Consider the following 229166-nt stretch of genomic DNA (forward strand, 5'->3'; position numbering starts at 1 on the left):
CCGGGCTTTGGCTGCTGGTCAATCGCGGCTGGTTGCCTTGGCCGGAGCGTCGCACACCACCGCAATTCAAGACGCCTGCCGAAGCAGTCAGCCTCGACGCGTGGGTCTACGTCTCCTCCGGCGCGACGTTCCAATTGCACGCAGATCCCACAACATTGACATGGCCGAAGCTGATTACGGCCGTTGAGCCAGACAAACTCTGGACAGCACTGAATCGCGAAGGTTTTGCCTACGAACTGCGCGCCGAAACCGGCCTCGCCATCTATCAGGCCGACTGGCCAGTAGTCGCCATGGGCCCGGAAAAACACATCGCTTATGCCGTGCAGTGGTTCGCCATGGCGATCGCCCTGTTCGGTCTTTATCTCTATCTCGGCTGGCACAACGCAAAGGAGAAACACCATGGGAGCGGCCATGAATCCACCCAGCATGTCTGAGGCGAAACCTTCGGTGAACCGGCGCAAGGGTCGTATGCAATTGCTGCTGATCCTGCTCGGGGTGATCGGTCCGATGATCCTCGCCACCGGTATGTACAAGCTGAACTTCTGGGTGCCCGAGGGCCGCAGTTATCACGGCGAACTGATCGGCAACGGCCAGACCCGCGCGGACATCGGTGTGCAGGCCCAGGAAGCTCGCTGGCAGATACTGGTGACGGCGCCCAAGGAATGCGCGGTGGACTGCCAGCAACTGGTGTATCTGGCGCGGCAAGTCCAGATCGGCCTCGGCCGTGATGCGTCCCGCGCCAGCCATGCATTGGCCGCCGCGCAGACGCTGAACAGCGATTACGAGACTAAACTTCAACGCGAGTACCCGCAGTTGCAACGCTATTCACTGGATTTGCCTGCCTACACTAAAGGCGCTCAGAGCGATGACGCGCCGCACCTGTGGATCATCGACCCCCACGGCAATCTGGTGCTGCGCTACGACCCGTCGGTGAAGGGCAAGGACCTGCTCAACGATCTGCGCCACCTGCTGAAACTGTCGAACATCGGATAAGGGCATCGTCATGGCCAAGCCTGGATTTCGCCTCGCGCTGTTTGCCACCTTGCTGGCACTGATTGTGGTGTTGCTCGGCGCCTACACCCGCCTGACCCACGCCGGCCTCGGCTGCCCGGACTGGCCGGGCTGCTACGGCTTCATCAGCGTGCCGAAAAGCGAAGCCCAGCTGGCCCATGCCGAATTGCATTTCCCGGACGCTCCGGTCGAGGCCCACAAGGGCTGGAACGAGATGGTCCACCGCTACTTCGCGGGCACGCTGGGGCTGTTGATCGCGGTGTTGGCCGGTCGTTCGTGGGTGCATCGCCGCCATCCCGGGCAGCCGGTGAAGCTGCCGTTGTTTCTGTTGGCGGTGGTTGTTGGCCAGGCCGCGTTTGGCATGTGGACGGTAACGCTCAAGCTCTGGCCGCAAGTGGTCACCGGGCATTTGCTGGGCGGCTTCGCGACCTTGAGCCTGTTGTTTCTGCTGACCTTGCGCCTGTCCGGCGTACTGCCGGCGCTGACCGTGCCACGACGTTTGCAGCACTGGGCGACGGCGGGGCTGTTGCTGGTGATCGGGCAAATCGCCCTCGGTGGCTGGGTCAGTTCCAATTACGCCGCCGTGGCCTGCATCGACTTTCCGACCTGTCACGGCCAGTGGTTGCCACCGGCCGACTTCGCCAACGGCTTTCACCTGACCCAACACATCGGCCCGAACTATCTTGGCGGACAACTGGACAGCGACGCCCGTATGGCCATTCACCTGACCCATCGCATCGGTGCGTTGCTGGTCACCCTGGTATTGCTCGGTCTGGCCTGGCAACTGAAAGCGGTCGGCATGACGCGCCTGGCAGGCCTGGTGTTGATCGCCCTTGGCGCACAAATCGCCTTGGGCATCAGCAATGTGCTGTTCCATCTGCCGCTGCCGGTGGCCGTCGCACATAACGCGGGCGGCGCGGCGCTGTTGCTGACCATGGTGCTGGTCAATTATCACGCCCGAACCAGTCTGGTCCGGGTCAAGCAAGCGCGCTGGCACTTCAGCCCGCGTAAACACTCAGCCGGGCCCATAACAATAAAAGGAGAGATGCCATGGCGATTCTGATCGGCGAACGTCCCAGTCAGGCGATCTGGCGTGACTACCTGGAACTGACCAAACCCAAAGTCGTGGTGCTGATGCTCATCACTTCGCTGGTGGGGATGTTCCTTGCGACCCGTGCCGGAGTGCCGTGGACGGTGCTGATTTTCGGCAACCTGGGCATCGCCCTGTGTGCCGGTGGCGCGGCGGCGGTCAATCATGTGGTGGACCGGCGCATCGACGCGGTGATGGCGCGCACCCACAAACGGCCGCTCGCCGAAGGCCGGGTTTCGCCGACCGCCGCGCTGACGTTCGCGCTGGTATTGGCGGTCCTCGGACAAGCCATGCTGCTGGCGTTCACCAACCCGCTGACTGCATGGCTGACCCTCGCCTCGTTGCTCGGCTACGCGGTGGTCTACACCGGATTCCTCAAGCGCGCGACCCCACAGAACATCGTCATCGGTGGTCTGGCCGGTGCCGCGCCGCCATTGCTTGGCTGGACCGCCGCCACCGGTCACGTCAGCGCCGAACCGCTGCTGCTGGTGCTGATCATCTTCGCCTGGACCCCGCCGCACTTCTGGGCGCTGGCGATCCACCGCAAGGAGGAATACGCCAAGGCCGATATCCCGATGCTGCCGGTCACCCATGGCGAGCACTACACCAAGATTCACATCCTGCTTTATACCTTCGCATTGCTTGCCGTCAGCCTGATGCCTTATGTGATCCACATGAGCGGCACGCTCTACCTGGTCTGCGCGCTCGGGCTGGGCGCGCGGTTTCTGCAATGGGCCGTGGTGCTGTACCGTGGCACTCGGCCGCACGCGGCGATCAACACGTTCAAGTACTCTATTTACTACTTGTTCCTGCTGTTTATCGCCCTGCTCGTAGACCACTACTTACTGTTGAACCTATGACTCGAACCCAGAAAACCGTCTTCATACTCGTCGCCCTGGTCGCACTGATCCTGGGCCTGACCGTCAACAAGGTATTGTCCGGGAAAAACCAGGGCGATCCGACGGCGCTGATCGACGCCGGCATCATCTTGCTGCCGCAGAGCCGTAATCTGCCGGACGTGACGATGACCAATCAGGACGGCCAGCCGGTCGCGATCAATGAATTGAAAGGCAAGTGGAGCCTGCTGTTCTTCGGCTACACCTTCTGCCCGGACATCTGCCCGACCACCCTCGCCCAGTTGCGGCAGATCAAGAGCGAGTTGCCGCCCGAGGCTGTGGATAAATTGCAGATCGTGCTGGTCAGCGTCGATCCGAACCGCGATACACCCAAGCAACTGAAGCAGTACCTGGGCTACTTCGACTCGCAGTTCATTGGCCTGACCCCGGCGTCGACCGATGAGCTGCAAACGATCGCCAACGCGGTGAGCATTCCGTTCATTCCGGCGGACACCAGCAAGCCGAACTACACCGTTGACCACAGCGGCAACCTCGCTGTGATCGGGCCGGACGGTACCCAGCGCGGGTTTATTCGGGCGCCGTTGAATAATGCGAAACTGGTGGCGCAGTTGCCGGTGATGCTCAAGCGCAACTGAAAACACCACCAAACCCTGTGGGAGCGGGCTTGCTCGCGAAAGCGGTGGTTCAGCCGACATTGATAGTGGCTGACACACCGCCTTCGCGAGCAAGCCCGCTCCCACAGGGGTCTATGTTTCAAGGTACAAAAAAGGGGACGCACTTGGCGTCCCCTGTTTCGTTGCAGCAGTCGATCAGAACGCCGGCACCACCGCGCCTTTGTACTTCTCGAGAATGAAGGCCTTCACTTCCGGGCTGTGCAGGGCAGCCACCAGTTTCTTCATCGCTTCGCTGTCCTTGTCATCCGGACGAGCCACCAGAATGTTCACGTAAGGCGAGTCGCTGCCTTCGATGAACAGCGCGTCCTTGGCCGGATCGAGCTTGGCTTCCAGCGCGTAGTTGGTGTTGATCAGCGCCAGGTCGACCTGGGTCAGCACGCGCGGGATGGTCGCGGCTTCCAGTTCGCGGATTTTCAGGTCCTTGGTGTTCTCGGTGATGTCCTTCACGGTCGACAGGATGTTGTTCGAATCCTTCAACTTGATCAGGCCCGCCTTGGCCATCAGCAACAGTGCACGGCCGCCATTGGTGGCATCGTTCGGGATGACCACGGTGGCACCGCCAGGCAGTTCGGCAATGGTCTTGTACTTGCTGGAGTAAGCGCCCAGGGGCTCCAGGTGCACGCCGGCCACGGAAACCAGGTGGGTGCCCTTGGCCTTGTTGAACTCATCCAGGTACGGCTGGTGCTGGAAGAAGTTGGCGTTCAGGCGCTTTTCCGCGACCTGCACGTTCGGCTGGATGTAGTCGGTGAATACCTTGACCTTCAGGTCCACGCCTTCTTTGGCCAGGGCCGGCTTCACGAATTCGAGGATCTCGGCGTGTGGCACCGGAGTGGCCGCGACGGTCAGGGTCTCGGCCGCGTGGGCCGAGAATGCGGCAACAGCAGCGAAGGCGACGAGTAGTTTTTTCATTCAGCTAACTCCTTGTGCGGCACCGTTTCCGGCGCCTGCCAGCGTATGGCCGGCTCATGTCTTGTCTTATTTACGGGAGAAATGCACAACCAGTTTGTCGCCGACGGTTTGCAGCACCTGGACCAATACCAGCAGCAATACCACCGTCACGACCATCACATCGGTCTGGAAACGCTGGTAACCGAAACGGATCGCCAGGTCACCCAGACCACCGGCGCCCACGACACCGGCCATCGCCGTGTAGGAAACCAGTGTAATGGCTGTCACCGTAATCGCCGCGAAGATGCCCGGACGCGCCTCCGGCAGCAAGGCGTTGGTGATGATCTGTCGCGTGGTCGCCCCCATGGCCTGGGTCGCTTCGATAATGCCGCGATCCACTTCACGCAGGGCGGTTTCCACCAGGCGCGCGAAGAATGGCGTGGCACCCACCACCAGCGGCGGGATCGCACCGGCGACACCGAGAGACGTGCCGGTGATCAGCACGGTGAACGGAATCATCACGATCAACAGGATGATGAACGGCAGCGAACGCAGAATGTTCACCACCAGCGACAACATCGCGTAGACGCCTTTGGCTTCCAGCAACTGGCGCGGGCTGCACAGGAACAGCAGCACGCCCAGCGGCAAACCGAGCAGCACGGTGAACAACAGCGAACCGCCGAGCATCAGCAGGGTGTCGCCGGTGGCCAGCCAGATTTCGAACCAGTCGATATTGGCGAAGAAACTTGTCAGGGCTTCCATTAGCGCAGCACCTCCATGTGGACGTCGGCTGCGGTGAAGCGGGCAAAGGCCGCTTCCATGTCACCGCCGGTCACGGCCAGGGTCAGTTGCCCGTAAGGGATGTCTTTGATGCGGTCGATACGACCGGCCAGGATGCTGTAGTCCACACCGGTTTCCCGGGCGACAGTGCCCAGCAGCGGCGCGTAGGTCGCTTCGCCCTGGAAGGTCAGACGCAGGATGCGCCCCGGCACGTGAGCGAAGTCGTCACGCTGTTCGCTTTCGTCGATCTGCTCGTCTTCCTGCACGAAGCGCTTGGTGGTCGGGTGTTTCGGATGCAGGAACACCTCGGCCACCGAGCCTTGCTCGACGATCACGCCGGCGTCCATCACGGCTACCTGGTCGCAGACCCGGCGGATCACGTCCATCTCGTGGGTGATCAAGACGATGGTCAGTTTCAGCTCGCGATTGATCTCGGCCAGCAATTGCAAGACCGATGCAGTGGTTTGCGGGTCGAGAGCGCTGGTGGCTTCGTCGCACAGCAGGATTTTTGGCTTGGTCGCCAGGGCGCGGGCAATGCCGACACGCTGCTTTTGCCCACCGGACAATTGCGCTGGGTACTTTTTCGCATGGTCGGACAAACCGACCCGCGCCAGCAACTCGGCCACGCGCGCATCGATCTCGCTGCGCGACAGCTCGCCGGCCAGGGTCAGTGGCAGCGCGACGTTGTCAGCGACAGTCTTGGAGGCCAGCAGGTTGAAGTGCTGGAAAATCATCCCGACCTGTTGACGAAAGCGGCGCAGACCATTGGCGTCGAGAGCGGTGACTTCTTCACCGTCGACGATGATCTTGCCGCCACTGGCGTTTTCCAGGCGATTGATCAGACGCAGCAGGGTACTTTTTCCTGCGCCGGAATGACCGATCAAGCCGTAAACCTGCCCGTTCTCAATCGTTAGATTGGTCGGATGCAGGGCGGGGATTTCCTTACCGGCGACGCGGTAGGTTTTATGGACGTTTTGAAACTCGATCACGTAGCGAACCTTGTGGGGCGCGTTAGAAAAGGATCAGCGGTTAGCCGGGCGCGCATTTTAGCCTGTCCGTATAGAGGTTCTTAGCATTTATTTCGCATTTGTCCTGTCATTTGGCAATAACGCGATCAAAGGTCAGAAAAAAGGAACGGCTGAAGAAGCTCGCCCAAGGCCGAAGGCAATTTCGACCTGGTGGGCAGCGTCGGGTTTGGGGCAGGGAGGCGAAGGTCAAGCGATTCCGGCCTGAGAGTTTTACTGCCAGATAGGACGCCTTCGCGGGCAAGCCCGCTCCCACATGGGGCCTGCGGCGGTCACAGATCCAATGTGGGAGCGGGCTTGCTCGCGAAGCTTTTTAAGGTTTACGAGGCGTTAGAACCATCTGCGCCGGAACACTGCGCAAAATCTGCCGCTCCAGCTTCAGATCAAACTCAGGATCGAGTTTCTTCACCCGTTTGGTCAACAAGTTAGCCAGCCAAGGGTAATCGTTGGTGCGTGGAGCCTGAATGCTCACGTCGCACTGAAAATTCACCACATCGGCGGCGATGGCATCCAGTTGGCGACGCAGTTTGCCCATATCGTTGATATTCAGCACAACCGTGGTGCTTTCAGCCGTCAGGTCGACAACCTTGGCTTTTGGCTTGGCTTCGGCAGCCTTGAGGGCGGCTTCGGCTTTTTCCAGCTCAGCCTTGCGCGCCTGGGCAATCGAGCCGTTGACTCCGCCGGTCAGTGCCGGAGCCTTGGGCATCAACGCGCGGGCACGGCTCAGGGCGGTCGCGGCGGCATCCACATCACCCTTTTGCAGCACGCTCTGGCTGCGGCGCAGATAGGCTTCGGCCAGTTGCCGCTGGTATTGCTCAAGGGACGCATCGTTGGGCGATGCGGCCTGCAAGGCTGCCAATTGGTCTTCGGCGATGGCCAGTTCATCGCTGGCGATGTTTTGTTCCAGCTGTACGATGGCCGTGGCCCGCGCATCGGCGGCCTCGGTGGCCGCCGGTGGCGTGCTTTGGCAGGCGCCCAGCAGCAAAGAAAATGCGACAAGGAGCAGATAACGGGAGGCGAACGACTTCATTCCTGCGACTCTCTATTTGCGCAAAAAACGAGCAAGTCTACACCCCTCGACGGGGCAGAACAAAACTCAGCAGAAATAGCGCGGCGGCCGTCACCACAATCGACGGGCCGGCCGGGGTGTCCTTGAACCAGGACAGCGCCAGCCCGCCACACACGGCGAGTATGCCCAGCAGGCTCGCGCCCAGTGCCATCTGCTCCGGCGAGCGGGCGTGACGTTGTGCCGCAGCAGCCGGGATGATCAGCAACGAAGTGATCAGCAATACGCCAACGATTTTCATCGCCACGGCAATCACTACGGCGATCAACAGCATCAGGGCCAGGCGCAATCCCGCCACCGGCAGGCCTTCGACCCTGGCCAGTTCTTCGTGCACCGTGATTGCCAGCAATGGGCGCCACAACGCAACCAGCAAGAGCAGTACCGCAGCGCTACCGCCAAGGATCCAGGCCAGATCGGTCGGGCTGATCGCCAGCAGGTCGCCGAACAGATAAGCCATCAGGTCGATCCGCACTTCGTGCATGAAGCTTAGTACCACCAGGCCCAGAGAGAGCGTGCTGGGTGCGAGAATTCCCAAAAGTGTGTCGGATGCCAGCGGCTGGCGTTGTTGCAAGGTCACCAGCATCACCGCCAACAGCAAGCAGCCAACGGTCACGGCAACGGTCGGGCTGACATCCAGCAGGAAGCCCAAGGCCACCCCGAGCAATGCCGCGTGGGACAGGGTGTCGCCGAAATAGGCCATGCGCCGCCAGACCACGAAAGACCCCAGCGGGCCTGCGACGACGGCCAGGGCCAGGCCTGCAAGCAGGGCGTAGAGCAGAAAATCAGCCATGCTTGCAGCTATCTCCGTGAACATGGGGTTGGCCCGACGCGGGCGCCTTGACCACCGAGCCATGCAAGTCGTGGGCGTGGTCGTGATGGTGGTGATAAATCGCCAGGCTTTGTGCGTTCTTTCCGAACAGCTCGACGAAAGCCGGATCGCCGCTGACCTGCTCGGGATGACCGGAACAGCAGACGTGACGATTGAGGCAAACCACCTGGTCCGTGGTGCTCATCACCAGATGCAAATCGTGGGAGACCATCAGCACGCCGCAACCATGACGGTCACGCAGGCGGGTGATCAGGCTGTACAGCTCGGCCTGGCCGGCCACGTCGACACCCTGTACCGGTTCGTCGAGTACCAGCAGTTCCGGTTCGCGCAACAAGGCCCGGGCCAGCAACACGCGCTGCATTTCGCCACCGGAAACGCTTTGCACCGGGCTGTCGATCACCTGTTCGGCGCCGACTTCCTTGAGTGCCGCCAAGGCCATCGCACGGTCCACGCCCGGTACCAGGCGCAAGAAACGCAGGACTGACAGCGGGAGAGTCGGATCGACATGAAGCTTTTGCGGCATGTAACCGACCCGCAGTTTCGGCTTGCGCCAGACGCTGCCGCTGTCCGGTTTCAACAGGCCGAGCACGGCCCGCACCAGGGTGGTTTTGCCGGCGCCGTTGGGGCCGATCAGGGTAACGATTTGCCCCGGCTCGACGCTCAGCTCGATGTTGTCCAGCACCGGTTGCCCGGCGAACGTGACCGCAACCTGCTCAAGACGGATCAGTGCGTTGCTCATCAAGCCCCCTGGCAACCGGAGCAGAGACCGACCACTTCAACGGTCTGGCCTTCGACGACAAACCCGACATCCCTGGCGCTGGCGATGATCGCGTCGCTGATGGATTTTTGCTCAAGTTCGATCGCGGCGTGGCATACACGGCAGATCAGGAACTGACCCTGGTGAGCATGTTCCGGGTGATTGCAGCCGATGAAGGCGTTGAGCGAGGAAATTCGATGGACCAGGCTGTTTTCCAGCAGGAAATCCAGCGCACGGTACACCGTCGGCGGCGCGGCGCGGCGACCGTCCTGCTCGCTGAGGACCGCGAGAATGTCGTAGGCACCCAGCGGCTTGTGGCTTTGCCACACCAGTTCCAGCACTCGCCGGCGCAGCGCGGTCAGGCGCAGGCCTTGACGTGCGCACAGGGCATCGGCCTCGGACAAAGCGCTGTGAACGCAATGTGAGTGGTCGTGGGGACGGCTGGCGATCGGTGTTTTTAGCATGAGCGGCGACGAGTTTTGTGAGAGACGTTATTATGTTACCCGTTCTCGCCTCTTCGAGTGGTCATCGTGTCCCGACTTTTTTCTGTTTTTGTCGCATTTATCGCAAGTTTTCTGCTGATCGGTTCGGCGCAGGCCGAGGTCAAGGTCCTGACCAGTATCAAGCCTCTGCAATTGATCGCCGCGGCGGTGCAGGACGGGGTGGCGATTCCTGAGGTTTTGCTGCCACCGGGTGCTTCGCCGCATAACTATGCGTTGCGCCCTTCCGACGTGCGCAAGGTGCAATCGGTGGACCTGCTGTACTGGATCGGCCCGGACATGGAAGGCTTCCTGCCACGGGTGCTCAATGGTCGTACATTGCCCAACGTCGCCGTGCAGGATTTGCCAGGCATGAAACTGCGTCACTTTGCCGAAGATAACCACTCCCACGCCGAAGAAGCCGACGACCACGACCACGATCACCGTCCGGGTAGCCTGGATGCGCACCTGTGGCTGTCGCCGGTCAACGCCCGGGTCATCGCCACCAAAATGGCCGCTGACCTGAGTGCCGCCGATCCTGACAATGCCACGCGCTATCAGAGCAATCTGAAAGCCTTCGACGAGCGTCTCGATGCGTTGGATGCGCGCCTGAAGAAACGCCTGGCCGATGTTCAGGGCAAGCCCTACTTCGTGTTCCACGAAGCCTTCGACTACTTCGAAGACGCCTACGGCCTCAAGCACGTGGGTGTGTTCAGCGTCGCGGCCGAAGTGCAACCCGGTGCCCAGCATGTCGCGGCGATGCGCGCGCGTTTGCAGGAAGTCGGCAAGACCTGCGTGTTCAGCGAACCGCCGCTGCGGCCGCGCCTGGCGGAAACCCTGGTGGCGGGTTTGCCGGTGAAACTGGCTGAGCTGGATGCGCTGGGCGGGTACACGCCGGCGACTGCTCAGGGTTATGAGCAGGTGTTGGAGAAACTGGGGAATGATCTGGCGGGGTGTCTGGAGTCGTTGTAACCGACACCAGAACCTGTGGGCGCAAGCTCGCTTGTATGCTAGGACTTGAAGGGAGGAGGAGGGACAAGGCTCGATTCTGACTGTTAGCGCAGTACAGATCCGTGGGAGATTTCGCCCCTCCTCCTTTCACCCAAGCGCCGATAAAGAATGCATCTGGCTAGACCGACGATAGGAACAAGCCTGCGCCTCTGGGTGAGCCCTTCAAGTGCTCAAAACCATATCTCGGGGGATGTTCAATGGCAATGCCGGTTTCTGCTATCAAACCAATCGTGGGCGTGGATGTCGCCAAGAATGAATTGATGATCTATCAGGCCGAACTGGATCTGCTTGAGACGCTTCCCAATAACAAGCCAGCCATCAAGAAATGGCTGAAAGCCTTGCCGGCACCGGTCGATGTCGCGATTGAGTCGACCAATATCTATCACCTGGAGTTCGCCGACCTGGCCCATGAGGCCGGTTGCACCATTTACATGGTCGGCGGCTATGAACTGAGTCACTACCGCAAAGGTGTGAAGGTTCGCGCCAAAACGGACGCACTGGATGCAAAGTTGCTCGCTCGTTATCTGAAGAACGAGTATGAAGAGCTCCATCCATGGATTCCGCCATCGCCGCTGTACCGCTGCCTCTTGAGCCTTTTCCGCCGGCGCGCGGCGCTGGTTCAGGCGCGGGTTGGCCTGGTGCAGAGCTGGACAAATGAACCGCTGCTCAAAGCCGCTTTTGCCGAGCAAGTGGCCTCCATGCAGAGGCTTGAAGGGCTGGTCGAGAAAATGATCAACGACCGCCTGAAAGAGGCCGGCTTGCTTGCCCAGTTGAAGCGTTGCATGAAAGTTGAAGGTATTGGCTTTCTGACTGGCGCCCGCTTGATCGCGGCCTTTCAGCGAGGCGATTTCAGAAATGCAGATGCCTTCATCGCGTTTTTGGGGATGGATTTGCGGGTATCGCAGTCAGGACAAAAAGACGGTCGCCGCAGCCTGACAAAGCGAGGCGATCCGGAGGCGCGTCGGCTTTTGCACAACGCTGCCATGTCGGCCAGCCGCACAGCCGCCTGGAAAGGTTTTTACCAAGAACAAAGAGCTAAAGGGTTCAGTACTACGCAGGCACTGGTGATCTTGGCCCGTAAACTGGCCCGGATCGTATTTGCACTGCTGAAAGGGCAAGGTGAATACCAACCGAAAGCAGGTTGAGGGCTTCCCCTCAACCATAGAATCTCCCACAGGTCAAAGCCTTTAAAGCGCGAAAGGCAACGGCGTATTGACCGTCTGCCGCTGCGCCAGGCGCAACTGGAACTCCATCGGATCGTGAATCAACACATCCTGCCCGGCGAACGACTCCGCCGCGATCAAGCGTGACAACCAGAACCGTACGCAAGCCACCCGCAGCATGGTCGGCCACAACTCGGCTTCGGCCGCGGTGAACGGCCGCAAGGTCGCGTAAGCGCCCAGCAAGGCCCGCGCTCGCGGTCCATCGATCACGCCATCGTCGTCCGAGCACCAGTCGTTCAAGGCAATCGCCACGTCGTAGAGCATCGGCCCGGAGCAGGCGTTGTAGAAGTCGATCAGCCCGGTCAGGTGCGTGCCTTCGAACATCGCGTTGTCGCGGAACAGGTCGGCGTGAATGTTCGCCCGCGGCAGTGCCAGGATTTTTTCTTTCTGCCGGGTGATTTCTTCCAGCGCCCGTTGCAGCAAGTCTTTCTGTTCGGCACCGAGGTGCGACAAAAATTGCGTGCCCTCTTCCAGCATCCAGTCCAGGCCGCGATCGGTTTTGCGCTTGATCATATTGGCCTGGGTCGCCAGGTGCAGATGGCCGAGCAACTCACCCACCTGCGCGCAATGCTGCGCGTTGGCTTGCTTGATGTGCTTGCCGGCCAGGCGTGGTTGCAGCAGCGCAGGTTTGCCCGCCAGTTCGCGCAAGGCCACGCCGTCGGTGGTGCGCAAGGCGTAAGGCACCGGCAGGTTCGCGCCGTGCAGCACGTCGAGCAGTTCGATGAAGAACGGCATTTCCTGAACCGGACCGCGCTCGACCAGGGTCAGGACAAATTCGCCCTGCTCCAGGCTGATAAAGAAATTGGTGTTTTCGCTACCGGCGGCAATCCCCTGGAAATCAAGCAGGCGGCCGAGGCCATAAGGGGCGAGAAAAGCTTCCAGCTCGGGCCGAGCCAAGGGGGTGAACACAGACATGTTTAAACTGCCAGTACGGGCGCCGCTATTGAGCCAGCGCCGATTAAAGTTAAGGACGACTTACCACTTAAAAATTTCCCACGCCGGAATCAGCATATCCGGGTAATCCGAGCGAATGAAGTTACCGTCCGACCCGTCGGCGCGCACCAGAAAATACGGCTTGCCGCCTTTGGGCGTGACTTTGATCGCATACAGGAAGCCGTTTTGGCGGTATTCCTGAATGAGCTTGTCCCCTTCCGTGCGGATCGTGACATCCGGATCTGCCGATGGGGCGTCATCCGCCGCCATGACGGCCAAAGGTGTGATTGCAAACAAGCCAGCCAGCAACAGGCGATTTAGTGTGCGCATGATAACCTTGTCCCTTTGTCGTCAACGGTCCCGCTATTCTAGCGCCGGACCCGCCGAAAAGGTTGATCCTGCTCATGAGCCAAGCCCCCCTCGTCCTGGTGGACGGTTCTTCTTACCTGTACCGCGCCTTTCACGCGCTGCCACCGCTGACCACGTCCAAAGGCCTGCCGACCGGTGCGGTCAAGGGCGTGTTGAACATGCTCAAGAGCCTGCGCAAGCAATATCCGAACAGTCCGTTCGCCGTGGTGTTCGACGCCAAGGGTGGCACTTTTCGCGATGAGATGTTCGCCGAATACAAGGCCAACCGTCCGAGCATGCCCGACGACATGCGCGTGCAGATCGAGCCGCTGCACCAGAGCGTGATCGCCCTGGGCTTCCCGCTGCTGTGCGTCGAAGGCGTCGAGGCCGATGATGTGATCGGCACCCTGGCCCGCAGCAGCGCGGCGGCGGATCGTCCGGTGATCATTTCCACCGGTGACAAGGACATGGCGCAACTGGTCGACGGTCACATTACCTTGGTCAACACCATGACCGGTAGCAGCATGGACGTGGAGGGCGTGAAGGAGAAATTCGGCGTCGCTCCGGAGCAGATCATCGATTATCTGGCGCTCATGGGCGATTCTTCCGACAACATTCCGGGTGTCCCGGGCATCGGTCCGAAGACGGCTTCCGGCCTGCTGGTCGGTGTGAACGGCGGCCTGACCGAGCTCTATGCGCAGCTCGACATCGTGCCGACCCTGCCGATTCGCGGCGCCAAGACCCTGCCGGCCAAGCTCGAAGAGCACAAGGAAATGGCCTTCCTTTCCTATCAGTTGGCGACCATCAAGGTCGACGTGCCGCTGGACGTTGGGCTCGACGACTTGCAAATGGGTCCTGAAGATCCGGCCAAACTCTACGAGCTGTACACCCTGCTGGAGTTCAAGAGCTGGCTGAACGACCTTGATCGCGACGCCAAACGCCTGGAACTGAGCGCTGCCGCCGAGCCTGCACCGGCCGCCGATCTGTTCAGCGAACCAGAGGCCGAAGCACCGGCCGCTGCTGCTGAAGCCGCCTATGAAACCATCCTCGATCAAGCGCGTTTCGATGTATGGCTGGAAAAACTGAACAGCGCCAAGCTGTTTGCCTTCGACACCGAAACCACCGGCATCGATGCGCAGCAGGCGCAACTGGTGGGCCTGTCGTTCGCGGTTCAGGCTAACGAAGCGGCCTACATCCCGTTGACCCATTCCTACATCGGCGTGCCGCAGCAACTGGACCGCGATACGGTCCTGCGCGCGCTCAAGCCGATTCTGGAAGACCCGAACAAGCTCAAGGTCGGCCAGCACGCCAAGTTCGACATGAACATCCTGGCCAACTGCGCCATCGGTGGCGATCAGGACAACGGCATTACCGTGCGTGGCATCGCCTTCGACACCATGCTTGAGTCCTACGTGCTCAACTCCACGGCCACGCGCCATGACATGGACAGCCTGGCGCAGAAGTATCTGGACCACACCACGGTGAGTTTCCAGGACATCGCCGGCAAAGGCGTGAAGCAGCTGACATTCGATCAGATCGCCCTGGAGCAGGCCGGGCCTTACGCCGCCGAAGATGCGGATATCACCTTGCGTCTGCACCAGACCCTGTTCGAAAAGCTCTCGGCCATTCCAAGCCTGGCCAGCGTGCTGACCGACATCGAAATTCCGTTGGTGCCGGTATTGGCGCGTATCGAGCGCCAGGGCGCATTCGTCGACGCCGCCTTGCTGGGCGTGCAAAGCATCGAACTGGGCGACAAGATGGTGGCGCTGGAGCGTGAAGCCTTCGAGATTGCAGGGGAGGAGTTCAACCTCGGTTCGCCCAAGCAACTTGGCGTGATCCTTTACGAGAAGCTCGGCCTGCCGGTACTGAAGAAAACCGCCAAGGGCCAGCCCTCCACCGCCGAAGAAGTGCTGGCCAAACTGGCAGAAGACGACTATCGATTGCCCAAAGTGCTTATGGAATACCGCTCCATGAGCAAGCTGAAAAGCACCTACACCGACCGTCTGCCAGAGCAGATCAACCCGCGTACCGGGCGGATCCATACCTCGTATCACCAGGCGGTGGCGTCCACCGGGCGGCTGTCCTCCAGCGATCCGAACCTGCAGAACATCCCGGTGCGCACCGCCGAAGGGCGGCGCATCCGCCAGGCGTTCGTGGCCCCGACCGGTTACAAGCTGCTGGCGGCGGACTATTCGCAGATCGAACTGCGGATCATGGCGCACCTGTCCCGGGATGAAGGGCTGATGAACGCCTTCCGCCACAATCTGGACGTACACACCGCGACCGCCGCCGAAGTGTTCAAGGTCGAACTGGCCGACGTGACCTCCAACCAGCGCCGCAGCGCCAAGGCGATCAACTTCGGTCTGATCTATGGCATGGGTGCGCAGAAGCTCGGCAAGGACATCGGCGTCGACACCAAGACCGCCAAGGCCTACATCGATACCTACTTCGCCCGGTACCCCGGCGTTCGCCAGTACATGGACCGCACGCGTGCCCAGGCCGCCGAGCAAGGTTATGTCGAGACGTTCTTCGGCCGTCGCCTGTACCTGCCGGACATCAACTCCAACAAGCCGCAAGAGCGCGCCGCCGCCGAACGCACGGCGATCAACGCACCGATGCAAGGCACCGCAGCAGACATCATCAAGAAAGCCATGGTCGCAGTGGATAACTGGCTGACCGCGTCGGGCCTCGACGCCAAAGTCATCTTGCAGGTGCACGATGAACTGGTGCTCGAGGTGCGTGAAGACCTGATCGACCAGGTTCGCGATGAAATTCGCGTGCACATGAGCGAGGCGGCGAAACTGGACGTGCCGTTGCTGGTCGAAGTGGGTGTTGGAAACAACTGGGATGAGGCTCACTGAGCCTTCTTGTAGGAGCGAGCTTGCTCCTACAGAAAATTGTCGTGTTCTGCTGCGGCATAGTGCCGCGGCAGAAGGGCGCAAAAAACAGCCTGGTCCGGAGGGCTATCAGAGTTATTTCAAAGCTATCTGAAAAAAATCTGAACTAATCTTGCACGCCACCACTCAGAGTTACTGAATGGCTGGTGAAGCCCTTCGATGCTCCTATGTTGTGTTAAGTGTTGGCAGATATCTGGACCCCGCCCTAGCGGTCTAGAGCTTCAACCCCGGAACTTCTCCCTCCCCATATGAAGCCCGGGGTTTTTTTTGCCCCGAGAAAACTGCCTGCGTGCGCCGCAGGCAGTTTTCGGCACTTACTGAGCTTCTGCTTCGGCACCCTTGTCCGCCAACTCCATCCAGCCGGCCAGTACGGTGTAGGCATCTTCCAGGCCCATGCGTTTCGGGGCCGAAAACAGCTGGATTGTCACCAGATCGCCCCAGCCCTTGCGGATTTCCGCCTGAACCTTGAGCAGCGTGTTCTTGGCCGCGCCATAGGTCAGCTTGTCCGCTTTGGTCAGCAGAATGTGCATCGGCATGCCGGCAGCCACTGCCCAGTCGAGCATCAGCAGGTCGAAATCGGTCATCGGATGGCGGATGTCCATCATCAGGATCAGACCTTTCAAACTCTCGCGACCACCCAGATATGCCTCCAGGTGACGCTGCCAGTGTTGCTTGAGCGGGATCGGTACTTTTGCATAACCGTAGCCCGGCAGGTCGACCAGACGGCGTTCATCGTCTAGCTTGAAGAAGTTCAACAGCTGTGTGCGCCCCGGGGTTTTCGAGGTGCGCGCCAGGCTGGCGTGGGTCAGGGTGTTCAAGGCACTCGACTTGCCGGCGTTGGAACGCCCGGCGAAGGCGACTTCGAAGCCTTCGTCATCCGGACATTGGTCGACTTTGGCGGCGCTGAGCATGAAGGTGGACTGTTGGCACAGACCGAGGATGGGATTCTTGAGTTGCATGGGATTTCCGATGTGGGCGGCGCCAGGAATGGGTGCGGCAAGCAGTGTCGCTTCCGTTTCAGTGACGCCAGTATATAATGCCGCAGATTTTGTGTGCGCTTTGTCCCAGCGTAGGATGAAGTTCACGAGAGCGACAGACCTTGATTGCGCACTAGAACGCAGCTCGCTCTCAACCCTGAAAAGGTCGTTTTATGACGAAATGGCTGCTAGCTGCCGGTGTCTTGATGCCGCTTTACAGCGCTCAGGCTACACAGGATCCGGAAGCTGTGTACAACCGTGTTTGTGGTGCCTGTCATTCCGGCCAACTCCCCATGGCGCCGAAAAAAGGCGATCAGGAAGCTTGGACGCCGAGGTTGGCGAAAGGTATGGAGACGCTGGTGCAACACGTGACCCAGGGTTTCAAGGCGATGCCGCCGCGTGGTTTGTGCATGGACTGCAGTGCCGAGGATTACCAAGCCATCATCCTTTGGATGAGCGAGTAAGCCCGGTCCATAACTCTTAACCCTTAGCCGTAGTTGGATTAGCTGATGAAGAAATTGATCGTGAGTCTGCTGTTGACCGTGGGCATCTCCGGCATGGCCCATGCTGCAGGTGAGGCAGTACAACCGGGTGATGCAAAAGCCGGCCAGGCCAAAGCCGCCGTCTGTGGCGCCTGCCACGGCCCGGATGGCAACAGCATGGCGCCAAACTTTCCAAAACTGGCAGGTCAGGGTGAACGCTACCTGACCAAGCAATTGCACGACATCAAGTCGGGCAAGCGCACCGTTCTGGAAATGACCGGTCTGCTGACCAACCTGAGCGATCAGGATCTGGCGGACATCGCCGCCTACTTCGCCAGCCAGAAAGGCAGCGTCGGTGCCGCCGATCCGAAGGTCGTCGCTCGCGGTGAAGCCCTGTTCCGTGGTGGTGACCTGGCCAAGGGCCTGCCAGCCTGCACCGGTTGCCACTCGCCAAATGGCGCCGGTAACGCGGCTGCCGGTTTCCCGCACCTGGGTGGCCAGCACGCTCAATACGTCGGCAAGCAACTGGTCGATTTCCGCAAGGAAGAAGGCGGCCGCACCAACGACGGCGATACCAAGCCCATGCAGAGCATTGCCAAGAAGCTGAGCGACGAAGACATCGCCGCGGTGTCCAGCTACATTCAGGGCCTGCACTAAGGCCGGTGGATCGGGCGTTGAACGGGGTGCTTATCGCCTGCAACGTTAACGCTCGATTAATCCGTCCCGGCAAGTATAAAAAGGGTGGCCTTGGCCGCCCTTTTTTGTGGCCGCTGCCGCTACACTACAGAACTCAAGCCCGCCAGGATCTGTCTGATAACAAGTCGCGCGAGGCGATAAAATTTGTCCAGGAGTAAAGCATGCGTAATCTGATCATCAGCGCCGTTTTTGCCGCTGCCAGCCTGTTCGGCATGACTGCCCAGGCCGCTGACGCCCCCGCCGCACCTTATGTCGAACTGAGCAATCCGGTTCCGGTCGCCGTGCCTGGCAAGATTGAAGTGGTAGAGCTGTTCTGGTACGGCTGCCCGCATTGCTACGCCTTCGAGCCAGTGATCAATCCCTGGGCCGAGAAGCTGCCTTCGGACGTGAACTTCGTGCGCATTCCAGCCATGTTCGGTGGTGCGTGGGATGCTCACGGTCAGATGTTCCTGACCCTTGAAGCCATGGGTGTCGAGCACAGCGTTCACGCCGCGGTGTTCAACGCGATTCAGAAAGAACACAAGAAACTGACCGACAAGGATGACATGGCCGACTTCCTCGCTACCCAAGGCGTGGACAAGGACAAGTTCCTCGCGACTTTCGACTCTTTCGCTATCAAGGGTCAGATCGTCAAGGCTCGTGAGCTGGCCAAGAAGTATGAGATCTCCGGCGTTCCAACCATGATCGTCAACGGCAAGTACCGCTTTGACGTGGGTTCTGCCGGCGGTGCCGAACAGGCCCTGCAACTGGCCGACAAACTGATCGACAAAGAGCGAGCGGCTAACAAGGCTGCCGCCAACTAAGGGCAGTCACTGCCATGCGCCGATGGGGTACTGAACGCATCGTTGGCCTGCATGATCCGCGGGTCAACGAGCATCATCTGGAGTCCACGGGCCTGCCCGCAGACAGTCGTCTGCGCTTGCTCAGTTTCAATATCCAGGTCGGCATCAGTACCGAGCGCTATCGGCATTACCTGACCCGGGGCTGGCAGCATCTGCTGCCGCACACCGGGCGTGCCGACAATCTGCAGAAAATCGGCAATCTGCTGGGCGACTTCGATCTGGTCGCCTTGCAAGAGGCCGATGGCGGCAGCCTGCGATCAGGCTACGTCAATCAGGTCGAACACCTGGCCCAGCTCGGTGCCTTTCCCTACTGGTATCAACAACTCAATCGCAATCTCGGTCGCCTGGCCCAACACAGCAACGGCGTGCTCAGCCGATTGCGCCCGTGGGCAATCGAGGATCATCCGTTGCCGGGGCCAAAGGGTCGCGGAGCCATTCTGGTACGGTTCGGCGAAGGCCCGGAGGCGCTGGTGGTGGTCATGATGCACCTGGCGTTGGGCGCCCGGGCGCGCAGCCTGCAACTGGCCTACATTCGCGAGTTGATTGGCGACTACAAGCATCAGGTACTGATGGGCGACATGAACACCCATGCCAGTGACCTGCTGCAACATTCCCCGTTGCGCGATCTCGGTCTGCTCGCGCCGCAACTGGAAGCAACGTTTCCCAGCTGGCGCCCACAGCGCTGCCTGGACCATATCCTGCTGAGCCCGAGCCTGACCCTGGAAAAGGTCGAGGTGCTGGCACAGCCCATTTCCGATCACCTGCCGGTCGCGGTAGAGATTCGTTTGCCGGGTTCGCTCACGGCCGATGCATTGCCCGCGTTGAGTCCTGCCCCTCGCGGATCCCATGAATGAGCGACGAAGCACAGCGCTGGAAAGAGAAATACCTCAAAAGCATCGAACAACAGGAAAAACTCGAGCGTCGCTGGGACGCACGGCTCGACTTGCTGCGTCGTGGGCTGGTGCGCAGCACCCTGGCGGCGGAAGGTACTGACCGCGCCGTTGACCAATGCATGAAGGAAATGCGCGAGGTCGTGCGTACCGACGACATGGACGCCGGCCTGGCCGCGCTGATTCCGCGCCTGGAAAAAGCTGTACTCGACTCCGAACAGCGTCGGGAAACCCGGGTCAACCAGACCAGTGCCGCCCTGACTGCGCTGGTCACGCAACTGCAAACATTGCCGCTGCCACGGGATGTGAGTCGGCCACTCAAGAGTTTCGCCAAGCAGTTGGAGGCGCGGGTCAGTCAGGCGCGTGAGATACCCTTGCTGCTCGGCGAGCTGAGTGGCTTGCAGGGCAAGGCCCTGAGCCAGCTGGAGACCCCGACGGAGATCGACCGGCCGGGCTTGCTGCAGCGGTTGTTCGGCGGGCGTGAAGCGCAGGAGACGGCGGCATCAGCGGCTACTTCTCCTGCCCAGGCCTTTGCCTTGCAGCCGGTAACAGCGCTTGTCGCCCCTGTAGCCGAGAACCCTACGGCGATTATCGAGTCGGCCCCGGTCGTGAATGAGCCGGCAATCTCCAAGGTGCCCGCTACCGAGCCAGCGCTGGCTTTTGCCCCCCCGGCTGTGGAGCCTCAACCAGCCAGTGCAACCGCTGCAGAAATCGGATCGGCCGAGCAACCGACCCCGGAAACCATCGCGACGCGTCCTGAGTCGCAAACAAACCCCGACGAGCTGACCGCGCCAGCATCGCCCGATAGTTTGCCCTTACCTCCGATTCCGACGCAGGACGTGGCCGTCGTCGATCAGGCGCCATCCGAACACGACATTCTCTACGCACTCCCGGACTCCCCTGAGCCCTCCTACAGCTCGGTGGCCAGTCACATCGAAGATACGCTGCTGGGGCTGCTCGACGACCTGACATTGCCCGAGCGTCATCGCCCGCAAGCCGAATCCATGCGCGATCGTCTGAAAAACGGTCTGAACTGGTACGAATTGCTGCCGATCCTCGACGACTTCGCCACGTTGATGCTGGCCATTACCGACAGCGGCCAGCATGAGTTCGAAGCCTATCTGCAACGACTGAACGAGCGCCTCGAATCGTTCCAGAGCAACTTGCAGGCCGCCACCGCTGGACACGCCGACAACCGCTCGGCTGCGCGGCAGATGGACACGCAGATCCGCGAACAGGTCGATGGCCTGCAAAGCAGCATGCAGGAAGCCGCAGACCTGGAAGATCTCAAGCACGTTCTGGAAAACCATCTCGAAGGCTTGCTGGGCACCATGGACCAGCACCAGAAACAGCGCGATGAGCGCGAGCAAGAGGTCGCTGCGCGCCTGCACAGCCTGGCCGAACGGGTCGCCCATATGGAGCAGGAGGCCCAGGGTTACCGTGAGCACCTTGAAGAGCAACGGCAGAAGGCATTGGTCGACCCGTTGACCGGGCTGCCCAACCGCGCGGCCTGGAGCGAGCGCCTGGATCATGAAGTCACGCAATGGCAGCAACATGGCAACACGCTGCTGCTGGCCATGCTCGACCTCGATCATTTCAAGCGCATCAACGATAACTACGGGCACCTGGCCGGTGACAAAGTGCTGAAAATCATCGCCAACGTGTTGCGCAAGCGGCTGCGCGGGACGGATTTCATTGCCCGGTTTGGCGGCGAAGAGTTTGTGCTATTGATGCCAGCCACGGTGCCGGCGGCGGGGCTGAAGTTGCTGGAAGGCTTGCGTGCCTCCATTGAGGCCTGTCCGTTCCACTTCAAGGGAGAGCCGGTGACCATCACCGTGTCTATCGGGATGACGGCGTTCAGGCCGGGTGAGCACGGCGATCAAGTGCTTAAAAGAGCCGATCAGGCGCTGTATCGCGCAAAAAATGCCGGCCGCAACCGCGTGGAGCCGGGCTGATCGTCAATTGTTCCATTTTGTTTGATTGCCGTCAGCCCGCCAGGCACTACGTTACACTGTTGCATTATTGTCTTGTGTGTACCGTCTTCCCATGAAATATTTTGCTCTGATCGCGTCACTGATTCTGCTGGCCGGCTGCGCCAGCGGTCCCCGTTTCGACACCAGCCACCCTTCGGCCAATTACGACAGCCGCGTGCAATTTGTGGTGGTGCATTACACCAATGCCTCGCTGGAGCGTTCGTTGCAATTGCTGACCCACGGTGAAGTCAGCAGCCATTACCTGATCGGCGACGACAAGGGCGCCACCATCTACAAGCTGATGGATGAAAATGTGCGGGCCTGGCACGCCGGAGAGAGCGAGTGGGATGGCCGGACCTGGTTGAATTCCAGCTCCATCGGTATCGAAATCGTCAATCCGGGGTTCAAGGACACCCCGACCGGACGCGTGTGGTATCCCTACACCGAAGATCAGGTCCAGTCGTTGATCGTGTTGCTCAAGGACATCAGCAAACGTCACGGCATAAAGCCTCGCGACATCATTGGCCATAGCGATATTGCACCAATGCGCAAGCTGGACCCGGGACCGCTGTTCCCCTGGAAGCGTCTGGCCGCCGAAGGCTTGGGCCTCTGGCCAAATGAACAGTCGGTGGCGCGCCAGCAAATGCTGTTCGCCGAGCAGTTGCCGAGCATCAGTTGGTTTCAGGCGCAATTGGCTCGCCTGGGTTATGCCTCGCCACAAACCGGCGAGCTCGATGTCGCGACACGACATGTGATAGCGGCATTTCAGATGCGTTTCCGTCCGGCGCGCTTCGATGGCACTCCGGATGCGCAAACTGCCGCGCTGCTTTTGGTGTTGAATCAGACAAAATAATGACGCCCGCCCGACGGTCAGGGCTTTTTTCCAATCAGCAGCTATAACTCATTGGTAATCCTTCGGATATTACACAATGACCGCTGCTCGAGAGACCTTCCGTAGTTGGTTCCATCGCCCCTGGTTCCTGGGGCTGATGTCTACTGTCTTGAGCGCAACGTTATTGATGGCCGGCAGCCTGTTCGTCGCCATACACCAGGTCGAGCAAAACGAAAGCGAAGAAATGAATGCTCAGGGTGAACGCTTCCTCGCCCGCCTCGAACAGCTCTTCGGGCAACTGCGTGAAAGCCTTGACGACCTTGAAGCGCAACCGTTGCGCGGTTGCGATGCTGAAATGATCGCAACCTTGCAACAGGTTTCATTCAATTATCGCTTCGTCTACGAAGCCGCCTACATGGACTCCTCGCGAATCTGCTCCAATCGTCCTCGCCAGGAAGGGCTGTCGCTGAGTCGATCGCCAGACATCAAAGGCCCGACTTACAGCTATTGGCTCAACACCACCACCGAACCCGATGAAAACCGCGCCGCGCTGATGCTCGGGCGCGGGAATTTCCGGGTGGCGACCTCTCGCGGGCATTTGACCGATATGGTCGACCTGTCGCCGGGCAGCAGCCTGCTGGTGGTCCTGGACCATGGCGCGCGCGCGATTCCGGTGCTCGGTGCTTCTCAGGTCTGGCCGCCGGCCGAGGCCTGGCCACCGAAAAACCGTGATGCGCTGCAGATCACCCAGACACGCCTGATATACCGCATGCCCACCGACAACCCGGAATATCAATTGGTGTTGATCAGTCCACGCACCGGCATGCATATCCCGGCGGTCTGGTGGTGGTTGCTGCCGGCCAGCCTCGCGCTGGGCATATGCGTTGGGTTCCTGGTGTTTCTGCTGGTGCGCCAGCGGCAGTCGCTGGATGCCGAACTGACCGGCGCGATTCGCCGTGGCGAGTTGCAGGTGCTGTATCAACCGATCTTCGACCTCGATAGTCGCAACTGTGTCGGGGCTGAAGCACTGCTGCGCTGGCGCAGGCCGGACGGCACCCTGACCAGTCCCGACCTGTTCATTCCGATGGCGGAGAACACCGGGCAGATTCGCCAGATGACGGACTTCGTCCTGCAACGCCTGCTCGAGCAACTCGGCCAGTTGCTGCGTGCCAACCCGCAACTGTACATCTCGGTCAATCTCGCGGCGTGTGACGTGATGGTTCCGCGGATCGGCCAGGTGATGGCGCGGTTGCTGACCCTGCACCGTGTCGCTGCGCGGCAAATTGCCTTTGAGGTCACCGAGCGCGGGCTGGTCGATGTGGTGGTAGCTCGGGAAAACCTGCAAGCGCTGCGGGATGTCGGGCACCAGGTGTTGATCGATGACTTTGGCACCGGCTATTGCAGCCTCGCCTATTTGCAAACCTTGCCGGTGGATTGCCTGAAAATCGACAAGGCGTTCATTGATGCGCTGGGCCATGACGCCGCCAGCAGCGGTGTGGCTCCGCACATCATTCACATGGCCCAGTCGCTGCACCTGAAGGTGATTGCCGAAGGCATCGAGCATGAGGCCCAGGCCGCGTTCCTGTGCAGCGAAGGCGTGAAGTTCGGCCAGGGCTGGCTGTTTGCCCGCGCGCTGAGCGCAGTGCAGTTCACTGAATTGATTACCCGGGGGCGGCGTCGGGCAGGCCGGCGCCTGGATGACGAAGCGTGAGGGTGACCTAAACGGTCAGCGCCATGTAGAACTGAGTACCCTGCCCCGGCCGTGAATAAACGCCCATCCGCCCACCATGCAATTGCACGATTTCCTTGCACAGTGCCAGGCCGAGCCCGGCCCCGCCCTTCTTGCGTCCGACCTGCACAAAGGGCTCGAAGATCCGCCCCTGCTGACCGTAGGCAATGCCTTCGCCGTTGTCCTCGACGCTGATAATGACCCGGTCACCGTGGCGCCGGGCCTGCAGGCGTATCCGCCCGCCGGAGCCGGTGTGACGCAAGGCGTTGTCGAGCAGGTTGTCGAGTACCCGCTCCAGTTGTGGCTGGTCGGCCTGTAACCGCGGCAAAGGTCCCTGTACTTCTACCAGCAGATTGATTTCCTTCTCTTCGGCCGATGTGGCAAAGCGTGACTGAGCCTGTTCCAGCAATGCCTCGATGGAGCACGGCGCCAGGGTGAGTTTCTGCAAACCGTTCTGGTAACGGGAGAAGTTCAGCAGGTCATTGATCAACTGCATCAGCCGCTGCATCTCTTCATTCACGGTATCGAGCAGGTCGGCTTCCCGGGAATCCGGGGCAAAGTGCGCGCGCTCACGGAACAATCCGAAGGCCATGTGCATGCCGGTGACCGGTGTGCGCAATTCATGGGAGGCGCGCAATACGAACTCGCTGCGTACCCGTTCGAAGGCACGCTGTTCCGTGACGTCATGCAGCACCATCACGGCACCGAGAATATGGCCCTGGGTATGGCTGACCGGGGTCAGGCTATAGGTCAGCAGTCGCGACTCGCCATCGACTTCGACACTCAAGTCTTCCGGCGCCCGTTCCAGCGTGCCGCCGCGCAGCACCAGTTGCAGTTGCTCATCGAGTTCGGGGCGCTCCAGCGCCGCGCCCAATCCTTGACCCAGACGATCGGACTCCCAGCCCAACTGACGCTGGGCCACGGGATTAAGGTGTTCCAGATGACCCTGACAGTCGATCATCAGCAGTCCGTCGTCGATGCTGTCGAGCACGGCCTGCAAACGCTGCTGACCGGCCAGCAGCTCATCGACGTTGGTGGCCTGATGTTCACGCAGCGCTTGGGCCATGATCCCGAAACGCCGGGTCAGTTGGTTCAGTTCCATCGCCGAAGAAATCGGCAGGGTGACATCGAAATTGCCCTGGCCGATATTGTCCGCCGCCTTGGCCAGCGCCTCGATGGGCTCCCCGAAACGCCGGGCGATGGCCTGTGCGGTCACGAAGCCGATGATCAGCACCGCCAGCCCCACCAGGCCAAGCAGCCCGGCAATCAGCAGTGCCCGTTCCCGGGCCTGGCGCTCGGTATCGCTGATGTTATCCAGCGCGCGCTTGTGCTCGGCGATCAGGCCATTGCGTAGCGCGTTGAATTTTTCCGTCAGGTTGTCGTGGCTGCTAAGCACATTCGACGGGTCCGGGGACGTTTCATAAGCCTGGATAAAGCTCTCGTAGTCGGCCTTGGCTTTTCTGAAGCCGTAGTCGCTTCCGGTTTCTGCCGGCTCCTGTGCGATGCCTTGCTCCAGCAGTTCGAAGTAATGCTGCTTCGAGGCGGCGAAAGCGGCGGAGTCAGGCTTCTCGCTGAGCATGATGATCAGTTGATCACCCAGGGTCTGACGCAGCTTGAGCCCCAGGTCCAGGGTGATGAAGTTACTGCGGATCAGTGCTTCCTGGCTGCCGGCCATCTGCATCACGCTGACCAGCCCGAGCAAGAGCCCGAGCAACGCGACGGTGATCAGTGCGGAGATGCTCAGGAAAAGCCGGGTCCGCAATTTCAGCGCCAGTTTCATCGGCTATTGCTCACAAGTTGTACTGTTTGCGTTTGCGGTACAGCGTCGAGGCGTCGATGCCCAGGGTTTTCGCCGCTTGATCCAGCGTGTCGGCGGTGGCGAGGACCGCGCCGATGTGGGCCTTTTCCAGCTCCTCCAGGCTCAGTGCCGCGCCGATGTGCGGTGTATTGTTGACCGGGGTTTCGGCCATGCCCAGATGACTGATCTCGACCCGCTCCTGTGGACAGATGATGCTCGCCCGCTCGATCACGTTGCGCAGCTCACGGATGTTGCCCGGCCAGCGATAACCCAATAGTGCTTCCCGGGCCTCGTCGCTGAAGGCGCGCGCGGGACGGGCGTACTCCTTGACGAAGCGCGCCAGGAAACGATCGGCCAGGTTGAGAATATCTTCGCGGCGTTCGCGTAGCGGTGGCAGGTGCAAGGTGATGACATTCAGGCGATAGAGCAGGTCTTCACGGAAACGACCGTCGCGGACCATGTCCTCAAGGTTGAGGTTGGTGGCCGCAAGGATGCGCACATCGGCACGGCGGGTCACCGGATCACCGACGCGCTCATATTCCTTGTCCTGAATAAAACGCAGCAACTTCGGCTGCAACGTCAGGGGAAAATCGCCGATCTCGTCGAGAAACAGCGTTCCGCCGTCGGCCTGGTTGACTCGGCCCAAGGTGCTTTCGCTGGCACCGGTGAAGGCGCCGCGGCTGTGGCCGAAGAGTTCGCTTTCCATGAGCTCGGTGGACAGCGACGGGCAGTTGATCGTGACGCAGGATTTCTTCGCGCGTTTGCTCCAGCCGTGGATGGCTTGGGACAGTTCGCCCTTGCCGGTACCGGATTCACCCAGAATCAGGATATTGGCATCGGTTGTGGCAACCTGACGCGCGGTTTCGAGTACCACTTTCATGGCCGGGCTGTGGGAGTCCAGACCATCCTTGGGCTTGCGCACTTCACCTTCCAGGGCTTCCAGTCGCGCCGACAGTTGCCGCACTTCCAGTTGCTTGGCGGTTGCCAGCCGCAGTTGATCGGGGCTGCACGGTTTGACCAGATAGTCGGCGGCACCGGCCTGAATCGCATCCACTGCCGTGTCGACGGCTGAGTGCGCAGTGACGATCACCACCCGCATCCAGGGGGCCTGGATACGCATCTGGGCCAGCACATCGAGGCCGTTGTCTTCACCCAGACGCAAATCGAGGAAGCACAGGTCGAAGACCTGCCGCTGCAACAGGGCTTCTGCCTGCGCGGCGCTGGTGGCGGTGGCCACGCTGTAGCCTTCGTCTTCGAGGCAATAACGGAAAGTACGCAGGATGGCGGACTCATCATCCACCAGCAGAATACGGCCTTGATGCTCAGTGGCTGATTCCATTTTCCTACGCTCCTTAATGACTGATCTTTATTTAGTCCCGGAGAAATCGGGCAAGTTGCATGATTGATTCTGAGCCATTCCTGTCATGGCAGGGTAGCTCTCATCCGATGTATCGGTTAGTCACCTGATTTTGCGGGTCTTTTAATGGATGCCCGGTCTCTGCCAGCGGCCAGCGTGAATTTCTGACCTCCGCACCCTCCTCTCAATTCAAAAAATTTACGCCTTCCTTCAAACCAATCGTGCAATACGCACGACTGCACAAGTGTCATCGTGCAGGATGCGCGCGAAGTGATTTTTTTGATGCTCATAAGATATTGATATTAAAGGTAATTAATTCGATTCAAAGCTGGCATGCGCTCTGCAATTGTCTGGTTGAGCAGGGCATTCAAAAACAAACGCCTGCTATCGAATACCGACCCGAGTGGTAGGAGCTCCAGGATGAATCGTCAACGTGTCGCCCACCTGCATCTCTCGCCTGTGCATATCCAGCAAGGCCTGTTTGCTGTTCTGGCACTGTTGATCACCCTGATCGGCGGCCAGCAGTTTCTGCGCTGGGAGCAGAGCCTGCAGCCGGAAGCGCCATGCCTGTCGATTCCGCATTCGACCCAAACCCATTTCAGCGCTGTCAGCAGCGGTCAGGCCGATAGCTCCCCGATGCGCATGATGGATGTCGACCAGGCCGGGCCTGTGGGTGAAATACGTCATCAAGAGCGTTGGGTGTTCTAGGCAAAACTTCCGCCGCACCCCATGCGCCGGGAAACGCAGCACCTCTAAACACAAGCGTAAGGAGAATCACCATGTTGAGCTGGGCAATCACATTCCTGATCATCGCCATCATCGCCGCTGTATTGGGCTTCGGTGGTATCGCGGGCACCGCCACGGGTATCGCCAAGATTCTGTTTGTCGTGTTCCTGGTGATGTTCATTGCCTCCTTCTTCTTTGGCCGTCGCGGTCGAGGCTGACATGAGAGGGTTGTTCAGGACACAGGCAGCCGCCCTGTTGGGCGGTAGTGCCATGGCATGCGGGCTGGCGTTTCCCCGACATGCCTGACCTGCGCATGCAGGGCTTGTTGATAGAGCATTTGAATTTGTACACGAAGGAGGCCACAGCGCCTCTTTCCACCTGCGCCACCTGAGGAAGGCCGGCGCATGACCAAGGGGTCGGGACGTTATGCCTGTTTCAGGGGCGCAGTGACCTACGGGTACAGGGAGTACCTGCGCAAGGGCCGGGTCAGGAAAAGCTGCTGCGCAAGTTCGTCGGACCGCCAAGGCTCGACGGGCTTGCGAAGGGCTTGATCACGCAACACATTGAAATAGAGCGCTCGTCCCGATTTCATCACTGTTTTCTCGTTCTTGTCCTTGTTACGTCGGAAAATACTTTTCCCGGTGTTTCACCAGCGACCGTATATCGAGAAAAATCACCCTTCTTTGGCCGCGATTTTTCCCTTCGTTCGGCGGGATTTTGCTGAAAAATCAACGCTCGGCCACTGCTCAAAAAACATTCAATCTGCTCTGTGATGACCGGTTCACGGCACTTATGCCTGCCGAAATGTCGTATTCGAACCGGTTGGGACGCGCGTTTCGCTAAAAAAACCTCATGCCGATTCGGCATGGGGTAGGCGTTTACGGCATTAGACGGCGCTCCCTTGCATCGGAATAGTTGCGCCTTTTTTCGCCTGCCAGAGAGCCGTAAACACGCGCTCCGGGGCACCTTATACGGGGGGCAGATGCACTGGGCTTTTTCGCCACAAGCGTTCCAGTTCGCGCATCTCCCTGAGTCAAACAACAAGTAAGGGTAAAGATATGAAGAAGGCAAAGCTTAGCCTCGCCTGGCAGATCCTCATCGGTCTGGTATTGGGGATTGCAATCGGTGCGCTGCTCAACCATTTCAGTGCCGAAAAAGCCTGGTGGATCAGCAACGTCCTGCAACCGGCAGGCGATATCTTTATCCGTCTGATCAAGATGATCGTGATCCCGATCGTCATCTCCTCTTTGATCGTCGGCATTGCCGGCGTCGGTGACGCCAAGAAGCTGGGGCGCATCGGCTTCAAGACCATCATCTACTTCGAGATCGTCACCACCATCGCCATCGTGGTCGGTCTGCTGCTGGCCAACCTGTTCCATCCGGGTGCCGGCATCGACATGAGCACCCTGGGCACTGTGGACATTTCCAAGTACCAGGCCACGGCGGCCGAGGTTCAGCATGAACACGCGTTCATCGAAACCATCCTCAACCTGATCCCGTCGAACATCTTTGCGGCCATGGTTCGCGGCGAAATGCTGCCGATCATCTTCTTCTCTGTATTGTTCGGTCTCGGTTTGTCGAGCCTGCAGGCGGACCTGCGCGAGCCGCTGGTGAAGATGTTCCAGGGCGTATCGGAAAGCATGTTCAAGGTCACTCACATGATCATGAACTACGCCCCGATTGGCGTGTTCGCACTGATCGCGGTGACTGTGGCCAACTTCGGCTTCGCGTCGCTGATACCGCTGGCCAAACTGGTGATCCTGGTTTACGTCGCCATCGCCTTCTTCGCTTTCGTGATCCTGGGCCTGATCGCTCGCCTGTTCGGCTTCTCGGTGATCAAGCTGATGCGCATCTTCAAGGATGAGCTGGTACTGGCCTACTCCACCGCCAGCTCCGAAACCGTGCTGCCGCGTGTGATCGAGAAGATGGAAGCCTACGGCGCACCGAAAGCCATTTGCAGCTTCGTGGTGCCGACCGGTTACTCGTTCAACCTCGACGGTTCGACCCTGTACCAGAGCATCGCGGCGATCTTCATTGCCCAGCTGTATGGCATCGACCTGTCGATCAGCCAGCAACTGTTGCTGGTACTGACCTTGATGGTCACCTCCAAAGGCATCGCCGGCGTACCGGGCGTGTCCTTCGTGGTACTGCTGGCTACCCTGGGCAGCGTCGGTATTCCCCTGGAAGGCCTGGCGTTCATCGCCGGTGTCGACCGCGTCATGGACATGGCCCGTACCGCACTGAACGTGATCGGCAACGCACTGGCGGTTCTGGTTATCGCTCGTTGGGAAGGCATGTACGACGACGCCAAAGGCCAGCGTTACTGGAACTCCCTGCCGCACTGGCGCAGCAAGGAAAAACTGCCGGCGGGTGAAATTTCCAAGAGCTGATGCAATACACCTTGTGGGAGCGGGCTTGCTCGCGAAGGCGTCATGTCAGCCAATTCAATGCTGAATGACACACCGCTTTCGCGAGCAAGCCCGCTCCCACATTGGAGTTGTGCAGGTGGTAACAAACAAACCCCGGAGAAATCCGGGGTTTGTCGTTTCTGGCCACCCCGCTATCATTCGCGGATCTTTTGGGGGGATTTGACTGATGCTCAATGGCCTATGGCTTGGCTTCTTCATCGTGGCAGCCGTATCGGCGCTGGCGCAGTGGCTGATTGGTGGCAACGCCGGGATATTCGCGGCGATGGTGGAAAGCATTTTTGCCATGGCCAAGCTGTCGGTCGAAGTCATGGTGCTGCTGTTTGGCACTCTTACTCTCTGGCTGGGTTTTCTGCGCATTGCCGAGAAAGCCGGCATCGTCGAATGGCTGGCCAAGGCCCTGGGGCCACTGTTCTTGCGCCTGATGCCTGAAGTCCCGCCGGGTCATCCGGCCATCGGCCTGATCACCCTGAACTTCGCCGCCAATGGCCTGGGCCTGGACAACGCCGCCACACCGATCGGCCTCAAGGCAATGAAGGCGCTGCAAGAACTCAATCCCAGCGCGACCGTCGCCAGCAACGCACAGATCCTGTTCCTGGTGCTCAACGCCTCCTCGCTGACCCTGCTGCCGGTGACGATCTTCATGTATCGCGCCCAGCAAGGCGCGCCTGACCCGACGCTGGTGTTCCTGCCGATCCTGCTGGCGACCAGTTGCTCGACCATTGTCGGCTTCCTGTCGGTGGCATTCATGCAGCGTCTGCGCATCTGGGACCCGGTGGTGCTGGCCTACCTGATCCCCGGCGCCCTCGCCCTCGGTGGTTTCATGGCGTTGCTGGCGACCCTTTCGGCGACCGCGCTGGCCGGCCTGTCGTCGATCCTCGGCAACGTGACGCTGTTTGGCCTGATCATGCTGTTTTTACTGATCGGCGCGCTGCGCAAAGTGAAGGTCTACGAGGCCTTCGTTGAAGGAGCCAAAGAGGGTTTTGACGTCGCCAAGAACCTGCTGCCTTACCTGGTGGCGATGCTCTGCGCGGTGGGTGTTCTGCGCGCGTCCGGGGCGCTGGACTTCGGTCTGGACGGGATCCGTCATCTGGTGGAATGGGCCGGTTGGGACACGCGTTTCGTTGACGCCCTGCCGACGGCGATGGTCAAACCCTTCTCCGGTAGCGCCGCCCGGGCGATGCTGATCGAAACCATGAAGACCTCGGGCGTGGACAGCTTCCCGGCGTTGGTGGCGGCAACGGTCCAGGGCAGTACCGAAACGACGTTCTATGTCCTGGCGGTGTACTTCGGCGCCGTGGGCATCCAGCGCGCACGCCATGCTGTCGGTTGTGCATTGCTGGCCGAGCTTGCCGGGGTGCTGGGTGCGATCGGGGTTTGCTACTGGTTCTTTGGTTGATCGGCTCCGTCAGCCAAAGCCTTCAGCGCGGCCTTGCGCTCGTCCGTCGGCAAGGCGCCAAGCTTTTCCACGGCGGCGTAAAATTTAAGCCAGTCGCCATCCTCCTGATGGAACAGCGCGGCAAATGCTGGTACCCATTGGTCGTACAACCCAAACGGCAATAACCGGGCGTTGTTCATGGGAGCATAGATCCAGGCGTCGTAGCGTTTGTCGGCGGTCCACTGACTGTCGCGTAATTGCCGGTATTCGCTGCGCAAGCGCTCGAACTCGGTCGCCTTGCGCTGGCGCATTTGTTCGGTTGGCAACGGCAAGGTGTAGAGTTTTTCCAGGCGGGCGCGAGTCCTGAGCACCAACCCAGTGAACTGTTCGCGCTGACGTGCCTGCGCATTGTTATCCGGTGGCAGGTGGCGGTAGGCGCGCCATTGGCGAGTACCTTCCTGCTCGACGAAGGTGGCGAAGGATTCGTTGAACTCCGTGTCGTCCTTCACATAGAAGCGCTGATGGGCCAGCTCGTGAAAGATCAACGTGGCCAGTCGCTCATCCCCCCAGCCCATCATCGAACTGATGATCGGGTCGTTGAACCAGCCGAGTGTCGAATAGGCTTCGACACCACCAATCGACACGTCCATGCCCTGCAAGCGTTGCAAAGCCGCTGCGCCGCGGGCTGCGCTCTGGCTGTAGTAACCGCGATAGGCCACGCAACCGGCGATGGGGAAGCAGTGGTTTACGGGTTTTAGGGAAAATTCCGGCGTGGCGAAGACATTCCAGACGACGAAGGGGCGCCCAATGTCCGCGTACAAGCGGTAACTCTGGTTATCCGGCAGGTGCAATTGCTGGCTGGCGAACGTTCGGGCTTTTTGCGATTGCTCCAGGTGTGTACGCAGTTTTTGATCGCGCGCCGGGTCGGCAACCACGCTGGAAACAGGCTCCCTCGCCCGCAGCAACTGCAGTTGGCCGCTGGCCAATTGGTTGTAGTAGCTGAAGCTGGCGCAACCGTTGAGCAACAAAAACAACACACCCGGAAACAAAACGCGAAAAACGCGATCAAGTAACCCAAGGCTAGGAAGCGGCCTGATCACAATAATTCTTCCTTGGAGAGTCTTTCCGCAAGACTATCCCGCCTGACTGGAGCTCCGCTATGCGCATGTTGATACTGACAGGAGGCCTGCTGATGCTGGCCGGCTGTGCTTTTTTTGGACTACCCCGCCCTGATCCTGCGCAAGCCTGGATCGACCTGGACTCGAAGCAAGAAGATACGACGCTGCAAGCGCTGGAGGTCGATGACAAGGCCACCGACGATAAACGCTATTTCCAGGTTCATCCCGGTAGCCATGAGTTGACGGTCCGCTACCAATTCGCGGTCCAGCCCACCAATATCGGCCCAGACGCCGAGCCGTTGTGGCGCGATTGCCAGCTGAACGTGAAATTCAACGACTTCAACGCGGGCGAGCGTTATCAGCTACAGGCGGGGAACATCGGCTTTCGGCCTTGGGCGAAACTCTACGATCAACAGCGCAAAGTGATTGGCCAAGGCACGCCGGCAGGCTGTCAACACAGCTGATCGGCGTTATGCTGGATGTATATCCCTTGGGACATCCATCATGCGCAGGTTGATGCTGTTACTCGCCGCCAGTGTTGTCGTGGGTTGCCAAAGCCCGATGCCGACACCTAATCCACAAATGGCCTGGGTCGAATTCTCTACGCCCTTCCCCAACGATAAATTGCTGATGGCCGAACGACTGGATAAACAACGCCTGCGCGACGGGCGTTTTTTTGAGGTCACGCCGGGCAGCCATGAACTGATCGTGCGTTTCGACTTTGAAGTACCCGGTGGCGGGTTGGGCATGATGGGCGGCCCTTCTGAGCGGCTGTGCTACCTGACCATCAAATACGATCATTTCGAAGCCGGTCAGCGTTATGTGCTCGAAGGCCGTTCCATCGCCTTTACCCCCGGCGCCCGGCTGTACAACGCCAAGCGCGAAATCGTTGCAGAAGACCGGGAATCCTACTGCCTGATGTGAGCGGTCAGCGGTCGTTTTTCTGGTAGATGATTTTCTTGGTGCCGTTTTCGCACGAGCCAACGACCATGTTCTGGTCGTGTACCTCGTCGTTGGTGACGATTTCAAGCGTGTAGGAAGTGACACCACTGGCCTGGATCTTGGCTTCGATCTCGGCCTTGAGTTCTTCGCAGGGTTTCGGCGCCGCGAGGGCCGAGGTGGCCAGTGCGCAACAGATAACCGCGAGGGCAAAACGTTTCATGGTTGAAGCTCCTTTGAGGCAGCACGCACAGTCGTGAGTTTTCGCTGCTGTCGTTTATTCGACCACAGTTTTAGCGGGCAAATCTGTCGCGGCGCAAAAAAGATCGCAGACTTGAGCACCATCTACCGAATGATCCCGGTAGGTTGCGCAAGACTGCGATCTTTTGTTTTCAACGAAAATCTAGCCGACCAGTGTGGCCTTCAGTCTGATGTTCGCATTCAGCACTTTGGACACCGGGTGGTTCTGTCCGATCAATCCGCTTTTTTCGCGGGATTTTTTACCGGGCTATTGAAACTCGGGTATATGCCCTCATTGCATGAATCACGCTTTTGGATTCGGCAGGTTTGCGTTCGCAAAAACAAACCTGCGCCCTCAATTGGAGAAGCAGGTTTATGAAACGACTGTCCGATATCAAGTTCTCGACCCTCGATCTGGTGCCGGTACGCGAGAGCGACAGCGCGGCCCAGTCGCTGCGCAATTCGCTGGACCTGGCGCAGCACGTCGAGAAGTTCGGTTACAACCGCTTCTGGGTGGCTGAGCACCACAACATGGATGGCATCGCCAGTTCCGCGACCTCGGTGCTGCTCGGTTACCTGGCCGGTGGTACGTCGACCATTCGAGTCGGTTCGGGCGGGGTGATGTTGCCCAACCACGCACCATTGGTGATCGCCGAACAGTTCGGCACCCTGGAAAGCCTTTATCCGGGCCGGATCGACCTGGGCCTGGGTCGCGCCCCCGGCTCCGACCAGATGACCGCACGTGCGTTGCGCCGTGAGCGTTCCGGCAGCGCCGACGACTTCCCGGAAGATGTGGCGGAACTGGTACGCTACCTCGGGCCACGTACACCGGACCAACGCATCATCGCGATGCCGGGAACCGGGACCAATGTGCCGGTCTGGTTGTTGGGGTCGAGCCTGTTCAGTGCGCAACTGGCGGGTGAGCGCGGTTTGCCCTACGCCTTCGCATCGCATTTCGCACCGCGCTACATGCATGAAGCGATTCGGGTCTACCGCAATCACTTCAAACCGTCAGCCGTTTTGGACAAACCCTACGTGATGCTCGGTGTGCCTTTGGTGGCAGCTGATACCGACGAGCAGGCCGATTACCTGGCGACCTCGGTGTTCCAGCGAATTCTCGCCCTGATGCGTGGCCAAAGCCTGGTACAGCGTCCGCCGGTGAAGACCATGGACGGCCTGTGGCTGCCCCATGAGAAAGACGCCGTGCACGATTTCCTTGGCCTGGCCATGATCGGCAGCCCGCAGAAAATCCGCGCCAAACTCGAGGTCCTGATCGAACAGACCCAGGCCGACGAGCTGATTTTCACCTGTGACCTGTACGAACATTCCGATCGCGTGCATTCCTACGAGTTGCTGGCGCAGGTCATGCGAGGCTGATACTCAAAATGCAGGCATGAAAAAGCCGACGCCTTGACGTCGGCTTTTTCATTCAAGTGGGAATCGGCCTACTTTTTATAGACGATCACTTTGGCGCCCGCTTCGCATTTGCCAACAACTTTCCCGCCGGCAGCGGCACCTTTATCGACAATCTCCAGCGAATAACCGGAAACGCCCTTGGCATCAAGTTTCGCTGCGATTTCCGCTTTCAGCTCTTCGCATGGCTTGCCGCCCGCCAATGCGCTCCCCGCAAGGCTCAACAAACCTACTGCCAACATAAACTTCTTCATCGGTTGCATTCCCTGGTCGGATCATAGGGGTAACCAGCCGTCAGCCGGACGCACTCATGTAGTGCTTTGCCATTCCCTATGGCATTCGACCGGCGTGCAAGTTCAGAAGACTAGCCCAAAGTCAGCTGCTGGCAATCCGGAACCCGACTTTCAAGGTCACCTGAAAGTGTGCAGCCTTGCCGTCCCTGATATGCCCACGGGTCTCGGTTACCTCAAACCATTCCATGTACTTGATGCTTTTGCTGGCTTCGGTCAGCGCGTTGTTGATCGCATCTTCGATACTGCTGGTGGACGAGCCGATCAGCTCGACTTTCTTGTAGGTGTGATGGTCAGACATGGCGTTCTCCTCGGCGTGTGAATTACAGACTAGCAGTGATTTTTCCTATTTCTTCTGTTGGCCGTTCTGAGGGTGAAGTTCAGATTTTCTGCACTTTCTCGAACCCATGAAGTCCCAACCAACACACGCCACTCATCACCAATGCAGGAGAGCCACCATGGCCAATACCTCGTTACGCAAAGCCTCATTGCAAAGCATGGAAGCCGAGATCGAGAGTCTGCTCAAGTCTTTGGAAAGCCTGAAGGGCGACGCCTCGGACGAGTCGCGTAAAACCCTCAATACCCTGAAAAGCAACGCCGAGAATGCCTTGAAGCACTCGCGCCATCTGCTTGCCGATGCTTATGAGGAGGTCAAGGTCAAAACCCGCGAAACCGGGATTGCCACACGGGACTACGCCCAGGAGCACCCCTGGACAACAGCCGGTGTCGCCGTGGGCGCACTGGGCCTGCTGGCCGCTTATCTGTTGTGCAAACGTGATTAATCCGCTCGACGCAGTTCGTTCTTGAGCCACTGCGCCAGTTGTCGGGCGCGCCCGTCCGCGGCGCGCTTGGGTAGCCACAACGCCAGTTGCGCCGGGGTTTCACTGAAGCCCCAAGGCGCAACCAGGCGGCCGGCCTTCAAGTCCTCCGTCACCAAGGGTTCGGGGGCAATCGCCACGCCCAGACCTGCGACGGCGGCTTCCAGCAAGTAATACAAATGTTCAAATCCCTGACCGTACTTCAGCGCCCTGGCGTCGAGGCCGCGTGGTTGCGCCCAGTTCGGCCAGGCTTGCGGGCGAGAGGTGGTGTGCAGCAAGGGTTCGCTCAGTAGCGCGGTTTCCGGCGCTTGCTTGAGCCGTTCATAGCCGACGAACCGAGGGCTCATGACCGGGCCGATGCGTTCGCTGGCGAGCTCAAAGACCTGCATGTCCGCCGGCCAGGGTGGCTCGGCAAATACCAGCAAGGCATCCAGCCCCGGTCTTCTCGGATCCAGATCGCCTTCTCCGGCCGACAGGTGCAGGCGCAAGTCCGGCAGGTCGGCATTGAGCCGCCCCAGTCGCGGGATAAACCAGCGCGCAAGCAGGCTTCCCGAGCAACCGAGCACGAATGGTGCATCGGCTGTGCTTTGTGTGAGTTCGGCGCAAACGCTGCGCAGGCGCTCGAAGGCTTCGCTGCTGGCGTCACGCAGTCGCAACCCGGCATCTGTGAGTTTCAGGCCGCGACCGTCCTTGATGAACAGGCTTACGCCTAGGTGTTCTTCAAGCACCTTGAGTTGCCGGCTGACCGCGCCGTGGGTGACGTGCAGCTGCTCGGCCGCCTGACTGACGCTGTTCAAGCGGGCAGTGGCTTCGAAGGCGCGAAGTGCGTTCAGCGGAGGAAGGTCATGGCTCATTGTATCTGTGAGTTTTCCTGACAGGTTGTGGCGATCTTATCGGTTTTCAGGTCGGGGCGTCAGGGGTAGAGTGAAGCCCACTATCTCTTTGTGCATCACTTCACGCATTCAACTGGAGCGCCCCATGACCCAGACTAATCTGCGCAACGGCCCTGATGCCAACGGCCTGTTTGGCGCGTTCGGCGGCCGCTACGTTGCCGAAACCCTGATGCCGTTGATCCTCGACCTGGCCCGCGAGTATGAGTTGGCCAAGGAAGATCCTGCATTCAAGGAAGAACTGGCCTACTTCCAGCGCGACTACGTCGGACGTCCAAGCCCCCTGTACTTCGCCGAGCGTCTGACCGAGTTCTGCGGGGGCGCGAAGATCTACCTCAAGCGTGAAGAGCTGAACCACACCGGCGCGCACAAGATCAACAACTGCATCGGCCAGATCCTGCTGGCGCGGCGCATGGGCAAGAAGCGCATCATCGCCGAGACCGGCGCCGGCATGCACGGTGTGGCCACGGCCACCGTCGCTGCGCGTTTCGGTCTGGACTGTGTGATCTACATGGGCACGACTGACATCGAGCGTCAGCAGGCCAACGTGTTCCGCATGAAGCTGCTGGGTGCCGAAGTGATCCCGGTGGTAGCCGGTACCGGCACGCTGAAAGACGCGATGAACGAAGCCCTGCGTGACTGGGTGACCAACGTCGACAGCACCTTCTACCTGATCGGCACCGTGGCCGGTCCGCACCCTTACCCGGCAATGGTTCGCGACTTCCAGGCCGTGATCGGCAAGGAAACCCGCGAGCAGCTGCAAGCCCAGGAAGGTCGCCTGCCGGACAGCCTGGTGGCGTGCATCGGCGGTGGTTCCAACGCCATGGGCCTGTTCCACCCGTTCCTCGACGACAAAAGTGTCGAGATCATCGGCGTTGAAGCCGCCGGCTACGGCATCGAGACCGGCAAGCATGCAGCCAGCCTGAATGGCGGCGTTCCAGGCGTCCTGCACGGCAATCGTACTTTCCTGCTGCAGGACGACGATGGCCAGATCATCGACGCCCACTCGATCTCCGCTGGCCTGGACTACCCGGGCATCGGCCCGGAACACGCCTGGTTGCATGACATCGGCCGCGTTCAGTACACCTCGGTAACTGACGACGAAGCTTTGGCTGCGTTCCACCAGTGCTGCCGTCTGGAAGGGATCATCCCTGCCCTGGAAAGCGCCCATGCCCTGGCTGAAGTATTCAAGCGTGCACCGACTTTGCCAAAAGATCACCTGATGGTGGTCAACCTGTCCGGCCGTGGCGACAAAGACATGCAGACCGTGATGCACCACATGGAACAATCCAAGCAGGAGAAACACTGATGAGCCGCCTGCAAACGCGTTTTGCCGAACTCAAGGAACAGAACCGCGCCGCCCTGGTGACCTTCGTGACCGCCGGCGACCCGGGCTATGACACGTCCCTGGCAATCCTCAAGGGCTTGCCGGCGGCTGGTGCCGACGTGATCGAACTGGGCATGCCCTTCACCGACCCGATGGCTGATGGCCCGGCAATCCAGCTCGCCAACATCCGTGCGTTGGGTGCCAAGCAGAATCTGGCGAAAACCCTGCAAATGGTTCGCGAGTTCCGCCAGGGCAACAACGAAACGCCGTTGGTGCTGATGGGTTACTTCAACCCGATTCACATGTACGGCGTACCGCGCTTCATCGCCGAAGCCAAGGAGGCCGGGGTTGACGGCCTGATCGTGGTCGACCTGCCGCCAGAGCATAACGGCGAGCTGTGCGACCCGGCGCAGGCCGCGGGCCTGGACTTCATTCGCCTGACCACGCCAACCACCGACGATGTGCGCCTGCCGACCGTTCTCAACGGCAGCTCCGGCTTCGTCTACTACGTCTCGGTGGCCGGTGTGACCGGCGCCGGTGCCGCCACGTTGGAACACGTCGAGGAAGCGGTCGCCCGTCTGCGTCGCCATACCGACCTGCCGATCAGCATCGGTTTCGGTATCCGGACGCCGGAACAGGCGGCGTCCATCGCGCGTCTGGCCGACGGTGTTGTGGTGGGCTCGGCGTTGATCGATCACATCGCCAATGCCACCTCCCCGGAACAAGCCGTGGATGGCGTGCTAAGCCTGTGCTCGGCGTTGGCCGAAGGCGTGCGCAAGGCCCGCGTCAGCTGAAGGTAAAGCTCCTGAACGCTGTAAACCTTGTGGGAGCGAGCTCGCTCCCACAAGGTTGTGGTATCAAGGCAACTCTATCCCGCCTGATGCCTTGTGCAGTTTGCGCAGGTGCTCACCGATCTGCTTTACGTTGGCCTCGTTGGCGGCCATTTCGGCGGCACGGCCCGGTTCAAGCAACGCCCTCACTTCCTTGTCCAGATCCCCGGACAGCGCCAGGAGCTGCTTCTGGCGCTGGCTGCTTTCCGCTTCCAGATGCTTCCACTCGCTTGGTTGTGGCAACCCGTAACCCGCAGTCCCCAGCAGCTCTGCCGGGCGGCTGAGGAAGCCGCTGTTGGCAAGAATCTGCTTCAGCGTCTCGTTGGCCTTGTCCATGCCGCCGTTTTTCAGCTCCCGAGCGCCCAGATAGCGTTGCTTCACTTCGTCCTGGGCCAGCAACATCTGTCGACGGAAACTCGCCTGCTCCAGCAGCAGCAATGCTGCGCTAGTACGCAAATCAGCCTGCTCGAACCATTGCCGCCGCTCTGCGGCTTTCAAATCGAGCCACTCTTCGACGGTTTCCTGTTTGATCGGCATCTGCTTTTTCAACACTTCGAACATCGCTTGGTAGCGATCACGGAAGGAGTCGAAGCGATAACCCAGGCGCAGTGCTTCGCGAGGATCATCCAGCACGCTGGTATCGGCCAGGCCACGACCCTTGAGCACTTCGAGCATGCCGTTGGGCATGATGTTGTCCAGACCCACCAGTTGCGGGTTGTTAGTGCTGCTACGCAGCAGTTTCAGTCCCTCTACCGCACAGTTATTGGACAGGAAGAAATAATTGCCGTCGTAGCTCCAGTGCATTTCGGCGGCGTGCTCCACCACATCTTCGATCTCGCGGCGCGACAGGTTCAGTGGTACTGAGGCCAGGCTGCGCAACTCGGTCTTGGTGTATTCGTCGATTACCTGGGAAAGCGGCAGGACAAACAGGCGCGACGGGTACTTACCGACCAGCCCATTCCAGCTCGACATCTGCACATCACCGACAAATGCGCGGTACGACAGCACCAGATGCTGGTCCAGGTCCAGTCGGCAATCCGGCCCGCGAGGCCGGCCCGGTGCGCAAATGACCAGGCGCAACATGCTGTGACCCCAGTAGCTGAACAAGTTCTGGTTAGCCTCGGCCAGCAGGTAGTCGATGGCGTAAACCCGTTCAGGATCGACCTGTCCCAGTGGTGTTTTGGCGAAATCACTGCCGGCATTGAGGAAGGCGACGGTTTTGCCGCAAGCGTTTTTGGCAGCGGGCGCCCAGCCAAAGTGCTCTTTGTAGTAGCGGTACAGTGCGGGACGACGGCAGGCATAGCTCGGATCGAGCAGGAAGTACTCCATATTGACCGCGACGAACTCCTTGGGGCTGCTCGTCTCGTAGATGTCTGGGCTGCGCGCGATCTGCCGGTTGTACTGTTCGCGCTCGCCACGACGGCCGACGTATTGCGGCCAGCCGGCGAGGTCGAGCAGGCGTGGATCATCGCTGAGGGTAAAGCGGCGGCCGGTCTGGCCGCGGCATTGGTCGGGGATGCCGACCAGCCCTGAGCTGCTGTCTTGGCGGGTACAGCGTTGAATCAGTGTGCGCTCCGCCTTTGGCCACAGGCGTGAGCGATCGTAGATGTGAGTCAGCTCGTGCAACACCGTGGCCAGCATTTCCCGGCGCACGGTGCCATGGGGGCGCTGGGTTTTTTTGGTCGCGGCGCTGCCATCGGTGAGGCCGGCCAGCAGGTTGCGGTTCAGATCGAGTTCGGACACCAGTGTCGCCTGACCGTAGGCATTTCTCGGCATGTCATCGGTCCAGCCGACGTCGATACGTCGATCGAGTTGCTCGACAAAGCGTGGCGGCAGTGCCTGCATGGCTTCATCGAGCAACGCCTGGCTGGCTTGCTGTTGCGCGGGAGTCAGACCTTCGGTCTTGAGCTGTAATTGAAGGCCAGCGTGGGCCGTGTTGCCGAGCAGCAACAGGGCCCCGGCCAGCAGCCAGGCACCTGGACACTTCACAGTGCGAGGATGGCTTCGGCGAGATCCTGGTCACTGGCGTCACGAGCTTCCGGCACGCGGGTGCGCAGCAAATCGAAGGCGGATTCCAGGTGAGCGCCACGAATGTCGCCATTGCTGGCAACGAAACTGGCGGCGTCGTCCTGGGCTTCGCGCACGATTTTCGAATCGCGAATGGACGTGGTGGTGTCGGAGGTGAAATCGAGGGTGCGCTGGGTAGCACGGATCAGAATATTACTGGTGGCAACCAGAGTATGTGCCTGGGCCACATCGGCCAACAGCAGCAGGCCTAAGGTGGCAGCAATCAGCGGGTTACGCATGGAATGACTCCAGAAAAAACAGGGATAACTATTGGACGAGAATTGCCTGTGCCAGTTCAAGGTCGCTGGCATGAAGTTTTGCCTGGGTTCGGCGCAGATACCGCAGGGCCGACTCCAGTCGTGCACCTCTCAGTTGGCCGTCACTGGCAATGAATGCCGCGGCGTCATCTTGGGCCGCGAGCAGCAGTTTATGGTCGAAGGGGGCGGAGGTCACCATGCTTGTGGCATATCCACTGGCCACGATCCCTTGGGTTGACAGGTTAAAGGCGTCGTAAGCGTGGGCTGAGCCTGAACAGGCGGCAGTAATCATGACTGGAGTGATCAACAGATTTGCAAGAAAACGCATGAGACTCGACAGTTAAAAGTGAGTCCCAAGGCTAGCGCAAGGCCCATTCCAGAGCCAGCACGGAAATAATGGGACACGTCGAGCGTGTCCCCGGCCAGAAGTCGATCAGATCGTCAGGATCGCCTGCGCCAGTTGTGCATCGGTTGCGTTCAACTGGGGTGCCTGATGACGAATATGGTCGAGCGCGCTTTCCAGTTTCACCCCACGGATGGAGCCTTCGCTGGCAACGAAGCTGGCGGCGTCGTCACGTGCTGCGAGCACGATCTTGTCATCTTTGAACGAAGACGTGATGTCGGACGTCGCATCGGAACTGGATTTGAGTGCCCCAACGACTGCGTCGGTGGTCACGATAAAGCTGGTGGCGTGGGAATTGGCAGCCACGGCAAGCAGGGCTGCAGCGCTGAGCAGGCGAAGTCGGGACATGGTGTAACTCCTAGGGTAAGCCGATTGGAAGATGGCGCAGTGTCTGCAAATTCAGACGCCAGGCGCTTGGCGCTCGCCACGTTCTGACCTGATATTAGGCCTGAGTGTGTCAATTCGAACAGCCCGTCATGCAAACAGACAGTCAGCGCCAGAACGGTTTATCCAATTCATTGATGCGCTCAGCATGGCTGATGCAAAGATCCGACAGCTGACGATCATCGAGTTGAGCCAGTAAACGTCGTGTTCTCGCCCTTTCCAGACTAGCGAAGAGTCTTGTTAACAGGTATCTAGCCCAGCGCAAGCAAGGTCTCGATTGAACCTGTGGCGTGGAAACATCCTGTAAAGAACTCATGGCGCGGTCCCTGTCCTGATAAGTGGAGGGCTCCATGCTGACACCGGTCGAATATCCGCTACAGACACACCGCGACGATATTGTACTCATCCAGTTAGTTGTTTCTGCAAACTGTACTGGTATCCTGGTTTACTACTGTACGAGCGGATTTGACAGGCCAAAACGACAAGACCCGTCGTGGTTTCCCACGACGGGTCTTGTTTTTTCAATTCGGGTTGCTGGCGGTGGACCCTTCAGGTCAGAGCCAGCGACGCTAACTTAGCGCCAGAACGGCTTGCTCAGCTCTTCGTAGCGTTGTGCTTCGCTAATCCCGGCGTCAGCCAGCAGACGCGAATCCAGACGAGCCAGTTGATGGCGGCTGGTGATGCGGCGCTGCCACAGCATCAGGTTGGCGATAACGCGCAGAGGCAGGGAAGCCTGGGTTTTTGCAGCAGTGTCTTGAAAGAACAGATCGGAACTGAGTGTACGTTCCATGGTGGTCATCCTTCCGCTTATGGCGGGATTAGGTAGTGGTTTAACTGGTGCCCATGATCCTCTCGTTTGCCTAGTCTCTGTAGATACAGTTCATCTGTATTGTGAGAGCTCAGTTAACTGTTTATAGGGGGTGTACTGGTCTAAATTGAGGCAACTGTACCTGTCTGCACTGTCGTGGTGCAAAACTGCTGTTTTTGCCTGGCAAGGTAGGAGTTTTCCTAACGAAATGACCAGTACAGCAGTACAGTTTTTTTCATATTCCGAAGAAGCAGGAGCAAGCTGACGAAACTGTGTTTGCGCCAGCTGCTATCTGTATCAATTACTTCTTCAGCATTTGCCCGGTTTCTTCCAGGTTGATGTGCCAGCTCAGGGCATCACGCAGGATGTGTGGGGTGTGCCCGCCGATGGCGCACGCGGCGGTGAAGTAATCATTCAGCGCCTGGCGGTAATCCGGGTGCACGCACTTGTCGATGATGACCCGGGCACGCTCCCGAGGCGCCAGGCCGCGCAAGTCTGCCAGGCCCACTTCGGTCACGAGGATGTCGACGTCATGTTCGGTGTGGTCAACATGGCTGACCATCGGCACCACGCTGGAGATCGCACCGCCCTTGGCGATCGACTTGGTCACGAACACGGACAAGTGTGCGTTGCGCGCGAAGTCGCCCGAGCCACCGATGCCGTTCATCATCCGCGTGCCGCAGACGTGAGTGGAGTTGACGTTGCCATAGATGTCGAACTCCAGTGCCGTGTTGATGCCGATGATGCCGAGGCGGCGCACGACTTCAGGGTGGTTGGAAATCTCCTGCGGGCGCAGCACCAGTTTGTCCTTGTAGCGCTCCAGATTGCCGAACACGTCGGAATTGCGCCGGCTCGACAGGGTGATCGAACTGCCCGAGGCAAAACTCAGCTTGCCCGCATCGATCAGGTCGAAGGTCGAGTCCTGCAGCACCTCGGAATACATCGTCAGGTCTTCGAACGGCGAGTCGATCAGGCCGCACATCACCGAGTTGGCGATGGTGCCGATACCGGCTTGTAGCGGGCCGAGCTTGTTGGTCATGCGCCCGGCTGCCACTTCCTGTTTGAAGAAGTCGATCAGGTGGTCGGCAATGGCTTGGGTCTCGGCATCCGGTGCCAGCACCGTGGAGGGCGAGTCAGCCTGGTTGGTGATCACGATGGCGACGATTTTTTCCGCTGGAATCGGAATGGCGGTGCTGCCAATGCGATCGTCGACCTTGACCAGCGGGATCGGCGTGCGGGTTGGACGATAGGTCGGAATATAGATGTCGTGCAGGCCTTCGAGATTCGGGTTGTGCGCCATGTTGATCTCGACGATCACGTGCTTGGCGAAAATCGCGAAGCTGGCCGAGTTGCCGACCGAGGTGGTTGGCACGATATGCCCTTGCTCGGTGATCGCTACGGCTTCAATCACGGCGATGTCCGGCAGCTTCAATTGCTGGTTGCGCAATTGCTCCACGGTTTCCGACAAGTGCTGGTCGATGAACATGACCTCGCCGGCATTGATCGCCTTGCGCAGGGTGCTGTCGACCTGAAACGGCATGCGTCGCGACAACACACCGGCTTCGGTCAGCTGCTTGTCGAGGTCGTTGCCCAGGCTTGCGCCGGTCATCAGGCTGATCTTCAGCGGCGTGACCTTGGCACGCTCGGCCAGCGCCTGGGGGACGGCCTTGGCTTCGCCTGCGCGAGTAAAGCCACTCATGCCGACGGTCATGCCGTCCTCAATCAGAGCGGCAGCGTCGGCGGCGCTCATCACTTTGTCCAACAACGAAGGCAGGCGAATACGGTCACGGTACATGGATTGTTATCTCGGGCAACAGGTAGCAGGATGTGCAGTCTAGTGAATTGCGCCAGCTTCTGTCCCGCTACCAAGGTCGCAATCGAGGCGTCTATTCCGGGCCTTTCAAGCAAAACACCGTTACCGGATCGGTAACAAAAGGATAGTTTGTTCGACGATTTGCGCAAACAAAAACGCCCCGACGAGTCGGGGCGTTCCGTGTGCCGCAGAGGGTTAGTCGACGGCTTTGACCATGTCTTCGATGACCTTTTTAGCGTCGCCGAACACCATCATGGTCTTGTCCAGGTAGAACAGTTCGTTGTCCAGGCCGGCGTAGCCGCTGGCCATCGAGCGCTTGTTGACGATGATGGTCTTGGCCTTGAACGCCTCGAGGATCGGCATGCCGGCAATCGGCGATTTCGGATCGTTCTTCGCCGCCGGGTTGACCACGTCGTTGGCGCCCAGCACCAGCACCACGTCGGCCTGACCGAACTCGGAGTTGATGTCGTCCATCTCGAACACCTGGTCGTAAGGCACTTCGGCCTCGGCCAGCAACACGTTCATGTGGCCGGGCATACGACCGGCAACCGGGTGGATCGCATACTTCACGGTCACGCCGCGGTGGGTCAGCTTCTCGGTCAGCTCCTTCAGCGCATGCTGTGCCCGCGCGACCGCCAGGCCGTAGCCCGGCACGATGATCACGGTGTCGGCGTTGGTCAGCAGGAAGGTCGCGTCGTCAGCCGAACCGGATTTCACCGGACGGGCTTCTTTCGAACCCGCCGGGCCGGCCGCATCCGCCGTATTGCCGAAACCGCCGAGCAGTACGTTAAAGAAGGAGCGGTTCATCGCCTTGCACATGATGTACGAGAGGATCGCACCGCTTGAGCCCACCAGCGAACCGGCGATGATCAGCATCGAGTTGTTCAGCGAGAAGCCGATACCCGCCGCTGCCCAGCCGGAGTAGCTGTTGAGCATCGACACGACCACTGGCATGTCCGCGCCGCCGATCGGGATGATGATCAGCACGCCGAGCACGAAGGCCAGGGCCAGCATCACGGCGAAGGCGGTGTAGTCGCCGGTGAGCATGAAGGTCACGCCCAGGCCCAGTGTGGCCAGGCCCAGCAGCAGGTTCAGCTTGTGCTGGCCACTGAACTGTACCGGTGCACCCTGGAACAGACGGAACTTGTACTTGCCCGACAGCTTGCCGAACGCGATCACCGAACCGGAGAAGGTGATTGCACCGATGGCGGCACCGAGGAACAGTTCCAGGCGGTTACCGGCCGGGATGGCGTCACCGAGTTGCTTGACGATGCCCAGCGACTGCGGCTCGACCACGGCCGCCACGGCGATGAACACCGCCGCCAGGCCGATCATGCTGTGCATGAAGGCGACCAGTTCGGGCATCTTGGTCATTTCAACGCGTTTGGCCATGATCGAACCGGCAGTGCCGCCGATCAGCAGGCCGACGATCACGTAGACGATGCCGTCATGGGCCAACTCGGAACCCAACTTGTAGATCAGGCCCACCGTGGTGAGGATCGCCAGGCCCATGCCAAGCATGCCGAACAGGTTGCCACGACGCGACGTGGTGGGGTGTGAGAGGCCCTTGAGCGCCTGAATGAAGCAGACCGAGGCGATCAAATACAGGGAAGTAACCAGGTTCATGCTCATGCTTGCTGCACCTCAGCCTTGGCTGCTGCGGCTTTGGCTGCCGGAGCTTTTGCCGGAGCCGCTTTTTTCTTGAACATTTCCAGCATGCGCCGGGTGACCAGGAAGCCACCAAACACGTTGACCGCGGCCAGGGCCACGGCCAGGGTGCCCATGGTCTTGCCCAGCGGGGTCACGGTGAGGGCGGCGGCGAGCATGGCACCGACGATCACAATGGCCGAGATGGCGTTGGTGACGGCCATTAGTGGCGTGTGCAGAGCAGGTGTCACGTTCCAGACCACGTGGTACCCGACATAGATAGCCAGCACGAAGATGATCAGGTTGTAGATACCGTCAGAGATCAGCATGTCTTCCATTGTTTTTATCCTCAGCCGTTCTTGCGCACGATCTGGCCGTCGCGGCACATCAGGCACGCGGCGACGATATCGTCTTCAAGGTTGATCACCAGTTGTCCGTCTTTATCGAACAACAGTTTCATGAAGTCCAGCAGGTTGCGGGCGTACAGCGCCGAAGCGTCAGCCGCCACGGCGCTGGCCAGGTTGGTCGGGCCAACGATGGTCACGCCATTTTCGACGACCACCTGATCGGCCACGGTCAGCGGGCAATTGCCGCCCTGGGCGGCCGCGAGGTCGATGACCACCGAGCCCGGTTTCATCTGGGCCACGGTTTGCGCGCTGAGCAGGGTTGGTGCCTTGCGGCCGGGAATCAGCGCGGTGGTGATCACGATGTCAGCCTGCTTGGCGCGTTCGTGCACGGCGGCGGCCTGGCGCTGCATCCAGCTGGCCGGCATCGGGCGGGCGTAACCGCCGACACCGACGGCGCATTCACGCTCTTCGTCGGTCTCGTAAGGCACGTCGACGAACTTGGCGCCGAGGGATTCGATCTGCTCTTTTACCGCAGGACGCACGTCAGACGCTTCGATCACCGCCCCCAGGCGTTTCGCCGTAGCGATGGCCTGCAAACCGGCCACACCGGCACCGAGGATCAGCACGCGGGCCGCTTTCACGGTGCCTGCAGCGGTCATCAGCATCGGCATGAAGCGCGGATAGTAGTGCGCGGCCAGCAACACGGCCTTGTAACCGGCGATGTTGGCTTGCGACGACAATACGTCCAGGCTCTGAGCGCGGGAGGTACGAGGCGCGGCTTCCAGGGCAAAGGCGGTAATGCCGCACTCGGCCATTTTAGCGATGGTTTCATTGCTGAACGGATTGAGCATGCCCACCACTATGGTGCCGCTCTTGATCAGTGCGAGCTCACTGTCGCTGGGGGCGACGACTTTGAGAATCAGCTCTGCACCAAACGCATCGTTGGCGCTGCCAATGCTTGCGCCTGCCGCTTCATAGGCACTGTCGACAACGCTGGCATTAATGCCGGCGCCGCTTTGTACAGTGACCTTATGGCCCTGGCCGATCAGCTTCTTGATGGTTTCCGGGGTTGCAGCAACCCGTGTTTCACCGGTCTGGGTTTCGAGAGGAACACCAATGTGCACGTCAAATCTCCTGCGTGATCTTATTGAGTAAACCCATGCACTGCGGATGGTGCGGCTGGGGCGGCCGATCAGCACGATCCCGCCAAATCAGGGCGGGGCGCGGCATTTTGCAGGCGAACTTTGTGCCCTTCAAGGGATTATGACGGGTGACGGAAAATTAACTACAAGTCACCCCGTGACCGAATGTCGCAACCAACCGGCTCAACCCCTTGCAGACCGTGCTTTTCAAGGATTCTGGCCGAAATTGAAGAATTTACACATCGGCCGTATGAATGATGCGGCATCGCCTCGAAATAGTGGCGCAAAGCCGCGTTGTCAGGCGCTTGTGGGACGTTTGTACGACTTTTCGATACAGTTTGCTGGTATGCGACAAATACGTATATCTGTAGGGCTTTTATTTTACTGACTACGGGGTCAAGTAATCATGAAGAGCCTTTACCCTTCTAGGCTGTAGCTGTGCGCCTGATTTACCAGCCAGTCACGAAATGCCCTTAAAGACGCGGATTCGACCTTTCGCTCAGGAATCATCAGGTAGTAAGCCTTGATGCTGGACAGTGCTTGCGGGTTGGCGATCACCAGGCGTTTCTCTTTCAACTCCCTTTGAATCAGGAACGGTGGAATCAGGGCAATGCCCATGTCGTGCATGGCCGCTTGGGCGAGCATGGAGAATAGCTCGTAGCGGGGGCCTGTCATGTCTCGCGGGACATTCAGGTGTTGGGAGTCGAACCATTGGCGCCAGGCATAGGGGCGGGTGGTTTGTTGCAGAAGAGGTAAGTCGGCGATTTCGCCGGGCGTCAGACTGGTTTTGTTTCCGAGCAGGTTGGGGCTGCAAACGGGCATCGGATTTTCACCCATCAGCCTGTGGGATTCTGTACCCGACCAATCGGCGTCACCGAAGTAGATGGCGGCATCAAAATCAGTGTCGGCGAACAGGAACGGCCGCGTGCGGTTGGTCAGGTTGACCGTCACCTCCGGGTGTTTTTGCTGGAAGTCCTTGAGTCGCGGCAGCAGCCATTGGGTGCCGAAGGTCGGAACTACGGCCAACTCGATCACGTTGGTGCCCTGCTGGCCCATCACGGACAAGGTGTCGCGCTCAACCGCGTCGAGTTGAGTGGCCACTCGTCGGCTGTAGGAGAGTCCGGCTTCCGTCAGCTTGACCCCGCGCCGCGAGCGTCGGAACAGTTCCACGCTGAGGAACTCTTCAAGGCTGGCGATCTGTCGGCAAATCGCCCCTTGGGTCAGCGAAAGTTCCTGGGCTGCCTTGGTGAAGCTCTCGTGGCGCGCCGCGGCCTCGAAGCTGATCAGGGCGGTGGTGCTGGGTATTTTTCTGCGCATGTACGTCAACCTCACTAATACATCGCATAAATGCTCTTTTGCGACGTTTCGGAGTGAGAAATTAGCACAACAGTATGCAAAATCCTCGTTTGCCGTAGCGCCGATCCGGGCCTAGGATCAGTCCACGTTATTTGACCCGATTCGAGAGGACACACTCATGGGCGGTAAAGCTAGCTTCAACTGGATCGATCCCCTGCTGCTGGATCAACAGCTCACTGAAGAAGAACGCATGATTCGCGACACGGCTGCGCAGTTCGCTCAGCAGAGCCTTGCGCCGCGCATTCTTGAAGCTTTCCGCCATGAGAAGACCGATCCGGCGATCTTCCGCGAAATGGGCGAGATCGGCCTGTTGGGCGCAACCATCCCCGAGCAGTACGGTGGCAGCGGCCTGAACTATGTCAGCTACGGCCTGATCGCCCGTGAAGTCGAGCGTATCGACTCCGGCTATCGCTCGATGATGAGCGTGCAGTCCTCGCTGGTGATGGTGCCAATCAATGAATTCGGTACCGAAGCGCAGAAGCAGAAGTACCTGCCGAAACTGGCATCGGGCGAGTGGATCGGCTGCTTCGGCCTGACCGAGCCTAACCACGGCTCCGACCCGGGCGCGATGATCAGTCGTGCGCGCAAAGTCGAAGGCGGCTACAGCCTCACCGGCAGCAAGATGTGGATCACCAACAGCCCGATCGCCGATGTGTTCGTGGTCTGGGCCAAGGACGATGCCGGTGACATTCGCGGCTTCGTGCTGGAGAAAGGCTGGAAAGGCCTGAGCGCTCCGGCGATTCACGGCAAGGTGGGCCTGCGGGCATCGATCACCGGTGAAATCGTGATGGACAACGTGTTCGTGCCGGAAGAGAACATCTTCCCGGATGTCCGTGGCCTGAAAGGTCCTTTCACTTGCCTCAACTCGGCACGTTACGGCATCTCCTGGGGTGCGCTGGGTGCAGCCGAGTTCTGCTGGCACACCGCTCGCCAGTACACCCTGGATCGTCAACAGTTCGGGCGCCCGCTGGCCGCCACCCAGTTGATCCAGAAGAAGCTGGCCGACATGCAGACTGAAATCACCATGGCGCTGCAAGGCTGCCTGCGTCTGGGTCGTATGAAGGACGAAGGGACCGCTGCAGTCGAAATTACCTCGATGATGAAGCGCAACTCTTGCGGCAAGTCCCTGGACATCGCGCGCATGGCTCGCGATATGTTGGGCGGCAACGGCATCTCCGATGAATTCGGTGTCGCGCGTCACCTGGTCAACCTGGAAGTGGTGAACACCTATGAAGGTACTCATGACGTCCATGCGCTGATCCTCGGTCGTGCGCAAACCGGCCTCCAGGCGTTCTATTAAGGAGAACGTCCATGGGCGCGCTATCGCATCTACGGGTACTGGATTTATCGCGGGTGCTGGCCGGGCCTTGGGCCGGGCAGATCCTGGCCGACCTTGGCGCTGAAGTGATCAAGGTCGAGCGTCCGGGTAACGGCGATGACACGCGCGCCTGGGGGCCTCCGTTCCTTAAAGACGCTTATGGCGAGAACACGAGTGAGGCCGCCTATTACTTGTCGGCCAATCGCAACAAGCAGTCAGTCACCATCGACTTCACGCGCCCTGAAGGGCAGAAGCTGGTGCGTGAACTGGCGGCCAAGTCGGACATCCTGATCGAGAACTTCAAGGTCGGCGGTCTGGCGGCTTATGGCCTGGACTATGAATCGCTGAAGGCGATCAATCCGGATCTGATCTATTGCTCGATCACCGGGTTCGGCCAGACCGGTCCTTATGCCAAGCGTGCGGGTTATGACTTCATGATCCAGGGGCTGGGCGGCCTCATGAGCCTGACGGGGCGACCTGAAGGCGAAGAAGGCGCGGGGCCTGTGAAGGTGGGCGTGGCGCTGACGGACATCCTGACCGGGCTGTATTCGACTGTCGCGATCCTGGCTGCGCTTGCGCATCGGGATCACGATGGCGGTGGTCAGCATATCGATATGGCGCTGCTGGACGTGCAGGTGGCTTGTCTGGCCAACCAGGCTATGAACTACCTGACGACAGGCAATGCGCCTAAACGCTTGGGTAATGCTCATCCGAACATCGTGCCCTATCAGGATTTTCCTACGGCGGATGGCGATTTCATCCTTACCGTCGGCAACGATGGGCAGTTCCGCAAGTTCGCGGAAGTGGCCGGGCAGCCGCAGTGGGCGGACGATCCGCGTTTTGCGACCAACAAGCTGCGGGTGGCAAACAGGGCGGTACTGATTCCGCTGATCCGCCAGGCAACGGTGTTCAAGACGACCGCTGAATGGGTGGCGCAGCTGGAACGGGCTGGCGTTCCGTGCGGGCCTATCAATGACGTGGCGCAGATGTTTGCCGATCCTCAGGTGAAGGCGCGTGGGTTGGCTATCGAGCTGCCGCATGCGCTGGCCGGGATGGTGCCTCAGGTGGCGAGCCCGATTCGACTGTCGGAAACGCCGGTGGAGTACCGTTTTGCACCTCCTCTGCTAGGTGAGCACACGCTGGAAGTTTTGCAGCGGGTGTTGGGCCTGGATGCCGGGGCGGTGTCCGCATTCAAGGCTTCAGGCGTTCTCTGATAGGACTCTTCTATATAGAGGGGTGTTTCGGCTCCTCTATATAGGCTCCCTTTGGGGCGTTTTGCTGCTTTCTGCAGCTTATTGATAGAAAACCTAAATCAGTGCTTGACGGCAGATTCCAGGTGTCTATAATTCGCCCCACTTCCGGCGCAGTCGAAACGGAAAACTCCTTGGTAAACAAAGAGTTACGCAGTTTTCGGCAGCAGGTTGCTTCAGTTCATCGAAGCCGAAAGGGAGTTGAAAAAGAGGTGTTGACAGCAGCGTGTAACGCTGTAGAATTCGCCTCCCGCTGATGAGAGATCTGAAGCGCAAGTGGTTGAAGTTGTTAAAGATTTCCAAGCGAAACTTTGAAAGCTTCTGAAAATAATCACTTGACAGCAAATGAGGCTGCTGTAGAATGCGCGCCTCGGTTGAGACGAAAGATCTTAACCAACCGCTCTTTAACAACTGAATCAAGCAATTCGTGTGGGTGCTTGTGGAGTCAGACTGCTAGTCAACAGATTATCAGCATCACAAGTTACTCCGCGAGAAATCAAAGATGTAACCAACGATTGCTGAGCCAAGTTTAGGGTTTTCTCAAAACCCAAAGATGTTTGAACTGAAGAGTTTGATCATGGCTCAGATTGAACGCTGGCGGCAGGCCTAACACATGCAAGTCGAGCGGATGACAGGAGCTTGCTCCTGAATTCAGCGGCGGACGGGTGAGTAATGCCTAGGAATCTGCCTGGTAGTGGGGGACAACGTTTCGAAAGGAACGCTAATACCGCATACGTCCTACGGGAGAAAGCAGGGGACCTTCGGGCCTTGCGCTATCAGATGAGCCTAGGTCGGATTAGCTAGTTGGTGAGGTAATGGCTCACCAAGGCGACGATCCGTAACTGGTCTGAGAGGATGATCAGTCACACTGGAACTGAGACACGGTCCAGACTCCTACGGGAGGCAGCAGTGGGGAATATTGGACAATGGGCGAAAGCCTGATCCAGCCATGCCGCGTGTGTGAAGAAGGTCTTCGGATTGTAAAGCACTTTAAGTTGGGAGGAAGGGCATTAACCTAATACGTTAGTGTTTTGACGTTACCGACAGAATAAGCACCGGCTAACTCTGTGCCAGCAGCCGCGGTAATACAGAGGGTGCAAGCGTTAATCGGAATTACTGGGCGTAAAGCGCGCGTAGGTGGTTTGTTAAGTTGGATGTGAAAGCCCCGGGCTCAACCTGGGAACTGCATTCAAAACTGACAAGCTAGAGTATGGTAGAGGGTGGTGGAATTTCCTGTGTAGCGGTGAAATGCGTAGATATAGGAAGGAACACCAGTGGCGAAGGCGACCACCTGGACTGATACTGACACTGAGGTGCGAAAGCGTGGGGAGCAAACAGGATTAGATACCCTGGTAGTCCACGCCGTAAACGATGTCAACTAGCCGTTGGGAGCCTTGAGCTCTTAGTGGCGCAGCTAACGCATTAAGTTGACCGCCTGGGGAGTACGGCCGCAAGGTTAAAACTCAAATGAATTGACGGGGGCCCGCACAAGCGGTGGAGCATGTGGTTTAATTCGAAGCAACGCGAAGAACCTTACCAGGCCTTGACATCCAATGAACTTTCCAGAGATGGATTGGTGCCTTCGGGAACATTGAGACAGGTGCTGCATGGCTGTCGTCAGCTCGTGTCGTGAGATGTTGGGTTAAGTCCCGTAACGAGCGCAACCCTTGTCCTTAGTTACCAGCACGTAATGGTGGGCACTCTAAGGAGACTGCCGGTGACAAACCGGAGGAAGGTGGGGATGACGTCAAGTCATCATGGCCCTTACGGCCTGGGCTACACACGTGCTACAATGGTCGGTACAGAGGGTTGCCAAGCCGCGAGGTGGAGCTAATCCCACAAAACCGATCGTAGTCCGGATCGCAGTCTGCAACTCGACTGCGTGAAGTCGGAATCGCTAGTAATCGCGAATCAGAATGTCGCGGTGAATACGTTCCCGGGCCTTGTACACACCGCCCGTCACACCATGGGAGTGGGTTGCACCAGAAGTAGCTAGTCTAACCTTCGGGAGGACGGTTACCACGGTGTGATTCATGACTGGGGTGAAGTCGTAACAAGGTAGCCGTAGGGGAACCTGCGGCTGGATCACCTCCTTAATCGACGACTCAGCTGCTCCATAAGTTCCCACACGAATTGCTTGATTCATTGAAGAAGACGATATAGAAGCAGCCCGAAATTGGGTCTGTAGCTCAGTTGGTTAGAGCGCACCCCTGATAAGGGTGAGGTCGGCAGTTCGAATCTGCCCAGACCCACCAATTTTGTGTGGGAAACGCCTGTAGAAATACGGGGCCATAGCTCAGCTGGGAGAGCGCCTGCCTTGCACGCAGGAGGTCAACGGTTCGATCCCGTTTGGCTCCACCACTACTGCTTCTGATTGTATAAAGCTTAGAAATGAGCATTCCATCGGTGCGATGGTGAATGTTGATTTCTAGTCTTTGACTAGTTCGTTCTTTAAAAATTTGGGTATGTGATAGAAAGATAGACTGAACGTTACTTTCACTGGTAACGGATCAGGCTAAGGTAAAATTTGTGAGTTTAATCGCGAATTTTCGGCGAATGTCGTCTTCACAGTATAACCAGATTGCTTGGGGTTATATGGTCAAGTGAAGAAGCGCATACGGTGGATGCCTTGGCAGTCAGAGGCGATGAAAGACGTGGTAGCCTGCGAAAAGCTTCGGGGAGTCGGCAAACAGACTTTGATCCGGAGATGTCTGAATGGGGGAACCCAGCCATCATAAGATGGTTATCTTGTACTGAATACATAGGTGCAAGAGGCGAACCAGGGGAACTGAAACATCTAAGTACCCTGAGGAAAAGAAATCAACCGAGATTCCCTTAGTAGTGGCGAGCGAACGGGGACTAGCCCTTAAGTGGCTTTGAGATTAGCGGAACGCTCTGGAAAGTGCGGCCATAGTGGGTGATAGCCCTGTACGCGAAAATCTCTTGGTCATGAAATCGAGTAGGACGGAGCACGAGAAACTTTGTCTGAATATGGGGGGACCATCCTCCAAGGCTAAATACTACTGACTGACCGATAGTGAACTAGTACCGTGAGGGAAAGGCGAAAAGAACCCCGGAGAGGGGAGTGAAATAGATCCTGAAACCGTATGCGTACAAGCAGTGGGAGCCCACTTTGTTGGGTGACTGCGTACCTTTTGTATAATGGGTCAGCGACTTATTTTCAGTGGCGAGCTTAACCGAATAGGGGAGGCGTAGCGAAAGCGAGTCTTAATAGGGCGTCTAGTCGCTGGGAATAGACCCGAAACCGGGCGATCTATCCATGGGCAGGTTGAAGGTTGGGTAACACTAACTGGAGGACCGAACCGACTACCGTTGAAAAGTTAGCGGATGACCTGTGGATCGGAGTGAAAGGCTAATCAAGCTCGGAGATAGCTGGTTCTCCTCGAAAGCTATTTAGGTAGCGCCTCATGTATCACTGTAGGGGGTAGAGCACTGTTTCGGCTAGGGGGTCATCCCGACTTACCAAACCGATGCAAACTCCGAATACCTACAAGTGCCGAGCATGGGAGACACACGGCGGGTGCTAACGTCCGTCGTGAAAAGGGAAACAACCCAGACCGTCAGCTAAGGTCCCAAAGTTATGGTTAAGTGGGAAACGATGTGGGAAGGCTTAGACAGCTAGGAGGTTGGCTTAGAAGCAGCCACCCTTTAAAGAAAGCGTAATAGCTCACTAGTCGAGTCGGCCTGCGCGGAAGATGTAACGGGGCTCAAACCATACACCGAAGCTACGGGTATCACCTTCGGGTGATGCGGTAGAGGAGCGTTCTGTAAGCCTGTGAAGGTGAGTTGAGAAGCTTGCTGGAGGTATCAGAAGTGCGAATGCTGACATGAGTAACGACAATGGGTGTGAAAAACACCCACGCCGAAAGACCAAGGTTTCCTGCGCAACGTTAATCGACGCAGGGTTAGTCGGTCCCTAAGGCGAGGCTGAAAAGCGTAGTCGATGGAAAACAGGTTAATATTCCTGTACTTCTGGTTATTGCGATGGAGGGACGGAGAAGGCTAGGCCAGCTTGGCGTTGGTTGTCCAAGTTTAAGGTGGTAGGCTGGAATCTTAGGTAAATCCGGGATTCTAAGGCCGAGAGCTGATGACGAGTGTTCTTTTAGAACACGAAGTGGTTGATGCCATGCTTCCAAGAAAAGCTTCTAAGCTTCAGGTAACCAGGAACCGTACCCCAAACCGACACAGGTGGTTGGGTAGAGAATACCAAGGCGCTTGAGAGAACTCGGGTGAAGGAACTAGGCAAAATGGCACCGTAACTTCGGGAGAAGGTGCGCCGGTGAGGGTGAAGGACTTGCTCCGTAAGCCCACGCCGGTCGAAGATACCAGGCCGCTGCGACTGTTTATTAAAAACACAGCACTCTGCAAACACGAAAGTGGACGTATAGGGTGTGACGCCTGCCCGGTGCCGGAAGGTTAATTGATGGGGTTAGCTAACGCGAAGCTCTTGATCGAAGCCCCGGTAAACGGCGGCCGTAACTATAACGGTCCTAAGGTAGCGAAATTCCTTGTCGGGTAAGTTCCGACCTGCACGAATGGCGTAACGATGGCGGCGCTGTCTCCACCCGAGACTCAGTGAAATTGAAATCGCTGTGAAGATGCAGTGTATCCGCGGCTAGACGGAAAGACCCCGTGAACCTTTACTATAGCTTTGCACTGGACTTTGAATTTGCTTGTGTAGGATAGGTGGGAGGCTTTGAAGCGTGGACGCCAGTTCGCGTGGAGCCAACCTTGAAATACCACCCTGGCAACTTTGAGGTTCTAACTCAGGTCCGTTATCCGGATCGAGGACAGTGTATGGTGGGTAGTTTGACTGGGGCGGTCTCCTCCTAAAGAGTAACGGAGGAGTACGAAGGTGCGCTCAGACCGGTCGGAAATCGGTCGTAGAGTATAAAGGCAAAAGCGCGCTTGACTGCGAGACAGACACGTCGAGCAGGTACGAAAGTAGGTCTTAGTGATCCGGTGGTTCTGTATGGAAGGGCCATCGCTCAACGGATAAAAGGTACTCCGGGGATAACAGGCTGATACCGCCCAAGAGTTCATATCGACGGCGGTGTTTGGCACCTCGATGTCGGCTCATCACATCCTGGGGCTGAAGCCGGTCCCAAGGGTATGGCTGTTCGCCATTTAAAGTGGTACGCGAGCTGGGTTTAGAACGTCGTGAGACAGTTCGGTCCCTATCTGCCGTGGACGTTTGAGATTTGAGAGGGGCTGCTCCTAGTACGAGAGGACCGGAGTGGACGAACCTCTGGTGTTCCGGTTGTCACGCCAGTGGCATTGCCGGGTAGCTATGTTCGGAAAAGATAACCGCTGAAAGCATCTAAGCGGGAAACTTGCCTCAAGATGAGATCTCACTGGGACCTTGAGTCCCCTGAAGGGCCGTCGAAGACTACGACGTTGATAGGTTGGGTGTGTAAGCGCTGTGAGGCGTTGAGCTAACCAATACTAATTGCCCGTGAGGCTTGACCATATAACACCCAAGCAATTTGCTTACTTCGAAAGAAGCATCAGATTGCGGTGTGTGAAGACGAAAGAACCGAAAGTTCGAGATACTCACAAAACACCAAGCTATTACATACCCAATTTGCTGAAGCGCGGCCATCTGGTCACGACTCAGTACCCGAATTTCTTGACGACCATAGAGCGTTGGAACCACCTGATCCCATCCCGAACTCAGCAGTGAAACGATGCATCGCCGATGGTAGTGTGGGGTTTCCCCATGTGAGAGTAGGTCATCGTCAAGATTAAATTCCGAAACCCCTATCTGCGTATGCAGGTAGGGGTTTTGTTTTAGTAGAAGTCACCAGTTTTCACTGGCACGTTAAAGTTCTAACGGGCTAGTCACAGAATTTCTTGACGACCATAGAGCGTTGGAACCACCTGATCCCATCCCGAACTCAGCAGTGAAACGATGCATCGCCGATGGTAGTGTGGGGTTTCCCCATGTGAGAGTAGGTCATCGTCAAGATTGAATTCCGAAACCCCTGTCTGCTAACGCAGACAGGGGTTTTGTCGTTTCAGGGGTACTGAAAAGCCCGTTGTGGAACCTCTCCACAACGGGCTTTTTCACGTCTTATGCAAACAGCGTCAGCACATTGTTCATCGCATCATCGGCAAAACCCTGTACGAAAGCCTTGAAGCCCGGTAGCGCTTCGGCACCTCCCTGCGCCGGCTCGGCGATGATGGTCCAGGTGGCTCGGGACTTGCCCGCACCCAGTGGTTCAACGCGCATCGCTGCCCACAGATTGGCCACACCCAAGGTGTTGTAGATAGTGGTCCAGGTCATGTGCTGTGCCTGGTCGTCCCGGGAGTTGAGTTGTTCGACCACCAGGTTGCCGTCCTTGAAAAACTTTTTGCGCAGCGATGAAACGCCATCACCAGTCATTTCGATATGCGACAGCGCCGGGATGAAGCGATCGAAGCCGGCAAAGTTGCCGACTACAGCCCATACCTGCGCAGCATCGGCGGGCACGTCCACCGAGGACACCACGTGGCAGCCTTGAGGGTTTTTGACCAGGGTATCGGGTTGCAGAGTGCTCATGGTCTTGCTCCATTGGGTTGAGTCAGATGAAATTGATTTCTTTGAGGTAGTCGCAGCCGCGACGCAGCAGCGCCGGGGACTTTTGCGGGTAGTGCGCGCCCATTAGCCGAACACCGGCCTGGGCGTTGTCGTGACCGATCATCGAGATATCGCCGATGTCCTCCTCGAAGCCATTGAGGTAGAACCCCAGCACGCCGAACAACGCGTTGTTGTTGTCGACCCGACCCAGTTGCTGCTGCCAGTCGGCAACGCTGACCATCGCGAATTCGCGCCCTGCTTCGCGGAAAGACGCCACGTAGTTGTCCCAGCTCAGGGGTTCAGGGTTGTGCAGGTTGAATACGGATTGTTCCGGTTGATAACGACTGGCGTGGAAGGCGATGAATCGGGCGAGGAAGTCCACCGGCATCAAGTCGAAGTTCAAGGCGAACTCCGGCACCTGGCCAAGCTGGATCGAGCCCTTGAGCATGAGCATCAGGCGATTCTTGTGCGGCTGGCACACGCCCGTGAGGCTGTTGAAGCTGATGTTGCCGGGGCGGTAGAGATTGACCCGCACCCCAAGCTCCCGCGCCCGTTCGAGGATGCGCTCGCCGACCCATTTGGACAGGTTGTAGCCGTTCTTGATGTAGATTGGTGGCGTCGGTGCGGCCGGCAACTCAAGCACTCGGCCATCGGCGGATATCGTGCTGGAGGCCGAGAGTGTCGAGACGAAGTTGAAGATTTTTTTGCTGCGTCCTTCGCACAAGCGCAAGCACTCGAAAATCGGCTCGACGTTGTCCCGGGCGAGCGACTCGTAATCGAGGACGTGATTGACGTTGGCCGCGTTGTGCACCAGAGCGCCAAACTCCTGATCCAGTCGCTGGTAAACCTCCGCCGCCAAACCGAGTTCCGGCCGCGTGATGTCTGCTGCGTAAACCCGCACCCGGCTTATATCCAGATGCGCGAGACGGTTCTCCTGCAACGCCTGGGCAAAGCGCTCGTCCGCCGATTGCCCATTGCCGTCGCGGACCAGGCAGGCGACTTCGCTGGCACCCCAGGCCAGCAACGCCTCGACGATGTGTACACCGACAAAGCTGTTGGCACCGGTGACGATTACCTTGTGCACATCGCCCATGCGGCTGACGGGCAGCGGCTGAACATCCAGTTCGCGGAAGGCATCGCGCATGGCCTGTTCGCTCAGCACTTCTTCGCTGCCGGAGCCGCGTACCAGTGTCGCCAGTTTCTCTAGGGTGGGCAGCTCGATGAAACGGTTGATCGAAATGCTGCGCCCAAACTCCTCGCGCATTCGCAGGAGCATGCGCGACAGCAGGATCGAGTGCCCGCCCAGATTGAAGAAGCTTTCGTCGGTGGATATGTCGCTCGCCGGCAGCTCCAGCAACTCGGCCCAGATCTCCAGCAGCAGGGCCTCATCGGCGCTGGCGGGCAGGCGTCGTGGAGGGTGCTCGGTGACGTTGAGCGGCAGCTCCAGAAGCGCTTTGCGGTCGACCTTGCCATTACTGGCGTAGGGCATATCTGCCAGCTCGGTCCATGCAAGGGGGTGCATGTAGTCCGGCAGGTGCTGTGTCGCGTGAGCCTTCAACGCTTGGCGAGCGCTGCCGGGAAGGTCTTCCCGGGGTTGGGCAAGAAAAGCCAGAATCCGCCGCTGGCTATCGATGACCACGGCAACCTGGCGGTATAACTGACTGTCGCGCAGGCAGCGCTCAATCTCTTCAGGCTCGACCCGGAAGCCGCGAATCTTCACCTGATTATCACGCCGACCGCACAGCTCTATCCCTTCAGCCGTCCACTTCGCCATGTCCCCGGTGCGATAGACGCGCAGGGTCCAGCCATCGGGCAAGTTCAAGTGCAGATAGCGCTCAGCGGTTTGCTGCGGGTTGTTCAGGTAACCCAGGCACACACCGGGGCCGGCGATGTACAACTCGCCGACCGTCTGTTCGACCACCGGTTGAAAGTCGTCATCGAGAATCAACACCTGGCTGTTGGCGATTGGAGCGCCCAGCGAGCGGTTGTTGTCGCCTGCCTGGAGTTTGCGCGCGGTAATCAGCACCGTGGCTTCGGTGGGCCCGTAGAGGTTGTAGAGCTTGCCCTGACGGCTCAGTTGCTCGATGACCCACGGCTCGCAGACATCGCCGCCGGTCATTACATGATCCAGGCACTGCAATTGCTCCAGCGGCAGAATGCTCAACAAGGCCGGCGGCAAAAAGGCGTGGCTCAGTTGCCGATGACGAATCAGTTCCACCAGTTGCAGCGGATCGCGGCGTTGGTCATCGCCGGGCACGATCAGTTCCGCGCCCTGCAACAGGGTGGGGAAGATGTCGATCACCGACGAGTCGAAACCCAACGAAGAAAACTGCAACACCCGGCTCTGGCTGGTCAGCTGCACATAGTCGGCGTACCAGTGGGTGAAGTGCGCGAGGTTGGCCTGGCTGAGCAACACGCCCTTCGGATGGCCGGTGGTGCCCGAGGTGTAGAGGGCCATGCAGGGCGCATCGAGGTCGGGGCGTTGGCGCATCAAAGGTTGAGAGAGGTCTGCTTCATGGGCATCGATATTGCTGACGTCCAGCCCTGGCATCTCGTTCGCCAGGGGATGCTCGCCGTCATGCAGAAACAACACCGCGCCGGCATTCGACAGGATGTACTGCTGACGTTGCAACGGATGGCTCGGCTCCAGCGGCAAGCACACCGCGCCGCTGCCCAGGATCGCCAGGATTCCAGCATACAGCGCACTGCATTTGGGCAGGCAGATCCCGATGACGACCGGGCCTTGATGCTGATCCAGCAGCGGTCGCAGACGTTGCTCGATGGCGCGGCTGTGGGCGTGCAACTGGCGATAGTCGAGGGTGTTGCCAGCGATGCTCAAGGCCGGATGATCGGCGCTCTGGATGCATTGCTGTTCCAGCCTTTCGATCATCGGCGTTAGCGCGAGTTGTTGCAGTCGTGGGTCAGCGGTGGCATTGAGTCGATGCACGAACGCGAGGCTGTCCAGGAATCGCAGGCTCTCGATGCGCTCGAAGCGAACAGGTACGGCGGGTTCGGCGAGCCGCAAATAGTCGGCATCGCGCGAGTAGCGACTGACCAGCAGCGCCACGTGGTCAACCAGTGCCGTCATGGTCTGCATACGCAACGCCTGGCCGTTACCCGACGGTTCATCGGCAATGGGTACACGGCTCAGCAGCGTTGAACCATGGCAGCACAACACGTCCAGCGATGGCAGGCCGGACGCCTGCGGCAGGCCAAGGCCCAACTGCAATGTCAGTCGTGGCGCCTGACAGCTGAACTGAAGCGACGTGCCATCGTCGATCAGTAGATCCGCAGGCCCCGGCATTTCGTCGAGTGGGGATATCCGCGTCAATGAGTGACCGTGTTGTTCGAGTTCCAATGCCAGGTCGGTCAGGGCCTGGCTTTGTCCGCTGAGCAAGATGTCGAGACGTCTCATGATGGGCTCCTCGTCAAACCAGGTAGTCGCTGAGGGCGGTTTGTACGCACGGCGAATCGAGCAGCGAGCTGCTGTGGAAAAACCGCACAATGTTGGCCACCAGCGGGTGATGGCGATTGATCGGGAAGGCCAGTCCCGACATTTCGTTCTTGAGGGCGTGGCGCGCCGCGTCGTTGATCTGCAGTGCATCGATCAAGCGGAAGTCGAAGGATTTCTGGATGTCGTTGGTCAGGTAATGAGCAATGAACACCGGCAGGATCTGCGCGATGCACTGGCGATCTTCTGCACTTGCGGCATGCCAGTAGATGCGTACCAGCCGCGCCCAAAAACCGGAATGGCGCCCCTCGTCCAGCAAGTGATCGGCCATCAGGCCCTTGATCGATTGCTTGACCGTATCGTCCTTGGCGAACGCGGCGACATCACCGGTCACCGTGTTTTCGGCGATGGCCACGCAGATCAGTTCTACGGCGCTACGCAGGTGCTCCGGTGCGAGCGTCACGGCCGCCGGTATCGCCCGGCTCAGCTCGATCTCATCCGGCAACTCAATGGGGGTGATGCCGGTCATGGCGATGGTCTGTTGCATGAAATCCATCGCCACCAGCGCGTGGTAATCCTCGTCCACCACGACAGTCATGGCGTCGTAGCGGCAGGCGAACGGGAACTCGACCGCGAAGCGATTCTTGGCGATGCTGCGGGCGGTTTTGTCGACGATCTCGGTTTCGAAGATCACCACATCGTTGATGAACTTGTAGAGCGTCTGCACCAGGGCGAAGTCGCGCTGTTCCGGGCATGCGTGCAGAAAGGTTTCGCTCAGCACCAGCGGTTGGCGGCTCAAGGGGTAGATCAGCTTGCCGTCGTTCTCCAGCATGCGGCGCGGGCGGGTGCGGATGGTCGCGCGGCTCTCCCAGGCGTCGGCGAAGGATTGGTAGTCGGCGGCGTTCATGCGCTCACCTCCACGACGGATTCGTTCATGCTCAGGCGCAACCCGTCCCACAGGGCAATACGACTTTCCACGGCAGCGATAGCGCTGGCATACACATCTTCCTGCCGTTGCGGGTCGCTATCGACCAGTCGCGACAGGAGCCTTTGCGCTGCCGGGCCGTGGTCCTCGGAATCGACCTCAATGTGCCGTTCGAGGTAGTACCGGAAAGTCGGCGCCTGCTCGATGCCGATGCCCCAATCGTCGAGGATGCGCTGGAACATCTGCGGGATAACGCTCTCGCGACCGTGCAGAAACGCCGCCGCCACACTGTGCCCCGGCGCATGGAGTGCTGTGTGCAACGTATGGCGGACGAAATTGGCGGCCGCCGGATCGACCTTGACGCTCTGCAAGGCCACGTCGTAGCTCACGCCTTCTTGCTGCAGGGCCACGAAGTGTTCGATGGCAACGGTGCAGGCGCCGACCTCGCGCATTGCATCCAGGTACAACTCGAAGTGGCTGTAATGGCCCTGGACCGGGCGATCATCCGACTCCTCACCCAGTACGATCTCGTTGATCAACCGCGCGGCCTGGGGATCCTGCGGCGGCAGCCAGGGCAGTCGCACGCAGGTCAGTTCCTGTTGCAGGCGCTTGGTCAGCGACATGAAGTCCCATACGGCAAACACGTGGGTTTCCATGAAGCGTCGCAGGATCGGCAGCGAATGTATTTCAGAGAAGATCGGGTGTTCGCTAAGTTCGGATTTTTTTTGAATCAGACGTTCTTTAGTTGGTTTCATGGATGAGCCTGTAAATGATCTGAGGTGAGAACTGATCAAGCACTGAAGTTCGCTGAAAGTTTTCTCCTGGCGAACGGGTGCCTCAAACTAATTGATCTTTTTCAGTACCGTGGATGCCAGGTGGCTTAGGCGTTGTGGCCGTATGTGGCTGACGGCGAAGAAAAGCTAATACACATATAAAGTGTTGATCAAGTTGTTTCGGTATTATTTTAATATTCAACTTTTTTGAAGATGACAAGTTTCAATAAAACTTTTTATATTGGTTTTATTTTGGCGTAGTTACTCCTTCCGGCTTATATAAGTCAGAATTGAATAAAGAGTGAATGCCTCACTCGAAGTAACTTTTTACGGGCGTCGTTGAGGGTGTCTGAGGGGGTGGAAGCGGGTCGCGCGTAATGCCGATCCTTCCGTTCCCGTGATGAGGCTCCTTCCTTCGCTTCTGGGGGCAGGGACCGCTCCATTTGCACGGAGCGTCACCCGTTATTTGTCCTGGTTATCCAGAGTGGGCGTAAATCGAGGTGGCCGCCATTACTGAGGCATCACGCAAACGTTGCAATGGTCGGGTTTTAAGGCGGCGGGGCGTTGGGGCGCGGCATGGCGCCGCAAAGGTGGTGTGGCATGGGGCGGGGGGATTTGTAATCAAATTATTCGCGGAGCATTTTTTGGGGGGGGGGAAGCGCGGCAAGCGAGGTGAACCCTTCGATAGGTTCCCCGGGCTTGCCGCCGCGGGCTACTTCGACCTGTTCCTGGCCTGGACTTCAGGGCTGTTGAGGTAGCGCGTAATGACCTCGACCCCTCGGTTCAGGTGATGTTCAAGCAGCTTCACGGAGCGTTCGACGTCCCGCTCTTCGGCGGCCCGCAACAGTGCCCGGTGGTCGTCCTGGGACAGTTTGCCCAGGCCCATGGCTTCCAGGTTGAAACGCAGGAACCGCTCTTCTTCGATCAGACCGTCTTCGACCAGATCCAACAGCCGGCGATTGGGCGCCCGGCTGTAAAGCGCCATGTGGAACAGGCGATTGAGCCGGCCGATTTCGGTGTAGTCGCTTTGCGTTTCGAGTTCGTCGATGTAACGGGCAGCCTGTTCGAGATCTTCGTCCCGGAGCAGTGGCACCGAGAGACGCAGGGCTTCGGATTCCAGCAGGATGCGCAGCGCATAGGTTTCCACGGCGTCGCCCTGGACCAGCGGCGCGACCACGGCGCCCTTATGGGCAATCACGTTGAGTAACGATTGTGCTTCGAGCTGGCGCAAGGCCTCGCGTACGGGCATGCGGCTGACGCCGAACAGGTCGGCGAGGTCTTGCTGGCGCAGGGCCGCACCGCAAGGAATGCGCCCGTCGAGTATGGCCGCGCGCAGGGTTTCTTCGATCACCGAGCGTGCCATATGAGCGGGAATCGGCCCGTTGACCTTGATACTGCTGAGAGGGTTGGGCTTTTGTGTCACTAAACGCACCCTGATTGATGGAATTTTTTGGATCCAAGTGACCCTAGTGACTGACTGACGGCTTGTCAAACAGGCTCACGAGTGCCTTTCTTGCAGTTTAGCGCGCCGCCAGTGATCTCACTGTGCCATTGTCTTTTCCCGGTCTAACCTTCACCATTCAAACGACTCCCTCCTGCCTATCCAGGATGCCTCGCATTGGCGGCAAGTTTAACGATTCCCCGGATTTTACGCTGGCTGTGCAGCGCATTGCTGCTGGCTGGCGTGATGCTGGGCAGCTTGAGCGCCGATTGGGATTTTTCCCTGATCAGCCGACGGGCGCAGGCATTGTATGGACCTTTGGGAGAAGGTCAGCAGCGCATTAATGATTGGCAATACTTGCTGGCCAGTCAGAAGCAGCTCGGCGAATTGGAACAACTCAATGTGGTCAATCGCTTCTTCAACAAACAGCTGCGATACGTCGAAGACATCGACCTGTGGCATGAAGTCGACTACTGGGAAACCCCGATCGAAGCCCTCTGGAAAGGCGCTGGCGACTGTGAAGACTACGCTATTGCCAAGTACTTCAGCCTGCGTCACCTCGGTGTAGCCAGTGAAAAGCTGCGTATCACCTATGTCAAGGCACTGACCCAGAACCGCGCGCATATGGTGCTGACCTACTACTCGAGTCCGGAAGTCGAGCCCCTGGTGCTCGACAGCCTGATTGATGCAATCAAGCCGGCCAGCCAACGAACGGATTTGCTGCCGGTCTACTCTTTCAATGCAGAAGGGTTGTGGTTGCCGGGTGCCAAGGGCAACAAAAAGGTCGGTGATACCAAACGCCTTTCGCGTTGGCAGGATGTGTTGAAGAAAATGCAGGCCGAAGGATTCCCGGTCCAGACGAATAACTAGGAGCACACGCTCAGATGTCTTTGTTCAAACAGCTGTTGATTGCTATCTGTCTGTTCCTGGTGGTCGCCTTCACCGGTAGTTTCATGGTCAGTCTGGAGAGCTCGCGCACTCAGTACGTCAACCAGTTGCGCTCCCATGCCCAGGACGCCGCGACGGCGCTGGCGCTTTCCCTGACACCGAACATCGACGACCCGGCGATGGTCGAGTTGCTGGTCAGCTCGATTTTCGACAGCGGTTACTACGCGAGCATCCGCGTGGTCGATCTGAAGACCGACCAGACCCTGGTCGAGCGCACAGGCATTCCGGCGGTCAACAACGTTCCGGACTGGTTCGTCAAACTGATCGGCCTGGAACCCGCCGGTGGTGATGCGATCGTCAGCCGCGGCTGGGAGCAGGCAGCCCGGGTCGAGGTGGTCAGCCACCCGATGTTCGCGCTGGCCAAGTTGTGGCAAAGCGCTTTGGGCAGCCTGGGCTGGTTGCTGCTTTGTGGCGCGGTCAGTGCAGTACTCGGCGCACTGTTACTGCGTCAGCAATTGCGACCGCTGGATTACATGGTCAAGCAATCCCACGCCATCGCCCGCCGGGAATTTCTCAGCCTGCCGGAACTGCCGCGCACCCCCGAACTTCGTCGGGTAGTGCAGGCCATGAACCAGATGGTCGAGAAGCTCAAGGCGCTGTTCCAGGAGCAGGCCGAACGCAGTGAAAAACTACGAGTCGAGTCCTATCAGGACTCGTTGACCGGGTTGGCCAACCGGCGTTATTTCGAGATGCAACTGAATGCGCGGGTGAGCAACCCGGAGCAGGCCAGCTCCGGTTACCTGCTGCTGTTGCGGGTCAAGGATCTGGCCGGTCTCAATCAGCGTCTCGGCGGCCAGCGTACCGATGAAGTGCTCAAAGCCGTCGGTGAGCAACTGTCTCGTGAATGCGCCAAATACCCGGAAACCCAGAACCTGGTCACCCGTATCCGCGGTGGCGAATTTGCCGTACTGGCACCGGGGCTGGTGCGGGCAGAAGCACTGCAATTGGCGCAGAACCTCGACAGTGCCTTGGCCAGTCTTCACGCTACCGGCGCCACCGATGTGGCTGCCGTGGCATCTATCGGCCTGGCGCCTTTTGCTCACGGCGATTCACCGCAAACCGTGCTCAGCCTGGGCGATCAGGCGCTGGCTCAGGCCGAAGGCCAGGGCGAGCAGAACTGGGCCTGTATCGAACACAGCCTTGCGGCCAGTGTCGGTGACGATCACCACGCCTGGCATCGGATGCTCGACCAGGCGCTGACACAGCGGCGTTTCGAGCTGTATTTCCAACCGGTAGTCGCCGCCCAGGACACGCAACTGGTACTGCATTACAAAGTGCTGTCGCGACTGCTCGACGAGCACGGTCAGACCATCCCCGCCGGGCGTTTTCTGCCTTGGCTGGAGCGCTTCGACTGGACCGCGCGTCTGGATCGGCTGATGCTCGAACGGGTGTTGGAGCAAATGAGCGGGCATGAGGCGTCGCTGGCACTGAATCTGTCGTCGGCTACTCTGGCCGACCCGCAGGCGCAAAACAAAATCTTCGAGATACTGCGCGCGCATTCCAACCTCGGCCCGCGTCTGACCCTGGAGATTGGCGAAGAGCAACTGCCTGACCAGGCGGTGCTGGAGCAACTGACCCGGCGCCTGCGCGAGCTCGGGTTCTCCCTGAGCCTGCAACGTTTTGGTGGCCGCTTCAGCATGATCGGCAACCTGGCACGGCTGGGGCTGGCGTACCTGAAGATCGATGGCAGCTATATTCGGGCCATTGACCTGGAGAGTGATAAACGCCTGTTCATCGAGGCGATCCAGCGAGCGGCGCACAGCATCGATTTGCCGCTGATTGCCGAGCGGGTCGAGACGGAAGGCGAGTTGTCGGTGATTCGCGAGATGGGGCTATACGGTGTGCAAGGTCAGTTGTTCGGCGAGCCCAAGCCCTGGAAGTAACTCTTTAGAGCTGGGTTGTCAGTGATGCCGTCATCGCGGGGTTGTCCGCGATGAGGTTGAAACAGTCACTGAAGATCAAGGATCAGATCAACCCGCTTTCATCCTCATCGATCAACTGGCTCAACCCACCCAACGCCTCACGCGCCTGGGTCCGGTCCATCAGTTTGGCCTGGGCCGCCATCGGCAGGTCGGTGACGCGTATCACGCCTTTCTGAGTCAGCACCTGAATCAAGTCATCGAGTACCCGGATCATTTCCAGGTCACTTTGCTTGAGCTGTTTGAGGCTGTTCTCCACCGCCGCGTTGGCAAACCAGGCCTGGATTTCATGATTGTCGGCCGCCAGCGTTTCCGTGGCATCGGCGTAGGCGGCGGGTTCCACGCGTACCAACAGGCCCTGCGCATCGCGTTGCACGTAAAACATTGAGCACCCCTCGGATTTGAGCCAGCGTCGTGCTGTCAGCAGCATAGGTCAACTGCACGCCAGTATGTGGCGCGGTGACGAAATCGTCACCGGGCAGTGGACGCAAACGTGACGGCCGCCCCATAAGGAGCGGTCGTTTTCGTGCATCAGTTGTTGTTGTGATCGACTTTGATGGTCGGGTCGCTACCGGCAATCAGGTTGTGCAGGTTGGCGCTCGACCAGTTGTTGCCTTCCAGCTTGATCGTCACGTCCGGCGTGGCGGCTGCGGCGTTGCCCGAATTGAACTGACCGGCCGAGCTGACCTGCAGCGACGACACACCATCGACCGTGGTGATCTTCAGGAAGTTGTCGATGGTGCTGCCGGTTTCGCCCTGCAACAGATCACGCAGGTCGATCCGGTCGCCTTCGCTGGCCTTGAAGTCCTTGATCACGTCGTTGCCGGTGTCGCCCGATTTCCAGACGAAGGTATCACCACCGGAACCGCCGATCAGGGTGTCGGTGCCAGTACCGCCGAGCAGGATGTCATTGCCCTTGCCACCGTCGAGGGTGTCGTTACCGCCTGAGCCGAACAGGATGTCATTGCCTGCACCGCCCAGCAGGGTGTCGTTGCCGTCATGGGCACCGGACACATCGAACGCGGTGTAATGCTCGGTGATGTACTGGTGCACGTTGCTGGTGGTGACTTTGCTGACGTCCACGCCGGATTGCTGCGCCACGAAGGCTTGCATCGCCTGATAACCCTCGCCGGCAATGTCGTTGAAGCTCACCAGGTCGCCGAACAGGAGGTCGTTGCCGTCGCCACCGCTGACCGTGTCGTTGCCCGGCATCGTCGCCTCGGTGTGGCCAATGATCGAGTTGGCCAGATCCTTCGGGTCGATGTTGGTTTGTGGCGATTGATCCGAGTCGTACGGCTTCAGGTCGTTGAGGCTCACTCCGCTGTTGAGGCCAATGGCCTCGACATTCGACAGGTTGCTCAACAGTGTAAAGCTGCTGGTGGAGTTGCTGGTGGTGTCCCCGTCGGTGCTGTTGCCGTCGCCGTCACGACCCGAGAACTCGTAGGTGCCGTCACCCTGGGCATGCAGATAGCCGAAGTCCTTGGATGACCAGCTACTTCCATTTCCGTTTCCGTTGCCGTTGCCATTGCCGTTGTTGCCATTGCTGCTCTTGGTCCAGACCGTCACTTGGCCCGAGGCGGTAATGTCGATCTGGTGCGTGCTGTCGGGGAACAGGCTGATCGCGTTACCCAGCTGATAGTTGCTGGTGGTGATCAGGCTATCGAGTGTTGTGCTGCCATACAGGGTCGGGTTGGTCGACTCGCCGCTCTGGTAGTAAGTCGGCTTGCCGTCGGTAATGAAATACGTGAGGTTCTTCGCCCCGGTGTTGGCCACGGCGTCCGCACTCTGGAACCAGTTGGCCGTGGTTTTGAACACGTCCTCGTAGTTGGTGCCGCCGCCGGACGACATCGAGTCCAGAATCGCCTTCAACTGAGTCAGCGCATTCGGGTCATTGAGGTTCACCGACACCGACTTGTTGACCTGGGTGTCGAAGTCCACCAGGAAGATGTTCACCGTCCCCGAGTTGCTGCCCAGGCTTTGCTTGAGGGTGTTGAACACCGACGTCAGCGAGTCCTTGGCCGAGTTGATCGACGAGGAACTCATACTGCCGGAGCTGTCGACCATGAACGCGATGTTGTAGTTGGTGCCCGGTACCACGGTCAGGCCGCCGATGTCGGCGACGATGATGTCATTGCCATCGGTGCCGGTGACGGTGTCATTGGCTGCGGTGGCAGTGACGGCGTTGTAGACCGCCGGGTACACGGTCACGGGAATCTGCGAAGTGCTGCTGGCCGAACCGCCCAGGGCCTCGGTGGAGGTCGAGGTCACGGTCAGGTTGAACTGGCCGTTGTAGTACGGTGGTGGAGTGACGGTCAGAGAGCCGAGGCTCCAGCCCGTCACGTTGGCCTCGCCATTGGACGCGGTGACCGTGAAGGTATGTCCCGCGCCGTCGGTGAGCGCCGAGCCGACCGGCATGCCGCTGATCTTCAAGCTCAGGCTTTCCGAGCCGTCGGTGTCGGTCAGCGCGGTGGTGATGGCGGACAATTTCACACTGGTGCCTTCGGCACCGGTATTGAGTTTGTAACCGTCGTAGTAGCCTTCGCCATGGGTGCCGTGCAAGTCGGACAGGGTCACACCGGCATTCACCAGATCCGACACGCCGGTGTAAATCGGTACGCCGGCACTGCTCAGGTCGATCGGCGTGCTGCCGTTGACCGACAGGTTGACGTCATAGTTGCCCGGGCCGCTCTGGTTGTGGTGGTAGATGTCCAGGGTGTAGTAGCCGCTGGTGGTCGGGGTGAACGAACCATTGAGGTTGCCGCCCGCGCCCCATGTGGTCGAGGCCACATTCTTGCCACCAATGGTCACCAACAGGCTGTCATCGCCGGTACCGCTGAAGGTGTAGGTCTTGCCGGCTTCGAGGTAGATCAGGCCGGAGGTTTTCGATGCCGTACCGGCGGTCACGCCACCGTCGGACTGCACGTTGGTCACGGTGCTTTTGGAGTTCGCTGTGCCAGCGGCGTCGATCACGTTTTTCAGCGTGATCGAGTCCGCGCCGTTGCCGCTGGTGCCCAGACCCGAGAGACCGGTCCAGACTTCCTTGATCAACCCGGTGGACCTCACGCTGTTGTCGGCAACACTCAGGGTCGGCGCATCCGCCACTGGGGTGATGTCGATCTTGATCGTGCCGGTGTTGCCCAGCACCTGGCCGTCGGTTGGCTGGAACTGGAGTTGCGCGTAGTCAGCCATTTGGTCGCCAATGCCGGGGCCGTATCCGTCCACGCCCGATTCGTTGGCATCCGGCATGAAGCGCAGTTTGCCAGCGTCGATATCAGCCTTGCTGAAGGTCTGGTCGGTGGCGACATCTTTCCAGGTCGAACCGTCCAGGTACTGCAGTTTGCCCTCGCCCGGTAGCTGGGTGATTTTCACGCCTTGGCTGGTGGCCGGACTGTCGACGTCGCTGACGCCGAAGGTCGACCAACCGAGGATCAGCGGCGTGTCTTCGGTGCCGGTGACGTTGACCGGTGCTGCGACCGGCGCGTCATTGACCGCCACCACGTTGACCGTGGTGGTCGCAGTGTTGGAGTAGTTGCTGCCATCGGTCACCGTCACGGTGATGATCCGCGGCACGGTGCCCGGATCTTCACTGCTGTTGGTGAAGGTGATGTTCTTGATCTGCTGCATGTAGTCGGCCAGCGTCGCGTTGCCCGACAGTGTCAGCGTGATGGAACCGTCCTGGCTGTTGGCATTGATCGTGATGCCATTGACGCTATTGCCCAGGTTCAGCGCATCGCCCGGCTGACGGTTGGTCAGCACGATCGTTGCGCCGGTCAGCAGGGTGCTGTCCGGGTCGGTGATGCTCAGGTCGGTATCGCCGATCGACACGCCAGGACCGGCAGTGTTTTCGGTGAACGTCACCTGGTAATCGGCCCCGGACGCGCCGCTTGAGTTGTTGGCGTCGAGGTCCAGCACTGGCGGTGCATCGTTGTCGATGATCGACGTGCTGACGCTGCCGTTGGACGAGCTGATCGCCAGGTTCTCGAAGTTGCCGCCGATGGCCGAGTCGATCTTGACCACGAAGTTTTCGGTGCCTTCGGTGATCTTGTCATCGATGGTCGAAATGTCGAACGGCACGCTGCTGGCATTCGCCGGGATCTTGACCGTCGTCACACCGGTGAAGTCCACACCATTGGCTGCGGTGCCGGAGTACGTCAGGGTTACGGTCACTTCACCGTGAGCCGGGTTGGTCAGCGTGAGGGTGTAATGCGCTGGCTGCCCCTCGACGACAGATGTATCACCCGAGATGCTGATGGTGGTGACGTCACCGGTGTTGGCCGGCGTATTCGGCGTGCCCGAACCTGCTTCGTCGGTGACGGCGGTGGTGAACTGGTCCTTGCCCAGGGTCAGCTTCTCGAAATTGCCAGCGCCGCTGACCGATTCCAGTTTGTTGACGATGAACGGCTGGCCGCCGGTGTAGACGTCATCCTTGGCGATGATGGTGGCGGAACCGGTCGCGGTGTTGGCCGCGACGGTGATCTTGGTGCCGTCGGAGAGGGTGAACTCCAACGGGCCGTGGTTATTGATCGGCAGGCCGGCCGCGTTGGTCAGGGTCACGGTGTAGGTGACCTGGCCGCCTTCAGCCACGGTGGATTTGTCTGCGGTCAAAGTGGCAATGACTTCGCTGGCGGTGTCGGTGATGGCCACGTTGGCCGCGGTGCCGTCGATCACCAGGTTTTCGAAGGCCTTGCCGTCGACGCTGGCCGAATCGACGGTCAGGCTCAGGTTGCTTGGGTCTTTGTAGACGTCGTCGCCCTGCACCGGCGCGGTGTAGATGGCCGACAGCTTGCCGGCTTCGATGGTGACGGTGCCGCCATTGCTCAGGGTGACCTTGAGGTCGTGATCGAGCTTCTGGTCGACCTTGACGGTGAAGGTAGGGGCGAGATTTTCCTGCACGCCGCCATTGCCTTCGATGCTCACCGTGACCGTGTCGCCCTGGCCCGATGGCTCATCGGTGACAGTGGTGGTGAACTGGTCCTTGCTCAGGGTCAATTTCTCGAAATTGTCAGCGCCGCTGACCGATTCCAGTTTGTTGACGATCGGTGCCTGGCCACCGGTGAACACGTCGTCGGCAGCGGCGATGGTCGCCGTGCCGGTCGCGGTATTGGCCGCGACGGTGATCTTGGTGCCGTCGGAGAGGGTGAACTCCAACGGGCCGTGGTTATTGATCGGCAGGCCGGCCGCGTTGGTCAGGGTCACGGTGTAAGTCACCGAGCCGCCTTCGGCCACGGTGGATTTGTCCGCGGTCAGGGTCGCGATGACTTCGCTGACGGTGTCGGTGATGGCCACGTTGGCCGCGGTGCCGTCGATCACCAGGTTTTCGAAGGCCTTGCCGTCAACCGTCGCATCGCTGACACCCACCGTCAGGGTCTGGCCGTCCTTGTAGACGTCGTCACCTTGCACCGGTGCGGTGTAGATGGCCGACAGCTTGCCGGCTTCGATGGTGACGGTGCCGCCATTGCTCAGGGTGACCTTGAGGTCGTGATCGAGCTTCTGGTCGACCTTGACGGTGAAGGTCGGGGCGAGGTTTTCCTGCACGCCGCCATTGCCTTCGATGCTGACGGTGACCTTGTCGGCCTGACCTGATGGCTCATCGGTGACAGTGGTGGTGAGTTGGTCCTTGCCCAGGGTCAATTTCTCGAAATTGTCAGCGCCGCTGACCGATTCCAGCTTGTTGACGATGGACGGCTGGCCACCGGTGAACACGTCGTCGGCAGCGGCGATGGTCGCCGTGCCGGTCGCGGTATTGGCCGGGACGGTGATCTTGGTGCCATCGGAGAGGGTGAACTCCAACGGACCATGGTTATTGATCGGCAGACCGGCCGCGTTGGTCAGGGTCACGGTGTAAGTCACCGAACCGCCTTCGGCCACGGTGGACTTGTCCGCGGTCAGGGTCGCGATGACTTCGCTGACGGTGTCGGTGATGGCCACGTTGGCCGCGGTGCCGTCGATCACCAGGTTTTCGAAGGCCTTGCCGTCGACGCTGGCGTCGGTGACACCCACCGTCAGGGTCTGGCCGTCCTTGTAGACGTCGTCGCCCTGCACCGGCGCGGTGTAGATGGCCGACAATTTGCCGGCTTCGATGGTGACGGTGCCGCCATTGCTCAGGGTGACCTTGAGGTCGTGATCGAGCTTCTGGTCGACCTTGACGGTGAAGGTCGGCGCAAGGCTTTCCTGCACGCCGCCATTGCCTTCAATGCTGACGGTGACCTTGTCGCCCTGGTTGTCGGTTGGGGTGCCCGTACCCGGCTCGTCGGTGACGCTGGTTTCGACTGCGGTCTGGCTCAGGGATAGTTTTTCGAAGTTGTCCGCGCCGGTAACCGATTCCAGTTTATTGACGATCGGTGCCTGGCCGCCGGTGAACACGTCGTCGGCAGCGGCGATGGTCGCCGTGCCAGTCGCGGTGTTGGCCGCGACGGTGATCTTGGTGCCGTCGGAGAGGGTGAACTCCAACGGACCGTGGTTATTGATCGGCAGACCCGCCGCGTTGGTCAGGGTCACGGTGTAAGTCACCGAGCCGCCTTCGGCCACGGTGGATTTGTCCGCGGTCAGGGTCGCGATGACTTCGCTGACGGTGTCGGTGATGGCCACGTTGGCCGCGGTGCCGTCGATCACCAGGTTTTCGAAGGCCTTGCCGTCGACGCTGGCGTCGGTGACACCCACCGTCAGGGTCTGGCCGTCCTTGTAGACGTCGTCGCCCTGCACCGGCGCGGTGTAGATGGCCGACAATTTGCCGGCTTCAATGGTGACGGTGCCGCCGTTGCTCAGGGTGACCTTGAGGTCGTGGTCGAGTTTCTGGTCAACCTTGACGGTGAAGGTCGGCGCAAGGTTTTCCTGCACGCCGCCATTGCCTTCGATGCTGACGGTGACCTGGTCGCCCTGGTTGTCGCTCGGGGTGCCCGAACCGGGTTCGTCGGTGACGGTGGTTTCGACGTTGGTCTGACCCAGGGTCAGTTTTTCGAAGTTGTCCGCACCAGTAACCGATTCCAGCTTGTTGACGATGGACGGCTGGCCACCGGTGAACACGTCATCGGCAGCGGTGATGGTTGCCGTGCCGGTCGCGGTATTGGCCGGGACGGTGATCTTGGTGCCATCGGAGAGGGTGAACTCCAATGGACCGTGGTTATTGATCGGCAGACCGGCTGCGTTGCTCAGGGTCACGGTGTAAGTCAGCGAACCGCCTTCAGCCACGGTGGATTTGTCCACGGTCAGGGTCGCGATCACTTCGCTGACGGTGTCGTTGATAGCAACCGACGCAGGACCGCCAATGACCAGATTCTCAAACGTCTTACCGGCAACGCTGGCATCAGCGATACCCAGCGAGGCGCTACCGCCATCCTTGTAGACGTCATCACCTTGCGCCGGCAATGCATAGCCAACTTGAGTTGCGCCTGCCGCGATGACCACAGTTTGGCCGTTGCTGAGTGTCACCGTCAGGTCGTGATCCAGCTTCTGGTCGAGTTTGATGGTGAAAGTCGGTGCCTGGTCTTCCAGCACCGGACCAGCGCTTTCGATGGTAACGGTGACCTTGTCGATCACATCGGAAATCGTGGTGACTGCTGGAGCGTTGTTGAGCACCAGACTTTCGAAGTTGCCGCCGGTGGTACCGGTGATGGTGGTGCTGACGGTGCTGCCGTTGACATAAACGTCGTTGGCCGCAGTCGGCACGTTGACAGTGCCGCTGGTCTGACCCGCTTCGATGGTGATGACCGAGCCGTTGCTCAAGGTCACGGTCATCGGTGTGCCGGCCGGATTGCTCAGGGTGGCGGTGTAGGTGATCTGGCCGCCTTCGGTGATGTTGCCGGTGGCCGTCAGGGTCAGCCCGGTGGTGTCCACGGAATCGGTGATGGTGGTCACGGCCGGCGTGGTGTTCGGCACCAGGTTTTCGAAGTTGCCGCCGGTGGTGCCGGTGATGGTGGTGCTGATGGTGCTGCCGTTGACATAGACGTCATTGGCCGGAGTCTCGACCACGACGTTGCCGCTGGTCTGACCCGCTTCGATGGTGATGACCGAGCCGTTGCTCAAGGTCACGGTCATCGGTGTGCCGGCCGGATTGTTCAGGGTGGCGGTGTAGGTGATCTGGCCGCCTTCGGTGATGTTGCCGGTGGCCGTCAGGGTCAGCCCGGTGGTGTCTACGGAATCAGTGATGGTGGTCACGGCCGGCGTGGTGTTGGGCACCAGGTTTTCGAAGTTGCCGCCGGTGGTACCGGTGATGGTGGTGCTGACGGTGCTGCCGTTGTTGTAAACATCGTTGGCCGCAGTCGGCACGTTGACAGTGCCGCTGGTCTGACCCGCTTCGATGGTGATGACCGAGCCGTTGCTCAAGGTCACGGTCATCGGTGTGCCGGCCGGGTTGCTCAGGGTCGCGGTGTAGGTGATCTGGCCGCCTTCGGTGATGTTGCCGGTGGCCGTCAGGGTCAGCCCGGTGGTGTCCACGGAATCAGTGATGGTGGTCACGGCCGGCGTGGTGTTCGGCACCAGGTTTTCGAAGTTGCCGCCGGTGGTGCCGGTGATGGTGGTGCTGACGGTGCTGCCATTCACGTAAACGTCGTTGGCCGCAGTTGGCACATTCACGCTGCCGCTGGTCTGGCCCGCTTCAATGGTGATGACCGAGCCATTGCTCAAGGTCACGGTCATCGGCGTGCCGGCCGGGTTGCTCAGGGTCGCGGTGTAGGTGATCTGGCCGCCTTCGGTGATGTTGCCGGTGGCCGTCAGGGTCAGGCCGGTGTTGTCCACGGAGTCGGTGATGGTGGTCACGGCCGGGGTGGTGTTGGGCACCAGGTTTTCGAAGTTGCCGCCGGTGGTGCCGGTAATGGTGGTGCTGACGGTGCTGCCATTCACATAAACGTCGTTGGCCGCAGTTGGCACATTCACGCTGCCGCTGGTCTGACCCGCTTCGATGGTGATGACCGAGCCATTGCTCAAGGTCACGGTCATCGGTGTGCCGGCCGGGTTGGTCAGGGTCGCGGTGTAGGTGATCTGGCCGCCTTCGGTGATGTTGCCGGTGGCCGTCAGGGTCAGCCCGGTGGTGTCCACGGAGTCGGTGATGGTGGTCACGGCCGGGGTGGTGTTGGGCACCAGGTTTTCGAAGTTGCCGCCGGTGGTACCGGTGATGGTGGTGCTGACGGTGCTGCCGTTGTTGTAAACGTCGTTGGCCGCAGTCGGCACGTTAACGGTGCCGCTGGTCTGGCCGGCGGCAATGGTAATGGTCGAGCCGTTGGACAGAGTGACGGTTACTGGTGTCTGCGCCGGATTGGTCAGGGTCGCGGTGTAGGTGATCTGGCCGCCTTCGGTGATGTTGCCGGTGGCCGTCAGGGTCAGCCCGGTGGTGTCCACGGAGTCGGTGATGGTGGTCACGGCCGGGGTGGTGTTGGGCACCAGGTTTTCGAAGTTGCCGCCGGTGGTACCGGTGATGGTGGTGCTGACGGTGCTGCCGTTGTTGTAAACATCGTTGGCCGCAGTCGGCACGTTCACGCTGCCGCTGGTCTGGCCCGCGTCGATGGTAATGGTCGAACCGTTGGACAGAGTGACGGTTACTGGTGTCTGCGCCGGATTGGTCAGGGTCGCGGTGTAGGTGATCTGGCCGCCTTCGGTGATGGTGCCGGTGGCGGAGAGGGTCAGGCCGGTGTTGTCCACGGAGTCGGTGATGGTGGTCACGGCCGACGTGGTGTTGGGCACCAGGTTTTCGAAATTTCCGCCGGTGGTACCGGTGATGGTGGTGCTGACGGTGCTGCCGTTGTTGTAAACATCGTTGGCCGCAGTCGGCACGTTGACAGTGCCGCTGGTCTGACCCGCTTCGATGGTAATGACCGAGCCATTGCTCAAGGTCACGGTCATCGGTGTGCCGGCCGGATTGCTCAGGGTGGCGGTGTAGGTGATCTGGCCGCCTTCGGTGATGTTGCCGGTGGCCGTCAGGGTCAGCCCGGTGGTGTCCACGGAATCGGTGATGGTGGTCACGGCCGGCGTGGTGTTCGGCACCAGGTTTTCGAAGTTGCCGCCGGTGGTGCCGGTGATGGTGGTGCTGACGGTGCTGCCGTTGTTGTAAACATCGTTGGCCGCAGTCGGCACGTTGACAGTGCCGCTGGTCTGACCCGCTTCGATGGTAATGGCCGAGCCATTGCTCAAGGTCACGGTCATCGGTGTGCCGGCCGGATTGCTCAGGGTGGCGGTGTAGGTGATCTGGCCGCCTTCGGTGATGTTGCCGGTGGCCGTCAGGGTCAGCCCGGTGGTGTCCACGGAATCGGTGATGGTGGTCACGGCCGGGGTGGTGTTGGGCACCAGGTTTTCGAAGTTGCCGCCGGTGGTGCCGGTGATGGTGGTGCTGACGGTGCTGCCGTTGTTGTAAACGTCGTTGGCCGCAGTCGGCACGTTGACGGTGCCGCTGGTCTGGCCCGCGGCAATGGTAATGGTCGAACCGTTGGACAGAGTGACGGTTACTGGTGTCTGCGCCGGATTGGTCAGGGTCGCGGTGTAGGTGATCTGGCCGCCTTCGGTGACGGTATTGCCGGCCGTCAGGGTGACCGTGGTGGTGTCGACGGTATCGGTGACCTGGGTCACGGCCGGGGTAGTCGGCGGCGTCACAGTGATGCCGCTGCCGCCACTGGTGCCGGTGACAGTTACTTCGATCTGGGTCGCGTCGTTATAAACAGTGTCGTTCGCAGCCAGTGGCACGTTGACGGTGCCGGTGGTCGAGCCCGCGGGAATCACGATCACAGCGCCGTTGGACAACGTGACAGTCAGGTCGCTGAGCGGTGCCTGGGTCAGGGTCGCGGTGTACACCAGCACGCCACCGGCTTCGGTGATGATTGGCGTGGCGCTGAGGCTCAGGGTCGAGTCACGCAGGGCGGTGGTGTTGGTGGTCTGGCCGCCGGTGGTGTCCTGAGTGGTTTGCGCAGCAGAGTTGATGCCCGCAGTCGGGAAGCCAATTGTTGGATCGACGCGGCCAGCGGTGGCGTCGAGCACCACGAAGCTGTGACCGCCACCGACGGCACCAGCAGAACCTGCCGCCGTCGGCCCCGCAGCGGTGGCTTCAAGGTCTTTGGTCGGGTCGGCACCGGCGACAATGGCTTGTTGCAGCTCTTCTACCGACGGCGCGGCTTGCGCAGTAGCGGCTGCCAGATCAGTGCTGGAGTCCGGGGCGTCAGCGCTCCACTGGGTGTCACGGCCCAGATCGAGGGTGCGGCCATCGGCGAGTTCCAAGGACACGGCACCGGAAAGGCCAGTGTCGATTTGGTCGCCGGCAAACAGTTTGTCGCCTTCAACGAGAACACGGCGGACGCCCTCTGGGGACACCACGAAAACCTGACCGACAATGCTTTTGACGATGGCAACAACACTGCTCATTGAAGACTCTCCGGGGTGTCACGTTCAGTTGACTTCCATAGATCTGATGGCGCCTGCGCCGACCAGTCTGGACGTACATTGCAAAATAGGTGCACAAGTTTGACGCAAAAATCCGTCAATAATTTGGCTAGAGTTTTTCGCTATTAACTTTATGCCAAACTATTGACCTTCTGCAGATCATCCTAAACAATCGTCCCTGTAATGTCACATTGATATTTGAGCCGCGACCTGTCCTCGGTATGTGATCCAGTTCCGCTTCTGAACTTTCCGACATACGGTCATTTGGCCTGCCATCTTTCAACGCAGCACGCTCTTTTGCTGTGATTCAAGACAAGAAGTTCTGGGAAATTCCTACAATGCGTTCGCCTTTGTTCATGGCTATACCTTTCGTCCTCGCCGCGTCTTTCGTCCAGGCGCAGTCCTTGCCAGGCGCCATGCAACAAGCGCTGGATGTCCATCCGGAGGTCCAGGCAGGCGTCAACAGCCGATTGGCTGCGGACTACCAGTTGAAGGCTGCGAAAGGTGGATACCTGCCACGGGTCGACCTGCTGGGTGGCTACGGTCGTGAAGGCACCGATAGCGTGACGACGCGCACGGACAGCAGCAGCAACAAGCACTGGGAAACCCTGAATCGCAGTGAGTCCAGTTTGCGTCTGAGCCAAATGGTTTTTGACGGTTTTGCGACGTCCAGCGAAGTCGGGCGTCAACAAGCCGCCGTTAACTCTCGCGCCTACTCGCTGCTGAGTACTTCCGAGCGTACCGGGCTGACCGTGGCCCAGGTTTATCTCGACGTGCTGACCCGCCGCGAATTCGTGCGTCTGGCCGAGGACAACCTCAAGAGCCACCAACGCATTTACGACCAGATCCAGCTGCGTACCCAGCGTGGCGTTGGCAGTGGCGCCGACCTCGATCAGGCCGAGGCTCGGATGGCTCAGGCGCGCAACAACCTGATCACCGAGCAGACCAACCTGGCTGACGCCGAAACCAACTACCTCTCCGCTGTCGGCCAGATGCCCGATCAACTGGAGCGCCCGGCGAGTTTCATGGCGCTGATGCCGGCCAACCTGAATGAAGCCCGTGCGCAGATGCTGGAAAACAGCCCGATCCTGCGCTCGGCCGAATCCGATATCGCCGCTGCCGAGAAGCAATACGACACGGCCAAGTCGACGTTCTACCCACGCTTCGATGCTGAGCTGGGTCGCAGCGCGGACAACGACATTGATGGTCAGAACGGCCACAACAACGAATGGCAAGCCATGCTGCGCATGCGCTTCAACCTGTATGCCGGCGGCAGCAACAAGGCCGATCTGGAATCCAAGGCGTACCTGTCGAACCAGGCGCTGGACATCCGCAACAACGCCCTGCGCCAATTGAATGAAGAGCTGGGCCTGGCCTGGAACGCCCTGAACAATGCCAACGCGCAGGTGCCGATCGCTCAGCAATACGTCGATCACAGCACCGCCGTGCGGACCGCTTACCAGCGTCAGTTCAGCCTCGGTGAACGCACTCTGCTCGATTTGCTCGACAGTGAGAACGAACTGTTTACCTCCTCTCGTCGTCTGGCGGAGATCAGGAACACTCAGTTATTTACTCAGTACCGTATCAAGGCGACCATGGGCGAATTGCTCAAAAGCCAGGGAGTGGTCGCACCATTGGCATCCGTTGTGCAGAACGACGTGAAACCCAAGGTTCAATTGCCCGGTATGAATTGAGCCGGACCTTCGTTGTTCAATTGTTAGCCAAGAGTGCCGAGCGTGGAATCAGAAGTCAGTCGGGTTCAACTCATTCATGATCCGCGCGCGTTGCATGACGATCCGCTGCTGGATGGTCTGCTCGCTCTTTGCATGCTGCACCAGAAGCCTGCCAGCGCGGCAATGCTGACCACCGGCCTGCCGCTGCCCGAGCAACGCTTGAGTGTCGAGTTGCTGCCACGTGCGGCAGCTCGCGCGGGGCTGCAAGGTCGGGTGCTGCAACGCAAGCTGGAGGATATTCCGGCGATTGCCATGCCGGCAATGCTGCTGCTCAAGGACGGTCGCAGTGCCGTCCTGCTTGGCTGGCAAGGCCAAGATCAGGTACGGGTGCTGCTCAGCGAAAGCGATGGCGGCGAGTCCCTGGTCAGCCGTGAGCTGCTGGCCGACGACTACACCGGCAGGGTCTTTTTCGCCCAGCCGCAGCACAAATTCGACGTCAACCACGGCACGCTGATTCCGCGGGCGCGCTCGTGGTTCCGCGATACCCTCAAGCGTTCGCGCTGGTTGTATGTCGACGCCATCGCCGCCAGTTTTCTGATCAACATCATTGCCATGGCCGCGCCGTTGTTCGTGATGAACGTCTACGATCGCGTCGTGCCGAACCAGGCCGAAGCGACGCTCTGGGTGCTGGCACTCGGCATCACGGGCGCCTACCTCTTCGACCTGATCCTGAAAAGCCTGCGCAGCCTGTGCCTGGATCTGGCCGGCAAGAAAACCGACCTGATTATCTCGGCCACGCTGTTCGAGCGCATCGTCGGCATGGCCATGAAATACCGGCCGGCGCGGGTCGGCAGCTTTGCCCAGAACATCCATGAGTTCCAGAACCTGCGCGACTTCCTCGCCTCGCTGACCCTCACCAGCCTGATCGACCTGCCGTTCACCCTGCTGATTTTCATCGTCATCGCGATCCTCGGCGGGCATCTGGTGTGGATACCGGTACTGGCATTCCCGATTGCCCTGGCCATCGGTTATGCCTTGCAGAAGCCGCTGGTGGCGACCATGGAACGGACCATGGCGCTGGGGGCCGAGCGTCAGTCGAGCCTGATCGAAACCCTGGCCGGCCTGGATGCGGTGAAGGTCAACAACGCCGAAAGCGAACGCCAGTATCAGTGGGAGCAGACCATCGGCACCCTCAGTCGTCTTGAGTTGCGGGTGAAAATGCTCTCCGGCCTGGCGATGAACATCACCTTGCTGATCCAGCAACTGGCCGGGGTGATCATGATCGTCTTTGGCGTGTACCAGATCATCGACGGTCACCTGAGCATGGGCGGCCTGATTGCCTGCTATATGCTCAGTGGCCGTGCGCTCAGCCCGCTGGCGTCACTGTCCGGGCTACTGACTCGTTATCAGCAGGCACGGGTGACCATGACCTCGGTCGACCAGATGATGGAGTTGCCCCAAGAGCGCAATTTCGAAGAGCGTCCGCTTAGCCGCAAGGTGCTGCAGGGCGGCATTGAGTGCCGCCAGCTCAACTTCACCTACCCGCAACAGCAGAACCTGGCGCTGAAGAACATCAACCTGTCGATTCGTCCCGGCGAGAAGGTTGGCATCATTGGCCGAAGCGGTTCGGGCAAGAGCTCGCTGGCGAAATTGCTGGTGGGGCTGTATCAGCCGGATGACGGCGCGCTGTTGGTCGATGGTGTGGATATCCGCCAGATCGACGTCAGCGAACTGCGTTACAACATCGGCTACGTGCCCCAGGACATTCAGTTGCTCGCCGGCACCTTGCGCGACAACCTGGTTTCCGGCGCGCGGTATGTCGAGGACGAGCTGGTGCTGCAAGCCGCAGAACTGGCTGGCGTCCACGAGTATGCGCGCCTGCATCCGCAGGGTTATGAGCTGCAAGTCGGCGAGCGCGGGCAGAACCTCTCCGGCGGTCAACGACAAAACGTCGCCCTGGCCCGTGCATTGTTGCTCAACCCGCCGATCCTGCTGCTCGACGAGCCGACCAGCGCCATGGACAACACCGGCGAAGAGCGCCTCAAGCAGCGCCTGGCAGCGGTGATCGAAAACAAGACCATGGTGCTGGTGACGCACCGGGCATCGCTGTTGTCGCTGGTGGATCGGCTGATCGTGATCGATCGCGGGCAGATACTCGCCGACGGTCCGAAAGCTGCGGTGATGGAAGCGTTGAAGAAGGGGCAGATCAGTGTTGCTTAAGTCGGGTAAGGATTCGATCCGTCGCTACTTCAAAGGCTCTGCTTCACTTCAGGGCCAGCCGCTGCCTGAGGTCAACAAGGCGCTGATCGAGGATGCACCACGTGTGGTGCGGCTGACGATCTGGGCGATTATCGCTTTCTTTGTGTTCCTGATGCTCTGGGCCAATTTCGCGGTGATCGACGAAGTGACCAAGGGCGACGGCAAGGCGATTCCATCGTCGAAGATCCAGAAAATCCAGAACCTTGAAGGCGGTATCGTTGCCGAGCTGTTCGTCAAGGAAGGCCAGATCGTCGAGGCTGGCGCACCGCTTATTCGTCTGGACGACACGCGATTTGCTTCGAACGTTGGCGAAACCGAGGCCGATCGGCTGTCGATGCTGCTGCGGGTCGAACGCCTGAGCGCCGAGGTCGAAGATCGCCCGCTGAACTTCCCCGAGGATGTGCTCAAGGCCGTGCCGGGTCAGGCCAAGAGCGAAGAATCGCTCTATATCAGCCGCCGCCAACAGTTGCACGATGAGATTGGCGGCTTGCAGGAGCAGCTGATCCAGCGCCAGCAAGAGCTGCGCGAATTCACGTCCAAGCAGGCGCAGTATCGCCAGCAATTGGGCTTCCAGCGTCAGGAAATCAGCATGTCCGAGCCGTTGGTGGCCCAGGGCGCGGTATCGCCGGTGGAAGTCCTGCGCCTCAGGCGTGCCGAAGCGGAGACCCGTGGTCAGCTCGACGCCACCACCCTGGCCATTCCGCGTGCCGAATCGGCAATCAAGGAAGTGCAGCGCAAGGTCGATGAAACCCGCGGCAAGTTCCGTAGCGAAGCCCTGACCCAACTCAACGAAGCACGCACCGACCTGAACAAGGCTCAAGCCACCGGCAAGGCCCTGGAAGACCGGGTCAGCCGCACGCTGGTCACTTCGCCGGTGCGGGGTATCGTCAACAAGTTGCTGGTCAATACCATCGGCGGGGTTATCCAGCCAGGCAGCGACCTGGTGGAAATCGTGCCGCTGGACGACACCTTGCTGGTCGAGGCGAAGATCCGCCCGCAGGACATCGCGTTCCTGCATCCGGGGCAGGAAGCGACGGTGAAATTCACTGCCTATGACTACACCATCTACGGCGGGCTGAAGGCCAGGCTGGAGCAGATCGGCGCCGACACCATCACCGATGAAGACAAGAAAACCACCTACTACATCATCAAGCTGCGCACCGACCGCAGCCACTTGGGCACCGATGAAAAGCCGTTGCTGATCATTCCAGGGATGGTGGCTTCCGTGGACATCATCACTGGCAAGAAGACCGTCCTCAGCTACCTGCTCAAGCCGATCATCCGCGCGCGGGCCGAGGCGCTGCACGAGCGTTAGTCCTGCAGCGCGGTTGACGACCTCTTCGCGAGCAAGCCCGCTCCCACAGTGGATCTGTGTTGAAACGCAGTTTTTGTGTTTCCACTGACCCCTGTGGGAGCGAGCTTGCTCGCGATAGCGTCCGCCAAAACACCACAACCCTGTCAGAAAGTGACAAATAACATCACACCACGATTCCTCTATTCCCTTAGCAATCGCCATATCGTTATTCATTAACGGTATTTAAATTTCAATTCTTATATCTATAAAGTCAATCTCCTGCGTACCTGCCGACCAATCGGCGCGCCGCACGACACGAACCAACACGGGACCTCCGTGAGTTTCTGATCGACGCGCGCGCCTTTGGGCGTGCCGTGCGTGGGAGTGATTTATGTCTGCAGCTTCAGCTTCGCCAAGCATCGCGCCACAATTCTTTGAAGTCCGCCCGTTCAGCGGAGCGGTGGGCGCCGAGATCATCGGTCTCGACCTGTCCCTTCCGATCAATGATCAGGACTTCGCACACATTCGCCGCGCGCATCTGGACCATCATGTGGTGGTGTTCCGCGACCAGCGCATCACCCCCGAACAGCACATCGAATTCAGCCGTCGTTTTGGTGTGTTGCAGATCCACGTGCTCAAGCAGTTCCTGTTGGCAGGGCATCCGGAAATACTCATCGTTTCCAACATCGTCGAGAACGGCCAGAACATCGGCCTCGGTGACGCCGGCAAGTTCTGGCATTCCGATCTCTCCTATAAAGAACTGCCGAGCCTGGGCTCGATGCTGCATGCCCAGGAGCTGCCGTCAGTAGGCGGCGACACATTGTTCGCCGACATGCACAAAGCCTGGGACAGCCTGCCGCTCGCGTTGCGCAAAGCGGTGGAAGGTCGCTCGGCGGCGCACTCCTACACGGCGCGTTACAGCGAGACCAAATTCGAAGGCAACTGGCGCCCGACCCTGACCCCGGAGCAACTCGCCCAGGTCGCCGAAGTCGTCCACCCGGTCGTGCGTACCCACCCGGAAAACGGCCGCCAGGCGTTGTTCGTCAGCGAGGGGTTCACCACCCGCATCGTTGGCCTGCCGGAAGACGAGAGCCAGCAACTGCTGACCGAGCTCTACGCCCACAGCGTGTTGCCGCAAAACATCTATCGCCATCAATGGCAGCCCCACGACCTGGTGTTCTGGGACAACCGTTCGCTGATCCACCTCGCCGCCGGATGCCCCAGCCATCTGCGCCGCAAGCTGTATCGCACCACCATCCAGGGCGACGCGCCTTTCTGATTTGTCGGAGATCTGATCATGTCCAAACGTCTTCCATTCGCACCGCTGGCCGCGGCCATCGGCCTGGGTTTCAGCCTGATCGCCGGCAGCCTGGTGGCGCCGGCCGTGGCCCACGCCGAAGGTGAAATCCGCATCGCCGAACAGTTCGGCATCGTTTACTTGCTGCTCAATGTGGTGCGCGATCAGAACCTGATCGAGAAGTACGGCAAGCAGGAAGGCATCGACATCAAGGTCGACTGGACCCAGCTCTCCGGCGGTGCGGCGGTCAACGATGCGTTGCTGTCGGGCTCGATCGACATTGCCGGCGCCGGGGTCGGTCCGTTGCTGACCATCTGGGATCGCACCCACGGTAAGCAGAACGTAAAAGCCGTGGCTTCCCTGGGCAACTTCCCGTACTACCTGGTGAGCAATAACCCCAAGGTCAAAACCATCGCCGACTTCACCGAGAAGGACCGCATCGCAGTGCCAGCGGTGGGCGTGTCGGTGCAGTCGCGCTTCCTGCAATACGCAGCGGCCAAACAGTGGGGTGACAAGGACTTCAATCGCCTCGACAAATACACCATCGCTGTTCCGCACCCCGATGCGACAGCGGCGCTGGTGGCCGGCGGCACCGAGCTGAGCGGGCACTTTTCCAACCCGCCGTTCCAGGACCAGGAACTGGCCAATCCCAACGTGCATGTGGTGCTGAACACCTATGACCTGCTCGGTCCGAACTCGCCGACGGTGCTGTTCGCTACCGAGAAATTCCGCAATGAGAACCCGAAAACCTACAAGGCATTCATTGATGCACTGACCGAAGCGGCGCAATTCGCGCAGAACGATAAAGGCGCGGCAGCGGACACCTACATCCGCGTTACCAAGGCCAAAATCGACCGCGCCGCGTTGCTGAAAATCATCGACAACCCGCAGTTCGAATTCAGCGTCACGCCGAAAAACACTTACCCGCTGGCCGAGTTCCTCTACCGCGTCGGCGCGATCAAGAACAAGCCGGATTCATGGAAGGACTACTTCTTCCAGGACGCCAAGCCGCTGCAAGGGAGCTGACCGAAATGAACGCCCCATTGCAAGGCCACACGGTCAGCAAACCGATCGCGGCAGCCCAGGCGCTGCTGTCGGTCGATAACGTCAGCCTCGAATACCGCACGCCGCAACGGGTGGTGCGGGCGACCCATCAAGTCAGTTTCGAGATCGATCCGGCGGACCGCTTTGTCCTGCTCGGGCCGTCCGGTTGTGGCAAGTCGACGTTGCTCAAGGCCGCCGCCGGCTTCATCCAGCCAGTGGAAGGCGAGATCCGTCTGCAAGGCCAGCGCGTCGATGCGCCGGGTCCGGACCGGATCGTGGTGTTTCAGGAGTTCGATCAACTGCCGCCGTGGAAAACCGTCAAACAGAACGTGATGTTTCCGCTTCTGGCCTCGAAAACCCTCAAGCGCAGGGAGGCCGAAGAGCGGGCGCTGCACTATCTGGAAAAGGTCGGCCTGGCGGCGTTTGCCGAGGCTTATCCGCACACCTTGTCAGGCGGGATGAAGGCCCGGGTCGCCATCGCTCGGGCGCTGGCGATGCAGCCGAAAATCCTGTTGATGGACGAACCCTTTGCCGCGCTCGATGCCCTGACCCGGCGCAAGATGCAGGAAGAATTGCTGCTGCTCTGGGAAGAAGTGCGTTTCACGCTGCTGTTCGTCACGCACTCTATCGAAGAGGCGCTGGTGGTGGGCAATCGCATTCTGTTGCTGTCGCCGCATCCGGGCCGGGTGAGGGCGGAAGTCCACAGCCACCAATACGGTTTGCACAGCCTCGGCGGTGTGGCGTTTCAGGAATCTGCGCGACGTATTCACCGGCTGTTGTTCGACGAAGGTCAATCACCGCAAGCCGAGCATGAACTGGATTTCGCCGACATCCGCATCGCTTATTGAGCCAGTTGAGAGGAGGGCCCGATGAGCCATTTATCATCCCCGCGTGAAGAGTTCGAAACGGTTTTGCAGCCACTGACCAGTGTGCCGCTGGAGCGGGAATTGCCCCTCGGCCAACGTCTGTGGCAACAGGGCTGGTTGCGTAAAAGCCTGATCCTGATTTTGCTCTCAGTGCTGTGGGAAGCCGTTGCGCGCTATCAGAACAACGACCTGCTGCTGCCGAGCTTTTTGCAGACCGCTCACGCGTTGTACGACGGCCTGCTCAGCGGTGAATTGCTGGGCAAGGTGTGGATTTCCCTGGTGGTGTTGCTCAAGGGCTATCTGATCGGCATTGTCCTGGCTTTTGCCCTGACCACGCTGGCAGTGTCGACGCAATTCGGTCGCGATCTGCTCAGTACCCTGACCTCGATGTTCAACCCCTTGCCGGCCATCGCACTGCTACCGCTGGCGCTGCTGTGGTTTGGATTAGGCCAGAACAGCCTGATTTTCGTGCTGGTGCATTCGGTGCTCTGGGCGCTGGCATTGAACACCTATGCTGGCTTCCTCGGCGTCTCGGAAACCCTGCGCATGGCCGGGCGCAACTACGGCCTCAAGGGCATGCGTTTCGTGCTGTTCATCCTGATTCCGGCGGCACTGCCGTCAATCCTCGCCGGGCTGAAAATCGGCTGGGCGTTTGCCTGGCGGACGTTGATTGCTGCTGAGCTGGTGTTTGGTGCGACCAGTGGGAAGGGCGGGCTGGGGTGGTACATTTTTCAGAATCGCAATGAGCTGTACACGGACAAGGTGTTTGCCGGGTTGGCGGTGGTGATTCTCATTGGGTTGCTGGTGGAGAATCTGGTGTTTGATTCTTTGGAGCGGGTGACGGTGAAACGGTGGGGGATGGTGCGGTGATGTTTGCTAGCATTGCGTCTGAGTCAACCCTGATCAGACACGAGTGCTCGCAATGCAATTGCCAGACATGAACCTGTTGGTCGCCCTCGACGCCTTGCTCGACGAGGGCAGTGTGGTGGGCGCGGCGCGGCGGATGAACCTGAGCCCGGCGGCCATGAGCCGGACGTTGACGCGCATCCGCGAAGCCATTGGCGATCCGATCCTGGTGCGCGCCGGTCGTGGCCTGGTGCCGACCCCCAAGGCGCTAGCATTGCGCGAGCAGGTGCGCAGTGTGGTGGAGCAGGCCGGGTTGTTGTTTCGTTCGGCTGATGTGGTGGAGCTGAGTTCGCTGCGGCGGCGGTTCAGTATTCGGGCCAACGACTTCTTTGTCGGCGTCTACGGCGGCAAGCTGTTCGACACCCTTGACCGGCAGGCGCCGCACTGCGAATTGCGTTTCGTCCCGGAAGGCGATGGCGATGATGAGGCGTTGCGCGAAGGGCGGATCGATCTGAGCATCAGCAACACCCGGCCGTTGACCCCGGAAGTGAAGATTCAGAACCTGTTTTCCACCCACTTCGTTGGCCTGGTGCGCGAGGATCATCCGCTGTTGGACGATGAGATCACGGCAGAGCGCTATGCGGGATATTCCCATATCAGCATGTCCCGGCGTGGCATTGCCCGAGGTCCGATCGATACCGCGCTCAATGCCCTGGGACTGGAGCGACGGGTGGCGGTGATCGCGCCAAGCTTTCATGCGGCGATGTTTGCCTTGCCCGATTCCGACCTGATTCTGCCGGTGCCCAAGGAAGCCTTGCTGAGTGTGCGACGGCTCGGCCTGAAGCTGCGCTCGTTCGACCTGCCCATCCCGTTGCCAACCTTGATGTTGACCCAGGCCTGGCACCCACGCTTCGACAAGGATCCGGCCCACCGCTGGCTACGTGAAACGCTGAAAGCCTGCTGCGATGAGACATGGTTGGCTGCGCAACCGGACTGAGGTCGCTCCCACAGGGTTTTGTATTGTTGCGTCTAGCGCACTTATAACCTGTCGATAAGTTGATTTTCGTCAGGCATCACGCTTCCTAAAATGCTTCGGTATTTCCACTCCGGAGCGCGCTGTACATGACTTCCCTCACGGCCCCGGCACCTGTCGCCGCGACCGGCCCGACAGCTTCACCACAGGTTTTCGGCCCGCGGATCATCATCGGGCTGGTGGGCGTATTGCTGGCGGTGCTGGTGTCGGGCCTGAACGAGATGGTGACCAAAGTCGCCCTGGCCGACATCCGCGGTGCATTGGCCATCGGCTACGACGAGGGCACCTGGCTGGTCGCCTGTTACACCGCGACTTCCGTGGCGGCCATGGCGTTCGCGCCATGGTGTGCAGTGACGTTCTCGTTGCGGCGTTTCACCCTGTGGGCCATCAGCCTGTTCACCCTGCTGGGTGTGTTGTGTCCCTTCGCCCCGAATTACGAAAGCCTGTTGTTTTTGCGCACCTTACAAGGCCTGGCGGGCGGTGCATTGCCACCCATGCTGATGACCGTGGCCCTGCGGTTTTTGCCCGCCAATGTGAAGTTGTATGGCCTGGCCGGTTATGCCCTGACGGCGACGTTCGGCCCAGGCCTGGGCACTCCATTGGCCGGGTTGTGGACCGAGTATGTCGGCTGGCAATGGACCTTCTGGCAAATCATCGCGCCGTGCCTGATTGCCATGGTCGCGGTGGCGTATGGCTTACCCCGGGACCCCCTGCGTCTGGAGCGCTTCAAGTCCTTCAACTGGCGCGGTGTGCTGTTGGGCTTTCCCGCGATCTGCATGCTGGTGATCGGCATCCTGCAGGGCAATCGCCTGGACTGGTTCGAGTCGAACCTGATCTGCGGATTGCTCGGGGGCGGGTTGTTGTTGCTGGTGCTGTTTTTGAGCGGCGAGTGGTCGCAGCCGATGCCGTTTTTCAAGATGCAGATGCTCGGCATCCGCAATCTGTCTTTCGCCCTGCTGACCCTGGCGGGCGTGCTGGTGGTATTGCAGGCGGTGATCATTATTCCGTCCAGCTACCTGGCGCAGGTCCAGGGTTATCGCCCGGTGCAGACCGCGCCGATCATGCTGCTGGCGGCGCTGCCGCAATTGATTGCGCTGCCGTTGGTGGCGGCGCTGTGCAACTTTCGCTGGGTCGATTGCCGCTGGGTGTTGGGCATCGGCCTGAGCATGCTGGCGCTGTCGTGCGTCGGCGGCTCGCAGCTGACGTCCGCGTGGATTCGCGATGATTTCTATGTGCTGCAATGGCTGCAGATTTTCGGTCAGCCCATGGCGGTGTTGCCGCTGCTGATGCTGTCCACCGGCAGCATCAACCCGATGGATGGGCCGTTCGCATCGGCCTGGTTCAACACCGTCAAAGGCCTGTCGGCGGTCATCGCCACCGGGGTGATCGAGGCGCTGACCACGGCATGTCTGCATTTTCACTCGACCATGCTGGTCGATCGCCTCGGCAACTCGCCGCTGGCCGAGCGCGACAGCGCAAGCCTTGCTCATCGACTGCATGAGCAAGCGGTGGTGCTCACTTCCTCTGATCTTTACCTGTGCATGGCCGGTATCGCCGTGACCTTGATCCTGCTGATTTTCTGGCTGCCGACACGGATCTTTCCGCCGCGCGCACCGACCTGAATGCTCCACTGATACAGAAGGTTTTTATGAACACTCACGCAAAGCAGAAAGTCGCGGTTGCCGTGGCCACCGCATTGGCCGTCGGCGTGTTGCTGTACCTGGCGATGCCCGGCCTGTTCGGCAAGCGTACCCAGCAGAACACCAACGATGCTTATGTCTCGGCGGATTTCACCCTGGTCGTGCCGCGGGTTGCCGGGTTTATCAAGCAAGTGCTGGTCGAGGACAACCAGCAGGTCAAGGCCGGGCAGTTGCTGGCGCTGATCGATGACCGCGATCTACGCGCCGCCGCCGAGGCCGCCGATGCCGAAACGCTGGTCGCCAGGGCGCAACTGCAAAACGCCCGGGCGACCCTCGAGCGCCAGGCGTCGGTGATTGCCCAGGCGCAATCCTCGGTGGTTTCGGCCAAGGCGGAAATGGCCTTTGCCGAGCATGAATTGAACCGCTACAACCACCTCGCCGGGGTGGGCGCCGGCACGGTGCAAAATGCGCAACAGGCGCAAACGCGCATCGACCAGGCATCCGCACGGCTGGCCAATGCCACGGCGGTGCTGGCGGCGGAACGCAAGCAGGTGGAGATCCTCACGGCCCAGCGCGACGCAGCCGAAGGGGGGCTGAAACGGGCGCAAGCGCAGCTGGAAATGGCCAGCTACGAGTTGTCCTATACGCGGATCGTCGCGCCACAGGACGGCATGGTCGGCGAACGCGCGGTGCGGGTCGGCGCCTACGTCACCCCGGGCAGCAAAATCCTCGCCGTGGTGCCGCTGGCGCAGGCTTACGTGATGGCCAATTTCCAGGAGACCCAACTGACGGATGTACAGCCTGGGCAGGCTGTGCAAGTGCGCGTCGACAGCCTGGGTGGTGCGGCATTGAACGGTCGTGTCGAAAGCATTGCACCGGCCACCGGGGTGACGTTCGCCGCGGTCAAGCCGGACAACGCCACCGGCAACTTCACCAAAGTGGTGCAGCGGATACCGGTGAAGATCGTGCTGGAGCCGGGGCAGTCGCTGGCCGAGCGCTTGCGGGTGGGGATGTCGGTGGAGGCGAGTATTGATACGGCCACCGCCAAGGTGAAAGAGGTTGTTCAGCGATGAAGATTTTCGTTGGTCGCGCTGACGCCTTCGCGAGCAAGTCGGATCGCCGCACCGCCGCTCCCACAGGGGAATGCGTTTCAATGTGGGAGCGGGCTTGCTCGCGAAGAGGCCATCAGCCTCGCCTGACTTTTTCTGCCTTGCTTGTGCTGAGCCTGTCAGCCTGCACCGTCGGTCCGGACTTCCAGACACCCGAAGCCACCGAAATCACCGAATGGTCGAAACCATCAAGGGCCGCCGCCAGCCAGGCCGTCGCCGAAACGATGGCCGAGCGCTGGTGGGAGGTGTTCCACGACCCGAAGCTCTCGGCCCTGAGCCAACGCGCCCTGACCGACAACCTCGACCTGAAGCTGGCCAGCAGCCGCTTGCAGCAAAGTCGTGCAGTGCGTCTGGTCATCACCGCCGAGCGCTACCCCAACACGGCTGCCAGCGGCCGTTACGGACGCAACCGCAACAGTGGTGAAGGCCTGAACGACCCGTCAGGACACAACGGCCAATCTGCCTTCAACCTGTGGGATGCCGGCTTTTCCGCGTCCTGGGAGCTGGATTTCTGGGGGCGCGTGCGGCGGGAAACCGAAGCGGCCGACGCCAATCTGGAAGTCGCCGAGAACGACCGACGCGGTGTGCTGCTGTCGGTGTTGGCCGAAACCGCCCAGGACTACATTCAGCTGCGCGGTGTGCAGAACACCCGGCTCGTCACCGAGCAGAATCTCGAAGTCGCCCGCCATAGCCTGGAGCTCTCGCAGTTGCGCCTGGCCGACGGCGTCGCGACGGATCTGGATGTCGCCGAAGCCGCCGCACAAGTGGCGGCCATCGAATCACGCCTGCCCGCACTGGAGCAGCGCCAGTGGCAACTGATCAACGCCTTGAGCCTGTTGATGGGCGAACCGCCCCAGGCATTGGCGGCGGAGTTATCCACAGACGCACCGGTGCCACAAACGCCGCGTCAGGTCGCCATTGGCTTGCCCTCGCAACTGGCTGCACGTCGGCCGGACATTCGCCAGGCCGAAGCACGGCTGCATGCCGCCACTGCCAGCATCGGCGTGGCCAAGGGCGATTTCTATCCGCGAATCACCCTGTCGGGGAACATCGGCTCCCAGGCCATGCAACTGAGCGATTTCGGCTCCTGGGGTTCGCGTTCGTTCGGCATCGGCCCGCAATTCAGCTTGCCGCTGTTCGACGGAGGCCGCTTGCGTGGCGTGCTCGAGTTGCGTGAAGCGCAACAACAGGAAGCCGCTATCGCCTATCAGCAAACCGTGCTGCGCGCCTGGCATGAAATCGATGATCAACTGACCGCCTACAACGCCAGCCAGTTACGCCGCGACAGCCTGGCCGAAGCCGTGCGCCAGAACCGCATTGCGCTGGACACCGCGCAACAGCAGTACGTCGAGGGCGTGGTGGATTTCGTCACCGTACTCACCGTGCAAGGGGCGTTGCTGGCCACGCAGGAGCAGTGGGTCGAGAGCTCGACCGGCGTGTCGCTGGCGGCCGTCGGGTTGTACAAGGCGTTGGGTGGCGGATGGCAGTCGGTGTATCCCGTGGCAGAGACGGCGTACTTCGAGCCGGTCGGATGACTATGGGTTGTACCTGTCCGGCAATACCGGGCAATGAGTGGCGTCATCGCAACCTTCAGGATTTCGACGACAAGTCCGCCATGCCCTTGAGCAACTCGATCGGCAGCGGAAAGACGATGGTCGAGCTCTTGTCGCCGGCAATCGAACTCAGGGTCTGCATGTAGCGCAACTGCATGGCCCCCGGTTGGCGGCCAAGCATTTCGGCGGCCTGCATGAGTTTTTCCGAGGCCTGCAATTCGCCTTCGGCGTGGATCACCTTGGCTCGCCGTTCCCGTTCGGCTTCGGCCTGCTTGGCGATGGCGCGGATCATCGACTCGTTGAGGTCCACGTGTTTGATCTCGACGTTGGCAACCTTGATGCCCCAGGCGTCGGTCTGGGCGTCGAGTACTTGCTGGATGTCCAGGTTCAAGCGTTCGCGTTCGGCCAGCAGTTCGTCCAGTTCGTGTTTACCCAGCACCGCCCGTAGCGTGGTTTGCGCCAATTGGCTGGTGGCGGCCAGGAAATCCTCGACCTGGATGATTGCCTTCTGCGGATCGAGTACGCGGAAATACAGCACCGCGTTGACCTTGACCGACACGTTGTCGCGGGTGATCACGTCTTGCGGCGGCACGTCCAGCACCACGGTGCGCAAATCGACCCTGACCATTTGCTGGACCACCGGAATCAGCAGGATCAGGCCAGGGCCCTTGACCTGCCAGAAGCGCCCGAGCTGGAACACCACGCCGCGCTCGTATTCGCGCAGGATGCGGAACGTCGACCCCGCCAGTGCGATGATCAACAGTAGCAGCGCGACAAGACCCAATTGCAAACCCATGACTATTCTCCACCCGGCGCCGCGTCAGCCGCGGCCACTTGCAGCAGCAAGCCCTTGCGCCCCACCACCCGCACCTGTTGCCCGGGTTGCAGCGGCGTCGCGCTGAGCACTTGCCATCGTTCTCCTTGCAGATGAACCCAGCCGCCATAGGCGTTGCCGAGCTGTACTGAAGTGACCGGCGTTTCGCTGCCGACCAGCCCGGCATCACCGCTGACGGTGTGGCGTGGTCGGGTCTTCAGGGCGTGAAACACCAGGTAGGTCAGCAACAGCGCGCTGACCAATCCCAGGCCTATCATCAACGGCACGGGCACATCGGTATTGGTCAGGATCACCGCGCCGATCACGAACATCACGATGCCGCCCAGGCCGATCACGCCGTAATTGGGCAGGGCCGCCTCGGCGATCAGGAACGCGATGCCAAAGGTGATCAGCCAGATCCCGACGGGGTTGGGCAATAGCACCACAACCGTGTCGGCGGCGCCGGCCAATCCGCTCAACGCCAACAGCAACGCAACTGCACAACAACGCGTGTTCACTTGACCCTCCGGGAGAGTCATGGAGTGGCTCTGCATTCAGTTTAGTTGAGCCTTGGCCGGTATGAATTTTGCTCAACTACCATCGACATCCGATGGGCGGATTTCCCGCCGGATCGCGCTGACGGGCCTAGACTTTTACTACGCAAGCAAAACTTAACCATCGTCCGCCGGCGGTCATGGCGGACACCGAGGTGCATCATGCGTATGGCAAGAACCGTGCAGCGAAGCCTGGAAAAGGCTCAATGCGAATATGACATCGTCAGCCACCCACACTCGGCCAGCAGCCTCGAAACGGCACGGGTCGCAGGTATTCCTGCCGAACGGGTGGCCAAATCGGTGATCCTCGACGATCACCATGGGCATTACCTGATGGCCGTGCTGCCCGCCAGCCGTCACCTGGACCTGAGCAAAGTCCGCAGTAGCGGTGAGTGGCAGGTTTCCCGCGAAAGCAACCTGGCGCACCTGTTCGATGATTGCGAACGCGGTGCCGTACCGGCGCTGGGTGAGTCCTATGGGTTGGAGGTGGTGATCGATCCGCTGCTGACCCGGCAGAAAGACATCTATCTGGAGGCCGGCAACCACGTCAACCTGGTGCGTATGGACATGCCCGAGTTTCTGAAAATGGTGCCGCATGCCGAGGTGCGGGAGTTGAGTCATTGAGTTTTGTTTCGTCAATGCTGACGTCATCGCGGGCAGGCTCGCTCCCACAGGTTTTGTGATCGACACAGATCCTTGTGGGAGCGAGCTTGCTCCGGGCGGCGTTCCGAGGGTGACCGCGCAGCGGTCCCTAAATTGGTCATCAGGAGTTCGTCATGGAAAACCCGACCCACAGCCTTCCGTCCCTGTTCAAGCAACTTGGCTTGCCGGACGACGCCGAAAGCATCGATAAATTCATCGCCACCCATTCACCGCTCAAACCGGAGCTGCACCTTGCGGATGCATTTTTCTGGAACCCGAGTCAGGCGGAGCTTCTGCGTGAGGAGATACTCGATGACGCGGATTGGGCAGAGGTGGTGGATCAGCTGGATGTACTGTTGAGGAAGGGGCGGGGGGTTGTAGAAAACTGATAGGCGGTGGTCCACCGAGGTTGCTCTGATCACAATAACTGACCAGAATTAAGACCTTATTTGAGGTCTTAATTATGCAAAGTGTTTTGGCTGATATGGCTGTCAGCGTGTCTGAACTAAAGAAAAACCCCTCTGCCGTTTTGAATGGCGCCCATGGAGGGCCCGTCGCAGTGCTCAATCACAATCGCGTCATGGGTTACATGGTCCCTGCCGATGTGTTCGAAGCCATGATGGAACGCCTGGATGATCTGGAGTTGGCGGAAATTGTGCGTTCTCGTCGTCATGAAACGCCGATTTCGGTAACGCTGGATGACTTATAAGCTCGAATTTCTGCCGTCTGCACGCAAGGAATGGGACAAGCTGGGGCACACGTTGCGTGAACAATTCAAAAAGAAGTTGGCAGAGCGGCTCGAAATGCCTCGAATCCCTTCCGACTCACTCCATGGCATGCCCGACTGCTACAAAATCAAGTTGAAGTCATCGGGATATCGACTCGTCTACGAGGTGATAGATGAGCGCGTCGTCGTTTCTGTCGTTGCAGTAGGAAAGCGCGAACGTAGTGAAGTGTATGAGCGTGCCAGGAAACGTTGATGGCTCTCGGCAGGTCGCTGTTACGTATTTGTTTCAAAACTTGACGGAAAATCCCCTCCAATGCAATATTGATAGTTAGCAAACTAACAGTGTGTATTTTCCTTCGTGCCGAATAACCTCGACGTTCTCCAGATGAACATCAGCAGTGCCATGGTGGTGGCCGCCAGGCATTGGCGCAAAATCTGCCAGACCACGCTGGCCAACTATGGAATCTCCGAAGCCTGCGCCGTTCCGCTGTTGATGATCGGGCGTCTGGGCGAGGGTGTGCGCCAGGTGACGGTGGCCCAGGCAGCAGGGATGGAGAGCCCGTCGCTGGTGCGCTTGCTCGATCAGTTGTGCCATGGCGGCTACGTCTGCCGCACCGAAGATGCACAGGACCGCCGCGCCAAATGCCTGAGCCTGACCGAAACCGGTCGGGAGCTGGTGCAGGCGGTCGAAGTGGAACTGGTGCGCTTGCGCCACGAAGTCCTTGAAGGCATCGACCAGAGTGATCTGGAGGCTACGCTGCGGGTACTGAGAGCTTTTGAAGCGGCCACGTCGCCATCGGTGGCCAACTCTTGAACGGATTTTTCTCTGGCATGCCCCCGGCGCGGGACTGGTTCTACGGAGTCCGCACCTTCGCCGCATCGATGATCGCGCTGTACATCGCCCTGCTCATGCAAATGCCGCGTCCGTACTGGGCGATGGCCACGGTGTACATCGTTTCCAGTCCGTTTCTCGGCCCTACCAGTTCCAAGGCGCTGTACCGGGCGGTCGGCACCTTTGTCGGCGCTGCGGCGGCGGTTCTGTTCGTGCCGATGTTCGTGCAGAGCCCTTACATGCTGGTGGTGGTGATTGCGCTGTGGACCGGGACGCTGCTGTTTCTGTCCCTGCATTTGCGCACCGCGAACAACTACGCCCTGATGCTCGCCGGTTACACCTTGCCGTTGATCGCCCTGCCGGTGGTGAACAACCCGCTGGGGGTGTGGGACGTGGCCGAAGCGCGGACCGAAGAAATCTTTCTCGGCATTGCCGTGGCGGCGGTGGTCGGTGCCATGTTCTGGCCCCGGCGCCTGGCGCCGGTGTTCAATGATTCGGTGAGCAAGTGGTTTACCGATGCATCGACCTACAGCCTGCGCTTCCTGGGCCGCAACGTGCAGCCTGAAGAAGTCAGTGCGCTACGGGCATCGATGGTCGCCACGTTCAACTCTCTGGAGTTGATGATCGGCCAGTTGCCCCACGAAGGCTCGCGTCCGCAGACAGTACGCAACACCAAGGAATTGCGCGGACGGATGATTCACCTGTTGCCAGTGATCGATGCCCTCGACGACGCGCTTTATGCCCTGGAACGGCGCACCCCCGAGCTTGTGGACAAGTTCGCACCCTTGCTGGCTGCCACCACCGAATGGCTCGAGCACAAGGATGCCGATCTCGAACGCTGGCAAGCCCTGAAGGATCAACACGAGACCCTGCAACCGGCTCCCGAAGCGCTGGACGACCGCAAGCAACTGCTGTTCTCCAACGCCATTTACCGTCTCGGCGAGTGGATCGATTTGTGGCAGGACTGCCGCAGCCTGCAATACGCCATCCAATGCGAAAGCCAGGACAGCTGGCGCGCGGTGTATCGGCACTGGCGGCTCGGACGGCTATCCCCGTTCCTGGATCGCGGCCTGATGTTTTATTCCGCGGCGTCCACCGTCACCGCAATTATCGTCGCTTCGGTGCTGTGGATTCTGCTCGGCTGGACCGATGGCGGCAGCGCAGTGATCCTGGCGGCGGTGGCGTGCAGTTTCTTTGCCTCGATGGACGACCCGGCGCCGCAGATTTACCGGTTCTTTTTCTGGACAGCGATGTCGGTGGTGTTCGCCAGCCTTTATCTGTTTCTGGTGTTGCCCAACCTGCATGACTTTCCGATGCTGGTGCTGGCGTTTGCCGTGCCGTTCATTTGCGTCGGCACCCTGACGGTCAAGCCGCAGTTTTACCTGGGCATGCTGCTGACCCTGGTCAACACCTCGTCCTTCATCAGCATTCAGGGCGCTTACGACGCGGACTTCCTCAGTTTCGCCAACTCCAACCTGGCTGGTCCCATGGGGTTGCTGTTCGCGTTCATCTGGACCCTGATTGCCCGGCCGTTCGGTGCCGAGCTGGCGGCCAAGCGCCTGACCCGTTTCAGCTGGCGTGACATCTTCAGCCTCTCCGAGCCGGCGACGTTGTCTGAGCATCGGCTTCTGGGCATACGGATGCTCGATCGGCTGATGCAGCATCTGCCGCGCCTGGCCATGACCGGCCAGGACTCCGGCGTGGCGTTGCGGGAAGTGCGAGTGGCGCTGAATCTGTTGGACCTGCTCGCTTATACGCCGCGGGTCCTTGGTGTACCGCAGGTCCTACTGCGCCAGGTGGTGTCCGAGGTGGGCGAGTACTTCAAGGCCTGCCTCAAGGCCGGTGAACGCTTGCAGGCACCGAGCCCGTTGCTGATGACCCTCGACCGCACGCGTCGCGCGCTCAGCGGTGCCGGCGATGATGAAACCCGTCGGCATCTGCTGCACGCCCTGAGCGGCCTGCGCCTGGCACTGTTGCCCGGCGTCGAATTCGTCGGTTCCGCCGAGCCCGAAGAACCGCTTCCCCATGGCATTGATGGAGCACCTTTATGATCGGTGACCTGGATCTGAGCGGGGTGTTCCTGCCCACGCTGCTGGTGCTGATGGGCATTACCTATGTGTTGTACCTGTTGGTGCATGGGGTGCTGACGCGCCTGCACTTTTACCGTCTGGTCTGGCACCGGGCATTGTTCAACGTGGCCCTCTACGCCTTGCTGCTTGGCGCCGTGGACTCACTCAGTCGATACCTGATGACATGAAAAAACCGTTTCTAACCCTCGGTCGCGTGGTGTTGACCCTGCTGATCGTGAGCTTCGCCGTTGTCGTGGTCTGGCGCATGGTGATGTATTACATGTTCGCGCCCTGGACCCGCGACGGGCACATCCGTGCCGATATCGTGCAAATCGCGCCGGATGTCTCCGGGCTGATCCAGCAAGTGGAGGTGCGCGACAACCAGTTGGTCAAGCGCGGCCAGGTGCTGTTCAGCATCGATCCAGACCGCTTCAGGCTGGCGCTGCGCCAGGCGAAAGCGGCCGTCGCCGACCGCGAAGAAACCCTGGCCCAGGCCCAGCGCGAGGCCAAGCGGAACAAGGGTCTGGGCAACCTGGTACCGGGTGAGCAACTGGAAGAAAGCCAGTCTAAAGTGGCCCGCGCCCAAGTGGCCTTGATGGAAGCCCAGGTGGCGGTGGACAGCGCGCAGCTCAACCTCGACCGCTCGGTGATCCGCAGCCCGGTGGACGGCTACGTCAACGACCGCGCGCCACGGGCCCAGGAATTCGTCAGCGCCGGGCGTCCGGTGTTGTCGGTGGTCGACAGCAACTCGTTCCATATCGATGGCTATTTCGAAGAAACCAAACTGAACGGCATCCATATCGGGCAAAGCGTCGACATCCGGGTGATCGGCGACAATGCGCGCCTGCGCGGGCACGTGGAGAGCATCGTCGCCGGTATCGAAGACCGCGACCGCACCAGCGGCAACAACCTGCTGCCCAACGTCAACCCGGCCTTCAGCTGGGTGCGGCTGGCCCAGCGGATTCCGGTGCGGATTGCCTTCGATGACGTGCCGGAAGATTTCCGCATGATCGCCGGGCGCACCGCCACGGTATCGATCATCGACGATCAGAAGCGGGAGCCGGCGCAATGAGCAAGGCCTCGGGTTTGGCGGTCGCCGGGTTAGGCTTGCTGCTGTCGGCGTGTCAGATGGTCGGGCCGGATTACCACTTGCCCGAAGAAGCGGCCGTCCATCGTCAAGACTTCCAGGGTGATCTGGCGGTCGACGGTAAAACCGTGGTGTCCGCGCCGGTGCCGGCCGATTGGTGGCGCCTGTACAAGGACCCGCGACTCGACCAGTTGGTGCAACAGGCCATGGCTTCCAACACCGATTTGCGCGTGGCGGCGGCCAGTCTGTCGCGGTCTCGTGCGCAGGTTGATGAGGCCGAAGCGGCGGGTGGCTGGAGCGGCGGCGTGCAGATGGGCGCCCAGCGCTTGCAGGAGTCCGGCCAGGCCTTCCTGCTGCCGGAAAAAGTGCCGGTGGCCAACATCGGCGATATCGGCATCAGCGCGTCGTACCAGTTCGACCTGTTCGGCACCTTGCAACGCGGTATCGAAGCGGCCAAGGCCAATGCCGATGCGACGCAGGCCGCCGCCGATACTGCACGCATCACCGTGGTGGCCGACGTGGTTCGCGCCTACACCCAAGTGTGTGCGGCCAATGAAGAGCGGGAAATCGCCCAGCATTCCCTCGATCTGCAAGCCCAGAGCACCACGCTGATCCAGCGCTTGCGCGATGCCGGACGTGGTGACGAAACCCAGGTCACCCGTTCGCAAACCCAATTCAAATCCCTGCGCGCCGACATGCCGCGCTATGAAGCCGCTCGTCAGGCCGGGCTGTATCGCTTGTCGATGTTGCAGGCCAAGCCGGTGGACCAACTGCCGGCCGGCACCGCCACCTGCGACGAGCTGCCAAAAATCGCGCAATTGATTCCGGTGGGCGATGGTGCCGCATTGCTCAAGCGTCGTCCCGATGTACGGCAGGCCGAGCGGCGACTGGCGGCCGCGACGGCCGGTATTGGCGTCGCCACGGGCGAGCTGTACCCGAACATCAGCATCGGCGCGACCATCGGTACCGTCGGTATCCTCGACGATCTCGGCGATCCGTCCACCAACCGCTGGGGCTTCGGCCCGTCGCTGACCTGGAACGTGCCGACCAACGGCGCCCGGGCGCGCATCCGCGAAGCCGAAGCGGTGACCCAGGCGACCCTGGCGCATTTCGATGGGGTGGTACTCAACGCCATTCGCGAGACCCAGACTGGCCTGGCCCAGTACACGGCATTGCTGCAGCGCCGCGACGCACTGGCCGATGCCGAGCAATCGGCAAAACTGGCGGCCGACCAGACCCATCGCTTCTTCCAGGCCGGCCGCGCCTCGTTCCTGGCCGACTTGCAAGCTACCCGCACCTACATCGACGTCACGGCACAACTGGCGGCTGCGAACACCCAGGTTGCCGCCAGTCAGATCGATTTGTTCCTCGCCTTGGGCGGCGGCTGGGAAAGCGGACGAACGCAAGCGTCGAACTCCGGCAAACCCTGAGGCCGTTGCTATGCTTTGAAGTGTTGGAGGGGCGCCTCGTGCAAAGCGTCCTTTCTTCGCACAAGGCTCGCGCAGGTCAGGGGGAAACCAATAATGAAAAACCCTTACGCTCTCGGCTTCTGGTGCGCCATCGTGGCGTTGGTGCTGCTGTCGGCCACCTATTTCTACGGCATCATGCTGGCCCACCAGATCGACAAGGCTCTGGTGTTCCTCGACAGTGCCGCCGCGCTGATTGCCGTGATGTCCATTGCGGTGGTGGCTTGGGCCTCGGTCCAGAACCAACGCATCAAGAAAAGACAACTCGAACAAGGCAAAACCCTGGTCCTGATCTGGGACACCAAGGTGGCGCTGCGTCGTGTCGAAACGGTGTTCGACCGCTATTTCTGGGGCAGTTACTGGCAACCGGGGCGCACCTTTCAGGAAGTCATGGGCGAATTGACCGGTACGCCGCTGGAAAAAAGCCTCGAGACCCTGAAAAAACAATGCCTGGCGCTGGACCGGCAAGTGGCTGACGACGGTCGGCACTGGCTCAGCAATGCCCGGGAACTGGCCGATGTCGCCACGGCCATGGCCCGCGAACGCTATCAACTGGACTTCTGCGACCCGCGCGAGGAAGTGACGGGCGGGGCGGTGATCAACCGCGACTTCGAAGTGCTGGTGTACACCTGGACTGCGCGGCTCAAAAGTTTTGATCATCAACTGGATGAGATCGAGGTCCAATATTCCTGATTCTATGTTGGCAAGGCTGACGCCTTCGCGAGCAAGCCCGCTCCCACAGGAATACGCATTCCAATGTGGGAGCGGGCTTGCTCCGGGCGGCGTTCCGACGAAGGCGATTGTATAGGCGCAAAGAATCCCCAGCCCAGCGAACACCCCCCCAAGACACTCTTTCACCTTTAATCATTGAGCCGTTCGTCGCACCCGGTGCTAATCTGCAATTCACTTTCAGCACAGTCGAGCCGCAACCCGTCATGGGTTCAGGGAAGACGACCTTACTTTCTACAACGGACATGAACGGGGCATACATGAATAAATCAGCAGGCGTGCTACTGGGAATTGTTGTCGCAATCGGTGCCATCAGCGCAGGCGGAGCCTGGTTCACCGGCACCAAAATCGAAGGTGTGTTGAACACCTCGATTGCCGATACCAACAAGGAATTGCAGGCGGCGATGGTCGGTTCCAACGGCACAGCGTCGCTGGAACTGGTGTCGCTGGAGCGTCATGTATTCAGCAGCACCGCGCACTACCGCCTCAAGGGCGAAGGCGAAATGTTCGGCGAAGCGCCGGTCGAGTTGCTGTTTGTCGATCACATCGAACACGGCCCGTTGCCGTTCTCGCGCCTGATGTCGCTGAAGTGGCTGCCGGTCCTGGCGACCAGTCACTACGAGCTGGAAAAGACCCCGTCCACCGAGAAGTGGTTTGCCGCCGCCAAGGACAAATCCCCGCTGACCGGCGTGGTCAACATCGGTTATGACAACTCTACCAATGGCACCCTCGAGTTGCAGCCGCTGGAAATGGCCCTGGATGACAAGTCGAGCTTGAAGTTCTCCGGCCTGAGCATGGACGTCGACGCCAGCGCCAAGGCGCAGAAGGTCAAGGCCAACGGCTACATGGACAGTCTGAAGGTGACCACCGTGTCCGAGGATCAGGCACCGGTGCAGGTTGAATTGAACGGCCTGACCCTGGCCAGCAACCTGACAAAAAGTACCTACGGTTTCTACACTGGCGAGAACGTTGTTGAACTGGCCAGTGGCAAATCGACTTTCGGCGTCAAGCAGTCGGTGCTGGACTTCAAGAAATTCGAAATGAAAAACCTGACTGAAGAAAAGGGCAGCAACGTCTCCGGGCGTGCCGACTACAAGGTCGGCGACGTGTCCCTGAACGGCAAGACCATCGGTTCCGGGGCGCTGGCCATGAGCCTGAAGAACCTCGACATTCCGGCCACCCTGTCATTGATGCAGGTTTACCAGAGCAAACTGCAGCCGTATGAAAGGGCGGCGGCCGAAGCAGCGGCGGCCGGCCTGCCGGCGCCAGAGCTGAAACTGACCGAAGCCGAAGAAGCACTGCTCAAGTCCAGCCTGGAAAAACTGCTGGCGGCCGGTCCGCAGGTGGCCCTGGAAAACCTGTCGTTCAACACCGCCAACGGTGAGAGCCGCGCCAACATGGTGCTCGACCTGACCAAGCCACAGGCCATCGATCTGCCGACCGATCAGTTGGTCAGACAGCTGATCGCGCTGCTGGACTTCAAACTGCAAGTGTCCAAACCGATGCTGGTCGATGTGCTCACCGTGCAATCGCAAATCGACGGTCAGACCGACGCCAAGCTGATTGCCGACCAGGCCACCGCCACCGCTGACATGTTCAGCAGCATGGCGGTCGGCAGCCAGCTGGCAAAACTGGACGGCAATAACATCGTCACCAACTTGCGTTACGCCAACAATCAGGTGGACTTCAACGGCCAGAAAATGACCGTCGAAGAGTTTGCCAGTTTTGTGATGAGCAAGTTCGCAGATGCTGGTGCCACCGAGTAACGGCGGCTGTTAACTCTGCAACGCCCGGCCTCTGCATCGCGCAGGCGTCGGGCGTTTTGCTGTCCGCCCCCTAGGGGACGTCACGGATCAGGCGCCATGCCTCTTCCCATGGCAGCGGTTGTTTCATCCGCTCGGCGAGCATCGCCATTGTCCGGTCCATCTCGCAGGCTACCGCCGCCGACACCACACCGTTTTTTCCGTACAGGCCTATGAAAGGCGGATCGTAAGGGTCGCCCTTGAACTCGACTTCGTCCCAGGCCTCGGCGTGCCCGAGGTAGTCGTAGGTTTTACCGAAATGCCAGGTCCAGAAAAACGGCACGTCGAGGTAATGCTCGTCACCGTCCAGCATGTTGGCCGCGGCGATCCGCGCCTGCTGTTGGGCCAGTCGCCAGTGTTCGATGCGCAGGTGTTGGTTGTTCAGCGGGAACGTTGCGATATCGCCAGCCGCCCAGAGGCCGTCGGCCACGCGCATTGCGCCATCGACACGCAGCGAATGGTCCTGCTCCTTCGGCAAGCCGGTAAAGGCCGCAGTGGCTGGCGTGACGCCAATGCCGACCAGCACCAGATTGGCCGCCAAGCGTTGGCCGTTGTCCAGGCGCACGGCTTCGACCTTGTCCGTCCCTTCGATCTGTACCGCATTGCCCTGGGTATGAAACACGACGCCATGGGCTTCATGTCGTGCGCGAATGGCCTTGCCGACCGTGTCGCCGAACTGTTTGGCAAACGGCACTTCATGGCGGGCCAGCACGGTCACGTGCAGGCCAAGCTGGCGCAGGGACGAGGCGGACTCCATGGCAATGAAACTGTCACCGATGATCACCACCCGCTGGCCGGCGCTGGCGCTGTCGAGAATCTGTTGCGCATGGGCTTTGGAGCGCAAGACGAACACTTGCGGCAGGTCGGCGCCGGGCAGCGTCAGCGGATTGGGTACGCCGCCGGTGGCCAGCAACGCGGCGTCGTATGTCAGTGATTGGCCGTCAGTCAGCCGCAGCGTCCGGTTTGGCGCATCCAGGCTTGCCACTTCGCCTCGCAGGCGCTCGATCCGCTGCTCGCGGTAAAAATCCTCGTCGCGCAGCGGCGGGACTTCGTCCAGCGGCATCTCCCCGGCGATCACGTATTTGCTCAGCGCGGTGCGGTCGTATCCGGCATCGGCTTCGCGGTCGATCAACAGTAACCGGCCGCCGAAACCTTTCTCGCGCAAACACGCTGCCGCCGCCGTGCCTGCCGCGCCAGCGCCGACAATGATGAAGGTTCGTGGGTCGTCGGCCGGTGGCGGGTGGGCACCCGGCATCGGCTGGTCGCCGACCCAGATGTCGCCGTCACGGACTTCAAGGGGATAGCGCTTGAGGCTGTCCAGGGCTGGCGGTTCACACAGCCCGCCATCCTCGATCCGAAACTGCGCCTTGTGCCACGGACAGGTCAGGCGCCCGTTGCATACCGCACCGTCAGCCAGCGGGGCTCCGGCGTGCGGGCATTCGGCCTGATAAGCGCGCAGTTGTTCACCGGCCCGCAACAGCAGAATCTTGCTGTCCTGGACCTGCACTTCCAGACCCCGGTCTTCGGGCACATTGGCGACACGCGCAACGCGATGCAGAGTCATGATCGCTCTCCAGACAGACGTTTCACTTATGAGTCTGGTACTTATCGCGAGGTTCAGCCAATTGCCCCTGCCACGGCGTGAACGGTCCGGCTATAGTTTGCACGCCGACGACGGCCCAACACGCACAAGGTGCTCCGGTATGCCCCGATTGACCTCAAAGAACCCTTGGCTCGCGGCCTTGGCAGTCGCCCTTTGCGTGCAGTTCCCGGCGCAGGCCCAGGAGCGCTTCACCCTGAACATTCCCGGCGTCTCCGATGACCGTCTGTTCACGTCGGCCGCTGCGAGCGATTCCGCGGGTTGTGGCGGGCATAACATTTCCCCGGCATTGAACTGGAGCGCCGGCCCGGAAGCGACCCAAAGCTACGCCATCGTCATGCACGACCCAGACGGCCAGAAGGGCCAGGGCATCGATCAGTGGGTGCATTACGGCATCAAGGCCGGCACCCACCAGATCCCGGCTGGTGCCGGGAGCAAACCCGGCCTCGAGGGCGTCGGCGGTACCAACAGCAAGACAACCACCGGCTACATCGGTCCTTGCCCGCCCGTTGGCGACAGCGCGCACCACTACATCATCCAGATCTACGCCCTGGACCTGGCCCCGGACGCCTTGCCTGCCGGCCTGACCCGTGCGCAGCTGCTGGAAAAAATCAAAGGCCACGTCCTGAAAAACAGCAGCGTAGTGCGGCGCTATCACCGCTGAAGGCTGATCGCCCCCGCGGATTTGCAGAAAACTGAAGTGCGCGGCATTCCGGGGATTTGGCATCCACCCCCGAAAGCGCGCACTATCAGGCTATAGCCGATGCGTTGGAGGATGCCGTGGCAAATAAAATCGACCGCATCGCCCAAATGCTCAACTGCCCACAAAAGGGCGAGGAACTGCGGCGAGCGATTACCGAGAGTCGCAAGGATTTTCTGCTGAACCAGCCGGAAGAAGACGTTGTTGAAGACGACGACCTTGAAGAGGAGTTTTTCGAGGACGACGAGGACGATGATGAGTACGACGAGTTCGACTGGACTACAGAATGAAAAAAAAACCGCTTCGGCGGTTTTTTTTGTGGGGCCAGGCAAAAGCCCTGATGTGCTGTGTCAGCCGTACTTACTAGCGTCAGAGCCCATTGGGGAGAAATTTGGTTGCGCCGCTGACATCATCGATTTTCTTGATGCGAAAGGCTTTCAGGCAGGTTTCGTCGCGGGTGTTGGCGTCAGAGCAAAATTGCTTGATGAAATCGGCAAAGATCATCTCTTGGTCATTAACGGTGAGGACGCGCTTGAAATATTCACCATTGATGCCTTGGGCTTGACGACTGGTGGTCATCTCCTGATCCACCACCAGGCGTCCGTGCAGGTCGACAGCTGGAACCTGGGCTTTGGGGTCTTCTTTGGAGCAGGCGCTCAGCAGTAGTCCCGCGGCAATCAGCGTACATAAACGCAGCATATGAATTCATCTCTGATAACGGATGCCCCGGACCAGGGTCCGGGGAAGATCGATAGGAAGATTACTCGCCGAACAAGCGGCTGGAGCGGTTGACTTCAGCCTTGCCGGAGTCTTCCAGCAGAGACTTGGCGCCTGAGGTCACATTGCGTGCCGAGTCGGCTTCAGACTGGATCACGTCGGTGCGTGCCGCGCTATCACGCAACTCCGCATCGATGTAGTCGTTGGCGCGTGCGGTGCGCGCGCGCTTGGCCTGTAGTGCCAGGCGGCGCTCTTCCAGCTCCAGTGCGCGCAACTCGTCTTCGAAACCTTCTTCACGGGTTTGAACACGCTTATGTTCAAGTTCTTGTGTCTTGCGCTGCTCAAGGGCCCTTTGTTGCGCTGCTTGCTGTGCCACTGCCCGTTGCCGACGATCAGCAGCGCTACGAGCTTCCTCGCGTGCCCGGTCGGCTGCCGCCTGACGGAGGCGTTCGGCCTCAGCGGCTGCTTCAGCCTGTTTGGTTTGCTGTTCGATTTGATACAGATTGTCGAATTGGCCTGCCAATGTCGGCATGGTGAGCAGTGCGAGGACGGAGCCCAGAACTATATGTTTCATGTCCGACCCCTTAGCTTTTCTTGGGTTCTGGACAGGTCGCATTCGGCTGAATGCGTGTTTCGTTGGAGATCGTCATCACCATCAGGGAAATTTCGCCAACCTTGAACTCACAAGGGCGACCCACCTGGGTAGAAGTGTAGATCTTGCCGCTTTCGGAATAACCAATCAGCACGCCCGGTACCAGGGTGGTGTCATTGACCAACGAGCCCGCCATGGCACCTGCAGCGCCACCGGCTACACCGCCGACAATGGCCGTGTCAGTGTTTTTAGTGTTGCCCAGTGCGGCACCACCGATCAGACCCAGTACCCCGCCTGCCATCATGGCTGCTTTTTTGTTCTTTTCGTTGCTGACTTTAATCTTGCTCGGCGAAATCGTAAGGATTTTGACGGTTTTAGCTTCCTGCTGAGTGTTTACCTGACTGGCGTCGAACACATCTGCTTGATACTCCTCACCGCTTGTTTGGCAGCCAGCAAGAACGGCAGCAATCGAAAGCACCAGGCAGCGTTTTAACATCATCATTTCTAATATCTCTATGAGCGTAAGAAATCCCGAAAGGGACAATCCATTGTGATTTGAGGCAATGTGCCATCATTCTAATCAAACTCAAGAAGGTAAGGCCAAGGAAACTTTGGAGAGGATGTGGATTAGGTGCTTTAGGTAGTAGCCGGGTAGCGCGTCGTTTTGCGCAAATTTCGAGTGGCAGTTTCAAAGCTCGCAGCAGCAACTGCTGAACGGGGGCGTGAATTTTCTGAAAACCACACCCACACAAAAAAGCCCCAGACCCATAAGGCCTGAGGCTTTCTCGCTACAACGTATGGTGCACCAGGCGGGATTCGAACCCACGACCCCTGCCTTCGGAGGGCAGTACTCTATCCAGCTGAGCTACTGGTGCAGCGGGCGCCATGATACTCATATGCACTGCAGGCGTCCATGCTGCTGAATCGCCTGCGTTTTTTTAAAGCTGTAACGCGCGTTTGCTACGTTGATCAGAAAAAATAGGCAAAAGCGTCGTTTTCGTTCTTTTTTTCGAACAGGCTATTGTCCTTTACCCCCTTTGATCCTAGGATTCGTTTGAGATTTCAAACGCTCTTGTCTGGGTGCTGAACCGCACGATTTGAATCAGTGCGCTATTTATGTGCTTCAGCCCGGTGAATGATTTCCCTGACGGCAGCCTATCGAGGCGCCTTTCTACAATCATAATTTGCTCCGCATTCATTGCGGTGCTGTTAAGGAAAGCCGACATGCAGCTTAAAGACACCCAGTTGTTCCGCCAGCAAGCCTTCATCGATGGCGCGTGGGTTGATGCGGACAATGGTCAGACGATCAAGGTCAACAACCCGGCAACGGGCGAAATTCTGGGCACCGTGCCGAAAATGGGCGCTGCCGAAACCCGCCGTGCGATCGAAGCTGCTGACAAAGCGCTGCCGGCCTGGCGTGCACTGACCGCCAAAGAACGTGCGACCAAACTGCGTCGCTGGTTCGAGCTGATCATCGAGAACCAGGAAGACCTGGCTCGCCTGATGACCCTGGAGCAAGGCAAGCCATTGGCCGAAGCCAAGGGCGAAATCGTTTACGCCGCTTCCTTCATCGAATGGTTCGCCGAAGAAGCCAAGCGCATCTACGGTGACGTGATTCCGGGCCACCAGCCAGACAAGCGCCTGATCGTGATCAAGCAGCCAATCGGCGTGACCGCTGCAATCACCCCGTGGAACTTCCCGGCTGCAATGATCACCCGTAAAGCCGGCCCGGCCCTGGCCGCCGGTTGCACCATGGTGCTCAAGCCTGCTTCGCAAACTCCGTTTTCCGCCTTCGCCCTGGCCGAACTGGCCCAGCGTGCCGGCATCCCGGCTGGTGTGTTCAGCGTGGTTTCCGGCAGCGCCGGCGACATCGGCAGCGAGCTGACCAGCAACCCGATCGTGCGCAAGCTGTCCTTCACCGGTTCGACCGAAATCGGTCGTCAACTGATGTCGGAATGCGCCAAGGACATCAAGAAAGTGTCCCTGGAACTGGGCGGCAACGCGCCGTTCATCGTGTTCGACGACGCGGACCTGGATAAGGCCGTCGAAGGCGCGATCATTTCCAAATATCGCAACAACGGTCAGACCTGCGTCTGCGCCAACCGCCTGTACATTCAGGATTCGGTCTATGACGCGTTCGCCGAGAAGCTCAAGGCTGCTGTGGCCAAGCTCAAGATCGGTAACGGTCTGGAAGTCGGCACCACCACTGGCCCGCTGATCGACGAAAAAGCCGTGGCCAAGGTGCAAGAGCACATTGCCGACGCCGTTTCCAAGGGCGCCACCGTGCTGTCCGGCGGCAAGTCGATGGAAGGTAACTTCTTCGAGCCGACCATTCTGACCAACGTGCCGAATAACGCTGCCGTGGCCAAGGAAGAAACCTTCGGCCCACTGGCTCCACTGTTCCGCTTCAAAGACGAAGCCGACGTGATCGCGATGTCCAACGACACCGAGTTCGGTCTGGCCTCGTACTTCTATGCTCGTGACCTGGGCCGTGTGTTCCGTGTGGCGGAAGCCCTGGAATACGGCATGGTCGGCGTCAACACCGGGTTGATCTCCAACGAAGTCGCGCCGTTCGGCGGCATCAAGGCCTCGGGCCTGGGTCGTGAAGGCTCCAAGTACGGCATCGAAGATTACCTGGAAATCAAATACCTCTGCCTGGGCATCTAAGCCCGGCACGGCATTGCTTCAAGCGCAAAGGGCACGAGAGCGCTGTCCCTTTGCGCCGCTTCAAACCGGAATTTTCTCGGTGGCCGGGAACGCTGTGGCAGTCGATCATCGCATGCTGCCGCCGTTGCTCCCCGTCGCTTTATCCTTGAGCCACGCCGCCCGATGAGCGGTGAATGAGGAATGTATGAGCAAGACTAACGCTTCTTTGATGGCCCGCCGTACCGCTGCTGTTCCACGTGGTGTTGGCCAGATTCACCCGATCTTCGCCGATTCCGCGAAGAACGCGACCGTAACCGACGTTGAAGGTCGTGAATTCATCGACTTCGCCGGCGGTATCGCCGTACTGAACACCGGCCACCTGCATCCGAAAGTCATCGCCGCCGTGACCGAGCAGCTGAACAAGCTGACCCACACCTGTTTCCAGGTTCTGGCCTACGAGCCGTACGTGGAAGTGTGCGAAAAAATCAACGCCAAGGTCCCAGGTGATTTCGACAAGAAAACCCTGCTGGTGACCACCGGCTCCGAAGCCGTGGAAAACTCGATCAAGATCGCCCGTGCCGCCACTGGCCGTGCCGGCGTGATCGCGTTCACCGGCGCTTACCACGGTCGCACCATGATGACCCTGGGCCTGACCGGTAAAGTCGTGCCTTACTCGGCCGGCATGGGCCTGATGCCAGGCGGCATCTTCCGCGCGCTGTACCCGAACGAACTGCACGGTGTGAGCATCGACGACTCGATCGCTTCCATCGAACGCATCTTCAAGAACGACGCCGAGCCGAAAGACATCGCCGCGATCATCATCGAGCCGGTTCAGGGCGAAGGCGGTTTCTACGTCGCTCCGAAAGAGTTCATGAAGCGTCTGCGTGCCCTGTGCGACCAGCACGGCATCCTGCTGATCGCTGACGAAGTACAGACTGGCGCTGGCCGTACCGGTACTTTCTTCGCCATGGAACAGATGGGCGTTGCTGCCGACCTGACCACTTTCGCCAAATCCATCGCTGGCGGCTTCCCGCTGGCCGGTGTGTGCGGCAAGGCCGAATACATGGACGCCATCGCTCCAGGCGGCCTGGGCGGCACCTACGCCGGTAGCCCAATCGCTTGCGCCGCGGCCCTGGCCGTGATGGAAGTGTTCGAAGAAGAGCATCTGCTGGATCGTTGCAAGGCTGTTGGCGAGCGTCTGGTAACCGGCCTGAAGGCCATCCAGGCCAAGTACCCGGTGATCGGTGAAGTCCGTGCCCTGGGCGCGATGATCGCGGTCGAGCTGTTCGAAAACGGCGACAGCCACAAGCCGAACGCCGCAGCCGTGGCGTCCGTTGTGGCCAAGGCTCGCGACAAGGGTCTGATCCTGCTGTCCTGCGGCACCTACGGCAACGTTCTGCGCGTCCTGGTACCGCTGACCTCGCCGGACGAGCAACTGGACAAAGGCCTGGCGATCATCGAAGAGTGCTTCTCCGAGCTCTGATCCGCAGTGTGACCTGATCCACAAAAAACCCGCTTCGGCGGGTTTTTTCATGCCCCTGGAAACACATCCCGCGCATTAGCGCTGTATCGAATGGCCAGCATTGGCTAAGGTTTCCGCATTGCCAGGGAGAGCTGTATGACAACTGTCATTTTACCCGCGGTTCCAAGAGTCCTGATCGCCGAGGCCGACCCCTGGTCCCGGGATTTGCTCAAGGAAGTGTTGTTGAGCGTACGCTGCGATGCGCGGCTGGATTTGTGCGCCGATGGTCAGCAAGCCTTGGAGTTGCTGGCGGCCAAACCCTATGACCTGGTGATCGCCGACTGGGAGTTGCCGGGCGTCGATGGCCTGAATGTCCTGCGCAACATCCGTCAGCGCAAACGCAATCCGCCCATGCCGTTCATTCTGATGAGCAGTCGCAACGACAGTGCCAGCGTGCGCGAGGCCTTGCCGCTGGCGCCGGCCGCGTACCTGACCAAGCCCCTGAATATGCAAAGCCTGACCCATCGATTGCAGGGGTTGCTGCTGAACGCTGGCGAAGAAGTCGCGTGCGAAGTGCCGTCGCTGGCACCGGGCATGACGTTGTCGGTGTTTCTGGAGCGTCGCCGGGAATTGGCCGACGGCGCGCCGCTGATGACCGACGTGCAAGTGGCGGTCAAGCGCAGCCTTAATCCCAATGGCCTCGATCTGACGGTGCTGGAAGGCGAAATCCGCACCGATCCGCAGGTCACGGCCGTGCTGATCGCCGCAGCCAACAGCGCGGCCCAGCACCACGGCGCCGCTGTGCAAACCCTGTCCCAGGCGCTACATCGCCTGGGCACCGGGCAGAGCATGAACCTGATTCTCGGCCTGGCGCTCAAGCGCAGTGCCCGGCTCAGCGATCCACAATTGGCCGACTATGCCGAGCGTTACTGGGATCTGTCGCTGCACACCGCCGAATACGCGCGAACCCTGGCGCGCTTGCTCGATCTGGATCAGGAGCGCTGCTATTGCGCTGGCATGTTGCATCGTCTCGGCGATCTGGCGCTGCTGCGCTGTTTGCAGGAATGGAAACAGGCCGGTGGCGAACTGGACGAGCAGGAGGAAGTGGGCGAAGCGCTGGTTGAATTTGGCGCGGCCTATGGTTCGGCCCTGCGCACGCGCTGGCGTCTGCCGCTGGAGTTGCGGGAGTTGATTGCGGCGGCCTACCAGCTCGGTGGCGGGGTTTACTCCCGCGAAGCGCTGGTGATGAACATGGCGGCGCAGATGGCGCGCCTGACCGAGCATGAGGGCATCGAGGAACTGGCGAAGAGCCGGACGGCGCGGTTGCTCAAGATCGGCTTACCGGAGTTGATGCGTTTGCGCAGGAAATAAGGGCGAACGCGATTCCCTGTGGGAGCGGGCTTGCTCGCGAAAGCGGAATGTCAGTCGACATAAAAGGTGACTGACACGGCCCCTTCGCGAGCAAGTCGGATCGCCGCACCGCCGCTCCCACATGGGGGCTGTGGTGACCTGTCAGGCAGTAACAATCCGGTTCTTGCCCTCGCGCTTGGCCTGATACATCGCGGCATCCGCGCGGGAAAACAGGTTTTCCACGTTTTCGTCCGCGGCGGTGAGGCTGGTCAGGCCCTGGCTGACGGTGATGCCGAACGTCCGGCCTTCATGGGTGAAGCGCAATCGCTGAATCTGCAGTTGCAAGCGTTCAGCCACTTGCAGGGCCATCTGTGGCGTACAGCCGGGAAACACCGCTGCGAATTCCTCACCGCCAATGCGCCCGAACAGGTCGCCACGGCGCAATGCTGCGCGGCCGCTATCGGCGATGCGTTGCAACACGTTGTCGCCTTCCTGGTGACCATAGGTGTCGTTGATGATTTTGAAGTCATCGATGTCCAGCATCAGGAACGACAGCGGTTCGCCCCGTTGCCGGGCGTGTGCGAACTCGCGGTGGGCGCATTCGAAGAAATGCCGGCGATTACTGCTCTGGGTCAGCGCGTCGGTGGTGGCCAGGCGGTGCAGCTCGCTTTCCATCCGCTTTTTGTCGGTGATGTCTTCGGCGATGCCGACGATGATCACCGGTTGCCCCGGCTCGGCCTGGCGGTTGATGTAGCACTTGTCGCTGAGCCAGCGCACCTGGCCATCGGCGGCAATGATTCGATACTCGCGGTCTTCGACGGCGCCTTTGTCCAGCACCTCGGCCAGGCTGCGTTCGGCATAGTCCAGGTCGTCAGGGTAAATGCTGTCGCGCCATTGATCGCAGTCGGCCAGCAGCAGATCGGCCGAACGGCCAAAGATCCGTTCGTAGGCGGGGCTGACGTAAAGCACCTGGCGGGTTTCCCAATCGAATGCCCACAGCACCGCGTTGACGCTCATCAGCAAGGTGTTGAACAGCTGTTCGCGTTCGCTCAGGCGTGCGACTTCACCTTGGGCGTGCATCAGCGCCATCAGGGTCTGCGCGGCCTCGGGCCAATGGGGCGGAGATGAGTCTTGCAGGTTTTTTTCGGCCATCGACACAAATCTCAAAGGGCATGCCGCGCGCGATCGCGGCCAACATCAAGCCCGCCGGGGATGGCGAAGTGTCTTTGAGATAGGGCTTTTCAGATGAAGTTCCCGCCTTTTGCGGCGAGGGAACTGGCTCCCGCCGGGCGGTACTGATGGCGCGATATTGCAGTCACGCCGCATAACCAATGTGGGAGCGAGCAAGTCGGATCGCCGCACCGCCGCTCCCACAGGTATTTTCAGACAGCGGCAGGACGCAGGGAGTAGGTCTTCAGCTGACCGGCGAAGTCGCGCAGGGACTGAATCCCGCTGGCTTCGGCTTCGTGTACCCAGTCCTTGATGGCCGCGAGCATGTCGTGGCCATTTGAGCTGGTCTTGACCCAGATCTGCTGCAGGGCCAGGCGTTTCTCGTAAATTACCTTCAGCGCCTGACTGTGCTCGAGCATGTTCTGGATGCGTACGTGGTGTTTGTCGTCCAGCAGGCTGGTCTCCCGCGAAAGCAGGCGTTTGGCCCGGTGGAACTGGTGACGTACCGAGTGATCGACCTTTTCCAGCTCTTGCTTGACCAGCGGGCCGATCACCAATTTGCGGTACTGGGCCATGATCTGGAAGCGGTTGTTGAGGATCGCCATGGCGGTGTCCATGTCCAGGTTGCCCTTGCCTTCGACGCGATGGGCAATCGGCGCAACCCGCTGGACCTTGGCCAGGCGCAGGAAGCTGAAGACTTGAATCCACGCCCAGCCCAGGTCGAATTCCCACTTCTTCACCGACAGTTTTGCCGAGTTAGGGTAGGTGTGATGGTTGTTATGCAGTTCTTCGCCACCAATCAGGATGCCCCACGGCACCAGGTTGGTCGCCGCATCGCGGCATTCGAAGTTGCGGTAGCCGATGGCATGGCCCAGGCCATTGACCACGCCGGCGGCCCACACCGGGATCCACATCATCTGGATGGCCCAGATGGTGATGCCGATGGTGCCGAACAGCAGCAGGTCGATAACGCCCATGATCGCGATGCCCAGCAGCGGGTAGCGGCTGTAGAGGTTGCGCTCGATCCAGTCTTCGGGGCAGTTCTTGCCGTAGATGCGCAGCGTCTCGGGGTTTTCCGCTTCGGCGCGGTACAACTCGGCGCCTTTGCGCAGCACCGTGGACAAACCCTTGATGACCGGGCTGTGCGGGTCATCGACGGTTTCGCATTTGGCGTGATGCTTGCGGTGGATGGCGGTCCACTCGCGGGTGTTCTGCGCCGTGGTCAGCCACAGCCAGAAACGGAAGAAATGTTTAAGGCCCCCATTCAGCTCCAGGGAGCGATGGGCCGAGTAACGATGCAGATAGACCGTGACGGCGATGATCGTGACGTGGGTCATCAGCAGGGTGACTGCTACCAGCGACCAGGGCGACAAGCCAAGAAAACCTTCGTACCACATAGGCTGTAGGGCCCTCGATAAAGAAAAAAACAGCCGTTGCATTATCACTAAGCCCACACAGAAAACCAGTCGCCCTTTCAGATAAGAGTGGCTGGATGTGTCTTTAAACCATCATTCCAACCTTTTTGTAGGGACATGGACCGCCGGATGTCTGCCACCTATCGCGATGCCTTGCGCGCAGCGCTGCTCTATCTGTTGCTTTCTGTGGTTTGGCTGCAGATCAGTGACCATTTATTAAACAGTTTCTTCGATAGCTCTGCCGAGCGACTGCGATGGCAACTGATCAACGGTTATGTTTGGGTGCTGTTCAGCGCCGGGTTGATCTTCATTGCCCGGGCGCGGTTGCTGAGGTGTCTGGGTATCGGCGCCAAACTGCGTGAGCGCGATGCCGACCGCATGCGCTTGCGCCAGGCGACGGCAGTGTTCGACTGCACCCGTGAAGGCGTGCTGGTCACCAATCGGGAAGGTCTGATCGTCCATGTGAACCGGGCGTTCATGGAAATCACCGGTTACGGATGTGAGGACGTACTGGGGCAGCGGCCCAATCTGTTCAAGTCCGGGCGGCATTCCCCTGAGTTCTATCAGGTGATGTTTGCCACGCTCGCCAGTGTCGGAGAGTGGAGTGGGGAAATCTGGAACCGGCGCAAAAGCGGCGAGATTTACCCGCAATGGCAAACGATCCGCCTGATCCACGACGACTACGGCCAGCCGAGTCAATATGTGGCGGTGTTTTCCGACATCAGTGCAATCAAGAACTCCGAACACGAGCTGATGCACCTTGCGCACCACGATCCGCTGACCGACCTGCCGAACCGCCTGCTGTTCACCGACCGCGCCGAACAGGCCCTGGCCTCGGCACAGGTGCACAAACGTGGCTGCGCGCTGCTGATGATCGATCTCGATCACTTCAAGATGATCAACGACAGCCTCGGGCATACCATTGGCGACCAGTTGCTCAAGGCTGTGGCCGAGCGCCTGGGCGCCATGTTCGGTCCAGGCTTCACCCTGGCCAGGCTGGGCGGAGATGAATTCGCCGTGCTCGCCGAAAGCTGTCCGCAACTGGTTCAGGCCGCTGCGTTGGCCCAGCGGATCATCGACGGCCTCAAAGCACCATTCTCTATCGATGACCATCAGTTGTTCATCAACACCAGCATCGGCATCAGCCTTTTCCCCGGCGATGCGTTGAGCGTCGAGCAACTGCTGCGTAATGCCGACTCTGCACTGTTCAAGGCCAAAAGCACGGGGCGAAATGATTATGCCCTGTACACCGAAGAGCTGACGGCCCACGCCCAGCAACGGGTCGAAATCGCCTTCGAATTGCGCTGTGCCCTGGACCGGCAAGAGCTGCGTGTCCATTACCAGCCGGTTCACGACCTCAAGACCAGTCGCCTGATTGGCGTCGAGGCGCTGGTGCGTTGGCAGCACCCGCAGCGGGGGCTGGTGTCGCCAGCGGAATTCATTCCGGTTGCCGAACGAACTGGCCTGATTGCTGAAATCGATGCCTGGGTCATGGCGCAGGCGTGCCGGCAGATGTGCCAGTGGCAGCAGGGCGGGGTGGTGCTGTCGTTCGTCGCGGTCAACGTGTCTTCGCGTCTGTTCGCCCGTCGAGAGCTGTATCAGCAGGTGGCGCAGGTCCTGCGCGAAACCGGGCTGGAGCCGGCGTTTCTGGAGCTGGAAGTCACCGAAAGCGCGGTGATGGAGGACCCGGAAGTCGCACTGGAACAAATGCATCGCCTGCGCGAGCTGGGTGTGCGCCTGGCCATCGACGACTTCGGCACGGGCTATTCATCGCTGCTGCGGCTCAAGCGCCTGCCGGTGCAAAAGTTGAAAATCGACCAGGGCTTCGTCGCCGGATTGCCTTGGGATGAGGATGATGCGGCAATCTCGCGGGTGATCATTGCGCTGGCGCGGAGCATGGGCATGCAGGTGCATGCCGAGGGGATCGAGCAGGCTGAGCAGGCGGCGTTTCTGCTCGAGCACGATTGCGATCTGGGGCAGGGCTATAGGTTCGGGCGGCCGGTACCCGCGGCGCAGCTGGATTGGATGCATGCGCCGGTGATTGGAACGGTTACCTCACTGCCCCGGTAATACACAAAACCTGTGGGAGCGGGCTTGCCCGCGAATGCGGTGGGTCAGTCAATGAAGATGTCGACTGATTCACCGCATTCGCGAGCAAGCCCGCTCCCACAGGGTTTTTGGTGTGCCTGAAAGAGGGCTGTTCACCTCAAGCCCTTGCCCCATCAAATAATTTCTTCTGGTTATATAAACATTCTTAAATAGTCTTTTTAAGAATATCTACACCTCTCTAGTATTGCTCTCACGCCGCAAGCAGTGCCGACACTGCGAGGCAACCTCTCAGTTGAAGGAGCAGCAATATGAGCGCATCCCTGCGTAGCGTCGACGGTCAAGACGAAGCCACCATCCTGCGTGAAATCCAGAGTGCCCTGCGCGATCTGCGCTTTGGTGCCGTGGAAATCACCGTGCACAACGCCCAGGTGGTGCAGATCGAGCGCAAGGAAAAATTCCGTTTGCAGCAGCCGGGCAACAAGCCGGGCTGAGGCGAATCAGGCAACGCGATATCCCATAAGAAAAAGCCAACAAACCAAGAATTCCAGGAGCTTTCACCATGTCGTCGATTCGTCATTTCGCTTTGGCCGCCCTGGCCAGCGCCCTTTTTGCCGGTTCCGCCGTTGCCAAGGACTACGAACTGCTCAACGTGTCGTACGACCCGACCCGCGAGCTGTACCAGGACTACAACGCTGAGTTCATCAAGTTCTGGCAGAGGGAGCACGCGGGCGACACCGTGAAGGTCCAGCAATCCCACGGCGGTTCGGGCAAGCAAGGCCGGGCGGTGATCGATGGCCTGCGTGCCGACGTCGTGACCCTGGCCCTGGCCGGTGATATCGACGAAATCGCCAAGCTCGGCAAATCCCTGCCGGCCGACTGGCAAAAACGCCTGCCGGACGCCAGCACGCCTTACACCTCGACCATCGTGTTCCTGGTGCGCAAGGGCAACCCTAAAGGCATCAAGGACTGGGGCGACCTGGTCAAGAATGACGTCTCGGTAATCACGCCGAACCCGAAAACCTCTGGCGGTGCGCGCTGGAACTTCCTTGCGGCCTGGGCCTATGGCCTGAAAGCCAATGGCGGCGACGAAGCCAAGGCCAAGGAATACGTACAAACCCTGTTCAAGCACGTGCCCGTGCTGGACACCGGCGCTCGCGGCTCGACCATTACCTTCGTCAACAACGGTCAGGGCGACGTGTTGCTGGCCTGGGAAAACGAAGCCTTCCTGGCCCTGAAAGAAGAGGGCGGCGCCGACAAGTTCGACATCGTCGTGCCTTCGCTGTCGATTCTCGCCGAGCCACCGGTGGCGGTAGTCGACAAAAATGCCGAGAAAAAGGGCAACGAGCAGATCGCCGAAGCCTACCTCAAGCACCTGTACAGCCCGGCCGGCCAGGAAATCGCGGCGAAGAACTTCTATCGTCCACGTGACAAGGACGTGGCCGCCAAGTACGCCCAGCAGTTCCCGAAACTGGAACTGGTGAGCATCGACAAGGACTTCGGCGGCTGGAAAACCGCACAGCCGAAATTCTTCAATGACGGGGGCGTGTTCGACCAGATCTACCAGGCGCAATAACCTGGCTTAAGCTGCATGACATGTGGGAGCGGGCTTGCTCGCGAAGGCGGTGTGTCAGATGACATCAATGTTGACTGATGCTTCCTCTTCGCGAGCAAGCCCGCTCCCACAAGGATGGGTTTAGTTGATCGCTTTTTAACCAAGGACTTTTATGTCGCGTCGTATCTCCCCCGTCATACCCGGCTTCGGGCTGACGCTGGGCTACACCTTGGTGTACCTCAGCCTGATTGTGCTCATACCACTGGCGGCGATGTTCGTGCATGCCGCTCAACTCACCTGGGATCAGTTCTGGGCAATCATCTCGGCGCCACGGGTGCTGGCGGCGCTGAAGCTCAGCTTCGGCACCGCCCTGTGTGCCGCGATCATCAACGGCATCATCGGCACACTGCTGGCCTGGGTATTAGTGCGCTATACCTTCCCTGGACGAAAGGTGATCGATGCAATGATCGACTTGCCGTTCGCATTGCCCACGGCGGTGGCTGGTATTGCACTGACGGCGTTGTACACCCCTACCGGTCTGGTGGGTCAGTTTGCAGCGGATCTGGGTTTCAAGATCGCCTACACCCCTCTGGGCATCACCCTTGCCCTCACTTTCGTGACACTTCCATTCGTAGTACGTACCGTACAGCCAGTATTGGCGGATATTCCCCGTGAAGTGGAAGAAGCGGCAGCGTGCCTGGGTGCAAAACCGTTGCAGGTTTTCCGCCATATCCTGCTGCCGGCACTGCTTCCGGCATGGCTGACCGGTTTCGCTTTGGCCTTTGCCCGCGGGGTCGGCGAGTATGGTTCGGTGATTTTCATCGCCGGCAACATGCCGATGAAAACCGAGATTCTGCCGCTGCTGATCATGGTCAAGCTCGACCAATACGATTACACCGGCGCTACCTCCATTGGTGTACTGATGCTGGTGGTTTCCTTCGTCCTGTTGCTGCTGATCAACTTGTTGCAGCGGCGCATCGAAACCCCATAAGGAGGCGCACCCATGTCCCAATCGTCTATTGCTGCCGCTTCCTCGAACGCTGCCCGCCGTGGCAGTGCGACCTCGCGGCGAATCCTGATCGGCCTTGGCTGGCTGATTTTTGCGCTGTTCCTGTTGCTGCCGCTGTTCATCGTGGTGTCCCAAGGGCTGAAGCTCGGCCTCGGGGCGTTTTTCACCGCGATCTTCGAGCCGGACGCGCTGTCGGCACTGAAGCTCACGGTCATCGCCGTACTGATCTCAGTGCCACTGAACCTGGTGTTTGGCGTCAGCGCCGCATGGTGCGTGAGCAAATACTCGTTCCGCGGCAAGAGCATGCTGGTGACACTGATCGACCTGCCGTTCTCGGTGTCGCCGGTGATCGCCGGTCTGGTCTATGTGCTGATGTTCGGTGCCCAGGGCCTGTTCGGCCCATGGTTGCAGGACCACGACATCCAGATCGTCTTCGCCCTGCCGGGCATCGTGCTGGCGACGATCTTCGTCACCGTGCCGTTCGTGGCCCGTGAACTGATCCCGCTGATGCAGGAACAAGGCACCCAGGAAGAGGAGGCCGCGCGCCTGCTCGGGGCCAACGGCTGGCAGATGTTCTGGCACGTCACCGTGCCCAACATCAAATGGGGCCTGATCTACGGCGTGGTGTTGTGTACCGCGCGGGCCATGGGTGAGTTCGGTGCGGTGTCGGTGGTGTCCGGGCACATTCGCGGGGTGACCAACACCCTGCCGTTGCACGTCGAGATCCTCTACAACGAATACAACCATGTGGCCGCGTTTGCCGTGGCGAGCCTGTTGCTGATCCTGGCGCTCTTCATCCTGCTGCTCAAGCAGTGGAGCGAAAACCGTATTAACCGCCTGCGCGCCAGCGCCGCGGAGGAATAATTCATGTCGATCGAAGTGCGTAACGTCAGCAAGAACTTCCATGCCTTCAAGGCGCTGGACAACATCAGCCTGGACATCCAGAGCGGCGAACTCGTCGCACTGCTCGGTCCGTCGGGCTGCGGCAAGACCACGCTGCTGCGGATCATCGCAGGCCTGGAGACCCCGGACCGGGGCAACATCGTGTTCCACGGTGAAGACGTTTCCGGCCACGACGTGCGTGATCGCAACGTCGGTTTCGTGTTCCAGCACTACGCCCTGTTCCGCCACATGACGGTGTTCGACAACGTCGCGTTCGGCCTGCGCATGAAGCCGAAAAACCAGCGCCCGAGCGAAAGCCAGATCGCAACCAAGGTTCACGAACTGCTGAACATGGTGCAACTGGACTGGTTGTCGGACCGCTACCCTGAGCAACTCTCCGGCGGTCAGCGCCAGCGCATTGCCCTGGCCCGAGCGCTGGCGGTGGAGCCGAAAGTGCTGCTGCTCGACGAACCCTTCGGTGCCCTCGACGCCAAGGTCCGTAAAGAGCTGCGTCGCTGGCTGGCGCGCTTGCACGAAGACATCAACCTGACCTCGGTGTTCGTGACCCACGACCAGGAAGAAGCGATGGAAGTCGCCGACCGCATCGTGGTGATGAACAAGGGTGTGATCGAGCAGATCGGCTCACCGGGTGACGTCTACGAAAACCCGGCCAGCGATTTCGTCTATCACTTCCTCGGTGATTCGAACCGTCTGCACCTGGGCGAAGACAAGCACGTGCTGTTCCGCCCGCACGAGGTGTCGTTGTCACGCCATGAACTGGAAGACCACCACGCAGCGGAAGTGCGCGATATTCGTCCGCTGGGCGCGACGACGCGGGTGACGTTGAAGGTCGAAGGGCAGAGCGATCTGATCGAGGCCGAAGTGGTGAAGGATCACGACAGCCTGATCGGGCTGGCGAAGGGTGAGACGCTGTTCTTCAAGCCGAAGGTTTGGCAGAAGGTTGCCAACATCTAAAGCAAAAGTTTCGCGAGCAAGCCCGCTCCCACAGTGGATCGGGGTTGAGCACAAAACTTGTGGCCAACCCAAAAAACCTGTGGGGGCGGGCTTGCCCGCGAATGCGATCTAGACAGCAGCACGCTTCGGATTGACCCGCACCCCGCCCGCCCGCGCCTCGATCTGCTCTTTGAGCTCATGCCGCATCCCCAGCATGAACGCCAGCTCGGCCACCACAAACAACGGCCCGACAATCAACCCGGTCACGTCATCGACAAATGCCGGTTTGCGCCCTTCGTAGTGATGGCCGACAAACTGGATCGCCCAGCCGATCACGAACATCGCCACGCCGCTGCCCAGCCAGACCAGCGTGCTTTGCTGCGCCAGCGCATGACCTGCCCACACCGACAGCCCGAGCAACACGGTCATCAACACGCCCAGGCGCAATTCCAGTCGCAGGTAAAACCACGCCGATGCCAGCGAGACGAGCACCGCCGGTGACATCCATACGCCGCCCAGCGACCATTCCGGCCGCGACAGCAACACCGCGACGGCCACCACGATCAGCGGAATGCCGATAAAGTGCGAGGCGATGTTGCGCGGATCACGGTGGTAGGCGGCGTATTGACTGAGGTGGTCGACGAGGCTTTTCATTGTTGTTCTCCTGTGGGGTGATTGATCATGCCCCGGGGCCACTTCCCGCTCTGTCAGCCAGGCGACAATCTCTAGGAGTTTTCATGGATATGCAGGTCTGGCGTCCACGCCTGATGAGCGGTCAGTGGTTCAGCCATTTGCCTGTTTCCCTACAGGATAGCCTGCTGTCGGCGGCCAGGCTGCGGCGCCTGTCGCCGGGCCAGCGGCTGTTCAAACGTGGCGATCCGCCCTGTGGCCTGTACGCGGTGCTTGAAGGCGCGGTGCGCGTCGGTGCCGTGAGCGAGCAGGGCAAGGAAGCGTTGCTGAGCCTGGTGGAGCCGCCGCACTGGTTCGGCGAAATCTGCCTGTTCGATGGCCAGCCACGCACCCACGATGCCTACGGCGTGGGCCAGTGCACGCTGCTGCACATCCCCCAGAACACCTTGCTGGCGCTGCTCGACGAGCATCCGCAGCACTGGCGGCATCTGGCGTTACTGATGAGCCAGAAATTGCGCATGACCTTCATCAATCTCGAACAACTGAGCTTGTTGCCGGCCCCGGCACGGCTGGCGCACCGCTTGCTGATGATCGCCGAAGGCTATGGCGAGACCGCCCCTCCGCGCCGCGTCCTGCAACTGCCCCAGGAGCAGCTTGCGGCCATGTTGTCGCTGTCGCGCCAGACCACCAACCAGATCCTCAAGGAATTGCAGGGGCAGGGGATCATCGGGCTGAGTTACGGCGAAATTGAAATCCTCGATGCCGAGCGGTTACGGGTGTTGGCGATGGTTTGATGTCTGGTAGGGGCGTCAGCAAATGTAGCTGGACTTCAACCACGATATGCACTAAATACAATGCATAATCGTTAAATTTATCGAATGTGCACTGTATACGATGCATGGTGGTGAAATGGAAAACCTTGGCAAGCTGATCCGAACCTTACGCAAGGAAAGAAAACTCTCCCAGCAGGCATTGGCACAGCAGTACGGAATGAGCCGGGCGACGATCTCCGGCATTGAAAACAACACCCTTTCCGAAATTGGTCTGCGCAAGGTCGAAGCGATCCTCAATGGCTTCGGTTATGAGCTGACTGCCGTGCCGCGACAGTCGAAGCGGCCAACGCTGGACACCCTCAAAAAGGTGGATTTCCATGGATGAGCCGCAGGAAAAGGATCGACTGGCTATCAGCGTTTCCAACAGTGCGGTGGGAGTCCTTGGCCGTGGTCAGTCTCCTGTTGACACCGTGTTTGCCTACGCCGAAAACGCGCCCGAACAAAACGCCGTCTCGTTGACCATGCCGGTGCGGCTGGAGAGTTACGCGTGGGAATTGGGCGTCCCACCGGTTTTTGAAATGAATCTGCCAGAAGGCGCCCTGCGCGATGAATTGACTCGTCGCTTCAGCAAGGCCGTCCGAGGGTTTGACGATTTTTCGATGCTTGCCATCGTCGGCCCGCACCAGCTCGGAAGAGTCGGCATTTCAAAGGCCCCGGGGCCGGTCGACCAGCCACCTGAAACCAGCCTGGCGGACCTTCTTGTACATGACGGCGCGCAAGGTCTGTTCGAAGACCTCTTGCAGACCTATGGCCAGTATTCAGGCGTTTCCGGTGTACAACCGAAGGTACTGGTGCGTGACAGTGCGTCAACCATCGATCGGCTGTCCCATCGGGGGGCCACGCATCTGGTCAAAGCCTTTCGTCCAGAGCAGTACCCGGAGCTCGCTGCCAACGAATACTTCTGCATGCGGGCGGCGTTGCATTCGGGTCTTGAGGTGCCGAAGTTTGAACTCAGTGAGCACGGTAAATTTCTGATCGTTGAACGCTTCGACCTGAATGAAAAAGGTTACCTGGGGTTCGAGGACTTCTGCGTGCTCAACGCCTGGCCATCGAAAGCCAAATACGATGGTTCGTACGAAGGTGCGGTCAAGCAGATCAAGGCCTTTGTTTCTCCGTCTTTGCTCAATCAGGCACTTGAGTCGTTTTTCAAAATCGTCGCGCTGTCATCGGGATTGAAGAATGGCGACGCGCACCTGAAAAACTTTGGTGTTCTGTACGAAGACTGTGGTGTCGATGCGTCAATCAGCCTTGCACCTGCCTACGACATCATCACCACGTCGGTCTACATCAAGACCGATAGCATGGCGTTGCTATTGGGTGGGTCGAAGGCGTGGCCCAAGTACAAAATGCTGATGCGATTTGGTCGCTCCGCCTGCAATTTGACCGAGGGGCGCTGCAACGAATTGCTGCAACAGGTCATCCATGGGATGGCAATGGCGATGGGCGAGATGGGGCAACACATAAAGGCAAACAGTGCCTTTGCCGAGGTTGGAGAAGCAATGCTGGAGCAGTGGAACGAGGGTATGGCGCGCAGCCTGGTCAAAGGCTGATCAGCGCAACCCATCCCGAAACTGCCCCGGCGTCATCCCCGTCCAGCGCTTGAAGGCGCGGCTGAAGCTGCTGGTGTCGGCAAACCCGAGCAGATAACTGATCTCGCTCAACGAACATTGCGGGTCACGCAGGTGCAGCAGCGCGAGGTTTTCGCGGCTTTCGTTTAGCAGCGTGTCGAACCGGTAGCCTTCATCGGCCAGGTGCCGTTGCAGGCTGCGCAAGCTCAGGTGCAGGGCCTTGGCGATGTGTTCGGCGCTGGGTTCGCCTTCGGGCAGTTGTTCTTCAATGGCGTCGCGGACCTTGCGCTCCCACGTCAGCGGCTTGAGTTGCGCCAGGGTGCGCTTGAGCACGGTTTCATTGTGTTCGGCCAGCTCCGGATTGGCATCGTCCAAGTGGCTGTCGAAGTCGACGAGGGCGAACTCCAGTCGATCCTCGTCGGCGCCGAAGTGTACGGGCGAGCGAAAGACTTTATGCCATTGATGCGCGTCTGCCGGCTCCGGGCGGCGCAGGTAGGTCGCCAGCGGCGCGTAGTCGCGACCCAGGCGATTGCGGCAGGTGCGCACGTAAATCGCCATGAACGCATCGATGGCTTCATAGGCCGGGGCCGGGTTGCCGGACGGGATTTTCAGGCGGAAATGGTAGCGATCCTCGGCGCGGGTCAGCTCCAGTTCCAGGGCATCGCTGACCACCTGGTGATAACGCACGATGCGCTCGAACACTTCCCGCAGGCTGCCGCTGGCCACCAGCGCATAACCCAGCGCATGGAAGGTGGTCGGGCTGACGAAACGCGAAACCCGCAAACCGATCGCCGGGTCGCCGCTGGCCTGCACCGCCAGATTCCACAAGTGCGTGGTGCCCGACAGCGGATAGCGCGCGTTCGGGTCGTCCATCAGTTGCGGGTCGAGCCCCGCTTGCTGGCACAGGGCGGTGCTGTCGATGCCCAGGGCATCGAGTTGCTTGCGCAGGGCGCGGGTCCAGCTGGCGAGGGAGGTCGGTTCAGTCATGCTGATTGGCGCTTCCGGTCAACAGGTTGGCGTTCTCGGCTACCGCGTTGCGAGGCTTCGCAAGGCAGGATGCAACCATCAATAACCAGAGGATGGAAGCATGGACGGTACTTCTGCAAGTCCCCAGCGACTGAATGCAGCCCAACGATCAGCACATATTCGCCAAGTGGTGCTGGCCAGAGGTGTCGAGCTGCGCGAGCAATACCCGATTCTCAAGCATCAGGACGCCCTCGGCGTAGGCATACTGACCTTCGCCCTGGCCGGCATGGTCGGTTCGGCGGCGCTCTATATGACCGGGCACATGGCGTGGTGGGCGTGCCTGTTGCTCAACGCATTTTTCGCCTCGTTGACCCATGAGCTGGAACACGACCTGATCCACAGCATGTACTTTCGCAAGCAGAAGGTGCCGCACAACCTGATGATGGGGTTGGTGTGGCTGGCGCGGCCAAGCACCATCAATCCATGGATTCGCCGCCATCTGCACCTCAATCACCACAAAGTGTCGGGCTCTGAAACCGACATGGAAGAACGCGCCATCACCAACGGCGAACCATGGGGTATCGCGCGATTCTTGATGATTGGCGACAACATGATGTCGTCGTTCATCCGCATGCTGCGGGCCAAGACATGGGCTATGAAGTTCAGCATCATTTACCGCACGCTGAAGGTCTACGCACCGCTGGCGCTGATGCATTGGGGCGCGTGGTACGTGTTTCTCTGTTTCCACGCAGCGAATGGCGTTGCGCATCTGATGGGCGCACCGATCGAGTGGTCGGCGGCGACGTTGTCGGTGATGCAGGTGATCGATATCGCGGCGGTGGTGATCATCGGCCCGAACGTGTTGCGCACGTTCTGCCTGCACTTCATCAGCTCGAACATGCACTACTACGGTGACGTGGAGCCGGGCAACGTGATGCAGCAGTGCCAGGTGTTGAACGCGTGGTGGCTGTGGCCGTTGCAGGCGTTCTGCTTCAACTTCGGCAGTAGCCACGGGATCCATCACTTTGTGGTGAAGGAGCCGTTCTACATCCGCCAGTTGACCGTGCCGGTGGGGCACAAGGTGATGCGCGAAATGGGTGTGCGGTTCAATGATTTCGGCACGTTTGCGCGGGCCAACCGGTTTGAGGGCAGGGAAGAAGTGGCTGCGCAAAAGGTGCGTATGGCTCAAGTTTAGTAGTCGTTTGAAAGGGCCTCTTCGCGGGCAAGCCCGCTCCCACAGTGATTTGTGCTGAACGCAAATTTCGCATTCGCTGCAGAAACCTGTGGGAGCGGGCTTGCCCGCGAAGGGGCCGGATCAGGCAATATCAATCCGGCTGAAACGGCGACTCACTCAATATCACCCCAGTCTCATCCACATACCGCTGCCAATGCTCGATCAAGGCACCGAGCTTGTGCGGTTGGCTCGACGCCAGGTCGTGAATCTCCCCCGGATCATTGCCCAGGTCATACAGCTGCCAGGTCGCCGGCCCTACCGGTCCCGGGATGAACACCGCCTTCCATTGCCCTTGCCGAATCGCCCGTCGCCCAAACAGTTCCCACCCGGTGACGGTATGCTCGTCATGCACTTGCGCCGTCTCGCCCGACAAAAACCCAAGCCACGACTTCCCGCGAACTTCTGCCACGGGTTTGCCGTGCCATTGCTTGCCCGGATGGCGCACGCCGGCAAGATCCAGAATGGTCGGTGTGATGTCCATCACCGTGCCAAACCCATGGCTGATCTGGCCCTTGAGCGGCAGCTGCGGGTAGTGCACCAGCGCCGGAACGCGGATCCCGCCTTCGGTGGTGAAGGCCTTGAACAACCTCGATGGTGCGGTCGCCACTTGCGCCCAGTTCGGCCCGTACCAGACGTAGGAGTTGGCGCGGCCGATGTTGTCCAGGCTGTTGTCGTAATGCTGGTTGAGATAGCTCAGCAACTGCGGGCCGAATTTCGGAAAGGCTTCCAGCAACGCCCCTTCGGCACCGTTATCCGACATGAACAGGATGAACGTGTTGTCCAGTTGCCCTTGCTGGCGCAAGTAATCGACGACCCGCCCGATGTTCCAGTCCATGCGTTCGACCATCGCCGCGTAGACCTCCATGGCCCGCGCGGAAATCTGCCGCTGCTCGTCGCTCAGGGCAGCCCATTGTGCAGTCAACTGGATCAGTGGATGGGGCTCGACATCGGCCTCGATCAGCCCCAGTTTTTTGAGTTTTTCCAGGCGCTCGATTCGCAGTACTTCAGGACCGGCGTCATAGCGCCCGCGGTATTTTTCCACCACCTCGGCCGGCGCCTGCAACGGCCAGTGGGGGGCGGAAAACGGCAGGTAGGCGAAGAACGGACGGGTCTGGTCGCGCTCTTTGAGGTATTGCAGCAGCTTGTCGCCAAAGGCATCGGAGGAATAAAAATCCTTGGGCAGTTCATCGATGAATTGGTCGTCTTCGATGTACAGCGCCGGGGTGGATTTGAGCAGCCGTGGCGTCGTTTCATCGTAAGTCGGCTCGAAGCCGTAATGGTTGGCCGCGCCGGGCAGCAGCGAAAACGAACGCTCGAAACCCCGGGCGTGAGGCGCCAGTTCAGCGGTCAGGCCCAGGTGCCATTTGCCGCTCATCAAGGTCTGGTAACCGGCCTCGCGCAGCAGCTCGGGCAGGGCGACCACGCGATCGTTCAGGTGCCCCTCGTAACCCGGTTTACCGATCAGGTCCGGGGTCAAGGCCTCGGCCATGGTGCCGATGCCGGCGATGTGGTGATCGGTGCCGGTGAGCAGCATCGAACGGGTCGGCGAGCAGGTCGGTGCGGTGTGGAAATCGGTCAGGCGCAGGCCATTGTTGGCCAATGCATCGAGGTTCGGCGTGTTGATTTCGCCGCCGAAGGCGCCGAGGTCGGAAAAGCCCAGGTCATCGGCCAGGATCACTAGAAAGTTGGGGCGTTGCGGCATCAAGAATTTCCTTGTTCAGTAGGCAATGAAGGACAGCGGCAGATCGCGGACCTGCACCGGCACGGGGGGCTGGTAGTGATCGTCGCTGGTGAGTTCGTGAAGCAGTTCTTCGCGCAACTGGTGGAAGTCGAAACTGCTGCGCTGGCGCGGATGGGGCAGGGCGATGTCGACCACTTGCTTGATCCGCCCCGGACGCGGCTCCATCACCACCACGCGGTCGGCGAGGAAGATCGCTTCCTCGATGTCGTGGGTGACCAGCACGGTGGTGATTTTTGCCCGGGCGCGGATCGCCAACAGTTCGTCCTGCATCTGCTGGCGGGTCAGCGCATCGAGGGCGCCGAAGGGCTCGTCCAGCAGCAGAATCCGTGGGCTGGCCACCAGGCCGCGAGCGATGGCCACGCGCTGCGCCATGCCGCCGGAGAGCTGGTGTGGATAGGCGCGGGCAAAGTCACCGAGGCCCACCAGTTCGATGAAGTCATGGATGCGCTTGTGCTTTTGCGCAGCGCTCAATGGCTCGTTGACCAGGCCCAGGCCGATGTTGTCGGCCACGCTCAGCCACGGGAACAAACGGTGTTCCTGAAAGACGATGCCGCGCTCGCCGCCGATGCCGGTGACGGCTTTTCCGTCCACGCTGATCTGCCCGCGAAACTGCGTATCGAGGCCCACCAGCAGCCGCAGCAAAGTGGATTTGCCGCAACCGCTGGAGCCGACGATGGCGACGAACTCGCCCTCGGCGATGTCCAGGTTGAATTCGCGAATGGCCTCAAGTGTGAAGCCGTCGACGTCGAAGGTTTTGCCCACGTGATTGAAGCTGACAATCGGTGCGTTCATGCGTGTCTCCAGCGAGTGGCGCGGATTTCCAGGCGTTGGCCAATGAGGTTGAGCAGGGCACCGGTCAGGCCCACCAGCAGCATGCCGGCCATGATCAGGTCCATGCGCAGCAGTTGCTGGGCGCCGATCATCTGGCTGCCGATGCCGCCGTTGGACGGCATGAAATATTCGGCGCCGATGGTGCCGAGCCAGGCGTAGATCAGGCTCAGCCGAAGCCCTGCAAAAATTCCCGGCGCCGCGCCCGGTAGTACCAGTCGACCGAGGCGCTGGCGCAGATTCAGGCGCAACACCTGCGCGGCCTCGTTCAGTTGCGGCGACAGGTGGGCGACGCTGCGTTGGGTGGCGATGAGCAGCGGGAAAAAGGCGGCGAGGGCAACGAACACCCACTTGGCCAATTCCCCCAGGCCGAACCACGCGGTGAGCAACGGCACCCAGGCGAAAATGGCGATCTGGCGAATGGCGGCGAGGGTGGGGCCGAGCACGCGTTCGCTGGTGCGCGACAACCCCAGTAGCAACCCAAAGGCAAACCCGAACCCGCCACCAAGCAGCAATCCGCCAAGGGTTCGGCCCAGGCTCAGGGCCATGCCGCCAAGCGGTGTGCCGTCGAGCAAACCATCCCGGGTGGTCTGCAGGACGGCCAGCGGGCTGACCAGAATGTTCGCGTCAATCCACTGCTGATCCGAGGTCAGTTGCCACAACGCCAGAAGCGCCAGTGGCAGCAGCCACGGCTGCAATCGCTGCCAACCTTGATAGCGCGGCCCGCGACGGATTTCGGCGGTGGCCGGGTGCGGCCAGTGCACCAGTTTCCTGTCCAGCAGACCGATGCCGCGATCCATCGCCACGCCGATCAGGCCGATCACCACGATGCACACGAACACGATGTCGAGCATGAACAGCTGCCGCGCCCAGACCATCAGGTATCCGATGCCTTCGCTGGAAGCGAGCAATTCGACAGCGAGCAGTGAAGTCCAGCCGGCGACCAGCGCGAGACGTACACCGGCCATGAATGCCGGCAGCGCGGCAGGCAGCACCAGGCGTCGGATCAACAGGTGCCTGGGCAGGCGCAACACGGCGGCGGCTTCGCGCAGTTTTGGTTGTGCGTCGCGCACACCGACCAGCGTATGCAGAGTCACCGGCACCACGATGGCCTTGATCAGCACCACCAGCTTCAGCACTTCACCGATACCGAAAAACACCATGAACAACGGAATCCAGGCCAGGGTCGGGACTTGGGCCAACCCGGCGAAGGTTGGAAACACCAGACGCTCCAATCGACGACTGAAACCCAGCGCCGCACCCAAAACTGCACCAGCGCTGATCCCGGCCAGCAGTCCCCAGAACAAACGTTGCAGGCTGATCCACAAATGGCTCCACAACTCGCCTTGGGCCAATTCCACCGCGCTACTCCAGACCAGGCTCGGCGCCGGCAGGATCTGTTCGCTCATCCAGTGATTGCGGCTGGCGAGCCACCAGAGGCTGAACAGGGCGGTTGGCAATAACCATGGCAACAAGCGTTGGCCCAGGCTCGGCCATGTTCGCTTGTGTTTAAGCGATGGCGCGGACAGCGGCAGGCTGAGAAGGGAAACACGGGCCATGGGTGACCTCCGTTGTCTTCCTGTGGGAGCGGGCTTGCTCGCGAAAGTGCTGTGTCAGTCAGGAATGAAGTCGACTGACAGTCCCTATTCGCGAGCAAGCCCGCTCCCACAGGGTTAAAAGTGTATGCAAAATTGATCTATAAAAATTTAAATCAATGCCATTGAGAGATAAGCGGGTTCATTTAAGGCCTACCGTTACACCCGCATCCAATGCATTCGAAGAATATTTTTGATGCCGTTTTTGCATACACGCTCTTGAAGCCCGAAGGGATTGATATAGATCTAAATGGTCTAAAAATGTGAATTTATAGTATTTAAGTGTTGGTTCCACTTCGGCCTACTTTCGGCTCCTCACGCCCGTTGCCCTAAGGAGCCGCACCCATGAACCTTCCCTTCAAACGCGTCATCAGTCTGTTCGCCGCACCGGCCCTGGCGGGGCTGCTGGCTTTCACGGCCAGCGCCGGTGAGCTCAAGGAAATCCGCATCGCCGTGCCGGACCTGAGTGCCGGTACCCAGCACAGTGGTGGCGGTGTCGTGGATGTGCTGCGTGATCAACAGATCTTCGAAAAGGCTTTCGCCGATCAAGGCATCAAGATTCAGTGGAGCTTCTTCAAGGGCGCAGGCCCGGTAATCAACGAGGCGTTCGCCAACGGTCAGGTTGACCTGGCATACCTCGGCGATCTGGCGGCCATCATCGGCAAGTCCAATGGCCTGGATACGCGACTGCTCAGCGCCTCTGCGCGGGGGGTGAAGCATTACCTCGGCGTGGTGCCGGGTTCGGGGATCAAGACCCTGCAGGACCTCAAGGGCAAGCGCGTGGCGATCTTCCGTGGCACCGCCAGCCAGCTGTCCTTCGATGCGGCGCTGGCCAGCCAGGGATTGAGCGAGAAGGATGTGAAAGTCATCAACCTCGACTTCAACGCGGCGGTCGCGGCGCTGGCGGCGAAGCAGATCGATGCCTCGTGGGGTGGTTCCGGGCTGACGGCGTTGCAAGCCAAGGGGCTGGCCGAGTTGCCGCTCAATACCAAGGATCTGGGCGGTGCTGGCAGTGTGCAGGCGGTGCTGATAGGGACAGGGAAGTTTGTCGATGCGCATCCGGAGGCGGTGGCGAAACTGCTCAAGGCCCAGCAGCAGGCCGTGGAGTGGCTGACCCAGGACAGCAACAAGGACGCCTACATTCAGTTGGTGTCGGGGCTGGCGAATTATCCGGCGGTGATCCTCACGCAGGATCTGAAGGATCAGAAGCTGAGCGATGTTTTCCCCTCGACGCTTGACCCGGTGTTCCTCGGCAAGTTGCAGGATGCCGTGGACCTGGCTTCGCAGCAGAAGTTGATTCGCAAGCCATTCAAGGTCAGTGATTGGGTGGCTCCGGAGTTGGTTGCGGCGAAGCTTTGAATCTCAAGCGTCTATGCGGACGCTTTCGCGAGCAAGTCGGATCGCCGCACCGCCGCTCCCACACCGGTTCTGCGGCGCACACAAATTTTGTGTTCGCTGGAAATCAAATGTGGGAGCGGCGGTGCGGCGATCCGACTTGCTCGCGAAGAGGCCCTAAACCGCGACGCTGATCTGCTGCCTGTCCACCGCCACCAACGTCTCGATCATCGCCCGCGCCGCCGGCGACAACCGGAACCCGGTGCGACTGACGATCCCGCACCGTGCATTCATGCTCTCGATGTTCTGCGGCAAATTGCGCCAGTGCAGCAGCGCCAGTGAACCCTGTGTGATGTCTTCAACAAACGCCTCCTCGGTCCCCACGCCAATCGCATTCGATTGCAGCACCACTTTCACCAGCGCCGGAAAATGTTCGGTCTCGATGGTCGGCGAAAAATCCACCCGTCCACTGAGGTTCGCCAGCAGTTTGCGAATGCCCGGCGGGATCATCGTGGTTGCCAGCGGGTAATCGAACATGTCGTTGGTCGACAGGCTCTCCTTGGCCAGCAGCGGGTGCCCCGGCCGGCAGAAAAACACACCGCGCTTGGGTGTCAGGGCCTGGGTCTGGAAGTTCGGGTCGGACTCGAAATGGCGGATGTCGGCGATGAAGAACTCGATCTCCTCGCGGCTCAGGGCGCGGCTGAGTTTTTCCCAGTTATCCACCTCGAAACAGGTGCGCACTTTCGGGTGCGCATTGATGAACTGCGCCACCGCATCCGGCACCAGTTTCACCGCCGGTGCCGGACCGCAACCGAAGCGCAGTTCACCGGCATCGAGCTTGGTCATCTGCGTCACTTCGCAGCTGAGCAACGCCGCGCCCTGCACCAGGCTGCGGGCATGTTGCAGCACCACCAGGCCTTCGGGGGTGGGGCGCAAATCCTTGTTGCCACGGTCCACCAGGACGCAGCCGAACTCGTGTTCGAGCCCCTGAATGCTGCGGCTGAAGGCCGGCTGGGTAATGCCCATGGCCTCGGCTGCGCGCACGAAACTGCGGTGTTCGTCGAGGGCGATGAAGTAACGCAACTGGCGAAGATCCATATGCTTTTCCGGCATCCTAAAAATAGCTCGAAGGCATTTGCGACGAGGGTTGACTGAGGTTTTAAATGCAACCTCTTATTCCGTCAACGAAGCATGTATGTATCTATTAGATCTAAATAGAATATAGATAGAGCAGTGTTTCGCGGCCGGTTCAACCGCAAGCAGTCTGATGAGGGTCTACCCATGAGCAATGCCGCTTTCGCAGTACAACCCGCTGTTCACGCGCTTGAAATCCATCCGGTGGCCGGTCGCATCGGTGCCGAAATTCGTGGCGTACAGCTTTCCGGCGAGCTGGATGCCGCCACTGTTGAAGCCATTCAACAGGCACTGCTGCAATACAAAGTGATCTTCTTCCGCGAGCAGACCCTGCTCGACGATCAGCGTCAGGAGGCGTTCGCCCACCTGCTCGGCGAACCGGTGGCGCACCCGACCGTACCGGTGCGCGAAGGCACGCGTTTTCTGCTGGAACTGGACGGCGCCGAGGGCCAGCGAGCCAGCTCGTGGCACACCGACGTGACCTTCGTCGAAGCCTACCCAAAAGCCTCGATCCTGCGCTCGGTGGTGGCCCCGGCTTTCGGCGGCGACACCCTGTGGGCCAACACCGCCACCGCCTACGACGGGTTGTCGGCGGAGCTGCGTGAGCTGGCCGACAAACTGATCGCCGTGCACAGCAACGAATACGATTACGCCGGCACCCGGCCTGACGTCTCGGCCGAGAAGCTGGAGCGCTATCGCAAGATCTTCACCTCGACCGTCTACGAGACCGAACACCCGGTGGTCCGCGTGCACCCGCTCAGCGGTGAGAAGAGCCTGTTGCTGGGGCATTTCGTCAAACGCATCAAGGGCTATTCCCAGGCCGATTCGGCACACCTGTTCGGTCTGTTGCAGAGCCATGTGATCCGCCAGGAAAACATCGTGCGCTGGCGCTGGAAGGCCGGTGATGTGGCGATCTGGGACAACCGCTCCACCCAGCATTACGCGGTGGATGACTACGGGACCCAGGACCGCATCGTGCGGCGGGTGACGCTCAAGGGTGAGGTGGCGGTGGGTGTGAATGGGCAGGTCAGCCAGACGGTGAAAGGGCCGGATATCGACGGCGTCTGACCTGACGCCTTCGCGAGCAAGCTCGCTCCCACAGGGGATCTTCGGAGTTCTCAGGACCAGTGTGGGAGCGAGCTTGCTCGCGATGGCGGCCTGGCAAGCAACAAAGCATTTAATTTGATCGGGAAACTCGCCTTATGAGTCCGTTGCACGTCGCTTCAACTTCTTCACCCCAACGGCTCAAACGCCTGCCTCTCGCGCTATTGCTGGCCGGCAGCGCCAGTTGGAGCCAGGGCTATGCGGCCGAAAGCACGCCCCCTGAAACCACCCCCAAAAAAACCGCCACGGCCGACAGCGCACAACTGGAAACCGTGACGGTCACCACTCGCCGCCGCGAAGAAAGTTCGCAGGATGTGCCGACGCCGATGAGCGTGGTCAGCGGCCAGACCCTGGAAATCCAGCGGGTCTATCGCATCCAGGATCTGCAGCAGCTGGTGCCCAGCGTCAACGTCGCCTACATGCATGCGCGTCAGTCCAGCGTGTCGATCCGTGGCCTGGGCAACAACCCGGCCAGCGATGGCCTGGAAGGCAGTGTCGGCCTGTACATCGACAACGTTTACCTCGGCCGCCCCGGCATGGCCGTGTTCGACCTGATGGACATCGAGCAGCTCGAAGTGCTGCGCGGTCCGCAAGGTACCTTGTTCGGCAAGAACACCACCGCCGGCGTGATCAACATCAGCACCCGCGCGCCGACCTTTACCCCTGAACGCAGCATCGAATCTTCAGTGGGCGAGGACGGCTACTTCCAGACCAAGGGCACGATTTCCGGCCCGTTGAATGACGAACTGGCCGGACGCTTTTCCGCGTATCGCACCCGCAGCGATGGCGATATCAAGAACGAGTTCGACGGCCACGAGTTGAACGGCGGCTCCCGCGACGGCTTTCGCGGGCAGCTGCTTTTCAAACCGAACGAGTCATTCAGCCTGCGCTGGATCGGCGACTACAACGAAGAAGATTCCAGCGCCGGCACCCGTGTGTTGTTCAACACCGGGCCGACCATCAATGGCTCCAATCTCTATCAATCGCGGGCCAATGCGGCGGGCGCGACACTGGTCGACGGCACGCACCGCAAGGTGAACCTGAACAACGACCAGCATGTCACCGTGCATCAGGGCGGCACGTCGGTCGAGGCCAACTGGACGTTGCCGAGCGACTTCACCCTGACCTCCATCAGCTCCTATCGCTGGTGGAATTTCACCCCGCGCAATGATGACGGCCTGAACGTCTCCACCTTCTTCAATGCCGGCGTTTCGGTGGAGGATAAGCAGTATTCCCAGGAGTTTCGCCTGGCGTCGCCTGCCGGTGGATTCTTCGATTACGTGCTCGGCGCCTATTACTTCGGTTCCGACCTGGACAACAAATCCTTCACCTTTTACGGCCCGCAAGCGGACATCTGGAATGGCACGCCCAACGGTGCACTGAACAACATCGACAGCGTCGGCAACGGTCACATCGAAACCAACAGCTTCGCGCTGTTCGCCCAAGGCACCTGGCACCTGACTGAACGCCTGGATTTCACCGCCGGGTTGCGCGGCACCTATGAAGAGAAAAACGCCAGGGTGACCCGTGATGCACCGGCCGGTGGTGCCGCGGTCACCGGTGCGGCGGCTGCGGCACGACGTGCTCGCGCCGGCGTCTTCGATTCGGGCGATCTGAACCAGTACAGCTCCAGTCCCTCGGGCCTGTTAAACCTCAGCTACCGCCTCACCGACGACCTGCTCACCTATGCCACGTTGTCCCATGGCGAAAAATCCGGTGGGGTCAATCTGGCCGTCGGCACGGCACCGGTGGCCGGTGCCGATTCGCTGCTGATCGGCACCGAGCGCGCCAACAACGCCGAACTCGGTTTCAAGAGCACCCTGTGGGACCGTCGCCTGCAACTCAACGCCAACCTGTTCTGGACCCAGGTCAACGGCTATCAGACCAACGCCTTCGACGACGTCAACCGCGTGCAATACCTGACCAACGCCGGCTCCGTGCGCTCCCGTGGCGTGGAGTTCGAAAGCACTTTGCTTGCGTTGCGCGGCCTGACGCTGAACATCAATGGCTCGTACAACGACGTCAGCTACCTCTCCTACAAGGACGCGCCGTGCCCGCCGGAGGTCAGCCTGGCGCCGGGTGCTCCAGCGTCCTGCGACCTCAGCGGCCATCAAGTGGTCGGTGCTTCGAAATGGATCGGCAACGCCAACGGCGAATACAAATGGAACCTGAGCAACGGCTTCGAAGAGTACGTCACCGCCAGCTATGCGTTCCGCTCCAAAGCGGTGGGCACGGTGGAAGATTCCGACTTCGGGCAGATCCCGAGTTATGCGGTGGTCAACCTGTCCACCGGCCTTCGCGGCGACTTCAACCAGGGGCAGTGGGACGTTTCGCTGTGGCTGAAAAACGCCTTCGACAAAACCTACTACACGACGCTTTGGACAGCCGCCAATGGTGGTTATGAAGGCCTGCTCGGCACACCGCGGACGCTGGGCGTGACCGGTCGATACGACTTCTGAGCAACCCGGGACCTTCTGCGACTATCCAGGGATGGCCGCAGGAGGCAGTTGCCTCAGTTGCCGGTGATCAGGACGCAGGTTTGCGCTTTGCAGCCCTTGCCGCTGCTCAGTGAAACAAACCTGATGGCCGCTTCGGGCGTGGAAGTGGAAAGGGTGAGGGTTGCGTCTTTGAAATCCTGGGTCTGAAAGCGTTCATCCGGCAATACGACGCCTTTCCATTTTCCCTGGAAGACGTTGATCGGGTAGCTGGTCTTGTTTCTGATCTCGAGCTCAATCGCTCCCGTGTCCTTGGGGGTGGCCGCAAAAATCGAGAGTGGCGCCAGTAACAGCGCCATGCAGATCAATGGCCGGGTAGTGAATGTCATGGGTACTCATCCTGAGTTGATTGATTGGTGTGGGTACATCGCTTGTCGTTCTAAAACGGGCGGTGGCGTTTTAGCAATGTTGCGGTTGTAAGGGGGCATGTGCGTTTGCCGAAAGCTGCCAAAAAGCATGCCTGCCGAGAATATTTTCCATGCCTTGTAAGCATGTGGTTGCAGGCCCCTGGCCAGACGCCTTGCGGAATCAGGCGTGCAGCCATTCGAGCATTTCTGTTATTCGCTTTGGTTCTATTTTTAACTTTAAAAATTACTTTCGGAGATAAGCGTGCCGACCAATGATTCACCCAGTGACCTGTCGTGTGGGGGATGTTGAGCACGACGTTTCGCTAATCCGCAAAGAGACCGCAGGGAGTTAAACAATGGGCAATGTCCAGACCGCCGCCGGTGCACATGAAGTACTGTGGCGCCAGGCACCCGGTGGTGAGTTGGTCGACCTCGGCCGACCGCACCGGGTGCCCTTGGGCCAGTTGCGTTTGCAGCGCGCGCCCAAGGGCGTCCTTCGCCGGCGGGAAGCGATCGTGCTGGGCGTGCTGGCGTTGCTGGTGCATGGCGCGGTGATCTATTGGCTCAATCAGCAACCGACCACCGTGCTGCCCATCGTGCCACCGCAGATTCCGCCGATGACCATCGAGTTCTCGCGTCCGGCGCCACCGGTGGTCGAGCCGCCGCCACCGCAACCTGTCCAGCCTGTGGTGGAGCCGCCTCCTCCTGTGGAAGACGAACTGGCGGTGAAGCCACCTCCACCGAAGCCGGTTCCCAAGCCCAAACCGGTCGCCAAACCGATAGCGAAACCGGCGCCAAAAGCCGTTGAGCAACCACCTGCGCCGCCACAACCGGCAGCGCCTGTCGCGGCCCCGGCGCCACCTGCGCCCGCACCTGTGACACCAGCCTCCGCCACCGCCGGCTACTTGAAAAACCCGGCGCCGGAATACCCCTCGCTGGCCCAGCGTCGCGGCTGGGAAGGCACGGTGTTGTTGCGCGTGCATGTGCTGGCCAGCGGCAAGCCCGGCGAGATCCAGCTCCAGAAAAGCAGCGGTCGCGATGCGCTGGACGAAGCCGCGCTGAACGCAGTGAAACGCTGGAGTTTCGTGCCGGCCAAGCAGGGTGATGTCGCCCGGGACGGCTGGGTCAGCGTGCCCATCGATTTCAAGATTCATTAAACCGAAACCAAATTCGCGCGAAACGTTTACACGAGGAATACACCATGACGTTACTGGCATCTCCACTTGAATCCATCGAAAGCGCGGTGATCTGGCTGCTGGTGGTTTTTTCCGTCGCGACCTGGGGGCTGGCATTGCTCAAGGGCGTGCAGTTCGGTCGCCTCAAGGCACAGGATCGAAAGTTTCATCAACAGTTCTGGGCCGCTTCGAGTCTCGACTCGGCGGCCGAACTGAGCGAAACCCGGCCCGGGGCGGCAGCCCGGGTTGCACAGGCCGGTTATGCGGCAATCCAGGTGGGCGAGACGCCGCAGGCGGCGGACTTGAGCCAGGCGATCAATCATCAGGATCGTCTGGAGCGTGCCTTGCGTCAGCAGATCGTGCGTGAGCGCCGGTCGCTGGAAACCGGGTTGGCGGTGCTCGCGAGCATTGGCAGCACCTCGCCGTTCATTGGTTTGTTCGGCACGGTGTGGGGAATCATGGAGGCGTTGAAAGGCATCAGCGCGGCAGGCTCGGCAAGCCTTGAAACGGTCGCCGGGCCGATTGGCGCGGCACTGGTCGCCACCGGCGTAGGGATCGCCGTCGCGGTGCCGGCGGTGCTGGTTTACAACTATTTTTTGCGTCGTTTGAAACTGACAGCGGCGGACCTGGATGACTTCGCCCACGACTTCTACAGCCTGGCGCAGAAGAGTTCGTTCCGTGTGCTGATCCATCCGACGGCGCACAAGGCGGCAGCCCAGGGCAATGCGCAGAAAGTGAAGGAGGCGTCCTGATATGGCCTTCTCCACGCAAGACACCGATGAGGTGCTCAGCGAGATCAACGTGACGCCGTTGGTGGATGTGATGCTGGTGTTGCTGGTGGTGTTCATCGTCACCGCACCGCTGCTGACCAACGCGATTCCGATCAACCTGCCCAAGACCGAAGCGGTGGCGCCGGTGGAGCAGAAAGACCCGTTGGTGGTGAGCATCGACGGTGCCGGCAAACTGTTCATCAACAAGGACGAGATACAGCCGGACTTGCTGGAGTTCAACCTCAAGTCGGCGAAGGCCAAGGACCCCGAGGTGCGCGTGCAGTTGCAGGCGGACGATGGGGTGAATTACGGCGAAGTGGCGCGGGCCATGGCGTCGATCGAGCGGGCAGGGATTACCAAGTTGTCGGTGATTACTGCGCGTTAACAGATTTTCGTTTTCCGGGGCCGTCTCCTTGGCAGGGTGCGGCCCTTTTTTTGCCTCGATTTCAGCAGCACCACTAATCCCCTGTGGGAGCAAGCCCGCTCCCACAGTTGATGGTGGTTAATATTCGATACAGTTCTTAACAAATATCTTCTTATTCCTTAACGAATATAAATCCTCTCCCTATACTCGACCGGGAACAGACACGCAGCAGGAGAGCTCCCCCATGCGCAACGAATCAATTCGCTACCTGATTGTGCCGGGCTGGCAAGGATCGCCAGAAGATCATTGGCAAAGCCACTGGCAGAACAGCCTGCCGAACAGCGCACGGGTGGAACAGGCCGACTGGCTGACGCCGCGCCGTGAAGACTGGGTCGCGGCGCTGGCCGAGGCGATTGCCGCCGACAGCACGCCGGTGATTCTCATTGCCCACAGCCTGGGTTGCATCACCGTCGCCCATTGGGCGGCGAGCGCCCCCGTGCAGTTTTTGCGTCAAGTGCGCGGTGCCTTGCTCGTCGCGCCGGCAGACGTCGAACGCCCGGCCTGCGCGCCGGCCTTGCGCAACTTCGCGCCGATTCCGACGGATCTGCTGCCATTCCCGAGCCAGATCGTCAGCTCCGACAACGACAGCGCCGTCAGTGCTCCGCGAGCCCTGGAACTGGCGCGCCACTGGGGCGCCGAAGCGGGGATTCTGGCGGGGGCAGGGCATATCAACGTGAAGTCCGGTCACCAGCGTTGGGAGCAGGGTTTTGCTTATCTCTATCGCCTGCAAAACCGCATGGAACACCACGCCCTGCGCCGCGCTTGAACACTTTTTTTATTTAACGCCCCCGTCTCCCGGCGGTTTTGGGCGGGAGTCTGCCATGAGCTTTGAAACCTTCGGTCAGCCGCTGCTGACCTTTCCCGATGCCGAAAAAAGTCCCCTGAGCATTCGCGCCAAGGCACTGGTGTTTGTCGATCCACGGTCACGGCAATTACGTGAAGACCTTGAGCAACTGGCCACGCGCTCAGCGTCCGTGCTGATTCGTGGCGAAACCGGCACCGGCAAGGAATTGCTGGCCCGCCATATCCACCGCGCCAGTGATCGCGGCGGATTGTTCGTATCGGTCAACTGCGGGGCCATCAGCCCGACCTACGCCGACGCCGAGTTGTTCGGCTATGCCGCCGGCAGTTACAGCGGCTCGGCGAGCAGTCGTGCCGGGTGGTTCGGTTCGGCCAACGGCGGCACGCTGTACCTGGACGAAATCGGCGACCTGCCGCTGCCGATCCAGACCAAACTGCTCGCAGCGCTGGAAAACCACGAAGTCACCCGCGTCGGTGCCCAGCAGCCAAGCCCGGTGGATGTGCGGTTGGTGGCGGCCACCAGCATCGATCTGGCCCAGGCGGTTGCCGCCGGAAAATTCCATGAACGGCTTTATCACTACCTCAGCGAAGGCCAGCTCGAACTGCCGGCACTGCGCGAGCGCACGGGTGACATCCTGTCGCTGGCCGAATACTTCCTCGGGATCTACAGCCAGCGCCTCGACTTGCCAGTGCCGCTGATCAGCGAAGCGGCGCAGCTTGTGCTCGAACGCCACAGTTGGCCGGGTAATACCCGGGAGCTGGAAAACATCATTCACTTTGCGCTGCTGGTGAGTACGGGCGACGAGATTTTGCCGGAGCATCTGAACCTGCCGGAGCCCTCGATTTCGCTGGAAAAAATCGAGCAACACATTGTTTATACAAGCAAAAACGGCACTTACAGCGAGCGTTCGGCACTCAAACGCCTGCTGGAAAGCCTGACGCAGACGCTTTAAAGCTCTGTATGAACAAAATGGAATATGAAGCTGAATAAACGTTATTGTTCGGGAATAAAAAATCCCGGTATTGTCCGCTTCACGCCAGCGATAGCACTTCACTGGCACTCTCATATTCAAGCCGTCGCCACAAGCGACTGTGATTTTCGATAAGGACACTGCATGAAAAAGGTTCTGTTGTTCACCGCACTGGCGGCTGCCCTGACCACGGGCCTGGCCCAGGCTGGCGAGAAACTGGTGGTTGCCGCGACCCCGGTGCCACACGCCGAGATTCTCGAACTGATCAAGCCAACCCTCGCCAAAGAAGGCGTGGACCTGGAAATCAAGGTTTTCACCGACTACGTGCAGCCGAACGTGCAGGTCGACCAGAAGCGTCTGGACGCCAACTACTTCCAGACCCTGCCGTACCTGAAGAGCTTCAACGAAGGCAAAGGCACTCACCTGGAAACCGTGATCGGTGTTCACGTTGAACCCTTCGGCGGTTACTCGAAGAAAGTCAAAAGCCTGGCTGAGCTCAAAGACGGCGCGACCATCGCCATCCCGAACGAAGGCAGCAACAGCGGCCGTGCCCTGATCCTGCTGCAGAAGGCTGGCCTGATCGAGTTGAAAGACCCGAAAAACGCCGTCTCGACTCCGAAAGACATCGCCAAGAACCCGCACAACTTCAAGTTCAAGGAACTCGAATCGGCCATGTTGCCGCGTGTGCTGGATCAGGTCGACCTGGACATGATCAACACCAACTACGCGCTGGAAGCGGGCCTGAACCCGGCGAAAGACGCGCTGATCATTGAAGGTGCCGATTCGCCTTACGTGAACTACCTGGTGGCCCGTCCGGACAACAAGGACAGCGTTGCCATCCAGAAACTGGCCAAGGCCCTGACCAGTCCGGAAGTGAAAGCCTTCATCGAGAAGAAGTACAGCGGCGCGGTACTGCCGGCGTTCTGATTCGCGAAGCAAACCCCTTCAAGGTTTCAAACGCCGACGGCTGATTTAGCGTCGGCGTTTTTTTATGTGTGTCGGTTTACTAGTGGCGAGGACGCTTTTGTGGCGATCCGACAAGCCCCCTCGCCACAAAGAGCCGTTTAACCTTGGGGTTGCTTAGACCGGTCCGGCCTTCAACGCCCTGCGCAACGCCATCAATAATTTCAGAATGTCCTGCGGATCCAGCCGTTGCGGCGTTTGTTCGTCTGCCATGTTCTCGTCCTTGTGAGATTTTGCCCGGGAGTCTGGCCAAAAGTGGTTCGTCCTTGGCGCTGTGTTTCGAAAAAAAGATCCTTCCTACGGTGCAAGGAAAAATAGACGTCTTCCATTGCCCCGGCAAATCAGGCACCGCTCAATCCGGCCAATACCATGCCGGCTCATCCAGCATGCGTTGGCCCACGATCCCGGTCTGGCCAAGATTTTTCTCCAGCACGATGCAGTTGCAGTCGGGGTCCTGCTGCAAGGCCGAAATCAAGCGCCGGGCATGTGACACCACCCACACCTGGCACTGCTCGGAAGCGCGGATGATCAAGCGTGCCAACGCCGGCAGCAGATCCGGATGCAGGCTGGTTTCCGGCTCGTTCAGCACCATCAGCGTCGGCGGGCGTGGCGTCAGCAGCGCCGCGACCAACAGCAGATATCGCAACGTTCCGTCCGACAACTCGGCGGCCGACAGCGGCCGCAACAAACCTTCCTGAAAGAACTCGATGGCGAAACGTCCACCCGGCAGTGGTTCGATGTTCAGTCGTGCGCCAGGGAAGGCGTCGCTGATCGCCGCCCGCAAAGCCTCGGGATCGCCGATTTCGATGATCGTCTGCAAGGCCGCCGCCAGGTCGCGTCCATCGTGATGCAGCACCGGCGTGCGGGTGCCCAGTTGCGGTTGACGCGCCGGGGCGTCGGCATCGCTGCGAAAGTGATCGTAGAAGCGCCAGCGGCGGATGAACTCGCGCATCTCCAACACTTCCGGCGAAGTGCGCAGGCTACCGACCTGATCGAACAGGCTGTCGAATGTCGGCGTGTGTTGCGCCAATACATCCCACTTGCGATCGGCGCGGGCACGGATCATCGGGCCGTCACGATCAACCAGCAGACTGGCCGGGCGATAGAACGCCCCGGCCCACAGGCATTCGCGTTTGATTTGCGGGTCGAGACTGAAATAAGACGGTATCGGCGTGCTGCGTCCGGGCAGCATGAAATGGCCATTGGAATCGGGCAGGCCGAGGCTGATCGAGTAGCCGAAATCCTCTCCCGCAAACCCCAGGCGCAGGCGTTTGACACCCTGGCGCACGGTGGGCTCGATGGCGACTTCGCCGGTGCGCATGCGCCGGGAAATGGTTTCCGGGCCGGCCCAGAAGGTCGAATCCAGGCCTCCTTCACGGGCCAGGGCGTTGACCACGCCGCCGTGGGCGGTTTCCGCCAGCAGGCGTAGCGCACGGTACAGGTTGGATTTGCCGCTGCCGTTGGGGCCGGTGATCAGATTCAACCGGCCCAGCGGGATCACCAGTTTGTTGATCGAGCGGTAGTTGGCCACCGCGAGAGTCTTGAGCATGTGGGTTCCTGAGGCGGGATCGACCGGGGCTCATTGTCAGGCATGCACAGGCGTCTATGGCAAGTGTTTCAGGGCTTAAAAGGTGCGAACTTTTTCTTCATAAGACGCTCGTGCAAGGTTTAGATCCTGTTCTAAGCTCTCTGTCGTGTTGTACATGAAAAAGGCCAAGGAGTTTGCATGGTGGTTCCCGGATTGAAAGTAGTAATGGCCTTGAGTGTCGTCACCCTGCTGACGGCTTGCGACGAGAAAAAACCCGTGCAGGAATATCTGCCACGGGTGTTCGTGCAAGTCGTCAAGCCGGCGGATTACGCGGCCTCGGTTACCCTCACCGGTGATATCCAGGCACGGATACAGACGGAGCTGTCTTTTCGTGTGGGTGGCAAGATCATCCAGCGTTCGGTTGACGTCGGTGATCGAGTGACAGCCAGGCAAGTGCTGGCCCGGCTCGACCCGAAGGATTTGCAGACCAATGTCGATTCGGCACAGGCGCAAGTCGTCGCCGAGCAGGCGCGGGTGACGCAGAGTGCGGCGGCGTTCGTGCGTCAGCAAAAATTGCTGCCCAAGGGCTACACCAGCCAGAGCGAATACGACTCGGCCCAGGCAGCCTTGCACAGTAGTCAGAGTGCCTTGAGCGCTGCCCAGGCGCAGTTGGCCAACGCCAAGGATCAGTTGAGCTATACGGCACTGATCGCCGATGCGCCGGGGATCATTACCGAGCGTCAGGCCGAAGTCGGGCAGGTGGTGCAGGCGACCATGCCGGTCTTCAGCCTGGCCCGTGACGGCGACCGGGATGCGGTGTTCAACGTCTATGAATCACTGCTGGCCGAGAAGCCGAAAGATCAAACCATCGTCCTCAGTCTGCTCGACAACCCGGCGATCAAAACCACCGGCACCGTGCGCGAAGTCACCCCCGCGGTGTCGGCGCAATCCGGCACCGTGCAAGTCAAGGTCGGCCTCGACAAACTGCCAGACGGCATGCAACTGGGCTCGGTGGTGAGTGCCACGGCCAGGGGATCAGGCAAGTCGGTCATCGAGTTGCCGTGGTCGGCGCTGACCAAAAACATCAGTGTCCCCGCTGTCTGGATTGTCGACGACAAGGGCAAGGCCCAATTGCATTCGGTCACGGTCAGCCGCTACCTGACCGGCAAGGTCATCATCAGCGACGGGTTGAAGGACGGGGACAAAGTCATCATCGCGGGCGGACAACTCTTGCACCCGGACATGGAAGTCGAGATTGCCGAAAACACTTACAAGGATCTGACGTGGGGAGCCAAGCCATGAAGCCTTTATGGGCGTTGTCCATCGGGCTGGTGCTGAGCGCCTGTTCTGAAAGCGAACCGCCGCCGGCGCCGGTACGGCCGGTGCTGTCGATCAAGGTCCAGACCTTGAACGAAGAGGATCTGGGCCGCTTCGCCGGCAGCATCCAGGCGCGTTATGAAACCGATACCGGCTTCCGTGTGGGCGGGCGAATCGCCAGCCGTAACGTCGATGTCGGCACCGAGGTGGAGAAGGGTACGCTGCTCGCCACCCTCGATCCTTCCGACCAGCAGAACCAATTGCGCTCGGCCCAGGGCGATCTGTCGAAAATCCAGGCGCAACTGATCAACGCCAAGGCCACGGCCCAGCGTCAGCAAGCCTTGTTTGACCGTGGGGTCGGTGCGCAAGCGCAACTTGACGAGGCCAACACGGACCTGAAAACCACCCAGGCCTCACTCGATCAGGCCCGGGCGGCGGTCAACCAGAGCAAGGACCAACTGGGCTACACCGAGTTGCGCGCCGACCATAAAGCCGTGGTCACCCAGTGGAGTGCCGAGGCCGGGCAAGTGGTGTCGGCCGGTCAGCAAGTGGTGACCCTGGCGCAACCGGACATCAAGGAGGCGGTGATCGACCTGCCGGATACCCTGGTCGATCAACTGCCCAGCGATGTGGTGTTCCTGGTCGCTGCGCAACTTGATCCGAGCATCAACAGCACCGCCATCATCCGCGAAATCGAACCTAAGGCTCAAAGCGCCACACGCACCCGTCGCGCCCGCCTGACCCTGGCCGAAACGCCGCCCGGCTTTCGCCTGGGTACGGCCATCAGCGTCACCCTGAGTTCGGCGATCAAGCCGCGCATCGAGTTGCCGGTCACCGCGCTGCAGGAGGTCGATGGCAAGCCACGCATCTGGGTGATTGATGCTCAGAGTAAAACCGTCTCTCCCCGTGACATCCAGGTGATCAGCCGTACCGACAGCACCGTGGTGCTGGCTGGCGGCGTGAAGAACGGCGAGCGGGTGGTCAGTGCCGGTGTGAACAGCCTCAAACCGGGGCAACAAGTGAAAGTCGATGAGGACAGTCAATGAAAGGGCCTTTCAACCTCTCGGAATGGGCCCTCAAGCATCAGTCGTTCATCTGGTATCTGATGTTCGTCGCATTGCTGATGGGTGTGTTCTCGTATTTCAACCTGGGGCGCGAAGAAGACCCTTCGTTCACCATCAAAACCATGGTGATCCAGAGCAAATGGCCGGGGGCGACCCAGGAGGAAACCCTCAAGCAGATCACCGACCGGATCGAGAAAAAGCTCGAAGAGCTCGACTCCCTCGACTATGTGAAAAGCTACACGCGCCCCGGTGAATCCACGGTGTACGTGTACCTGCGCGACACCACCAGCGCCAAGGACATCCCGGAGATCTGGTACCAGGTACGCAAGAAGATCAACGACATCAAATACCAGTTCCCGCAAGGCATACAGGGGCCGTCGTTCAACGACGAGTTCGGTGACGTCTTCGGCTCGATCTACGCCTTCACCGCCGACGGCCTGACCCTGCGTCAGTTGCGCGACTACGTGGAACAGGCGCGCATGGAAATTCGCGGCGTGCCGGGGCTGGGCAAGATCGAAATGGTCGGCCAGCAGGATGAAGTGCTGTACCTGAACTTCTCCACACGCAAACTCGCAGCGCTGGGCATCGATGAGCGTCAGGTGGTGCAGAGCCTGCAAAGCCAGAACGCCGTGACCCCGGCGGGTGTCATTGAGGCCGGGCCGGAGCGGATTTCGGTGCGCACTTCAGGGAAGTTCGCTTCGGAGAAAGACCTGGCCGAGGTCAACCTCAAGCTCAACGACCGCTACTATCGTCTGGCCGACATTGCCGAAATCAGTCGCGGCTATGTCGATCCGGCCTCGCCGGAATTCCGCTACAACGGCAAACAGGCCATCGGCCTGGCGATTGCCATGCAGACGGGTGGCAACGTCCAGGCGTTCGGCAAGGCCCTGCACGCCCGTATCGACCAGTTGACCGCCGACCTGCCGGTGGGTGTCGGCATTTACAACGTGTCCGACCAGGCCGTGGTGGTGGAAGAGGCCGTCGGCGGCTTTACCAGTGCCTTGTTCGAGGCGGTGGTGATCGTGCTGCTGGTCAGCTTCGTCAGCCTCGGCGTGCGCGCCGGGCTGGTGGTGGCGTGCTCGATCCCGTTGGTGCTGGCGATGGTGTTCGTGTTCATGGAATACAGCGGCATCACCATGCAGCGGATTTCCCTCGGCGCACTGATCATCGCCCTCGGCCTGCTGGTGGACGATGCGATGATCACCGTGGAAATGATGGTCACGCGCCTGGAAATGGGCGAGACCAAGGAGCAGGCGGCCACGTTCGCCTACACCTCCACGGCGTTCCCGATGCTCACCGGTACGCTGGTGACGGTGGCGGGCTTCGTGCCGATCGGCTTGAACGCCAGCTCCGCCGGTGAGTACACCTACACCCTGTTTGCGGTGATCGCCTGCGCGATGCTGGTGTCGTGGGTGGTGGCGGTTCTGTTTGCGCCGGTGATCGGCGTGCACATTCTCAGCACCAAGGTGAAACCCCACGAAGGCGAACCCGGGCGTATCGGCAAGGCGTTCAACGGCGGGCTGTTGTGGTGCATGCGCAATCGCTGGTGGGCCATTGGCATCACCGTGCTGTGCTTTGTACTGGCGGTGTTCAGCATGCGTTACGTGCAGAACCAGTTCTTCCCGTCCTCGGACCGCCCGGAAATCCTGGTCGACCTGAACCTGCCGCAAAACGCCTCGCTCGACGAAACCCGCCGAGCCGTCGATCGCCTCGAGGCCACGCTCAAAGACGATCCGGACATCGTGCGCTGGAGCACCTACGTCGGTCAGGGCGCGATCCGTTTCTATCTGCCACTGGACCAACAACTGCAAAACCCGTTCTACGCGCAGTTGGTGATCGTCAGCAAAGGCCATACCCGTGAAGCCATGATGCAGAAGCTTCGCGAGCGCTTGCGCAACGACTTCGTCGGCATCGGCGGTTATGTCCAGGCACTGGAAATGGGCCCGCCGGTAGGGCGTCCGATCCAGTACCGGGTCAGCGGCAAGGACATCGACCAGGTGCGCCGACATGCCATCGACCTGGCCACTGAGCTGGACAAGAACCCGCACATTGGCGAGATCATCTACGACTGGAACGAGCCGGGCAAAGTCCTGCGCATCGACATCGCCCAGGACAAGGCGCGGCAGTTGGGGCTGTCTTCCGAGGATGTGGCCAACCTGATGAACGGCATCGTCAGCGGCCAGACGGTGACCCAGGTCGATGACGACATTTACCTGATCAACGTGGTCGGGCGCGCGGTGGATTCCGAACGCGGTACGCCGGAAACCCTGCAGAACCTGCAAATCGTCACGCCTAGCGGCACGTCGATTCCGCTGCTGGCATTCGCCACGGTGCGCTACGAACTGGAGCAGCCGTTGGTATGGCGTAGGGATCGCCTGCCGACTATCACCATCAAGGCGGCGATACGCGACGAGATCCAGCCGACGGACCTGGTGAAAATCCTCAAGCCGTCCATCGACGCTTTCGCTGCCAAACTGCCGGCGGGCTACAAGGTCGCCACCGGTGGTACGGTGGAGGAAAGCGGCAAGGCCCAGGGCCCGATTGCCAAGGTTGTGCCGCTGATGCTGTTCATGATGGCGACCTTCCTGATGATCCAGCTGCACAGCGTGCAGAAGCTGTTCCTGGTAGCCAGCGTTGCGCCGCTGGGGCTGATCGGCGTGGTGATCGCGCTGGTGCCGACGGGCACGCCGATGGGCTTCGTGGCGATCCTCGGGATTCTGGCGCTGATCGGTATCATCATCCGTAACTCGGTGATCCTGGTGACCCAGATCGAAGAGTACGAGCAGAAGGGCTACGCGCCGTGGGATGCGGTGGTGCAAGCCACCGAACACCGACGTCGGCCGATCCTGCTGACCGCTGCGGCGGCGAGCATGGGGATGATCCCGATTGCCCGGGAAGTGTTCTGGGGGCCGATGGCCTACGCAATGATCGGTGGGATCGTCATCGCCACCTTGCTGACGCTGCTGTTTTTGCCGGCGCTGTATGTGGCCTGGTACAAGATTCGCGAGCCGAAGAAAGAGGCGCAGTAAGGGCGAGCGCTTCGCGCTCTATTCGCGGGCAAGCCCGCTCCCACAGGGAACCGAGTATTCCTGAACAACTCGGTCAACTGTGGGAGCGGGCTTGCCCGCGAAGACGTCAGAACAAACGCTGCAAATTTGTTGGCATTACACCTTACGCCAGACACTCGCCAACCAAGGCTGCTGCTCCCGCGGCAGCCCGGCCGGCCGGTAGTAATGCTCCAGCTCCACAAACCCCGCCTCGATCAACAAATGCTGCCAGGCCGCCAGGTCGTGATACGACCCATAACGCGGCCCATTCCAGCCTTCCTGATTCTCGCCACGGGGATTGGAACTGAACAACACGCCACCTGGTTTCAGCGCTCCCCACAACTGCTTCAACACCCGTGGTAATTCCTGACGCGGAACATGAAACAGCACCGCGTTGGCAAAAATCCCGTCGAAACGCTCGGCTGGCAGATCAAGCTTCAAGAAGTCCTGCTGCCACACCTCGCAGCCGCTGTCTGCACGGGCCATCTGCGCGAATTTTTCCGAACCGTCGAGCCCAATCGCCTTGTGGCCCATATGGGTGAAGGTTTGCAAATCCCGACCCGGCCCGCAGCCAAAATCGAGAATGTCGAAAGGCGCCTCGCCCTGAATATGGCGCAACAGGGCATCGATGTTCTGGCTGACATCGTGATCGCGCGTCCCTTCACGGAAGTCCTCAGCGACCGCGTTGTAGTGACCGAGGGTCGTGGAGGTGATCTGTTCGAGGTCGTCGGGTGTTTGCTTCATGGTCGGCTGCGCAGGGAATTTGGATTTACCGAATATACGCCATCAGGTTGGGGGCTGCTTCGTCCGACCGCGGCCCGAGCCATTCGCGAGCAAGCCCGCTCCCACATTTGACCGCGCCGAACAATTGGTTTGTGTTCGCCAGAAATCAAATGTGGGAGCGGGCTTGCTCGCGAAAGCTGCATCACTGACAACGGATTACTAAAGTCTGACTCAACTTTTTTTCATCCCCAAACACTCAATGGAGTGATCCACCATCGCCTTGGCAATCTCCAGCAAATGCCAGATCGAGTACACCATCGCCCGGTCGGCACCCTTGAGTTGATCGCCACACTGATACGCCGTGACCGAAGCACAACGCAGCAGGTCGGCGACATAGAGTTGGGTGTCTTCAAAACTCACGTCTTTGCTGACGTTGTAGAAACGCAGTTCATCGGGCGCTGCGGGCTGATCGCCGGTGAGGTAGAAATCAATGGCGCGGTAGAGCGCTGATCGATCCCTGAGAGGGTCTTCAGTGCCGGTTTCGTTGGAGGGGTTTTCGGGTGGTGGATCGGGTACTGATTTCGTCATTGGTAAAACTCCTAGTGCTAATGGGAGCCAACCGATATCGCGACTAAACGATCAGGGGTGGCGGCTGCGCACAGGTTAGTCGACCGGTCACTAGGCTACCCGGCGCACCCGAAGGTGCCCTGCGCACAGCCACCATAACGTTCAGGCAGTAGAACCTGAAATGAGGTGACGCTGTACGCCTAGTAAAATCCGGGCGACTAAACCCGATCACTGATAAGCAGTGACGGACCGAGACTAGTCACGGAATTCGGCAGGCGCAAGCGAGCGAAATGATCTAGGAAATGTCCTGCAAAAGAAAGGGAACAGGCCTGCAAAACCGCTGATTTTCCTGTACGAAAACTTCCCTCTGGAAGCCCGTGATCACCTGCGGCGAAGGAGCTTTTGTGGCGAGGGGGCTTGTCGGGCGGCGTTCCGACGATGGCGATTTCACAGGCGCCGACCTGTTACTTCTTACAGTTTCGGCCCGGTCAAAAAAGGCCCAGTCTGTCCTCAGTCAAAGCGAAGGACCGTCATTGCCGTGAACGCTCACCACCACACCGCGACACCAACGCTGTCGGTCATCGATCCACGCGTCCTGACGGTCCGCAGCGTGGGCTATTGCCGCCATCCCGACAGCCCGGAGATTGATCCACGCATCACCCGGCAACGCTTCGACGTGGCGGGGCGCTTGGTCGAATCGTGGGACCCACGGTTGTGGGGCACGGCGCCGAAGCCGAACCTGACCACGGTCTACGGCTTGAGTGGCCAACCGTTGTTGACGGACAGCGTCGATGCCGGGTGGCAGTTGAGTTTGCCGGACCAGGTTGGGTTACCTCTCTCGTTTTGGGATGCACGAGGCAGTCAGCGTCACACCGAGTTCGACGAACAACAGCGACCGATCACCGTCACGGAACAGGGCGCGGGGGAACGACCTTGTGTGGTGGAACGCTTGACCTATGGTGGCTCCGAACCCGCGTACGCAGCGCGCAACCAGTGCGGACAGATGATCCGCCATGACCATCCGGCAGGGACACACTGGGCTGCTGACTATGGGCTCGCCGGTTCAGCACTGGTTGAAGCGCAACGCTTGCTCCTCGAGCTTGAAACACCCGACTGGCCGCCCGATTTCGATGCCAGAGATGAGTATCTGGAAGATCAATCATTCATTACCCGTCACATTGTCAATCCCGACGGTGAGCTTCAGGAACAAACCGATGCCATGGGCAACGTTCGCACCTTTGGTTACGACGTGGCGGGCAAACCGAGTGAGGCCTGGCTGCAATTGGCCGGAGTAGGACAGTCGCCGCAATCCTTGGTCAGCGACATCCGCTACAACGCCCAGGCTCAGGTCGAACGCGAAACCGCCGGCAATGGCGTGCTGACCCACGCCGAATACGCTGCCGAAGACGGCCGGCTGACCCGGCTGATGGCGGCGGTCGGGAACCAGAAGCCCTTGCAAGACCTGAACTACGTCTACGACCCGGCGGGCAATATCGTCAAACTGCACGACGAGTCCCAAGCCGTCAGCCATTTCAACAACCAGCGCATCGAGCCGATCAACCGCTACCGCTACGACAGCCTGTATCAACTGGTCGAAGCCCAGGGCTGGGAGGTCAGCCAGCCGAGCCATGGCCCGACCCTGCCGACACTGCTGCCCACGCCGCTGGACCCCAATCAGCGGCGCAATTACACCCAGCGCTTCGAGTACGATCGGGCCGGGAATTTGATCACCCGCCAGCACCGCGATGCGCCCGGGTTTTCGATGTTTACCTCGGCGCGAAGCAACCGCAGCCTGGCGCAACGGGACGACGGCTCGCTGCCGGGCGAGCCTGAAATCGCCTTGGGTTTCGATGCCGGTGGCAATCAACGGGAGCTGCAACGCGGGCAAGCCATGCTCTGGGACACCCGCAATCAATTGAGCCGCGTGACGTTGGTCAAACGCGAAACCGAGCCCGACGACTACGAATGCTACCGCTATGACCGCCCCGGCCACCGCTTGCGCAAAGCGGGATTCACCCACCGCAGCGGCCGCACCCTGCGCAGCGAAGTCCGTTACCTCCCCGGTCTGGAAATTCACCGTCAGGCCGATGGCGAAGAACACCACGTCATCAGCGTCGAAGCCGGGCGCAGCAACGTGCGGGCGCTGCACTGGCCCGAAGGTGCGCACAACGACCAGTTGCGCTACAGCCTCAGTGATCACCTCGGTTCCAGCACCCTGGAACTGGATGACGAAGCCGGTGTGCTGACCCAGGAGCACTATTACCCCTTTGGCGGTACGGCGTGCTGGGCGGGCAAAAGTGCGCTGGTGGCGCAGTACAAGACCATTCGCTACTCGGGTAAAGAGCGGGATGCGACTGGGCTTTATTACTATGGCTACCGGTATTACGCGCCGTGGTTGCAGCGCTGGATGAGTCCGGATCCGGCAGGCGATACCGATGGACTAAATCTATATTGCTTCGTCGGAAACTCACCAGCTATACATGTCGATCGGTATGGTTTGATGAAAAAAACGAGTGATGAAAGTGATGCTTTTATTGTTTCGAAAGTTGCCGAGCCCTTTCAGGTCATTCCACTGCTTCCCCAATCAGGAACTGAAATTTTTCCAAGTGCAAGTCCGGGGGCAAAATCGCAATCTCACACGAATCCACCGTCGGGGGCGATACGGCTTGGTGAGCATTTTTATCTCTTTCAAAAGTCACCAAGGGTGCCCGCTAAGAAACTTGTTATTACTGCTCACGGTGGCTATTTTCCAGAATTATATACACAGGTTCCGAAAGACTCGAAGTTGGTTTTTTATGGCCCACCGGGTAAGTCTCTTCAAGACCCGGGGTTGGGCAGCGTTATGAGAAATGAAGTCGAATTTTTTGAGGTGCATGGGAGTGAAAGTCAGGTAAGGAATTACGCACTCTCTAAGTACTCAAGCGATGACTATGCTCAGATCCGGTTTGGCGTTGATCGTGAACATGTTGATGTAATTACCATTCGTAATCGTAAGAAAATTGGGCTGCTGCTTGCGAATAATACGATATCGCTAGGTGATATTTTCAAAGGTTTATCAAGGAAGAATATAAGTTACGAAGAGATTCATTTTGTTTCCTGCCGTAATTTCGTTTTTAATTTAATGGCGGCGACATATGTTGCTTCAAAAAAAACATCGCCGACTTAAAAAGTCTGGTGGCCGTAGCTAACGCTTTAATACAGTCATCATGACAGCCGTCTGATTACTTTTAATGATTTATCGCTTGTTCAACCCCCGCGCCAACCGATCCCCACCGAGTTGAATCACCGCCACCAACACCACCAGCAACACAATCACCGTCAACATGATCTGGCTATCGAACCGCTGATACCCATACCGGTAGGCAATGTCCCCCAACCCACCGGCGCCAATCGCCCCAGCCATGGCCGACGAATTGATCATGGTGACCAAGGTGATGGTGAATCCGCCAACAATCCCCGGCAGTGCCTCAGGCAACAACACATGCCAAACGATGTGCCAGCGCCGGCAGCCCATCGCCTGCGCCGCTTCGATCAATCCATGGTCGACCTCGCGCAAGCTGACCTCGGCAATGCGCGCAAAGAACGGTGTAGCCGCGATGGTCAGCGGCACCACGGCCGCCCACACGCCGTAGGTGGTGCCGACGATCAATCGGGTGAACGGAATCAGCGCCACCATCAAAATCAGAAACGGAATCGAGCGAAACAGGTTCACGAACGCACCCAGTGCGCGGTTCAGCGCCGGGGCTTGGTAGATGCCGCCCTTGGAACTGGTGACCAGGATCACCGCCAGCGGAATGCCCGCCAACAGCGCGATCAACGACGACACGCCGACCATCAAGAACGTGTCGATGAAACCCTGCAGCAAGCGATCAAACCACATAACCCAGTACCTCCACTTGTTGCGCCCAATGGCCGGCGCGTTGACGCAATTCCTCGGCACCGAGAGTCGAGCCGGTTACCGCCAGCAGCAGTTGCCCGAGTGCATGGCCCTGAATCCGCTCCACGCCGCCTTGCAGCAATCGCACACGGCCTCCGAGGGCGCTGAACAGTGCCGCCAGGTCCGGTTCGTCGCGTTGGCTGCCGGTGAACTGCAAGCGCAGGACCACGGCTGCGTCGGAGGAATTTGGCTGCGGCTGCAAACGGCTTTGCAGCTCTTTGGGCAATGCGTGTTGCAACGGCGCCAGCAATGTCTTGCTGACCTCATGCTGCGGATTGCCGAACACTTCCCACACCGGCCCTTGCTCGGCGATACGCCCGTGTTCCAGGACAACCACGCGATCACAGATCTCACGGATCACCGCCATCTCGTGGGTGATCAGCACAATGGTCAGGCCCAGGCGCTGATTGATCTCGCGCAGCAGGCCGAGGATCGATTGCGTGGTCTCCGGGTCCAGCGCCGAAGTAGCCTCGTCGCACAACAGGATTTCCGGGTCGTGCACCAGCGCCCGGGCAATGCCCACGCGCTGTTTCTGCCCGCCGGACAACTGCGCCGGGTAGGCCTTGTGTTTGGCCTGCAAGCCCACCAGTTCCAGCAGTTCACGGACCTTCTGTTCGCGTTGTTCCTTGGGCACCCCAGCGACTTTCAGCGGCAGCTCGACGTTCTGCCAAACGGTCTTGGCCGACATCAGGTTGAAGTGCTGGAAGATCATGCCGATGCGCCGACGCAGTGCCACCAGGCGGTCTTCGTCGAACTCGCCGATGTCCACTTGATCGATCAGCACCCGACCGCTGCTCGGCTGTTCCAGGCGATTGATGGTGCGGATCAGCGACGACTTGCCGGCGCCGCTGCGACCGATGATGCCAAACACTTCGCCGCGCTGGATCGCCAGGTCGATGCCGTGCAACGCGGCCACCGGGCCTTGCTGGCCGTTATAGGTTTTGCCAAGGCCGATGAAGCGAACATGGGCATGGTTCAGTTCGGGATGCAGTTCAGTGCGCTCGGCGCTTTGCGGCTCTGGAATCTCCAGTCGCCGTTGGATGGCGGCGGTCATGTTCAGCTTTCCCAACCGGCTTGATAGAGCTTGCCGTGAGCCTTATCCAGTGCGGCACGCACAGCCGGTGAGTGCTGGTAGATGTCGACGAACTTGATCAGACGCGGGTCGGTTTTGCTCTTGGGCTGGATCACGAACTGAATCACGTATTCCTTGTGATCGAGGCCGTCGAACAGCAGCGCGGAGCCCGCGTCGAAGGTTTTCGACAAGCGAATGTAGGCCGGATAGCCCTGGACCAGATCGGCGTCGTCATAAGCACGCACCAGTTGCACGGCTTCGACCTGGAGAATCTTGATGTGCTTCGGGTTGGCGATGATGTCTTCTTCAGTGGCCTTGTAGCCGACGCCGGGCTTGAGGGTGATCAGGCCGGCCTTGGCCAGCAGCTGCAAGCCACGACCACTGTTGATCGGATCGTTGGCGATGGCCACGCTGGCGCCTTGCGGCAGTTCGTCGAAGCTTTTGTATTTCTTCGAGTAGAGGCCGACGTTGTTGATGATGCCTGGCGCGAACGGCACCAGGTCGAAACCCGACGCAGCCTTGGCGTTTTCCAGGAACGGGATGTGCTGGAAGTAGTTCACGTCGATGTCGCCGGCGGCGAGGCTGACGTTCGGCGCGATCCAGTCGCTGAACTCCACCAGCTCGACTTTCAGGCCTTGTTTGCCGGCTTCTTCGACCGCCGCTTCCAGCGGAATGGCGAAGGCGGCGGTGGTGCCGATTTTCAGTGGCGCGTCGGCGGCGAAGGCCACCGAGCTGAACAGGCCGAGGGCCAGGGCCAGTGCTTTGACTGGGTGGGAGAGGTAGTTCTTTTTCATGATGAGTAGTCCAGTCAGTGCATTAATTTTTTGGTGTCTGGTAGGGCCTCTTCGCGAGCAAGCCCGCTCCCACATTTGGAATGCATTCCCCTGTGGGAGCGAGCCTGCTCGCGAAGCTTTCAGCGGCGGTAAGCCGAACCGGTATGTTGCTCAGGCAAAAACGCCTCCCGCTGAAACAGCTTTTCGCGCAAGGTGCCGCTGTCGTACGCCGTCTTGTACGAGCCCCGCCGTTGCAACTCGGGGATCACCAGTTCGATGAAATCCTCATAGCTTTCCGGCGTGACGATGCGGGTCAGGTTGAAGCCATCCAGCCCGGTTTCGGCGATCCAGGATTCCAGTTCATCCGCCACTTGCTGCGGTGAGCCGACCACGGTGATGTAACGCCCGCCGAGGGCGTGTTGTTCCAGCAGTTTGCGTCGGGTCCAGTCGTTGTTTTGCAGGTGTTTGGTGGCGGACTGGATGGCGTTGCTCTTCACGTACTGGATCGGCTCGTCGATTTCATATTGGGAAAAATCGATCCCGGTGGACGCCGAGAAATGCGCAACGCCGGCCTCGGCACTGGCGTAGCTCAGGTACTCTGCGTGCTTGGCCCAGGCCAGCTCTTCGGTGGCGCCAACGATCACGTTCAGCCCCATGAACACCTTGATGTCCTCCAGATTGCGCCCGGCTTCGACGGCGCTGGCGCGCACCTTGTCCACCTGCGCCTTGGTTGATGCCTTGGTCTGGCCGCTGATGAATACGCATTCGGCATGTCGCCCGGCGAACAACAAACCACGATCCGAACTGCCGGCCTGGAACAGCACCGGCGTGCGCTGTGGCGAGGGCTCACAGAGGTGAAAACCCTCGACCTGATAGAACTCGCCCTTGTGCTCGACCTTGTGCACTTTGTCCGGCTGCGCGTAGATCCGTTGCCGTGGATCATTGAGTACCGCACCGTTTTCCCAACTGCCTTCCAGGAGTTTGTAGAGCACCTCCAGGTACTCGTCGGCCTGGTCATAGCGGCGGTCATGCTCGACCTGTTCGCTCAGGCCCATGGCCTTGGCTGCGCTGTCGAGATAGCCGGTGACGATGTTCCAGCCGACCCGCCCACGGCTCAGGTGATCCAGTGTCGACAGGCGGCGGGCGAACAGATACGGCGCTTCGTAGGTGAGGTTGGCGGTCAGGCCGAAACCGAGGTTTTTCGTCACCGCCGCCATCGCGGAAACCAGTAGCAGCGGATCGTTGACCGGCAACTGGATCGACTCTTTCAGCGGTACGTCCACCGAGTTCTGGTAGACGTCGTAGACCCCGACGATGTCGGCGATGAACAGGCCGTCGAACAGCCCGCGCTCCAACAGCTGCGCCAGTTCGGTCCAGTATTCGAGGGTGTTGTATTGGGTGGATGTGTCGCGCGGGTGCGTCCACAAGCCATGGTTGATGTGCCCGATGCAGTTCATGTTGAACGCGTTGAGCAGGATCTTCTTCTTGGCCATTCAGATGGTCCCCCGCAGTGGTGGGTTTTCATCGTTGAGGTAGTAATTGCCCACCGCGTGATACTTCCAGCGCACCGGGTCGTGCAGGGTATGCACCCGGGCGTTGCGCCAGTGACGGTCGAGGCCGTGTTCGATCAGGGTCGCCTGGCTGCCGGCCAGTTCGAACAGCGTGCTGCCGGCGGCCAGGGAGATTTCGGTGCTCAGGGCGCGGGCTTCGGCCACGGCAATCGACGCGGCGGCGACGGTCTGGGCATGGGTGTCGGCCTGGGCCTGGTCGAGGTATTCACCGGCACGATCCAGAAGCGCCTCGGCGGCGTGCAGGCGAATGCTCAAGTGGCCGAAGCTCTTGAGGGTCAGCGGATCGTCCGTGGCTTTTTCGTGGGTGGCGTCGATCCACGGCCGGGTTTTCGTGCGCACGAAGTGCAGCGCATCTTCATACGCGGCGCGGGCGATGCCGGTGTCGATGGCGGCGTGGAGAATCTGCGCCAGCGGGCCGACCGGGGTCGGGCGCTCGAAAGCGCTTTGAAAGGGGATGACATCTTCGGCGGCAACAAAGACATCTTCGAACACCACCGAACCGCTGCCGGTGGTGCGCTGGCCGAAGCCGCTCCAGTCGTCGATCACGCTCAGGCCCTTGCTGTTGCGCGGGACGAACGCCAGTTGCTGCACGCCGTTTTCATCCACCACCGAGGTGGGAATGCGCTGGGCGTAGATCGCGCCGGTGGCGTAGAACTTGCGACCATTGATGCGATAGCCGCTGGCGTCGCGAGTCAGGCTTGTGACGCGATCGTGTGCGGTTTTGGTGCCGAGTTCGGCCAACGCATTGCCGAAGCGCTGGCCGGCCAAAACCTCGGCGTACAGGCGTTGCTTCTGCTCGTGGCTGCCGTTCACCCGCAGCACTTCGAGGGCATAGAAATGGTTCTGCGGGATCTGCCCCAGGGAGCCGTCGGCCCGGGCGATCAAGGCGATGACCTTGGCCAGGGTGACGTTGGAAACACCGGCGCCGCCGTATTCCTTTGGCACGCTGATGCCCCACAGGCCCGAGCGGGAAAACACTTCCAGTTCCGGGTGTGGCAAACGGCGCTCGCGGTCGCGCGTGGCGCTGTCGCGCTTGAAGTCTTCGGCAAGGTCGCTGGCGACGATCAGGGCCTGTTCATCGCTGGTGATGACCGCGACGGGGTGAGAACTTGTCATGTGTTTCTCCAGAGCTCTGGTAAAAAGTGTGCTGGTCGTCAGATCCAGGAATGGCGAGCCGGCAGCGTGCCGTTGAGGCGATAGGCGCCGACCGCGTGATACTTCCAGCGCACCGGGTCGTGCAGGGTATGCACCCGGGCGTTGCGCCAGTGGCGGTCGAGGTTGAATTCGGCGAGGGTCGCGCGGCTGCCGGCCAGTTCGAGCAGCTTTTCGCTGGCCAGCAACGCAATCTCGGTGGTCAGCACTTTGGCTTCGGCCACGGCAATCGAGGCGCGGGCGGCGGACTCGGCGGTGAGTGGTGCGGCGCTGACTTCATCGAGCACTTGCCCGGCCTTGCGCAGCAGCGCTTCGGCGGCGTGCAATTCGATTTTCAACTTGCCGATATCGGCGATCACGTACAGGTCATCGCTGGCCCGCTCGACCTTGGCGTCGATCCACGGCCGGGCGCGGGTTTTCACGAAGTCGATGGCGTCGTCGATGGCGCCTCGGGCGATACCGGCGTCGATGGCCGCTTGAATCAGCTGCGAGACAGCACCCTGGATGTTCGGTGTGTCGTTGATCCGCCAGTTATCCACCACCAGTTCGGGGTCGGCCTGCACGTTGTTGAGCAAAATCGTGCCACTGGCGGTGGTGCGCTGACCAAACCCGGACCAGTCATCGACGATGCGCAATCCCGGTGTACCGCGCCGGATGAACGCCAACACTTGCTTGCCATCGTCGTTCAACGCTTTGACCGCGACCCAATGGGCGAACAGTGCGCCCGTTGAATAGAACTTCTGGCCATTGAGGACGCCGTCAGCGGTGATGCGAGCCTTCAGTTCCAGGGTGTTTTTGCTGCCGCGTTCCGGCCCGGCATTGCCGATGCGCCAGCCATCCAGGACGCTTTTGAACAGCAGGTTTTTCTGTGCTTCGGTGGCGCTGCCGAGTACCAGGTTAAGAATGCCGAACTGGTTTTGCGGGATCTGCCCAAGCGCCGGGTCGGCCGCGGAAATGATCGCGAAAACCTCGGCCAAGGTAACGAACGAAACCTGCGGGCCACCGTGCTCGCGGGGGATGGAAATGCTGCCCAGGCCGCTGCGGGTGAACTGTTCGATTTCCGCCCACGGCAGCTTGCGCTGCCGGTCACGTTTGGCCGCTTGCAGACGGGCGACTTGCGCCAGTTCGTGGGCCGCCTTGATGGCTTGAGCATCGTTGCGCAAGACTTGTGCGGGCAACAACGGCGGGGCGATGTCCAGGTCACTCTGGACGATTGCATCTGCCAGACTGGACATCAGTGCCGCTCCTTGGCTGCACGCAATGCCCTGGCGATCTGCACTGGGGTGATTGTGTTCCGGACCATACCTACCTCACATCTTATGGAAGCGCCGCTTGTGGCCGCGCATGAAAACAAGGATGTCCGGTGGTCCGGTGTATATACCCTAAACGTGTATAAATATTTTATGAACTAACTTTTAGGAATATACATAGAAGGGCGTTCTCGGGGGAGCGCACAATCCCTGTGGCGAGGGGTGTGTGATCATTTTTCGCGGGGTTCAGCAGCCTTGAGGGGATGTTTCTTCGGGACCTTCAGATAAGTACTTGCACAACCGATCTTCAGCGTACGGGCCGGCGCCCAGCGGGAGTTGTTGCCCACCCGGTCGAGAATGCAGTACGTCACTTCCAGCCGCAGGTCTTCGCCGGCTTCGAGGATGATGGCCGGCGGTATCCAGACCTGAATCGGCTGACCCACATCGGCGGACTTGAGCCGTGGCAGATCCATGCGCACATCGCCCCAGCGCAGGGTGATTTCGTCGTCGACGGCCATGTTCAGGTACGGCTCGATGGTCAACGGAACACCGCGTTTGACCTGACTCGGATTGACCCCCTGACGGCGAATCGCCTCGGGAATGCTCACCGGTGCCAGGCACTGGTTTTCATCACCGCACAGCGCGGAGGGTTGGCCGCCCGGGCAGTCGAGTTTGATCTGCACGTTTCGGCTGGCCGATATCGTCGGGCTTCGACCAACTTGCATGACCCGGTAGTGAATGCACGAGGTACCGTTGGCGACAAAACTTTCAGGCACCCGCAGCTGCACCGGTTGGCCGACATCGCTGGCGGTCAGCACGCGGGAGGCCACGTAGCAGTTGTCCCAGAACAGTTCGATCAGGTCGCCTTCGTCCATGGCGGGGTAGGGCGCTACCTCGATCAGCAGGTGTGCCGCGCAAGTGACGTTGATGCCGGTCTTGTTGGATTGCGCCAGGGTCGGGGCCGCAAGCCTGGATTTGTTCGAGGTGCTGTTCATGAAGTCTCCTTGAAGTCTTGCAACGAAGTCCGTTTCTGGAATATCAAAAACCAATAATCGAACAGAAAAACCGTTCATTACTTTGAGTTTAAATAATGATTCAAACGTGATGAGTGTCGCTGGCTGGAGGCTAGATAAGAGCCAGGAAGATCAGGTGTCAATAAGATTTGTTAGTTGTGGGTGGTATATGGTGTTATTCAGAAAGTTCCTACGATCAAAAGTAAGTAAACCACGCCGTTGCGTCGAATTTATCTGCTGAAATCGGGTAAATACGGGCGGGTTTGTGCAAGTCACAAGCACTGTCTTGCGATGGGTGATCTGATTGGATTGGCACTGTTTAATTGTGGCGATGCATATGTATGTGCCGCGTGCGCGCACAAAATATGCATCTCGAATAGATAGGTTTAGTTTGATATTGATGGCGCGTATTTCTAGAGGTGGGTAACTTCCATCCGTGGAAGGTTACACCGTTGTTGCGCAGGGTTATTAGTTGTGAGCGTTATTCAGGAACTTACTTAGGAACTGTTTGGTTCGTTCTTCTTTCGGGTTGGCAAACAACGCCTTCGCTTCGCCTTGCTCGACGATCACGCCCTTGTCGAAAAACACCACACGGTTGGCCACGTCCCGGGCAAAGCCCATTTCGTGGGTGACGATCACCATGGTGCGCTTCTCTTCGGCAAGGCCGCGGATGGTCGCCAATACCTCGCCCACCAGCTCCGGGTCGAGGGCCGAGGTCGGCTCATCGAACAGGATCACTTCCGGCTCCATCGCCAGCGCCCGGGCAATCGCCACGCGCTGTTGCTGGCCACCGGAGAGGCGACGCGGGTAAGCGTCCTCCTTACCCGCCAGACCGACCTTGGCCAAGAGCTTTTTACCCAGGGCAACGGCATCGGCGAGCGGGATCTTCTTCACGATGATCGGGCCTTCGATGACGTTTTCCAGGGCGGTGCGGTGAGGGAACAGGTTGAAGTTCTGGAACACGAAACCTACGTGCTGGCGCAAACGCCGGACCAGGCTCTGTTGCTGGTTCAGGGGGCGGCTGGTATCGACTTCGATATCGCCGACCTTGATCCGGCCGCTGGTGGGTTCTTCCAGAAAATTCAGGCAGCGCAGGAAGGTGGTCTTGCCCGAACCGCTAGGGCCGATGATCGCGACCACCTCGCCTTCCTTGACCTCAAGATCGATGCCGTTGAGCACGACTTGACCCTTGAACTGCTTTGTCAGTTTTTCCACGACAATCATCGGGTCAGGACTCCTGGTCGTGCCGATTGACCCGCGCTTCCAACTGGTTCTGCAGGTGCGAAAGCACCGTGGCCAGGACCCAGTAGATCAGTGCGGCGGCAAGATACATGGTGAAGATTTCGAAGGTGCGGGCGGTGATCAACTGTGCCTGACGGAACAGCTCCGGCACCTGGATGGTGGCGGCCAGCGCAGTGTCCTTGACCAGCGAAATGAAGCTGTTGCCCAGCGGCGGCAATGCAGTGCGCATTGCCTGCGGCAGGATGGCCCGGCGCAGGGTCTGCGCGCGGGTCATGCCGATACTGGCAGCCGCTTCCCACTGGCCGCGCTCGATGGAGCTGATCGCGGCACGCAGGATTTCACAGGCGTAGGCGGCCATGTTCAGCGAGAAGCCGATCAGGGCCGCCGGCAGCGGATCCAGTTCCAGACCCAGTTGCGGCAAGCCGTAATAGATCACGAACAGTTGCACCAGCAACGGCGTGCCGCGAAAGAACGACACGTAGATGCGGGCGATCCAGCTCACCAGTTTGAAGCGCGACAGGCGCATCAGCGCCAGACCGAACCCCATCACCAGGCCGAAGAACATCCCGCCCAGGCTGAGGATCACCGTGTAATACGCGCCCTTGAGCAGAAAGGGCGCGGAGTCCAGTGCGAGTTGGAAAGCTTCTCCCATTATTGAGTGACGTCAGCGTTGAAGTATTTTTCCGAGAGCTTTTTCAGGGTGCCATCGGCGCGTAGCTTATCGATTGCCTTGTTCACTGCGGCCAGCAATTCAGGCTCGCCTTTGCGCAGGGCAATGCCGGCTTCCTGACGGGAGAACGCATCACCGGCGGCGGTGGTGTCCTTGGCCTTCTTGGCGTATTCCAGCGCGGCGAGGCGGTCGATCAGGATGGCGTCGATACGGCCGACACGCAGGTCCTGGAACTTGGTCGGATCATCTTCATAGGTGCGGATGTCAGCGGTCGGCACATTGGCTTTCACCCACTCTTCGTAGTTGGTGCCCAGGCCTACGCCGACTTTCTTGCCAGACAGGTCGGCGGTGGACTTGATGTTCAGCTCGGCGGCCTTCTTGGTCAGCACCAGCGCCTGAATCCCGGAAACGGTGTACGGCTCGGAGAAGTCATACTTCTTCTTGCGCTCTTCGGAGATGGTCACCTGGTTGATCACTGCGTCCAGGCGCTTGGATTCCAGGGCCGCGAGGATGCCGTCCCATTTGGTCGGTTGCAGCTTGACCTTCACACCCAGCTCTTTGGCCAGGGCTTCGGAGAACTCGACTTCGAAGCCGGTCAGTTTGCCGTCGGCGTCGACGAAACTGAACGGTGGGTAGGTGCCTTCCAGGCCGACGTTGATCACGCCTTTGTCCTTGATTTGTTGCAGTTGCTCACCGGCAACCGCCTGGCCAATCAGGCCGGCGCTCAGTGCCAGGCCCAGCGAACCCACCAGCAGATTGCGACGTAGTGCGGAAAAATTCATGACAAGCCCCTGTGTTTTCTTATGGAAGACGCTTTAGGAAAGTTGGCAAATTCGGGATTTTGACGACTGCGATATCCTGCCCTAAAGCAGCTTATGCGTCTCGCTGCAAATTCGCCTGCGGCGTGACTATAAGATGACGCCGTTAGATAGGAAAATAATAAATATACTATTTGTTATTCAATAATTGAATATGCGGGTGATCCATTGTGGCGAGGGGGCAAGCCCCCTCGCCACAGGCAAGCTCTCTGCCACTCAAGCGCATCAGCCAGTCAGATAATCCTTATAGGCAAACAGCGCCGGCGCCCCGCCGGTGTGCAGGAAGATAATCGGACCCTCGTCGAAACGCTGACGTCCGATCCCGTCCAGCAAGCCCGCCATGGCCTTGCCAGTGTAGACCGGGTCCAGCAGCAAGCCTTCCTGGCTCGCCAGCAGCTTCACCGCCGCCAGTGTCCCGGCATTCGGCTCGCCATAACGCGGGGCGAAATATTCATCCCACAACTCGACCTTGAAAGCCTCCGGCAGATTCACGCCCAGCAACTCGGCGGTGCGTTCGGCGAGGCCTTGAACCTTTGGCCGCTGATCTTCATCGCTGCGCGAAACCGTCACGCCGATCACTGGCAGATCCGGCAGCGCTTCACTCAAGGCCAGTGCCAGTCCGCTGTGGGTGCCGGCACTGCCCGAGGCCAGGACCACGGCGGCGAACTTCAGGCCGGTGTCCTTGATCTGCTCGGCCAGTTCCAGCCCGGCGCGCACGTAGCCCAGGGCGCCCAGCGCATTGGAACCACCGATCGGCACCAGGTACGGCTTCTTGCCGTTGCTGCGCAGTCGGTTGGCCAGGGCTTGCAGTTGCTCGTCGGCGTTGTCGAGGTTTTCCACCAGTTCGACCTTGGCATCGAACAGGTCGAGCAGCAGGCGGTTGCCGTTGCCGGTGTAATTGCTGTCGCCAGTGCCGAGAGGATTTTCCAGAAGGGCTACGCAGCCCAGCCCCAACTTTGCGGCAATGGCGGCTGTCTGGCGCACGTGGTTCGATTGCAGTGCGCCCGCCGTGATCAAGGTGTCGGCGCCCTGGGCCAAGGCATCGGCGGCCAGGTATTCGAGTTTGCGCAGCTTGTTGCCGCCCATCGCCAGCGGCGTCAGGTCATCGCGCTTGACGTACAGGTCGCGGCCCAGCCAGGTTGACAGGCGTTCGAGTTTTTCCAGGGCGGTGGGCTGACCGAGCAGGTCGAGGCGGTTAAAGCGGGCGAGCTGTTGTTTGATCATGAGTCCGTACTGGCGGTTGAAGATCTCAGGACTATAGGCACGCCAAAAAGTTGGGGCAACCGCCAATCGCTTATAGCCAATCGAACTGAGCACAGCACTATTGGTTCTTAATTTGCCTCGTGACCCTTGCCGTAAAGTAATCGCGGTCAGTGCGGCCAGACAGTCCGGCCGCCCGTGAGGAGTTTTTACCGTGAGTGAGCGTTCCAGCCATTGGCAATTGCAGACCATCGTCAGCCAGCTGCGCACGGCACGTGAGCAGTGGCGTGCACAAAACGGCCGGGCCACCGGCGAGCAGGGCGGTCGCGAATTGCCGTCCCGCGCAGCCATGGCGGACATTCTCGAAGCCCTGTGCGGTGCGTTGTTCCCGATGCGCCTGGGGCCAGTGGACTTGCGTGAGGAGAGCGAAGACTTCTACGTCGGCCACACCCTGGATGTGGCGTTGAATGCACTGTTGGCCCAGGCGCGACTCGAATTGCGCTACGCCGCACGCCACAGTGCCCAGGCCGAGACTGAAGTCGAAGCCAAAACCATCCAGATCATTCAGGACTTCGCCCTCGCTTTGCCCGGGTTGCGCAGCCTGTTGGACACCGACGTGCTGGCGGCCTATCACGGTGACCCGGCGGCCCGCAGTGTCGATGAAGTGTTGTTGTGCTATCCGGGGATTCTGGCGGTGATTCACCATCGTCTGGCCCACCATTTGTATCGCGCCGGATTGCCGCTGCTGGCGCGGATCAGCGCGGAAATCGCTCACTCGGCCACCGGCATCGACATTCACCCTGGCGCGCAGATCGGCCGCAGTTTCTTCATCGACCACGGGACCGGTGTGGTGATTGGCGAAACCGCGATCATCGGCGAGCGCGTGCGGATCTATCAGGCAGTGACCTTGGGTGCCAAGCGCTTCCCGGCGGACGAAGACGGTCAGTTGCAGAAAGGCCAGCCTCGGCATCCGATTGTCGAGGATGACGTGGTGATTTATGCCGGGGCGACGATTCTGGGGCGGATCACCATCGGCCAGGGCTCGACCATTGGCGGCAATGTCTGGCTGACCCGCAGCGTGCCGGCGGGCAGCAACCTGACCCAGGCGAATTTGCAGTTGGATGATGGGGCGCAGAAGTAGGCTCCTGAATCTTCGCTGACTGTTCTGGCCTCTTCGCGGGCAAGCCCGCTCCCACAGTGGATCTCTGGTGAACACAACTATTGTGAACGGCATTGAACCCTGTGGGAGCGAGCTTGCTCGCGATTGGATTTCAAGCCGAATCGAGCCAGTGGCCCTGATCTAATCCTGCGCCGAACCCACCCTTGAGCTAGCGTAATACCAGTACCGCCGAGCCCTGCGATTAGTCCTTAGCCCCCTATCCATGTTTAACTTGAACGTTCATTCAAGTTAAACCGGCGGTTCGCTGCCCGCTCACAACAGGAGGCTTGCCTTTGCTGAGTCCGATTTCTACAGCCACGTTTTACCTCTTCGAGGTGCACCGAACATGAGTGCATCGTCCATCCCTCCAAGCGGTCTGATCCGCATGAATCCGCCGGTGTTCTGGTTCTCGGCGAGTTTCATCCTGTTGTTTGGTGTCGTTGTCATCGCCATGCCCGAACAGGCCGGTGCCTGGTTGCTGGCGGCGCAAAACTGGGCGGCCAACACGGTCGGCTGGTATTACCTGCTGGCGATGACCCTGTATCTGGTCTTCGTGGTGGTCACCGCCTTGTCCGGCTACGGCAAGATCAAGCTCGGTGCCGACCACGACGAACCCGAATTCAGCTATTTGTCCTGGGCCGGCATGCTGTTCGCCGCCGGGATCAGCATCACCCTGTTTTTCTTCTGCGTGTCCGAGCCGCTGACCCACATGCTGCAACCGCCCCAGGGCGAGGCCGGTACGGCGGATGCGGCGCGCCAGGCGATGCAGATTCTGTTTCTGCACTGGGGCCTGCATGGCTGGGGCGTGTTCGCCTTTGTCGGCATGGCGCTGGCCTACTTCGCCTACCGGCATAACCTGCCACTGGCCCTGCGCTCGGCGCTGTACCCGCTGATCGGCAAGCGTATCAACGGCCCCATCGGTTACGCGGTGGATGGCTTCGGCATCATCGCCACGGTGTTCGGCCTTGGTGCCGACATGGGCTTCGGCGTGCTGCACCTCAACTCGGGCCTGGACTACCTGTTCGGCATCGCCCACACCCAATGGATTCAGGTCGGCCTGATCACCTTGATGATGGGCGCTGCGATCATCGTTGCGGTATCCGGTGTCGACAAGGGCGTGCGGGTCATGTCCGACATCAACATGCTGCTGGCCTGCGCGCTGCTGCTGTTCGTGTTGTTCGCCGGCCCCACGCAGCACTTGCTCAACACCCTGATCCAGAACCTCGGCGATTACCTCGGCGCCTTGCCGATGAAGAGTTTCGACCTCTACGCCTACGACAAACCCAGCGACTGGTTGGGCGGCTGGACGGTGTTCTACTGGGCCTGGTGGATTGCATGGTCGCCGTTCGTGGGCCTGTTCATCGCACGGATTTCCCGTGGCCGGACCATCCGCGAATTCGTCTTCGGCGTGCTGTTGATTCCGCTCGGCTTCACCCTGGCGTGGATGTCGATCTTCGGCAACAGCGCCATCGATCAAGTGCTCAACCACGGCATGAGCGCGCTCGGCATGTCGGCCATCGACAACCCGTCGATGACGCTCTACCTGCTGCTGGAAACCTACCCGTGGAGCAAAACCGTCATTGCGGTCACGGTGTTCATCAGCTTCGTGTTCTTCGTCACCTCCGCCGACTCCGGCACCGTGGTGCTGTCGACGCTGTCCGCCAAGGGCGGCAACCCGGATGAAGACGGGCCGAAATGGCTGCGGGTGTTCTGGGGCGCGATGACCGCATTGGTGACCAGTGCTTTGCTGTTTTCCGGCAGCATCGATGCATTGAAGTCGGCGGTGGTCCTGACCTCGCTGCCGTTCTCGCTGATCTTGCTGTTGATGATGTGGGGTCTGCACAAGGCGTTTTATCTGGAGTCGCAGAAGCAGATTGCGCAGATGCATTCACTGGCACCGGTGTCCGGTTCACGGCGGGGTGGCTGGCGCCAGCGCCTGAGTCAGGCGGTGCATTTCCCGTCGCGGGATGAGGTCTATCGCTTCCTTGATACGACGGTGCGCCCGGCGATTGAAGAAGTGTCTGCCGTGTTCATCGAAAAGGGTTTGCACGTAGCGACACACCCGGACCCGGCCAATGACAGCGTCAGCCTGGAAATCGGCCACGGCGACCAGCATCCGTTCGTTTATCAGGTGCAGATGCGCGGTTACTTCACGCCGTCGTTTGCCCGTGGCGGCATGGGTTCCAAGCAACTCAACAATCGCCGTTACTACCGGGCCGAAGTGCATTTGAGCGAGGGCAGTCAGGACTACGATCTGGTCGGCTACACCAAGGAACAGATCATCAACGACATCCTCGACCAGTACGAACGGCACATGCAGTTCCTGCATCTGGTGCGTTGATCAAGGCCTTCACGTCTCGGTGGTCAACGCCATGAACAACACCAGCGCCGCCACCGGAACACCGAACACGGCGCTACCGACCACCAGTTCGGTGCTCAATGGCTGGCCGGCATGCACCATGCCGACTGCGCCATTGATCAGCGTCAGCGCCAGCCACAGCACGATAAAACTGTAGGCCACGGTCTGGCGGGTGAAGCCGATTTTCTCGCCGATGTAGAGCATCAACGCCAGGAGGATCAGGCCGAAGGTGATGATGATGGTGGTGTGCATGGTGTGTGCTTCCGCTGGATTTTTTTGCCTGACAAACCGCTATCGCGGTGTCTGTCTGAGCATAGTTAAACCAACCCGCCATTCACCCGCAAAATCTGCCCATTGACCCACGCCGAATCCGGCCCGGCGAGGAAGGACACGACTCGGGCAATGTCTTCTGGCTGACCGAGACGCTCCAGCGGCGCCATCTTCGCGAAACTCTGAATCTGCTCCTCACTCTTGCCGTGCAAAAACAGCTCAGTCGCCACCGGCCCGGGAGCCACCGCATTGACGGTAATGTTGCGCCCGCGCATTTCCTTGGCGAACACCTGGGTCAGGCACTCCACTGCCGCTTTGCTGGCGATGTACACCGCGTAGCCCGGCAGGTTCATGCCGACGGTGCTGCTGGAGAAGTTAATGATCCGGCCACCGCTGTTCAGGCGGGTCGCCGCTTCACGCAGGGTATTGAAGGTACCGCGAGCGTGGATGTTGAAGTTCTGCTCGAACAGTTCGTCGCTGTGTTGCGCCAGCGGCAGCACCTTGAGGATGCCGGCGTTGTTCACCAAAACATCGACCTTGCCGAACTGGGTTTCAACCTCGTCGAACATCCGGCGTACGTCGTCGGCATTGGCCACATCGGCCTTGATCGCTATGGCCTGGTGACCGGCCTGACGCAGCTCCACCACCCGTTTCGAGGCTTCGGTGGCGCTGCTGGCGTAGTTGATGGCAACGGCGAAACCTTCGCTGGCCAGTTGTTTGGCGATGACCGCGCCGATGCCGCGGGAGGCGCCGGTCACGATGGCGACTTTCGGAGTTTGATGAGCCATGTTGGTGTTCCTGTTGATGGGGTGTGAAGTCAATTTCACATGTTTACTCAGGGCGATAAATGCACGAGAGTTGCCTTGACTGTTCAATAATCGCCAACAATCGAGTGTCTGGAGTGAGCTGTGGACCAAGTCAAAGCGATGAAGGTTTTTGTGCGGATCTACGAACGCAGCAGCTTCACGCAGGCGGCCGATGACCTGAACCTGCCACGCGCGACGCTGACCCACACCTTGAATCAGTTCGAGGCCTGGCTGGGTACGCGTTTGTTGGAGCGCAGCACGCGTAAAGTGCGCCCGACGCTGGATGGCGAGGCGTACTACCTGCGTTGCGTGCAACTGCTGGCAGAGCTGGAGGAAGCGGAATTGGCGTTTCGCGGCGTGGCCCCGAAGGGGCGGCTGCGGGTGGATTTGCACGGGACATTGGCCAAGCACTTCGTGGTCCCGGCGTTGCCGCAATTCATGGCACGTTTTCCCGACATCGAGCTGTCCATCAGCGAGGCTGACCGCCAGGTCGACCTGATCACCGAAGGTATCGATTGCGTGTTGCGCGCAGGAACATTGGGCGACTCCACGCTGATCGGCAAACGTGTCGCCAACCTGCGTCAGATCACCTGCGCCAGCCCCGCCTATTTGCGCAAGTACGGCGAACCGAAAAGCCTCGCCGACCTGAGCCGGCACCGTGCGGTGAACTACGTTTCGCGCACCACGGCCAGGTTGTTCCCGTTTGAATTCATGGTGGACGGTGAACTCAAGGAAGTGGCCATCGACGGTGCGGTCTCGGTGTTCGGCGCAGAAATCTACGCCGCCTCGGCGATTGCCGGGCTGGGCCTGATCCAGTGCCCGCACTACCGGATGCAAACGCAGATCTCCCAAGGCCTGGTGCAGGAAGTCCTCGTCGACACTCCACCGCCATCGATGCCGGTATCGGTGTTGTACCCGCACAACCGACACATGTCGCCCAGGGTCCGGGTGTTTGTGGACTGGTTGGGGGAGGTGTTTGCGGGGGCGCGGTAGCTTGTCAGTGGGGAAATATATGAAACGTTTCAGCCCGGTTGGGGCATGTGGCCCGGCCCTTACGGACAGGTTGGCTCGCGCAAGTACGTGCTGGCCAACATTGCCCAGGTGCGGGCACTCAACGAAATCGCCAAGCGTCGTGGCCAGAGCCTGGCGCAACTGGCGCAACTGGCGCTGGCCTGGACCCAGCGCGATCCTCGGGTCACTTCGGCCTTGATTGGCGCGAGCCGGCCGGAGCAGATCATCGAGAACGTCGGGGCGTTGAAGAACTTGAGCTTCAGTGCGCAGGAGCTGGCGGAAATTGACCGGTTTGCCCAGGAGGGTGGGGTCAATCTTTGGGAGAAGCCTTCGACGGCTGAGTAAGAGTCAGGTTCCGGTTTTTCCGGTGCCCGTTCCGGCCCCATCGCGGGCAAGCCCGCTCCCACAGTGTCCGTGTCGTACACAAAATCTGTGAACACAGCTGAACCTGTGGGAGCGGGCTTGCCCGCGATGAGGCCAGTCCTGACAGTAAAGATTTCAGGGTTCAGCGAAAAAACGGCACATCCCCCAACACAGTCGCCCGCTGCATCACCCGCCGTGCCGGCCGGTAATCGTCCACCGCGTAATGTTGGGTCACGCGGTTGTCCCAGAACGCGATGTCGTCCTGCTGCCAGCGCCAGCGAATGGTGAATTCCGGTCGCGTTGAATGGGCGAACAGGAACTTCAGAATCGCCTCGCTCTCGGTTTCCGACAGCTCGTTGATCTTCGAGGTGAAGCCTTCGTTGACGAACAGCGAGCGGCGCCCACTCACCGGGTGCGTGCGGATCACCGGGTGCGACAGCGGCGGATTCTTGCGCCGTGCATCTTCCCACTGGGCCAACGCCTCGGGCGTGTTGCCGTAGCGCTCCAGCGGAAACGAACGGGTGAAGTCATGGGTGGCGGTCAGACCTTCGAGCAAGGTTTTCAGCGGCGTCGACAGGGCTTCGTACGCGGCAATCCCGCTGGCCCACAACGTGTCGCCGCCAAACTCCGGCAGCAGCTTGGCGCTGAGCACCGCGCCCATGGCCGGGGTCGGCAGGAAGGTGACGTCGGTGTGCCAGATCGCGTTATCGCGCACGTCAGTGACGGCGGTGTCGAGGATCAGCACTTCGGGTTGCTCCGGCACATTCGGGTAGATCGGATGAATGTGCAGGTCGCCGAAATTCGCGGCGAATCGCGCCTGTTGCTGTGGCGTGATCGGCTGGTTGCGGAAGAACAGCACCTGATGCTTGAGCAGGGCCTGTTCGATGGCATCGCGCTGCTCCAGGTTCAGCGGCTGGCTGATGTCGATGCCACTGATCTGTGCACCGAGGGCGGAGCTTAGGGGGACGATGGTCAGGTGGCTCATGGTGGTTCTCTTAAATCCGGGTGCCGTGTTTTTTGTGGGATCGCCGCACCGCCGCTCCCACAGGTTTATTCAGTAATCAGTGGGCCTGGCCATGCCACGGCACCAGTTTGCGTTGCAGGGCACGCAGGCCCAACTCCATCGCGAAGGCGATCAGTGCGATCATCAGAATCCCCAGTACCACCACATCGGTGACCAAAAACTGCGCGGCCGATTGCACCATGAAGCCCAGACCGCTGGTGGCGGCGATCAGTTCGGCGGCGACCAGCGTCGACCAACCCACGCCGAGGCCGATGCGCACACCGGTCAGAATGTCCGGCAAGGCACTCGGCAGGATGACGTGGCGAATCAACTGCACGCGCGTTGCGCCCAGCGACTGCGCGGCACGCAATTTGGCCGGGTCGACCGTGCGCACACCGGTGGCGGTGGCGATGGCAATCGGGGCGAAGATCGCCAGGTAGATCAGCAGCACTTTCGACAATTCACCGATGCCGCACCAGATCACGATCAGCGGCAGATAAGCCAACGGCGGAATCGGCCGGTAGAACTCGATCAGCGGATCGAGTACACCACGGGCGATACGGTTGGCGCCGATGGCGATTCCCACCGGCACGGCGGTGAGAATCGCAAAGCCCAGGCCCAGGCCGATGCGGCTCAGACTCGCGCCGAGGTGCTGCCACAGGGTTGAATCCATATAACCCGAGGTCGCCAGCAGCCAGCCTTTTTGCAGCACGGCGGAGGGCGGCGGCAGGAACAACGGCTCGATCAAGCCGGTCGCCGTCACGGCCCACCAAATGGCAACGAGAGCGACCAGCGTCAGCACACTGATCCAGCGAGTGCTCAAACGGCGACTTGCCGGAATCACGGCTGAGCCTGGCGTTATCGCTGCGACGGGAATTTCGTAGCTGCTCATGCGCGCTCCTGCCGCTGGGCGGCGCTGCGTTGGGAGAACACTTTGGCGAGTACGTGTTCGCGGGTTTCGATAAAACGCGGGTCGGACTTGATCGAGCGGGCCGACTCACCGGCGGCATAACGCTGACCGAAATCGAGGCTCAGGCGCTCGACGATTTGCCCCGGGTTGGGCGCCAACAGAATCAGGTCGGTGGCGAGGAACACGGCTTCTTCGATGTCATGGGTAATCAGGAACACCGGTTTGGCGGTGCGTTGCCAGACTTGCAGCAACAGCTCCTGCATCTGCTCGCGGGTGAAGGCGTCGAGGGCGCCGAAAGGTTCGTCCATCAGCAACACGCGCGGGTCGGCGGCGAGGGCGCGGGCCAGGCCGACACGCTGCTTCTGGCCGCCCGAAAGCTGCCAGATGCGACGCTGTTCAAAACCGGAAAGGTCGACCAGGGCGAGCATTTCCCGGGCGCGAGCTTCACGTTTGTCCCGGGCGATACCGGCCAGCTCAAGGCCGAACCCGACGTTGACCAGCACGTCTTGCCACGGCAGCAGCGCGTCGTCCTGGAACACCACGCCGCGCTCGGCACTCGGGCCTTTGACGGGCACGCCGTCGAGGGTGATGCGCCCGGCGCTGGGTTCGACGAAACCGGCAATCAGGTTCAACAGCGAAGTCTTGCCACTGCCGGACGGGCCGAGGGCGACCAGCAATTGCCGGGGCCCCAGGCTCAGGGAGATATCCGCCAACACCGGTTCCGGGTTGCCGGGGTACTGTGCGCTGATGCGCTCCAGCTGTAGCAAGGCCATCGCATTGACTCCCGATCAGTGGGTGATGAACTTGGCGCTGACGTACGGCGCGTAGTCCGGCAGCACGGCCTCGACCTTGCCTTGTTCCTTGAGGAATGCCGCGGTGTCGGTGATGGCCTTGGTGGTCGGCGCGCCGAGAGTGAGCACCTGGTCAGCCGCCAGCGGGTAGACGTTGCCTTGCAGCAGCAATGGAATGTCGCTGGCCTTGGCGCCGGAGAGCTTCACCAGTTTGTCGACGTTGCCCTGGTTGGCGAGCCAGGCTTGCGGGTCTTTGCGGTAATCGGCGTAGGCGTCCAGGGTCACTTTGGCGAACGCGGTGACGATCTCCGGGTGCTTCTCGGCGAAATCCTTGCGCACGATCCAGGCATCGAAGGTCGGTGCACCGAACTTGGCGAGCTCGCCGGAGGTGATCAGTACCTTGCCGTTTTCCTTGGCGACACCGAGGGCCGGGTCCCACACGTACGTGGCGTCGATGTCACCGCGCTTCCAGGCGGCAATGATCGCAGGTGGAGCCAGGTTGAGAACGGTCACTTTCGATGGATCGATATTCCAGTGCTTCAGCGCGGCGAGCAGGCTGTAGTGGCCGGTGGATACAAACGGCACGGCGATCTTCTTGCCGATCAGGTCTTGCGGGGTCTTGATCCCGGAACCGTCCCGGGCGACCAAGGCTTCGGCGGCGCCGATCTGGGTGGCGATGAGGAAGGTTTCCACCGGCACTTTGCGGGTGATGGCAGCGGTCAGGGGGCTGGAGCCGAGGTAGCCGATCTGCACGTCGCCGGAGGCGATGGCGGCGATGATATCGGCACCGTTGTCGAATTTGCGCCAGCTGATATCGGCCTTGGTGGCCTTTTCGTAAGCGCCGTCAGCCTGGGCGACTTTCGCCGGGTCAACGGTGGTCTGGTAGGCGACGGTGAAGTCGGCCGCCTGGGCAAAAAAACTCGCTATCGCCAAGGAAGCGGCCGCCAGCAAGCGAAGTGGGAAAGTCAGTTTCATCAGAAAGCTCCTTGTCAGGCGACCGAATGTCGGCGTGAAAAAGAGACTAAATGATCTAAGAATTCTAAAATAAATAACTTTTTCGAATTAGCTTATGAGGGTAAAACTTGGGAGCGACCGCTACGCGGTCATCGCGAGCAAGCTCGCTCCCACAGTGGATCTTCGGTGTGAGCACAATCGTGCAAACACCATTGAACCCTGTGGGAGCGAGCTTGCTCGCGATAAGGTCCGAAGGACCTTCAGTTGCTGATAGCCAGAATGCTCGCCTGGTACGCCCCGACAAACACATCGAAATCGCCGACTTCGTTCTGCTCCAGCTCAGCCTGCTGAGCCAGCGACGAACGCGCCCGCTCTTCAAACTTCGCCTGTTCCTCCGCCGGCAACGGCTCGCTACGGAAGAACTCGGCATGGGCCTGGCTCTGGCGCAGGGAGAACTGGGCGAAGCTTTCCTTGTGTTCGGCCATCGCTGCCAATACCTGGGCCGACGGCGTCAGGGACGGGTCCTGGACCTTGGACATCTGGACGTCCAGCGCCTTGCTGTGGGCATCGCCGCCATGGCTCTGGTCGAGCATCGCCGCCAGAGGCGCGATTTTTTCCAGCAGCTCGCCGGCCCATTCCTTCAGGTCAGCCGGCTGGCCATCCCGTTGCAGTTGCAGGCCCGGACGGCGACCTTCCTTGACCACGCTGAGGAAGTTCGAGGTCGCGTTGCCGCAACTGGTGTTGGTCAGCAGCGGGCTGTCATTGAGCGCGCAGTACAGCAGGAACGCATCGAGGAAGCGCGATTCGGTGAGGTCGATGCCCATCGGCAGGAACGGGTTGATGTCCAGGCAGCGCACTTCGACGTACTGGATGCCACGGGCCACCAGCGCCTGGATCGGCCGCTCGCCGGTATAGGTCACGCGTTTCGGGCGGATGTTGGAGTAGTACTCGTTTTCGATCTGCAGGATGTTGGTGTTGAGCTGTACCCACTCGCCATCCTGGTGGGTGCCGACTTCGACGTACGGTGCATACGGCGTGGCCACCGCTTTACGCAGGCTGTCGGTGTAGCTGTTCAGATCGTTGTAGCACGGCGTCAGACCGGCCTGGGCGTTGCTCTGGTAACCCAGGTCGCTCATGCGCAGGCTGGTGGCGTACGGCAGGTACAAAGTCTGTGGGTCCAGTTGTTCCAACTGGTGCGAACGACCGCGCAGGAAGCCGGCGTCCAGTGCCGGTGAAGCACCGAACAGGTACATCAGCAGCCAGCTGTAGCGGCGGAAGTTGCGGATCAGCGCGATGTAGGACGACGACTGAAAGTCGCGGTCGGTGCCGACAAAGCCTTCGGCCTGCCTGAGCAGCGGCCAGAGTTTTTCCGGCAGGGAAAAGTTGTAGTGGATGCCGGCAATGCATTGCATGGTCTTGCCGTAACGCAGGGCCAGGCCCTTGCGGTAGACGTACTTGAGCTGCCCGATATTGGACGTGCCGTAATAGGCGATCGGGATATCTTCCTCGGCCGGCAACGGGCACGGCATCGATGGGCTCCACAGGTACTCGTTGCCGAGCTTGCTATAGGCAAAGCGGTGAATGCTGTCCAGGCTCGCCAGCGTATCGGCAGGATCGGGCAGGGCCGGGGTGATGAACTCCAGCAGCGACTCGGAATAGTCGGTGGTGATCTGTTCATTGGTCAGCGCGGAACCCAATTCTTCCGGGTGCGGCGTTTGCGCCAGGCGACCTTCGCCGTTCACGCGCAGGCATTCACGTTCGATGCCGTGAAGGCACTGTTCGAGCAGAGAGAGGTTAGCGCGCTCGCCGAGCAGAGCCAGGCGGCGGTTGAGAAGTTCGCTCAAGTTGGATTCCTTCACGCGTCAGTCGCCCCAATATGGGGGTGGGCAAGACGGTCTACAAGGGTGAAGTTAAAACTGGCGTTTTCGCCTGGTTTTTCGAGCCGCACAGGCCATGTGCCGGTCAGTCAATGTTTGATCGCCGCAATCAATGTGGGAGCGGGCTTGCTCGCGAAGGCGGTGTGTCAGTCAGCACAGATGTCGCCTGACACACCGCCTTCGCGAGCAAGCCCGCTCCCACAGGTTGCGTACTACCGAAATTAACTCAATTTGATGACGACTAGCTACAGGACAGCGAACGTGCCTTGTGCTTTTGCGACCAGTTTGTCGCCCTGCATCACATCGGCCTCGACCACCAATGTGCGGCGGCCCGGGTGGATCACCCGCGCCGTGCACATCACCTCGCCGTCAGAGACGGCGCGGATGTAGTTGATCTTGCACTCGATGGTCGCGCTCTGCTGGTCAAAGCCGTGGGTGCTGGAACAGGCCAGCCCCATGGCAATGTCCACCAGGCTGAACAACGCCCCGCCGTGCAGCTTGCCGCCGCGATTGCGCAGCTCCGGTTCCAGCGCCAGGGCGACTTGCGCCACCCCGGTTTCCAGACTGTGCAAGCGGCAGCCCAGCAGCTTGAAAAACGCGCTTTCGGTCAGCCCGGCGGGAATGTCCATCAGCGTTTCTTCAACTGCTTGGCATTGGCGAACAGCGAAGCCATGGCGTTGTTGCTCGGTGCTGCCGCCGTGGTTTCCTTGCGCGGTGCGGTGTTCTGGGACTGGCGTGGCGCCGACCCCGGACGCGCGCCGCGAGCGCCGTCGATTTTCTCGCCCGGGGTGTCGCTCATGCGCATCGACAGGCCCACGCGTTTGCGCGGGATGTCGATTTCCATGACCTTCACTTTCACCACGTCACCGGCCTTCACCGCTTCGCGTGGATCCTTGATGAACTTCTCCGAAAGTGCGGAGATGTGCACCAAACCATCCTGATGCACGCCGATATCGACGAACGCGCCAAAGTTGGTCACGTTGGTCACCACGCCTTCGAGGATCATGCCCAGTTGCAGGTCCTTGAGGTCTTCGACACCTTCCTGGAACTCGGCGGTCTTGAACTCGGGGCGCGGGTCGCGCCCAGGCTTTTCAAGCTCCTGGAGGATGTCGGTCACGGTCGGCAGACCGAAGGTTTCATCGGTGTACTTCTTCGGATCGAGACGCTTGAGGAACGTGGCATCGCCAATCAGCGAGCGGATGTCACGGTCGGTTTCGGCGGCGATGCGCTGAACCAGCGGATAGGCTTCCGGGTGAACCGCCGACGAATCCAACGGGTTTTCCCCGTCCATGACGCGCAGGAATCCGGCGGCCTGTTCGAAGGTTTTCTCACCCAGCCGCGCGACTTTCTTCAGCGCGGCGCGGGTCTTGAACGCGCCGTGCTCGTCGCGGTGGTTGACGATGTTCTGCGCCAGGGTCGCGTTGAGGCCGGAGATCCGTGCCAGCAGCGCCACGGAAGCCGTGTTCACGTCCACGCCGACGGCGTTCACGCAGTCCTCGACCACTGCATCCAGGCCACGGGCCAGTTTCAGCTGAGACACGTCGTGCTGGTACTGGCCGACGCCGATGGATTTCGGATCGATCTTCACCAGCTCAGCCAGCGGGTCTTGCAGGCGACGGGCAATCGACACCGCGCCACGGATCGACACGTCGAGGTCCGGGAATTCCTTGGAAGCCAGCTCCGACGCCGAGTAAACCGATGCACCGGCCTCGGAAACCATGACCTTGGTCATCTTCATGGCCGGGTATTTTTTGATCAGTTCAGCGGCCAGCTTGTCGGTCTCGCGGCTGGCGGTACCGTTGCCGATGGCGATCAGGTCCACCGAGTGCTTGGCGCACAGGGCGGCGAGCACGGCGAGGGTCTGGTCCCACTTGTTGTGCGGCACGTGCGGGTAAACCGTGGCGTGATCCAACAGCTTGCCGGTGGAGTCGACCACGGCGACCTTGCAACCGGTGCGCAGGCCCGGGTCGAGGCCCAGAGTGGCGCGCGGGCCGGCCGGGGCCGACAGCAGCAAGTCGTGCAGGTTGTGGGCGAACACGTTGATCGCTTCGGTTTCTGCGCCATCGCGCAGTTCGCCCAACAGATCAGTTTCCAGGTGGGTGTAGAGCTTGACCTTCCAGGTCCAGCGCACCACTTCGCCCAGCCATTTGTCGGCGGCGCGGTTCTGGTTCTGGATGCTGAATTGCTGGCCGATCATGCCTTCGCACGGGTGCATGGTGCCCGGCAGTTCGTCGCCGACTTTCAGCGCGGAGCTGAGGATGCCTTCGTTGCGACCACGGAAAATCGCCAGTGCGCGGTGCGACGGCATGCTTTTGAGCGGTTCGTCGTGTTCGAAGTAATCGCGGAACTTGGCGCCTTCCTCCTCCTTGCCGGCGATCACGCGGGCACTGAGGGTGGCTTCCTGCTTGAGGTAGTTGCGCAGCTTGTCCAGCAGGCCGGCGTCTTCGGCGAAGCGTTCCATCAGGATGTACTTGGCGCCTTCGAGGGCAGCCTTCACATCGGCCACGCCTTTTTCCGCGTCGATGAAGCGTGCAGCCTCGGTTTCCGGGCTCAGGGACGGGTCGTTGAACAGGCCGTCGGCCAGCTCGCCCAAGCCTGCTTCCAGGGCGATCTGGCCCTTGGTGCGGCGCTTCTGCTTGTACGGCAGGTACAAGTCTTCGAGACGGGTCTTGGTGTCGGCGAGCTTGATGTCGCGTTCAAGTTGCGGGGTCAGCTTGCCCTGCTCCTGGATGCTGGCGAGGATGCTGATACGCCGTTCGTCGAGTTCTCGCAGGTAGCGCAGGCGCTCTTCCAGATGACGCAATTGCGTATCGTCGAGGCTGCCGGTCACTTCTTTCCGGTAACGGGCGATGAAGGGAACGGTAGAGCCTTCATCGAGTAGCGCGACGGCCGCTTCGACCTGTTGTGGGCGTACACCGAGTTCCTCGGCGATGCGGCTGTTGATGCTGTCCATAAAACCACCTGACAAATTGTGAAAGCAGGCTCGCAGGCGCAGGGATAGGGCCTGGGCGAGTCTGGTTGAGCGGCCTGGCCAGCGCCGCTACCTGGATCAAAAGGTATCCCGTTGACCCGTGAAATCGAACAATTACTGCCGGCACCATGAAAAAAAGGTGTCCGTCTGTAGTACCTGTCTGATGTTGCCTGACACAAAAGGCCGCGCATTATAACCAGCGTTCCGGCATTCGGGGGCATCGCGGGTTGCCGGTGCAATGGCCGGTTTTCTGGCGCTAGAGGAAAAATCTGCTAACAATGCACACGGTGCGTATAACGGCAGCTACGCCATAATGCGCGCCGAGATCAAAGGAGCATCCAATGAGCAGCACTGCACAAACTGCTGAAGGCGAAAAAATTCTTATCGTTGACGACGATCCGGGGCTCAGCAGCCTGCTGGAGCGTTTTTTCGTCAGCAAGGGCTACCGCGCCCGCGCCGTACCGAACACCGAGCAAATGGATCGCCTGCTGGCGCGCGAAGTGTTCAACCTGGTCGTCCTCGACCTGATGTTGCCCGGCGAAGACGGCCTGACTGCCTGCCGCCGCCTGCGCAACGCGAACAACCAGATTCCGATCATCATGCTCACCGCCAAGGGTGATGAGCTGAGCCGCATCAAGGGCCTGGAGCTGGGCGCCGACGATTACCTGGCCAAGCCGTTCAACCCCGATGAGCTGATGGCTCGCGTCAAAGCGGTCCTGCGTCGCCAGTCGGCTCCGGTGCCGGGCGCGCCAGGCAGCGAAGACGAAAGCGTGACCTTCGGTGACTACGAGTTGTCCCTGGCTACCCGCGAGCTCAAGCGCGGCGAAGAAGTGCACATGCTCACCACCGGTGAGTTCGCTGTACTCAAGGCCCTGGTGATGAACGCGCGTCAACCGCTGACCCGCGACAAACTGATGAACCTGGCCCGTGGCCGCGAGTGGGATGCCCTGGAGCGTTCCATCGATGTGCAGATTTCCCGTCTGCGCCGGATGATCGAGCCCGATCCGTCCAAACCGCGTTACATCCAGACTGTCTGGGGCGTGGGTTACGTGTTTGTTCCGGATGGTACCGCCACCAAGTGATTGGCGATTTGTAGGAGCGGGTCATGCGGACGGCGGGTCAATCGATCCTGTCCGCAGACTCGCGATCCGCAATATGCGAGCATCGCTCGCTCCTGCAAGTGTTTAACGGTTATCCATGAAAACCCCCGTTTGGTTTCCCCAGAGCTTCTTCTCCCGCACCCTTTGGCTGGTGCTCATCGTCGTACTCTTCTCCAAGGCGCTGACCCTGGTTTATCTGCTGATGAACGAAGACGTTCTGGTGGACCGCCAGTACAGCCACGGCGTCGCCCTGACGCTGCGCGCCTATTGGGCTGCCGATGAAGAAAACCGCGGCAAGATCGCCGAGGCCGCGACCCTGATCCGGGTGGTGGGTGCCGGCGTGCCGGAAGGCGAACAGCACTGGCCTTACAGCGAGATTTACCAGCGGCAGATGCAGTCGGAGCTGGGTGCCGACACTGAAGTCCGGTTACGCATGCATTCGCCACCGGCGCTGTGGGTTCGGGCACCGAGCCTGGGCGATGGCTGGCTGAAGGTACCGCTTTATCCCCATCCGTTGCGCGGTCAGAAAATCTGGAACGTGCTGGGCTGGTTCCTCGCAATTGGCCTGCTGTCCACCGCTTCGGCCTGGATCTTCGTCAGCCAGCTCAATCAACCTTTGAAGCGTCTGGTGTATGCCGCGCGGCAACTTGGCCAGGGCCGCAGCGTGCGCCTGCCAATCAGCGATACGCCGAGTGAGATGACTGAGGTTTACCGCGCCTTCAACCAGATGGCCGAAGACGTCGAACAGGCCGGTCGTGAGCGCGAGCTGATGCTGGCCGGGGTGTCCCACGACTTGCGTACACCGTTGACCCGCTTGCGCCTGTCCCTGGAACTGATGGGCGATCACACCGACCTGACCGACGACATGGTGCGTGACATCGAAGACATGGACGCGATTCTCGATCAGTTCCTGGCGTTCATTCGCGACGGGCGTGACGAGACGGTGGAAGAGGTTGACCTGAGCGACCTGGTCCGTGAGGTCGCCGCGCCCTATAACCAAAATGAAGAGAGAGTGCGACTGCGCCTGGAGCCTATCCAGCCGTTCCCGTTGCGTCGTGTGTCGATGAAACGACTGCTGAACAACCTGATCGGCAATGCGTTGCATCATGCCGGTAGTGGTGTGGAGGTGGCGGCGTATGTATCCGGGGACACCAGCGCACCGTATGTGGTGCTGAGCGTCATGGACCGTGGTGCCGGGATCGATCCGTCGGAGCTGGAGGCGATCTTCAACCCGTTCACCCGCGGTGATCGTGCCCGGGGTGGCAAGGGCACCGGGTTGGGATTGGCAATCGTGAAGCGAATTGCTTCGATGCATGGCGGCAACGTTGAGCTGCGTAACCGCTCGGGCGGTGGGCTGGAAGCGCGGGTGCGGTTGCCGTTGGGGTTGATGTTGCCGCGGGATGCCGTTTAAGGCCGTAGTTCTTCGGTGAGGCTAATGGCCTCTTCGCGAGCAAGCCCGCTCCCACAATGATCGTGTTGAACACAAATTTTATGTCCACTGAAGATCACTGTGGGAGCGGGCTTGCTCGCGAAGGCGGCATCCCTGCCGCCACAAAGCTTGAGGTTTAACCCTTCCCTTTGGTCCGCGTCATATTCGGCCCGCCATTCTTCTCCAGATGCTCGATGATGATCCCCGCCACATTCTTCCCGGTGGTGGTCTCAATCCCCTCAAGACCCGGCGACGAGTTCACTTCCATCACCAGCGGCCCGTGATTGGAGCGCAGGATGTCGACACCTGCCACCGCCAGCCCCATGACCTTCGCCGCACGCAACGCCGTCATGCGTTCTTCCGGCGTGATCTTGATCAGGCTCGCGCTGCCGCCGCGATGCAGGTTGGAGCGAAACTCGCCGGGCTTGGCCTGGCGCTTCATCGCTGCAATCACCTTGTCGCCGACGACGAAGCAGCGAATGTCCGCACCACCGGCTTCCTTGATGTACTCCTGAACCATGATGTTCTGCTTGAGGCCCATGAACGCCTCGATCACCGATTCTGCCGCCGTGGCGGTTTCGCACAGCACCACGCCGATGCCTTGGGTGCCTTCCAGCACCTTGATCACCAACGGCGCGCCGTTGACCATTTCGATCAGGTCGGGAATGTCATCGGGGGAGTGGGCAAACCCGGTCACCGGCAAACCGATCCCGCGACGGGACAACAACTGCAGCGAACGCAGCTTGTCCCGCGAACGGGCAATGGCCACCGATTCGTTGAGCGGGAATACCCCCATCATTTCGAACTGGCGCAGCACTGCACAGCCATAAAAGGTCACGGATGCGCCGATCCGTGGAATCACCGCATCGAAGCCTTCCAGCGGTTTGCCGCGGTAGTGGATCTGCGGCTTGTGGCTGGCGATGTTCATGTAGGCGCGCAAGGTGTCGACCACCACCATTTCATGGCCACGCTCGGTACCGGCTTCGACCAGACGACGGGTGGAATACAGACGCGGATTCCGCGACAGCACAGCGATCTTCATGCAACACCTGTGGAGGAGGTAGATACCGGGAACACCGGCTTGTCTTGTACATACTTGATGCCCGGATTGACCACCAACTGGCCGTGGATCAGGGCTTTGGAACCGAGCAGCAGGCGATAACGCATGGACTTGCGGCAGGCGAGCGTGAACTCGACCCGCCAGACCCGATCACCAAGGGCCAGGGTGGTGCTGATCACGTATCGCACCTGCGCGTGACCGTTTGAGCTTTTAATGGTTTTCCTCGTCACCAGCGGTGCTTCGCAGCGCCGGTGACGCAACTGAACCACCGTGCCCAGGTGCGCCGTGAAGCGCACCCACTGCTCACCGTCCCGGTCAAATGTCTCGATGTCGGTGGCATGCAGGCTGGAGGTGCTGGCGCCGGTGTCGATTTTTGCCCGAAGGCCGGCGACTCCCAAATCAGGGAGCGCCACCCACTCGCGCAGACCGACAACGGTCAAATGGTCAAATGTCTTCAAAATTGCTCAACCGGTAGAAACCGCAGTGGCCGCAGGCGGCCAAATTCGCGGTATTCACGCAGAATAATGGTTAAAAGGCGACAGATATCTACAGCCCGGATTTCCAGTCTCGCAAGGAGGTTATGGAATGTCAGCATTGTAGTCCGGGACGGAGTAATTCTTGGTACGACAGAAACGGTAGTACAGTTCACCAATATTTCAGAATGAGGAAATTCCATGGCACAAAAAAACGAAGAGGACGACAAAGTCCGCCTCGATAAATGGTTATGGGCTGCACGATTCTACAAAACCCGCGCCTTGGCCAAGGCGGCGATTGAAAGCGGCAAGGTGCATTGCCGGGGCGAACGTTGCAAGCCGGGTAAAGAGCCACGAATCGGCGATGAGTTCGTGATTCGCACCGGATTCGAGGAGCGCACGGTGGTGGTCCTGGCACTGTCGATCGTTCGTCGCGGCGCCCCGGAGGCGCAATCCTTGTATGCCGAAACCCTGGCCAGCATCGCCAAGCGCGAAGAGGCCGCGGCACAAAGAAAAGCCGGAGCCCTGGGCGTAAGCACTGACGGTAAGCCGAGCAAGAAACAGCGGCGGGATTTGTTCAAGTTTCGTGGCAGCAGTAACGACGACTAATTCAGATATTTCTCGGGCGATTGCCGCGCACTCGCCCGGCCTCACCACGTCTTAAGGCCAAGACTTGCAATTGACCCTTTGCGCATCCATATCTGTGCTTCGCCAGCAGTGCATCGCATGGACGATATCGCCGCTCGTCGAAAATCACACACAGTCTCTGACCTGTAGGCCATAACCACATTGCCGGCAGTGCAGGGCGGGAAACGACCCAAAACCCATCAGCGCTTGTTCCACCTTGCTTGGATCAGGCCCGGATTGTTCATAAAATGCCTTTCATGGCTGAACGTTGCGCACCCGAGGGGTGGCGCAGGGTAAATTTCTTGTTTCCTGTAACCTTTTTCACTAATTCAGATACCCAGACCTATGACCGATCACGCGGATAACGACTTCACCCAACGCTTCATCTTCGATGACAGCGACACCCGTGGCGAACTGGTCTCGTTGGAGCTCAGCTACGCCGAAGTCCTGGCCAAACACGCCTACCCGCAGCCGGTCGCGCAACTGCTCGGCGAGCTGATGGCGGCCGCATCGTTGCTGGTCGGCACGTTGAAGTTCGATGGCTTGCTGATTCTGCAGGCACGCTCCGAAGGCCCTATCCCGCTGCTGATGATCGAGTGCTCCAGCGAGCGCGAGATCCGTGGCCTGGCCCGTTACGAGGCGGACCGGATTGCTCCCGACGCTACCCTGGCTGACTTGATGCCGGATGGCTCGCTGACGTTGACCGTCGACCCGAAACGGGGTCAGCGCTACCAGGGCGTCGTCGACCTGGATGGCGAAACGTTGTCCGACTGCTTCACCAACTACTTCGTCATGTCCCAGCAGATTGGCACCCGCATCAAGCTCTGCGCCGATGGTCGTCGCGCCCGTGGCCTGTTGCTGCAACAACTGCCTGCGGACCGTTTGAAAGACGAAGACGAGCGTGCCGCCAGCTGGCAGCACATCACCACGCTGGGCGGTACGCTGACCGCCGACGAGCTGTTGAGCCTGGACAATGAAACCGTGCTGCATCGCCTGTACCACGACGAGCAGGTGCGTCTGTTCGATGTGCAGAAGCTGCGCTTCCGTTGCAGCTGCTCGCGCGAACGTTCGGCCAATGCGCTGGTCAGTCTGGGTATGGAAGACGCGCAGCAATTGGTGGTCGAACACGGTGGCAACATCGAAATCGATTGCCAGTTCTGCAACCAGCGCTACCTGTTTGACGCCGCCGATGTCACTCAATTGTTCGCCGGCGCGGGTATCGAGACGCCGTCAGATACTCGTCACTAAAACGGTTCAGCGCAGGTAAATTCACTGGCTGCCGCCGGATTAATGCCGTTACGACAGGAGGGGCCTACTCTTTTTGGGCTTTTCTGGCATAATCCGGCCCACTTTTTTCGCGGTAGTAGTGCACGACTTTCTACTACAAAAACGTTTGGAGCACTCGGCCACTGGCCGACGGGGAACCTCATGACGCAAGCCAACAATGCCGTGTACACCGATCTGAGTGTTGATGATCTGGTTAAAGAAGCCCTCAACCGCGGTGAAGGCGAGCTTGCCGATACCGGCGCACTGGTTGTTCGTACCGGTCACCGTACCGGCCGTTCGCCAGTCGATCGTTTCATCGTTGAAGAGCCAAGCACCCAGGCCGCCATCGCCTGGGGCCCGATCAACCGCAAGTTCCCGGCCGACAAGTTCGACGCCCTGTGGGCTCGCGTTGAGGCATTCAACAACGCGCAAGAGCATTTCGTTTCCCACGTGCATGTAGGTGCGGCTTCCGAGCACTATCTGGCCGTGAAGATGACCACCCAGACTGCCTGGCAGAACCTGTTCGGCCGTTGCCTGTTCATCAACCCGGCTCAGTACAACCCGGCGGGTCGTGACGAGTGGCAAGTGCTCAACGTTGCCAACTTCGAGTGCGTGCCAGAGCGTGACGGCACCAACTCCGACGGCTGCGTGATCCTCAACTTCGCACAGAAGAAAGTGCTGATCGCCGGCATGCGTTACGCCGGTGAAATGAAGAAAGCCATGTTCTCGGTGCAGAACTTCCTGCTGCCGGCTGCCGACGTACTGCCAATGCACTGCGCCGCCAACATCGGCGAAGAAGGCGACGTGACCCTGTTCTTCGGTCTGTCCGGCACTGGTAAAACCACCCTGTCGGCCGACGAAAGCCGTTACCTGATTGGTGACGACGAGCACGGCTGGGGCGAAGGCGTTGTGTTCAACATCGAAGGCGGTTGCTATGCCAAGTGCATCGACCTGTCCGAGAAGAACGAGCCGGTTATCTGGAAAGCCATCAAGCACGGTGCGGTATTGGAAAACGTCGTTATCGACGACGCCAAGCACGCCGACTACGCCGATGTCAGCCTGACCCAGAACAGCCGCGCCGCTTACCCGCTGGAGCACGTTGCCAAGCGCTCCGAGAAGAACCTCGGTGGCGAGCCGAACGCTGTGATCTTCCTGACCTGCGACCTGACCGGCGTGCTGCCGCCAGTGTCGATCCTCAACGAAGAACAAGCGGCTTACCACTTCCTGTCCGGTTACACCGCTCTGGTCGGTTCGACCGAAATGGGTTCGGGCAGCGGCATCAAGTCGACCTTCTCCACCTGCTTCGGTGCACCGTTCTTCCCGCGTCCGGCCGGCGAATACGCTGAGCTGCTGATCAAGCGCATCCGCGGCTTCGGTTCCAAGGTCTACCTAGTCAACACCGGCTGGACCGGTGGTGGCTACGGCGTCGGCAAACGCTTCAACATCCCGACCACTCGTGCCGTGATCGCAGCGATCCAGAGCGGCGCGCTGATCGGTGCCGAGACTGAGCACCTGGACACCATCAACCTCGACGTGCCAGTGGCCGTACCGGGCGTTGAGACTGGCCTGCTGAACCCACGCAACACCTGGGCTGACAAGCCATCCTACGACGAAGCCGCCAAAGCACTGGCCGGCCTGTTCATCGAGAACTTCAAGAAGTTCGAAGTGAGCGACGCGATCAAGGCTGCGGGTCCAAAGCTGTAAGTGTTGGATTGAGCTAACGAAGAAGCCGCCCCTCGGGGCGGCTTTTTTGTGCGCAAAATTCAGTTTTTCGCGGGCAAGTCAGAATGCGTCGGGCCGTTACAGGCCCTCTAGCTCATCCGTGTCCCAGCGTTGGGCCTTGATAGCCCGGTAGAGCATGTCGAGGGTCAATGGCACCTTGTCGCCGCGACCCTTGGCTTTTCGCTTTAGATTCACGTCAAAGCCGTCGGGCTGGAAATAGCGATAGCTGTCGAAATCCACGAAATCTATGGCGAAGTGGTCTTCCAGGGTTTCGATCAAATGCCGGGCGTCTACACCGTTGCAGCCCAGATCGAAGTTGATCGAGGTGGTGAGGCTGATGGTTTTGCGTTCGGGGAAACCGAGTTCTTCATGCAGCAGTTGCATGAGTTGCTGCATCAAGTGGTCGTCGGGGAGGTTGGGGGCGAGGTTCATTGCGTAGGCTCCGCTAATCGAAATGCAGGCGCCATATTATCCTGCTCACGTTTCGATAGCCCCAAAGCCCCCGCTAGCGTTGGCCATTGGCTGACAACTTCTTTGAAGCTGTCGATGATGTTTTCTGCATCCGCACGACCGACCCGAAAATACTCTGCCACTTCCCGGGCCAGCTCCAGATCCAGTGCGTTATCGGTATCTGTGATGTTGAGCTTCAAGCCGTCTGCGTGCGCCACCGGGTTCATGTCATAGGCGGCAGACAATCGCCATCCCCGACCCGGATCAAGGATAAAGCCATGGTTACGCAGGTGATCGTCGCTGTTGGAGACCAGGATGTTGAACACAATCCGAGACCACAACTCTCGAAGGTCAGCGTTGGTTTGCGAGCCGTGTTCCATGAGCACTTCGGCTAACTCAAGGTAGCTCGCGCCGACTGAGGCATCGTCACCGTCAACGCGATCAGTCATGGTCATGCCTGAGGCAAAGTGCAGTCGGCCACCCCGTTCAGTGCGATCGAAGCGCTTGACCATGAAGCAGTGATGATCACTGGCATAGCGTCGGGCGATACCGGTCGCGACTCGCAGGCCACAATGATTGGCCAAGGCATTCACCACCAGTTCCCAAGCGCCAATGTCATAGTCATCGCGGGTGCTGGGGAACTTGGCAATCCACAAGTGACCGTGCTCGTCTGCAACGCTGGCCTTGGGGCGGGCGCCACCCAGTGAGCCTCCAGGTGCGATCAGCATTCTCAGCCACTCGCGGCCATCGAGTGAGGTGTTGTCCGGATCGTTTTCCAGAGCTCGGCTTGCTTGTTCCAACGCCCGCAGCTCAATGAACGGTGGAGCGGCCACGCCATCACGATCATCGAGAAAGTTGCCTTGGTCATTGAGCTTGTAGCGGATTGCACCGACCCGATAGAGGTCATGTACGCCTAACAGGAAATCTGACTCGTGGAGCTTGCTGCCTTTGGCAGCCAAGCCGTCGCGGATATCGCGTTCCAGTCGTCGCTTCATCAGTAACTGGCCCCACCGATCCGGGCTTGAATCAGCGAACACGCCAAACCGGCTTTGATGTTGCCCCGGGAACTGACGACCTTCATAGAGCCCGATTCGAGGGTCCAGGGGTGTGAAGTTCAACTCGGGATCTGCCAGTGCAGCCTTGTCGTACTCAAACTCGAAGACTTCTGTGGAGCGGGCGTTTCGGGCATGCAGGAAACCGAGACGTCTGGGCCCATTCAAGGATTCCCAATCGGCATACACCGCAATCTGCGTCATTTCTCACCTGTCGCGGGCTTGGTTTTTTTCTTGGTCAACAGATTGGAAAGTGAGTGGGTGTTGAAGGGGTAGTCAGCGGATAGATCTGCTGTGGTGGCACTTTCAATCACTCCAGTGCCTTTTTCAGGTATTGGAGCATTTTTTCTCACGGCACTCGTTCTGCGTGGTCGCTGGCTTGAGCCTGCGGTGGAGGTGGTCCTGGATTTCAGTTGTGCGTCCTGCAGTTGACGGCCCACCTCATCGGTTGCCGCGAGTTTGCTCAAGTCTTTTTCCAGACCTAGAACTTGCATGACAGACAGGTAGGCTCCGATGGTCACCCCTGAGCCACCTGATTCCAGGGAGCGCAAGGTTGTCAGTGACATGCCCGCTCTCTCAGCGACTTGTTTAGCGGTGAGTTTGCGGCGTAGGCGAGCGAGTTTCAGTCGCTCGCCGAACTCGGAAAGTAGTCTGGAAGCAGCGGGCAAGAGTGGAGCTGTCTTCTTGGCCATGTGCCAATATTCCTTCATTAAGACGCTATAACTGCCAGAATAATAGCACTTAAAGGAAAAGGTGAGCTGCGATTGGGACATTGAAAAAGACACCATTCTCGTGACGCTGATTTCCTTAAGGAAGGTATGTTAACTGGCATTATTCCAGCTGTTTTATATTGAAACAGCCAGAATAATTCCACTTTAGCACTCTGGTGAATGGCGTCAGACTGGGGCTTTCCAGTTGAGCATGCGTTGCTGGGCGACCTTGAGCAGGTCGCAGCCGTCCTGGGTCAGCAGGTAGAGCGCGTGGGTGATGTGCGGGATGTCTTCGAGGTCGCCGTGTTTGAAGCATTGGCAGTGCAGGGTTTGCAGCAAGTCGCTGGAGGCCCGGATGCGCTGGAGGGCGGCTTCGAGGATGTCTTGCGGGTTGGCCTCTGTGTCGATGATCAGGGCCGGGGTGTCGGTGAGGTTGGTGTGGAGTGGGCGGTAGCGATTTGGAAACGGGTTCAGAGTTGACATGGCATGTACTCGGTTTGTTGTTAATTAACCGCCAGCACCGTGACCAAACGATGGGAGGCGGACTGTGCGCAGGCTTGGTCAACCGAGAACAACAACTCGGCTCGCCCGAAGGCGTCCCGCACACAGTCGCCATGACAATGCACTGCGAGGACATAGATGTCCGCGGCGCGAATGATGGCACAACTATGTGCGTTGTTCTCAGGTGACCAAACCTGATCGCTGATTTGGCAGCGACAGTCCGGACTATATGTTCGAGCCACTGGCTGGCGATAGCCGACAAGTTGTCTTGTTTTGTAGGACCTTGCCGAAGCTTCCATAGGTCGTTGCTGACGGAGTTATCCACAGCGTAATGTCCAGAATGTGTACGTCCTCTGGGGGGCCGCGTTATCGTTCTTCGCGAGCAGGCTCGCTCCCACAGGCGGTTGTGGTGTTTTTCAGCCGGTGAGTTTCGGCAAGCGCTGTCGGGCGATGTCGAGCAGGTCATTGCCGTCCTGGGTCAGCAGGTACAGCGCGCTGACGATCTTGGGGATGTCGCTGGCATTGGCCTGTTTGAAGCACATGCAATAGAGGGTTTCGAGCAGGTCGCTGGCGGCGTGGATGCGTTGTCGGGCGGCGTCGAGGATCTCGAAGGGGTCGGCCTCGGTATCGATGACCAGCACCGGGGTTTCGCTGTAGCGGGTCTTGAGTGGGTGGTAGCGGGTTGTCAGTGAGTCGGGGTTTTTCATTGAGTGGGTCCTGTGCGAAATCGGCGAGTGTTCCCGGCAGGCCGAGACACTGTTTTCAGCCGCGCTGGAAACTATAGGAGGGTATGGCGTTACGGGACAAGACGGCTGAGATCGACAGGCTTTGTAAGGGTTTTGTCATATTTTGAGGAAGGGGACTACACGTTGGTGCTGGGTTTTCAACGTGGAATGGCGAGAGGTAAAAATGCTTACAGCGTTTTCAGCCGCTTCGCAGTAAATCCCGGTAGAGGGGGCCTCGGACAATGTCGGGTATTTCGAATTTTGCGGTGGGTGTGCTGGCCTCTTCCCGAGCAGGCTCGCTCCCACACTGGTCTATGTGTGAGCATCAGAACCCTGTGCGCTGAAGATCAAATGTGGGAGCGAGCCTGCTCGCGAAAGCGATCTGCCAGTTACCCGATTCCTCAAGCCCTTTGAATCATCCGCTGTATCATCCCCTATCGTTTTTGCCCCTGACCTTTTCTCGACTCGCTGCGATCGCCGGCCAGGCTTTTGACTCCGCAGCGGTCAACGGAGTGACAGCTTATGCACAACACCCTGGAACAGGTTTTCGGTTATCCACAATTTCGACCCGGTCAGGAGGCGGCCGTCAGTGCCGTGCTGGCCGGGCGTTCAGCGGCGGCGATTTTCCCCACCGGTTCCGGCAAATCCCTTTGCTACCAATTGTCGGCGCTGTTGCTGCCGCACCTGACGCTGGTGGTCTCGCCCTTACTGGCGTTGATGCAGGATCAACTGGCGTTCTTGCAACGCCATGGCATCTCGGCGGGCAGTATCGATTCGGCGCAGAGCCGCGATGACGCCAGCGACGTCATGGCCCGGGCAAAATCCGGCGAACTGAAAATTTTGATGATCTCCGTGGAACGCCTGAAGAACGAGCGCTTCCGGCATTTTTTGCAGCAAGTACCGATCTCGTTGCTGGTGGTGGACGAGGCGCACTGCATTTCCGAATGGGGGCATAACTTTCGCCCGGACTACCTCAAGCTTCCCGACTATCAACGCCAGTTCAACATCCCGCAGGTGTTGCTGCTGACCGCAACGGCGACGCCCAGGGTCATCGCCGACATGCAGGCGAAATTCGCCATCGCCGCCGACGATGTGGTGACCACCGGTTTCTATCGCCCGAACCTCAATTTGCTGGTGGAGCCGGTTCGCGGAGCGGACAAGCGCCGACGTCTTGTCGAATGGATGAGCCAGCGTCCGGACCAGCCGAGCATCGTCTATGTCACCTTGCAAAAAACTGCCGAGCACATCGCCGAACACCTGAACCGCAACGGCATTCAGGCCGAGGCTTATCACGCCGGGTTGCCCCATGAGCAACGGGAAGCGATCCAGCGTCGCTTCATGGGCGGGCAGTCCAATTGCATCGTCGCCACCATCGCTTTCGGCATGGGCATCGATAAGAGTGACATCCGCAACGTGGTGCATTTCGACCTGCCCAAATCCATCGAAAACTACAGCCAGGAAATCGGCCGCGCCGGGCGTGACGGGCAGCCGTCGGACTGCCTGGTGTTGGCCAACCGCGACAGCCTCAACGTGCTGGAGAATTTCGTCTACGGCGACACGCCCGAGCTGGATGGCATCCGTTGCGTGCTTGACGAGATGCAAGCCGCGGCAACTGAAGGGCAGTGGGAGTTTCTGCTGGGGCCATTGGCCGATCAGAGCAATATTCGCCAGTTGCCGCTCAAGACCTTGCTGGTGCAGCTCGAATTGCGCGGGCTGATCGCCCCGCGCTACGCGTACTACGCCGAGTACCGTTTCAAGTATGTGCAGGAACCCGAGGCGCTATTGGCGCGTTTCGAAGGCGAGCGCAGGGACTTTGTCGCTGCGATCATCCAGACCTCCAGCCGTGCGCGGACCTGGGCCACGGTGAATTTCGAGGCGTTGTACGAGCAGCATCAGGCCGAGCGCAGTCGGGTGGTCAAGGCACTGGATTACTTCCAGGAGAAGGGCTGGGTGGAGCTGGAAAGCAAGCAGATGACCGAGGTCTACAGCGTGCTGCAAAGCGGGTTCGACAACGTCGCATTGAGCGAGGAGCTGCACGGCTGTTTCACTCGGCATGAGCGCACCGAGGTCGCGCGGATTCACGCGATGCTGGACCTGTTCGCCACCGACCGTTGCCTGGGTTATCGCCTGGCCGAGTATTTCGGTGACCACAATGCCCCGCAGCAATGCGGGCATTGTTCGGTGTGTCATGGGCAAGTGGCGCGGCTACCGGCACCACCGGAGTTGCCGGCACTTGTGGATCGAGACTTCGAGTCGTTGTGTGGCGAATTTATCCGCCGGCATGAGCAACACACGGGCGGCGTGCCTTCGGCTGAGCGGGTGACACGGTTTTTGTGTGGGATCAGTGGGCCGTTGTTCACCAAGCTCAAGGCCCGGACGATTTCGGGGTTTGCGGCGCTGGAGGATTATCCGTATGCCGAGGTGCGGGAGTGGCTGAGCCGTGTCTGACAGGAATTTCAGTGCCTGGCAGTGCTACATCCATCCGCTGAATGTTGCTCATCACAGGAATAAATTTCAAAAAACCCCGGTGGCTGACTATGGTGATGGCTGTCTTCGGATCGCCAACAAGAGAACAAAACATGAGCCAGACACCGTCGAATATTCAGCGCGCCGCCGTCATCGGCGCGGGCACCATGGGCCGTGGCATTGTCATGTGCCTGGCCAACGCCGGAGTGGCCGTGCAGTGGGTCGACAATAATCCGCAAATGCTGGAGCAAGCGCTGGCCACCGTAGCGGACACCTACGCCCACAGCGTGCGCCAGGGCCGCATTGACCAGAGCGAAGCCGATGCCCGTGTTGCGCGCGTTACGGCGGCAGAGGGTTATGCGGCCATCCGCGATGTCGACCTGGTCATCGAAGCGGTGTACGAAAATCTTGAGCTCAAGCAGAAAATCTTCCGCGAGCTCGATGACCTGCTCAAACCCGAAGCCATTCTGGCCAGCAATACCTCGGCGCTGGATATCGACGCCATTGCTGCGGTCACACGCCGTCCGCAACAAGTACTGGGCCTGCACTTCTTCAGCCCGGCGCACATCATGAAGCTGCTGGAAATCGTCCGTGGTGCACAGACGGCGCCGGCGGTGCTCGACGCGGCACTGGCGCTCGGCCAGCGCATGGGCAAGGTCAGTGTGGTGTCGGGCAATTGCGACGGTTTCATCGGCAACCGCATGCTCAATACCTATGTGCTCGAAGCGCGAAAAATGCTGCTGGAAGGCGCTTATCCGTATCAGGTGGACGCAGCGCTGCAAGGCTTCGGTTTTGCCATGGGGCCGTTCCGCATGTTCGATGTGGTGGGCGTCGACCTGCAATGGCGCGCGCGCCAGTTATCCGGTATCGGGCAGGATGCGCCGCAAGTTCAGGTGGATAACCGTTTGTGTGAGCAGGGACGTTTCGGCCAGAAGAGTGGCAACGGCTTTTATCACTATGAACCGGGCAGTCGTCAGGCCGAACATGATCCACTGGTGGATGCGCTGGTGCTGGAGGTCAGCGAAGGGCTAGGGTTCCATCGCCGCGAGATTGGCCCAGAAGAAATTCTCGAGCGCTGCTTGCTGGCACTGGTCAACGAAGGCGCGAAGATCCTGCAGGAAGGCATCGCCGGGTCGGCTCACGATATCGATCTGGTCTACCTCAACGGTTACGGTTTCCCGGCGGACAAGGGCGGCCCGATGGCGTGGGCGGATCAGCAAGGGTTGGCGGACATTCACCGGCGCTTGATGGACCTTGAGACGCGTCAGGGCGATCACTGGCAACCGGCGCGGGTGATTGGCGAGTTGGCGGCGGCTGGCAAGGGCTTTGCTGACAAGTGATTGTTGTGGCGCCTGCAAGGGCGCCTTCGTCGGATCGCCGCCCGGAGCAAGCCCGCTCCCACATTGGATATCGGTCGTACACAAAATCTGTGTTCACCGAAGATCAATTGTGGGAGCGGGCTTGCTCGCGAAGAACGATAACGCGGTTTTCGCCTTAGACTTGGCGAACCAACTCCAGGAATCAACGCCAATGCCCCAACGCACCGACTACCCCCACTTCCAGCCCATCACCACCCGCTGGCACGACAACGACACCTACGGTCACGTCAACAACGTTACCTACTACAGCTTCTTCGATACGGCCGTGAACACTTACCTGATCGAAGTCGGCGGCCTGGATATCCATGTTGGTGAGGTGGTGGGGTTCGTGGTGAGCTCGGCCTGTGATTACTTTGCTTCCATTGCCTTCCCGGACCGGATCGAGATCGGTCTGCGGGTGGGCAAGTTGGGCAACAGCTCGGTGCAATACGAACTGGCCGTGTTCAAGCAAGGGGGAGATGAAGCCTGCGCGGCGGGGCGCTTCGTGCATGTGTTTGTCGATCGTGCGTCAAATCAGCCTGTGGCGATTCCTGCTGGGGTGCGCGGGGCGCTGGAGCGTCTGGTGGTTCAGTAAGGCAAAAAAAATCGCAGCCCTTGGGCTGCGATTTTTGTTGTACTTACCGGCGAGGCGCTCGAGGCCTTAGTCGCGGTAGTACTTGTGGTGCTTCTTGCGATGGCCATAGGCATGACCACGGCCCGGATGGCCGTCACGGTAGTAACGGCGATCACCATGGCCGCGATACGAACGACGATCATCGTCGTCATCATTATCGTACTCTTTGCCCATGTAGTTACCCAGCGCGCCACCGGCGCCGCCGCCTGCTGCAGCGCCGATCAGGCTGCCAGTGGTGCCGCCCATGTTGCGGCCGACCACGTTACCGCCCGCTGCACCCAGCGCACCGCCAAGGGCTGCTTCGCCACGGCTGTGTTTGTTTGCGCCGACGGCGCTACCACCCGCGCCACCCAGGGCTGCGCCGATGGTGGAACCTGTACTGCCGCCTAACGATTGACCGACGACCGAGCCTAAAACCCCGCCCAATGCGCCGCCTACACCGGCTTCGGTGGTGCCGCCAGCAGACGCGATACCGCTGACCAGGCCAAGGGACAACAAGAGAATCGAGGAGAACTTCATGGAGGAACCTCAAGGGGATGACGGCGCGATCCTGAGGCTCTGGAATGGGCGTGACAATCGAAATCCGACGAATAACACGACCTGTATACAATATTGCAAGTTACTGTTTTTTGGGCGGAACTTAACGTTTTTTTGCCGGTCTTTTACTACTTCGCAAAGGCCGTTTTCATGAGGAAACGGCCTTTTTTGTGGGCGAAAGGAAAGTGCAGGGTCCGGATAGTTTGTTGTTTGATCTACCGTATTCGCGAGCAAGCCCGCTCCCACATATGATCTTCAGCGAACACAAGTTTTGCGTACGGAAGTGATTCAATGTGGGAGCGGGCTTGCTCGCGATGGGGCCAGTTCAGACAACACATTAAGCAGACCTGGCCATGATCAGCCCGGTCTCACTCGCCGCTTCCAACCGGATCGCCACGAACTTCGATGTCGGCGTATGGCTGCCATCGCCGGTGCTTTCCAGCGGCACCAACGGGTTCACTTCCGGATAGTAGGCCGCCGCTTGCCCGGCCGGGATATCAAACGCCAGCAGCGTGAAGCCTTTTACCCGACGTTCCACGCCATCGTCCCAAAGGGAAACAACGTCGGCCTTTTGCCCCGGCTTGAAGCCCAGGCGAATGATGTCGGCTTCGTTGACGAACAACACATCCCGCTGCCCCTTCACACCGCGATAACGGTCGTTGAGGCCATAAATGGTGGTGTTGTACTGATCGTGGGAACGCATCGATTGCATGATCAGGTCTGGCAGCACACCGGTAGCGCGGGTGCGTTCGTGCACCAGGTCTTTGGGCAGTGCGTTCGAGCGGAAATTGGCCCGGCCCGAAGCGGTGCTCCACTTGCGTGCACCGGCACTGTTGCCCAGGTAGAAACCGCCAGGGTTCTTGATCTTCTCGTTGAAGTCCTTGAAGCCGGGAATGGTCTCGGCGATCAGGTCGCGGATGCGGCTGTAGTCGGCCACCATCCAGTTCCAGTCCACCGGGTGGCTGCCCAGGGTCGCGGCAGCAATGCCGGCCAGGATCGCCGGTTCCGAGCGCATCTGGTTCGACAGCGGCTGCAGCTGTCCGTTGGAGGCGTGGACCATGCTGAACGAGTCTTCGACGGTTATCGCTTGCGGGCCTTGGGTCTGGATATCGATGTCGGTGCGGCCCAGGCACGGCAGGATCAGCGCGTCCTTGCCGTGGGTCAAATGGCTGCGGTTGAGCTTGGTGCTGATCTGTACGGTCAGGTCGCAGTTTCGCAGGGCCTGGAACGTGCGCGGGCTGTCCGGCGTGGCTTGCGCGAAATTGCCGCCCAGACCGATGAAAACTTTCGCCCGGCCTTCAGCCATCGCATGAATCGCCTCGACCACGTTGTGGCCGTTGTCGCGTGGCACCTTGAACCGGAAGCGACGCTCCAGGGCATCGAGGAATGCAACAGGAGGGCATTCGTTGATGCCCATGGTCCGGTCGCCCTGCACGTTGCTGTGGCCACGCACCGGACACAGGCCGGCACCCGGCCGGCCGATGTTGCCGCGCAGCAGCATCAGGTTGGCGATTTCCTGGATGGTCGCCACCGAATGGCGGTGTTGGGTGATGCCCATGGCCCAGCACATGATGACGTTCTTGCCTTTGGCGTACATGCGCGCCGCTTGCTCGATTTCCACCAGGCTCAGGCCGGACTGCTCGACGATCTGTTCCCACGGGGTGTTGTCGATGACGGCCAGATAATCCAGCACGTTGACGCTGTGCTCGTTGAGGAAGTCGTGGTCGAACACCGCCGGGGCACCGGTTTTCTGTGCGTCGCGCTCCCACAGCAGGAGGAATTTCGCCATGCCGCGCATGATCGCCATGTCGCCGCCCAGGGCCGGGCGGAAGAACGCGGTGTTGGTCGGCTTGTCGCCGTTGGTGAGCATTTCGATCGCGTGCTGCGGATGCTGGAAGCGCTCCAGGCCACGCTCCTTGAGCGGGTTGATGCACACCACTTGAGCGCCGCGCTTCACCGCTTCGCGCAGCGGTTCGAGCATTCGCGGGTGGTTGGTGCCGGGGTTCTGGCCCCAGACGAAAATCGCATCGGCGTGTTCGAAGTCGTCGAAGGTCACGGTGCCTTTGCCGACCCCGACGCTTTGCGACATCGCGACACCGCTGGCCTCGTGGCACATGTTCGAGCAGTCAGGGAAGTTGTTGGTGCCGTAGGCGCGCACGAACAGCTGATAGAGGTACGCCGCTTCGTTGCTGGCCCGGCCCGAGGTGTAGAACTCGGCCTGATCCGGGCTCGACAGGCCGTTCAGGTGTTTGGCGATCAGGGCGAATGCGTCGTCCCAGCTGATCGGCTTGTAGCGGTCGGTCTCGGCGTCATAGCTCATCGGCTCGGTCAGGCGGCCCTGATATTCGAGCCAATAGTCGCTTTGCTCCAGCAAGGACGTGACGCTGTGTTTGGCGAAGAACTTGGCATCGACACGACGTTTGGTCGCCTCCCAGTTCACCGCCTTGGCGCCGTTCTCGCAGAACATCACCATGCCTTTTTCCGGAGAATCGCCCCAGGCGCAACCCGGGCAGTCGAAGCCACCGTTCTGGTTGGTCTTGAGCATTATGCGCAAGTTTTTCAGCGCGTTGTCGCTGGTCAACCAGGCCTGGGCCACGCTGATCAGTGCCCCCCAGCCACCGGCCGGGCCTTTGTAGGGCTTGAAGCGAGGGACGGGTTTCTGATCGGCTTGACGGTGTTGACTCACGCTTGATTCTCCAACGTTGGGCTGTAGACCCGCGGTGCATTCTTCTGTGGCAGATGGATGAGATTGAGGTTGTGGCGACGGGCCCATTGCACGGCCAGGCCCGTGGGCGACGACAGGCTGACCAGGGTCTGGATGCCGGCGCGCAAGACTTTCTGGATCAATTCGAGGCTGCAGCGGCTGGTGACAATCGCCAGGCCGCCTGCGGTCGGGATCTTCTGGCGGATCAATCCGCCTATCAGTTTGTCGAGGGCGTTGTGCCGGCCGATATCTTCGCGGCCGAGCAACAACTCACCTTTGTCATTCATGAACACCGCGGCATGCACCGCACCGCAATGTTGGCCCAAGGGCTGGAAGGCGCCGATGCGCTCGCGCAGGCCATTAAGCCATTCGACCGGCGGCAACGGGGCGCCGGGCAATACCTGAAGGTCCGGCAACGCCTGCTCGAGCGCTTCCACGCCGCACAACCCGCAACCGCTGGTCCCGGCCAGCTGCCGACGCTGCTGCTTGAGGTTCCAGAACGCGCGGTTGGCGATGGTCACTTGCGCGTATTGCGCCGAACCCGAGCCGCTGAGTTGCAGGTCGTAGATGTCCGTGGCGTCCTGGATGATGCCGCTGCCCAGGCTGAAGCCGACGATGAAATCTTCCAGGTCCGTGGGCGTTACCAGCATGACCGCCTGGCTGATGCCGTTATAGGCAATCGCCAACGCAACTTCCTCGGCCAGCGCGGTGCTGGCCGATTCGGCGCTATCCGTTTCGGTACGACGCAGATTGCAGTAGCTGTAAGTCTGGCTGGCGGCGGGTGCGGGCGTTTCGAGGGCAGGCGCCGCGCAGGCTGGGCGCTTGGTGTTCATGGCATCACCGACGGATTGATCAGCTTTAAGACTAGGCGCGGCAAGTTGTCGCGTCTAATCGCTATTACTGATCTACCGATAGATGCCGTCGATCAAGCGCCGATCAATGATTGTTGATAGATCGCGAAACAGGCCTCAGCCAAGGCCGAGCGTGGCGCGCTGCGACGCATGATCAGCCCCAGTCGGCCGAGGGTCTGGGCGTTTTCGATCGGTTGCAGGCGCAAGTGTTCGGTCAGCCCTTCGAGGCCACCTTCCAATGGCATCACGGCGCAACACAGGCCGCCGTGCACCGCTTGTAACAGTTGATGGACGGCGTCGGTCTGCAACAACGGTTGTGGGGTGAGGCCACGGCTGTGGAAGTTATGGTCGATGGATTGGCGAAAGTGCATGCCGCTGGTGAGCATGCCCAGTGGCAGTTCGATCAAGGATTCCCAGCTCAGCGGCGCCTCGCCAAAGGTGAAGAAGCGTTGGTCGTAGAGCAGGCCCATGCGGGTTTCGCTGAAGGCCAGGGAGTCGAAATGTTCGGTGTCGAGGCGTTCCAGGTAGGAAACACCGAGGTCCAGGCGATTGTTCGCCAGCTGTTCGAGGATCTGCTCGGAACTCAGTGCCGAGAGTTCGAAACGCAGGTTCGGATGCTCCCCGTGCAGGCGTTGCAGCAGCGGCAGCGGATCGAAGCTCGACAGCGGCACCATGCCCAGCCGCAACGTACCGACCAGACTGCCGCGACAGGCGGCCGCCTCGGCGTATAGGCCGTCGTAGGCCGCCAGTACGGTGCGCGCCCAGGCCAGCACACGCTCGCCCGGCGCGGTGAAGCCTTCGAAGCGCTGGCCGCGATTGACCAGCGGCAGGTCAAGTTCTTCTTCGAGGCTGCGCAGGCGCATGGACAGGGTCGGCTGAGTGATGTGGCAGCGTGCGGCGGCCTGGCCGAAATGGCGGGTTTCGTCGAGCGCGATGAGGAATTTCAGCTGCTTGATGTCCATCTGCGCTCCAGGGGTTGGGAAGGTGCGGATTCTATCGCAAGCGGGGTCATTGGTCGGGTTGGATTCGCAGGTGACGACCGTGGTCTAGGCTTTGACGTCTGGAACCCGAAACCCAAGGAGAGTGCACCATGAGTCTTTTGAGCTTTGTGAAGGAAGCAGGCGAAAAATTGCTGGATTTGCTGACGCCAGGCAACGCCAATGCCAGTGAGCAATTGAAGGCGCACATCAGCAAGGTCGGCTTGGGTAACCCGAATGTGCAGGCGACGGTCGATGGCGACAAGGTCACGGTGACCGGCGAAGTGGCGAGCCAGGAAGAGAAGGAAAAGATCCTGCTGGCGGTGGGCAATATCGCCGGGGTTGGCAGTGTGGATGATCAGATTACCGTGACCGGGCCTGTCGTTGCTGCCGCGCGCTTCGTGGTCGTGAAAAAGGGCGACACCCTCAGCGCCATATCCCTGGCTGTGTATGGCAGTGCCAACCAGTACAACAAGATTTTTGAAGCCAACAAACCAATGCTGTCGCACCCGGACAAGATCTATCCGGGGCAGTCGTTGCGGATTCCTGAGTAACACCCCCAATCCGAGTGATGGCCTTCGCGAGCAAGCCCGCTCCCACAATCAAATGTGGGAGCGGGCTTGCTCGCGAAGCAGGCAACTCGGTCTAGAGCCCCGCAATCAAATCCCGATAATCCCCGACCGCCGCAAACTCCGCCGTATCCTTCGGCCCCTTGCGGCTATCCGGCTCGCGCACGGCCAACAAATGTGCCACGCCAAAGTCCCGTGCACTGCGCAGGATCGGCAAGGTGTCGTCGATGAACAGGCTGCGCGCCGGATCGAAATCGATATCCGCTTGCAGCGCATCCCAGAATTGCGGGTTTTCCTTGGGGTAGCCGTAGTCATGGGAACTGATCAAGCGTTCGAAGTAGGGCGCCAGCTCGATTTTTTCCAGCTTCAACGACAGCGCATCCCGATGGGCGTTGGTGATCAGCACCACGCGCTTGCCGGCCCGTTTGATCGCCGCCAGAAAGGTGTCGGCATCCGGGCGCAGGGCGATCAGATGCGCGGTTTCCAGTTTCAGGTCGCGCACCGACAGCTTCAGTTCGGCGCTCCAGAAGTCCAGGCAGTACCACTGCAACTGGCCGGCATTACGCTCGAACAACGGCTGCAATTCCATCTCGGCCATGGCCCGGCTGACCCCGTGCAGTTCGGCGTAACGCTGGGGCAGGTGCTCCATCCAGAAGTGATTGTCGAAATGCAGGTCCAGCAGCGTACCGTCCATGTCCAGCAGAACGGTATCGATGTCGGACCAGGGTAATGAAGGCATGGCAACGTCTCGGGCAGTAGAAAGATTTCTGGCGTAAACAATCGGGAAAGCCGCGTTATAGTAGCGCGTTCACGCCAAGGAGCTTTGCATGCGCCAGAAACCCACCATACTCGCCCGCGAAATTGTCGCCACCAGTCGATTGTTCTGCGTGGAAGAGATGAAGCTGCGCTTTTCCAACGGCGTGGAGCGCACGTATGAACGCCTGGTCGGCAAGGGTGCCGGGTACGGCGCGGTGATGATCGTGGCGATGCTCGATGCCGAGCATGCGGTGCTGGTCGAGGAGTATTGCGGCGGCACGGATGCCTATGAAATGTCATTGCCCAAGGGTTTGATCGAGCCGGGTGAAGACGTGCTGGCGGCAGCCGAGCGCGAGCTCAAGGAAGAGGCCGGTTTTGGCGCGCGGCAACTGGAGCACCTGACCGAGTTGTCGCTGTCTCCCGGTTACATGAGCCAGAAGATTCAAGTGGTGCTGGCTACCGACCTCTACGAAGAGCGTCTGGAAGGCGACGAGCCAGAGCCGATGCGAGTGGACAAGGTCAATCTGCGTGAGCTTTCGGCGCTGGCGCAAAACCCGCAATTTACCGAAGGCCGTGCCTTGGCGGCGCTGTACCTGGCCCGAGACCTGTTGACTCAGCGCGGAGCGTTCCAGCCATGAATTTCCCGCATCCGTTGATGGCGCCGGTGATTGAACTGGCCTTGCAGGCCGGTGATGCGATCCTGCCGTTCTGGCGCACAGGTACTGCCGTCACGGCAAAGACTGATGATTCGCCGGTGACCGCAGCCGACCTGGCCGCTCACCACGTGATACTGGCCGGGCTGACGGCGCTCGATCCGAGCATCCCGGTGCTCTCCGAGGAAGACGCCAACATTCCCCAGGACGTGCGTGCCGGATGGCAGCGCTGGTGGCTGGTCGATCCGCTGGATGGCACCAAGGAATTCATCAGCGGCAGCGAAGAATTCACCGTCAACATCGCCTTGATCGAAAACGGTCGGGTGGTGTTCGGTGTGGTGTCGATGCCGACCAACGGGCGTTTTTACGTCGGTGGTGCGGGACTTGGCGCCTGGCGTGGCGATAAAGGTGGCACGCCCGTGGCGATCAAGGTACGTGATGCGTTAGCGCCCGGCGAGTCGTTCACCGTGGTGGCCAGCCGTCGTCATTCGAGCCCGGAGCAGGAACGTTTGCTGGCCGGGTTGAGCGCCAGCCTTGGCGAGCTGCAACTGGCCAGTATCGGCAGTTCGCTGAAGTTTTGCCTGCTGGCCGAAGGGGCGGCGGATTGCTATCCGCGTCTGGCACCGACTTCGCAGTGGGACACGGCAGCGGCGCAAGGTGTGCTGGAAGGCGCAGGCGGTGAGGTGCTGGAGTTGAGCGGTGAGCCGTTCAGCTATCCAGCGCGGGAGTCGCTGTTGAACGCGTTCTTTCTGGCGTTGCCGGCGAAGGCGGCGTGGCGGGAGAAGTTGTTGGAATTGGCACGCGCATAAGATCGTTCCCGAGCGCTGATGCAAATCCTTGTGGGAGCGAGTTTACTCGCGATGGCAGTGTGTCAGGCAACTCAATGTTGGCTTTGACGACCCCATCGCGAGCAAGCTCGCTCCCACAGGTTTTGCGGTGGCCCTGGTTTAGCGGTGCAACACGTACTGCCCGACAAACCTCACCGCATCCTCATCACGGCCTTCATTGACGACCCGCGTATGCAGCGTCAACCGCGCCCGGCTGTATCGCTGGAAGGTGGTCAAAAATTTCTTCCAGATCACCGGGTCCGGCGCCTGGCAAATGGCGTTGGCATCCCCCGTCACCGGCAGCGGATAGCTGATCTGCCCTTCCTGAATCACGATGTGCCCGTCGGTAATGCCTTCTTCCTTGAGGCGCAAATGCAGCCAGCCCCAACCGGCCAGGACCGCGCCGCAATACAGGCTGCCACCGAACATGGTGCTCTTGTGGTTGACGTTGGCTTCCAGCGGCAAGTACAGGCGCAGTTGCTGGTCATGCCAGTCGAGCACTTTGAGGCCCATGTCCCGGGTGAGGGGAATGTCGTGATGAAGAACGGATTCCAGTTGTCGACTGTCGCGGCTCATTCAGGGGCCTCTGGCTTGAAGTGGATGATTGGACGGTAGCTCAGTCGAGATCGTCAGGGTGGGCCGAGGCACCACTGTCGGTGAAACTCAGACCGTGCTTGCGCAGTTTGTCGTGCAGGGTCTTGCGCGGAATGCCGAGGGCTTCGGCGACGCTGCGCACAGAGCTGTGTGAACGTGCCAGTTCGGCGGCGATGAGGGTTTTTTCGAAGTTCTCCACTTGCTCGCTCAAACCGCCGCTGACGACTTCGACCCTGTTGCCAGTGCCGCCATCCGGCGTGCTGTGGTCGAGTTCCAGTTCCAGCCCGAGGGCAAAACGCTCGGCGGCATTTTGCAGCTCGCGCACGTTGCCAGGCCAGGTGTGGCGCAGCAGCAAGGCACGTTGCCCCGGTTGCAGTTCATGGGGCGGCAAACCGTGGCGGGCACTGGCTTCATCGGCAAAATGCTGGAACAGCATCAGCGCATCTTCGCCCCGTTCGCGCAGCGGTGGAATCCGTAGCGGCGCGACGTTCAGGCGGTAATACAGGTCGGCACGGAAACGCCCTTGATCCGCCGCCTGACGCAGGTCTTCCTTGGTGGCGGCGATGATGCGGATGTCCAGCGGGATCAGTTGATTACCGCCCAGGCGTTCGACCACTCGCTCTTGCAGCAAGCGCAGCAATTTGACCTGCACATCCAGGCTCATGCTTTCGATTTCATCGAGGAACAGCGTGCCGCCATTGGCGAATTCGAACTTGCCGATGCGACGTTTCTGCGCGCCGGTGAAGGCGCCGGGCTCGTGGCCGAACAGTTCGCTTTCGACCACTGATTCGGCCAGGGCACCGGCGTTGATCGCCACGAACGGACCGTTGCGACGGCTTGATAAATCATGCAGCGCCCGGGCCACGACTTCTTTGCCTGCGCCGGTTTCGCCGAGGATCAGCACGTCGGCCCTGGTCGCCGCCAGTGCACCGATCTGCTCGCGCAGGCGCAGCATCGAAGGTGAGTGGCCAACCAGCCGCGTACTCAACTCGTTGCGGTCGCTCAAGGCCAACCGCAGGCTGCGGTTGTCCAGCACCAAACGGCGCAGGGCCAATGCGCGGCGCACGCTGTCGAGCAGGGCGTCGCTGGCGAAGGGTTTTTCCAGAAAGTCATAGGCCCCGGCACGCATGGCCTGCACCGCCAGCGGCACATCGCCGTGGCCGGTGATCAACAGCACCGGTAGCTCAGGGTCCTGGGCGTGCAGTTCGGTCAACAGTTCCAGGCCGTCCATGCCGGGCATGCGGATGTCGCTGACCACCACCCCTGGCCAGTCGCGCTCCAGTTGCGCGGCCAGGCCCTTGGCTTCGGCCAGTGGCAGGATTTTCAGGCCGGCCAGATCCAGCGTCTGGCTCAAGGCCTGGCGCAAGTGGGGATCGTCGTCGATCAACACGACCTGAATGCGGTTGTCGATGGTCATGCACTTCGGTCCTCGGACGGTTGCAGGCTCACGCCCGGTGCGCCTGCGCGCAGCTTCAGGGTAATCAGGGCGCCGCCCTCCTTGTGGTTGGCGAACGACAGTTCACCGCCGAAGGCGCGCATCAGGGTTTCGCAAATCGCCAGCCCCAAACCGAGGCCCTGGGTGCGGGTCTTGGTGGTGTAGAACGGCTCGCTGGCGCGCCCAAGGGCTTCCATGCAAAAGCCGGGGCCATTGTCGCGAATGTACAGGTTGACGCCATCGGCCGTGGATTGGGCACTCAGCCAGAGTTTACGTGGCGGGCCTTTTTCCGTCAGGGCATCCAGGGCGTTGGCCAGCAGATTGCCGAGTACCTGGCGCAGGCGGGTTTCCCCGGCCTCGACCCACAGGGTGGCGGCGGGCAAGTCGCGGATCAACTCGACTTCCATGCTGCGTCGACGCTTGGCCAGCAGGGCCAGGGCATCGTCCAGCGCCGGTTGCAGGGCGACGCTTTCCGGAGCATGCCGATCGCGCCGGGCAAAGGCGCGCAGGTGGGCGATGATCGAGGCCATGCGCCCGGTCAATTCGCTGATCAGCTTGAGGTTGCCGCGGGCATCGTCGGTGCGCTGGTGATCGAGCAACACTTCGGCGTTTTCCGCGTAGCTGCGAATTGCTGCCAGCGGCTGATTGAGTTCGTGGCTGATGCTCGCCGACATGGTGCCCAGCGCCGACAATTTGCCGGCCTGCACCAGATCATCCTGGGCGCGGACCAGCTCCTGCTGGGCCTGTTCGCGTTCCAGCACTTCCTGTTTCAGACGCCGGTTCAGGCCTTCGAGATCGCTGGTGCGCTCGGCGACCCGGCCTTCCAGCTCACGGCGGGCCTTGGCTTCGAAAGCGATGCGTTCGAGGTAATGGCGACGGCGCTGCATCATCAGGCCAAGCAGCAGCATCAACACCAGCAGCGTTGCACCACCGATGGCCACCACCGTGCGCACCGGACGGTCGATCAAGGTGCGCGGGGCGAGGATGCTGACGTCCCAGCCGGTTTCGGCGATCTGCTGGGTCTGGGTCAGCCAGGCATTGGGATCTAGCTTCAGCGGTTTTGGATCGCGGGTTGGATAGGGCTGGATCGCCGTGATGGCTTTGCTTTCGTCCTCGCTCAACGGGCGGGTCGAGCGGAATCGCCACTCCGGTCGCGAGGTGAGAATGACCACGCCGTTGTGGTCGGTCAGCAGCAGTTGTTCCGGGGTTTTGCCCCACAGGCTTTCGGTGTGGTCGAGGTCGACCTTGACCACCAGCACGCCGACGATTTTTTCGCCGGCGCGCACGCCGGCGGCGAAGAAGTAACCGCGTTTGGCGGAGGTTGTGCCCAGGCCGAAAAAACGCCCAAGCCGCCCGGCCATGGCTTCGCTGAAATACGGCCGGAAAGAAAAGTTGCGCCCGACAAAGCTGTCGTGTTTGTCCCAGTTGGAGGCGGCCAGGGTCTTGCCGGTGGCGTCCATCAGGTACATGACTTCGGCACCGGTCTGGGTGGCGATGTTTTTCAGCAGGCGGTTGGCGTTGCCTTGGGTGACGCCATCGTCCGGTGCGCCGAGAACGGCACGCAAGGCCGGCAGGTCGCCGAGGATCTGCGGCAGCACTTCATAGCGGTGCAGGGTACCCAGAAGGTTGGCGACGTAGAGGTCGAGGGTCTGACGATTCTGACTGGCCAGCTCGCTGCGGTAGTAACGCTCGGCGAGATGCTCCAGCGGCCACAGCAACGGCGCCAGGCACAGTGCCAGCAGGGCCAGGCTGCGCCAACGGGGTCTGGGGGGAAGAGTCGGTTTCATGAGCAGCATGCGCCTGTGGGTACAGGCGCATTATGCCTAGGCTTGCCCGCCTTGGGTCAGCTGCATCTTGATCGGCGAGCTTCAGTCGGCCTATCAGGCAAAGACGTCGGCGTCCTTGAAAAATACTCCGGCCTGATCTTTCGCCGACAGCTGCGGCGTGCCTTCCAGTTGCCAGTCGATGGCCAGGTCCGGGTCGTCCCAGCGAATGCTGCGCTCGGCCGATGGCGTGTAGTAGTCGGTGGTTTTGTAAAGGAACTCGGCAAATTCGCTCAATACGACGAACCCGTGGGCGAAGCCTTCCGGGACCCAGAGCTGGCGATGATTGGCGGCAGACAGGCGCACAGCGACCCATTTACCGAAGTGCGGTGAGCTGCGGCGGATGTCTACGGCGACGTCCAGCACTTCACCGACCGTGACGCGAACCAGTTTTCCCTGGGTATTTTCCAGTTGGTAATGCAGACCGCGCAGCACGCCCTTCAGCGAACGGGAGTGATTGTCTTGAACGAATTCAGTGTCCAGTCCGGTGGCCTCTTTGAAAGCCCTGGCGTTGAAGCTCTCGTAGAAGAAACCACGTTCGTCACCAAAGACCTTGGGTTCGAGGATCAGAACACCGGGCAGGTCGGTGGTCACTACATTCATGGTGGCTCTCCAGCAGTGTGCGTTTAATGGCCGCCATTCTTGCGCAAAGTGCCGACCGAGGCGAGTACCAGAACAAAGCCCGCTCCCACAAATGCCCTCATACCGGCTTCCGGGGGGTTGCGTATCGCCCGAACCAGTGGCGATATAGGCGCCTAATAAAACTTCAGGGGTCGTTGTATGCCGCTTGCCACGTTGATTCATCGCGCCAGTTTGCCCAGCCCGCAGGTGTCTGCGGAGCAAGCGCTAGGGCTGCTGGAGGAACATTACGGGTTCAGCGGCAGGTTGCAGGCCCTTGGCAGCCAGCAAGACCTGAACTACCGCGTCGACAGCGAGCGGGGACGTTTCGTCCTGAAAATCTGCCGTGGCGACTACTCGGTACTGGAGCTTCAAGCACAACATGCCGGGCTCAAGCATCTGGGCGAGCACCCCGATGTACAGGTGCCGCGTGTTATCGCGGCGAAAAACGGCGCAGACCTACTGTCGCTGGACGTGGATGGTCAGGCGGTGCACGTTCGCCTGCTCGACTACATCGAAGGCCAGCCGCTGACGAGCCTCGGTCATTTCAACCCGACGGTGGTGTCCGGCTTCGGTCGCCTGTGCGGTGAAATGGACCTGGCCCTGGCGGATTTCGACCATCCGGGTCTGGTGCGAACCCTGCAATGGGACGCCCGCCATGCTCACGCCCTGATCGCGCACTTGCTGCCGGTGATCAAGGATGAAGACCAGCGCAAACTGATCGTCGAAGCGTCCGGGCAAGCCGGGCGGCATTTGCAGCCACTGCAGGACAAACTGCCGGTGCAGGCCATTCACATGGACATCACCGACGACAACGTGGTGTGGCAGCGCGATGCGCAGCGCCATTGGCAGTTGCAAGGCGTGATCGATTTCGGCGACCTGGTGCGCACCTGGCGCATTACCGATCTGTCGGTGACCTGCGCCGCGCTGCTGCATCATGGCGAGGGCGATCCGTTCTGCATTTTGCCGGCAATCCAGGCCTATCACGCGGTCAACCCGTTGCAACACGAAGAACTGTTGGCGCTGTGGCCGCTGATCGTCGCCCGCGCGGCGGTGTTGGTGCTCAGCGGCGAACAGCAGGTCAGCATCGATCCGGGCAATGCCTACAGCCGCGACAACCTGGTCCATGAGTGGGAAATCTTCCGTGTGGCCACTTCGGTGCCGTTGGCGCTGATGGAAGCGGCGATCCTCACCGCCGTCGGCCAGCACCTGCCCACCATCGGCAGCGAAGGCTTCGCGCCGCTGTTGCCGAGCCTGGTGGGGCGTGAGTTCGCGCTGATCGACCTGGGTGTGCTCAGTCCGCATTTCGAAGCGGGGAACTGGGAGCAGGAGGGCGTCGATCAGCGCCTGCTGGATGAGGCGGCCGCGGCACATGGCCTGGCGGCCAGTCGTTACGGGCAATACCGCCTGTCCCACACCCGCCCGGACAGCGCCGCTGAGCCGGACACTTGCCCGTTGCACGTCGAGTTGCGTGTGCCTCAGGGCACAACGGTCGAAGCGCCGTTTGCCGGGGTGGTGCATCACCCATCGGCGGGCGTGCTGCAACTGGACGGCCCGCAATTGAGCGTGCGGCTTTGGGGCGTCACGCCGTCGCTGCACAGCGGCGCGGCCTTGGTCAAAGGCCAGGTACTGGGCTCGGTCAGCGGGCCATTGATCGTGCAGTTGTGTCGTGGCGCGTCGATCAATGCGCCGTTGTTCTGTACCCCTTCGCGCGCGGCAGCCTGGCAAGCGTTGTGCCCTTCGCCAGCAGCGTTGCTGGGGCTGGCCTGTGACGCCGAAGCCGAGCTCGACGGCCCGACCTTGCTGGCCCGGCGCGATGCCAGCTTCGCCCGCACGCAAAAACACTATTACGTTGATCCGCCGCGCATCGAACGCGGCTGGCGCAACCATCTGATCGACATGCAGGGCCGCTCCTACCTCGACATGCTCAACAACGTGGCGGTGCTGGGCCACGGCCATCCGCGCATGGCCGCCGTCGCCAGCCGCCAGTGGTCGTTGCTCAACACCAACTCGCGCTTCAACTACGCAGCCGTGGCCGAGTTCTCCGAACGTTTGCTGGAGTTGTCCCCTGACGGCATGGACCGCGTGTTCCTGGTCAACAGCGGCAGCGAGGCCAACGACCTGGCGATTCGCCTGGCATGGGCCTACAGCGGCGGCCGCGACATGCTCAGCGTGCTGGAGGCCTATCACGGCTGGACGGTGGGCGCAGATTCGGTGTCGACCTCGATCGCCGACAACCCCAAGGCCTTGAGCAGCCGCCCGGACTGGGTGCACCCGGTGACCGCGCCAAACACCTATCGCGGTGAATTCCGCGGCCCAGACAGCGCGCCGGATTATGTGCGCAGCGTCGAACACAACCTGGCGAAAATCGCCGAGCAGAAACACCAACTGGCCGGTTTCATCTGCGAACCGGTGTATGGCAACGCCGGCGGTATCTCGCTGCCACCAGGTTATTTGAAACAAGTCTATGCCATGGTCCGGGCCAGGGGCGGTGTGTGCATCGCCGACGAAGTGCAGGTGGGCTACGGGCGCATGGGCGATTTCTTCTGGGGCTTCGAAGAGCAGGGCGTGGTGCCGGACATCATCACCATGGCCAAGGGCATGGGCAACGGTCAGCCACTGGGCGCGGTCATCACCCGCCGGGAAATCGCCGAGGCGCTGGAGGCCGAGGGTTACTTCTTCTCGTCTGCCGGCGGCAGCCCGGTCAGTTGCCAGGTCGGCATGGCCGTGCTGGATGTGATGCAAGAGGAAAAACTCTGGGAGAACGCCCAGGTCGTTGGCGGGCACTTCAAGAAGCGCCTCGAAGCATTGATCGATATTCATCCGTTAGTGGGCGCGGTGCACGGTTCCGGCTTCTACCTGGGCGTCGAACTGATCCGCAACCGCGAAACCCTGGAGCCGGCCACCGAAGAAACCACCGCATTGTGCGATCGCTTGCGCGAGCTGGGGATATTCATGCAGCCGACCGGCGATTACCTGAACATCCTCAAGATCAAGCCGCCGATGGTCACTTCGCGCCAGAGCGTGGATTTCTTCGTGGACATGCTGTCGAAGGTGCTCGCAGAAGGGCTGTAAACACATCCCCCTGTAAATGCGGGCCAATGTGGGAGTGGGCTTGCTCGCGAAAGCGGCATTCCAGGCTCAATATTTGCGTCGGATGTACCGGCCTCTTCGCGAGCAAGCCCGCTCCCACATGAATGGTGGTGTTAGTTCGATTGATATCGGCTTTTTATCAATTGTTTTTGTAACTCTGGATGTAAGGTGCTTTAAAAGCCGATATTTATCGGATATAAAGTGGCCAGTCCACGGCGTGTACCAATGCGCTTCCATTTCTGTCAGGTATCAATGTCACTCCGGAGTCCTGAGCCATGACCACGTTGAACAGCATCCCTCGCGCCGACGGCTTCTACATGCCAGCCGAATGGGCACCCCAAACCCAGACCTGGATGATCTGGCCCGAGCGCCCGGACAACTGGCGCCTGGGTGGCAAGCCGGCACAAGCCGCCCACGTGGCAGTGGCCAAGGCCATCGCCCGTTTCGAACCGGTAACCGTGGCGGTTTCCGCCGGCCAGTACGAAAACGCCCGTGCCCGTCTGGACGTGCCGAATATTCGCGTGGTGGAAATGTCCAGTGACGACGCCTGGGTCCGCGACACCGGCCCGACCTTCGTCATCAACAACAGTGGCGAAGTCCGTGGCGTGAACTGGGACTTCAACTCGTGGGGCGGTTTTGACGGCGGCCTGTATTCGCCGTGGAACCGTGACTCGCAGGTCGGCGGCAAGATCCTCGAGATCGAGCGCAGCCCGCGCTACCGCACCGAAGGCTTCGTGCTGGAAGGCGGTTCGATTCACGTCGACGGCGAAGGTACCCTGATCACCACCGAAGAATGCCTGCTCAACCGCAATCGCAACCCGCACATGAATCGCGCAGAAATCGAAGCGGTGCTGAGTGCGAACCTGGCTGTGGATAAAATCATCTGGCTGCCGGATGGCTTGTTCAACGACGAAACCGACGGCCATGTGGATAACTTCTGCTGCTACGTGCGTCCGGGTGAAGTGCTGTTGGCCTGGACCGATGATCCACAGGACCCTAACTACCCGCGCTGCCAGGCGGCGATGAACGTGCTGCAAAGCAGCACCGATGCCAAGGGTCGCCCGTTCACGGTGCACAAAATGCCGATCCCGGGTCCGCTGTTTGCGACCGAGCAAGAGTGCGCCGGTGTCGATCCGGTCGACGGTACGCAGGAGCGTAACCCGACTGTTCGCCTGGCCGGTTCCTACGTGAACTTCCTGATCGTCAACGGCGGCATCATCGCGCCGAGCTTTGACGACCCGCAGGATGGCCCGGCGAAAGAAATCCTGCAGAACCTGTTCCCACAGCATGAAGTGGTGATGGTGCCTGGTCGCGAACTGTTACTGGGTGGCGGCAATATTCACTGCCTTACCCAGCAGCAACCCGCGCCGCACAAGGAGTGAGTGAGGTCGTAACAGCTTGAGTTGATTGCGAAATTCCTCAGGCTGTCGATCAGCCACCAGCGTTGCACGGAGCCCGCGGCCCTACAGGCCTGCGGGCTTTTTTGTATCCGCCTGGCCACACTTCAGAGACCTTGGCACAGCTCTTGTATCTCTGCTGTTGTAACTCGGGGTGGGGAGGACTTCGATGTTCTGTCATAAACCTTGGATAAGTTAGCCGCTCACAAACCGGGAGAGAGCGCTGAAATGAACGCCGAAGTGAACGTAGTGAGCGACAAGGCGTTGCATCCCCTGGCAGTAAATAGCGAATCGCTCCAGATCCTGGCGCACTGGTTCAAGTCCAATGGAATGCGTCAGATCAGTGAAACTGATCCGCGCCGGACGATGATCGAGCGTTACCCTGCTGGTTTATTCAGCGAGGCGGAACTGGATGCGTTGTGGGATGTAATGGAAGGATAAGAAGAACAACAACGGATTGATCAAAAAAAGCGCTGCCGGGATGGCAGCGCTTTTTTTTGCGCAAATTTTGTAGACAACCCCGGTCCCTGTAGGAGCGAGCTTGCTCGCGAAGGCGCCCGGCCAGTCAATAGAAATGTCGACTGCCCCACCGCTATCGCGAGCAGGCTGCTCCCACAGGGTTTTGTTGCGCAACCATTCGACCGATTCAAGCAACAGACTGAAAGCCAATCCGGCGTTTTTCCGGAGCCGCAGCGGCACTAATCTGCCGACATCGAATTTTCCTGAATTTCTGTCGGAGCTTTCCCTTGATCCTGCATTACATCTACGACCCCTTGTGCGGTTGGTGCTACGGCGCCAAACCGCTGGTGCTGGCCGCCCAGGCTGTGCTGCCCGTGATTGCCCACGGCGGCGGCATGATGACGGGGGCCAATCGGCAAAAGGTTTCGCCACAACTGCGCAATTACGTCATGCCCCACGACCGGCGCATCGCCGAATACAGCGGGCAGCCGTTCGGTGAAGCTTATTTCGAAGGTTTGCTGCGTGATCACAGCGCTGTGTTCGACTCGACGCCACCCATCGCTGCGGTGCTGGCTGGCGAGCAAATGGCCGGTCGCGGGCTGGAGTTATTGGGGCGATTGCAAAGTGCTCACTACGTGGATGGGCGCCGTATTGCCGATGAGTCGGTACTGTTTGAACTTGCCCACGGCATGGGGCTGGACCGCGAAGCCTTCGAAAAAGCCTTCAGGGCGGCCGACACCGAAGGCCATATCAGGAACAGCCGGGCTCTTTTGGCCAAGGTCGGCGGGCAGGGCTTTCCGACCCTGGCGCTTGAGCACGATGAACAATTCACCCTGATCGATATCGGTCCATGGCTGGGCAAACCCCAGGCTTTTGCGCAGTGGCTGGATCAGTCGCTGCCCGATCATGGGTCATCCATTTCCGTAGCAGCCTGTGGCCTCGATGGCTGCGTTGATTGAATATTCCTGCCGCGTAAAGCAATTTCTTAGACGATTTTCGCCTGTTTTTAGACGATTCATGAAATTGACACATCGTTGAGGGCGCAGCTACGATTTGGCCCAACGCCTGTGGCCGACCGCCACGATCAAAAATTATAAAAAGGCCCGCCGCGAGAAATCGTGGGCGGGCCTTTTTGTTTTCGTCATGAAAAAAGAGCGCGATAGCGCCGTTTCAGCCGTTCGACACAGCGCGTATCAACCGGAAATAAGGAAAAGAATACGATGTTGAACAAGCGAATCAGCCTGATCGCTCTGGGGATGTTGAGTGCGACACAGGCCATGGCTAACGACCAGGCCGAATCCAAGGGTTTTGTCGAAGACAGCAGCCTCAAAGTGCTGCTGCGCAACGCCTATATGAACCGTGACTTCAAAGACGGCAACCCGGATAAATCCGAGTGGGGCCAGGCGGCCATCGGTACGTTCTCGTCCGGCTTCACCCAAGGCACCGTGGGCGTAGGTGTGGACGCTTTCGGGCTGTACGCACTGAACATGGAGCGCAGCGAAGACCGTAGCGGCGCGCAAGGCATCGATTTCTTCAAGAAGGGCGACAGCGGCCAGCCGGCGGACGATCTGTCCAAGGGCGGCGCGGCGATCAAGTTCCGCCTGTCCAGCACCACCCTGACCTACGGCGACCAGATGCCGGTCCTGCCGGTGCTGAACTACGACAACTCGCGCCTGCTGCCGGAAAGCTACACCGGCACCCTGATCACCTCCAAAGAGATCAAAGGCCTGCAGCTCGACGCCGGTCGCTTCACCGCCGAATCGCGCAAAAGCGCTGAAGGCCGTGACAGCGGTGGCTTGAAGTCGATCAACGTCTTGGGCGGTAGCTACCAGTTCACCGAGCAATTCAAGGCTGCGCTGTACGCTTCTGACGTCGAAGACGTGCTGAAGAAACAATACGTGAACGCCAACTACGTGTTCCCGATCGACAAGGATCAGTCCCTGACCCTGGACTTCAACGGCTACCGCACCAAGCTGGAAGATTCCTACGTTCGCGACAACGGTGTCACCGGCGACGACAACAAGATCTGGAGCCTGGCGGCCACCTTCATCACCGGCCCGCACTCGTTCACCCTCGCGCACCAGCGCAGCACCGGCGACAGCAACCTGGGCTACGTCTACGGTGGCTACCAGAAAGACCAGGGTCGCGTCGGCGACGGTGGCAACACCATCTACCTGGCGAACTCCTACTGGTCCGACTTCAACGCCGAAGACGAACGCAGCTGGCAACTGGGCTACGGCCTGGACTTCAGCACCTTCGGTGTACCGGGCCTGAGCTACAACGTGGCCTACGTGCGCGGCGACAACATCACCACCTCCACCAGCGAAGGCGGCACCGAGCGCGAGATCTTCAACCAGATCAAATACGTCGTGCAAAGCGGCCCGGCCAAAGACCTCAGCGTGAAACTGCGCAGCTCGGTGCTGCGCGTGTCGCAGAAGTCGAGTGAGTACAACGTCAGCGGCAACGAAGTGCGTGTGTTTGTGGATTACCCGATCAATATTTTTTGATGATGGGGTGTGGTGTCGAGGCTTGATGCAGGCTGAGAAAAAAGAAGAAGCCCCGACTGGTTCGGGGCTTTTTTGTGGCTCACAGGAACCTTCAAAACGGCTCTTTCAATGGCAATGGCGATGCCCTTCAAGATTGTCGGAAGTCTCTGAGGGAAAAAGAGGATCCACCTGATGTCTCGTGACGATTCAACAGGCTGAAATAGCAGTTGATACAGTGAGAGATCACCGAATGAAAGTTCCAGGGGTAAAGGAAGCTCCTGATCAGGAAAGCTGGAAGGATCTAGGTTTGCCGGATTTGCGGGACATATCGATACCCTTGGAAACCAAGGTAGTTCGAGTGCTACCCGGGGCCGTTGATGTCTGCTCCGCTCTAAGGCAGGTAGCGCTAGGTTTTGGATTGCATGAAGGGACTGACACGGTGCTGATCGAAACGCCTTATTTACCCGTGACGGTTCGGCGTGAGCATCTACGTCACATTGTGGAAAAACGCCCTAACGCCCGAGAGCGCTTCACTGAATTTGCTGTAGATACGCTGAATAATCCATTAGAAATCTGGCGGGTTTCCTACAGCGATGGCTCCTATCGTCTCGCCTTCATTGGCGCATACCACACAAAGTACCAAATGTTGGTAGTGGTCCATGTTGACCGTGGGTATGTACTTTGAAACTTCATGAATTGTGACAAAAAGGCGCTGAACAAGCACCGGCACGGCGGGTTGGTTTATCAACGTTACCAATTATCCAAACAAAAAAAGCAGCCTGAGTAGGCTGCTTTTTTTGAGAAGCTTGCTTGATATTGTGCTCCCTCAAGCAAGGGAGAAGAGGTCTCACCCGAGCGCTGATTTTCAGGTCATCAACGGGGTTCCTAACGCCGACTATTGCCACCTGAAGGCAGTCGGTTTCGCGCTCTTGGGTAAATTCTCTGTCACAGATGATGCTTGTGTCAACCCGAGCGGCAGCCTTGTAGTGGTGCTCTGATCGGCGAAGTCGCGCGTATCGACATCTAACTTTTTACGATGGAAACCATTACAAAATGGAGAAATTGATCAAAACAACTGAGGATTGTGATTCCTCGACTGAAATGCGGACAGTTGCTGTGCGCGAACCTATGGTGAAGACGGCTTGCGAAATGCTTGTTGGTCAAACCATTCGCAGGAAATTCGACTCGGTTGACGAGATGATCGAGGTTTCGGAGGAAAGTAACAGAGGGGGATATCGAACAAATCAATTTCAGAAGGACTTGCTGGAGTCTGTTCGCGAAATGAATGAGAGCCGCATCAGCCCTATCGCGCAGGGTAAGCCTTAACAAATGCATTCGCGAATCAACGCGAACGTGTCGTCCGCAGCGACATGTCCAGAAGACGTGTCGCAAAAAGTGGAAAATTGCGACACGTAAGTAAATGGACGACAGAAAAAACGGTATAGAGACCTACAGTACTCATTACACCACGTAACGAATGAAGTTCCCGCCCCCACCTTTATCCCCTCCCGCCAACCCCATACATTCATCTCCAACGCCTCTCCCATCATCCCGACGGGAAGGTCACTGGAGTTGCCCTCATGCCTTTCGTAACCGTACGCATCACCCGCGATGGCGTTACCACTGAGCAGAAAGCTCAGGTGATTGCCGAGATCACTGAAACACTGGAACGCGTCCTCAATAAGCGCCCTGACCTGACCCACATCGTGATCGAGGAAGTCGACACCGATAACTGGGGTTACGCCGGCATCACCACCACCCAGTACCGCAAGCAACTGGCCGAGGCGCAAGGGCAGTCATGACGTCCTCCGTCACCATCGACTTCATCTCCGATGTGGTGTGCCCCTGGTGCGCGCTGGGGGCGACGGCGCTGAAGCAGGCGATCGAGAACGTGGCCGGGGAAGTCTCGGTCGAGCTGACCTACAAGCCGTTCGAGTTGAACCCGGACATGCCGGCCGAAGGTGAGCAGGCGGTCGAGCACTTGATGCGCAAGTACGGGAGAACGGCCGACGACGTCGCCGCCGGCAAGGCCATGCAGATCGCTCGCGGCGAGGCCATCGGCTTCAAGTTCGATCTGGAGAAGCGCACGCACTTCTACAACACCTTCGATGCGCACCGTTTGTTGCTGTGGGCGTTGCAGGAAGGCCGGCAGGTCGAGCTGAAGAAGGTGCTGCTACAGGCCTACTTCAGCGAAGGCCAGAACCCGAGCGATCACTCGACGCTGGTGCGTCTGGCGACTGAAGCGGGGCTGGATGCGGCAGGTGCGAGAGAGGTGCTGGCGTCCGACACATTCGCCAGCGAAGTGCGTGAGCTTGAAATCTATTACCGCCAGCACGGCATCAACTCGGTCCCAGCCATGGTGCTGAACGGTCGCCACCTGGTGTCCGGTTCGCAATCGGTCGAGTACTACGAACAGATGTTGCGGCAAATGGCGAACGCCTGATTACAGATTTTCTACCCCATTCTTTATTGTCAGAGGTCTTCATCATGAGCATTTCGAAAAAAGTCATCGTAATCACCGGCGCATCCCAAGGTCTCGGCGACGGTATGGTCAAAGCCTTTCGTGAACTCGGTTACCGGATCGTTGCCACTTCGCGCTCGATCAAACCGTCCACCGATCCGGACATTCACACCGTGGCCGGTGACATCGGCGAGCCGGAAACCGCACAGCGTGTCATCCGTGAAGCGATGTCCCGTTTCGGTCGCATCGACACCCTGATCAACAACGCCGGGATCTTCATCGCCAAGCCGTTCACCGCGTACACCGCAGAAGACTACGCCAATGTGTTGTCGGTGAACGTCAATGGCTTCTTCTACATCACCCAACTCGCCATCGCCGAGATGGAAAAACAGGGCAGCGGCCACGTCGTCAACATCACCACCAGCCTGGTGGACCACGCCATCGACGGCGTGCCATCGGTGCTGGCATCGCTGACCAAGGGCGGCCTCAACGCGGCAACCAAATCCCTGGCCATCGAATACGCCAAGCGCGGGATCCGCGTGAACGCGGTCAGCCCCGGCATCATCAAGACCCCGATGCACGGCAAGGAAACCCACGCCGCACTGGGCAATCTGCACCCAGTCGGGCACATGGGCGAGATCGATGATATTGCGCAAGCAGTCGTGTATCTGGACGGCGCCAAGTTCGTTACCGGCGAAATCCTGCACGTGGATGGTGGTCAGAGCGCGGGTCACTGAAAGCGCTTTTTCAAACTCCGGAAACAAAAAAGCCCCTGCATTTCTGCAGGGGCTTTGTTTTGTATGGTGGCACCAGACGAACGGTAGCTTTTGGCGAGGCCAGGTTTCCTGCGGGTTTAGACGTCGGTGGAAAATTTGGCGTACCCCGACCAGTAACTATAAATAAATCAGCTAGTTATGGATCTTATTGGAGTCGAAGCCGGTACGTCATCCACGTCTCGTCTTTAAAAGGCGTCTACCAAATCTCATGTTTTCTATAGCGTTCCAGAAGATGTCCATAGCCACCTACGACACAGACTTTTATAGATTTTTTGGTTTGATTCCAAGCGTATGTCATGACATGACGGCGTGAAAATTTTGAGTCTGTTGATCCCCCACGCTCTGAATCCTCTGCGACTTTCTCTAACCATCCACCTCCATATCCCCCCACAGATTCAGCAGCTTGTTGGGGGTGATGATAAAACGCTACCATGAGGATACTCATGGTGTTCCCGTTTTGGGAATTTATGCGGTTGACGCGCGTTCGGAAGGGATTTATATTGATCCCAAATTGGGAACATTACTATGCATCTGGTTGGTAAGGACATACTCGATAGGTTGAGAGGGCGCGGACCAGAAATCGACACGTGGGTCAGCGCATGGGTAGCTGAAATTATCCATGCGGTGTGGACGCAGGAAGCTGATCTCTTTGATCAATTTCCCTCGGCAAGAGAGCGGAAGACCGGTGTTTTTATTTTTGAAGTGAATTTAGCAAAGTGCTGGTTAGAGGTGAAAATTGTGTTTCCTCAAAAAATCGCGCTCATAACCGCGCTATTAGGTGCAGAAGAAATTGATGGACACTAAGGTCATAAGAACAGAAGAACAGCACCGAGCTTATCTGAGTGAGGTGGATAGGCTGATGTCAATGATGCCTAAACCTGGTTCTTCGGAAAGTAATCGCCTTGAGGTCCTGATTCTTCTTATTGAGGATTATGAGAATAAAAAACATCCGATTGATGCCCCCGACCCAATCGATGCAATTCTGTTTAGGATGCACGAAAGAAATTTAAAACAAGCGGATCTGATTCCTTACTTTGGTACTAGGAGCCGGGTGTCAGAAGTTCTGGGTCGCAAACGCCCGCTGACTGTTCCTATGATAAAAGCTCTTTCAGTTGGATTGGGGATTTCGGCAGAGACCTTACTTGGATTGTCCCATACAGAAGAAAAAAAATCGACGGACGAAGTTGACTGGTCTCGATTCCCAGTGAAAGAAATGGTCGCTAGGGGATGGATTGATAAAGCTATAGGTAAAGCTTCCAAAACTACTGAAGAGACGCTTCGGGAATTTGTGTCACTTATAGGATGGCAGTTTGGGGAGGCCGCATTCAGGCGTACACCATTAGGTGATGCATACTCACCGACTACCAAATATTCTTTGTATGTATGGCTTCTTAGAGTTATTCAGCGCGCTAGAGAGAGTAGCCATCTTTTAGGTGCATTTGACCAAAGTAAGCTGTCGAGTTCATTTTTGAAGGATTTGGCCCAGCTAAGTTGGTTTGAAAATGGACCTCTCCTTGCTATCGAGTTCCTTAAAAAACATGGTATAGCAGTGATAATTGAGCCGCATCTGAAGGGTACTATGTTAGATGGTGCCGCATTGAAGGATGTAGACGGAACCCCCGTGATAGGCTTGACACTTAGGTACGACCGATTAGATAACTTCTGGTTCACGTTGCTTCACGAAGTTGCGCATATATGGAAGCATATAGGAAATGAAGAGGCTTTCCTGGATGACTTAGATGCTTCTTCAGAAGACAGAAGAGAAGCGGAAGCAAATCGAATAGCAAGAGAGGCCTGTATCCCTAGGGTAACTTGGAAACGATCCGGCGCCTATTTGGACCCCAGCAGAGAAAATATAGATAAGTTATCCAGAGAATTAAAAATACATCCTGCGATCATCGCAGGGAGAATCCAACGAGAAAAAGAAAACTACCAGTTGTTTTCTGATTTGTTGGGGCGTGGTGAAGTTAGAAAACTACTTTCTAATCATTCTAATGGTGAGTTATGAAACTTGTTTACGTCCCAATTTTGAAAGCAAAACCCGGTGAGCTCACCGCTCTTGCAGAGCTAAAGAAGTTCGCAGCGGAGAAAGTTATACCTTGGTTCGATATTTCACCAATTAACGACGATAAGCTTGAAAAGCTTAGCGGTCAGCTGTTTCCTCCAATTGAATCCTACTTGAGCGGTATTGCTGCGGAGATCTCCACGGTTTGGAAGACTCGTGAAATTTTCTTAGATATGCCGAAGTGGTCTACCAGTGCTCAAACAGAGGGTGGCGAGCATGTGATTCCATTTCTACGGAATCAGTTGGAGTCATTTCGTGTCACAGCTAATCTAGTTGTTGATTATGTTCGATGGGATGATCCTGTTTACGTTAATGCGCTTCGTGGGGCTCGGCTAGCCTCTGGGTGTGATTTTGTTCTGCGCCTTGTTATGGATTCGGATACGGTGGAGGAACTCTCTGAGGAAGAGTTTGTATTAGAGCGTCTGAGCGAGATAACTGATACTTTGGATCTTGATCCGATCCTTGTAATGGTTATGATCGATTTTGGAGACGTATCTTCTCAAAAGTACACTGTGCCTGACATTATATTTAAGTCGGAAAAAGCAATAGCCCTGTTAAAAAGAGCTGGATTTAATAATTTTAGGGTGGCTGGGTGTTCACTTCCTGCTTTTATATCTTCCGCGATTAAAGACAAAAATAGCACCGGCTTAGTTCTTAGGAAAGAGATGTCAGCATGGAGATCTCTTATTGTGCAACCTGGATTAGAGTCGCTAGGTTTCAGTGATTATGGCATCCGCGGGCCTAATTCCAAAGAAACAGGTGGGCCTTCGCATGCGAACGGAAAGATCCGTTATACAATTGATAAGGAGATATTCATCGCTAGAGGTTACCCTTTGACAGAGGGCCTCAAAGGTGCCCAGCATCAGGAGCTTGCAAGGTTAGTTATTGCATCAGGGCACTGGGCTAAAGAAAAGTTTAGTTGGGGTGACAATGAGATTCTCCGTTGCAGCCAAGGTGAGTTTTCGGGGACGTCTTCAGATTGGATATCTATTGATACCAATCACCATATACACTCGGTTGTGCGCGAAGTAATAGAGTATAAAGAACTTGTTGCTGCTAAACATGCAAGGCAACCTGTGTGAGGTCGTTATTTTAATCCATTAATAATTTATCCCTCAGACGGTTAGCTGAGGGGGATATTTTTTAGAGTTTTTCATTGCTCAAATATTATTTAGCCATTTAGATTTCGTGTTTTAGCCAGTGACTGATCTGGTTTTGTGCGGGGTAGGCATGCGTGCGTTACGTAGCTGATCTCAATTAGTCTGCAACTAATAAAATAAACTAGATTGATTGTACATTTCTGAGCTATGAAAAAATGGGATTACTTGCAAATAAATATCGTGCGCTGCAGCCTACCTTCGAGTATCTGACAGATAAAGTTGTGCTTGCCCAAGCCTGGAAAAAAGCACATCAGTATATTCGCTCGACGAATTGGTATGCTGATAACTTTGAACTCGATAGGTCGGCAATTGATCTGGATGAACGTCTCGAACATTGGCTCGCTGACTTAAAGAGTCCAGACTTTTCTTTCGACGATTTACGACTAGTGCCTGCACCAAAAGCCGAACGTTGGACTTTTGTTAAAGCTCAGAATCTAAATATATTAGATATGGATGTGGTCGGTTGGGGTTTTGACGCATCTGAGGTTTCTACTCATAAATGGTGTCCGGAGGCAAAAACTCCGAAGCCACTTAGACCTTTAGCTCATGTTTCTATTCGTGATCAAAGCTTATTGATGGCGCTCATGATGTGCTTGGTCAATAAGGTCGAATCTAGTCAAGGAAATACTGCTACTCATCTAAATGAGGTTCATCAGAAAAAAATAGTAAATTATGGTAATCGCCTCTATTGTCAATTTAAGGACTCTGATGCGACATTCGCATGGGGTAACAGTACGAGTTACAGCAAGTACTTTTCGGATTACCAAAAATTTCTTGCTAGGCCTTTGTATTTTGGAGCGGAGGCGCTGCAGCAAAAGCTCAAGGGGCAACACGTCTTCGAGGTTCATTTAGATATAGCTAAATTCTACGATAATATAGATCGTAGCAAGTTAGCATCTGGCATTAGAGCCTTGTGCGATAACAATCTGGATCCGATTGTTGAGAAGTTGTTAGCAAGCTTTGTTAATTGGAAGTGGGATGCAACTAGTCCAGCTATTTATGAAGCAGTATGCAAAAGTGATCAAGAAAATATTCCAAGTGGAATCCCACAGGGTTTGGTTGTGGGTGGGTTTCTAGCCAATATTTATCTTTTGAAGTTCGATGAGATTGCTCAGACTCTAATAGGTCAGGATCTTTCGGAAAACATTCATCTTGTGGATTATTGTCGCTATGTCGACGATATGAGACTGATTATTTTAGTAGATGACGGCATTCGTTCGGAAGAAATAAGGTCTGTAATTGATGAAAAGATAGGTGGTCATCTTTTAGCGCTTGGCCTGAAATTTAATCATGATAAGACTAAAATAGAAAAATTTAGATATAAGCGTGCTGGGATTTCTACGAAGCTTAAAGATATTCAAAGCAAGGTCAGCGGCCCGCTATCTGCCACGGAAGTGGATGAGCAACTAGGTCATCTGGAGGGATTGATTGGTCTGGCGGATAGTCTACGAGCATCCGAAACGGATCAGGATAACACCAACCCTTTGGCAATTATCGAAGCGCCTAGTAATGACGTTCGTGATGACACGCTGCTAAGATTTTCAGCTAATAAGATTCATGCTTTGTTGAAGCAAAAGCGAAGTTTCTTTTCGCAGGAACTAGACGAGAATGGTAACCCTAAACCAGGAGCCTGGGATTATTTACAAGAACGGATGGCTCGAAAATTTATTTCATGTTGGAGTAAAGATCCATCTTTAACTCTTTTGTTGAAAAAAGGTTTAGAGCTTTTTCCAGATAAACGAATCCTGAAGCCTGTATTGGGCCAGCTAACGTCAGTCACTAAGCGTGAGGCCGAACTCCAACAGCAGCAAGTTGCTCAATATTGCTTGGGAGAGATTTTTCGTCACGCGGCAACATTAATACATACAAAAGAAAAATGGACATTTCCAGCGCATGCTGACGTAAGTGGCTTTTTTGAGCACCTACAAAATCTAGCGGTTAAGATAATTTCTTCTCCGTCTACGCATAAAAATCTTCTTGACCAAGCAATGTTCTATTGCTTGGTTAGGAATGACTCACCTTTAGATCAAGATACGAATAGTGATGACTTTAATATCATTACAAAAATGATGAAGGGCTATCGTAATATCTCAGCAAAAATGAGTGCTGTTGATTTTGTAGCAAATGCACTTCTCTCCTATCAGTTATCACGCGACAAGGGCTTGGTTGTTCGCGCTGTCAGTTGTTTGTTAGAAAAATCTTTTGTAAAGGTGTTTCCTCTGCCTGCCGGCGGTCTATATAGAGCAGATGTATTCCGTTTTTGCAAAAAGATTGCTGTAGAGTCGCCAGAATTTTTGTTTGCTTTAGCTGATTATGCGAAAAATAATGATTGCGGTTGGATATCTGAATGTAAGGGGGTTATGGAAAAGGCGGGCCTATTCCAGTTAGCAATCACGGGCGACCTTAACCGTTTTAATGGAAGACCTATTTCCCTTCTTGGGGTTGTTAAAAGGCCTGATAATCCGTTTGCACACGAGAATGCCGCTCTTGCTTTGTTGCTAGCATTGATGAGTGGTGGGGACTTCGATTGCAATTTGAATTCTTTAACTGACAATACGTTGGATCTTCCTGCTAATATTGATCTAGGTAATTGTAAGATAACTTGTTCAAATTGGGGTAAGATTCAATCGTTGGATGTTCGGTTCAGTATTGTGATTGGTTTCGATGAGGATCCGATATTTCCTTTACCAGAATGGATTGAGGATAATCACAAGCCTCTATATAGGTTAGGTATCTTTCTGCGTAGTTGCCTCATGGGCAATGTAGACTGGTCCTCAATGACTCCGGCTGACTCAAGTCAGGCTCGATATATAGGCTTGAGATCGAGTTTTATGAAGCGGCAGTTAGGCATGATGCACTCTCCTGAAGCGTTGAATGGTGAGACGGCACCTATGTCTAACTGGGTATCCAGTCTTCTGTTTGCTTTATTACAATGGCCAGGAACCAATTTGCATGAGGGAAATTATGAATGGCCAAAAGTATGGGATATTAAAGCCCTTCAGAAATTAACAATTGAACGCTTGGAATATCAGAAAGAACTATTCTGTAAAATGACTGGTATTCCTGCATATGTCGAAAAGCTTAGCTTTGGTTGGCAGAAGGACAAGAAATCGCTAAAAGTTGTTATGGTCCAATCTTTGTTGCCGTTGAAGGGAGACTTTCAAGAGCATGGGCTTATGTTGGATACACCTAAATATAGGTCTAGGCATCGTAGGCATATAGCTTCTGTTGCTGAGTTAATTTTACACAAGGCTCATAGTCAGCGTAGTATCGATGACCTAAACTACAAGGATAGCAGTATAGATCTTATAATTTGGCCGGAGTTATCAGTTAGTGAGCAAGATGTTGATATTTTGCACCAGCTCGCGAATAAGACTGGGGCAATAATTTTTACAGGTCTAACTTTTATAAATCTCCCTGGTGTGGAGGGGCCCAATAACGTAGCGAAATGGCTCATACCTCAAAAGCTTTCGTCGGGTAAGAAGTTTATAAGCCGGCTTCAGGGTAAGTTTAATATGATGAAGGACGAGGTCGGTAAGGTGAAACCTTGGCGTCCTTATCAATTGCTAATTGAGTTGGTGCATCCAGCATTTCCGAAGGATAAAGGATTCACGCTTTCAGGGTCAGTATGCTATGACGCTACGGATATTAAGATTAGTGCCGACTTGAAAGATAAGTCAGATGCATACTTGGTCGTTGCATTAAATCAAGATGTGACCACATTTGATTCAATGGTGGATGCCTTGTATTATCACATGTATCAGCATGTTGCATTGGTTAATACAGGAGAATTTGGCGGTTCGGTTGCTAAAGCGCCATATAAGGAGCGGCATGACAAACTTATAACTCATGTTCATGGCTCCCACCAAGTATCAATATCGTCTTTTGAAATGAATATGTTTGATTTTCGCAATGTTGGAGCTAGTTATAAATCTGGTAAAAAGGTAAAAACCAAGCCTGCTGGGTGACCTGATCTGTCATGGGTTATGCTTTAAAGCGTCTTGTTTTCCAAGGCGCTTAATTATTAATTTAATTGTAAGCTTATAGTAATACCAAGTGGCTTCGCTTCGGCCATTTCTTTTGTTTATTAGAAACCAAGTAATATGTTTGCGTCTCCAGGTCCATGGATTATCTCGACTCCAACGCTCAGCGATTGCTGTTTGGATTGTCTTCGCCTGACAAATGTGGCTTTGGCGCGTGGAATACGACCCGGTCAAGACGCTTACTAGGAATAGCTCCATGTCGAATGGCTTGCTCATGCTCGACTACCAATGTAAGCCGACACCACGTCGATACGGCCGTGTCCCAGCTCATAGCTGATTCTCACTCGGGCATCCTTATCAAGGTGTTGGTCGAGCTGGCAGCAACGGCCGCCGTTGATAGGTGCGGGATGATGGGTGATTTGTTCATAGCGTTCGCATGCATAGGCCGCGCGCAACTCGTGGAAACCTTTGAGACTGTACTGATGGAGGATGTCCCGTGCAGGACGGACGATTCCCCGTTGGAAATCGAGGTAGCTTTCGTTCGGTGCAAGCAGGTTGTGGCTACCGTCGGGCGAGACATGATGGGCGAATGCCAGTGCACCGCGGATGTGATCGTTCACCGTGATCCAGCGAGGTGCCGACGCACCTGCGCGGCCACCTTTGGTGCCATTCTGGATGTTGATCTTGCCGTAGTGTTCGGCCTCACGTTTTAAACGCGGTAGGTCCGCCAAAATGGCCTCGCGTAAGCGCATGCCGGTGGCTCTCGCTAACTGAGCGATGGCCGCCGCGCGCAGCATTTTGTATTCGCAGAGCGCGTCGACGATCTGCTTCACGTGTTCGGGGTCTTGGCCTTGCGGCACCGAGCAGCGAACACTGGTGCGCCGCATTCCCAGCGCCTTGCTCGGCGGCACTTTCACATACTGATCACCGCGAAGCGCAGCCATAGTCCGGTTAACGCTGGATAATCGATTTTGCGCAGTGGTGATGGCGAGCTCACCTTGTTCAACGTGGTGACGCAGATGTTCGGCATAGTCACGCAGGGTCTGTCGATCAATTTGCCGGGCATCGTTAAACCCCGGCCCATCCTCCGAGCGACACCAGCGCACAAACGCCTGCCAGCGATCACCGTGTGCTTTGACGGTCCCGTAATGCCCACCGCCAAACAGATCTTTCAATGCCTGTGGCCCGGCATAGCTCAACTGCCGACCGTAGCCAAAATTGCGTCCATCTCGCCTGCCCACCAGTGCCATGATCGAACTCCTCTCGAAGCCAAAACTTTTAAAACTTTCCCCACGTCATCCCGCCAAGAATGTTGAGTGTTATCAGGGATCAAGGTCCCTGCGACCTGTGAGGGTTGTCCACTAACGCGGGACTGACGGCTCTTTACGACCGGGAGCTTGGGCATCTCATGATCTGGCCTCCTGAACACCGATTCCGGTGGGCGGGTGGAGACTGCATTGGCTGACGAGGCCAATGCCGCGAGATCCTGAATCAGGTGAAGGCAGAGATGCGATGACCGGGGCATGCCTGACTGTCAGTCAGGTGCTGCCCATTCCCTGGACTGCGGCACCATCATC

Annotated in this window: 197 protein-coding genes, 3 tRNA genes, 4 rRNA genes and 1 pseudogene (1 of these 205 running past the window's edge); 114 read left to right on the forward strand and 91 right to left on the reverse strand. The window is 59.4% G+C overall.

Features of this window, described 5'->3' with window-relative positions; all coding sequences use genetic code 11:
• The 5 genes in view from AC3IT6_RS00275 to AC3IT6_RS00295 are tightly spaced (at most 10 nt apart) and all read left to right on the forward strand, a layout consistent with a single transcriptional unit that may run on beyond the window.
• Positions 1–434 carry the 3' portion of an SURF1 family protein gene (locus AC3IT6_RS00275; RefSeq protein ID WP_489353932.1) on the forward strand. 307 nt of this gene lie to the left of the window's left edge, so the window shows 434 of its 741 coding nt (coding positions 308–741); its start codon lies beyond the left edge, outside the window; its stop codon occupies positions 432–434.
• Positions 400–993: a hypothetical protein gene (locus AC3IT6_RS00280; RefSeq protein ID WP_489353933.1), complete on the forward strand. Its 594-nt coding sequence runs from the start codon at positions 400–402 to the stop codon at positions 991–993. Before AC3IT6_RS00275 ends, AC3IT6_RS00280 begins: the two co-directional genes overlap by 35 nt.
• A gap of 10 nt (positions 994–1003) precedes the next feature.
• Complete coding sequence (locus AC3IT6_RS00285) at positions 1004–2074, forward strand: COX15/CtaA family protein (RefSeq protein WP_489353934.1); 1071 nt, start codon at positions 1004–1006, stop codon at positions 2072–2074.
• Positions 2062–2961 carry a heme o synthase gene (gene cyoE / locus AC3IT6_RS00290; RefSeq protein ID WP_008045805.1) on the forward strand — a complete coding sequence of 300 codons (900 nt, stop codon included), beginning with the start codon at positions 2062–2064 and terminating at the stop codon, positions 2959–2961. The genes AC3IT6_RS00285 and cyoE overlap by 13 nt, the downstream gene beginning before the upstream one ends.
• The gene (locus tag AC3IT6_RS00295) at positions 2958–3593 is read left to right on the forward strand and encodes an SCO family protein (RefSeq protein WP_223443527.1); all 636 of its coding nucleotides are present in this window, start codon (positions 2958–2960) and stop codon (positions 3591–3593) included. Before cyoE ends, AC3IT6_RS00295 begins: the two co-directional genes overlap by 4 nt.
• A gap of 174 nt (positions 3594–3767) precedes the next feature.
• On the opposite strand, the gene AC3IT6_RS00300 is transcribed toward AC3IT6_RS00295, so the two are convergent.
• The 7 genes from AC3IT6_RS00300 to zur all read right to left on the reverse strand — a co-directional run bounded on the left by AC3IT6_RS00300 (position 3768) and on the right by zur (position 9441).
• Positions 3768–4541 carry a MetQ/NlpA family ABC transporter substrate-binding protein gene (locus AC3IT6_RS00300; RefSeq protein WP_223443525.1) on the reverse strand — a complete coding sequence of 258 codons (774 nt, stop codon included), beginning with the start codon at positions 4539–4541 and terminating at the stop codon, positions 3768–3770.
• 66 nt (positions 4542–4607) lie between these two features.
• Positions 4608–5282: a methionine ABC transporter permease gene (locus AC3IT6_RS00305; protein WP_008002212.1), complete on the reverse strand. Its 675-nt coding sequence runs from the start codon at positions 5280–5282 to the stop codon at positions 4608–4610.
• Positions 5282–6289: a methionine ABC transporter ATP-binding protein gene (locus AC3IT6_RS00310; protein ID WP_223443523.1), complete on the reverse strand. Its 1008-nt coding sequence runs from the start codon at positions 6287–6289 to the stop codon at positions 5282–5284. The genes AC3IT6_RS00305 and AC3IT6_RS00310 overlap by 1 nt, the downstream gene beginning before the upstream one ends.
• Positions 6290–6638: 349 nt before the next feature.
• Entirely contained in the window at positions 6639–7355 is a 717-nt protein-coding gene (locus tag AC3IT6_RS00315; RefSeq protein WP_223443521.1) for a PA5502 family lipoprotein, read from the reverse strand.
• A gap of 37 nt (positions 7356–7392) precedes the next feature.
• On the reverse strand, positions 7393–8181 hold the full coding sequence (gene znuB / locus AC3IT6_RS00320) for a zinc ABC transporter permease subunit ZnuB (RefSeq protein ID WP_046042679.1): 789 nt from the start codon (positions 8179–8181) through the stop codon (positions 7393–7395).
• Complete coding sequence (znuC, locus tag AC3IT6_RS00325; RefSeq protein WP_007989407.1) at positions 8174–8959, reverse strand: zinc ABC transporter ATP-binding protein ZnuC; 786 nt, start codon at positions 8957–8959, stop codon at positions 8174–8176. The genes znuB and znuC overlap by 8 nt, the downstream gene beginning before the upstream one ends.
• Positions 8959–9441 carry a zinc uptake transcriptional repressor Zur gene (gene zur, locus AC3IT6_RS00330; protein ID WP_489353935.1) on the reverse strand — a complete coding sequence of 161 codons (483 nt, stop codon included), beginning with the start codon at positions 9439–9441 and terminating at the stop codon, positions 8959–8961. Before zur ends, znuC begins: the two co-directional genes overlap by 1 nt.
• Before the next feature lie 66 nt (positions 9442–9507).
• Here zur and znuA point away from each other — a divergent pair, with 66 nt between their 5' ends.
• Complete coding sequence (gene znuA / locus AC3IT6_RS00335; protein ID WP_489353936.1) at positions 9508–10428, forward strand: zinc ABC transporter substrate-binding protein ZnuA; 921 nt, start codon at positions 9508–9510, stop codon at positions 10426–10428.
• A gap of 236 nt (positions 10429–10664) precedes the next feature.
• Positions 10665–11612 (forward strand): IS110 family RNA-guided transposase, encoded by a 948-nt coding sequence (locus tag AC3IT6_RS00340; protein ID WP_489352329.1) that lies wholly within the window; start codon positions 10665–10667, stop codon positions 11610–11612.
• Positions 11613–11654: 42 nt separating this feature from the next.
• Here the strand turns inward: AC3IT6_RS00340 and AC3IT6_RS00345 are convergent, their stop codons facing one another.
• Together AC3IT6_RS00345 and AC3IT6_RS00350 are read right to left on the reverse strand one after the other, a co-directional pair.
• A complete protein-coding gene (locus AC3IT6_RS00345) occupies positions 11655–12605 on the reverse strand; it encodes a homoserine kinase (RefSeq protein ID WP_057397383.1) in 951 nt (316 codons plus the stop codon).
• Positions 12606–12665: 60 nt separating this feature from the next.
• Complete coding sequence (locus AC3IT6_RS00350) at positions 12666–12953, reverse strand: DUF2782 domain-containing protein (RefSeq protein WP_046042673.1); 288 nt, start codon at positions 12951–12953, stop codon at positions 12666–12668.
• Between the two features lie 74 nt (positions 12954–13027).
• Between AC3IT6_RS00350 and polA the strand changes: the two genes are divergently transcribed.
• Positions 13028–15832, forward strand: coding sequence for a DNA polymerase I (polA, locus tag AC3IT6_RS00355; protein WP_489353937.1), 2805 nt, complete (start codon positions 13028–13030; stop codon positions 15830–15832).
• Positions 15833–16182: 350 nt separating this feature from the next.
• Here the strand turns inward: polA and yihA are convergent, their stop codons facing one another.
• Positions 16183–16827, reverse strand: a complete 645-nt coding sequence (yihA, locus tag AC3IT6_RS00360) for a ribosome biogenesis GTP-binding protein YihA/YsxC (protein ID WP_046042671.1) — start codon at positions 16825–16827, stop codon at positions 16183–16185.
• A 191-nt stretch (positions 16828–17018) separates the two neighbouring features.
• Between yihA and AC3IT6_RS00365 the strand changes: the two genes are divergently transcribed.
• From AC3IT6_RS00365 to AC3IT6_RS00395, 7 genes are all read left to right on the forward strand, one after another.
• On the forward strand, positions 17019–17309 hold the full coding sequence (locus AC3IT6_RS00365) for a c-type cytochrome (protein ID WP_008002190.1): 291 nt from the start codon (positions 17019–17021) through the stop codon (positions 17307–17309).
• A 45-nt stretch (positions 17310–17354) separates the two neighbouring features.
• Positions 17355–17984 carry a c-type cytochrome gene (locus AC3IT6_RS00370; protein ID WP_489353938.1) on the forward strand — a complete coding sequence of 210 codons (630 nt, stop codon included), beginning with the start codon at positions 17355–17357 and terminating at the stop codon, positions 17982–17984.
• Between the two features lie 200 nt (positions 17985–18184).
• Positions 18185–18826: a thiol:disulfide interchange protein DsbA/DsbL gene (locus tag AC3IT6_RS00375; RefSeq protein WP_489353939.1), complete on the forward strand. Its 642-nt coding sequence runs from the start codon at positions 18185–18187 to the stop codon at positions 18824–18826.
• A gap of 14 nt (positions 18827–18840) precedes the next feature.
• Positions 18841–19719, forward strand: coding sequence for an endonuclease/exonuclease/phosphatase family protein (locus tag AC3IT6_RS00380; RefSeq protein WP_057712592.1), 879 nt, complete (start codon positions 18841–18843; stop codon positions 19717–19719).
• Positions 19716–21710: a diguanylate cyclase gene (locus AC3IT6_RS00385; RefSeq protein ID WP_489353940.1), complete on the forward strand. Its 1995-nt coding sequence runs from the start codon at positions 19716–19718 to the stop codon at positions 21708–21710. The genes AC3IT6_RS00380 and AC3IT6_RS00385 overlap by 4 nt, the downstream gene beginning before the upstream one ends.
• Before the next feature lie 91 nt (positions 21711–21801).
• Positions 21802–22581 carry an N-acetylmuramoyl-L-alanine amidase gene (locus tag AC3IT6_RS00390; RefSeq protein WP_150753726.1) on the forward strand — a complete coding sequence of 260 codons (780 nt, stop codon included), beginning with the start codon at positions 21802–21804 and terminating at the stop codon, positions 22579–22581.
• Between the two features lie 76 nt (positions 22582–22657).
• Positions 22658–24271, forward strand: a complete 1614-nt coding sequence (locus AC3IT6_RS00395) for an EAL domain-containing protein (protein WP_223443504.1) — start codon at positions 22658–22660, stop codon at positions 24269–24271.
• A gap of 7 nt (positions 24272–24278) precedes the next feature.
• Here AC3IT6_RS00395 and AC3IT6_RS00400 read toward each other — a convergent pair whose 3' ends face one another.
• Together AC3IT6_RS00400 and algB are read right to left on the reverse strand one after the other, a co-directional pair.
• A complete protein-coding gene (locus tag AC3IT6_RS00400) occupies positions 24279–26069 on the reverse strand; it encodes a KinB sensor domain-containing domain (protein WP_489353941.1) in 1791 nt (596 codons plus the stop codon).
• Between the two features lie 10 nt (positions 26070–26079).
• Positions 26080–27426: a sigma-54-dependent response regulator transcription factor AlgB gene (algB, locus tag AC3IT6_RS00405; protein WP_223443501.1), complete on the reverse strand. Its 1347-nt coding sequence runs from the start codon at positions 27424–27426 to the stop codon at positions 26080–26082.
• Between the two features lie 438 nt (positions 27427–27864).
• Here algB and AC3IT6_RS00410 point away from each other — a divergent pair, with 438 nt between their 5' ends.
• From AC3IT6_RS00410 to AC3IT6_RS00425, 4 genes are all read left to right on the forward strand, one after another.
• On the forward strand, positions 27865–28152 hold the full coding sequence (locus AC3IT6_RS00410) for a hypothetical protein (protein WP_489353942.1): 288 nt from the start codon (positions 27865–27867) through the stop codon (positions 28150–28152).
• Positions 28153–28223: 71 nt separating this feature from the next.
• The gene (locus AC3IT6_RS00415; RefSeq protein ID WP_003177151.1) at positions 28224–28388 is read left to right on the forward strand and encodes a DUF1328 domain-containing protein; all 165 of its coding nucleotides are present in this window, start codon (positions 28224–28226) and stop codon (positions 28386–28388) included.
• Positions 28389–29228: 840 nt separating this feature from the next.
• A complete protein-coding gene (gene gltP / locus AC3IT6_RS00420; protein WP_347909943.1) occupies positions 29229–30560 on the forward strand; it encodes a glutamate/aspartate:proton symporter GltP in 1332 nt (443 codons plus the stop codon).
• A 205-nt stretch (positions 30561–30765) separates the two neighbouring features.
• Positions 30766–31995 carry a nucleoside recognition domain-containing protein gene (locus AC3IT6_RS00425; protein WP_223443495.1) on the forward strand — a complete coding sequence of 410 codons (1230 nt, stop codon included), beginning with the start codon at positions 30766–30768 and terminating at the stop codon, positions 31993–31995.
• On the opposite strand, the gene AC3IT6_RS00430 is transcribed toward AC3IT6_RS00425, so the two are convergent.
• On the reverse strand, positions 31977–33074 hold the full coding sequence (locus tag AC3IT6_RS00430) for an aminopeptidase (RefSeq protein WP_489353943.1): 1098 nt from the start codon (positions 33072–33074) through the stop codon (positions 31977–31979). The genes AC3IT6_RS00425 and AC3IT6_RS00430 overlap by 19 nt on opposite strands.
• A 59-nt stretch (positions 33075–33133) precedes the next feature.
• On the opposite strand from AC3IT6_RS00430, the gene AC3IT6_RS00435 reads away from it, so the two are divergent.
• Both AC3IT6_RS00435 and AC3IT6_RS00440 read left to right on the forward strand, forming a co-directional pair.
• Positions 33134–33556, forward strand: coding sequence for a PA0061/PA0062 family lipoprotein (locus tag AC3IT6_RS00435; RefSeq protein WP_489353944.1), 423 nt, complete (start codon positions 33134–33136; stop codon positions 33554–33556).
• A 40-nt stretch (positions 33557–33596) separates the two neighbouring features.
• The gene (locus AC3IT6_RS00440) at positions 33597–34016 is read left to right on the forward strand and encodes a PA0061/PA0062 family lipoprotein (RefSeq protein ID WP_150728189.1); all 420 of its coding nucleotides are present in this window, start codon (positions 33597–33599) and stop codon (positions 34014–34016) included.
• 4 nt (positions 34017–34020) lie between these two features.
• Here the strand turns inward: AC3IT6_RS00440 and AC3IT6_RS00445 are convergent, their stop codons facing one another.
• Positions 34021–34254, reverse strand: coding sequence for a DUF1161 domain-containing protein (locus tag AC3IT6_RS00445; protein ID WP_104450431.1), 234 nt, complete (start codon positions 34252–34254; stop codon positions 34021–34023).
• Positions 34255–34646: 392 nt separating this feature from the next.
• Between AC3IT6_RS00445 and AC3IT6_RS00450 the strand changes: the two genes are divergently transcribed.
• Positions 34647–35648: an LLM class flavin-dependent oxidoreductase gene (locus tag AC3IT6_RS00450; RefSeq protein ID WP_489353945.1), complete on the forward strand. Its 1002-nt coding sequence runs from the start codon at positions 34647–34649 to the stop codon at positions 35646–35648.
• Between the two features lie 68 nt (positions 35649–35716).
• On the opposite strand, the gene AC3IT6_RS00455 is transcribed toward AC3IT6_RS00450, so the two are convergent.
• Positions 35717–35938: a DUF1161 domain-containing protein gene (locus tag AC3IT6_RS00455; protein WP_008045869.1), complete on the reverse strand. Its 222-nt coding sequence runs from the start codon at positions 35936–35938 to the stop codon at positions 35717–35719.
• Positions 35939–36059: 121 nt separating this feature from the next.
• The gene (locus AC3IT6_RS00460; RefSeq protein WP_095942957.1) at positions 36060–36275 is read right to left on the reverse strand and encodes a dodecin; all 216 of its coding nucleotides are present in this window, start codon (positions 36273–36275) and stop codon (positions 36060–36062) included.
• Positions 36276–36432: 157 nt separating this feature from the next.
• Between AC3IT6_RS00460 and AC3IT6_RS00465 the strand changes: the two genes are divergently transcribed.
• Entirely contained in the window at positions 36433–36756 is a 324-nt protein-coding gene (locus AC3IT6_RS00465) for an ElaB/YgaM/YqjD family protein (protein ID WP_150728191.1), read from the forward strand.
• Here AC3IT6_RS00465 and AC3IT6_RS00470 read toward each other — a convergent pair.
• A complete protein-coding gene (locus tag AC3IT6_RS00470) occupies positions 36753–37646 on the reverse strand; it encodes a LysR family transcriptional regulator (protein WP_150728192.1) in 894 nt (297 codons plus the stop codon). The two genes, AC3IT6_RS00465 and AC3IT6_RS00470, sit on opposite strands and share 4 nt — an antisense overlap.
• A 124-nt stretch (positions 37647–37770) precedes the next feature.
• Between AC3IT6_RS00470 and trpB the strand changes: the two genes are divergently transcribed.
• Entirely contained in the window at positions 37771–38991 is a 1221-nt protein-coding gene (trpB, locus tag AC3IT6_RS00475; protein ID WP_008002146.1) for a tryptophan synthase subunit beta, read from the forward strand.
• Positions 38991–39803 (forward strand): tryptophan synthase subunit alpha, encoded by an 813-nt coding sequence (trpA, locus tag AC3IT6_RS00480; RefSeq protein WP_489353946.1) that lies wholly within the window; start codon positions 38991–38993, stop codon positions 39801–39803. The genes trpB and trpA overlap by 1 nt, the downstream gene beginning before the upstream one ends.
• A gap of 63 nt (positions 39804–39866) precedes the next feature.
• On the opposite strand, the gene AC3IT6_RS00485 is transcribed toward trpA, so the two are convergent.
• From AC3IT6_RS00485 to AC3IT6_RS00535, 11 genes are all read right to left on the reverse strand, one after another.
• A complete protein-coding gene (locus AC3IT6_RS00485) occupies positions 39867–41828 on the reverse strand; it encodes a DUF7844 domain-containing protein (protein ID WP_489353947.1) in 1962 nt (653 codons plus the stop codon).
• On the reverse strand, positions 41825–42145 hold the full coding sequence (locus tag AC3IT6_RS00490) for a DUF2388 domain-containing protein (RefSeq protein WP_057712574.1): 321 nt from the start codon (positions 42143–42145) through the stop codon (positions 41825–41827). The genes AC3IT6_RS00485 and AC3IT6_RS00490 overlap by 4 nt, the downstream gene beginning before the upstream one ends.
• Positions 42146–42173: 28 nt before the next feature.
• Complete coding sequence (locus AC3IT6_RS00495) at positions 42174–42491, reverse strand: DUF2388 domain-containing protein (RefSeq protein ID WP_150728196.1); 318 nt, start codon at positions 42489–42491, stop codon at positions 42174–42176.
• Between the two features lie 105 nt (positions 42492–42596).
• Complete coding sequence (locus AC3IT6_RS00500; protein ID WP_095942951.1) at positions 42597–42914, reverse strand: DUF2388 domain-containing protein; 318 nt, start codon at positions 42912–42914, stop codon at positions 42597–42599.
• 142 nt (positions 42915–43056) lie between these two features.
• Positions 43057–43266, reverse strand: coding sequence for a DUF1127 domain-containing protein (locus AC3IT6_RS00505; RefSeq protein WP_223443476.1), 210 nt, complete (start codon positions 43264–43266; stop codon positions 43057–43059).
• Positions 43267–43524: 258 nt separating this feature from the next.
• On the reverse strand, positions 43525–43740 hold the full coding sequence (locus tag AC3IT6_RS00510) for a DUF1127 domain-containing protein (protein WP_108218709.1): 216 nt from the start codon (positions 43738–43740) through the stop codon (positions 43525–43527).
• A gap of 319 nt (positions 43741–44059) precedes the next feature.
• A complete protein-coding gene (gene scpC, locus AC3IT6_RS00515) occupies positions 44060–45553 on the reverse strand; it encodes a succinyl-CoA:acetate CoA-transferase ScpC (protein ID WP_489353948.1) in 1494 nt (497 codons plus the stop codon).
• Positions 45554–45766: 213 nt separating this feature from the next.
• Positions 45767–47203 carry an NAD(P)(+) transhydrogenase (Re/Si-specific) subunit beta gene (locus tag AC3IT6_RS00520; RefSeq protein WP_458370535.1) on the reverse strand — a complete coding sequence of 479 codons (1437 nt, stop codon included), beginning with the start codon at positions 47201–47203 and terminating at the stop codon, positions 45767–45769.
• On the reverse strand, positions 47200–47556 hold the full coding sequence (locus AC3IT6_RS00525) for an NAD(P) transhydrogenase subunit alpha part 2 (RefSeq protein ID WP_223441317.1): 357 nt from the start codon (positions 47554–47556) through the stop codon (positions 47200–47202). Before AC3IT6_RS00525 ends, AC3IT6_RS00520 begins: the two co-directional genes overlap by 4 nt.
• An 11-nt stretch (positions 47557–47567) precedes the next feature.
• Positions 47568–48689 carry a Re/Si-specific NAD(P)(+) transhydrogenase subunit alpha gene (locus AC3IT6_RS00530; RefSeq protein WP_489353949.1) on the reverse strand — a complete coding sequence of 374 codons (1122 nt, stop codon included), beginning with the start codon at positions 48687–48689 and terminating at the stop codon, positions 47568–47570.
• 435 nt (positions 48690–49124) lie between these two features.
• Positions 49125–50024, reverse strand: a complete 900-nt coding sequence (locus AC3IT6_RS00535; RefSeq protein ID WP_150753713.1) for a LysR family transcriptional regulator — start codon at positions 50022–50024, stop codon at positions 49125–49127.
• Positions 50025–50181: 157 nt separating this feature from the next.
• On the opposite strand from AC3IT6_RS00535, the gene AC3IT6_RS00540 reads away from it, so the two are divergent.
• From AC3IT6_RS00540 to rrf (AC3IT6_RS00575), 8 genes are all read left to right on the forward strand, one after another.
• Positions 50182–51363: an acyl-CoA dehydrogenase gene (locus AC3IT6_RS00540; RefSeq protein WP_046043971.1), complete on the forward strand. Its 1182-nt coding sequence runs from the start codon at positions 50182–50184 to the stop codon at positions 51361–51363.
• An 11-nt stretch (positions 51364–51374) separates the two neighbouring features.
• Positions 51375–52595 (forward strand): CaiB/BaiF CoA transferase family protein, encoded by a 1221-nt coding sequence (locus tag AC3IT6_RS00545; RefSeq protein ID WP_150674316.1) that lies wholly within the window; start codon positions 51375–51377, stop codon positions 52593–52595.
• Between the two features lie 595 nt (positions 52596–53190).
• Positions 53191–54727, forward strand: a 16S ribosomal RNA gene (locus AC3IT6_RS00550).
• Positions 54728–54809: 82 nt separating this feature from the next.
• Positions 54810–54886 (forward strand) — tRNA-Ile (locus AC3IT6_RS00555).
• A gap of 30 nt (positions 54887–54916) precedes the next feature.
• A tRNA-Ala gene (locus tag AC3IT6_RS00560) sits at positions 54917–54992 on the forward strand.
• 236 nt (positions 54993–55228) lie between these two features.
• Positions 55229–58122 (forward strand): 23S ribosomal RNA (locus tag AC3IT6_RS00565).
• A 158-nt stretch (positions 58123–58280) separates the two neighbouring features.
• Positions 58281–58396 (forward strand): 5S ribosomal RNA (rrf, locus tag AC3IT6_RS00570).
• 108 nt (positions 58397–58504) lie between these two features.
• Positions 58505–58620: ribosomal RNA gene (gene rrf / locus AC3IT6_RS00575) — 5S ribosomal RNA — on the forward strand.
• The 16S, 23S and 5S rRNA genes sit together here with 2 tRNA genes alongside, the layout of an rRNA operon.
• Before the next feature lie 105 nt (positions 58621–58725).
• Here the strand turns inward: rrf (AC3IT6_RS00575) and AC3IT6_RS00580 are convergent.
• From AC3IT6_RS00580 to AC3IT6_RS00600, 5 genes are all read right to left on the reverse strand, one after another.
• Positions 58726–59193, reverse strand: a complete 468-nt coding sequence (locus tag AC3IT6_RS00580; RefSeq protein ID WP_223444296.1) for an SRPBCC family protein — start codon at positions 59191–59193, stop codon at positions 58726–58728.
• 22 nt (positions 59194–59215) lie between these two features.
• A complete protein-coding gene (locus tag AC3IT6_RS00585) occupies positions 59216–62626 on the reverse strand; it encodes an amino acid adenylation domain-containing protein (protein WP_489353950.1) in 3411 nt (1136 codons plus the stop codon).
• A gap of 13 nt (positions 62627–62639) precedes the next feature.
• Positions 62640–63569 (reverse strand): diiron oxygenase, encoded by a 930-nt coding sequence (locus AC3IT6_RS00590; RefSeq protein WP_489353951.1) that lies wholly within the window; start codon positions 63567–63569, stop codon positions 62640–62642.
• The gene (locus AC3IT6_RS00595) at positions 63566–64342 is read right to left on the reverse strand and encodes a DUF3050 domain-containing protein (protein WP_489353952.1); all 777 of its coding nucleotides are present in this window, start codon (positions 64340–64342) and stop codon (positions 63566–63568) included. Before AC3IT6_RS00595 ends, AC3IT6_RS00590 begins: the two co-directional genes overlap by 4 nt.
• 730 nt (positions 64343–65072) lie before the next feature.
• Entirely contained in the window at positions 65073–65783 is a 711-nt protein-coding gene (locus AC3IT6_RS00600; RefSeq protein WP_223444289.1) for a GntR family transcriptional regulator, read from the reverse strand.
• 195 nt (positions 65784–65978) lie between these two features.
• Here AC3IT6_RS00600 and lapG point away from each other — a divergent pair, with 195 nt between their 5' ends.
• Both lapG and lapD read left to right on the forward strand, forming a co-directional pair.
• On the forward strand, positions 65979–66671 hold the full coding sequence (gene lapG, locus AC3IT6_RS00605; protein WP_223444288.1) for a cysteine protease LapG: 693 nt from the start codon (positions 65979–65981) through the stop codon (positions 66669–66671).
• 14 nt (positions 66672–66685) lie between these two features.
• Entirely contained in the window at positions 66686–68632 is a 1947-nt protein-coding gene (lapD, locus tag AC3IT6_RS00610; RefSeq protein ID WP_489353953.1) for a cyclic di-GMP receptor LapD, read from the forward strand.
• Positions 68633–68714: 82 nt separating this feature from the next.
• Here the strand turns inward: lapD and AC3IT6_RS00615 are convergent, their stop codons facing one another.
• Together AC3IT6_RS00615 and AC3IT6_RS00620 are read right to left on the reverse strand one after the other, a co-directional pair.
• Positions 68715–69053 (reverse strand): tryptophan synthase subunit beta, encoded by a 339-nt coding sequence (locus AC3IT6_RS00615; RefSeq protein WP_223444286.1) that lies wholly within the window; start codon positions 69051–69053, stop codon positions 68715–68717.
• Positions 69054–69199: 146 nt separating this feature from the next.
• Positions 69200–80008, reverse strand: coding sequence for a retention module-containing protein (locus tag AC3IT6_RS00620; protein WP_489353954.1), 10809 nt, complete (start codon positions 80006–80008; stop codon positions 69200–69202).
• Between the two features lie 356 nt (positions 80009–80364).
• Here AC3IT6_RS00620 and AC3IT6_RS00625 point away from each other — a divergent pair, with 356 nt between their 5' ends.
• From AC3IT6_RS00625 to AC3IT6_RS00675, 11 genes are all read left to right on the forward strand, one after another.
• Positions 80365–81720: a TolC family outer membrane protein gene (locus tag AC3IT6_RS00625; RefSeq protein WP_489353955.1), complete on the forward strand. Its 1356-nt coding sequence runs from the start codon at positions 80365–80367 to the stop codon at positions 81718–81720.
• 42 nt (positions 81721–81762) lie between these two features.
• The gene (locus AC3IT6_RS00630; protein ID WP_489353956.1) at positions 81763–83919 is read left to right on the forward strand and encodes a type I secretion system permease/ATPase; all 2157 of its coding nucleotides are present in this window, start codon (positions 81763–81765) and stop codon (positions 83917–83919) included.
• The gene (locus AC3IT6_RS00635) at positions 83909–85273 is read left to right on the forward strand and encodes an HlyD family type I secretion periplasmic adaptor subunit (protein WP_151215156.1); all 1365 of its coding nucleotides are present in this window, start codon (positions 83909–83911) and stop codon (positions 85271–85273) included. The genes AC3IT6_RS00630 and AC3IT6_RS00635 overlap by 11 nt, the downstream gene beginning before the upstream one ends.
• Before the next feature lie 370 nt (positions 85274–85643).
• Positions 85644–86531, forward strand: a complete 888-nt coding sequence (locus AC3IT6_RS00640) for a TauD/TfdA dioxygenase family protein (RefSeq protein WP_489353957.1) — start codon at positions 85644–85646, stop codon at positions 86529–86531.
• Between the two features lie 18 nt (positions 86532–86549).
• Positions 86550–87575 carry an ABC transporter substrate-binding protein gene (locus tag AC3IT6_RS00645; protein WP_489353958.1) on the forward strand — a complete coding sequence of 342 codons (1026 nt, stop codon included), beginning with the start codon at positions 86550–86552 and terminating at the stop codon, positions 87573–87575.
• 5 nt (positions 87576–87580) lie between these two features.
• Positions 87581–88441: an ABC transporter ATP-binding protein gene (locus AC3IT6_RS00650; protein ID WP_489353959.1), complete on the forward strand. Its 861-nt coding sequence runs from the start codon at positions 87581–87583 to the stop codon at positions 88439–88441.
• Between the two features lie 21 nt (positions 88442–88462).
• The gene (locus AC3IT6_RS00655) at positions 88463–89329 is read left to right on the forward strand and encodes an ABC transporter permease (protein ID WP_489353960.1); all 867 of its coding nucleotides are present in this window, start codon (positions 88463–88465) and stop codon (positions 89327–89329) included.
• 52 nt (positions 89330–89381) lie between these two features.
• Positions 89382–90302, forward strand: coding sequence for a LysR family transcriptional regulator (locus AC3IT6_RS00660; RefSeq protein WP_489353961.1), 921 nt, complete (start codon positions 89382–89384; stop codon positions 90300–90302).
• A 125-nt stretch (positions 90303–90427) separates the two neighbouring features.
• Positions 90428–91960 carry an MFS transporter gene (locus tag AC3IT6_RS00665; RefSeq protein ID WP_489353962.1) on the forward strand — a complete coding sequence of 511 codons (1533 nt, stop codon included), beginning with the start codon at positions 90428–90430 and terminating at the stop codon, positions 91958–91960.
• Positions 91961–91986: 26 nt separating this feature from the next.
• Complete coding sequence (locus AC3IT6_RS00670; protein ID WP_489353963.1) at positions 91987–93051, forward strand: HlyD family secretion protein; 1065 nt, start codon at positions 91987–91989, stop codon at positions 93049–93051.
• Complete coding sequence (locus tag AC3IT6_RS00675) at positions 93048–94622, forward strand: efflux transporter outer membrane subunit (protein WP_489353964.1); 1575 nt, start codon at positions 93048–93050, stop codon at positions 94620–94622. Before AC3IT6_RS00670 ends, AC3IT6_RS00675 begins: the two co-directional genes overlap by 4 nt.
• A 55-nt stretch (positions 94623–94677) precedes the next feature.
• On the opposite strand, the gene AC3IT6_RS00680 is transcribed toward AC3IT6_RS00675, so the two are convergent.
• Together AC3IT6_RS00680 and AC3IT6_RS00685 are read right to left on the reverse strand one after the other, a co-directional pair.
• On the reverse strand, positions 94678–95436 hold the full coding sequence (locus AC3IT6_RS00680) for a slipin family protein (RefSeq protein WP_095945030.1): 759 nt from the start codon (positions 95434–95436) through the stop codon (positions 94678–94680).
• A gap of 2 nt (positions 95437–95438) precedes the next feature.
• Complete coding sequence (locus AC3IT6_RS00685) at positions 95439–95972, reverse strand: NfeD family protein (protein ID WP_489353965.1); 534 nt, start codon at positions 95970–95972, stop codon at positions 95439–95441.
• 198 nt (positions 95973–96170) lie between these two features.
• On the opposite strand from AC3IT6_RS00685, the gene AC3IT6_RS00690 reads away from it, so the two are divergent.
• The 11 genes from AC3IT6_RS00690 to AC3IT6_RS00740 all read left to right on the forward strand — a co-directional run bounded on the left by AC3IT6_RS00690 (position 96171) and on the right by AC3IT6_RS00740 (position 105326).
• The gene (locus AC3IT6_RS00690) at positions 96171–96632 is read left to right on the forward strand and encodes an aminoacyl-tRNA deacylase (protein WP_007975646.1); all 462 of its coding nucleotides are present in this window, start codon (positions 96171–96173) and stop codon (positions 96630–96632) included.
• A 152-nt stretch (positions 96633–96784) separates the two neighbouring features.
• Positions 96785–97039, forward strand: coding sequence for a DUF2789 domain-containing protein (locus AC3IT6_RS00695; RefSeq protein WP_489317865.1), 255 nt, complete (start codon positions 96785–96787; stop codon positions 97037–97039).
• Between the two features lie 74 nt (positions 97040–97113).
• Positions 97114–97359: a type II toxin-antitoxin system prevent-host-death family antitoxin gene (locus AC3IT6_RS00700; protein ID WP_150726393.1), complete on the forward strand. Its 246-nt coding sequence runs from the start codon at positions 97114–97116 to the stop codon at positions 97357–97359.
• Positions 97349–97630, forward strand: coding sequence for a type II toxin-antitoxin system RelE family toxin (locus AC3IT6_RS00705; protein WP_057399135.1), 282 nt, complete (start codon positions 97349–97351; stop codon positions 97628–97630). The genes AC3IT6_RS00700 and AC3IT6_RS00705 overlap by 11 nt, the downstream gene beginning before the upstream one ends.
• 132 nt (positions 97631–97762) lie before the next feature.
• Complete coding sequence (locus AC3IT6_RS00710) at positions 97763–98191, forward strand: MarR family winged helix-turn-helix transcriptional regulator (protein ID WP_489353966.1); 429 nt, start codon at positions 97763–97765, stop codon at positions 98189–98191.
• On the forward strand, positions 98188–100260 hold the full coding sequence (locus AC3IT6_RS00715; protein WP_489353967.1) for an FUSC family protein: 2073 nt from the start codon (positions 98188–98190) through the stop codon (positions 100258–100260). Before AC3IT6_RS00710 ends, AC3IT6_RS00715 begins: the two co-directional genes overlap by 4 nt.
• Positions 100257–100466 carry a DUF1656 domain-containing protein gene (locus AC3IT6_RS00720; RefSeq protein ID WP_007987399.1) on the forward strand — a complete coding sequence of 70 codons (210 nt, stop codon included), beginning with the start codon at positions 100257–100259 and terminating at the stop codon, positions 100464–100466. Before AC3IT6_RS00715 ends, AC3IT6_RS00720 begins: the two co-directional genes overlap by 4 nt.
• Positions 100463–101350, forward strand: coding sequence for an efflux RND transporter periplasmic adaptor subunit (locus AC3IT6_RS00725; RefSeq protein ID WP_008049930.1), 888 nt, complete (start codon positions 100463–100465; stop codon positions 101348–101350). Before AC3IT6_RS00720 ends, AC3IT6_RS00725 begins: the two co-directional genes overlap by 4 nt.
• Complete coding sequence (locus tag AC3IT6_RS00730) at positions 101347–102795, forward strand: efflux transporter outer membrane subunit (RefSeq protein WP_489353968.1); 1449 nt, start codon at positions 101347–101349, stop codon at positions 102793–102795. Before AC3IT6_RS00725 ends, AC3IT6_RS00730 begins: the two co-directional genes overlap by 4 nt.
• Before the next feature lie 93 nt (positions 102796–102888).
• Positions 102889–103524, forward strand: a complete 636-nt coding sequence (locus AC3IT6_RS00735) for an NADH:ubiquinone oxidoreductase subunit N (RefSeq protein ID WP_150726399.1) — start codon at positions 102889–102891, stop codon at positions 103522–103524.
• 296 nt (positions 103525–103820) lie between these two features.
• A complete protein-coding gene (locus AC3IT6_RS00740) occupies positions 103821–105326 on the forward strand; it encodes a YdgA family protein (protein ID WP_489353969.1) in 1506 nt (501 codons plus the stop codon).
• 70 nt (positions 105327–105396) lie between these two features.
• Here the strand turns inward: AC3IT6_RS00740 and AC3IT6_RS00745 are convergent, their stop codons facing one another.
• The gene (locus tag AC3IT6_RS00745) at positions 105397–106926 is read right to left on the reverse strand and encodes an FAD-dependent oxidoreductase (RefSeq protein WP_489353970.1); all 1530 of its coding nucleotides are present in this window, start codon (positions 106924–106926) and stop codon (positions 105397–105399) included.
• A gap of 139 nt (positions 106927–107065) precedes the next feature.
• Here AC3IT6_RS00745 and AC3IT6_RS00750 point away from each other — a divergent pair, with 139 nt between their 5' ends.
• Positions 107066–107626: a YbhB/YbcL family Raf kinase inhibitor-like protein gene (locus AC3IT6_RS00750; protein WP_489353971.1), complete on the forward strand. Its 561-nt coding sequence runs from the start codon at positions 107066–107068 to the stop codon at positions 107624–107626.
• Between the two features lie 56 nt (positions 107627–107682).
• The gene (locus AC3IT6_RS00755; protein WP_489353972.1) at positions 107683–107952 is read left to right on the forward strand and encodes a hypothetical protein; all 270 of its coding nucleotides are present in this window, start codon (positions 107683–107685) and stop codon (positions 107950–107952) included.
• A gap of 79 nt (positions 107953–108031) precedes the next feature.
• Here AC3IT6_RS00755 and AC3IT6_RS00760 read toward each other — a convergent pair whose 3' ends face one another.
• The 4 genes from AC3IT6_RS00760 to AC3IT6_RS00775 all read right to left on the reverse strand — a co-directional run bounded on the left by AC3IT6_RS00760 (position 108032) and on the right by AC3IT6_RS00775 (position 109846).
• Entirely contained in the window at positions 108032–108361 is a 330-nt protein-coding gene (locus AC3IT6_RS00760; RefSeq protein ID WP_489353973.1) for a hypothetical protein, read from the reverse strand.
• A gap of 61 nt (positions 108362–108422) precedes the next feature.
• A complete protein-coding gene (locus AC3IT6_RS00765; RefSeq protein WP_489353974.1) occupies positions 108423–108953 on the reverse strand; it encodes a DUF5384 family protein in 531 nt (176 codons plus the stop codon).
• 10 nt (positions 108954–108963) lie between these two features.
• Positions 108964–109473 carry a hypothetical protein gene (locus AC3IT6_RS00770; RefSeq protein ID WP_110660875.1) on the reverse strand — a complete coding sequence of 170 codons (510 nt, stop codon included), beginning with the start codon at positions 109471–109473 and terminating at the stop codon, positions 108964–108966.
• A gap of 296 nt (positions 109474–109769) precedes the next feature.
• A tRNA-Arg gene (locus AC3IT6_RS00775) sits at positions 109770–109846 on the reverse strand.
• Between the two features lie 349 nt (positions 109847–110195).
• On the opposite strand from AC3IT6_RS00775, the gene gabD reads away from it, so the two are divergent.
• From gabD to AC3IT6_RS00790, 3 genes are all read left to right on the forward strand, one after another.
• A complete protein-coding gene (gabD, locus tag AC3IT6_RS00780) occupies positions 110196–111638 on the forward strand; it encodes an NADP-dependent succinate-semialdehyde dehydrogenase (RefSeq protein WP_489353975.1) in 1443 nt (480 codons plus the stop codon).
• Between the two features lie 184 nt (positions 111639–111822).
• On the forward strand, positions 111823–113100 hold the full coding sequence (gene gabT, locus AC3IT6_RS00785) for a 4-aminobutyrate--2-oxoglutarate transaminase (RefSeq protein WP_108219752.1): 1278 nt from the start codon (positions 111823–111825) through the stop codon (positions 113098–113100).
• A gap of 135 nt (positions 113101–113235) precedes the next feature.
• Positions 113236–114450 carry an HDOD domain-containing protein gene (locus tag AC3IT6_RS00790; protein ID WP_489353976.1) on the forward strand — a complete coding sequence of 405 codons (1215 nt, stop codon included), beginning with the start codon at positions 113236–113238 and terminating at the stop codon, positions 114448–114450.
• Between the two features lie 141 nt (positions 114451–114591).
• On the opposite strand, the gene AC3IT6_RS00795 is transcribed toward AC3IT6_RS00790, so the two are convergent.
• Both AC3IT6_RS00795 and desA read right to left on the reverse strand, forming a co-directional pair.
• Positions 114592–115581 (reverse strand): GGDEF domain-containing protein, encoded by a 990-nt coding sequence (locus AC3IT6_RS00795; RefSeq protein WP_489353977.1) that lies wholly within the window; start codon positions 115579–115581, stop codon positions 114592–114594.
• A gap of 230 nt (positions 115582–115811) precedes the next feature.
• Entirely contained in the window at positions 115812–116996 is a 1185-nt protein-coding gene (gene desA, locus AC3IT6_RS00800; RefSeq protein ID WP_150726410.1) for a delta-9 fatty acid desaturase DesA, read from the reverse strand.
• A 147-nt stretch (positions 116997–117143) separates the two neighbouring features.
• On the opposite strand from desA, the gene dibA reads away from it, so the two are divergent.
• The 6 genes from dibA to AC3IT6_RS00830 all read left to right on the forward strand — a co-directional run bounded on the left by dibA (position 117144) and on the right by AC3IT6_RS00830 (position 123481).
• Positions 117144–119084, forward strand: coding sequence for a phosphodiesterase DibA (dibA, locus tag AC3IT6_RS00805; protein WP_489353978.1), 1941 nt, complete (start codon positions 117144–117146; stop codon positions 119082–119084).
• Positions 119085–119371: 287 nt separating this feature from the next.
• Positions 119372–119554, forward strand: a complete 183-nt coding sequence (oscA, locus tag AC3IT6_RS00810) for a sulfur starvation response protein OscA (RefSeq protein WP_007975618.1) — start codon at positions 119372–119374, stop codon at positions 119552–119554.
• Between the two features lie 68 nt (positions 119555–119622).
• Entirely contained in the window at positions 119623–120636 is a 1014-nt protein-coding gene (locus tag AC3IT6_RS00815; RefSeq protein WP_489353979.1) for a sulfate ABC transporter substrate-binding protein, read from the forward strand.
• 151 nt (positions 120637–120787) lie between these two features.
• The gene (gene cysT, locus AC3IT6_RS00820; protein ID WP_007972956.1) at positions 120788–121606 is read left to right on the forward strand and encodes a sulfate ABC transporter permease subunit CysT; all 819 of its coding nucleotides are present in this window, start codon (positions 120788–120790) and stop codon (positions 121604–121606) included.
• A 12-nt stretch (positions 121607–121618) separates the two neighbouring features.
• Positions 121619–122488: a sulfate ABC transporter permease subunit CysW gene (gene cysW / locus AC3IT6_RS00825; RefSeq protein WP_007972954.1), complete on the forward strand. Its 870-nt coding sequence runs from the start codon at positions 121619–121621 to the stop codon at positions 122486–122488.
• Positions 122489–122491: 3 nt separating this feature from the next.
• The gene (locus tag AC3IT6_RS00830; RefSeq protein WP_223444238.1) at positions 122492–123481 is read left to right on the forward strand and encodes a sulfate/molybdate ABC transporter ATP-binding protein; all 990 of its coding nucleotides are present in this window, start codon (positions 122492–122494) and stop codon (positions 123479–123481) included.
• A gap of 108 nt (positions 123482–123589) precedes the next feature.
• Here the strand turns inward: AC3IT6_RS00830 and AC3IT6_RS00835 are convergent, their stop codons facing one another.
• Complete coding sequence (locus tag AC3IT6_RS00835) at positions 123590–124114, reverse strand: Mpo1 family 2-hydroxy fatty acid dioxygenase (RefSeq protein ID WP_223502510.1); 525 nt, start codon at positions 124112–124114, stop codon at positions 123590–123592.
• A gap of 83 nt (positions 124115–124197) precedes the next feature.
• Here AC3IT6_RS00835 and AC3IT6_RS00840 point away from each other — a divergent pair, with 83 nt between their 5' ends.
• The 3 genes from AC3IT6_RS00840 (at position 124198) to AC3IT6_RS00850 (ending at position 126473) form a co-directional block, all read left to right on the forward strand.
• A complete protein-coding gene (locus tag AC3IT6_RS00840) occupies positions 124198–124884 on the forward strand; it encodes a Crp/Fnr family transcriptional regulator (protein ID WP_489353980.1) in 687 nt (228 codons plus the stop codon).
• Positions 124885–124999: 115 nt separating this feature from the next.
• Positions 125000–125248: a helix-turn-helix domain-containing protein gene (locus tag AC3IT6_RS00845; RefSeq protein WP_104450798.1), complete on the forward strand. Its 249-nt coding sequence runs from the start codon at positions 125000–125002 to the stop codon at positions 125246–125248.
• The gene (locus AC3IT6_RS00850) at positions 125241–126473 is read left to right on the forward strand and encodes a type II toxin-antitoxin system HipA family toxin (protein WP_489353981.1); all 1233 of its coding nucleotides are present in this window, start codon (positions 125241–125243) and stop codon (positions 126471–126473) included. Before AC3IT6_RS00845 ends, AC3IT6_RS00850 begins: the two co-directional genes overlap by 8 nt.
• On the opposite strand, the gene AC3IT6_RS00855 is transcribed toward AC3IT6_RS00850, so the two are convergent.
• The gene (locus tag AC3IT6_RS00855) at positions 126474–127478 is read right to left on the reverse strand and encodes an AraC family transcriptional regulator (protein WP_489353982.1); all 1005 of its coding nucleotides are present in this window, start codon (positions 127476–127478) and stop codon (positions 126474–126476) included. It lies immediately after the preceding gene.
• A 100-nt stretch (positions 127479–127578) separates the two neighbouring features.
• Here AC3IT6_RS00855 and AC3IT6_RS00860 point away from each other — a divergent pair, with 100 nt between their 5' ends.
• Positions 127579–128652, forward strand: a complete 1074-nt coding sequence (locus AC3IT6_RS00860; protein ID WP_489353983.1) for a fatty acid desaturase — start codon at positions 127579–127581, stop codon at positions 128650–128652.
• Between the two features lie 130 nt (positions 128653–128782).
• Here the strand turns inward: AC3IT6_RS00860 and AC3IT6_RS00865 are convergent, their stop codons facing one another.
• Genes AC3IT6_RS00865 through AC3IT6_RS00875 form a run of 3 tightly spaced genes read right to left on the reverse strand, consistent with a single transcriptional unit; the run spans position 128783 to position 132819 of the window.
• On the reverse strand, positions 128783–130393 hold the full coding sequence (locus AC3IT6_RS00865) for an arylsulfatase (protein WP_489353984.1): 1611 nt from the start codon (positions 130391–130393) through the stop codon (positions 128783–128785).
• A 15-nt stretch (positions 130394–130408) separates the two neighbouring features.
• On the reverse strand, positions 130409–131224 hold the full coding sequence (locus tag AC3IT6_RS00870; protein WP_489353985.1) for an ABC transporter ATP-binding protein: 816 nt from the start codon (positions 131222–131224) through the stop codon (positions 130409–130411).
• Positions 131221–132819 (reverse strand): ABC transporter permease, encoded by a 1599-nt coding sequence (locus AC3IT6_RS00875; RefSeq protein WP_489353986.1) that lies wholly within the window; start codon positions 132817–132819, stop codon positions 131221–131223. The genes AC3IT6_RS00870 and AC3IT6_RS00875 overlap by 4 nt, the downstream gene beginning before the upstream one ends.
• Positions 132820–133200: 381 nt before the next feature.
• Between AC3IT6_RS00875 and AC3IT6_RS00880 the strand changes: the two genes are divergently transcribed.
• Positions 133201–134214 carry an ABC transporter substrate-binding protein gene (locus tag AC3IT6_RS00880; RefSeq protein ID WP_489353987.1) on the forward strand — a complete coding sequence of 338 codons (1014 nt, stop codon included), beginning with the start codon at positions 133201–133203 and terminating at the stop codon, positions 134212–134214.
• A 153-nt stretch (positions 134215–134367) separates the two neighbouring features.
• Here AC3IT6_RS00880 and AC3IT6_RS00885 read toward each other — a convergent pair whose 3' ends face one another.
• A complete protein-coding gene (locus AC3IT6_RS00885) occupies positions 134368–135288 on the reverse strand; it encodes a LysR family transcriptional regulator (protein ID WP_489353988.1) in 921 nt (306 codons plus the stop codon).
• A 183-nt stretch (positions 135289–135471) separates the two neighbouring features.
• Here AC3IT6_RS00885 and AC3IT6_RS00890 point away from each other — a divergent pair, with 183 nt between their 5' ends.
• Positions 135472–136392 carry a TauD/TfdA dioxygenase family protein gene (locus tag AC3IT6_RS00890; protein WP_489353989.1) on the forward strand — a complete coding sequence of 307 codons (921 nt, stop codon included), beginning with the start codon at positions 135472–135474 and terminating at the stop codon, positions 136390–136392.
• A gap of 134 nt (positions 136393–136526) precedes the next feature.
• Positions 136527–138887, forward strand: coding sequence for a TonB-dependent receptor (locus AC3IT6_RS00895; protein ID WP_489353990.1), 2361 nt, complete (start codon positions 136527–136529; stop codon positions 138885–138887).
• A gap of 53 nt (positions 138888–138940) precedes the next feature.
• On the opposite strand, the gene AC3IT6_RS00900 is transcribed toward AC3IT6_RS00895, so the two are convergent.
• Entirely contained in the window at positions 138941–139252 is a 312-nt protein-coding gene (locus tag AC3IT6_RS00900; RefSeq protein ID WP_223444210.1) for a hypothetical protein, read from the reverse strand.
• Positions 139253–139626: 374 nt separating this feature from the next.
• Here AC3IT6_RS00900 and AC3IT6_RS00905 point away from each other — a divergent pair, with 374 nt between their 5' ends.
• From AC3IT6_RS00905 to AC3IT6_RS00930, 6 genes are all read left to right on the forward strand, one after another.
• The gene (locus AC3IT6_RS00905) at positions 139627–140427 is read left to right on the forward strand and encodes an energy transducer TonB (RefSeq protein ID WP_489353991.1); all 801 of its coding nucleotides are present in this window, start codon (positions 139627–139629) and stop codon (positions 140425–140427) included.
• Positions 140428–140471: 44 nt separating this feature from the next.
• A complete protein-coding gene (locus AC3IT6_RS00910) occupies positions 140472–141197 on the forward strand; it encodes a MotA/TolQ/ExbB proton channel family protein (RefSeq protein WP_429387436.1) in 726 nt (241 codons plus the stop codon).
• A 1-nt stretch (position 141198) separates the two neighbouring features.
• Positions 141199–141600 carry an ExbD/TolR family protein gene (locus tag AC3IT6_RS00915; RefSeq protein ID WP_007972930.1) on the forward strand — a complete coding sequence of 134 codons (402 nt, stop codon included), beginning with the start codon at positions 141199–141201 and terminating at the stop codon, positions 141598–141600.
• Between the two features lie 223 nt (positions 141601–141823).
• The gene (locus AC3IT6_RS00920) at positions 141824–142405 is read left to right on the forward strand and encodes an alpha/beta hydrolase (protein WP_223444204.1); all 582 of its coding nucleotides are present in this window, start codon (positions 141824–141826) and stop codon (positions 142403–142405) included.
• 55 nt (positions 142406–142460) lie between these two features.
• Positions 142461–143393: a sigma 54-interacting transcriptional regulator gene (locus tag AC3IT6_RS00925; protein ID WP_489353992.1), complete on the forward strand. Its 933-nt coding sequence runs from the start codon at positions 142461–142463 to the stop codon at positions 143391–143393.
• 162 nt (positions 143394–143555) lie between these two features.
• The gene (locus AC3IT6_RS00930) at positions 143556–144338 is read left to right on the forward strand and encodes a MetQ/NlpA family ABC transporter substrate-binding protein (RefSeq protein ID WP_489317896.1); all 783 of its coding nucleotides are present in this window, start codon (positions 143556–143558) and stop codon (positions 144336–144338) included.
• Between the two features lie 388 nt (positions 144339–144726).
• Here AC3IT6_RS00930 and AC3IT6_RS00935 read toward each other — a convergent pair whose 3' ends face one another.
• Positions 144727–145923, reverse strand: coding sequence for an AAA family ATPase (locus AC3IT6_RS00935; protein ID WP_489353993.1), 1197 nt, complete (start codon positions 145921–145923; stop codon positions 144727–144729).
• A gap of 177 nt (positions 145924–146100) precedes the next feature.
• On the opposite strand from AC3IT6_RS00935, the gene AC3IT6_RS00940 reads away from it, so the two are divergent.
• Genes AC3IT6_RS00940 through AC3IT6_RS00950 form a run of 3 tightly spaced genes read left to right on the forward strand, consistent with a single transcriptional unit; the run spans position 146101 to position 151312 of the window.
• Positions 146101–147204 carry an efflux RND transporter periplasmic adaptor subunit gene (locus tag AC3IT6_RS00940; protein ID WP_223444199.1) on the forward strand — a complete coding sequence of 368 codons (1104 nt, stop codon included), beginning with the start codon at positions 146101–146103 and terminating at the stop codon, positions 147202–147204.
• A complete protein-coding gene (locus AC3IT6_RS00945) occupies positions 147201–148265 on the forward strand; it encodes an efflux RND transporter periplasmic adaptor subunit (protein ID WP_489353994.1) in 1065 nt (354 codons plus the stop codon). Before AC3IT6_RS00940 ends, AC3IT6_RS00945 begins: the two co-directional genes overlap by 4 nt.
• Positions 148262–151312: an efflux RND transporter permease subunit gene (locus AC3IT6_RS00950; RefSeq protein WP_489353995.1), complete on the forward strand. Its 3051-nt coding sequence runs from the start codon at positions 148262–148264 to the stop codon at positions 151310–151312. Before AC3IT6_RS00945 ends, AC3IT6_RS00950 begins: the two co-directional genes overlap by 4 nt.
• 135 nt (positions 151313–151447) lie before the next feature.
• Here AC3IT6_RS00950 and AC3IT6_RS00955 read toward each other — a convergent pair whose 3' ends face one another.
• Both AC3IT6_RS00955 and AC3IT6_RS00960 read right to left on the reverse strand, forming a co-directional pair.
• Positions 151448–152074, reverse strand: a complete 627-nt coding sequence (locus tag AC3IT6_RS00955; protein ID WP_489353996.1) for a class I SAM-dependent methyltransferase — start codon at positions 152072–152074, stop codon at positions 151448–151450.
• A gap of 210 nt (positions 152075–152284) precedes the next feature.
• On the reverse strand, positions 152285–152641 hold the full coding sequence (locus AC3IT6_RS00960) for a DUF6124 family protein (RefSeq protein ID WP_489353997.1): 357 nt from the start codon (positions 152639–152641) through the stop codon (positions 152285–152287).
• A gap of 517 nt (positions 152642–153158) precedes the next feature.
• On the opposite strand from AC3IT6_RS00960, the gene AC3IT6_RS00965 reads away from it, so the two are divergent.
• Positions 153159–155786 (forward strand): RHS repeat domain-containing protein, encoded by a 2628-nt coding sequence (locus tag AC3IT6_RS00965; protein WP_489353998.1) that lies wholly within the window; start codon positions 153159–153161, stop codon positions 155784–155786.
• Between the two features lie 69 nt (positions 155787–155855).
• Here the strand turns inward: AC3IT6_RS00965 and AC3IT6_RS00970 are convergent, their stop codons facing one another.
• The 11 genes from AC3IT6_RS00970 to AC3IT6_RS01020 all read right to left on the reverse strand — a co-directional run bounded on the left by AC3IT6_RS00970 (position 155856) and on the right by AC3IT6_RS01020 (position 167342).
• Positions 155856–156500, reverse strand: coding sequence for a methionine ABC transporter permease (locus AC3IT6_RS00970; RefSeq protein WP_489353999.1), 645 nt, complete (start codon positions 156498–156500; stop codon positions 155856–155858).
• Complete coding sequence (locus AC3IT6_RS00975) at positions 156490–157611, reverse strand: methionine ABC transporter ATP-binding protein (protein WP_489354000.1); 1122 nt, start codon at positions 157609–157611, stop codon at positions 156490–156492. Before AC3IT6_RS00975 ends, AC3IT6_RS00970 begins: the two co-directional genes overlap by 11 nt.
• Positions 157612–157613: 2 nt before the next feature.
• Positions 157614–158423 carry a MetQ/NlpA family ABC transporter substrate-binding protein gene (locus AC3IT6_RS00980; protein WP_489354001.1) on the reverse strand — a complete coding sequence of 270 codons (810 nt, stop codon included), beginning with the start codon at positions 158421–158423 and terminating at the stop codon, positions 157614–157616.
• 119 nt (positions 158424–158542) lie between these two features.
• Positions 158543–159895, reverse strand: a complete 1353-nt coding sequence (locus AC3IT6_RS00985; protein ID WP_489354002.1) for an LLM class flavin-dependent oxidoreductase — start codon at positions 159893–159895, stop codon at positions 158543–158545.
• Positions 159896–161089 (reverse strand): SfnB family sulfur acquisition oxidoreductase, encoded by a 1194-nt coding sequence (locus AC3IT6_RS00990; protein WP_489354003.1) that lies wholly within the window; start codon positions 161087–161089, stop codon positions 159896–159898. It lies immediately after the preceding gene.
• 38 nt (positions 161090–161127) lie between these two features.
• The gene (locus tag AC3IT6_RS00995; RefSeq protein ID WP_489354004.1) at positions 161128–162360 is read right to left on the reverse strand and encodes an SfnB family sulfur acquisition oxidoreductase; all 1233 of its coding nucleotides are present in this window, start codon (positions 162358–162360) and stop codon (positions 161128–161130) included.
• Positions 162361–162605: 245 nt separating this feature from the next.
• Complete coding sequence (locus tag AC3IT6_RS01000; protein ID WP_489354005.1) at positions 162606–163370, reverse strand: hypothetical protein; 765 nt, start codon at positions 163368–163370, stop codon at positions 162606–162608.
• Positions 163371–163856: 486 nt separating this feature from the next.
• On the reverse strand, positions 163857–164612 hold the full coding sequence (gene tcyN, locus AC3IT6_RS01005) for an L-cystine ABC transporter ATP-binding protein TcyN (RefSeq protein ID WP_489354006.1): 756 nt from the start codon (positions 164610–164612) through the stop codon (positions 163857–163859).
• A 4-nt stretch (positions 164613–164616) separates the two neighbouring features.
• Complete coding sequence (gene tcyL / locus AC3IT6_RS01010; RefSeq protein ID WP_046040764.1) at positions 164617–165282, reverse strand: cystine ABC transporter permease; 666 nt, start codon at positions 165280–165282, stop codon at positions 164617–164619.
• Complete coding sequence (gene tcyJ, locus AC3IT6_RS01015) at positions 165282–166082, reverse strand: cystine ABC transporter substrate-binding protein (protein ID WP_489354007.1); 801 nt, start codon at positions 166080–166082, stop codon at positions 165282–165284. Before tcyJ ends, tcyL begins: the two co-directional genes overlap by 1 nt.
• A gap of 261 nt (positions 166083–166343) precedes the next feature.
• Positions 166344–167342: a D-cysteine desulfhydrase gene (locus AC3IT6_RS01020; protein WP_489354008.1), complete on the reverse strand. Its 999-nt coding sequence runs from the start codon at positions 167340–167342 to the stop codon at positions 166344–166346.
• 190 nt (positions 167343–167532) lie between these two features.
• Between AC3IT6_RS01020 and epsC the strand changes: the two genes are divergently transcribed.
• Complete coding sequence (gene epsC, locus AC3IT6_RS01025) at positions 167533–168459, forward strand: serine O-acetyltransferase EpsC (RefSeq protein WP_150673687.1); 927 nt, start codon at positions 167533–167535, stop codon at positions 168457–168459.
• 403 nt (positions 168460–168862) lie between these two features.
• A complete protein-coding gene (betT, locus tag AC3IT6_RS01030) occupies positions 168863–170818 on the forward strand; it encodes a choline transporter BetT (RefSeq protein ID WP_223532864.1) in 1956 nt (651 codons plus the stop codon).
• Between the two features lie 9 nt (positions 170819–170827).
• Here the strand turns inward: betT and AC3IT6_RS01035 are convergent, their stop codons facing one another.
• Together AC3IT6_RS01035 and AC3IT6_RS01040 are read right to left on the reverse strand one after the other, a co-directional pair.
• Positions 170828–171088, reverse strand: a complete 261-nt coding sequence (locus AC3IT6_RS01035; protein ID WP_489317915.1) for a hypothetical protein — start codon at positions 171086–171088, stop codon at positions 170828–170830.
• 65 nt (positions 171089–171153) lie between these two features.
• On the reverse strand, positions 171154–171894 hold the full coding sequence (locus tag AC3IT6_RS01040) for an SDR family oxidoreductase (RefSeq protein WP_489354009.1): 741 nt from the start codon (positions 171892–171894) through the stop codon (positions 171154–171156).
• 120 nt (positions 171895–172014) lie between these two features.
• On the opposite strand from AC3IT6_RS01040, the gene AC3IT6_RS01045 reads away from it, so the two are divergent.
• Positions 172015–172905, forward strand: coding sequence for a LysR family transcriptional regulator (locus tag AC3IT6_RS01045; RefSeq protein ID WP_489354010.1), 891 nt, complete (start codon positions 172015–172017; stop codon positions 172903–172905).
• A 93-nt stretch (positions 172906–172998) separates the two neighbouring features.
• A pseudogene (locus AC3IT6_RS01050) lies at positions 172999–173268 on the forward strand (aldo/keto reductase); the annotation flags it as partial.
• Positions 173269–173428: 160 nt separating this feature from the next.
• On the opposite strand, the gene tauD reads toward AC3IT6_RS01050, so the two are convergent.
• The 7 genes from tauD to AC3IT6_RS01085 form a co-directional block, all read right to left on the reverse strand.
• On the reverse strand, positions 173429–174271 hold the full coding sequence (gene tauD / locus AC3IT6_RS01055; protein ID WP_489354011.1) for a taurine dioxygenase: 843 nt from the start codon (positions 174269–174271) through the stop codon (positions 173429–173431).
• A 76-nt stretch (positions 174272–174347) separates the two neighbouring features.
• Positions 174348–175181 carry a taurine ABC transporter permease TauC gene (tauC, locus tag AC3IT6_RS01060; protein ID WP_489354012.1) on the reverse strand — a complete coding sequence of 278 codons (834 nt, stop codon included), beginning with the start codon at positions 175179–175181 and terminating at the stop codon, positions 174348–174350.
• Positions 175178–175972, reverse strand: a complete 795-nt coding sequence (gene tauB / locus AC3IT6_RS01065; RefSeq protein ID WP_489354013.1) for a taurine ABC transporter ATP-binding subunit — start codon at positions 175970–175972, stop codon at positions 175178–175180. The genes tauC and tauB overlap by 4 nt, the downstream gene beginning before the upstream one ends.
• 15 nt (positions 175973–175987) lie before the next feature.
• A complete protein-coding gene (gene tauA / locus AC3IT6_RS01070; protein ID WP_489354014.1) occupies positions 175988–176965 on the reverse strand; it encodes a taurine ABC transporter substrate-binding protein in 978 nt (325 codons plus the stop codon).
• 239 nt (positions 176966–177204) lie between these two features.
• A complete protein-coding gene (gshA, locus tag AC3IT6_RS01075) occupies positions 177205–178788 on the reverse strand; it encodes a glutamate--cysteine ligase (RefSeq protein ID WP_489354015.1) in 1584 nt (527 codons plus the stop codon).
• A gap of 278 nt (positions 178789–179066) precedes the next feature.
• On the reverse strand, positions 179067–179450 hold the full coding sequence (locus AC3IT6_RS01080; RefSeq protein ID WP_007972875.1) for a PaaI family thioesterase: 384 nt from the start codon (positions 179448–179450) through the stop codon (positions 179067–179069).
• Positions 179450–181774 (reverse strand): Tex family protein, encoded by a 2325-nt coding sequence (locus AC3IT6_RS01085; RefSeq protein ID WP_489354016.1) that lies wholly within the window; start codon positions 181772–181774, stop codon positions 179450–179452. The genes AC3IT6_RS01080 and AC3IT6_RS01085 overlap by 1 nt, the downstream gene beginning before the upstream one ends.
• 359 nt (positions 181775–182133) lie before the next feature.
• Between AC3IT6_RS01085 and ompR the strand changes: the two genes are divergently transcribed.
• Both ompR and AC3IT6_RS01095 read left to right on the forward strand, forming a co-directional pair.
• Positions 182134–182874 carry an osmolarity response regulator transcription factor OmpR gene (gene ompR / locus AC3IT6_RS01090; RefSeq protein WP_007972873.1) on the forward strand — a complete coding sequence of 247 codons (741 nt, stop codon included), beginning with the start codon at positions 182134–182136 and terminating at the stop codon, positions 182872–182874.
• Positions 182875–182989: 115 nt separating this feature from the next.
• Complete coding sequence (locus tag AC3IT6_RS01095; RefSeq protein ID WP_489354017.1) at positions 182990–184303, forward strand: ATP-binding protein; 1314 nt, start codon at positions 182990–182992, stop codon at positions 184301–184303.
• A gap of 154 nt (positions 184304–184457) precedes the next feature.
• Here AC3IT6_RS01095 and rimK read toward each other — a convergent pair whose 3' ends face one another.
• Entirely contained in the window at positions 184458–185363 is a 906-nt protein-coding gene (gene rimK, locus AC3IT6_RS01100; protein WP_007972871.1) for a 30S ribosomal protein S6--L-glutamate ligase, read from the reverse strand.
• Entirely contained in the window at positions 185360–185839 is a 480-nt protein-coding gene (rimB, locus tag AC3IT6_RS01105) for a retropepsin-like aspartic endopeptidase RimB (protein WP_150726445.1), read from the reverse strand. The genes rimK and rimB overlap by 4 nt, the downstream gene beginning before the upstream one ends.
• Positions 185840–186055: 216 nt before the next feature.
• On the opposite strand from rimB, the gene AC3IT6_RS01110 reads away from it, so the two are divergent.
• The 3 genes from AC3IT6_RS01110 (at position 186056) to AC3IT6_RS01120 (ending at position 189451) form a co-directional block, all read left to right on the forward strand.
• Complete coding sequence (locus AC3IT6_RS01110) at positions 186056–186463, forward strand: RNA-binding S4 domain-containing protein (RefSeq protein ID WP_150726444.1); 408 nt, start codon at positions 186056–186058, stop codon at positions 186461–186463.
• Between the two features lie 363 nt (positions 186464–186826).
• The gene (hslO, locus tag AC3IT6_RS01115; RefSeq protein ID WP_150726443.1) at positions 186827–187729 is read left to right on the forward strand and encodes an Hsp33 family molecular chaperone HslO; all 903 of its coding nucleotides are present in this window, start codon (positions 186827–186829) and stop codon (positions 187727–187729) included.
• Between the two features lie 180 nt (positions 187730–187909).
• Positions 187910–189451, forward strand: a complete 1542-nt coding sequence (locus tag AC3IT6_RS01120) for a phosphoenolpyruvate carboxykinase (protein ID WP_223541933.1) — start codon at positions 187910–187912, stop codon at positions 189449–189451.
• Between the two features lie 96 nt (positions 189452–189547).
• On the opposite strand, the gene AC3IT6_RS01125 is transcribed toward AC3IT6_RS01120, so the two are convergent.
• From AC3IT6_RS01125 to AC3IT6_RS01145, 5 genes are all read right to left on the reverse strand, one after another.
• Entirely contained in the window at positions 189548–189901 is a 354-nt protein-coding gene (locus AC3IT6_RS01125) for a DUF1493 family protein (protein ID WP_489354018.1), read from the reverse strand.
• A complete protein-coding gene (locus tag AC3IT6_RS01130) occupies positions 189898–191175 on the reverse strand; it encodes a type II toxin-antitoxin system HipA family toxin (protein WP_489354019.1) in 1278 nt (425 codons plus the stop codon). The genes AC3IT6_RS01125 and AC3IT6_RS01130 overlap by 4 nt, the downstream gene beginning before the upstream one ends.
• The gene (locus tag AC3IT6_RS01135; RefSeq protein WP_489354020.1) at positions 191172–191663 is read right to left on the reverse strand and encodes a helix-turn-helix domain-containing protein; all 492 of its coding nucleotides are present in this window, start codon (positions 191661–191663) and stop codon (positions 191172–191174) included. The genes AC3IT6_RS01130 and AC3IT6_RS01135 overlap by 4 nt, the downstream gene beginning before the upstream one ends.
• Before the next feature lie 204 nt (positions 191664–191867).
• Complete coding sequence (locus AC3IT6_RS01140) at positions 191868–192164, reverse strand: hypothetical protein (protein WP_489354021.1); 297 nt, start codon at positions 192162–192164, stop codon at positions 191868–191870.
• A 434-nt stretch (positions 192165–192598) separates the two neighbouring features.
• The gene (locus tag AC3IT6_RS01145; protein ID WP_056726907.1) at positions 192599–192889 is read right to left on the reverse strand and encodes a hypothetical protein; all 291 of its coding nucleotides are present in this window, start codon (positions 192887–192889) and stop codon (positions 192599–192601) included.
• A 540-nt stretch (positions 192890–193429) separates the two neighbouring features.
• Between AC3IT6_RS01145 and AC3IT6_RS01150 the strand changes: the two genes are divergently transcribed.
• The 3 genes from AC3IT6_RS01150 (at position 193430) to AC3IT6_RS01160 (ending at position 197326) form a co-directional block, all read left to right on the forward strand.
• A complete protein-coding gene (locus AC3IT6_RS01150; RefSeq protein WP_489354022.1) occupies positions 193430–195355 on the forward strand; it encodes a RecQ family ATP-dependent DNA helicase in 1926 nt (641 codons plus the stop codon).
• 131 nt (positions 195356–195486) lie between these two features.
• Positions 195487–196713: a 3-hydroxyacyl-CoA dehydrogenase gene (locus tag AC3IT6_RS01155; protein WP_489354023.1), complete on the forward strand. Its 1227-nt coding sequence runs from the start codon at positions 195487–195489 to the stop codon at positions 196711–196713.
• A 190-nt stretch (positions 196714–196903) separates the two neighbouring features.
• A complete protein-coding gene (locus tag AC3IT6_RS01160) occupies positions 196904–197326 on the forward strand; it encodes an acyl-CoA thioesterase (RefSeq protein WP_489354024.1) in 423 nt (140 codons plus the stop codon).
• A 66-nt stretch (positions 197327–197392) separates the two neighbouring features.
• On the opposite strand, the gene AC3IT6_RS01165 is transcribed toward AC3IT6_RS01160, so the two are convergent.
• The 4 genes from AC3IT6_RS01165 to AC3IT6_RS01180 all read right to left on the reverse strand — a co-directional run bounded on the left by AC3IT6_RS01165 (position 197393) and on the right by AC3IT6_RS01180 (position 202419).
• Positions 197393–197884: a glycine zipper domain-containing protein gene (locus tag AC3IT6_RS01165; protein ID WP_489354025.1), complete on the reverse strand. Its 492-nt coding sequence runs from the start codon at positions 197882–197884 to the stop codon at positions 197393–197395.
• A gap of 355 nt (positions 197885–198239) precedes the next feature.
• Positions 198240–200588: an FdhF/YdeP family oxidoreductase gene (locus AC3IT6_RS01170; RefSeq protein WP_489354026.1), complete on the reverse strand. Its 2349-nt coding sequence runs from the start codon at positions 200586–200588 to the stop codon at positions 198240–198242.
• On the reverse strand, positions 200585–201439 hold the full coding sequence (gene fdhD, locus AC3IT6_RS01175) for a formate dehydrogenase accessory sulfurtransferase FdhD (protein ID WP_489354027.1): 855 nt from the start codon (positions 201437–201439) through the stop codon (positions 200585–200587). The genes AC3IT6_RS01170 and fdhD overlap by 4 nt, the downstream gene beginning before the upstream one ends.
• 92 nt (positions 201440–201531) lie before the next feature.
• Positions 201532–202419 carry a LysR family transcriptional regulator gene (locus AC3IT6_RS01180; RefSeq protein WP_489354028.1) on the reverse strand — a complete coding sequence of 296 codons (888 nt, stop codon included), beginning with the start codon at positions 202417–202419 and terminating at the stop codon, positions 201532–201534.
• Between the two features lie 128 nt (positions 202420–202547).
• On the opposite strand from AC3IT6_RS01180, the gene lysM reads away from it, so the two are divergent.
• Positions 202548–202988 (forward strand): peptidoglycan-binding protein LysM, encoded by a 441-nt coding sequence (gene lysM, locus AC3IT6_RS01185; protein WP_150726478.1) that lies wholly within the window; start codon positions 202548–202550, stop codon positions 202986–202988.
• Between the two features lie 91 nt (positions 202989–203079).
• Here the strand turns inward: lysM and yrfG are convergent, their stop codons facing one another.
• A complete protein-coding gene (gene yrfG / locus AC3IT6_RS01190) occupies positions 203080–203742 on the reverse strand; it encodes a GMP/IMP nucleotidase (protein WP_489354029.1) in 663 nt (220 codons plus the stop codon).
• A gap of 88 nt (positions 203743–203830) precedes the next feature.
• On the opposite strand from yrfG, the gene nudE reads away from it, so the two are divergent.
• Together nudE and cysQ are read left to right on the forward strand one after the other, a co-directional pair.
• Complete coding sequence (nudE, locus tag AC3IT6_RS01195; protein WP_056726899.1) at positions 203831–204397, forward strand: ADP compounds hydrolase NudE; 567 nt, start codon at positions 203831–203833, stop codon at positions 204395–204397.
• A complete protein-coding gene (gene cysQ, locus AC3IT6_RS01200) occupies positions 204394–205221 on the forward strand; it encodes a 3'(2'),5'-bisphosphate nucleotidase CysQ (RefSeq protein ID WP_489354030.1) in 828 nt (275 codons plus the stop codon). Before nudE ends, cysQ begins: the two co-directional genes overlap by 4 nt.
• Before the next feature lie 138 nt (positions 205222–205359).
• Here cysQ and AC3IT6_RS01205 read toward each other — a convergent pair whose 3' ends face one another.
• The 4 genes from AC3IT6_RS01205 to rfbC form a co-directional block, all read right to left on the reverse strand.
• Complete coding sequence (locus AC3IT6_RS01205) at positions 205360–205815, reverse strand: YiiD C-terminal domain-containing protein (RefSeq protein WP_008046584.1); 456 nt, start codon at positions 205813–205815, stop codon at positions 205360–205362.
• A gap of 40 nt (positions 205816–205855) precedes the next feature.
• Positions 205856–207250, reverse strand: coding sequence for a sigma-54-dependent transcriptional regulator (locus AC3IT6_RS01210; RefSeq protein ID WP_489354031.1), 1395 nt, complete (start codon positions 207248–207250; stop codon positions 205856–205858).
• Positions 207247–209055, reverse strand: coding sequence for a sensor histidine kinase (locus tag AC3IT6_RS01215; RefSeq protein ID WP_489354032.1), 1809 nt, complete (start codon positions 209053–209055; stop codon positions 207247–207249). Before AC3IT6_RS01215 ends, AC3IT6_RS01210 begins: the two co-directional genes overlap by 4 nt.
• Positions 209056–209148: 93 nt before the next feature.
• Positions 209149–209694, reverse strand: a complete 546-nt coding sequence (gene rfbC, locus AC3IT6_RS01220) for a dTDP-4-dehydrorhamnose 3,5-epimerase (RefSeq protein ID WP_489354033.1) — start codon at positions 209692–209694, stop codon at positions 209149–209151.
• A gap of 177 nt (positions 209695–209871) precedes the next feature.
• Here rfbC and AC3IT6_RS01225 point away from each other — a divergent pair, with 177 nt between their 5' ends.
• From AC3IT6_RS01225 to AC3IT6_RS01290, 14 genes are all read left to right on the forward strand, one after another.
• On the forward strand, positions 209872–212784 hold the full coding sequence (locus AC3IT6_RS01225) for an aminotransferase (RefSeq protein ID WP_489354034.1): 2913 nt from the start codon (positions 209872–209874) through the stop codon (positions 212782–212784).
• A 293-nt stretch (positions 212785–213077) separates the two neighbouring features.
• Entirely contained in the window at positions 213078–214184 is a 1107-nt protein-coding gene (aguA, locus tag AC3IT6_RS01230; protein WP_489354035.1) for an agmatine deiminase, read from the forward strand.
• 243 nt (positions 214185–214427) lie between these two features.
• Positions 214428–214640, forward strand: coding sequence for a hypothetical protein (locus AC3IT6_RS01235; RefSeq protein WP_007972820.1), 213 nt, complete (start codon positions 214428–214430; stop codon positions 214638–214640).
• Positions 214641–214945: 305 nt separating this feature from the next.
• Positions 214946–215617, forward strand: coding sequence for a DsbA family protein (locus AC3IT6_RS01240; protein WP_489354036.1), 672 nt, complete (start codon positions 214946–214948; stop codon positions 215615–215617).
• A 261-nt stretch (positions 215618–215878) separates the two neighbouring features.
• Positions 215879–217165 carry an OprD family porin gene (locus tag AC3IT6_RS01245; protein ID WP_489354037.1) on the forward strand — a complete coding sequence of 429 codons (1287 nt, stop codon included), beginning with the start codon at positions 215879–215881 and terminating at the stop codon, positions 217163–217165.
• 178 nt (positions 217166–217343) lie between these two features.
• Positions 217344–217829, forward strand: coding sequence for a PBECR2 nuclease fold domain-containing protein (locus tag AC3IT6_RS01250; protein WP_489354038.1), 486 nt, complete (start codon positions 217344–217346; stop codon positions 217827–217829).
• Between the two features lie 368 nt (positions 217830–218197).
• On the forward strand, positions 218198–218470 hold the full coding sequence (locus AC3IT6_RS01255; protein ID WP_489354039.1) for a hypothetical protein: 273 nt from the start codon (positions 218198–218200) through the stop codon (positions 218468–218470).
• Positions 218471–218724: 254 nt separating this feature from the next.
• The gene (locus AC3IT6_RS01260) at positions 218725–218946 is read left to right on the forward strand and encodes a tautomerase family protein (RefSeq protein WP_150755619.1); all 222 of its coding nucleotides are present in this window, start codon (positions 218725–218727) and stop codon (positions 218944–218946) included.
• Positions 218943–219587 (forward strand): DsbA family oxidoreductase, encoded by a 645-nt coding sequence (locus AC3IT6_RS01265; protein ID WP_489354040.1) that lies wholly within the window; start codon positions 218943–218945, stop codon positions 219585–219587. The genes AC3IT6_RS01260 and AC3IT6_RS01265 overlap by 4 nt, the downstream gene beginning before the upstream one ends.
• A 44-nt stretch (positions 219588–219631) precedes the next feature.
• The gene (locus AC3IT6_RS01270) at positions 219632–220342 is read left to right on the forward strand and encodes an SDR family NAD(P)-dependent oxidoreductase (RefSeq protein WP_489354041.1); all 711 of its coding nucleotides are present in this window, start codon (positions 219632–219634) and stop codon (positions 220340–220342) included.
• Between the two features lie 564 nt (positions 220343–220906).
• A complete protein-coding gene (locus AC3IT6_RS01275) occupies positions 220907–221185 on the forward strand; it encodes a hypothetical protein (RefSeq protein ID WP_421147453.1) in 279 nt (92 codons plus the stop codon).
• Entirely contained in the window at positions 221175–222389 is a 1215-nt protein-coding gene (locus AC3IT6_RS01280) for an ImmA/IrrE family metallo-endopeptidase (protein ID WP_421147454.1), read from the forward strand. The genes AC3IT6_RS01275 and AC3IT6_RS01280 overlap by 11 nt, the downstream gene beginning before the upstream one ends.
• A complete protein-coding gene (locus tag AC3IT6_RS01285; RefSeq protein ID WP_489354042.1) occupies positions 222386–223528 on the forward strand; it encodes a beta family protein in 1143 nt (380 codons plus the stop codon). The genes AC3IT6_RS01280 and AC3IT6_RS01285 overlap by 4 nt, the downstream gene beginning before the upstream one ends.
• A gap of 233 nt (positions 223529–223761) precedes the next feature.
• Entirely contained in the window at positions 223762–227574 is a 3813-nt protein-coding gene (locus AC3IT6_RS01290; protein WP_489354043.1) for an RNA-directed DNA polymerase, read from the forward strand.
• A gap of 287 nt (positions 227575–227861) precedes the next feature.
• Here the strand turns inward: AC3IT6_RS01290 and AC3IT6_RS01295 are convergent, their stop codons facing one another.
• Positions 227862–228839 (reverse strand): integrase domain-containing protein, encoded by a 978-nt coding sequence (locus AC3IT6_RS01295; RefSeq protein ID WP_489354044.1) that lies wholly within the window; start codon positions 228837–228839, stop codon positions 227862–227864.
• Positions 228840–229166 lie beyond the last annotated feature (327 nt).

It is taken from the genome of Pseudomonas sp. KH_017 (assembly GCF_057840285.1).

What these genes read in the sequence shown, in the direction of transcription:
- AC3IT6_RS00765 (WP_489353974.1), bottom strand. Translation starts at nt 108,953, where the DNA reads ATGAAACATATAGTTCTGGGCTCCGTCCTCGCACTGCTCACCATGCCG.
- tcyJ (WP_489354007.1), bottom strand. Translation starts at nt 166,082, where the DNA reads ATGAATTTTTCCGCACTACGTCGCAATCTGCTGGTGGGTTCGCTGGGC.
- aguA (WP_489354035.1), top strand. Translation starts at nt 213,078, where the DNA reads ATGACCACGTTGAACAGCATCCCTCGCGCCGACGGCTTCTACATGCCA.
- AC3IT6_RS01085 (WP_489354016.1), bottom strand. Translation starts at nt 181,774, where the DNA reads ATGGACAGCATCAACAGCCGCATCGCCGAGGAACTCGGTGTACGCCCA.
- AC3IT6_RS00390 (WP_150753726.1), top strand. Translation starts at nt 21,802, where the DNA reads ATGAAATATTTTGCTCTGATCGCGTCACTGATTCTGCTGGCCGGCTGC.
- rimK (WP_007972871.1), bottom strand. Translation starts at nt 185,363, where the DNA reads ATGAAGATCGCTGTGCTGTCGCGGAATCCGCGTCTGTATTCCACCCGT.
- AC3IT6_RS00535 (WP_150753713.1), bottom strand. Translation starts at nt 50,024, where the DNA reads ATGCGCAGAAAAATACCCAGCACCACCGCCCTGATCAGCTTCGAGGCC.
- AC3IT6_RS01255 (WP_489354039.1), top strand. Translation starts at nt 218,198, where the DNA reads ATGGAGAAATTGATCAAAACAACTGAGGATTGTGATTCCTCGACTGAA.
- trpA (WP_489353946.1), top strand. Translation starts at nt 38,991, where the DNA reads ATGAGCCGCCTGCAAACGCGTTTTGCCGAACTCAAGGAACAGAACCGC.
- AC3IT6_RS01285 (WP_489354042.1), top strand. Translation starts at nt 222,386, where the DNA reads ATGAAACTTGTTTACGTCCCAATTTTGAAAGCAAAACCCGGTGAGCTC.
- AC3IT6_RS00770 (WP_110660875.1), bottom strand. Translation starts at nt 109,473, where the DNA reads ATGATGATGTTAAAACGCTGCCTGGTGCTTTCGATTGCTGCCGTTCTT.
- AC3IT6_RS01295 (WP_489354044.1), bottom strand. Translation starts at nt 228,839, where the DNA reads ATGGCACTGGTGGGCAGGCGAGATGGACGCAATTTTGGCTACGGTCGG.
- AC3IT6_RS00465 (WP_150728191.1), top strand. Translation starts at nt 36,433, where the DNA reads ATGGCCAATACCTCGTTACGCAAAGCCTCATTGCAAAGCATGGAAGCC.
- dibA (WP_489353978.1), top strand. Translation starts at nt 117,144, where the DNA reads ATGTCTGCCACCTATCGCGATGCCTTGCGCGCAGCGCTGCTCTATCTG.
- AC3IT6_RS00505 (WP_223443476.1), bottom strand. Translation starts at nt 43,266, where the DNA reads ATGAGTTCTTTACAGGATGTTTCCACGCCACAGGTTCAATCGAGACCT.
- AC3IT6_RS00890 (WP_489353989.1), top strand. Translation starts at nt 135,472, where the DNA reads ATGAGCAATGCCGCTTTCGCAGTACAACCCGCTGTTCACGCGCTTGAA.
- AC3IT6_RS00960 (WP_489353997.1), bottom strand. Translation starts at nt 152,641, where the DNA reads ATGACGAAATCAGTACCCGATCCACCACCCGAAAACCCCTCCAACGAA.
- AC3IT6_RS01215 (WP_489354032.1), bottom strand. Translation starts at nt 209,055, where the DNA reads ATGAAACCGACTCTTCCCCCCAGACCCCGTTGGCGCAGCCTGGCCCTG.
- AC3IT6_RS00415 (WP_003177151.1), top strand. Translation starts at nt 28,224, where the DNA reads ATGTTGAGCTGGGCAATCACATTCCTGATCATCGCCATCATCGCCGCT.
- AC3IT6_RS00595 (WP_489353952.1), bottom strand. Translation starts at nt 64,342, where the DNA reads ATGAAACCAACTAAAGAACGTCTGATTCAAAAAAAATCCGAACTTAGC.
- tauC (WP_489354012.1), bottom strand. Translation starts at nt 175,181, where the DNA reads ATGAGCAGCTACGAAATTCCCGTCGCAGCGATAACGCCAGGCTCAGCC.
- AC3IT6_RS00905 (WP_489353991.1), top strand. Translation starts at nt 139,627, where the DNA reads ATGGGCAATGTCCAGACCGCCGCCGGTGCACATGAAGTACTGTGGCGC.
- AC3IT6_RS00815 (WP_489353979.1), top strand. Translation starts at nt 119,623, where the DNA reads ATGTCGTCGATTCGTCATTTCGCTTTGGCCGCCCTGGCCAGCGCCCTT.
- AC3IT6_RS00615 (WP_223444286.1), bottom strand. Translation starts at nt 69,053, where the DNA reads ATGTTTTACGTGCAACGCGATGCGCAGGGCCTGTTGGTACGCGTGGAA.
- AC3IT6_RS00720 (WP_007987399.1), top strand. Translation starts at nt 100,257, where the DNA reads ATGATCGGTGACCTGGATCTGAGCGGGGTGTTCCTGCCCACGCTGCTG.
- AC3IT6_RS00735 (WP_150726399.1), top strand. Translation starts at nt 102,889, where the DNA reads ATGAAAAACCCTTACGCTCTCGGCTTCTGGTGCGCCATCGTGGCGTTG.
- AC3IT6_RS00895 (WP_489353990.1), top strand. Translation starts at nt 136,527, where the DNA reads ATGAGTCCGTTGCACGTCGCTTCAACTTCTTCACCCCAACGGCTCAAA.
- tcyL (WP_046040764.1), bottom strand. Translation starts at nt 165,282, where the DNA reads ATGGGAGAAGCTTTCCAACTCGCACTGGACTCCGCGCCCTTTCTGCTC.
- cysT (WP_007972956.1), top strand. Translation starts at nt 120,788, where the DNA reads ATGTCGCGTCGTATCTCCCCCGTCATACCCGGCTTCGGGCTGACGCTG.
- AC3IT6_RS00695 (WP_489317865.1), top strand. Translation starts at nt 96,785, where the DNA reads ATGGAAAACCCGACCCACAGCCTTCCGTCCCTGTTCAAGCAACTTGGC.
- AC3IT6_RS00650 (WP_489353959.1), top strand. Translation starts at nt 87,581, where the DNA reads ATGAACGCCCCATTGCAAGGCCACACGGTCAGCAAACCGATCGCGGCA.
- fdhD (WP_489354027.1), bottom strand. Translation starts at nt 201,439, where the DNA reads ATGAACACCAAGCGCCCAGCCTGCGCGGCGCCTGCCCTCGAAACGCCC.
- AC3IT6_RS00545 (WP_150674316.1), top strand. Translation starts at nt 51,375, where the DNA reads ATGGGCGCGCTATCGCATCTACGGGTACTGGATTTATCGCGGGTGCTG.
- AC3IT6_RS00340 (WP_489352329.1), top strand. Translation starts at nt 10,665, where the DNA reads ATGGCAATGCCGGTTTCTGCTATCAAACCAATCGTGGGCGTGGATGTC.
- AC3IT6_RS01145 (WP_056726907.1), bottom strand. Translation starts at nt 192,889, where the DNA reads ATGAAAAACCCCGACTCACTGACAACCCGCTACCACCCACTCAAGACC.
- AC3IT6_RS00840 (WP_489353980.1), top strand. Translation starts at nt 124,198, where the DNA reads ATGGATATGCAGGTCTGGCGTCCACGCCTGATGAGCGGTCAGTGGTTC.
- AC3IT6_RS00620 (WP_489353954.1), bottom strand. Translation starts at nt 80,008, where the DNA reads ATGAGCAGTGTTGTTGCCATCGTCAAAAGCATTGTCGGTCAGGTTTTC.
- AC3IT6_RS01040 (WP_489354009.1), bottom strand. Translation starts at nt 171,894, where the DNA reads ATGGCTCATCAAACTCCGAAAGTCGCCATCGTGACCGGCGCCTCCCGC.
- AC3IT6_RS00885 (WP_489353988.1), bottom strand. Translation starts at nt 135,288, where the DNA reads ATGGATCTTCGCCAGTTGCGTTACTTCATCGCCCTCGACGAACACCGC.
- AC3IT6_RS00495 (WP_150728196.1), bottom strand. Translation starts at nt 42,491, where the DNA reads ATGCGTTTTCTTGCAAATCTGTTGATCACTCCAGTCATGATTACTGCC.
- AC3IT6_RS00705 (WP_057399135.1), top strand. Translation starts at nt 97,349, where the DNA reads ATGACTTATAAGCTCGAATTTCTGCCGTCTGCACGCAAGGAATGGGAC.
- AC3IT6_RS00455 (WP_008045869.1), bottom strand. Translation starts at nt 35,938, where the DNA reads ATGAAGAAGTTTATGTTGGCAGTAGGTTTGTTGAGCCTTGCGGGGAGC.
- AC3IT6_RS00985 (WP_489354002.1), bottom strand. Translation starts at nt 159,895, where the DNA reads ATGGCCAAGAAGAAGATCCTGCTCAACGCGTTCAACATGAACTGCATC.
- AC3IT6_RS00955 (WP_489353996.1), bottom strand. Translation starts at nt 152,074, where the DNA reads ATGAAGCAAACACCCGACGACCTCGAACAGATCACCTCCACGACCCTC.
- AC3IT6_RS00790 (WP_489353976.1), top strand. Translation starts at nt 113,236, where the DNA reads ATGACAACTGTCATTTTACCCGCGGTTCCAAGAGTCCTGATCGCCGAG.
- tauA (WP_489354014.1), bottom strand. Translation starts at nt 176,965, where the DNA reads ATGAAACTGACTTTCCCACTTCGCTTGCTGGCGGCCGCTTCCTTGGCG.
- AC3IT6_RS00280 (WP_489353933.1), top strand. Translation starts at nt 400, where the DNA reads ATGGGAGCGGCCATGAATCCACCCAGCATGTCTGAGGCGAAACCTTCG.
- AC3IT6_RS00365 (WP_008002190.1), top strand. Translation starts at nt 17,019, where the DNA reads ATGACGAAATGGCTGCTAGCTGCCGGTGTCTTGATGCCGCTTTACAGC.
- gabD (WP_489353975.1), top strand. Translation starts at nt 110,196, where the DNA reads ATGCAGCTTAAAGACACCCAGTTGTTCCGCCAGCAAGCCTTCATCGAT.
- AC3IT6_RS00625 (WP_489353955.1), top strand. Translation starts at nt 80,365, where the DNA reads ATGCGTTCGCCTTTGTTCATGGCTATACCTTTCGTCCTCGCCGCGTCT.
- AC3IT6_RS00725 (WP_008049930.1), top strand. Translation starts at nt 100,463, where the DNA reads ATGAAAAAACCGTTTCTAACCCTCGGTCGCGTGGTGTTGACCCTGCTG.
- hslO (WP_150726443.1), top strand. Translation starts at nt 186,827, where the DNA reads ATGACCGATCACGCGGATAACGACTTCACCCAACGCTTCATCTTCGAT.
- cyoE (WP_008045805.1), top strand. Translation starts at nt 2,062, where the DNA reads ATGGCGATTCTGATCGGCGAACGTCCCAGTCAGGCGATCTGGCGTGAC.
- AC3IT6_RS01155 (WP_489354023.1), top strand. Translation starts at nt 195,487, where the DNA reads ATGAGCCAGACACCGTCGAATATTCAGCGCGCCGCCGTCATCGGCGCG.
- AC3IT6_RS01290 (WP_489354043.1), top strand. Translation starts at nt 223,762, where the DNA reads ATGGGATTACTTGCAAATAAATATCGTGCGCTGCAGCCTACCTTCGAG.
- oscA (WP_007975618.1), top strand. Translation starts at nt 119,372, where the DNA reads ATGAGCGCATCCCTGCGTAGCGTCGACGGTCAAGACGAAGCCACCATC.
- trpB (WP_008002146.1), top strand. Translation starts at nt 37,771, where the DNA reads ATGACCCAGACTAATCTGCGCAACGGCCCTGATGCCAACGGCCTGTTT.
- AC3IT6_RS00990 (WP_489354003.1), bottom strand. Translation starts at nt 161,089, where the DNA reads ATGACAAGTTCTCACCCCGTCGCGGTCATCACCAGCGATGAACAGGCC.
- AC3IT6_RS01265 (WP_489354040.1), top strand. Translation starts at nt 218,943, where the DNA reads ATGACGTCCTCCGTCACCATCGACTTCATCTCCGATGTGGTGTGCCCC.
- AC3IT6_RS01165 (WP_489354025.1), bottom strand. Translation starts at nt 197,884, where the DNA reads ATGAAGTTCTCCTCGATTCTCTTGTTGTCCCTTGGCCTGGTCAGCGGT.
- AC3IT6_RS00760 (WP_489353973.1), bottom strand. Translation starts at nt 108,361, where the DNA reads ATGCTGCGTTTATGTACGCTGATTGCCGCGGGACTACTGCTGAGCGCC.
- AC3IT6_RS00345 (WP_057397383.1), bottom strand. Translation starts at nt 12,605, where the DNA reads ATGTCTGTGTTCACCCCCTTGGCTCGGCCCGAGCTGGAAGCTTTTCTC.
- AC3IT6_RS01125 (WP_489354018.1), bottom strand. Translation starts at nt 189,901, where the DNA reads ATGAACCTCGCCCCCAACCTCCCCGACGACCACTTGATGCAGCAACTC.
- AC3IT6_RS00350 (WP_046042673.1), bottom strand. Translation starts at nt 12,953, where the DNA reads ATGCGCACACTAAATCGCCTGTTGCTGGCTGGCTTGTTTGCAATCACA.
- AC3IT6_RS00870 (WP_489353985.1), bottom strand. Translation starts at nt 131,224, where the DNA reads ATGAACGCACCGATTGTCAGCTTCAATCACGTGGGCAAAACCTTCGAC.
- AC3IT6_RS00380 (WP_057712592.1), top strand. Translation starts at nt 18,841, where the DNA reads ATGCGCCGATGGGGTACTGAACGCATCGTTGGCCTGCATGATCCGCGG.
- AC3IT6_RS00795 (WP_489353977.1), bottom strand. Translation starts at nt 115,581, where the DNA reads ATGGCCGAAAAAAACCTGCAAGACTCATCTCCGCCCCATTGGCCCGAG.
- ompR (WP_007972873.1), top strand. Translation starts at nt 182,134, where the DNA reads ATGAGCAGCACTGCACAAACTGCTGAAGGCGAAAAAATTCTTATCGTT.
- AC3IT6_RS01130 (WP_489354019.1), bottom strand. Translation starts at nt 191,175, where the DNA reads ATGACGCAGATTGCGGTGTATGCCGATTGGGAATCCTTGAATGGGCCC.
- yrfG (WP_489354029.1), bottom strand. Translation starts at nt 203,742, where the DNA reads ATGCCTTCATTACCCTGGTCCGACATCGATACCGTTCTGCTGGACATG.
- AC3IT6_RS01235 (WP_007972820.1), top strand. Translation starts at nt 214,428, where the DNA reads ATGAACGCCGAAGTGAACGTAGTGAGCGACAAGGCGTTGCATCCCCTG.
- AC3IT6_RS00980 (WP_489354001.1), bottom strand. Translation starts at nt 158,423, where the DNA reads ATGAAAAAGAACTACCTCTCCCACCCAGTCAAAGCACTGGCCCTGGCC.
- AC3IT6_RS00315 (WP_223443521.1), bottom strand. Translation starts at nt 7,355, where the DNA reads ATGAAGTCGTTCGCCTCCCGTTATCTGCTCCTTGTCGCATTTTCTTTG.
- AC3IT6_RS00460 (WP_095942957.1), bottom strand. Translation starts at nt 36,275, where the DNA reads ATGTCTGACCATCACACCTACAAGAAAGTCGAGCTGATCGGCTCGTCC.
- AC3IT6_RS00910 (WP_429387436.1), top strand. Translation starts at nt 140,472, where the DNA reads ATGACGTTACTGGCATCTCCACTTGAATCCATCGAAAGCGCGGTGATC.
- zur (WP_489353935.1), bottom strand. Translation starts at nt 9,441, where the DNA reads ATGCTAAAAACACCGATCGCCAGCCGTCCCCACGACCACTCACATTGC.
- AC3IT6_RS00300 (WP_223443525.1), bottom strand. Translation starts at nt 4,541, where the DNA reads ATGAAAAAACTACTCGTCGCCTTCGCTGCTGTTGCCGCATTCTCGGCC.
- AC3IT6_RS00915 (WP_007972930.1), top strand. Translation starts at nt 141,199, where the DNA reads ATGGCCTTCTCCACGCAAGACACCGATGAGGTGCTCAGCGAGATCAAC.
- AC3IT6_RS01270 (WP_489354041.1), top strand. Translation starts at nt 219,632, where the DNA reads ATGAGCATTTCGAAAAAAGTCATCGTAATCACCGGCGCATCCCAAGGT.
- AC3IT6_RS01160 (WP_489354024.1), top strand. Translation starts at nt 196,904, where the DNA reads ATGCCCCAACGCACCGACTACCCCCACTTCCAGCCCATCACCACCCGC.
- AC3IT6_RS00640 (WP_489353957.1), top strand. Translation starts at nt 85,644, where the DNA reads ATGTCTGCAGCTTCAGCTTCGCCAAGCATCGCGCCACAATTCTTTGAA.
- AC3IT6_RS01000 (WP_489354005.1), bottom strand. Translation starts at nt 163,370, where the DNA reads ATGAACAGCACCTCGAACAAATCCAGGCTTGCGGCCCCGACCCTGGCG.
- AC3IT6_RS00850 (WP_489353981.1), top strand. Translation starts at nt 125,241, where the DNA reads ATGGATGAGCCGCAGGAAAAGGATCGACTGGCTATCAGCGTTTCCAAC.
- AC3IT6_RS00930 (WP_489317896.1), top strand. Translation starts at nt 143,556, where the DNA reads ATGAAAAAGGTTCTGTTGTTCACCGCACTGGCGGCTGCCCTGACCACG.
- AC3IT6_RS01205 (WP_008046584.1), bottom strand. Translation starts at nt 205,815, where the DNA reads ATGAGCCGCGACAGTCGACAACTGGAATCCGTTCTTCATCACGACATT.
- AC3IT6_RS00670 (WP_489353963.1), top strand. Translation starts at nt 91,987, where the DNA reads ATGAACACTCACGCAAAGCAGAAAGTCGCGGTTGCCGTGGCCACCGCA.
- AC3IT6_RS01020 (WP_489354008.1), bottom strand. Translation starts at nt 167,342, where the DNA reads ATGATCAAACAACAGCTCGCCCGCTTTAACCGCCTCGACCTGCTCGGT.
- AC3IT6_RS00440 (WP_150728189.1), top strand. Translation starts at nt 33,597, where the DNA reads ATGCGCAGGTTGATGCTGTTACTCGCCGCCAGTGTTGTCGTGGGTTGC.
- AC3IT6_RS00920 (WP_223444204.1), top strand. Translation starts at nt 141,824, where the DNA reads ATGCGCAACGAATCAATTCGCTACCTGATTGTGCCGGGCTGGCAAGGA.
- AC3IT6_RS00995 (WP_489354004.1), bottom strand. Translation starts at nt 162,360, where the DNA reads ATGTCCAGTCTGGCAGATGCAATCGTCCAGAGTGACCTGGACATCGCC.
- polA (WP_489353937.1), top strand. Translation starts at nt 13,028, where the DNA reads ATGAGCCAAGCCCCCCTCGTCCTGGTGGACGGTTCTTCTTACCTGTAC.
- AC3IT6_RS01245 (WP_489354037.1), top strand. Translation starts at nt 215,879, where the DNA reads ATGTTGAACAAGCGAATCAGCCTGATCGCTCTGGGGATGTTGAGTGCG.
- AC3IT6_RS00520 (WP_458370535.1), bottom strand. Translation starts at nt 47,203, where the DNA reads ATGAGCATGAACCTGGTTACTTCCCTGTATTTGATCGCCTCGGTCTGC.
- AC3IT6_RS01150 (WP_489354022.1), top strand. Translation starts at nt 193,430, where the DNA reads ATGCACAACACCCTGGAACAGGTTTTCGGTTATCCACAATTTCGACCC.
- AC3IT6_RS01180 (WP_489354028.1), bottom strand. Translation starts at nt 202,419, where the DNA reads ATGGACATCAAGCAGCTGAAATTCCTCATCGCGCTCGACGAAACCCGC.
- AC3IT6_RS01210 (WP_489354031.1), bottom strand. Translation starts at nt 207,250, where the DNA reads ATGACCATCGACAACCGCATTCAGGTCGTGTTGATCGACGACGATCCC.
- AC3IT6_RS00540 (WP_046043971.1), top strand. Translation starts at nt 50,182, where the DNA reads ATGGGCGGTAAAGCTAGCTTCAACTGGATCGATCCCCTGCTGCTGGAT.
- AC3IT6_RS01260 (WP_150755619.1), top strand. Translation starts at nt 218,725, where the DNA reads ATGCCTTTCGTAACCGTACGCATCACCCGCGATGGCGTTACCACTGAG.
- gabT (WP_108219752.1), top strand. Translation starts at nt 111,823, where the DNA reads ATGAGCAAGACTAACGCTTCTTTGATGGCCCGCCGTACCGCTGCTGTT.
- AC3IT6_RS01120 (WP_223541933.1), top strand. Translation starts at nt 187,910, where the DNA reads ATGACGCAAGCCAACAATGCCGTGTACACCGATCTGAGTGTTGATGAT.
- AC3IT6_RS00285 (WP_489353934.1), top strand. Translation starts at nt 1,004, where the DNA reads ATGGCCAAGCCTGGATTTCGCCTCGCGCTGTTTGCCACCTTGCTGGCA.
- AC3IT6_RS01225 (WP_489354034.1), top strand. Translation starts at nt 209,872, where the DNA reads ATGCCGCTTGCCACGTTGATTCATCGCGCCAGTTTGCCCAGCCCGCAG.
- AC3IT6_RS00750 (WP_489353971.1), top strand. Translation starts at nt 107,066, where the DNA reads ATGCCCCGATTGACCTCAAAGAACCCTTGGCTCGCGGCCTTGGCAGTC.
- AC3IT6_RS00500 (WP_095942951.1), bottom strand. Translation starts at nt 42,914, where the DNA reads ATGTCCCGACTTCGCCTGCTCAGCGCTGCAGCCCTGCTTGCCGTGGCT.
- AC3IT6_RS00950 (WP_489353995.1), top strand. Translation starts at nt 148,262, where the DNA reads ATGAAAGGGCCTTTCAACCTCTCGGAATGGGCCCTCAAGCATCAGTCG.
- znuC (WP_007989407.1), bottom strand. Translation starts at nt 8,959, where the DNA reads ATGAGCAACGCACTGATCCGTCTTGAGCAGGTTGCGGTCACGTTCGCC.
- AC3IT6_RS00585 (WP_489353950.1), bottom strand. Translation starts at nt 62,626, where the DNA reads ATGAGACGTCTCGACATCTTGCTCAGCGGACAAAGCCAGGCCCTGACC.
- AC3IT6_RS01275 (WP_421147453.1), top strand. Translation starts at nt 220,907, where the DNA reads ATGCATCTGGTTGGTAAGGACATACTCGATAGGTTGAGAGGGCGCGGA.
- AC3IT6_RS00855 (WP_489353982.1), bottom strand. Translation starts at nt 127,478, where the DNA reads ATGACTGAACCGACCTCCCTCGCCAGCTGGACCCGCGCCCTGCGCAAG.
- AC3IT6_RS00940 (WP_223444199.1), top strand. Translation starts at nt 146,101, where the DNA reads ATGGTGGTTCCCGGATTGAAAGTAGTAATGGCCTTGAGTGTCGTCACC.
- AC3IT6_RS01035 (WP_489317915.1), bottom strand. Translation starts at nt 171,088, where the DNA reads ATGCACACCACCATCATCATCACCTTCGGCCTGATCCTCCTGGCGTTG.
- AC3IT6_RS00975 (WP_489354000.1), bottom strand. Translation starts at nt 157,611, where the DNA reads ATGACCGCCGCCATCCAACGGCGACTGGAGATTCCAGAGCCGCAAAGC.
- AC3IT6_RS00665 (WP_489353962.1), top strand. Translation starts at nt 90,428, where the DNA reads ATGACTTCCCTCACGGCCCCGGCACCTGTCGCCGCGACCGGCCCGACA.
- AC3IT6_RS00740 (WP_489353969.1), top strand. Translation starts at nt 103,821, where the DNA reads ATGAATAAATCAGCAGGCGTGCTACTGGGAATTGTTGTCGCAATCGGT.
- AC3IT6_RS00590 (WP_489353951.1), bottom strand. Translation starts at nt 63,569, where the DNA reads ATGAACGCCGCCGACTACCAATCCTTCGCCGACGCCTGGGAGAGCCGC.
- AC3IT6_RS00845 (WP_104450798.1), top strand. Translation starts at nt 125,000, where the DNA reads ATGGAAAACCTTGGCAAGCTGATCCGAACCTTACGCAAGGAAAGAAAA.
- AC3IT6_RS00580 (WP_223444296.1), bottom strand. Translation starts at nt 59,193, where the DNA reads ATGAGCACTCTGCAACCCGATACCCTGGTCAAAAACCCTCAAGGCTGC.
- AC3IT6_RS00675 (WP_489353964.1), top strand. Translation starts at nt 93,048, where the DNA reads ATGAAGATTTTCGTTGGTCGCGCTGACGCCTTCGCGAGCAAGTCGGAT.
- tcyN (WP_489354006.1), bottom strand. Translation starts at nt 164,612, where the DNA reads ATGATTGTCGTGGAAAAACTGACAAAGCAGTTCAAGGGTCAAGTCGTG.
- AC3IT6_RS00385 (WP_489353940.1), top strand. Translation starts at nt 19,716, where the DNA reads ATGAGCGACGAAGCACAGCGCTGGAAAGAGAAATACCTCAAAAGCATC.
- cysW (WP_007972954.1), top strand. Translation starts at nt 121,619, where the DNA reads ATGTCCCAATCGTCTATTGCTGCCGCTTCCTCGAACGCTGCCCGCCGT.
- lysM (WP_150726478.1), top strand. Translation starts at nt 202,548, where the DNA reads ATGAGTCTTTTGAGCTTTGTGAAGGAAGCAGGCGAAAAATTGCTGGAT.
- AC3IT6_RS00935 (WP_489353993.1), bottom strand. Translation starts at nt 145,923, where the DNA reads ATGCTCAAGACTCTCGCGGTGGCCAACTACCGCTCGATCAACAAACTG.
- nudE (WP_056726899.1), top strand. Translation starts at nt 203,831, where the DNA reads ATGCGCCAGAAACCCACCATACTCGCCCGCGAAATTGTCGCCACCAGT.
- AC3IT6_RS00425 (WP_223443495.1), top strand. Translation starts at nt 30,766, where the DNA reads ATGCTCAATGGCCTATGGCTTGGCTTCTTCATCGTGGCAGCCGTATCG.
- AC3IT6_RS00945 (WP_489353994.1), top strand. Translation starts at nt 147,201, where the DNA reads ATGAAGCCTTTATGGGCGTTGTCCATCGGGCTGGTGCTGAGCGCCTGT.
- AC3IT6_RS00450 (WP_489353945.1), top strand. Translation starts at nt 34,647, where the DNA reads ATGAAACGACTGTCCGATATCAAGTTCTCGACCCTCGATCTGGTGCCG.
- AC3IT6_RS00700 (WP_150726393.1), top strand. Translation starts at nt 97,114, where the DNA reads ATGCAAAGTGTTTTGGCTGATATGGCTGTCAGCGTGTCTGAACTAAAG.
- algB (WP_223443501.1), bottom strand. Translation starts at nt 27,426, where the DNA reads ATGGAATCAGCCACTGAGCATCAAGGCCGTATTCTGCTGGTGGATGAT.
- AC3IT6_RS00525 (WP_223441317.1), bottom strand. Translation starts at nt 47,556, where the DNA reads ATGGAAGACATGCTGATCTCTGACGGTATCTACAACCTGATCATCTTC.
- scpC (WP_489353948.1), bottom strand. Translation starts at nt 45,553, where the DNA reads ATGTACCGTGACCGTATTCGCCTGCCTTCGTTGTTGGACAAAGTGATG.
- AC3IT6_RS00710 (WP_489353966.1), top strand. Translation starts at nt 97,763, where the DNA reads ATGAACATCAGCAGTGCCATGGTGGTGGCCGCCAGGCATTGGCGCAAA.
- AC3IT6_RS00305 (WP_008002212.1), bottom strand. Translation starts at nt 5,282, where the DNA reads ATGGAAGCCCTGACAAGTTTCTTCGCCAATATCGACTGGTTCGAAATC.
- AC3IT6_RS00860 (WP_489353983.1), top strand. Translation starts at nt 127,579, where the DNA reads ATGGACGGTACTTCTGCAAGTCCCCAGCGACTGAATGCAGCCCAACGA.
- AC3IT6_RS00680 (WP_095945030.1), bottom strand. Translation starts at nt 95,436, where the DNA reads ATGGGTTTGCAATTGGGTCTTGTCGCGCTGCTACTGTTGATCATCGCA.
- znuB (WP_046042679.1), bottom strand. Translation starts at nt 8,181, where the DNA reads ATGGCTGATTTTCTGCTCTACGCCCTGCTTGCAGGCCTGGCCCTGGCC.
- AC3IT6_RS00435 (WP_489353944.1), top strand. Translation starts at nt 33,134, where the DNA reads ATGCGCATGTTGATACTGACAGGAGGCCTGCTGATGCTGGCCGGCTGT.
- AC3IT6_RS00370 (WP_489353938.1), top strand. Translation starts at nt 17,355, where the DNA reads ATGAAGAAATTGATCGTGAGTCTGCTGTTGACCGTGGGCATCTCCGGC.
- AC3IT6_RS00410 (WP_489353942.1), top strand. Translation starts at nt 27,865, where the DNA reads ATGAATCGTCAACGTGTCGCCCACCTGCATCTCTCGCCTGTGCATATC.
- AC3IT6_RS01110 (WP_150726444.1), top strand. Translation starts at nt 186,056, where the DNA reads ATGGCACAAAAAAACGAAGAGGACGACAAAGTCCGCCTCGATAAATGG.
- AC3IT6_RS00745 (WP_489353970.1), bottom strand. Translation starts at nt 106,926, where the DNA reads ATGACTCTGCATCGCGTTGCGCGTGTCGCCAATGTGCCCGAAGACCGG.
- AC3IT6_RS00490 (WP_057712574.1), bottom strand. Translation starts at nt 42,145, where the DNA reads ATGCGTAACCCGCTGATTGCTGCCACCTTAGGCCTGCTGCTGTTGGCC.
- betT (WP_223532864.1), top strand. Translation starts at nt 168,863, where the DNA reads ATGAATCCGCCGGTGTTCTGGTTCTCGGCGAGTTTCATCCTGTTGTTT.
- AC3IT6_RS00295 (WP_223443527.1), top strand. Translation starts at nt 2,958, where the DNA reads ATGACTCGAACCCAGAAAACCGTCTTCATACTCGTCGCCCTGGTCGCA.
- AC3IT6_RS00510 (WP_108218709.1), bottom strand. Translation starts at nt 43,740, where the DNA reads ATGGAACGTACACTCAGTTCCGATCTGTTCTTTCAAGACACTGCTGCA.
- AC3IT6_RS00655 (WP_489353960.1), top strand. Translation starts at nt 88,463, where the DNA reads ATGAGCCATTTATCATCCCCGCGTGAAGAGTTCGAAACGGTTTTGCAG.
- desA (WP_150726410.1), bottom strand. Translation starts at nt 116,996, where the DNA reads ATGTGGTACGAAGGTTTTCTTGGCTTGTCGCCCTGGTCGCTGGTAGCA.
- AC3IT6_RS00925 (WP_489353992.1), top strand. Translation starts at nt 142,461, where the DNA reads ATGAGCTTTGAAACCTTCGGTCAGCCGCTGCTGACCTTTCCCGATGCC.
- AC3IT6_RS00865 (WP_489353984.1), bottom strand. Translation starts at nt 130,393, where the DNA reads ATGCCGCAACGCCCCAACTTTCTAGTGATCCTGGCCGATGACCTGGGC.
- gltP (WP_347909943.1), top strand. Translation starts at nt 29,229, where the DNA reads ATGAAGAAGGCAAAGCTTAGCCTCGCCTGGCAGATCCTCATCGGTCTG.
- AC3IT6_RS00400 (WP_489353941.1), bottom strand. Translation starts at nt 26,069, where the DNA reads ATGAAACTGGCGCTGAAATTGCGGACCCGGCTTTTCCTGAGCATCTCC.
- AC3IT6_RS00730 (WP_489353968.1), top strand. Translation starts at nt 101,347, where the DNA reads ATGAGCAAGGCCTCGGGTTTGGCGGTCGCCGGGTTAGGCTTGCTGCTG.
- AC3IT6_RS00445 (WP_104450431.1), bottom strand. Translation starts at nt 34,254, where the DNA reads ATGAAACGTTTTGCCCTCGCGGTTATCTGTTGCGCACTGGCCACCTCG.
- AC3IT6_RS00970 (WP_489353999.1), bottom strand. Translation starts at nt 156,500, where the DNA reads ATGTGGTTTGATCGCTTGCTGCAGGGTTTCATCGACACGTTCTTGATG.
- yihA (WP_046042671.1), bottom strand. Translation starts at nt 16,827, where the DNA reads ATGCAACTCAAGAATCCCATCCTCGGTCTGTGCCAACAGTCCACCTTC.
- AC3IT6_RS01140 (WP_489354021.1), bottom strand. Translation starts at nt 192,164, where the DNA reads ATGTCAACTCTGAACCCGTTTCCAAATCGCTACCGCCCACTCCACACC.
- AC3IT6_RS01280 (WP_421147454.1), top strand. Translation starts at nt 221,175, where the DNA reads ATGGACACTAAGGTCATAAGAACAGAAGAACAGCACCGAGCTTATCTG.
- AC3IT6_RS00375 (WP_489353939.1), top strand. Translation starts at nt 18,185, where the DNA reads ATGCGTAATCTGATCATCAGCGCCGTTTTTGCCGCTGCCAGCCTGTTC.
- AC3IT6_RS00395 (WP_223443504.1), top strand. Translation starts at nt 22,658, where the DNA reads ATGACCGCTGCTCGAGAGACCTTCCGTAGTTGGTTCCATCGCCCCTGG.
- tauB (WP_489354013.1), bottom strand. Translation starts at nt 175,972, where the DNA reads ATGGCCTTGCTACAGCTGGAGCGCATCAGCGCACAGTACCCCGGCAAC.
- AC3IT6_RS00880 (WP_489353987.1), top strand. Translation starts at nt 133,201, where the DNA reads ATGAACCTTCCCTTCAAACGCGTCATCAGTCTGTTCGCCGCACCGGCC.
- AC3IT6_RS00900 (WP_223444210.1), bottom strand. Translation starts at nt 139,252, where the DNA reads ATGACATTCACTACCCGGCCATTGATCTGCATGGCGCTGTTACTGGCG.
- AC3IT6_RS01080 (WP_007972875.1), bottom strand. Translation starts at nt 179,450, where the DNA reads ATGGACATTCCCGCCGGGCTGACCGAAAGCGCGTTTTTCAAGCTGCTG.
- AC3IT6_RS00875 (WP_489353986.1), bottom strand. Translation starts at nt 132,819, where the DNA reads ATGGCCCGTGTTTCCCTTCTCAGCCTGCCGCTGTCCGCGCCATCGCTT.
- AC3IT6_RS00830 (WP_223444238.1), top strand. Translation starts at nt 122,492, where the DNA reads ATGTCGATCGAAGTGCGTAACGTCAGCAAGAACTTCCATGCCTTCAAG.
- AC3IT6_RS01135 (WP_489354020.1), bottom strand. Translation starts at nt 191,663, where the DNA reads ATGGCCAAGAAGACAGCTCCACTCTTGCCCGCTGCTTCCAGACTACTT.
- AC3IT6_RS01095 (WP_489354017.1), top strand. Translation starts at nt 182,990, where the DNA reads ATGAAAACCCCCGTTTGGTTTCCCCAGAGCTTCTTCTCCCGCACCCTT.
- cysQ (WP_489354030.1), top strand. Translation starts at nt 204,394, where the DNA reads ATGAATTTCCCGCATCCGTTGATGGCGCCGGTGATTGAACTGGCCTTG.
- AC3IT6_RS00645 (WP_489353958.1), top strand. Translation starts at nt 86,550, where the DNA reads ATGTCCAAACGTCTTCCATTCGCACCGCTGGCCGCGGCCATCGGCCTG.
- AC3IT6_RS00470 (WP_150728192.1), bottom strand. Translation starts at nt 37,646, where the DNA reads ATGAGCCATGACCTTCCTCCGCTGAACGCACTTCGCGCCTTCGAAGCC.
- rfbC (WP_489354033.1), bottom strand. Translation starts at nt 209,694, where the DNA reads ATGAATGTAGTGACCACCGACCTGCCCGGTGTTCTGATCCTCGAACCC.
- tauD (WP_489354011.1), bottom strand. Translation starts at nt 174,271, where the DNA reads ATGAGCCACCTGACCATCGTCCCCCTAAGCTCCGCCCTCGGTGCACAG.
- AC3IT6_RS00660 (WP_489353961.1), top strand. Translation starts at nt 89,382, where the DNA reads ATGCAATTGCCAGACATGAACCTGTTGGTCGCCCTCGACGCCTTGCTC.
- lapD (WP_489353953.1), top strand. Translation starts at nt 66,686, where the DNA reads ATGTCTTTGTTCAAACAGCTGTTGATTGCTATCTGTCTGTTCCTGGTG.
- AC3IT6_RS00835 (WP_223502510.1), bottom strand. Translation starts at nt 124,114, where the DNA reads ATGAAAAGCCTCGTCGACCACCTCAGTCAATACGCCGCCTACCACCGT.
- AC3IT6_RS00690 (WP_007975646.1), top strand. Translation starts at nt 96,171, where the DNA reads ATGCGTATGGCAAGAACCGTGCAGCGAAGCCTGGAAAAGGCTCAATGC.